Source organism: Pantoea sp. F_5 (assembly GCF_008631595.1).
GTDB lineage: Bacteria > Pseudomonadota > Gammaproteobacteria > Enterobacterales > Enterobacteriaceae > Pantoea > Pantoea gossypiicola.
Genome location: NZ_VWUO01000009.1, coordinates 55,368 through 221,067, shown reverse-complemented (window position 1 = coordinate 221,067; position 165,700 = coordinate 55,368). Strand labels below are relative to the sequence as shown.

The window sequence follows — 165,700 nt, the reverse complement described above, 5'->3', positions numbered from 1 at the left end:
ACACTTTGGCGTCCAGACTATATGGTATTGACAATGCCACAGCACGTGGGAAGCTTTTTGAAATCTGCTCATGTTGAATTTCCTTATCAGTTGTGGGGACAACAGATGAGGAGTTTGACATGGGCAGGTCTTTACAGGCAGAGCCAGAACCGAGGCGATAACCACGTCCATAGGACGTGGTTTTAAGTTGGCAATAAAAAACGGCCCACAAGGGGCCGTTTTTTTGCAGGTCAGCTAAGCTAAACTTAGAAGCTGTAACCTACGCCGGCAATCCAGGTGCCAACGTCAACATTGCGGATGCGGCTCTGCTCGTAGCCCACGTCCAGCGCAACGTCCTGAATTGGGTTAAACTGCAGACCTGCACCGTAGGAGAAGCCTACGTCGCTTGAATCAGTTTTAGCGCGTGATGCGGTATCGTTCTGCTGGAATTTACCGTAGCCGATACCCACAACACCGTAGATGCTCGCCCAGTCGTTCAGACGGTAAGCAGGACCACCGGTCACACCGTAGTACTGGCCTTTATTGTAGATGCCAGCTTCGGTACGATCTTTTTCAGTGTAGGTGAATGAACCGATCCAACCCAGTGGGTTAGAACCGTCTTCGTAGCGGTATTTCAGGTTGAAGCCGTTAGCTTTGTTAGCCACGCCCTGATAGTCGCTCTGAGCATAGCCACCAGTTACGGTGCTCTGTGCCATTGCTGAACCTGCAGATACTGCCAGTACACAGGCTAATGCTGAAAGACATGCAATTTTTTTCATAACCACCTCAAATGTGAAAATACTTCTCTCCTGACAACGCTGAAAATATAACAAAAAATAGCGAGAAACTCTGCCCGGATTTTGTTGTCTAACAGAAAGTTTGGTGTAACAGGAAGTTAATGTGACATCCTATGTCATTCATTTTTCTTATAAAATCCGTCATCTTTCTGCAATAATCATTTTGTGCTCATTTCATGCTTTAAGTTAAATCCTAAAAAATCCTGACATTTCTTTACCTAAATGGCCCTGATTCTGGCCAAAACTTGCTCAGTTAAGTCAAATATAAAACGCGATTTCGTAATTCTTTGCTCGCTATTTCCTTTACACTGGCTGCCTCATTACGTTAATGGCCAGGAAAAGTACACAGGATGTCTGCCTCTCCCGCTTCCAAAAATCTTGCCCCGATAGTTATGCCTATTGCCGTGCTACTGATTGCGATGCTGTCGCTGCAGGGCGGCGCTTCACTGGCAAAAAGCCTGTTTCCCTCAGTAGGTGCCACCGGGATTACTGCACTGCGCCTGGGCTTTGGCACCCTGATCCTCTGCGTCATTTTCAAGCCCTGGCGTTTACGCTTCAGCCGGGAGCAGCGTCTGCCCCTCCTGATGTATGGACTGGCTCTGGGCACCATGAATTTTACGTTCTATCTGGCGATTCGTACCGTGCCACTGGGCGTGGCAGTGGGACTGGAATTTACCGGCCCGCTGGCGCTGGCGCTGTTTGGATCGCGGCGGCCACTGGATTTTGTCTGGGTGTTGCTGGCGGTAATTGGCCTGTGGTTCCTGCTGCCTTTTGGTACGGACATGACCGCGATTGACCCGCTGGGCGCAGCGCTGGCAGTGGGTGCGGGTGCCTGCTGGGCGATCTATATCCTGGCGGGACAACGGGCAGGCGCAGAACATGGCCCCGCAACCGTGGCCATCGGTTCGCTGATTGCCTCAGTCATTTTTGTGCCTCTGGGGCTGACATTCGCCGAAAGCGGCATCTGGACATGGGCCGTTATGCCGATCGCGTTGCTGGTCGCGCTGCTCTCCAGCGCCATTCCCTATTCACTGGAGATGATCGCCCTCACCCGCTTACCGGCGCGCATTTTCGGTACATTGATGAGTCTTGAACCCGCCATGGCCGCCTTTTCCGGCATGCTGTTTCTGGGAGAAACGCTGACCGGGCTTCAGTGGCTGGCGCTGCTGGCCATCATCATCGCCTCAGCAGGTTCAACACTGACTATGCGTCCGAAAAAGAGTCAGTTAAGCAGCATTGAATTATCAGACAACAGGCATAAATAAGCGATTTCAGCCCGCCATGCTGGCGGGCGAAATAACAATCATGCTCAGCATGAGAATTATTCTTAACCGCTGCGCTTTACGGTTCATCCTATTTTGAAACAGTCACTTACCTGATATTTACAACTTAGTATAACTTTATGATTTAAATGGCTATTTATTAATGGCCATATTTTAACATAGCTTTAACCTTACCCGCACTGTCCTGCTTTTAATAAAGACGCGCGCTATTTCATCCATCGTCAAAGTCGTTTCTGCAAAGCTGAAAAGCGCTGCTATACTTATTCGGTACTTGATTAGGACAACCATCAAAGAGAGGACTGAAACGATGAGTACCGCTAAATTGGTTAAAACGAAATCTTCTGACCTGATTTATACCCGCAATGATGTGGCCGAAGATGAGAAGAAAGCCACCATCGCGGTGTTGAACCGTCTAGTAGTCGAGTTTATTGACCTGTCATTGATCACTAAGCAGGCGCACTGGAACATGCGCGGTGCAAATTTCATCGGTGTGCATGAGATGCTGGATGGCTTCCGCACCACGATTACTGACCATCAGGACACCATTGCTGAGCGTGTCGTTCAGCTGGGCGGTGTGGCGCTGGGCACCACGCAGGTTGTGAATGACACGACTCCGCTGAAAAGCTATCCGCTGAATATCCATAGCGTTCAGGATCACCTGAAAGCCCTGGCAGACCGCTACAGCGTTGTTGCTAATGATACCCGTAAAGCCATTTCTGAAGTGAAAGACGAAGATACCGCTGACATCTTCACTGCGGCATCGCGTGATCTGGACAAGTTCCTGTGGTTTATCGAAGCCAATATCGAATAACACGTAATATACTCAATCAGGCGGGGAAACCCGCCTTTTTTACGTCTTTGTTCTCGCAATTTTATGACCCTGTTAACAGTTCTTCCCTCCCCCGCTTCACAGCCTTAACATCTGAGGCACACTACCGCTTGCACCAAAAAAGTTATCTGCACCAAAGTTGAGCGCCAACAGGGTGCAATGACAGAATTAACTGCAAAATCGTGTCAGCTGTGTTATTTAACTTTCCGATTTCGCGGATTTTGCAAAGTTGGCATAATTCTTTCATATGACAAGCCGCAAACGCAGGCCCTGCCGCCTGGTAGTAAAAAAAGGAAAAATGATGAAGTCACTGTTAAAAGTTTCTGTGGCCGCGCTGGCGCTGGCCTTCTCCCTCTCCTCCACAGCAGCAGAAAAGAAGCTGGTCGTTGCTACCGACACCGCCTTTGTTCCGTTTGAATTCAAACAGGGTGACAAGTATGTCGGCTTTGATGTGGATCTGTGGGATGCCATTGCGAAAGAGCTCAAGCTCGATTACACCCTGAAGCCAATGGACTTCAGCGGCATTATCCCTGCACTGCAAACGCGCAATGTCGATCTGGCACTGGCGGGTATCACCATTACTGAAGAACGCAAAAAGGCGATCGAGTTCTCTGATGGCTATTACAAAAGCGGTCTGCAGGTGATGGTGCGTAACAATGAAAACGACATCAAGGGTATCAGCGATCTGAACGGCAAAGTCGTCGCGGTGAAAAGCGGCACCGGCTCTGTGGAGTACGCTAAAGCCAACATCAAATCGAAAGATCTGCGTCAGTTCCCTAACATTGATAGCGCCTACATGGAGCTGGGCACCAACCGTGCGGATGCCGTGCTGCATGACACGCCAAACATCCTGTACTTCATCCACACCGCCGGTAAAGGCCGCTTTAAGGCGGTAGGCGATTCGATTGAAGCGCAGCAATATGGTATCGCGTTCCCGAAAGGCAGCGACGATTTGCGTGAGAAAGTAAACGGCGCACTGAAAACCCTGAAAGAGAACGGCACCTACAACACGCTTTATAAAAAATGGTTTGGCACCGAACCTAAATAATAATTTGCCCGTTATCTGATTTCAGCAGGGAAACTTTTTCCCTGCTTTTTTCCATCGCAACATATCTGGAGTGACACCATGGAGTTTGACTGGAGCGTCATCTGGCCCGCCATGCCAGCGCTGCTCGAAGGCGCCAAACTGACCTTAATTATCTCAATCATTGGCCTGGTTGGCGGCCTGTTTATCGGGCTGGTGGCCGGTTTTGCCCGCGCTTACGGTGGCTGGATCACCAATAACATCGCACTGGTGTTTATCGAGATTATCCGCGGCACCCCTATCGTGGTGCAGGTGATGTTTATTTACTTTGCGCTGCCGATGGCATTCCCTGACCTGCGTATTGATCCTTTCACCGCCGCAGTGGTGACCATCATGATTAACTCTGGCGCGTATATTGCCGAGATTACCCGTGGTGCCGTGCTGTCGATCAACAAGGGATTCCGTGAAGCCGGACTGGCACTTGGCCTGTCGAGCCGCGAGACGCTGCGCTACGTCATTATGCCGCTGGCACTGCGTCGTATGCTGCCGCCGCTGGGCAACCAGTGGATTGTCAGCATCAAAGATACCTCACTGTTTATCGTTATCGGCGTGGCTGAACTGACACGTCAGGGTCAGGAGATTATTGCCGGTAACTTCCGCGCTCTGGAAATCTGGAGCGCCGTCGCGATCATCTATCTGGTGATTACGCTGGTGTTGAGCTTTGTGCTGCGCCGCATTGAGAAAAGGGTGAAAATCCTGTGATTGAATTTAAAGATGTCTCCAAGCATTTTGGCCAGACCCAGGTGCTGCACAATATCGATCTGAAGATTAACCAGGGTGAAGTGGTGGTCATTATCGGCCCATCCGGTTCCGGTAAATCGACTCTGCTGCGCTGCATTAACAAGCTGGAAGAGATCACCAGCGGCGAGCTGATTGTTGATGGCCTGCGCGTCAATGACCCGAAAGTTGATGACCGTCTGATCCGCCAGGAAGCCGGTATGGTGTTTCAGCAGTTTCATCTGTTCCCACAGATGAGTGCGCTGGACAACGTCGCCTTTGGTCCGATCCGGGTGCGCGGTGCCAGCAAAGAAGCCGCACGCCAGCTGGCGCGAGAGCTGCTGGGTAAAGTGGGCCTCGCTGAGCGTGCGCATCATTTCCCATCTGAACTGTCGGGTGGCCAGCAGCAGCGCGTGGCGATCGCCCGCGCGCTGGCGGTGAAGCCGAAGATGATGCTGTTTGATGAGCCAACCTCAGCGCTGGACCCGGAGCTGCGTCACGAAGTCCTGAAAGTGATGCAGGATCTGGCGGAAGAAGGCATGACGATGGTGATTGTGACGCACGAAGTCGGCTTCGCACAGAAGGTCGCCTCGCGTCTGATCTTTATCGACAAAGGCCGGATTGCGGAAGATGGCGATCCCGACAGCCTGATCAGCAATCCCCCCAGCGAACGTCTGCGCGAATTCCTGCAGCACGTCTCCTGATCAAAACGGGCCGCTTAGCGGCCCGTTTTGATTGTTGGCAAAGTCTGCCCTGCCCAGCTGTGAGACCGACCCTGCGAAGGGAACACGGGCAGATCGGAAAGTCGCTTAAACCATCCCTGGTCGCTCGGCCCGCGCCGTCCATGGCGCGGGACGCTTTCCTCCTCTGCCCGTGTTCCCTGCGCTATTAGCTAATGTGTTGCTGCCTGAGCAACCCTGATTGGGTTTGTCAGCAGTCTGAAACGGCCGCATCGCAGCCCGTCCTTTTTTCTCAGCAGAGAGATTCCTGTTACCTGCGTAATGAGATGCCTCAGTTCCCCAGGCGACTCAGCAGCTTGCTGCGCTGGGCGGCAGGCATAAAACTCCACGCCAGGAAGCGGCTCTGCTTCTGACCCTGCGCCATATTGACCACCCGCACCTCGGCGACGTCGAGCGTCTGCAGCTGTTTCTCCAGCGCCGGTAAATTCTCTTTGCGCGACACCAGTGAGGTAAACCAGCCAATCTGGCGACCAAACGCCACGCTCTCGGCGATCATTTTGCCGATGAACGCCTTTTCGCCACCGGGATACCACAGCTCATTGTGCTGCCCGCCAAAGTTAAGCGGCGCACTTTTATCGAGTCCAAGATTGCGCACCTTACGCTGTGAACCCGATGCGGCCTCTTCCGCCGACGCGTGGAACGGCGGGTTACACATCACCGCGCTGAAAAATTCATTTTTGCTGACCACACCCGCCAGCACCGCATCGCTGTTTTTCTGACGACGCAGACGGATCTGACGCGTCAGGCGCGGATTGGCTGCGACAATGCGGTTAGCGGCTTTGATGGCGGCTTCATCAATTTCGGTACCGGTAAAGCGCCAGCCATATTCCGCCGCCCCAATCAGCGGATAGATACAGTTTGCGCCGCAGCCAACATCCAGCACGTCCGCCGCCGGGATCGCGCCGTTGTTGTCCAGCGCCAGCAGATCGGCCAGATAGTGCAGATAATCGGCACGTCCTGGCACAGGCGGGCAGAGTGAGCCGGGCGCCAGTTGCCAGTCGATGTCATAAAAGAGTTTGATGAGCGCCTGGTTCAGCAGCATCACCGCCTCCGGGTCCGCGAAATCCACGGACTGCACGCCATAACCGTTAGGCCGGACTTTCGCCGCCAGCGGCGGATGGGCAGCGGTTAGTGCGGCAAAATCGTATTCGCCCTGATGGCGATTGCGGGCGTGGAAGGGCGACGTGCTGGCTGACTTTTTCATACGTTCTCTCAATTATTCAGGCGCGCGTACAATACGCTGTAGGCGGCGGAAAATAAACCCGCACCATCCGCTTACCTCTTTCCGATTCCGTCGGGTGATGCTGTCGGGCTAAGATAAATAAAATCCCCTGCCGGAGACGTTATGAGCCATAAACGCTATTCCTATCAACCCCGTGCTGGTCACGGATTGCCGCACGATCCGCTAAACGCCATCATCGGGCCGCGCCCGATTGGCTGGATTAGCTCTGTCAGCGCCAGCGGTCAGCGCAATCTGGCCCCTTACAGCTTCTTTAACTGCTTCAACTATCATCCGCCGATTATCGGTTTCGCCAGCAGCGGCTGGAAAGACAGCGTGCGGAATATTGCAGAGACCAAAGAGTTTGTCTGGAACCTGGCAACCCGTCCGCTGGCCGAAGCGATGAACGAAAGTTCTGCCTCGCTGCCAGCCGATCAGGATGAATTCGCCTTTGCGGGACTCACGCCGCTGGCCGCTTCACAGGTCAGCGCCAGCCTGGTGGCAGAGAGCCCGGTCAACTTCGAGTGCCGGCTGACGCAGCTGATTCAGTTGCAGGATGCCAGCGGTAACCTGCTCGACAGCTGGCTGGTGATGGGCGAAGCGGTGGCGATACACATTGATGAATCGCTGCTTGAAGAGGGCATCTATCAGACCGCCAAAACCGAGCCGATTTTGCGGGCGGGCGGACCCAGCGCCTATTACGGGATCAGTGAAGCGCAGCGCTTTGATTTAGTCCGTCCGGACGCCCGCCGCAGCTAATCTCACTCCAAAAGCGCATCGGCCCGGTGCGCTTTAATCTGCGCCACCGCGCGGGCGATGTCGGGAGCCAGCCAGCGATCCTGCTGCCAGCGCTCAACCACCTGCCGCAACAGCTGCCAGGCGCGCCGTGTGCCCGCTGCCAGCTGTGACTCACCGTGAAATTCCAGCGCCTGTGCCGCCAGCAGGTACTCAATGGCAATAATGTGATCAACATTGCTGACCAGCTTCAGCAGTTTCAACGCTGATCCGGTGCCAAGGCTCAGATGATCCTCCTGCAATCCCGACGTCACATAGTTGTCGAGCACCGCAGGCTGCGCCAGCTGACGGTTTTCCGCGCAGAGTGATGCCGCCACATATTGCGCAATCATCATGCCGGAATTGACGCCGGGCTCCGCCACCAGAAACGGCGGCAGGCCGCTGACCAGCGGATTCACCAGCCGATCCAGCCGTCGCTCGGCGATACTGCCCAGCTCCGCCAGCGCAATCGCCAGCAGGTCGCAGGCCATGGCCACCGACTCACCGTGCGGATGTGACTGCGACACCACGCGCCAGGCCTGTGGGGTGCCCAGAATCAGCGGATTGTCGGTACAGGCGTTGAGTTCGGTCTTCACCTGACGGGCGGCATGGTCGAACTGATCGCGGCAGGCACCGTGCACCTGCGGCATTGACCGCAGACTCAGTGCATCCTGAGTCCGGATGCCGACGCTCGCGTTCAGCAGCGGGCTGTCACATAACAACTGGCGAAGACGTTCGCCGCTGCGCTGAATTCCCGGACTGGCCTTGAGTGCCAGCACCTCAGGGTCAAACGCCACCCGCTGTCCGCGCAGTGCTTCAAAGCTCATCGCGCCGGTAACATCTGCCCAGTCCAGCAGACGCTCAGCATCGTCCAGCGCCAGACAGACTAAGCCGGTCATGCAGGGCGTGCCGTTAACCAGACTCAGCCCCTCTTTTGCGCCAGGCCGGTAAGGGGCTAACCCCGCCTGTACCAGCGCCAGCTGCGCGGGCATGATTTCGCCACGCCACTCCACCTCGCCGATGCCAATCAGCGCCAGGCCGATATGCGCCATGTGGGTCAGATACCCCACCGATCCCTGCGACGGCACCTGTGGCGTAATCTGCTGATTTAGCAGCGCCAGCAGCTGCTGTACCAGCGCCACTGACACACCCGATTTGCCGTGGCTGTAGTTAGCAATCGCGGCGCACAGAATGGCGCGCACCTCCGCTTTTTTCAGCACCGGTCCGACGCCACAGGCGTGGCTCATCAGAGTATTGCGCGACAGCTGGCCCAGCTCATCTTCAGACAGCGTAATATTGCAGAGCGCCCCCAGCCCGGTATTGATGCCGTACGCCACCTGCCCCGCCGCCACGATGTTGCCGACAATTTCACGGCTTTGAGCGATTCGCTGCCAGGCACTGTCGCTCAGCGTCAGGGTGGCACCGTGCCGGGCAACCTGTACCAGTTCCTGCCATTTGAGCGGACCATCGCCCCAGACCTGCGTCTGCTTCGTCACGTCACTCATACCACCGGTTCCACCTGATGGTGACTGGAGATGAACTGCTTAAAGCGCGTCGATCCCGCCTCGCCGAACATCGCCTCTGGCGTGCCCTGACAGTCAATCGTGCCCTGATGCATAAACACCACCCGGTTAGAGACATTGCGGGCAAAGCCCATTTCATGAGTGACTACCAGCATGGTGCGCCCCTCTTCCGCCAGGCTGCGCATTACCTTCAGCACCTCGCCCACCAGTTCCGGGTCCAGTGCTGACGTCGGCTCATCAAACAGCATTACCTCCGGATCCATTGCCAGTGCGCGGGCAATCGCCACCCGCTGCTGCTGACCGCCCGAAAGCTGAGCGGGATAGAAATCTTTGCGGTTCAGCAGGCCAACCCGATCCAGCAGCTGCTCCGCCTGGGCGATACAGGCTTTTTTATCGCGCTTCAGCACATAGTGCGGCCCTTCAATGACATTTTGCAGCACGGTGAGGTGTGACCAGAGATTAAAGCTCTGAAACACCATCCCCAGACGGGAACGCAACCGTTCAATCTGACGCGGATTGGCGGCCAGCTGATGCCCGCGTGCATGGCGCTTCATCTCTATGGTTTCACCGCCGACGCTGACCACGCCGGAATCGGGCGTTTCCAGCAGGTTAATGCAGCGCAGCAGCGTACTTTTGCCCGAGCCGCTGGCACCGAGAATGGAGATGACATCGCCCTTGTGCGCCTGCAGCGAGATGCCTTTCAGCACCTCCATAGCACCAAAAGATTTATGGATATCGCTGGCCGACAGCGTGACGGGTTGCAGTTCAGACATTTTTCTCTCCTCCGGTAATCGGCTTAGCGGTCAGTAACGGCTTTTTTTCCGGTTTATGTACCGGCGTCAGACGCCGCTCCAGCAGGGCGTAGAGTTGAACAATAATGAAGTTGAGGATCAGGTAGATCGCCGCCGCGCAGAGAAACACCTCCATGGTGCGGTAGGTGCGCTGAATGATCTGCTGCGCCACGCCGGTGACATCCCAGACCGTCACCAGGCTGGCCAGCGCGGTCGATTTCACCAGCAGAATCGCTTCGGTGGAGTACGCGGGCAGCGCGTAACGCAGCATCACCGGCGCGATAATCCGTCGCAGCAGCAGCCCGCGCGACATACCGCACGCCATTCCCGCCTCCACCTGACCGGGCGGCACCGCCAGCAGCGCACCGCGCAGGATCTCCGCAGTGTAGGCAGCGGTACAGAGCGACAGTGCCAGCACTGCACAGGTAAAAGGCTCTCGCAGGAACGGCCAGAAGAGACTATGACGGATCACACCAAACTGCCCCAGACCGTAGTAGATCAGGAAAAGCTGAATCATCAGCGGCGAGCCGCGAAATACCAGGATGTAGCCACGGGCAAACGCACTCAGTACTCGCCAGCGGCTCATGCGCAGCGCCAGAATACCCACCGCCAGCACGCCTCCGCAAAGAAACGCACTAATAAACAGGCCTAGCGTGACCGGCAGTGCGGCGCTGAGTTTAAGGAAGGTGTCAGTGAGGAACGCAAAATCGATCATAAGTCTCCTTAGTGCTGCGCAGCGGTGCGGCCTTGCCAGGCGCGACCAAGACGGGATTCGGCGCGCAGAAAGGCGCGGTTCGACAGCAGCGTCAGCAGCAGGTAACAGGCTCCGCCCACCAGGTAAAAGGAGAAGTAGTTACGGGTCGAACCGGCCGCAATCTGGCTGGCCCGCATCAGCTCGACAATGCCGGTCACCGACACCAGCGCCGAATCTTTCAGGCTCATCTGCCAGACGTTTGACAGGCCGGGCAGCGCATAGCGCGCCACCTGCGGCAGCAGAATGCGTTGCCGGATGCGCCAGCGCGGCATGCCAATTGCGACAGCGGCTTCAATCTCCCCTTTCGCCAGTGCCAGCCGTGCGGCGCGGTAGACTTCCGCCTGATAAGAGCCGGAGATAAGCCCGATAGCCAGCGCCCCGATCAGAAATGGCGGCGCTTCGATAAAGCCGTCCGCGCCAAACAGCTGTCCGATCTGCGTGATCAACCCCGATCCGCCGAAGTAGAACAGGTAGATCACCAGCAGCTCAGGAATGCCACGAAAGATCACCGAGTAACCTTCCCCCAGCCCGCGCACCGCCCGATGCGGGGATAACTTCGCGGCGGCAACGCCCGATCCCACCACTGCGCCAACCAGCAGCGCGGCAAACGACAGCAGCAGCGTGGTCAGCGTGGCACTCAGAATCAACCGTCCCCATCCGTCCGGGCCAAAACTCAGCAGGCTTATCATCCGTTACCTCTCTCAGGGTGTGACGTCAGTTTTGAACCACTTCTCGCTCAGCTTTTTGACGGTGCCGTCGGCCAGCGCGGCTTTGATCGCCTGATCCAGCCGGGCTTTCAGATCGTTGTCTGCCATGCGCACGCCCAACGCCTCGCCCTCTCCCCAGATTGGACCACCCAGCTGTGGACCGCTGAAGCTGAGGTTACGGTTATCCGATCGCGCCAGCATCGACTGCGCAAAGGTCACATCGTCAAACACCGCATCAATGCGTCCGGCCTGCAAATCAAGGATTGCATCGGCTGAGCTGGTGTATTCACGCACATCCGCCACATCTTTGAAGTACCTGTCGATAAACGGCGTGTAAACCGTGCCGGAGGCGATACCGATCGTTTTGCCCTTCAGCGCCGCTTTCAGCCGGGCGATGGCAGGCTCCACGGTTTTGGCATCGTCGGTGAGCTTGATGATCTGACTGTCGGCGGGCAGCAGTGACCCTTTCACGGTGATAAAGGTGGCGGGCGTGGAGGCGTACGGTAGGGTGAAATTCACCACTTTTTTGCGATCGGGTGTAATCACAATCGCATCCATGATCACATCATATTTTCCGGCATTCAGTCCGGCGATCATGCCATCCCAGTTCTGCACCACCAGCTTGCACTGGATCGCCATGCGCTGGCAGAGATCCGCCATCAGCTCAGGCTCGAAACCGCCCAGCTTGCCGCCCGGCAGGGTGAGGTTCCAGGGTTCATAACTGCCTTCAGTGGCAATGGTGATCGACTTCCACTCTTTAGCCTGGGCGCTGACGCCACAGAGCAGCAGACTGGAAACCAGCGTAGTGAGACATAAACGGCGAAGAGTCAGAGGGTGCGTCATACGGTTCTCCTGAAAGTAGCGGCCTGGTGATCGCCCTGACGATATTTAACATAAATTTCACAGGATGATATGTCATGTATATACAAGTTAACGCAGTGCAGTTCATTGCCGGCTTTATCATTTTGTGAGCCAGACGGGATTTATTCAGATGAAGCACGCGCTTCAGCACTTGTACATACAACCAAGCAAAGGTTATGCCAGCTCTGCAAAAGTGACGAATGGAGGTGGAAGCAAGGGAGCAGCCAGACAGGCTGCCCTCCCCTGCACCCGATTAGCGCAGCGATGCACCAGGGCGGCGCATCGCTGATTGATTACGGCCTGGCCTGCGCCAGCATGGTGTGGATCATCGCCTTCAACACTTTTTGTAACTCGGCGGCACGCACCTGCTGCCAGGCATAAGGCGGGGTTTCATCCATGTAGTTCAGCTGCGCCAGCTCCAGCTGAACCGCCTCGATCTGCTGCTGTGGCTGGCCATAAGCGCGAGTGATGTAACCGCCTTTAAAGCGGCCGTTGAGCACCCAGCTGTAGTCGTGCTGTGCGGCGCACACCGCCTCTATGGCCGCGCTCATTTCAGGCGTGCAGCTTGCGCCGTCATTGGTGCCGATGTTGATATCGGGCAGACGCCCCTCAAACAGGCGGGGAATTTCACTGGCGATGGAGTGGGCGTCAAACAGCAGCGCATAGCCGTGCTGCTGTTTGAGCCGCGCCAGTTCCTGCTGAATCTGCTGATGGTAAGGCTGCCAGATTTGATCGATGTAGCTCTGACGCGCCGTGGCATCGGGCGTTTTGCTTGGTGCAAAGGTCGGCGTGCCGTCGAACAGGGTTTCCGGGAACAGGCCGGTGGTCGCGGTGGTGTAGAGCGGCTGGTTGTCAGGCGGACGATTAAGATCGACGACAAAACGGGAATAGCGGCCAATTAACACACTGGCCCCGAGGTCACGCACAAAATCATACAGCAGCGGGATGTGCCAGTCGGTGTCGGGCAGGCCGCGCGCGGCCTCGCTCAATCCGGCGTCCACCTCAGGCGTCAGTTCAGTACCGGCGTGGGGAATGCTGACCAGCAGCGGCAGGCTGCCCTGGGAAAAATAGAAAGGATTCATTGCGGTTCTCCACGATAGATAACGGTACAGGGCAGTTCACCACCCAGCCAGTAAACCAGTTCTGCCGGACGAGCCAGTGGCCAGTGGACGAAGTTTGCCACTTTCCCCGCCTCCAGCGAGCCGTGACTCTCCGCCAGCCCCAGCGCTTTTGCCCCCCACAGGGTGACGCCCGCCAGCGCCTCTTCCGGCGTCATACCAAACAGCGTACAGCCCATGTTGAGCATCAGACGTAGCGACAGCGCAGGCGAGGTGCCAGGATTGGCATCGCTGGCCAGCGCCATCGGCACGCCGTGGCGGCGGAAAAGATCTACCGGCGGGCGCTGGGTTTCGCGCAGCAGATAAAACGCACCGGGCAGCAGCACCGCCACGGTGCCATGCTGCGCCATCGCCCTGGCATCCTCTTCAGTGGCATATTCAAGATGGTCAGCCGAAAGCGCACCATAGCGGGCGGCCAGTGCAGCGCCGCCCAGCGCTGAAAGCTGTTCCGCATGCAGCTTCACCGGTAAGCCCTGCGCGACAGCCCGTTCAAACACCCGCGCCACCTGCTCCGGGGAAAAGGCGAGATGCTCGCAGAATGCATCCACCGCATCCGCCAGCCCCAGCGTCTTCACCTGCGGCAGCAGACGGTCGCAGATGATATCGACCCAGCCATCCGGGTCATGCTTAAACTCCGGCGGAAAGGCATGCGCAGCCAGGCAGGTGGCGTGGACATCGGCGGCCACGCTCTCTCCCAGCCGGCGAATCGCCCGTAGCATCCGCAGTTCGCTCTCTTCATCCAGACCATAGCCGGACTTTATCTCTACGGTGGTGACACCCTCCGCCAGCAGGCGATCGAGTCGCCAGCGGGCCGAGGTCACCAGCTCATCTTCAGTCGCCGCGCGGGTGGCGCGCACGGTGGAGAGAATGCCGCCGCCCTGCGCGGCAATCTCTGCGTAGCTGACGCCATTCAGCCGCTGTTCAAACTCCTGACTGCGGTCACCGCCGAACACCAGATGGGTATGACAATCGACCAGCCCTGGCGTCACGATACCGCCAGGCAGACGATGATGTTGATCGGCAACGAAGGCGGGCATCTCCGCTTCAGGCCCGACCCACACCAGCCTGCCTGCCCGCACCGCCAGTGCGCCCTGTGGGATCAGATGGTACTTTCCGTCACGCATGGTGACCAGGTCGGCCCCCGTCCACACCGCCTCTACGCGCATCTCTTCTGTCATCGCTGCCTCATGCCTCCGCCGTTTACACTGTGCCTCAAAGTATGTATATGTATATACAACCACATCCGATGAGGATCAACCATGGCGACTTTTTTTGCCCCGCGCGCACTGCTGGCGGAGGGCTGGCAGCAGCAGGTACGTATCACAGTCAATCAGGCCGGTTTTATCGACTCTCTTACCCCGGAAAGCCACGCGGATCAGGCTATCCGGCTCAACGGCGAGGTGATCCCGGCCATCGCCAACCTGCACTCGCACGCCTTCCAGCGGGCGATGGCGGGTCTGGCAGAAGTGGCGGGCGATCCACAGGACAGCTTCTGGACCTGGCGGGATCTGATGTACCGCATGGTACAGCGCCTGACGCCAGAGCAGGTGGGTGATATTGCCGCCCTGCTCTACATCGAGATGCTGAAAGGCGGCTACACCCAGGTGGCAGAGTTTCACTATCTCCATCACGACCCCAGCGGCGCGCCCTACAGTGATGACGCGATGCTGCAACAGCTGATTGAAGCGGCGGAGATTGCCGGTATCGGCCAGACAATGTTGCCGGTGCTCTACAGCTACAGCGGCTTTGGCAGTCAGCCAGCGGCGGCGGGTCAGAAGCGTTTTATTCAGCAGACCGAACACTACCTGCAACAGCAGGCGCGGCTGGATACGTGGCAGCAGCGGCGGCCCCTGCTGAACCGTGGTCTCTGTTTCCATTCGCTGCGGGCAGTGAGCGAAAGCCAGATGCACGAGGTGCTGGCGGTCAGCGATCCGGCGCTGCCGGTGCATATTCATGTGGCTGAACAGCAGAAAGAGGTGAATGACTCGCTGGCGTGGAGCGGCGAACGCCCGGTGGCCTGGCTGCTGAACCGCTTTGCCGTGGATGCGCGCTGGTGCCTGATCCACGCCACCCATCTGGATGAGAGCGAACTGTCGCGCCTCGCGCAAAGCGGCGCGGTAGCGGGTCTCTGTCCGACCACCGAAGCCAACCTCGGGGACGGCATTTTCCCGGCGGTGGAGTATATCGCGCAGGGCGGACGCTGGGGCATCGGCTCCGACAGCCATGTCTCGCTCAGCGCCCAGGAAGAGCTGCGCTGGCTGGAGTATGCGCAGCGACTGCGCGATCAGCGCCGCAACCGGATTACCCTGCCCGGCCAGCCGTCGGTCGGCGATTTGCTCTGGCAACAGGCGGCGGCGGGCGGTGCGCAGGCGTGCGGCATTCAGCAGGGCACGCTGGCGGTGGGACAACGCGCCGACTGGCTGGTGCTGCGCGATGATGCGTGGCTCGGCAGCGTGGAATCTCAGGCGCTGCTGAACCGCTGGCTGTTTGCCGGTCAGCGCGATCAGATTCGGGACGTCTACGTGGCAGGTAAGGCGGTGATTGAAGACGGGGTACATCCGCATCAGGCGGCATGTGCCAGACGCTTCCGTCAGGCCATGGCGGCACTGCAATGATCGCCCGCTTCTCTTACGCTGACCTGGCGGTCAGCCGCTGGCGTAACGGCGGTGGCGAGACCCGCGAAATTGTCAGCTTTCCACCCGGTGCGGAATCCTTTAGCTGGCGCGCCAGCATTGCTACCCTGGCACAGGATGGCCCCTTCTCAGCCTTTCCGGGCATCGATCGGATCATCACCCTGCTGCACGGTGACCCGGTCCTGCTTACCGCGCCGGGCACAGAGCATCGGTTAATGCCGCAGCAGCCCTGGGCGTTTACCGGCGAACTGGCCCTGACCGCGCAGCTGCAGGGCAGCGTCAGCGAAGATTTTAATATCATGACCCGACGCGGTGAATGGCAGGCTACGGTGGAGGTGGTTACCGCGCCGGTCAGTAGTCTGCACGGCGTCGCCTGGGTGCTGGCGGGCGCATGGCAGACCGCTGACGGGAGAAGGCTGACCACGCAACGGGGCGCGTGGTGGGTCGATGAAGAAACACAACTCAGCCCATGCGGGTTGGATGCCCGGCTGCTGTTTACCCGGCTTAACCGTGTCCCCTGAAGCGCCCCAGTAGTTTGTAGCGTGAGCCGGGATAGAGCAGTCGCGCATAGGTGACGATTTTTGTGTCGCTCCAGGTCTGACGGCGAATCAACAGGCAGGGTTCGTGTTCATCCAGCGACAGATGTTTACGCTGACGCGCATCGGGCAGCACCGCTTCAACAATGTGCTCGCCTGCCGTCAGCGGCGCGACCCGCATCAGATAGGTGTAGGGCGTCATCTGCTGATAATCCTGCGTCAGGTAGTCGGGCGCGACCAGCGGATTGACCAGTCGATCCTCAAGCTGCACAGGCAGATCATTTTCGTAATGCACAATCAGCGAATGGTAGAGCGTCTGTCCGGTGGTGAGCCCCAGCACGGCGGCCTGCTCAGGATCGGCTTTGTCCTGGCCGATGGCGAGAATTTTACAGCTGTGCTGATGACCACGCTGAGCGATCTCATCAGCGATGTTATGCACCTCCAGCATAGCGGTATAGCCTTTCATCTCCGCCACGAAGGTGCCGACGCCCTGCATCCGCACCAGAAAACCTTCGCTGGTCAGTTCGCGCAGCGCCCGGTTAATGGTCATGCGGCTGACGCCCAGCTCATTCACCAGTTCACTTTCTGATGGCACACGCTGATTCGCTTTCCACAATCCTTCACGGATCTGGCTGATGATGGCCTGCTTCACCCGCTGATAGATCGGGGCGGGTTCATCGCTCATTGCCGCCGCCAGTTGTGCCAGTGCCGTATGCTCGACCATTTGCTGTTCCTTATGCTGAAAGTCTCTTAAGTTTACTGTCTCACTGCGTGAATGTATATACATCCAGTAGCGCACGCCGTGCCCCACTGGTGCAGTCTGCGCATCCTGATGGTGCACTCTCTCCGTCGCGTTTAACCCGCGACCCGCGCCGGGCGCATATGCGATTTTTGTGATCGGTCTGGCACGGCACTTGCTTAGTCTGCTTGATTGTATAGACAAGAATAGACAAGGATAAACGCTTATGTTTCACTCGCATTATTCCGCTGGTTCAGGGCAAGGAAAGCAGCTTAGCCACGCCAGCACACTTGTATAGACAGGAGTAGACTATGTCAGGTTCGTTTCAGGCATTGCGCCTGGTGCCCGGCGAGGTGGACCTCGCCACATTACGCGCTATCTATCAGGGTAACGTCACGCTGAGTCTTGACGACAGTGCGCGTCAGGCGATTGCGGCGGCGCAGCAGACCGTGGAGACGATTGTCGCCTCCGGCAACGTGGTGTATGGCATTAATACCGGCTTTGGCAAGCTGGCACAGACGCAAATCCCGGCCAGCCGGCTGGCGGATCTGCAGCGCAATCTGGTGCTGTCACACAGCGTGGGTCTGGGCGATCTGCTGCCCGACAATGTCACCCGTCTGGTGGTCGCCACCAAAATCATCAGTCTGGCGCGCGGTCACTCTGGCGTGCGTATCGAACTGGTTGAGGCGCTGCTGGCGCTGTTCAACGCGGGCGTGATGCCCTGTATTCCGGAAAAAGGCTCGGTCGGTGCCTCCGGCGATCTGGCACCGCTGGCGCACATGTCGCTGATGCTGCTGGGCGAAGGTCAGGTGCGGGTCAATGGCACGCTGATCCCGGCAACAGAGGGACTGGCAAGCGTGGGCCTGTCGCCGTTTGTGCTCGGGCCGAAAGAGGGCCTGGCGCTGCTCAACGGCACCCAGGTTTCGACTGCGCTGGCGCTGCGCGGCCTGTTTGAAGGTGAGAATCTTTTTGCCGCCGGTCTGATGGCCGGTGCGCTGTCGCTGGAGGCGATCAAAGGCTCGCTGAAACCGTTCGATGCCCGCATCCACAAGGCACGCGGTCAGCAGGGCCAGATTGCGGTCGCGGCAGCCGTCAGCAACCTGATTGAGGGCAGTGAAATTCTGCAGTCGCATACCCATTGCGGCCGCGTTCAGGACCCCTACTCTATCCGCTGCGTGCCCCAGGTAATGGGTGCCTGCCTGGACAACATCTGCCACGCGGCGCGGATTCTGGAAATCGAAGCGAACGCCGCCTCGGACAACCCGCTGGTGTTCAGCGACAGTGGCGATGTGATCTCCGGCGGCAATTTCCACGCCGAACCGGTGGCTTTTGCCGCTGACATCCTGGCGCTGGCGATTGCCGAAGTGGGTGCCATCTCTGAACGGCGACTGGCGCTGCTGCTGGACAGCGGCTTATCCGGCCTGCCGCCCTTCCTGGTGCGTGACGGCGGCGTAAACTCCGGCTTTATGATAGCCCAGGTCACCGCCGCGGCGCTGGCTTCTGAGAACAAATCGCTGGCCCATCCGGGTAGCGTCGACAGTCTGCCCACCTCTGCGAATCAGGAAGACCACGTCTCAATGGCGACTTACGCCGCCCGCCGTCTCGGCAGCATGTGCTTTAACAGCGCCGCCGTAGTGGGCATCGAGGCGATGGCTGCCGCGCAGGGCATTGAATTTAACCGGCCACTCAAAAGCTCCACGCTGATTGAGCAGGCCATCGACACTATTCGCGAGCAGGTCGCCTTCCTTGAGGAAGATCGTCTGCTGGCACCCGATATCGAGGCAATGCGTCAGTGGGCAAGTCGCACTGACTGGCCTCAGGCATTGACCGCGCTGCTGCCGAGCATGCGCCCAACTTCTTGAATTAAGGAATCTTTCATGAGCGAAACTCTTTCTCAGGCTGTGGCACGTGAGATTCGTGCACCACACGGTACTACGCTGCACTGCGCCAACTGGCTGATTGAAGCGGCTTACCGCATGATTCAGAACAACCTCGATCCCGATGTCGCCGAACGTCCGGAAGATCTGGTGGTGTACGGCGGCATCGGTAAGGCAGCACGCAACTGGGAATGCTTCGAGCAGATCCTGCGTTCGCTGCGGGCGCTGCAACCGGATGAGACGCTGCTGATCCAGAGCGGCAAACCGGTCGGCATCTTCCGCACCCACGCGGATGCGCCGCGCGTGCTGCTGGCGAACTCCAATCTGGTGCCGCACTGGGCGACCTGGGATCACTTCCATGAGCTGGATAAAGCGGGTCTGATGATGTACGGCCAGATGACTGCCGGTTCCTGGATCTATATTGGTGCACAGGGCATCGTGCAGGGCACCTATGAAACCTTTGTGGAAGCGGGCCGTCAGCACTACAACAACGACCTTAGCGGCCGCTGGATCCTCACCGCCGGGCTGGGCGGCATGGGCGGCGCACAACCGCTGGCGGGTGTACTGGCCGGGGCCTGTGTGCTGGCGATTGAGTGCCAGGAGTCACGCATCGATTTCCGTCTGCGTACCCGCTACGTGGACTACAAAGCCACCACGCTGGATGAAGCGCTGGCGTTAATCAGCGAAGCCACCGCCGCGAAAAAAGCGATTTCGGTTGGCCTGCTGGGCAATGCCGCCGAAATTCTGCCGGAGCTGGTGAAACGCGCTCAGGCGGGCGGGCCGAAGCCGGACATCGTGACCGATCAGACGTCGGCGCACGATCCGATTAATGGCTACCTGCCGATTGGCTGGGATCTGGCGCGCTGGCAGCAGGCGCGCGTCTCACAGCCGAAGGCCGTTGAGAAAGCAGCCCGTGCTTCTATGGCGGTTCATGTCCAGGCGATGCTCGACTTCTGTCATATGGGCATCCCGACCGTGGATTACGGCAACAACATTCGTCAGGTGGCGCTGGATGAGGGGGTCAGCAACGCATTCGATTTCCCTGGTTTTGTGCCAGCCTATATTCGTCCGCTGTTCTGCGAAGGCAAAGGCCCGTTCCGCTGGGTGGCGCTGTCTGGTGACCCGGAGGATATCTACAAGACTGACGCGAAACTCAAAGAGCTGTTCCCGCACCATAAAACGCTGCATCGCTGGCTGGATATGGCGCAGGAGCGCATCGCCTTCCAGGGCCTGCCTGCCCGCATCTGCTGGCTGGGACTGGGTGAACGGCATCTTGCCGGTCTGGCGTTCAACGAAATGGTCCGCAACGGCGAGCTGAAAGCGCCGGTCGTGATTGGCCGCGACCATCTCGACTGCGGCTCGGTTGCCTCACCAAACCGTGAGACCGAAGCGATGAAAGATGGCTCGGATGCGGTCTCTGACTGGCCGCTGCTCAACGCCCTGCTGAATACCGCAGGCGGCGCAACCTGGGTCAGCCTGCATCATGGCGGCGGTGTCGGCATGGGCTTCTCACAGCACTCCGGTGTGGTGATTGTCTGTGACGGCAGCAAAGAAGCTGATGCGCGTCTGGGGCGCGTATTGTGGAACGACCCGGCCACCGGTGTGATGCGTCATGCGGATGCGGGTTATGAGCTGGCACAGCAGTGCGCGGCTGAACATGGCCTGAACCTGCCGATGCAGAAATAATCCTTTGACTGGGGCGGGCAGCAGCTTGCCCCCTTTTCCCCGCGATTCCCTTCTTACACCCTGGCATCAACATCACTTCCTTATTACTTATTCCATTTTGATTTAGCCTATAGCCAGATTTAGTCCTGACGGCGATAGACGCCGCATCGTCCGACCACTAAAGTGAAATCTTCTCATTCTGTATGGAGCGCGACTCTGCATGACCCTTTCCCCTGCCCTGCTTGAAGATGCCCTGCGCTGGCGTCGTGAGTTTCATCGCCACCCCGAATTAGGTTACCAGGAACAGCAAACCAGCCAGTTTATTGCGGAAGAGTTAGCGCGGGCGGGTTTGCAGGTGTTTCGTGGCCTGGCGGGCACCGGCGTCATCGGCACACTGGAAAACGGTCCCGGCCCGGTTATCGGGCTGCGTGCAGATATGGATGCGCTGCCGATTACGGAAAAAGGCGACGCTGAGTGGCGTTCTGCGACGCCCGGCGTGATGCACGCCTGTGGACACGACGGTCATAGCGCTATTCTGCTGGCTGCTGCCCGCCAGCTGGCCGCTACACGTCAGTTCAGCGGCACGGTGCATTTCATCTTTCAGCCTGCCGAGGAGAATCTCGGTGGCGCACGCAGAATGGTGGAAGAGGGGCTGTTCCAGCGCTTTCCGATGGATGCGGTCTACGCCATGCATAACTGGCCGGGACTGCCGCTCGGCTCACTGGCGGTGAACCCTGGCGCGATGATGGCGTCACTGGATTCGTTTGAAATTACGCTGCACGGCAAAAGTTGCCACGCGGCGATGCCGGAAAGCGGTGCCGACCCGATGGTGGTGGCAGCTGAGCTGATTCTGGCGCTGCAGACCATTCCGTCACGCCGGCTCTCGCCGCTGGCGTCAGCCGTGGTCAGCGTGACGCAGATTCACGGTGGTGAAGCGATCAACGTCATCCCGGAGCAAATTGTTTTACGCGGCACGGTGCGCTGCCTGCAGACCAGCGTGCGCGAAAAAGTACGCGGACTGATTGATGAGTTTGTCGCGACCCTGCCGCGTCCGTTTGGCGTGAGCGGTGAGACTGAGTGGCTGCCGGGCTACCCGGTCACCGCCAATCATGTGGCACCGGCTGAGCGGGTGCGCGAGGTAGCGCGCTCGACACTGGGTGCTGAACAGGTTCACTGGCAGGTCAATCCGTCGATGGCCTCAGAAGATTTTGCCTGCATGATGGAAGCCTGTCCCGGCGCTTACTTCTGGCTGGGCGCGGACGGTGAAACGCCTTCCGCGCCGCTGCACAACGCCCGCTATGACTTCAACGACGCGCTGCTGCCGATTGGCATCCGTTTCTGGCAGAACCTGGTTGAACAGGCGCTGCCGGTAGCCTGAGTCAATACCCGGCAGCGAGGATCTGCTGCTCTGCCGCTGCCAGCGAGTCGCACTGGCCACTGGCGCGCAGGCAGCAGGCGAGCTGCAGTCGCAGTGACGCAGGCACCGGGCGCTGTTGATTCAGCACCTCTTCGATCCAGCGCGCAGTCACCTCTGCCGTCTTATCTGCCGGCAGTTCGACGGCCACGTCTGGCTGACGCTCCACCCACACTTCCGCTTCCACGCCTGCGCCCTGAATCATACTGATCGCCGGGCAGCGTTGGGGATTGGCATAGACTTCCCCTTCGGTGCCATTGAGCAGTATCGCAGGCGCATCGATGTCGCTGAAGAATTTCGCCACACGCGGTACATATTCAGGATGCGAGACGCTCGACAGCCGCAGCGCCGCCCGCTCCGCAAACGGCGTCGCCAGTTTTGCCAGCGTGTGCGCACTGTTACGCACGCCCATTCGCCAACGCAGCGACAGCTGTTTCGCCATCGGCGGGCAGAGGTGATCGATGGTGATAAAAGCCAGCTCGCCCTGATCCAGTCTGGCCTGCGCCGCCTCTGCCGTGGTGACGGGTGCGATGCCGAGCGCCGCAAACACCGCCTCGCTGGTAATGCGCGTCGCGTCGTCGCTGACGCCATGCACCAGCACCGGAAAGCCAAGTTTCACCAGCAGCAGCGCCAGCAGAGGCGTCAGGTTGCCCTGACGACGGGCACCGTTGTAGCTGGGGATCACGATCGGCATCGGGCGGTTTTCCGGCGCACGCAGCTGCATCATCTGCGCCTGCATCGCCTGATAAAAGCCGCGCATTTCGGCTTCACCTTCGCCTTTAATGCGCAGCGCAATCAGAATAGCGCCCAGCTCCAGATCCGGTACTTCGCCCGCCAGCATCGCGCCATAGAGCGCCACGGCAGTATCAAAGTCGATATCGCGGGCATGATTTTTACCGCGACCCACCTCTTTAATAATTTTATTCAGTTCCATCACTCGCTTCCGGTTAAGTGCGCGGCTCAGCGCCGCGTGGGACGACGTTTACGCACGGTGTGCTTTGGCACCACGGTGGCCGGTATCGCTGTCGGCTCTGGCGTTTCCGGCTGTTCAATCGGGAAGATCGGCAGCGCCGCTAACAACCGGCTGCCGTAGGCTTTGCTCAGCAGGCGGCGGTCATAAATCACGATTTCGCCATAACATTGATGGCTGCGAATCAGGCGTCCGACCTGTTGAATCAGGGTAAATGAGGCGCTGGGCAAACTCTGCACCTCAAACGGATAGCGCTTCAGGCTTTTCAGCCATTCGCCTTCGGTCAAAATTACCGGACTGTCCACCGGGGGAAAAGCGATTTTGTGGATGTGCACCTGACTCAGCAGATCGCCTTTGAGATCCAGCCCCTCAGCAAACGACTGCAGGCCAATCAGAATGCTGGTGTCACCTTTGGTGACACGCTGACGGTGCAGATCGACCAGGCGGCTGCGCGGCTGATCGCCCTGCACCAGCATTGAGAGCCGCAGATCGGGCAGACAGGCGACAAACTGCTGCATCGCCCGGTTGCTGGCAAACAGCACCAGCACGCCCTTATGCTTCTTCTCCGCCATCTGCTGACGGAAGAAACCGGCCATCTCAGCGATGTGCTCCGCTTCGTGCGTCATCAGCGGCTCAAGGCGCATCTGCGGGATCACCAGCTTGCCCTGTTCCACATGGTTAAACGGTGAGTCGAGCGCCACAAAGCGGTCGCCCGCTTTTTCGCTAAGCCCCGACATCTCCTGCAGGCGATTGAAGCTATTGAGCGATTGCAGCGTGGCGGAGGTGACCACCACATGCGGAATTTTGCGCCACAGCATCTTCTCCAGCTGGTCGCTGACGCGGATGCCGGCGCAGTGGAACAGCAGATGCGCCTGACCTTCGCGCAGCTCGCGGGTGATCCACTTAGAGACTGGCGCGCCAGAGGCTTTTTCCATCGACGCCAGCCGCCAGAGTTTGCTCACCGATTCGAACCAGCCAAACTGCCGGTTGAGCTGCAGCAAATTACGATGCAGCCGCACCACATCGACCTTGCCGGTCTGCTCGCTGAGTGCATTGATCAGGCCTTCGCTCAGGCCGCGCAGGGCGTCGCTGAGTTTGAACAGCCGGGCGCAGAGATCCAGCAATTCCTGCGGCAGCGCGCCCAGTACAAAGCGGAATTCGCCCGGCTGGTTATTCGGCGGCAGCAGCGGATTCAGCGCCTGCGCAGTGATGGTCAGCAGTTCGCGTAGCTCATCACAGTGTACTTTCAGCCGCTCAGGGTTAGCCAGCGGCGGCGGCGACTTCGGCCGCATCTGCGTCATGATGCTCTCAACCAGCTTGATAAACAGATCAAGCTGCAGGCTGCTCCAGCCCGGCGTGATGTCGGCGCTCATCTCCAGCGCATCGCGGGCCACTTCCGGCAGGTGATGTCCTTCATCCAGTACCAGCATCAGGTTTTTAGCGGGCGGCAGCACCGACTCATTCTCCATCGCCGCCATCACCAGCGCATGGTTCGCCACCACCACATCCACCTGCTCGATTTCGCGCCGCGCCACAAAGAATGGACATTCACGATACCAGTGGCAATGCGAGCCCAGACAGCTCGCTTTGTCGGTGGAGAGGCGCTGCCAGAGGCTGTCGCTGACGTTCTCCTCGCTGTGATCGCGCAGGCCATCCCACTGGTAGCGATCCAGTGACTTCTGTAAGCGACCACACTGCGTCTGTTCTTCTTTGGTACTGCTGACGGCGTCATCATCCAGATAAAGCAGCAGATCGCCCTGCTGATCGTCATCGGCCGCCATCGCCGCCAGATTGCGCGGACAGACGTAGCGCCCGCGACCAAACGCGGCGGTAAAAGTGAGATCGGGGATAATTTTCTTCAGCAGCGGCAGATCTTTGGTGAAAATTTGGTCCTGCAGCGCCACGTTGGCGGTGCTGATCACCAGCTGCTTTTCCTGAGCGCGGCTGACCGCGATGCCCGGAATCAGGTAGGAGAGGGTTTTGCCTACGCCGGTCGGCGCTTCCACCGCCAGATGGCGCGCGTCGTCGCCCGCCAGGCATTTCGCCACTTCGGCGATCATCTGGCGCTGCGGCGCTCGCGGAATAAAATCAGGCACCTGCTGCTGAAGCGCTTTATACCACTGCGCTATCTGGCTTTTTACTGCGGCTGTCAGGGCCATGATTTGCGTTACCACACCGAAAAAATGGCCTGTATTTTTACACAGTATCCTGGCGACGTCAGCTTTCGCGCCGAATTTTTCGTGCGCCGTCGTAAAATTCAACGGTTGTCCGACGGCGGTGTTTTACGCCAGCACTTTATACATGTAGGTCGTGGCATCCAGCACGCCTGCGGTGGATTCAGCATAACAGGGAATCGACCCCGCCACCTGCCAGCCCAGCGATCGATAGAGGTCGCTCGCAACATCGCCGCTGCGCGTATCCAGCACCAGCAGGGTTTTACCCTGCCCGCGGGCCAACTGCTCGGCACGCTGCATCAGTTCACGGGCGATACCCTGACGACGCGCCTGCGGATGCACCAGCAGCTTGCTGACGTCGGCCCGATGGCGACCATTTGGCATCGCGCTGCGACTGAGGATCACCGTCGCCACAATCCGCTTGTGCTGACGCGCCACCAGCAGTTCGCTCTCCCCGCTGGTCAGACTGGCCACCCGCTGCTGCCAGAAGCGTGTCATCACCGCCACATCGGCGGCATCCACGAATCCGACACTGGCTCCATCGGCCACGCAGGCCTGAAGAACCGCAGTCAGCGCCCCCATCTCCTGTTGTGCCTGTTCAGTTGAAAGCATTTGATAATCGATCATGGTTTTGCCACCGCCAGCAGATAGTGTGCGCCTTCGGTCAGATGTGCCTCGAAAGCTGATTTTCCGGTAAGGTGAAAACGTAAACAGTCACCGGGCTTCAGCGTCCACTGCTGTTCGGCCACCGACACGGTCAGGCCGCCTGCCTGAAGCAGGATATGTTGCTCCAGTCCCTGAATGGGTGGCGCATCATAATCAATGCGCGCACCAGGCCGTAATTTGCCCTCTACCAGCTCGCATCTAAAATGAAGTGCGGGCGGTGAAACATTGCGGCGGATAAAACCGCTGGACGGGTCATGCCAGACCGGTTGCTGATCATAAGGCACCAGCAGACTCGACGCTTCTTCTACCTCACTCAGCAGGCGAGACATGGTTAATCCGTAGGCGGCACACAGTCGATTAAGCAATGCGGCAGTAGGGCTGGTCTCGCTTCGCTCAATGCGCGATAATGTCGCGCGACTGATGCCGGTGGCGACAGAAAGTTCATCCAGAGACCAGCCGCGTTGCAGGCGTAATTCTGCCAGCCTTACCGCCAGTCGTTGCTCCGTATTCAGCTCCGGCATGGTATTTTCTCATATAAGGGAAATATTCTCTTAAATGAGATATAGCTGAAAACAGGCGTATCAGTCAAGTTGTACATTGCGAAATGTATTGTACAACTTAATTTGCTTCGTTATGGTAATCGCACTCAGACCAATCGAAAGAGGCATTTATGACCTTATACAGTATCGGTGACGTCGCCGAGCGCTGTGGCATAAACCCAGTCACCCTGCGCGCCTGGCAGCGTCGTTATGGCTTGCTGAAGCCACAGCGCACCGAAGGCGGGCATCGTCAGTTTGATGAAGAAGATGTACAGCGCATCGAAGAGATCATGCGCTGGATTGAAAGTGGCGTGCCGGTCGGTAAAGTCAAGGCATTGCTGGAAGGGGGCGACGTTGATGCCCATGATGGCTGGACCACACTGCAGGATGAGCTGATCAGCGTTCTGCGTCACGTCAGACCCGCAAAACTTCGTAACAAAATTGCCGCGATTGGCCGCGAGCATCCGATTGATGCGCTGATCGACCACGTTTTTATGCCGGTGCGCCAGAAGCTGAGTCTGGACCAGAACACCGCCCGTACCATGTGCAGCCTGCTGGATGGTCTGCTGATTGATTATGTCGCGTTCTGCCTGACGGGCAGCCGCAAAAAATCGGGCAAGGATGCGCTGATTATTGGCTGGGGTATTGAGGATCGCACCCGCATCTGGCTGGAAGGCTGGCGTCTGTCGCAGCATGGCTGGCGGATTGATGTACTGGCCGAACCGCTGGACGTGCCGCGTCCTGAACTCTTTCCCGGCATGAACATGTTTGTCTTTACCGGTAAAAAACTGACCCGTCGCCAGCAGGAACAGCTGTCACACTGGCAGGAACAGGGCTATTCCGTGCGGTTGCACGACCCCGCCTAGATAACAAAAACGCACGCCGGGCGCTTTGCCTGCTGCCTCGCGCGCGCTATTATCCCCGCCTCACTTTTAACACGCTCAGGTTTCACTCATGAATGTCAAAAAAGCCTTTTTCGCCACGCTGTTTTTCATTATGGCTCTCGGCGGCACCAGCGGTCTGATGCTGGTGGGGTACTCTCTTATTGTTCACTCACGCTAAGCCAGCGCTGCAGGCGTTCAAACAGGCGATCGCTGACGATGGCCAGCAGCGCCACCAGTAGTGCTCCCTGAATCACATAGGCTGTATTAAACCCGCTCAGGCCGATAATCACCGGCGATCCCAGACTTTTCGCGCCCACCGTCGAGGCGATAGCCGCGGTGCCGATGTTAATGATTACCGACGTGCGTATCCCGGCGATGATCACTGGTGCAGCCAGTGCCAGTTCAATCTGCCACAACCGCTGCCAACTACTCATGCCGACCCCGATGGCAATCTCCCGGCTGCTGGCGGGAACACTATCAATGCCCGCCAGCGTACCCTGTAAAATCGGCAGTAATCCGTACAGCAGCAGCGCCACCACCGCCGGCCACGCGCCAAAGCCCATTACCGGTACGGCAATCGCCAGCACCGCTACCGGCGGAATCGTCTGCCCCGCCGCCACGATAGTTTCCATCAGAGGCCGGAAAGCGCGGCCTGCTCGCCGGGTCACCAGCACGCCACTGCCAATGCCAATAACAATGGCCAGCAGGCTGGCGGTGACTACCAGGAACAGATGCGCCAGCGTCAGCTGCCAGAAGCTCTCCTGCTGATAGAGTGGCCGCGCCAGTTCCGGAAACCAGCGGTGAAACAGCGGCCCGCTGTAAGGCATCAGGGTCAGCAGCGCGCCGTAAAACAGCACCAGCCACAGCAGCGGATCCCTTAGCCTGCGCATGTTAAGCCCTCGCGCAGTTGCAGCAGGTCACCAAAGTGGAGCACGCCCAGCGGCTGCTGCCGATCGTCCACAACCGGCAGCTTATCGGTGCGCCGGGCGATAAACTGCGACAGCGCGTCCCGTAGCGTCAGCGCCGCAGCGATCGGTTCGCCCGCCAGCCACTCGCCGCGCCGGACGGCATTACCGACCTGTTCCAGCGACAGCAGCCGGACGCCCATCTCGCTGCGGCCAAAGAAGTCGCGCACAAAGTCATTTTTCGGCTGAGTCAGCAGCTCTGCCGGTCTGCCCTGCTGGACAATTTCACCGTTGTCCATCAGCACAATGCGGTCCGCCAGCGTCAGCGCTTCGTCGATGTCATGCGTCACCAGCACGATAGTGCGGCCCGACAGCCGATGAATACGCAGCATCTCCTGTTGCAGCACGCCGCGCGTCACCGGATCGAGCGCGCCGAACGGCTCATCCATCAGCAGCACTTCCGGGTCAGCCGCCAGCGCCCGCGCCACACCTACCCGCTGCTGCTGCCCGCCGGAGAGCTGATGCGGATAGCGATTCAGCAGCTGCGCGTCAAGGTTCAGCAGCGCCAGCAGCGCCGCGATGCGCTCATCGATCTGCGCTCTGGACCAGCCCAGCAGGACCGGCACCGTGGCGATATTCTTCCGCACCGTCCAGTGCGGAAACAGGCCAATCGACTGAATGGCATAGCCCATGCGTCGGCGTAATGTGCGGGCATCGAGCTGGCGAACCGACTCACCGGCAAAGCGGATGTCACCGCTGTCGAACTCCACCAGCCGGTTGATCATTTTCAGCGTGGTCGATTTGCCGGAGCCGGAGGTGCCGAGAAGTACGCAGAACTCCCCCTTTGCCACCTGCAGCGACAGATCTTTTACCGCCGCTTTGCCGTTAAAGGCGCGGGAAACGCCGTCAAACTCAATCATCTTTTCTCTCCAGCAGTGAGATCAGCAGGCGGAACAGCGCATCAATGACGACCGCCAGCGCAATCACCGGGATGACGCCCAGCAACACCAAATCCAGCGCACTGCTTAACAGCCCCTGAAAAATAATCGCGCCAAAACCGCCCGCGCCAATCAGCGCCGCCACCACCGCCATACCCAGCGTCTGCACCACGACGACACGCAGGCCCGCGAGCCAGACCGGCAGCGCCAGCGGCACATCCACCGCGATAAACTGCTGCCAGCCGCTCATGCCCGTGCCGCGCGCACTTTCGCGCACCTCATGCGGCACCTGTTGCAGCCCCACTACCACGCTGCGCACCAGCGGCAACAGTGCATAAAGCACCAGGGCGATCAGCGCCGGAGCCATACCTATGCCGCTGATACCCCAGTCACCGAGCCACGGAAAATGCTGAGCCAGACCGGCCAGCGGCGCAATCAGCAGACCAAACAGCGCCACCGACGGCACCGTCTGAATCACATTCAGTACACCGAAGACACTTCCCTGCCAGCCGGGCCGCCGGAACAGCATGACGCCCAGCGGCAGCGCAATCATCAACGCAGGCAAGACGGTACCGGCCAGTAGCGTAAGATGACGGCTCAGCGCCGCATCAAACACCGCGTGGCGGTTAGCATACTCTTTCAAGAGTGAGAGATCGGCAAGCTGGCCACTGAACAGCAGCAACAGCGGCAGAAGCCAGACCTGCAGATTAAGCAGTAGCTGTGCCAGCCGATTCGGGGTCAGCTGCCGCACCTGATCGGTGATAAGCAGCAGGATTAGCGCACCGCTGCACCACAGGCCACTGGCAAAACTGGTGCGTGCCAGACGGCTGCCCTGCTGACTCAGCAACGTTGCCTGATGACCGCTGAGCCAGATGATCGCCGCCAGCATCAGCTCAGCCATCAGCAGCGCCACAATCAGCGTGGCGCGCCCCGGCGGACGCCATAGCAGCAGCCAAAGCGTCACCAGCGGCAGCAGTAACAGTCCGAAGCGGTTAATCTGCCAGCCCATCAATGGTTCACCCGCCACCAGACGGTTCGGGGCGAAGTTAAGAAATGGCAAAGCCACCAGCGCCAGGCTCAGGAGCGTCAGCAGCAGCAATGCCACCGGCTGCTGAGCCGGACGGCGTATCGCGTCCCGCGATATCTGCATCGGTTACAGCAGCTTTTTCTGCTGCAGCCACTCGGTCGCTACGCTGCTGGCATCCTGACCGTCGACCGCGATTTTGGCGTTGAGCTGTTGCAGCGTCTTCTCATCAAGCGCGCTGAACACCGGCTTCAGCCAGTCGGCAATCTGCGGATAGGCTTTGAGGACCGATTCGCGGATCACCGGCGTCGGCGCGTAAATGGGCTGAACGCCTTTGGGATCGCTGAGCGTCTGCAGACCCAGTGCTGCTACCGGACCGTCGGTGCCGTAGGCCATCGCCGCGTTAACGCCGGAAGTCTGTTGCGCTGCAGCGCTGATGGTCACAGCAGTATCGCCGCCCGCCAGCGACAGCAGCTGATCCTGCTTGAGGTCAAAGCCATAGGCTTTTTCAAAGGCCGGTAAAGCATCGCTGCGTTCGATAAATTCGGCTGAGGCGGCCAGCTTGAAGGTTCCGCCCTTTTTCAGAAAGGCGCTGAGATCGGCCAGCGAAGTGAGCTGGTTCTTCTCCGCCAGGTCTTTACGCACGGCAATGGTCCAGGTGTTGTTGGCCGGAGCCGGTGTCAGCCACACCAGATGGTTTTTCTCCGCATCCAGTTTCTTCACCTTTTCATAGCCTTCCGCGGCATTCTTCCAGGCGCTGTCTTTTTCATCGTTGAAGAAGAACGCGCCGTTGCCGGTATATTCGGGGTAGATATCGAGCTCGCCCGCCGTGATGGCACCGCGTACCACCTGCGTTGTGCCGAGCTGGATTTTATTGACGGTTTTTACGCCGTGCTTTTCCAGCACCTGAAGGATTACGTTGCCCAGCAGTGATCCTTCAGTATCAATTTTGGAGCCGACCCGCACCGGATCCGCCGCCTGTGCCATCCCCATACTGAGCAGCAACGCGCTGACTCCTACCCAACCCCGAACTCTGACCATGGCCTTTTCCTTATCGCAGTCTGTTGTTTTTAGATGATTTTTTCGCGTGATGACGCGCAAGGCGCGGGACGCCTTAGCGTTGAGCCTGCTCGCCTGCCGCTGAGAGGGAGACTGACAAGGCGTACAGCGGAAATAATCTGCCTTAAAAGCGTAGCCTGGCGCAGCGGTGATGCAGCTGACTTTATCGCAAATTAATAACAATTTGGGATAAAAAAATTATTATCAATAACCGAAATGAATTTACGTCTGGGCGTCTAAACGGCTATTCTCGAAAATCTGTTTTTATAATAAAAGACGTACAACATCATGTCCGACCTGACCTCTTCCGCCCATGTGGCAACCGTAGGGAGTTCGCCCGGTGGCGAAACACAGTGGATTCGCAGCGCAGCTGACGTCTCCCGATTAGTGAACAGCGGCGACAGCGCCCGTAACAATGCCCGTATTGTGGTGGCGATTGCGCTGGGAGGCGTGTTCCTTGACGCCTACGACCTGGGCGCGCTGGCGTTTGGCATTAAAGACATCACGCGCGAGTTTAATCTCACTCCGACCGGCACCGGCATGGTCGCCTCGGCCATCACCTTCGGCGCAATCATCGGCGCGCTTATTGGCGGCTATCTCACCGACAAAATTGGCCGTTATCGGGTCTTTATGGCCGATATGTTCTTTTTCGTGGTGGCCGCCATCGCCTGTGCGTTTGCCCCAAATGAGTACGTGCTGGCTGGCGCGCGCTTTGTGATGGGACTGGGCGTCGGGATCGATCTGCCGGTGGCGATGGCATTTCTGGCGGAGTTTTCTAAGCTGCGCGGCAAGGGAAATAAAGCCGCCAGCGTCGCGATGTGGTGTCCGACCTGGTACGCGGCGATCAGTATCTCTTATCTGCTGGTACTGCTGCTCTATGCGGTGCTGCCGGAAAGTCACACTGACTGGCTCTGGCGGCTGATCCTCGGTTTTGGGGCCGTTCCGGCGATGGTTATCATCGCCATCCGCAGCCGTTACATGAGTGAATCGCCGGTATGGGCGGCTAATCAGGGCGATCTGAAAGGCGCCGCCGCGATTTTACGCCGTGCCTGGAACATCAACGCGCAGGTAGCACCCGACGCCGGGCTGACCGCTGCTACACCCGTGCGCAAGGCGAGCTGGCGCAACTATGGCGCACTGCTGCAGGGCGTTTATCGCCGCCGCACCCTGCTGGCAACCATCACCTCTGTCGCCTCGTCATTTGCCTATAACGCAGTGGCGTTTGGTCTGCCGGTAATCATCTCCAGCTTGTTTGCTCAGTCAATGCTCACCACCATTCTGGTGTCGCTGGCGTTGAACCTGCTGTTCGCCTTTGTCGGCGGGATTCTGGCGGTGCGACTGGTGCCGCGTCTGGGTGCGTGGAAGATGTCGGTGGCGGGGTATGGCTGTCAGTGCGTGGCACTGCTGGGTCTGGCGCTGATTGGTCGTCCGGAAGGCGGTCAGGAAGCCGCACTGGCGATCGGCATGCTGGCGCTGTTCCTGTTTGGTCAGGGTTTCGGGCCGGGTTCGCACACTATGACCTTTGCGTCGCTGAGCTACCCGACTTCGCTGCGCGGCGTGGGCGTCGGCTTCAACCAGACGCTGATGCGCGGCAGTTCAACCGTTTCGCTGTTTCTGTTCCCGGTGCTGGTCGCGGCGCTGGGTACTGGCGTGTTCTGGGTGATCTTCCTGGCCCCGCTGGCCGGACTGCTGGCGCTGCTGGCGATCCGCTGGGAACCATCGGGCTATGATGTGGATGCAGAGGATTTCACTGTACGTCATTGACTTACCCCCTTCGAATGATAAGATGACCCATAAACTACGCCATTGACGTATAGCTATGTTATTTATTGAAACTCCAGTTTTCACGGAAGATGTAAAGGAACTACTCAGCGATGATGAATATCGTGAGTTTCAGCAATTCATGGCCGACAATCCCCACTGGAGTGATGTTATCCAGAATACGGGCGGTCTGCGTAAAGTCCGCTGGGCTGCCAAGGGCAAAGGTAAGCGCGGCGGCGTTAGGGTGATCTACTATTACAAGGTCTCTGACTCACAAATCAGGCTGCTGCTGATTTATAAAAAAGGCGTCCAGGATGATTTATCCGAGGATGAAAAACATCTGTTAAGGGCGTTGAATGAGGGCTGGTAATGGACAAGAAACTGTTTGAGCGTTTGAAAGAAAGCATGACGCAGATGAATGAAATTGTCGAAGGCTCCCGAGAGCCTTCCCGCGAGACTACGGTCACTGCAGTTAAAGTCAAAGCGATCAGAAACGCCACAGGTCTTTCACAAAGCGGGTTCGCTAAGCTGATTTCTGTAAATGTGGACACGCTGAAGAACTGGGAACAGGGACGACGTGAGCCAACCGGCCCGGCGAAAGCATTACTACGGGCCATAGAGCGCGATCCGAAGCACGTCATCCCGGCTCTGGCGGATAAATAGACAATTGAGAAACCGGCGTGTACCTCTCTGTAAGCAAAGCAGAAAGGCTTTCAGAACATGAATCAGTCGCAGGACCCGCGATAACAATAATACCTGACTTCTCTCACCCACGATTAAACCGCACCCCGGTGCGGTTTTTTTATGCCGTTACGGCCGGGAAAGGAAACTGCGCCAGATAGTCCGGGATACGCGGGAAGGTATGCAAAAACCACGGCGTGAACTGCTGTGGCTGCTGCTGCATCTGCTGCTCAATCAGCGCCATCGGACGATAATCGAAGGCATCGGCTTCCTGCGGATTCAGCTGCGGCAGGCTGTCGCAGACGGCAAAGAAGACATGGCCATATTCATGCTCGGTCAGGCCGTTGCTCAGCTTCAGGTTATAGCTCAGCTCAAATACCGGCGTCAGCGTCACGATCATCCCCATCTCTTCACGCAGACGGCGCTCGGCGGCGTCGCGGGTCGATTCATGCGGATAAGGATGGCCACAGCAGGTATTACTCCACAAGCCACCACAGTGATATTTATCGCTGGCACGCCGCTGCAGTAACAGCTCCTGCCGGGGATTGAAGACGTAGACCGTCACCGCGCGGTGCAGTAATCCTTTTTCATGCACTTCCAGCTTTTCCATTTTGCCGGTGGGACGATCGAGGTGGTCAACGAGGATAACTTCAATAGCAGACATGGCGTTTCCTTGAGATTATTCCCAACTATTCTGGCACAGAATAAGCAGTCTGGGGGGAACATCGCGGAATTTTTGCGCGTGTCAGGCGGAGATAAGCAGATGAAGCAGAGAGAAAATCAGGCCAGCAATGCTGGCCTGACGAAGGATTACAGGCGGAAGCTCTGAACCACCTGCTCAAGCTGGATGCTCTGCGACTCCATCGCCTGTGCGGCAGCAGAAACCTGCTCAACCAGCACGGCGTTCTGCTGTGTGGTGCCATCAAGCTGAGTAATCGCCACGTTAACCTGTTCGATACCCAGGCTCTGCTCGCGGCTGGCTGACATAATTTCGCTCATCAGGGTGGTGACACTGCTTACCCCCTTCATCAGCTCATCCATGGTCTGGCCCGCCTGCTCAACCAGCGCGCTGCCGGTATCGATGTTTGCCACCGACTCTTCGATTAACTTTTTAATCTCACGCGCCGAGTTGGCTGAACGCTGCGCCAGGTTGCGCACTTCTGAAGCGACCACCGCAAAACCACGACCCTGTTCACCGGCCCGGGCGGCTTCTACCGCGGCGTTCAGCGCCAGGATATTGGTCTGGAAGGCGATGCTGTCGATCACGCTGATGATATCGACCACTTTACGGGACGAGTGATGAATCTCACCCATGGTGGTGACCACCTGACGAACCACCTCCGTACCACGCGCGGCCACCTGCGAGGCATCGCCCGCCAGCTGGTTAGCGTGCGTTGCGTTGTCGGCGTTCTGACGCACGGTGCCGGTCAGCTGCTCCATCGACGCGGCCGTTTCAACAATCGAGCTGGCCTGATCTTCGGTACGGGAGGAGAGATTGGCGTTGCCGCTGGCAATTTCGCGCGATGCGGCAGTAATCGCCAGCGCGCTGTCGCCCACCTGCTGCAACAGTCCCTGCAGATAGCTGATGAACTTGTTGAAGCTCTGCGCGACGGCGTTGAACTCCGGGCTGTTGCTGGCGGGCAGACGCTGCGTCAGATCGGCACCACCGGTCGACAGCGCTTCGATGTTGCTGTTCAGCACGTTAAGACGTTTCATCATGGCGCGGACAAAGCCCAGCGACACCAGCAGCAGGATCACCGCCAGTGGGATCTGCACCAGGCCCAGGCGGGTCAGCATGTTGTGCGACTGCGCTTTCAGCAGGCTGGTTGGCAGGCTGCTGGCGAGATACCACGGGCTGCCAGGAATGGCCTGCACGAACAGGGTCTGCTCGCCCTCGCTGCTGTCATAGGTGGTTTCCAGCGGCTGATTGCCAACACCGTTCAGCAACGTTTTCAGCGGTGCGGCCATCGGCATCTGCACGTTAGCCAGGTTTTCCAGCTTCGGCGCGGCATTGACCAGCGCGCCATTGCCCACGACTTTGCCGTCGGCTTCGACGATCAGCACATTGCCGTGAATGGTTTCACCCATCTGCTTCGCCAGCTGGTTGAAGAACCCCAGCGTCACGTCGATAGTGGCGACTCCCCAGGCCGAGCCATTGCGGTAGATAGCCATAGCGCAGTTGGTACGCGGCTGCGGGCTGGCAGCATCCTGATAAGCTTTTGCCCAGGCACACTGCCCTTTCGCGGCAGCCAGGCCATCTTTGTACCAGGGTTGTTCCCAATATTTATCGGCGGCGTCGGAGTTCCAGTAGGTGTTGACCTGCAGTTCATTACTGGCATTACGGGCAAAGAAGCTGCTGTTTTTCTCTTTGGCCGGATCGCGACGGTTTGGCAGTGGCCAGATACCGCCACCAAACACGTTGCTGTCCTGATACTGGTTTACCAGCGTCGGTAACAGGGTGTCGATAGTGGCGCTGTCCATGACAGAGGCGGCTTCGGTAATCGCACGCTGCTGTGCCTGCACGCGGTTCATCTGTTCAACGATGCCGGAGGCGAGTGAGTCGACCTGATAGCGGACCAGACGACTTTCGCTGTCGACCAGTTGTGGCGCGACAAACTGATTGATGACCCAAACTGTAACGAGTAAAAGCGCAACAAAGAACGCGATCATTGTTGCGGTGAAGCGGGATTGTGTTGTTTTAAACATCTTTGTTCCCCTGAACCTGGTGCGGCGCGATTGCCTGATCGGGTTAACGGCTCGCTTAACGGGAACTTGAGATGAGCGGGATCTCATATTAGAGAAATGTTTGATTTGTGTGAAAATTTAATTTCATGGCGGTACTATCACGTCCCCGACGGTTGCCGGGGATTGCCTGAGCAGGCGCGTCATGACTGGCCTATTCTTCGGAATTGATCACCTGCTGGCGCGGACGGAAGACGTGATCATTGCCCTCCGCTGTTAACAATTCCCGTAACTTCTGGCCGCCATGTTCATCGGCCTGCGCGAACTGACGCTCTGCTTCGGTGATCGGCGTGGTCCAGAGCAAAGTCGGTCGATCGCCATCGCGCTTGGGTAGCTTAAACTGCGCCTGTTCGGTTGCCAGTTCATTCGCCAGCAGGAAGCTTTCAAAGCCGACCGGTGCCACTTCCGACGCCAGCGTGTGGCCCTCTCCGAGCCAGGTGAGCCGCGCCCACGGCAGATGCACGAACTCCGCCAGCGCGCTCGCCATCTGCACCGCGTTGCCTTCGGTCATGATTTCACCGTCAACCGCCATGCCCAGCTCGACACGGCGATACTGCGGTGCCAGCTCATCGAACAGATAATCGACCTGCGGCATGGGCCGGATACTCATGCCAAGCGTCAGAAAAACCCACACGCCCTGATGCCAGTGCTGCGAGATCGCCATCGGCGGCCAGCTACCCTGATCGATCGCGTAATACTTCACAGACTCGCCAAAATGCGCCTGATAGCAGGCCATGAGATCCTGCTGGACCCTGTCCCACTCGCTGCCGTCGTGCCATTCGCGCCAGAACTGACGCTGATGCTCCGCCCGGGCATAGTAGTCGTTAGTTGATGCCGACCCCAGCGGGGCCGTCAGCCGGTTCTTTTTGATGCAGCCCGCAGAGAAGCTCACCTGCTTCTCCTGATAAAGACTCCAGCCGGGGATTACCGCCAGCAGCTGGCCGTAATACCACAGCGCTGCGCCATCATCAGAAGGCTCCCACAGCACCTGCAGACCCGCCGGGTCCAGCGCGGGTTCCGCCTCCAGATTACGGCAATACTCAGCGCTGAGCAGTGGCGCGATGCCCTGCTCCATCGCCTCACGATCTTCCTGTGCCGGTGCGGGCAGCAGGTTTCTAAGCCAGCAGCCGCGCACCGCATACTGACTGCGGAACAGGTCGGTCGGCCAGATGTAAAAATAGGCGGTGCGCTCATCCTGTTCGACAATGGCGGTCAGGGTGCGCTGCTGATTGTGGACTTCAGCAATCAGGGATTTGTACGTCATAGTGCCTCGACAAAGCCTGGAGGAATCCATTTTCCCCGAGAATAGAGCAGGATCCTGGCTGCCGCACGCTGAGACAAGGGTAAAAGTCTCAAAGTATGGGGATGATGGTAGGGAGTAGGGGTATTGATGAGATGAGGCACTTTAATAGTATGGCCGTTATTAGTTTCAAAGGCCGCTATGAGCGAAAAGCGGACATTGAGCGATCACACCCTCCCGTCATAAACGTTCGGTCATATTGCAGGAACAGAAAATGGAATGGGCCCAATATATGCACCTTTTCGAATATATAGTTGATCGTCAATCTTTACGCAGCGATACTGCTTGTTGTTTCATACCCAGGAGTTGTCATGGTTCAGCTTAATCCTCTTCAGCTTTTCAAAGCGTTGTCTGATGAAACACGACTCAGTCTTGTGCTGTTACTGCGGGAAAAGGGAGAGCTTTGCGTCTGTGAACTCACATCCATTCTCAGGGAAGCTCAGCCAAAAATTTCCCGTCATCTTGCATTACTCAGAGACAGCGGCCTGCTTATCGACAGGCGTGACGGCAAATGGATTCATTACCGGCTATCACCACACATGCCCGCCTGGGCTGCAGCTGTAATTGAACAGGCTTATCTGTGTCAGCGGGATGACATTATGCATCTCAGCCAGCAGGCTGAGCGGGACAACGCAACGACTAACGGCAAGCCTGTCTGCATTTAAAATTTGACCATACATATATGTATTTGCATATATATATTCTTGATTTCGCTGTGCCCATTCTGACAGGTGTAGTATCAGAGGAGATAGTATGTTTCTGGCGGGTGCGATTTTTATTCTGACGCTGGTACTGGTTATCTGGCAGCCGAAAGGACTCAGTATTGGCTGGAGTGCCGTTATCGGGGCCGCGCTGGCTTTGCTGACCGGCGTGGTGCATATCGGTGATATTCCGGTTGTCTGGCAGATTGTCTGGAACGCCACGGCCACGTTTATTGCTGTCATCATCATCAGCCTGCTGCTGGATGAGTCCGGCTTTTTTGAGTGGGCGGCACTGCATGTTTCCCGCTGGGGTGGTGGCAGAGGGAGGCTGCTGTTCACGTATATTGTTCTGCTGGGCGCGGCGGTGGCGGCGCTGTTCGCCAATGATGGCGCGGCGCTCATCCTGACGCCAATCGTTATCGCCATGCTTCTGGCGCTGGGCTTTAGCCCCGGTGCCACGCTGGCATTTGTGATGGCAGCCGGATTTATCGCGGACACGTCCAGCCTGCCGCTCATCGTATCGAACCTGGTTAACATCGTTACGGCGGACTTCTTTAAGCTGGGCTTTAGCGAGTATGCCTCTGTCATGGTGCCGGTAAATATTGCTTCCGTCGCGGCCACGCTGCTAATGCTGCACCTGTTTTTTCGCAAAGACATCCCGGCAACCTATGACCTGGCCAAGCTGAAAACGCCACGGGATGCCATCCGTGACATGCGCACCTTTAAAACCGGCTGGCTGGTGCTGCTTCTGCTGCTGGCTGGCTTTTTTGGTCTGGAACCACTCGGCGTGACGGTAAGTCTGGTAGCGGCGGTAGCTGCATTTATTCTCTGGCTGGTTGCCCGGAAAGGGCACGCTATCGACACCCGGAAGGTGCTGAAAGGTGCGCCCTGGCAAATAGTCATTTTCTCGCTGGGCATGTACCTCGTCGTGTATGGCATGCGTAACGCCGGACTGACAGATTATCTCTCTGCCGCCCTGAACCGCTTTGCGGAGCACGGCGTATGGGGTGCCACCCTGGGCACCGGTTTTCTGACGGCCTTCCTGTCATCGGTGATGAACAACATGCCCACAGTGCTGATTGGTGCGCTCTCCATTGACGGCAGTACCGCTCAGGGTGTGGTGAAGGAGGCGATGATTTACTCCAACATCATCGGCTGCGATCTCGGTCCGAAAATCACCCCGATCGGCAGCCTGGCAACCCTGCTGTGGCTGCACGTCCTGGCGCAGAAAAACATCACCATCAGCTGGGGCTATTACTTTCGCGTGGGCATCGTGATGACCCTGCCTGTGCTTTTTGTGACGCTGGCTGCACTGGCCTTGCGCCTGTCTTTCTAACTTTAATCCGGGGCTGTGTGTGCACAGCGCCTTAACGGAGCATCACTTATGACTGGCATAACCATTTACCACAACCCCACCTGCGGGACGTCGCGTAATACACTGGGACTTATCCGCAATAGCGGCGCAGAGCCATCGGTGATTCTGTATCTGGATACACCACCTACCCGCGACGAGCTGCAAAAGCTGATTGTGGATATGGGGATCAGCGTACGCGCACTGCTGCGCAAAAATACGGAGCCGTATGAAAATCTGGGTCTGGCAGAGGACAGGTTCAGCGATGACGAACTGCTGGATGCCATGCTGGCTCACCCCATCCTCATTAACCGTCCGGTAGTTGTGACACCTCTCGGCACAAAGCTCTGTCGTCCGTCTGAAGCGGTTCTGGACATTCTGCCTGACCCGCAGAAAGGGGCATTTACGAAAGAAGATGGTGAACAGGTCATTGATGAATACGGGAATCGCATCAGTCACTGACTCCGGGGCATCCAGCCGGCAGTACAGAAGATGTAAAAATAGAAGCCGGCAGATGCCAGCTTTTTTTATATGCTGCGCTGGTTGACCCGCTCTGAGAGCTGCGCAGCGCTTTCTTTCCTTTCGCTGTAGCGATCGGTCAGGTAATCACTGCGTCCGCGCGTCAGTAGGGTGAATTTCATCAGTTCCTCCATTACATCAACAATGCGATCATAATAGGGAGAAGGCTTCATGCGACCGTCTTCCTCAAACTCAGCCCAGGCTTTTGCCACGGATGACTGATTCGGGATAGTGATCATACGCATCCAGCGGCCGAGGATTCGCATCTGGTTGACGGCATTAAATGACTGCGAGCCGCCACTGACCTGCATAACGGCGAGAGTTTTTCCCTGAGAAGGCCGGACGGCTCCGGACGTCAGGGGTATCCAGTCGATCTGGGCCTTCATGATACCGGTCATGGCACCGTGACGTTCCGGCGAGCACCAGACCATACCTTCCGACCAGAGAACCAGCTCGCGCAGTTCCACAACTTTCGGATGCGTTTCCGGGGCATCATCAGGCAGCGGCAAACCGGACGGATTAAAAATTTTCACCTCTGCGCCCATGCCCATCAGTAGCCGGGCGGCTTCTTCCGTCGTCAGTCGGCTGTAAGAACGTTCCCGCAACGAGCCGTAGAGCATCAGGATACGGGGCGGATGTGCCACTTCTTTGGGACGCAGTTTCTCTTCCATCATCAGCGCGTCCAGAAGTGTGGGATCAATGTTTTTCAGGGTATCGTTCATGTTTTTCATAATGAGGTCTCTTCATGAGTCGTCGCGGATGACAGGCTGCAACTAACGCCTGCACAGCATTCTTCTGTCAGAAAGTCCATCAGCTGTTCAAGCTGCGCATAGCACGGTCTTCAAAACAGGGTACGGCTCTGCCGTTCCTGGCTAATCAGGCACAGAAAGGTGATGGCTGAGCGTGGACGCCGGAATGCTGAGGCGCTTCTGCAGTTCTCCGACTGGCAGGCCATCATGGCCCGCCTTAACCAGCTCCCGATAAATGCCCAGGCGCGTCGGGTGTCCTAATTCTCACAGTGCGTTTGCTGCTGTGTTTAAATCCATACATCCTCCATAACAATACTTCCAGAATAATGGAAATAATGATGAAGTCAGACAGGCGCGAAATGGTTGTATTTGAGCGATCGTTAAAGCTGAAAATCCGCTTCTGGCACAAAGCGGACGTTGGTATCTAACCCAGGCAGCCTATTAAGATTCACCTATTAAATTGACTGATCAAACGTGCCTATCCGAACCCTTGGAACAATTACTGCGGTTCCATCATTTCTTAACAGGCGACAACTTCCATTTTTTTAACGGCGAGTACTCTCACCCCAGCCGCCCCACCCTCACCATTGCCCGATACCACGCCCCGCGCTGAATTGACCATCTTAACCCCACCGCAATCGCATTAATCTTCTGGTCAATAAGCGCCTGCTGAAAGCGCCCTATCTCACGGCCAGACATCGCCTGCGCCCACGCGGGCATCAGCCCGAATCCCGACTTCAGCATGATTTTCATCACCGGTTTCGCCTGCCAGCTCGGTGCAGGCGCATTCATCAGCAATCGCGTCACTTCGGCGGTGCGTTCATCAAAGCGCAGCTCCGGACGCATCTGTTGCAGGTAATCCGCCACATCGACAACGCTTTTCGGCACCTTCTCTGCGCCCAGCGCTTCGGCAATGAGCGCAGCTTCCTGATAGTACTGATCCTGCTCGGCGCGGGTAAGCTGCGGATTTTTGTAGCGCAGATGAGCCGCCAGAAAACGGCTGGTCTCCGCCACATGCACCCAGGTCAGCAGATGCGGATCGCTGGCGGCATAGGGTTTGCCCGCGCTGTCGACGCCGCTGACTTTCAGGTGAATGCGTTTCACCCGCTCGATCAGCGTCTGTGCATCCTGCGAATTACCGTAGGTGGTGACGGCGATAAACTGGCTGGTGCGGCGCAGACGGCCCATCATATCTTCGCGAAAATTGGAGTGATCCCAGACGCCCGCCAGCGCCGCCGGATGCAGCATCTGCAACAGCAGCGCGCTGATCCCGCCACACATCATGGCGGTGAAGTCACCGTGGACGCGCCAGATCACGCTGTCCGGGCCAAACAGGCCGGGATCGCCAGGCGGTTGGGAGAGGTCAAATTCATTCATCGACAGGCCGTTAAGGCGGAAGACCTGCTGCTGAATGCGGTCACGCAGATTAATCATGGCGGCTCGGATAGTGGATATGATGCGGCGCGCGGTAGCAGGACGCTCACGACACGCCGCATCACCTTCCCCTGAGTTCAGGGAAAAGGCTGACGGTTATTGATAGCTGAACTGCGCATTCTCGGTACGAACGGAATCGAGTCCAATCATCACGTTGAATTTGCCGGGCTCGGCAACATGCTGCATCTGCTGGTTCCAGAACTTCAGTGCATCGACATCGATTTTAAAGGTCACGGTTTGCGACTCACCCGCTTTCAGCATGATGCGTTTGAAGCCTCGCAGTTCCTGCACCGGACGACTGACAGACGCGACCGGATCGTTGAGGTACATCTGCACCACCGTCGCGCCATCGCGCTTACCGCTGTTGGTTACCGTCACGCTGGCCTCAACGCTGCCGTCGCGCGGCATGGTCGATGAGGACATTTTTACTGGCGACACGGTGAAGCGGGTGTAGCTCAGGCCGTAACCAAACGGATAGAGCGGGCCGTTAACGGCGTCATAGTAGTGCGACGTGTACTTATTCGGCTTCGCAAAGTTGTAAGGACGACCGGTTGGCAGATGGTTGTAGTAGATCGGAATCTGACCCACTGAACGCGGGAAGGAGACCGGAAGTTTGCCCGACGGGTTATAGTCGCCGAACAGCACATCGGCGATGGCGTTGCCGCCTTCGGTGCCGCTGAACCACGTCTCCAGCACCGCATCAGCCATGCGATCTTCATTCACTATCGACAGCGGACGTCCATTCATCAGCACAATCACCAGCGGCTTACCGGTGGCTTTCAGTGCCGCGAGCAGTTTCTGCTGGCTCGGCGGGATCACCAGGTCGCTGCGGCTGGAGGCTTCGTGCGCCATCCCCTGCGCTTCGCCCACGGCGGCAACCACTACATCGGCCTGCTTCGCTTTGGCAACCGCGTCATCGATCATCTGCTGCGGTGAACGCGTATCCACCGAAACCGCCTGCTCATAGAGGTTCAGGAAGTCCTGAATCCCTTTGTTGTCGCTGACGTTAGCGCCCTTCTCATAAAGCAGTGTCGCTTTGCCTTCAGTGGCATTGCGCATGCCCTGCAGCAGCGAAACGGATTGCTTCGCTACCCCCGCCGCGGACCAGCTGCCCATGATGTCGCGCTGACTGTCTGCCAGCGGGCCAATCAGCGCAATGGTGCCCGATTTTTTCAGCGGCAGCGTTTCCAGGCGGTTTTTCAAAAGTACGATGCTTTTACGCGCCACATCGCGTGCTTCCGCGCGATGCAGACGGCTTTCCGCATTGGTGTCCTGCGGGTCGCCTTCTTTCGGACCTAAATGGCTGTAGGGATCGTTAAACAGCCCCATGTCATATTTGACGTTAAGCACATGGCGCGCCGCGTCATCAATTTCCGCCATGCTGACCTTGCCACTCTTCACCAGGTCCGGCAGATACTTACTGTAATATTCGTCGCTCATGCTCATATCGACGCCCGACTTCAGCGCGATACGCACCGCTTCCTGCGGATCGCTGGCAACGCCATGCTTGATCAGCTCTTTGATTGCGCCGTGGTCGCTGATGGTAATGCCTTTGAATTTCCACTTATCGCGCAGCAGATCTTTCAGCAGCCAGCTGTCCGCCGTGGCGGGGACGCCATTGATGGAGTTCAGCGCCACCATCACGCCGCCGCTGCCTGCATCCAGTGAGGCTTTATAAGGTGGCAGATAGTCCTGGAACATGCGCTGTGGGCTCATGTCCACGGTGTTGTAATCGCGTCCACCCTCAACGGCACCATAGAGTGCGAAGTGTTTCACGCTGGTCATCACGCTGTAGCGATCGGCGGCACTTTTGCCCTGCATCGCCTGCACCATGCTGCGACCCATTTCGCTGGTAAGATACGTATCCTCACCGAAGCCTTCGGAACCACGGCCCCAGCGCGGTTCACGGCTGACATCGACCATTGGTGCCCAGGTCATATTCAGACCGTCGTCAGCCGCTTCATAGGCAGAGACGCGTCCCACCTCTTTCACGGCATCCAGATCCCAGCTGGCCGCCAGGGCCAGAGGAATCGGGAAAATAGTGCGCTGACCGTGAATCACGTCGAAGGCGAAAAACAGCGGGATCTTGAGGCGGCTGAGCTGCATCGCCTGATCCTGCATCGCGCGGATATCCTGGCGCGTGACAGTATTAAAAATCGCGCCAACCTGACTCTTCTGAATCATGTCGCGAATGGCTTCTTTCGGATTATCAGGCCCGACACTGATTAAACGCAGCTGACCAATCTTCTCGTCCAGCGTCATTTTTTTTAATAGCTGGTTAACGAAGGCATCACGCGCCTGTTCGGTCATCAGGTGGTTACCTGGCACTGTCTCAGCCAGTGCGGGTTGCATCGCGAGGGAGACAGCGAGACTAACAGAGTAAATCCATTTCATCAGGTTGGGTTCTCTTAAGTAACTGCGCAATATCGAATAAACAGGCGGCAGTGTGCCACAAGATGAGAATAGCAGGTAGCGGCCAGAGTCACACTGCGTTGAGGTCAGTTGACGTGCTACAGTTAGGACGCACTGATAAGACAAGGGAATTGCTCATGATACAAACCTCTGCCCTGCTTTCTGACCTGCGCCGCCTGGTCGGCCCTGCCCATCTGCTGACAGAACCTGAACAGACTGCCCGTTATCGCAAAGGCTTTCGCTCCGGCGAAGGTGAGGCGCTGGCGGTGGCGTTTCCCGGTACGCTGCTGGAGCTCTGGCGGGTACTGCAAACGCTGGTGAAGGCGGATGTCATCATCCTGATGCAGGCGGCGAATACCGGCCTGACCGAAGGTTCAACGCCGCACGGCAATGATTACGACCGTCCGCTGGTGATTATCAGTACCCTGCGACTGGATAAGCTTCAGCTTATCGACAACGGCCAGCAGGTGCTGGCGTTCCCCGGCAGCACACTCTATCAGCTGGAAAAAGTGCTGAAGCCGCTGGGACGTGAACCCCACTCGGTGATCGGCTCCTCCTGCATTGGGGCCTCGGTGCTGGGTGGCATTTGTAATAACTCCGGCGGATCGCTGATCAAGCGCGGTCCGGCCTACAGTGAGATGGCCCTGTATGCGCAGATTGATGCGCAGGGAAGACTGAAGCTGGTGAACCATCTGGGTATCGATCTGGGGACCTCACCGGAAGAGATTCTGGGACGGCTGGATGACGACCGCTGGCAGCCCGGCGACGTTCAGCACGATGGCCGTCACGCCTCCGATCATGAATATGCCGACCGGGTCCGTGAAGTCGATGCGGATACGCCCGCCCGTTATAACGCTGATGCGCGTCGCCTGTTTGAAGCCTCCGGCTGTGCCGGAAAACTGGCGGTCTTCGCGGTGCGACTGGATACTTTCGCCAGCGAACCGCAGCAGCAGGTATTTTACATCGGGACTAACGAACCCGGTGTGCTCAACGATATCCGCCGTCACATCCTGGCGCGTTTCACCCATCTGCCGGTGGCGGGCGAATATATGCACCGCGACATTTATGACATTGCGGAAGTCTACGGCAAAGATACCTTCCTGATGATCGACAAGCTGGGCACCGATAAGATGCCGCTGTTTTTCACGCTGAAGGGTCGGATTGATGCCTGGCTGAGCAAACTCTCGTTCGTTAAACCGCACTTCAGCGATCGACTGTTGCAGCGCCTGAGCAAACTGTTCCCGGCGCATCTGCCCAAACGTATGAAGCAGTATCGCGACAAATATGAACATCATCTGATGCTGAAGATGTCGGGCGACGGCGTGGCGGAGGCGCGTAACTATCTGCGCGACTACTTCCGTGAAGGCGGTGGCGAATTCTTTGAGTGTGAAGGCAAAGAAGGTGCGCACGCGTTTCTGCATCGCTTTGCGGCAGCGGGTGCAGCAGTACGCTACCACGCAGTCCATGCAGATGAGGTCGAGGATATTCTGGCGCTGGACATCGCCCTGCGTCGCAACGATGCGGACTGGTTCGAAACCCTGCCCGATGCGATCCGCGCATCATTAAGCCACCGCCTCTACTATGGTCACTTCTTCTGTCACGTCTTCCATCAGGATTATATCGTCAGAAAAGGGGTAGATGTGCACGCGCTGAAAGCAGAGATGCTGGAGATCCTGCAGGCGCGCGGCGCGGAATATCCCGCTGAGCATAACGTCGGTCATCTCTATCAGGCCAGGCCGCAGCTGGCAGCGTTCTATCGCCAGCTCGATCCGACCAATAGCTTCAATCCCGGCATTGGCAAAACCAGCAAGCAAAAAGGCTGGGCGGTGAAGCAGGTTTAATCGCATTATCGGTCAGCCTGCCTGTCTGTGCAGGCTGACCGTCACACTTCTGGTTGCGCCACTCACTCCCCATTGCGCCCTGTTTTTATGACTAACAACTTCATCAAAAAATTAATGCCTCTTCCCAGATTGCACCTTCTTTATTTTCTCTCATTGGGTTCTGCGCAACATCTCACAAATCATCGCCCTGCTAATTGATAATTCGCGTCGCGAAAAATAGATTGTCGCCACAATCATAATTTTTTATTAAATTGGATTTTATTCAGGGAGGATGATGAGTGCGCAATAATAATTACGCGTTCGCGTTAATAGAATCAGTCACTTTAACCATTGCGTTATCAGCAATGAGTACATCGCCGGTTTTTGCCAGTGGATTTATTGACGACGCATCGCTAAAAGGCAATGTATTTTACTGGCAGCGTCAGCGCGATCGCAGAGATACCGATCCCGCCAGTGACTATCAGGGACAGTATCGGGCTAATTTACATCACGCCTCGCTCAACAGTAATCTCGACTTTCAATCAGGCTACGCCGGGGAGTGGGTGGGTCTGGACCTCGCCATTTTTGGTGCCGCCGAGCTCGCCAACAGCGGCCCCGCCGCCCCTAATGAAATTGGCTTTAGTAAGGCACGCACCCGCTGGGATGAAAAGTGGAATGGCGACAGCGGCGGCGCATCCATTTATAAAGCCGCGCTGAAGTTTAAATATAACGATTACTGGTTACGCGCCGGATATATTCAGCCAACCGGCCAGACGCTGATTGCACCGCACTGGAGTTTTTTACCTGGCACCTATCGCGGCGTTGAAGTGGGTGCGCTATATGATTTTCAGGAAGCCGGCGCATTATCATTCTCGTGGATGTGGAGTGATAAATATAAGGCACCCTGGTATCGTGACTTATATAATTTCCGGCAGGCCGACGGTAAAACCTCTGTCAGCTACCTGCACTCATTCGGCATGAAATATGACTTCAGGAATAATCTGATCATTGAAGGGGCATTCGGCCAGGCGGCGGATTATATGGATCAATATTTTGCCAAAGCTTCCTGGTCGGCCACGCCTTACGGCAATGCACTCTCCACCAGCTATCAGTTTTATGGCGCACACGACCACGTCTCAGGCGGTGCGGCTAATTCCCGGGATGTCTATGACGGCCTCGCCTGGCTACAGGCAATCACGATCGGCTATAACGTCGGCCCGGTGGATCTGCGTGTGGAAGGCACCTGGGTCAAAGCAGAGGGCAATCAGGGCTTCTTCCTGCAGCGCATGACGCCGGGCTATGCCAGCTCCAATGGCCGACTGGATATCTGGTGGGATGCCCGATCCGACTGGAACGCCAATGGCGAAAAAGCCGTCTTTGCCGGTGCGATGCTCGACTTATCGCCGTGGCAGCTGACGGGCTGGAAAGTGGGCGCATCGTATGTCTGGGGCTGGGATGCCAGACCCGCCACTCTGCCTGGCGTTGACCAGAGTCAGCGTCTGAAAGAGTCCGCCTGGAACCTCGATCTGATCTATCAAATCCAGCAGGGCCGCGCCAAAGATACCCTGTTCAAACTGCACTACACCCGCTACGACAATCACAGCGATCTGCCCAGTTACAGCGGCGGTTACGGCAACATTTTTCAGGATGAGAAGGACATCAAATTTATGGTTATCGTGCCGTTTACGCTGTTCTGATGCCCTGCGGACTTCCGGATATCTCTTCACCAGCAAGGATGAAAATCAACATGTTAAAATTAAGCCTTATCGCGCTCACGCTGTTGGGCGTTGCAGCCACAGGCCACGCCAGCCCGTCAGAGCAGCAGGTGGTAAATCAAATCAGCCAGTTTGGCATCACTTATCAGGTGAATGACAACCAGGCCGCTCTGAATGGCACCGACTGTGCCGCGCTGGGTGCCGACTATGCCGCCTGCAATCGCGCGACCATTACCCTGACCAATAACGGCCCGGCACTGACCGACAAACACTGGGCCATCTACATGAGCAACGTTCACCAGACGCTGCGGGTCGAAAACGACCAGTTTAAAATGACCCATCTGGTTGGCGACTTAACGCGGCTGGAGCCGACGGACAAATTTACCGGCATTGGTGCAGGTGAGTCAGTGCAGATTCCCATCGTTAACGAATACTGGCAGCTGTTTGTCACTGATGTGATGCCGCGCTGGTATGTCACGTCCGGGCAGGCAACGCCCAAAATTATTGCCAGCACCGATCATGAAGACCCCAGCACGTTTATGTTGCCGCTGGGTGACCACTGGCGACGCAGTGCCGATGACCACAATGTTCTGATGCAGCCCGCCAGCCGGTTCGATAAAAACAGCGATGTTGCTGCCCTGCCCGTCTCTGCGCTACGAGGTCAGATTACTCCCACGCCGCTTGAGGTGAAGCTCCGCCCGCAGGATGCCGATCTCAGCCGCGGCATCAGGCTGATGCTTACCGGGCTGACACCTGAAACCGGTGAGGTGGTAAAGCAGCGCATGACCCTGCTTGGCCTGAAAGAAGCGCCAGATGGATTTGCCATTACGACGCAGATCAAGCCGGGCCACTTCAGCGGCAAAACGGCGCAATCGGGCGCATACAATCTGGATATCACGCCCCGCCGTGCCCTTGTAGTGGCCTACGATGCTGCCGGGGCTTTCTACGGTCTGATGTCGATTCTCTCACTGGTCCCTGGCGAAGGTGCGGCGCGTATCGCCGCGCTGGAAGCTCATGATGCGCCGCGCTTTGCTTATCGCGGCGCGTTTCTTGATGTTGCCCGTAACTTTCACAGTAAGCAGGCGGTGATGCGGCTGCTTGATCAGATGGCGGCATGGAAGATGAACCGCTTTCACTTTCACCTGAGTGACGATGAGGGCTGGCGGATTGAAATTCCTGGCTTACCGGAATTGACTGACGTGGGTGCTAAACGCTGTCATGATCTGACTGAACAGCGTTGTCTGCTGCCGCAGCTCGGTTCCGGTCCCTTCAGCGATAACAACGGCAGTGGCTTTTTCAGTCGTGCCGACTACATCGACATTGTGAAATATGCGCAAGCGCGCCACATTCAGGTGATCCCGGAAATTGATATGCCGGCCCACGCCCGTGCGGCGGTCATCTCAATGGAAGCGCGCTATCAGCGGCTGATGAAAGCGGGAGACGCTGAACAGGCCAGCGTGTACCGTCTGGTCGATCCCACCGACGACTCCAATACCACCTCGGTGCAGCTCTACGACCGAACCAGCTATCTCAACCCCTGCATTGAGAGCTCACAGCGCTTTGTCGACAAGGTGATCGGCGAGGTTCAGGCGATGCATCAGGAAGCGGGACAGCCATTAAGCACGTGGCATTTCGGCGGGGATGAAGCGAAGAATATCCGCCTGGGTGCAGGCTACTCGGACAAAAACAGTCCCAAACCGGGTACCGGCCTGCGCGACTGGCGTAACGAAGATCTGCCGTGGGCAAAATCGCAGGCGTGTCAGGCGCTGGTGAAGAGCGGCAAAGTAGAAGATCTTGCACACCTGCCGAGCTATTTTGCTTTGTCCGTCAGTGAGATTGTTAACCGGCACGGCATTGGCAAAATGCAGGCGTGGCAGGATGGTTTAAAAGATGCCAGAAATGCCGCAGCCTTCGCTACTCCGCGCGTTGCGGTCAACTTCTGGGACACCCTTTACTGGGGCGGTTTTGACAGTGCCGCCGACTGGTCACAGAAAGGATACGATGTGGTGATCTCCAGTCCTGACTATCTCTATCTGGATTTCCCGTATGAGGTGAACCCGCTGGAGCGTGGCTACTACTGGGGCACGCGTTTCAACGACGAGCGTAAAATCTTTGGCTTTGCACCGGACAACCTGCCGCAGAATGCGGAGACGTCGGTGGATCGCGACGGCAATGTTTTCAATGCTAAATCAGAGAAGCCGTGGCGCGGTGCTTATGGCATGTCGGCCCAGCTGTGGAGCGAAACCGTGCGAACAGATGCTCAGATGGAGCATATGATCTATCCGCGCCTGTTTGCGGTCGCGGAACGAAGCTGGCACCGCGCCAGCTGGGAGCGGGATTACCAGCCAGGTCAGGAATATGCGGGCGGCAAAACCCACCTCGTCGATCAGCAGGCACGTCTGCATGACTGGCAGCGATTTGCCAACCTGCTGGGACAACGTGAACTGGCGAAGCTGGATAAAGCGGGTATCGATTATCGCCTGCCGGTGCCAGGAGCAAAAATCGTTGATAGCATCCTGTCGATGAATGTCGCCTTGCCTGGGGTAACGCTGGAGTACAGTCTGGATAAGGGGGTGAACTGGCAGCGCTACGATGCTAACAGACCGCCGCAGGTCAGCGGTGCCGTGGCAATCCGCTCGGTGAGCCGCGACGGGCAGCGCACCAGCCGCGTGGAAACGTTGTAGTAAGCGAGAGTAAGAAAACAGGCCGGGAAATCAGCGTTGTGAATATAAGAAAGGCCGACAGAAGTCGGCCTTTTTTACAACTAAACCAGTTTCTCTTCCGGCTCCGGTTCAGCACCCGGCATCTGACGGCGCTCGATAATCATGGTTTGCGGTGTCGAGAGCAGAATGCCCTCTTTACGCAGACGCGTCAGAATATCGAACAGCAGGTCGCTCTTCGCCCCTGCGATCTGGCGCTGACCCGCTACGTTACCCGTGACGCTCAGCACAATCCCCTGCTGGGTCAGATCTTTAAACGAAACAGACGGCTCCGGCGTCTCCAGAATGCGTTCATTCTCGTTGTAAACCTCCAGCAGAATATCGCGCACCTTCACCGGATCGATATTCAGCGGGAAGGTCAGTGTAATGGTGACCACACCCTGCGCATTGCCCATGGTCGCATTGCGCACGTTCTGCGAAATAAACTGCGAGTTCGGCACAATCACCGTGGACTTGTCGCCCAGCTGGATCTCGGTGGCACGCACGTTAATGCGGCGGATGTCTCCTTCGATGCCGCTGATACTCACCAGATCGCCGACTTTAACCGGACGCTCGGTTAACAGAATCAGCCCCGAGATAAAGTTCTTCACGATCTCCTGTAAGCCAAAACCGATACCAACCGACAGCGCACTGACGATCCACGCCAGTTTGTTCCACTGCAGACCCATAATCGACAGGGTAAGCAGGATAATCAGCACGTAACCGATGTTGCTGAACAGCGTCACCAGCGATACCCGCATCCCCACGTCCATGGTGGTTTTTGGCAGGAAATCGGTGTCGAGCCAGCGACGCACCGAGCGCAGCACATAGATTCCGACAATCAGGCAGATTATCGCATTCACCATGTGTGCTGGCACGATGTTAAGGGATTCGAGTCCTTTACCGCCCCAGAACTCAATAACTTTTTGTAGCAGCTCAATCGGTGTTGAGGAGGCAAAGGTGTTGTTGACCAGCGCCATCGCCACAACCAGCACCAGGAAGGTTTTACCGATGGCCGTCAGCAGCGTGGCCGTCTGCTGCAGGTGACGCTCATTAATGTTAAGCGAACTCTGAATGCGACGACCGGTGGCGTTACTGGTTGAGAAGAGACTCTCACAGCCATCTTTCAGCAGGTGACTGAGGAAGTAGAACGAGCCAAACAGCAGGCCGCACCCAATCACCTCATAACTCAGGAAGCGCGCCAGCGTAACGTAACCGATCAGCAACGAGACCAGAATCGCAATGGCGGTCAGCGTCAGGCCCATCTGAATCAGACCAACCAGCGTTGAGCGCGCTTCCGGCGGGGTGCCCGCCAGCGTCATCCGACGACGCACGCGATTGGTGCGCATGCTGATCGCCAGCGCGGTGCTGCCAATCAGCAGTGCCGTCAGCCCGTTGGCAAAAATGGTGGTATTCAGGCTGGTGCCGACGCTGTAGTTGAACGCCTCGACCGTCTGAAAGATAAAGACCAGCACCGCAGTAATCGGTGGAAACGGTTTTAATGCCATCGCCACTTCATTGGAGATGGTCGGTAACCGCCAGCTGGGCCGACGGGTAGAAAGAAACGCACGTCCCAGTCCGGCAATCAGGCCACAAAAAACGCTGAGCTGCACCAGACGATCGACAAAGTCCTGAACGTTTTCAGAGACCTCATCACGGCGAGTAAAGGCCAGGGCAATAAAGTTAAAGGTGAGGACAACCGCCACCAGCGTGGTGAGCGCTATCGCTGCCGCCAGGAAACTGCGACGCAGCTTCCCTTCCGGCAGTTTATTAATGCTGACCCAGGCCAGAAATTCCTCACTGTAGCGACGACCCACGGTCATCACCAGCAGCGCCGCCAGCAGCCAGAGGACACTGCCCACGCGCCAGCCCGGTTCCCAGGAGAGCGCAGCGGTGTCCTGCAACTCCTGCAGGAACTCACCAATTTTCTCGCCATCCAGATCCTGTGTGCTGAGCAACGGTGACCAGAAGCGCGCCCCGAGGATGCTGCCGGAGTTCAGCGCCAGCTGGCTTTTCAGCTGATCGCGTCGCAGGTTAACAATCTGCGAGGAGAGCATCAGTGCGCCATTTTTAATGCCTTCAGCCTGCTTAATCTGGTCGTCGAGTTTGCTTTTCTGACTCTCCAGCGTGTTACGCTTGCGCGTCACTTCCGGCGTCTCTTTGACGCCGCTGTCCGCTTTCGGGGCCGGACCCAGCACCTGCAACTGGGCTTCAAGCTGCTGGCGATCGGGAACCAGCGCCTGACCCAGCGTATCGGCATTGCCGGAGAGCTCCAGCGCCATTTCATTCAGCTGCGTCAGCTTGTTTTCGCCAGCATCAACAGAAACCTGACTTTTAATTTTGTCGAGGATCTTCTGCATTTTCGGCAGTTCAACCGCGGCATTCAACTTCGGCGGAGCATCCTGTTCCTGAGCAGCACCGGCCGTATCATCTGCGGCCAGCGCCAGCGCCGGGGCAAACCCTGCCAGCGCCAGCATTAACAATGCAAAAAGGGATCGTATAAACATAGGTGTAAGATTCCGGCAGCTTAATTCAGGCGATCGTCCCTCGCCAGTCGCGCGTAAGTTTAGGGCTTTGCAAGGGATGGCAATATAGGAATAACGGGCATTTTTCGGGCTGATTCGGAACAGGCAGCGGCGTGAACATCTTTATACGCCCCTCTGCCTGCTTCTTCCCGGCTACCTGCTCAGCCTGCAGGCAACGCCAGTGCGCGCTGTGCGCGACACCGGCTATTCTCTACTCGACGTCGGTACTGCCGGCACCATTGCTGGCAACCTGGCCCGACTTCTGCTTTTTATACGCCAGTGCAGCGGCAGGCACCGGCGCGGCTTTGCCGGTCTCAATCCAGCTGCGCAGACGGTTAGCATCGGCGAAGTGAGTATATTTGCCAAAGGCATCCAGCACCACCAGCGCCACCGGACGATTGTTAATCATCGTGCGCATCACCAGACAGTGGCCCGCCTCGTCGGTATAACCGGTTTTGGTCAGCTGAATATGCCAGTCGTTTTTATAGACCAGATGGTTGGTATTGCGAAACGGCAGCGCATAGTTCGGATGGGCAAACACCGCCGTCTCTTCTTTTGTGGTGCTGAGCGCGCCAAGCATCGGATATTCCCGCGTCGCTTTGAGTAACTTCACCAGGTCCTGTGCGCTGGAGACATTCTGCGTTGAGAGGCCGGTTGGCTCTACATAGCGGGTCTGTTTCATGCCGAGTGACCGTGCTTTGGCATTCATTGCCTGGATAAAGGCGCGATAACCGCCCGGATAGGCGTGCGCCAGGCTGGCGGCAGCACGGTTTTCTGAAGACATCAGCGCCAGTAACATCATATTGCGGCGGCTGATCTGGCTGTTGAGCTTCACGCGCGAGAAAACGCCACGCATTTCCGGCGTCTGGCTGATATCAACATTGATCATCTCGTTCATCGGCAGATGCGCATCCAGCACCACCATCGCGGTCATCAGCTTGGTGATGGACGCAATCGGCCTGACCCGATCCGGGTGGCTGGAGAAGAGCACTTTATTGGTGGTGAGGTCGACAATCATCGCACTGCCAGAAGCGATCTGCGGCTGAGCAACAGGCGCAAGTTGCGACAGCGAAGTCGTCGCCTGCGCCGGAAGTGAAACAATCTGCCCGGAAACGAGCAGCGCCAGCGAAAGCAGGGTGGAGCGAATTTTTGCAGGCATCGTAGAAAAAAACCCGGTTAAGATTGTGTACTGTGTCAGACCGACACAGGCCGCCCGCTTCAGTCACGTCTGCGCGCGGGCTGGCAGCAGCATCATACGCGTAAGGTTAAGAAATTTCCTGGTGAGATTGTTTCCGGGCGTAAAAAGAGAACTGCCGCCAGAACGGCGGCAGTGGTCAGTCAGAACAGATGCGGTCCATATCCCCACAGCACCACGGTCAATGCCAGTAACACTTCAAAAACCAGCACGCCGATGGCAAGCGTAGAACCGGAAAAACGCAGGCTCTCTTCGCGATCGATATTCAGAAACAGGGGAATGCCAATATAGAGCAGATAGCCGGTATAGAGCAGCGCCAGCGCCCCAGCCAGTACGCAGAGCCAGACCAGCGGATAGAGTGCCACCAGCCCGCTGAGAAACAGTGGCGTCGCCACGTATCCCGCAAACACGGTGCAGCGCTGGACGCCGGGGCGCTGTGGATAATCACGCGCCATCCAGTGGATCACGCGTCCCATAACCGCAACGCCACCCAGAATAATCAGGTAGAACAGAATGCCCAGCCCGATTCCGGTCGCCAGGTTAAGTTGCACATATTGCCCCTCGCCCAGATTCCAGCCCAGCTGAGTTGTACCGATAAAGGCGCAGATCACCGGGATCGCCGCCATCAGCAGAACATGATGGGTGTAGTGGTGCGAGACGCTCTCATTCTCTTGCTTGATATGACGCATTTCCTGGTTCGGATGCGCCAGAAGTCCCCAGACATGGTTCATACAGTCACTCCTCTGATGCGATGGGCCGCCCGGTGATGCATGCGTCTTTGGGGGCAGCGTCTCCTCAAGTATAAACGGCAGTGAAATTTTCGTCGTGACCGGACAAAAAAACAGCATAAATAAACGGACCCGTAGTAGCCGGGCGGAAGCGAAGCCAAATCGCGTATAGACTGAAAGAAATCATCACCGAACAGGGAGAGTCAGTTTGCATCTGGATATCAACGCATTAATAACGCAGTACGGTTATCTGGCACTTTTTATTGGCTGTATTGCCGAGGGGGAGACATTTACGCTGCTGGGCGGTGTCGCCGCGCATGAGGGGCTGTTGCATTATGTGGGGGTCGTACTGGCCGCGATGGGTGGCGGCATTGTCGGCGATCAACTGCTTTACTGGGTCGGTCGCCGCTGGGGCACGCGGATCCTGCGCCGTTTTAAAAAGCATCAGGACAAAGTGGTCAAGGCAAACCGTCTGATTAAACGCCGTCCCAGCCTGTTCGTCATTGGCGTACGCTTCATGTATGGCTTCCGGCTGATTGGTCCCATCATCATTGGTGCCAGCCGCCTTAAACCGATGAAGTTTTTTATTCTTAACGTTATCGGGGCGGCTATCTGGTCGCTGATCTTTGTGACGCTGGGCTATTTCGCGGGCGGCATCATCGCACCGTGGCTGCATAAACTCGATCAGCATCTGAAACATCTGCTGTGGCTGGTCGGCGCGGTTGTCTTCGCCTTTGTGCTGCGCTGGGTAATCCGTCGCTGGCACAACCGCCGGGCCGACCAGCAATAAATAATCACCGTATTCGCCAGATGACGCACCGGTCGCCAGACGCTGAACAGAGTCTGGCGACCGGTTGACGATGATGTGAGTCTTATCCGCCCTCTTACCCTCTCTTTCCTTATTCAACCCCGCGTTAACCATATGTGCCCAAACGAAGCCGCATCGGAGGGCTCAGCTATAGTTAGGATGGACACTGACAGGGAGATGAGCATGAGTAAGGTAAAACGTAAGATTGAAGACCACGGCGTCATCGGTGATTTGCGCACCTGTGCGCTGATCGCTAATGACGGCACCATTGATTATCTCTGCTGGCCTGAACTCGACAGCCCATCGGTGTTTGCCGCCCTGCTCGACAGCGATGATGCCGGCCTTTTCTCCCTGGCACCTGACTGGCCCAATGCGCGGCGTCAGCAGCTTTACCTGCCCGATACCAATATCCTGCAGACCCGCTGGCTGGATGATGAAGGCGTGGCGGAAATCACCGACTACATGCCGATTTGTGATGATAAGAACAAACTGCCGCGCCTGATCCGCCGGGTCAAAATGGTCCGCGGCAGCGCAACCTTCCAACTGCGCTGTTCACCGCGTCATGACTACGCCCGGGCGCAGACCCGTGCCGAAGCGCACAACGGCTGCATCGACTTCCATGCCGAAGGTCAGCCGTCGCTGCGCCTGGCGGCCTCCGTGGTCATGACGCTGGAAGAAGACAGCGCCACCGCACACTTCACATTACAGCCTGGCGAACATGCGCAGTTCGAATTTGGCAGCGTGGATGATGCACATATCGAAGCGCTGGCCACCGAGCACTGCTTTGAAGAGACGCTGAACTACTGGCGACGCTGGAGCGCCCGGAGCACCTATCAGGGACGCTGGCGCGAGATGGTGCAGCGCTCGGCGCTGGTCCTGAAGCTGCTGACTTCCCATCAGCACGGCTCGATTGCGGCGGCGGCAACCTTTGGCCTGCCTGAAGAGCTGGGCGGCGAACGCAACTGGGACTACCGCGCCTCCTGGATTCGCGATGCCTCGTTCAGCATGTATGCGCTGATGCGGCTGGGCTACGTCGATGAAGCCAAACACTTTACCCACTGGGTCGGCCGCTGTGTTGAAAACAGCCATCACGATGAGATGCGCCTGCAGGTGATGTACCGGCTGGACAGCGGCACCGAGCTGCATGAGATGGAGTTACTTAATCTCTCCGGCTATGCCGACTCCCGTCCGGTTCGCATCGGCAATGATGCCTGGCAGCAGACCCAGCTCGATATCTATGGCGAGCTGATGGACGCGGTCTATCTGGCCAATAAGTATGGTGAGGCGATCTCTCAGCGCGGCTGGGAGCATGTGGTCAAAATGATCGACTGGCTGTGTGAGAACTGGAATCAGCCCGATGCCGGTATCTGGGAGATGCGCGGCGAGCCGGAGCACTTCCTGCATTCGCGTCTGATGTGCTGGGTGGCGCTGGATCGCGCACTGCGACTGGGCATGAAGCGATCGCTGCCAATGCCTTACGAACGCTGGGATCGGGCGCGTCGTGAGATCCGCGAAGATATCTGGGCAAACTTCTGGAACAGTGAACGCGGCCATTTCACTGCCACTCGTCATGGCGAACATCTTGACGCCTCCATGCTGCTGATGCCGCTGGTGCGCTTCGTCGGTGCCACCGACCCGGACTGGATTGCCACGCTGGATGCGATCAAAACCCATCTGGTCAGCGACGGCATGGTGCGGCGTTACAACACGCATGAAACACCGGCCGATGGGCTGAAGGGATCGGAAGGCTCTTTTGGTGCCTGCTCATTCTGGTATGTCGAGTGTCTGGCGCGCGCGGGCCGGATTCAGGAAGCGCATTTTGAATTTGAGAAGCTGCTGAGCTACGCCAATCCGCTGGGCCTGTATGCCGAGGAATTTGACAGCCACGGTCATGCGCTGGGCAATACGCCGCAGGCGCTGACGCATCTGGCATTAATCAGTGCCGCCTTTTTCCTGAATCGCAAACTCAGCGGTGAACAGACGCAGTGGCAACCTTAATCAGGACTTCCCCCGGAAAGCCGCATTTTACACGCCCTGCTTTCCGGAAATGCGCTAACATCCGCGGTGAATTTACGTAAAGTATTGCAGGCAGGTTAAATTCCCGATTCACAACGTCAGATTAATGAACATATAATGCGCAGCAGGTCACATTGGCCAGCATGAATTCGACACATAGACCAGCCTGAAATATGGCGATAAAGAATTGTAAAATATGAAAATTATTCGCGCTTTCGCTTCAATCGCTCTGGCTCTGGCGGCGTTCAGCCAGTCAGCCTTTGCTGTGGTTTACCCGTTACCGCCGGCCAACAGCCGTCTGATCGGGGAAAATATTGAAATTACGGTTCCTGAAGACAGCAAGCTGCCGCTGGAAGCTTTTGCGGCGCAGTACCAGATGGGCCTCAGCAACATGCTGGAAGCCAATCCGGGTGTTGACGTTTATCTGCCTAAAGCTGGCAGCAAAATGATCATCCCACAGCAGCTGATCCTGCCTGACGCACCGCGTGAAGGCATCGTGATTAACAGCGCGGAGATGCGTCTGTATTACTACCCGAAAGGCAGCAAAACCGTGGTGGTGTTGCCCATTGGTATCGGTGAACTGGGTAAAGATACCCCGATCAACTGGACCACAGCGGTAGAACGTAAGAAAGATGGCCCGACCTGGACGCCAACCAAAGGTATGCATGCGGATTACGCGGCGCGCGGCGAAACGCTGCCCGCGGTGTTCCCGCCAGGCCCGGATAATCCGATGGGTCTTTATGCACTTTATATCGGTCGTCTCTATGCGATTCACGGCACCAACGCCAACTTCGGTATCGGCCTGCGCGTGAGCCACGGCTGTGTGCGTCTGCGCGCTGACGATATTAAGTGGCTGTATCAGAACGTGCCGGTCGGCACGCGCGTACAGTTCGTTGATCAGCCGGTAAAAGCGACCGTAGAGCCAGACGGTTCACGTTACGTTGAAGTGCATAATCCGCTGTCGACCACCGAAGAGCAGTTCAACTCACGTGAGCTGGTGCCGATTACGCTGACGCAGGCCGTAAGCAAAGTGCTGGTTGATGCCAGCGTCAATCAGGATCAGGTTAACGGCGCTATTCAGGGCCGTACCGGTATGCCGGTAAAAGTGAACGGTGTGGAAAATAATATCCAGACCGCACCAGTCCCGATGCCGGAAAACCCGCAGGCTGCGCCACAGGAACAGCCGATGACGCCGGTGACCCCACAGGGTGCCAGCAGTGATGCTGCACAGCCACAGCAGCCCGCCACTGAGCAGGCCGCACCGGTCACACCAGCAGCACCTGCAGCAGCGGCCAATACCAACTCGTAATCGCCGCCCTGCTCTGAGAAGCCAGCGCCTGTCGCTGGCTTTTTTTATTGCCTGCTTAATGGCGTTGTAGCCACCGTTCCCTGTCCTGCTCCCCGCCCGACCATCATTAATCTGTCATAGAAAGCGCGTATCACACTGCGTTAACCCGATGCAAATCAGCATCCGGCATCAGCCACGTGAGGTACACCATGAGCGAAAACAGTCTCTCCTCCTCATCAGCCCGGGGACGCCCCGATTTTAACGGCAAGGGCAGCCGCTTCAGCAAGCCGCTGTTTTTCATTCTGCTGATCGCCGGGCTGGCCTTCGCCGGACTCAACCTGGTCAATGATGTTGAAGAGACCAATATGCCGGTCACCAGCTATCTGCCGTTCTTTCTGCTGGGACTGGCGCTGCTGATTGCGCTCGGTTTTGAGTTCGTCAATGGCTTTCACGATACCGCCAATGCGGTCGCCACGGTGATCTACACCCATTCGCTGACGCCCGGCGTGGCGGTAGTCTGGTCCGGTTTCTGTAACTTTATGGGTGTGCTGCTCTCCAGCGGCGTAGTGGCCTTTGGCATTATCTCGCTGCTGCCGGTCGAGCTGATCCTGCAGGCCAGCAGTGGCAACGGCTTTGCCATGGTCTATGCGCTGCTCTTCTCCGCCATTATCTGGAATCTGGGCACCTGGTATTTTGGTCTGCCCTCGTCATCGTCGCATACGCTGATTGGCTCAATTATCGGCGTCGGGGTGGCTAACGCCATGCTGCACGGCCGCAGCGGACTGAGCGGCGTGGACTGGGATCAGGCACTCAAGGTGGGTTATGCCCTGCTGCTGTCGCCGGTGGTCGGTTTTGTCTGCGCCGGACTGCTGCTGTGGGTGATGAAGATGTTTATCCGCAATCGCCAGCTTTATCAGGCCCCGAAAAGTGACCAGCCGCCGCCGGTCTGGATTCGTGGCCTGCTGATCCTGACCTGCACCGGCGTCTCCTTTGCGCATGGCTCCAACGATGGCCAGAAAGGAATGGGGCTGATTATGCTGATCCTCGTCGGCACCATGCCGATCGCTTACGCCCTGAACCGATCGCTGCCGGCCGATCAGGTCCCGCGCGTGGCCGCACTGACTGAAGTGACCGCGCATCAGCTGCTGCAACTGCAACCGGCAACGGCGCATCCTCCGGCAGCGCGCGACGTGCTGACCGGCTTTATCGGCAGCAACCAGATGAATGCCGAGGTATTACCGGCGCTGGCCAGGACGCTTAACGAGGCAGGCGATCAGATTCGCCGCTACGGTTCGATGGATAACATCCCCGCCCAGGCGGTGACCAATACCCGCAACCAGATGTATCTGGCCTCGGAGTCGATTAAGCATCTGCAGACCGCGAAGGTCACACTGCCCCAGGAGACCGAACGCAATCTGAAAGCGGTGAAAACCGAACTCGACAGCGCTACCCGCTTTATTCCGATGTGGGTGAAAGTGGTGGTGGCGATTGCGCTAGGGCTGGGCACCATGGTCGGCTGGCGCAGGATTGTGGTGACGGTAGGAGAACGGATTGGGAAAACCCATCTGAGCTATGCCCAGGGTGCCAGCGCCGAGCTGGTGGCGATGATGACCATTGGCGCAGCCGATGGCTTTGGCCTGCCGGTGTCGACCACTCATGTGCTGTCGTCCGGCGTGGCGGGCACCATGGCAGCCAACCGCTCTGGTCTGCAGTTTTCGACCCTGCGTAATCTGGCCGTCGCCTGGGTATTAACGCTGCCGGTCTCTATTCTGCTTTCCGCCCTGCTCTACTGGGTGTTTATCCATTTCTGATAGTCAGTGCTCACCACCGATCAGGTGGTGAGCCGTTGCTGTGTATAGAGTCGCAGCGTAATCAGCAGCGCGCCCAGCACCATCATGGCGGCAGCCAGATAGACCGACTGCATCCCCCAGTGTCCGATAAATAAGCCTGCCACCGGGCCGGTTAAGCCCAGGCCCAGATCGAGAAAAGCGGAATAGGTGCCCAGCGCCGAGCCCTGATCCTGACGCTCAACACGTTTAACTGCCTCAACGCCCAGCGCCGGAAAGACCAGCGAAAAGCCGCTACCGGTGAGGAACGCACCCGCACCTACCAGCCAGGCGCTGTCAGCCTGCCAGATAATCAGCAGTCCCAGACACTCCAGCAGGAAAGAGAACAACGACACGCGCAGTCCGCCAAAGCGGGTAATAAAGCGACCAAACCCCAGCCGTACCAGTACAAACCCCAGACTGAACAAGGTCAGCGCATAGGCCGCGCCCTGCCAGTCGCGGCTGGCAAAATAGAGGGTGATAAAGGTGGCGATGACGCCAAAGCCGATGGTGCCGAAGCCCAGCGCCAGGCCATAAAGCCAGACGCGGGAGAAGACGCGATGAAACGGAATGCGCTCGCCGACGCTGACCGAGACCGCGGGTTTGCGGCTGGCCATCAGATAACCAACGACGCCCATCAGCGCAATCAGCCCGGCAAATCCGCTCATACCAAATTGACTGTTCAGCAGCACGCCCAGCGGCGCACCAACAGCCATCGCCAGATAAGTGGCGACACCGTTCCAGGAGATAACGCGCGCGGTCTGCAACGGCCCGACAATATTCATGCCCCACAGTGTGGAGCCGGTGCTGCTGAAGCTTTCCCCCACGCCGAGAAACAGTCGCCCGATAGCCAGCAACGCCAGACTCAGCCACGGCCAGTGGCTCAGCAGTGCCGCGACGATGGTCAGCACGCCGCTCATGCCGCAGCAGAGCAATCCCAGCATTACCACCCGTTTTGGCCCCAGGCGATCGGCCAGACGGCCCGACTGCGGACGACTGAGTAACGTCGCAAAATATTGAATGCTGATAATCAGACCAGCAATAAAGGAGCTGAAGCCAAGCTGATTTTTGACGAACCCCGGCAGCACGGCCAGCGGCAGTCCGACAGAGAGATAGCAGAAGAAAGTGAAGATGATAACTGAGAGGATTCGTTTGTTGAGCTGACTGTTGCTCAATACAGCGGTGTCAGACATAGCAGGCTTGTGGTGTGGGAAATTTTGCATACTATACCGTCAGGCTGCTAAGGGGTCGCCTGATTTTTTATCAAATCACACAGTAATGCGATGAGCTGAAGAGCCAGACATACTGAAGTCTAGGTTCACCCCATCCGGTGTTAGTATTATTGATAACAGATTCTCCAGAATGACTGAAGAGACCATTGCATCGTATATCTGTAAAATGGAAAGACTATTTAAATTATGAGAGACAATAAAAATTTACTGCGCAAAATTAAAAATTGGTAAAACATTATTTAACTGCGGACAATAAGTGCAAAAGTTATTTATTCATTAATAGCAACCGTTTAGCCCCGACAATAGTCAGCAAGCCGGGGCTGAACAATAAAAAATACGTTATTCAAATTCAGCTCTACACAGTAAGGTTTTGCTCTAAAACTTACCGCTTGTACAATGAACTAACAGGCTTATCATCAAGTTCAACTCCACAATTCTTAATGAAGATGGCTGACATAATATAATGACCAATTAAAAGCGTCAATAATACGATTTCTTTTTCCGAAAATTGCTCTTTAAGTTGAGAAAATGTTTTTTCATCACTGACTTTGCCATTCAAAATAGTGTCGACATAATTTATTGCCGCCTTGAGTCTGACTTCCTCAGGCAGGCTATTTTTTAATGCTTCAAGGTCACTGGAGGTTATTTCTGTTTGCATTGCAATAGGTAAGTGGTGCAAAACCTCATATTCACAGTCATAAGCATAGGCGACCCGGAGTATGACCCCCTCTCTTATGTAATCAGCAAGACTGCCATCGCCGAAAGCAAGACCGTATTCAAGAAATTTTTCAGTAATATTAATACCACCTGTCAGCATTGATCGCGTGACATTCACAGGACACATCGAAAATACCTTCTCCATTTCAGGAGTAATAATGGATGTCGGATGAATTCTTTTCATGGCATACTGGACCTGAAATTAATTAAATAGCCTTAAGCAAGGTAACCTGCCTTGCTCCGTTAAAATCAGAATCTGATCATCAGATATGAGGATCTCATAAAAAGCTTATGATCATTAACCCCGGACATAACCAATGCAACTGATTCTTACGGAGTGATTAAAACTTCGAGAGGTCTATTTTTCTTAACAAAAAGTGCCTGAAAACGTTTCACTAAAAACGAGAAAATACCCCTCTCTTTTTTAACCTGAAATTAACTTTAAAACTGCTACCAATTTTACATGAATGACCACAATAGATTCTATAACATCAAATATTATTTGAGCGAGCAGGTCAGGGATACGTAAACGAAAGCATAATTGTACGCTATCGCAAGGAGGCGACTGGTCGATGGTCCGTATTTTTCTAACCGCTTGATAGTGGTTGCGCGGAGTCAGATGAACGTGAAAGGGCACATTTAATAGCGCGGAACCATCCGGAGCTTCTGGAAAAACGTTAAGCTTTCAATCTGAACGTCGAGATGACTTTTTGTAAAACGCGCTGATATCTGGCTGACATTCATAATTTTAAATTTGCCAGATTCTTTTTATTCCTGAGACTCGGCCCATCATTATTACCAGAATGTTTCTGACTAATGCGTTACCCAGTTGCAGAATAAAAAGACGCAGACTGTGGATATCCGTCAGGAATGGCTGATAAAGCGGAGGGATTAAGTCTGTCCGTTAAACTGAATTCCCTGAATAGCAGCTGCAATTGCTTCAGTGGTTTTTAGAGCACGGATTTCACTGAATAAGCCATCGGCTTCGCCATACGCTTTGCGCAGATAACCGAGCCACTGTTTAATCCGCGCCACGTGATAGAGGCCGGTATCGCCCTGCTTTTCCAGCCGACTGTATTTCTGCAATAACCGCACCACATCGGGCCAGGCCATCGGCGGCTCATTGTATTTCACGACCCGGCTCAGGTTGGGGATGTTCAGTGCACCGCGGCCAATCATCACCGCATCGCAGCCGGTGACCGCCATACAGTTTTGCGCGCTTTGCCAGTCCCATATTTCGCCATTAGCAATCACCGGAATGCGCAGCCGCTGACGAATTTCGCCAATCGCCTGCCAGTTGATCGCTTCTGCGCGATAGCCCTCTTCTTTAGTCCGCCCATGCACTGTCAGCTCGCTGGCACCGGCCTGCTGGACCGCGTCGGCAATTTCCAGGCTGCGGGCGCTGGAATCCCAGCCGAGCCGCACTTTTACCGTCACCGGCAAATCGGCAGGCACCGCTTCACGCATCGCTTTCGCGCCGCGATAAATCAGATCGGGATCTTTCAGAAGGGTTGCGCCGCCTCCGCTGCCGTTGACCAGTTTAGAGGGGCAGCCACAGTTGAGATCAACACCCCAGGAACCCAGTTCCACCGCGCGTGCGGCGTTCTCGGCTAACCATTCGGGATGCTGCCCCAGCAGCTGCATACGCACCCGCGTGCCGGATGGCGTACGGCTGGCGTGATGCAGTTCGGGGCAGAGCCGGTAGAAGGATTTTACCGGCAGCAGTTGATCGACCACGCGCAAAAACTCGGTGATGCAGAGATCGTAGTCGTTCACTTCCGATAACAGCTGGCGCACCAGTGAATCCAGCACGCCCTCCATCGGAGCCAGTAAAACCCTCATGGTCAAACGTTTCCGGTGCGCTTCGGAGCCGGACGACGTGGACGGGCTGCGGGCTTATCGCCCTGAGGCGCAGCCTGGCTCTGACGACGTTTGTCGCCGGATGAACGCGATGCGCCTGCACCCTGTCCGCCCTGACCACGCCCACGACCGCCGCCACCTGCACCGCCGCCACCTGCACCGCCGCGAGACTGCTGCTGACGACCGTTGATGATCGGCTCCGCTTTGATGCTTGGATCGGGTTCATATCCCTCAATCGCCAGACGCGGGATTTCACGCTTCAGCAGACGCTCGATATCACGCAGCAGTTTGTGCTCATCGACGCAGACCAGTGACAGTGCGACACCGGTTGCAGCCGCACGGCCGGTACGGCCAATACGGTGAACGTAATCTTCGGCGACGTTAGGCAGCTCGTAGTTCACGACGTGTGGCAGCTCTTCAATATCCAGGCCACGGGCCGCGATATCGGTCGCAACCAGCACGCGAATGCCGCCTGACTTAAAGTCGGCCAGCGCACGGGTACGGGCACCCTGGCTCTTGTTGCCGTGGATCGCGGCAGCAGTGATGCCATCTTTGCCCAGTTGCTCGGCAAGGTGGTTAGCGCCGTGTTTGGTACGGGTAAAGACCAGCACCTGCTGCCAGTTACCTTCGCCGATCAGCTGCGACAGCAGTTCCCGCTTACGCTTCTTATCAACGAAATGCACCTGCTGCGCGACCTGCTCAGAAGCGGTGTTGCGGCGAGCCACTTCAATCATTTCCGGGTTGGTTAGCAGTTTTTCCGCCAGACCTTTGATCTCATCCGAGAAGGTGGCTGAGAACAGCAGGTTCTGACGTTTGGCTGGCAGACGCGCCAGCACGCGGCGGATGTCATGGATAAAGCCCATATCCAGCATACGGTCCGCTTCATCCAGCACCAGAATTTCGACCTGTGACAGGTCAACGGCATTCTGCTGCGCCAGATCGAGCAGGCGACCCGGCGTGGCGACCAGCACATCGACGCCACCACGCAGCTTGACCATCTGTGGATTGATGCTGACGCCACCAAATACCACCAGCGAACGCAGCGAGAGATATTTGCTGTAGTCGCTGACGTTTTCGCCGACCTGCGCTGCAAGTTCACGGGTCGGGGTCAGGATCAGGGCGCGTACCGGGCGACGACCGCGTACGGGCGTCGCGGTGGCAGAGAGTTTCTGTAACAACGGTAAGGTAAAGCCGGCCGTTTTGCCGGTGCCGGTCTGGGCACTCGCCAGCAGATCGCGGCCTGCCAGCACCACAGGAATCGCCTGGCGCTGGATAGGTGTAGGTTCGCTGTAGCCTTGTTCGGCAACCGCGCGCAAAATATCGGCACTCAGGCCGAGAGAGTCAAATGACATTACGTGGTTTACTCCGGTCCGCTCTGGCCGTGATTCACGGTGTAGTTTTCAGAGGGATAGTGACGGCAGCTGGGGCTGACGCGTGAAAAGGGCACAAACTACGATGCGTAAGCGGGCGAGTGTAGCAGCTTTAAATGAAGTGTGCGAGATAGCTCACATTTACTGACATAACTTAACTGTGCAGAAACAGGAAGGCCACCTCGCGGTGGCCTTCAACTTAACTACGTTTATTTTCGATGCGCCGCGGTGGCTCTTTCGCCAGCAGCGAAACCAGCGCCGGACCCAGCAACATCACAACGCCGAGACAGGCCAGCAGCAGGTTATTGTGGTAAATCCGCGACACCAGGAACAGTGTCATCATGGCGGCGCCAAAGTAGTAAGTGGTGGTCGCTTCTTCAAGATAATCGCCGAGCGTGCGTAAACGGGCGATGCGCTGTGTCACCAGCATGGCAACAAAAACCAGTGCATACATCGCCACCAGCGTGCTGCAGACATCAACCAGCGCCTTGTGTTTCCAGCCCCAGATCAGCGCAGCGATCACCAGCAGATGCATAGCGATATGCAACAACGTCTGACCCGTGATGATTTGAATACGATTAGACCATTTCATTCAATTCTCCTGGCAGACCCAACAGGTCGCCCAAGTGCTACCGGCACAAGCCGGAAACGGTTTCCTCAATGTAAAACAATTTTCGGATAACGCCCTAAATATCGCGCTCCCTCACCACCCATTTGTGACAAAGACTACACTTTGATTCTATTGATGATGAAAAGGAGTGCGTCGCGAGTATGCCACAAAATGCGCAAGGATTTTCAATAAAAGTCCTGACGATCAATACACACAAGGGGTTCGCCCCGTTTAATCGCCGCTTCATCCTGCCGGAATTGCGCGAAGCCGTTCGTGCAACCTCGGCGGATGTGGTCTTTCTCCAGGAGGTAATGGGCACCCATGCCATCCACTCTCTTAACCATGAAGAGTGGCCTGAATCGCCTCATTATGAGTTTCTGGCTGACACCATGTGGAACGATTTTGCCTACGGCCGCAATGCGGTCTATCCGGAGGGACATCACGGCAATGCGGTGCTGTCACGCTTCCCGATAACCGACTATGAGAACCGGGATATCTCGGTGGCAGGCAGTGAGAATCGCGGCATGCTGCACTGTCAGATCGCCCTGCCCGAGCCGCACGGCACGCTGCATGTCATCTGTGTTCACCTGGGTCTGAAAGCGGCGCATCGTCACGCGCAGATGAAGAAGATCTGTGAAATGGTCAACTCGCTTCCGCCCGACGCGCCGGTTGTCGTAGCAGGCGATTTCAACGACTGGCAGCGGCGCGCGAACGCCATCTTAAAACAGGGCGCAGGCCTTAAAGAGGTATTCAGCATGAAAACCGGACGCCCGGCGCGCACTTTCCCGGCGCGCTTCCCGCTATTGCGACTTGATCGCATCTATGTGCGCAATGCCACCGTCAGTCATCCGTGGGCGCTGCCGCGTAAGCCCTGGTCCCATCTTTCCGATCATGCGCCGCTGGCGGTGGAGATTCACCTATGAATTTTAACTGGCAGGAAGGCAACCGGCTGCTATTGCTGGAAAATGGTGAAGCGTTTTTCCCGCGCGTCTTTGGTGCGATCCAGCGGGCTGAACGCTCAGTTCTGATCGAAACCTTTATTCTGTTTGAGGATGACGTCGGTAACGCCCTGCATCGCGAACTGCTGGCAGCGGCCCAGCGCGGCGTGCGGGTCGAAGTGATGGTCGATGGCTACGGCTCCGCTGAACTCTCCGACAACTTTGTGAATAGCCTGACCAGCGCAGGTGTGCGTTTCATCTACTACGATCCGCGCCCGCTGGTGATGGGGATGCGCACCAACGTCTTCCGTCGTCTGCACCGTAAAACGGTGGTGGTGGATGATGTGGTCGCCTTTGTCGGCGGCATCAACTTTTCGGCTGAACATAACACCGATTACGGCCCCGAGGCGAAGCAGGATTACGCGGTACAGGTCAAAGGCCCGGTCGTGGCTGACATCGCCCGCTATCTGCAACAGGCGATTGGCAGCGAACAGCATACCCGCCGCTGGTGGGGATCGCGTTCTCATCGTCCGGCGGTGAATGCTAAACCCGGCGATGCCCAGGTCCTCTATGTCTTTCGTGATAACGACGAGCACCGCGACGACATCGAAGTGCATTATCTGGAGATGCTGCGCGAGGCGAAGCGGGATGTGATTATTGCCAACGCCTACTTTTTCCCTGGCTACCGGCTGCTGCGTGAGATGCGCAATGCTGCACAGCGTGGCGTCCGGGTACGGCTGATCGTGCAGGGCGAGCCTGATATGCCGATTGTGAAAGTGGGCGCGGAGCTGCTTTACAACTATCTGGTCGATGGCGGCGTTGAAGTCTACGAATATATCCGGCGTCCGCTGCACGGCAAAATTGCCGTTAAAGATGATTACTGGGCCACGGTCGGCTCCAGCAACCTCGATCCGCTAAGCCTCTCTCTGAATCTGGAAGCTAACCTGATCATCCACGACCGACTGTTTAACCAGACGCTGCGTGACAATCTGGAAGCGCTGCTGGCCAACGACTGCCAGCGCGTGCAGGAGGATCGCCTGCCGCCGCGCAACTGGTGGCAACTGAGCAAAAGCGTGGTGGTCTTCCATTTCCTGCGTCATTTCCCGGCCATCGCGGGCTGGCTTCCGGCACACACGCCGCAACTGGCTCAGGTCAGTGCACCGGTACAGCCTGAAATGGAAACGCAGGATCGTGTAGAAGCAGACAACCCGGGAGCAAAATCCTGATGGCAAAAAAACATCCACGCTGGCAACTGGCAAAAAAAATCCTCACCGTGCTGTTTTTCGTTGCGGTGGTGGTTCTGCTGGTGGTTTATGCCCGCAAAGTGAACTGGGAAGATGTTTACGACGTCATCGTTAACTATAACCGTTTTGTCGTCCTGACCGCCGCCGGACTGGTGGTGCTGAGTTACCTGGTATACGGCTGCTATGACCTCATTGGCCGCGCCTACTGCGGTCATAAGCTGGCGAAGCGGCAGGTCATGCTGGTGTCCTTTATCTGTTACGCCTTTAACCTGACGCTGAGTACCTGGGTAGGCGGCGTCGCCATGCGCTACCGGCTCTATTCCCGACTCGGCCTGGACAGCGCCACCATCACCCGCATCTTCTCACTGAGCATCGCCACTAACTGGCTGGGCTATATTCTGCTGGCGGGCGTGGTGTTCAGCGCTGGCATGGTTTCCATTCCCAGCGGCTGGTTTATTGGTGAGACCACGCTGCGGCTGATTGGCGTGGTTCTGCTGGTGCTGGTGGCGATTTACCTCTGGGCCTGCGCCTTCTCAAAACAGCGTCGCTGGACCATTAAAGGCCAGACGCTGCAGCTGCCTTCACTGCGCATGGCACTGCTGCAGTTTGCGGTTTCCTGCGCCAACTGGATGGTGATGGGTGCGATTATCTGGCTGCTGCTGGGACGTGACGTGGGCTATCCGATGGTGTTGGGTGTCCTGCTGATCAGCAGTATTGCCGGGGTAATCATTCATATTCCGGCGGGTATTGGCGTGCTGGAAGCGGTGTTCCTGGCACTGCTCAGCGGTCAGCACGCTTCGCATGGCACCATTATTGCGGCGCTGCTGGCCTATCGCGTGCTCTACTTTATTCTGCCGCTGCTGTTAGCGCTGGTGCTCTATCTGGTACTGGAGAGTCGGGCGAAGCATCTGCGTCAGAAGAACGAGCAGAAGTTACAGAAGTCGTAATAAAAAAGGGAGGCGCAACCTGTGCGCCTCCCCCTTTTACACTGAAAATCAGCGGCGGTTACCGAAAATCCGCAGCAGCATCAGGAACAGGTTAATGAAGTCGAGGTAGAGCGTCAGCGCGCCCATGATCGAGTAGCGACGCAGGTTTTCCGTGTCGCGGGCATCGATCTGTTCACCGATGTTTTTCAGCTTCTGCGTGTCATAAGCGGTTAATCCCACAAACACCACCACACCGATGTAGGTAATCGCCCACATCAGCGCCGGGCTTTTCAGCCAGAAGTTCACCAGCGATGCCAGCACAATGCCTATCAGCGCCATAAACAGCAGGCTGCCAAAACGGCTCAGATCGCGTTTGGTGGTATAGCCGTAAAAGCTCATCGCGCCAAACATCCCCGCCGTGACAAAGAAGGTGCTGGCAATGGAGGAGTAGGTGTAGACCAGGAAGATACTCGCCATAGTAATGCCGGTCAGCGCCGAATAGAGCATAAACAGCCCGGTGGCCACGGCTCCGCTCAGACGATGCACCATGCCTGACAGAAAAAACACAAGCGCCAGCTGCGCGATAATCAGCCCGAAGAAGGTTATGCGGTTGGCAAACACCAGCTCCATCACCGCGGGCGTGCGCGCCGCGAACCAGGAGACAAATGCGGTCAGTAACAGACCGCAGGTCATCCAGCCATAGACCTGCGCCATATAGGCTTGTAAACCGCGAGATGCGGGTTGAACGATGGAATCATTGCGTGGATATCGGTCCATGATGCACCTCTTGTTAAACGGATGAACAGCGCCCTGCCGGGAGCCATGCCAGAGTTAAGTGTGGCACAGCTCAGCTCAACTGTGCCACAACATGCCGGTTAATGCCGCGACAGACACTGCTGATAACGGCTGTCGACGCGCTGCGCAAACCACGCCGTCGTCAGATTCCGGGTAATTTTCGGGCTTTCCAGCTTAATACCTGGCAGCATTTCGCGCGGCAGCTTACGACCCGCCATTTTATCCGCCAGGGCAAAGACCTGTTTCCAGAGTTCGCTGTCGCTGAACGATTCTTTCTCTCCTTTCTCCAGGTCGCGGCGAATGGCGCTGTTGCTCATATCGATCTGCTTCGAGAGCGTGCGCACTGCCAGTTCGGTACCGCCTGCCGCGTCTGAGCCATAGAGGATCAGGTCGCCATCCAGCGCCAGCTTCATGCCGGTGGCCTTTGACACCGCCGCCTGGAACGCCGCGTTGCGGCTGGCATACCAGCCCGCATTGTAGTCGGCAAAACGGTAGAGCGGCTGGCTGTAGTCAGCCGGATAGCCAAGCAGGTGCAGGGTGCCGAAGTAGATCCCGCCGTGACGGGTAAAGACTTCGCGCCGGATCGTGCCATCTACCGGCCACGGGTAGCCTTTGGCGTGCGCTTCGGCAAACGCAATGCTGACCTGCATCGGCCCACCCGTGTGGATCGGATTGAGATTGCCAAACAGCGTCTGGCCCATCGGCACCATGTCGATCAGGTCATCGAAAATGGCGCTGAGATCTTTTTCACTGCGTACTTTATCGAGCCGGGCCGCATAGCTTTCGCCGGTCGGCGATTTAATCTGCAGCGCGGTGCGTACCAGGAAGGCAGGCACATGCACCTGGGCCGCACGGCGGTTGATCTCACCCCAGGCGATTTTAGGCAGTCCCGGCACGGCAGCTTCAGCGCTGAAGTTGCTCTCCTGATCCGCCACGGCAATCACCGCGCAGAGGTTACTGGCGCTGGGTTCGAGCTGCTGCGTGCGGAAGGTAGTGTAGATATCGTCGCTCCAGGCCGCTTTATTGCTGACGTGCGACGGCAGCAGCCGCTGGATCTGTGCTTTGACATCTTCAGGCTGCCGCGCGGGCGCCTCGGGGGTTTTCTTGCTGCTACAACCCGCCAGCACCAGTGCGGCAACCAGTGTCAGACGTTGCAGAATCGGGGTGGATGACATGCCTGTCCTCAGAATGAACCAAAACCCTACTCTATCATCGCCAGAGTTTCACAGGCAGGAGAGAACTGAACTAAGGTTACCTTTTTTAACGTTAAAGGAACTTACGATGTTTAAACTCTGGCCTGTTGCGGCGTTCAGCCTGTTATTAACCGGCTGCGGCGCTAATAATACGCCTGCCCAGGTGCAGTCACCGGGCGCGCCCACCTCCTCTTCACTGAAAGTGCTGGAGAGCGGCGCCAGCGTGATGCAGTCCCGTCCGCCTATTGACGCCATCAATACCTATCTCGATGGCTTCCATTTTTATAACGGCGATAAAAACGGTCAGATGGAGGCACACCACTATGTCACCGTGCTGAACGACGATGTGATGCAGGCGGTGATTTACGACGGCAACACGCGCGACGCGAGACTGATGGGCGTGGAGTACATCATCAGCGAACGGCTGTTTAAGACCCTGCCGCCCGAAGAGAAGAAGCTGTGGCACAGCCATCAGTATGAGGTGAAATCGGGCACGCTGATCGCGCCAGGCTTACCGAAAGTTGCCGACCATGCGCTGATGACTCGCATTGTGAATACCTATGGCAAAACCTGGCACACCTGGCACACCGATCGCGACAAAACGCTGCCGATCGGCATTCCGGCGCTGATGATGGGCTTTACCGAAGATGGTCAGATGGATTCCCGGCTGCTGGCAGATCGCGATCGTCGCTTTGGCGTGGACAGTAAGCAGATTCGGGCCGAGCGGACGGATATCGTGGCGCATCCGGCGGCCCCGGGGGCTAACGCCTGGGAGAAGGGCCAGGTTATTCAGCTTAAGCGCACCAATGGCGGTGGTGAGCACAGCCACGGTCAGACCAGCTTTGGTCCGGCGGAGCAGCTGAAGCAACCGTAGGCGTTGTGTATGCGTGTTAGCGGGCTGTGACGCGGATAGGATCAGCGGTAACGCAGCGGGCGGAGAAACCTCTGCCCGCTTGTGCCATTAATGCCTTAGTCCCAGCGCCGGGCCGCCTGGTAGTCGCTGTCGCGAGCATCCACCCAGCGATCGCCCTGCTCTGTCGCTTCGCGCTTCCAGAATGGCGCGCGGGTTTTCAGGTAATCCATGATGAACTCCGCGGCCGAAAAGGCGCTGCCGCGATGGGCGCTGGTCACGCCCACCAGCACGATCTCATCGCCGGGAAACAGCTCGCCGACGCGGTGGATCACCGTGACGCGCTGCAGCGGCCAGCGTTCGCGTGCCGCATCAACAATCTCCTGCAGCGCTTTTTCGGTCATGCCGGGATAGTGCTCCAGCGTCAGCGCCGCCACGTTATCACCCAGATTGTGGTTACGCACTTTGCCGGTAAAAGTCACTACCGCTCCATCTTCATCACAGGCCGCCAGCCAGCGATACGCTTCCGCCATATCAAAGGGTGCGGGGCCGACGCAAATCTGTGTTTCCATCTCAGCCTCCGGTCACGGGCGGGAAAAAGGCCACTTCATCACCGGCGTGCAGCGGGTGACTCATCGGCACCAGCGTCTGGTTGACGGCCGCCAGCAGTTTGCCCGACTCCAATGCCAGCGCCCAGCGATGGTCGCGTTCGGCCAGCGCAGCGCGCAGCGCCGCCACATCCGGATAGTCAGCGTTAACCTCAAGGGATGCGGTGCCGGTCAGCTCACGCACCTGGGCGAAAAACAGCACCTTAATCATGGGCGACCGCCTGAAAATCGCCGCTTTTGCCGCCGCGCTTGCTGATTAACCGCAGCTGATCGATGACGATATCCTTCTGCACGGCTTTGCACATGTCGTAAATGGTCAGCGCGGCAACCGAGGCGGCCGTCAGCGCTTCCATCTCGACGCCGGTTTTGCCGGTCAGTCGGCAGAGCGAGGTGATGCGGACCCGATTATGATCTGGTTCCGCTTCGAGGTTCACTTCCACTTTGCTCAGCATCAGCGGATGACAGAGCGGGATCAGCTCCCAGGTGCGTTTTGCTGCCTGGATCCCGGCGATGCGCGCGGTAGCGAAGACATCCCCTTTATGATGGCTGCCGTCGATAATCATCTGCAGCGTTTCCGGCTGCATCAGCACCAGCACTTCGGCGCGCGCTTCACGCACGGTTTCAGCCTTGGCGGAAACATCCACCATGTGCGCTTCGCCCGCAGCGTTTATGTGTGTGAGTTGAGACATACTTACCGTTTCTTCAGATGTGAGACAAAATTACAGGGCGCAGTACGCGCATCAAGCTGTTCGACAATAATGCGCTCCCAGGCGGTGCGACAGGCGCTGGTCGAACCCGGCACGGCCAGAATCAGCGTCCCGTTTGCCAGACCGGCAATGGCGCGCGACTGCAACGTCGAGCCGCCAATCTCCTCATAGGAGATCATCCGGAACAGTTCGCCAAATCCGTCAATCTCGCGGTCAAACAGCGGCAGCAGCGCTTCCGGCGTGCTGTTTTTCAGGTTAAAGCCGGTGCCGCCATTGATGATCACCACCTGGACATCGTCACTGGCGATCCAGCGCGATACGGTGGCGCGAATGCGATAAAGGTTATCCGGCACGATGGCGTGATCGACCACCTCATGACCCGCTTCCGTTGCCGCCTCGCGCAGATAGTCGCCGGAGGTATCGTTGCTGGCATCGCGACGGTCTGACACCGTCATCACCGCAATCTGCACGGCCTGAAATTCGCTGGCTGGTTTACCCATACTTCCTCCTGAAATTAGCCGCCAATGTAAGAGAGATTCTGTGTGATACCGGTGTTGCCCTGATGCAGGAAGTGCGTCTGCTTCTTCTGTCCCAGGCTGCTGGCGATGCGCGCCTGCAGTTCGGCCTGCTGCTCATCGGATGCCAGCAGGTCACGCAGCGGTATGCCGCCGTCACCAAACAGGCACAGGTGCAGATTACCCTGCGCCGAGACGCGCAGACGGTTGCAGCTGGCACAGAAATCTTTGGCATAAGGCATGATCAGGCCAATCTCGCCGACATAATCGGGATGGTAAAAGACCTGCGCCGGGCCGTCACTGCGCCCACTTTCACGGCGCTGCCAGCCCTGGGCAATGAGCTGATCGCGGATCACCATGCCGGACACGTGCTGATCGCGGAACAGCGTGCCGCCGTCGCCAGTCTCCATCAGTTCGATAAAGCGCAGCTGAATCGGACGGGTGCGGATCCAGTCGAGGAAGGTGGCCAGATTACGGCTGTTGAGATCGCGCATCAGCACGCTGTTGACTTTGACCTGGCGAAAACCGGCGTCCAGCGCCGCATCAATGCCGCTCATCACCTGATGGAATTTATCCTGGCCGGTGATGGCGTGAAACTGACGGGCGTCCAGGCTGTCGACGCTGACGTTGAGTGCGGTCAGACCCGCATCGCGCCACTGCTTCACATCGCGCGCCAGCCGGTATCCATTGGTGGTCACTGCGATCTGACGGATAGCGGCGTTTTCACGCACTGCCGCAATGATGTCAGTGAAATCACGGCGCAGCGACGGCTCACCGCCGGTCAGCCGCACTTTTTCGGTTCCGGCTGCGGCGAAAGCCCGCGTGACGCGGCGGATTTCATCCAGAGAGAGAAAGCTTTTGTTACGAATTCCCTGCGGTTTGTAGCCGTCAGGAAGACAGTAGGTACAGCGGAAATTACAGACATCCGTGACCGACAGGCGCAGGTAATAGAACTTACGCGCGTATGCATCAGTAAATTGTGACACCAGAACACCTTTCCAGATTGGGAGATGCAGTCATTTCTTCCTGCACCCTGGCAGCTCAATGGCTACGGCCTGAACCCCCTATCCGCAGACTTAGGCATTCAGGCTTGAGTGTACGCTGACCCGTTGATCAGCGCGGTAAACATGATGGTAGCGTGAATTACGCCACTCTTCCATTTGCTCTTTTCGCTATATATTCTTATACATATCGAATTTTCACCGCATTTTCGCGACAGGATACGTTAAAATGCGATCCAGATTTTGACGCAAGTCATCCGCGCGGGCTTAGCGTTTAGAGCCACGCTACGCGAAAGGAGAGTAAGGAGAAGTATGAATCGCACACTGGCCGATCTTGATCGCGTTGTGGCACTGGGCGGCGGACACGGTTTAGGCCGCGTGATGTCGGCCCTTTCCCCGCTGGGCTCACGTCTCACCGGCATCGTCACCACCACCGACAACGGGGGATCGACCGGCCGCATTCGTCGATCCGAAGGCGGTATCGCCTGGGGCGACATGCGTAACTGCCTTAACCAGCTGATTGCAGAACCGAGCGTCGCCTCCGCGATGTTCGAGTATCGCTTTGCCGGTAACGGCGAACTGGCCGGACACAATCTCGGTAATCTGATGCTGCGGGCGCTGGATCATCTGAGCGTTCGCCCGCTGGAAGCGATCAATATCATCCGTAACCTGCTGAAGGTCGACGCCTTTTTAATCCCGATGTCGGAGCAGCCGGTAGATCTGGTGGCGATGGATGCCGAAGGCAATATGGTTTACGGTGAAACCGCGATTGACGAGATGAAGCAGCCGCCGCAGGAGTTGATGCTGCATCCCAACGTCCAGCCGACGCGGGAAGCGCTACAGGCCATTGCAGAAGCGGATCTGATTCTGATTGGCCCAGGCAGTTTCTATACCAGCCTGATGCCTGTTCTGCTGATGGAAGAGATGGCGCAGGCACTGCGTCGCACGCCTGCCACTATGGTGTTTATCGGTAATCTGGGTCGCGAGCTGAGTCCCGCCGCGGCGAGTCTTTCGGTGGCTGACAAGCTTCAGATGATGGAACGTTATATCGGCAAGCGGGTGATTGATGCGGTCGTGGTCGGTCCGGCGGTTGCCACTGAGGGCATTGAAAACCGGCTGATTGTCCGTGAACCGCTGGAGGCCGCTGACATTAAATATCGTCACGACCGCCAGCTGTTACGGGTGGCGCTGGAACACGCCATTCAGGGCTTTGACGGCGCTACGAGGCCGCGATAAACAGTGTTCGCAGCTCATGCAGCTGATCGCGCACGCTGGCTGCCTGTTCGAACTCCAGGTTCTGCGCGTGCTGCTGCATCTGCCCTTCCAGCTCGTGGATCTTCTTCTGCAGCGCCTGCGGCGTTAGCAGCTGCAAATCGGCCAGTGCCTGAGCTTCGCCAGGTCGGGCGGGTTTCGCTTTACCACGGGTTTTCACCACGTTGTTGCCCAGTTCCAGAATATCGGTGATCTTCTTATTCAGGCCCTGCGGCACAATGCCGTTCTGCTCGTTGTGCAGCTGCTGCTTCTCACGGCGGCGCTCCGTCTCTTCAATGGCGCGCGCCATTGACGGCGTGATTTTATCGCCATAAAGGATCGCCTTGCCGTTGATGTTACGCGCCGCACGACCAATGGTCTGAATCAGCGATCGTTCGGAACGCAGGAAGCCCTCTTTATCCGCATCCAGAATCGCCACCAGCGACACTTCTGGCATATCCAGCCCCTCACGCAGTAAGTTGATGCCTACCAGTACATCAAACTCACCCAGACGTAAGTCGCGGATAATCTCCATACGTTCTACGGTGTCGATATCGGAGTGCAGATAGCGCACTTTCTCGCCATGCTCCGTGAGATACTCGGTAAGATCTTCCGCCATGCGCTTGGTCAGCACCGTCACCAGCACACGTTCGTTGATCGCCACGCGCTGACGGATTTCAGACAGCAGATCGTCGACCTGCGTCCCGACCGGACGCACTTCGATGATCGGGTCCAGCAGGCCGGTAGGACGTACCACCTGATCGACCACTTCATCGCCCGATTTTTCCAGCTCATATTTGCCCGGCGTTGCCGAGACATAGATGGTCTGCGGGGCAAGCGCCTCAAACTCTTCAAACTTCATCGGACGGTTATCCAGCGCCGACGGCAGGCGGAAACCATACTCCACCAGCGTCTCTTTGCGCGCCCTGTCACCTTTGTACATGCCGCCAATCTGCGGGATGGTCACGTGGGACTCATCCACCACCAGCAGGCCATCGGCAGGCAGATAATCAAACAGCGTCGGTGGCGCTTCGCCCGGTCCGCGTGCGGAGAGGTAGCGCGAGTAGTTCTCGATGCCGGAGCAGTAACCCAGCTCACTCATCATCTCCAGGTCAAACTGGGTACGCTGGGTGATGCGCTGCTCTTCCAGCAGCTTATTGTTCTCCAGCAGCACCCGGCGGCGGTCCGCCAGCTCGACTTTGATCTCTTCCATCGCCTGCAGAATGCGCTCACGCGGCGTAACGTAGTGCGTCTTGGGATAGATGGTGAAGCGCGGCACCACCGACTCGATCTGGCCGGTCAGCGGGTCAAACAGCGACAGACGCTCGACCTCTTCGTCAAACAGTTCGACACGCAGCGCGATATCGTCCGACTCCGCCGGGAAGATATCGATCACTTCGCCACGCACCCGGAAGGTCCCGCGCTGGAACGCCTGATCGTTGCGGGTGTACTGCAGCTCTGACAGACGGCGCAGGATGCTGCGCTGATCGATAATCATGCCGCGGGTCAGGTGCAGCATCATTTTCAGATAAAGATCGGGATCGCCCAGACCGTAGATCGCCGAAACCGACGCCACCACGATGACATCGCGCCGCTCCAGCAGTGCCTTGGTCGCAGACAGACGCATCTGTTCGATGTGTTCATTCACCGACGCATCCTTTTCAATGAAGGTGTCGGAGCTCGGCACATAGGCTTCAGGCTGATAGTAGTCGTAGTAAGAGACGAAAAACTCGACGGCGTTATCCGGGAAAAACTCTTTCATCTCGCCATAGAGCTGAGCCGCCAGCGTCTTGTTCGGTGCCAGCACCATCGTCGGGCGGTTGAGGTCGGCAATCACGTTGGCGACGGTAAAGGTTTTACCGGAGCCGGTCACGCCTAATAAAGTCTGATGGGCCAGTCCATCCTCCAGCCCCTCTTCCAGGCGACGGATCGCCTCAGGCTGGTCGCCCGAAGGTTTAAAGGCGGAATTGAGTTTAAAAACTTTGGTCATGAATGCATTTCCTGCTGGAGAAGTCGGCGGGCAGGCACTTATTTTACTCTGCTATGGTGATTTTGCCAGAAAATAATACTGGATATAAAAACAGTAATCGGGCAGGATTGATGCAATCAGGACCGTACTAAGCTTACCCGCATTGCAGGCGTGTCATTGTAAAGCCAGTTGCGCAATGTTATCCCCAGACCAGGATCGGATTTAACATTTGTCAATAGAACGTCACAAAATTACAGTTCGGTTACCTGACAGAGAATTCGCAGGCTTGTTTTTTGATAACCAGCTGATTTTATTGACTTAAGCTTATAAGGCCAGAATCTCGTCATTATGTTACCAGGCCGCGTATTTCCTCGCTTCCAACCGGTTTTCATTACCTAATGCACAAGGTTATCCACAGGAATGGTGGATAAGTGATGGCAGCCCCGCCGCCATCTGCTGTGTATAATTTTTCCCTGCCCTCCCGCCCCGGTCAAAATAATTTTTTTTGCGTTAAATTTCGCGTCAACCGCTGACGGATTATTCTGCATTTTTAATCTGTCTTCTGGCATGGCACGCAAATTCTCACCATTACACTAAGATTCTTAATCAGACATTCTGCATGACTGCAGCACGTCTGCACCACAAACAGCGCCCGCAGGCACTGTAAAAGTGCAGGCGCGTGATGACCATGGGAAATTGATAAGTTTTTCTCACCTTTCATTCCTGATACGGCGCACTGCAGCAGGAAACAGGACCGTTTTAAGATCTGGCCTGGGAATTGCAGGAGTCAGTAACGTCGCCGCGCTTTACGCGCACTGTGCTGCAATGGTGAGGCTGCCGTTGCTGATGACTTGCTTGCCAGACGACAAAGAGCGGAAGCAATCAGGCTAATGATCGGGAAGGAGAGTGTCAGATGCTGAGTCTACGTTCGGTAAATCAATTTTACGGTCAGAACCATATTCTGTGGGATGTGGATCTGGAGCTGTCGCCTGGCACCTGCACCGGCATTCTGGGCCGTCCCGGCATGGGCAAAACCACGCTGGTCAACTGCATTATGGGCAGATTGCCGATTAACAGCGGCACAATTTCCTGGAAAGAGGATGGCTCGCCGCCGGAGGATTTGCTGCTGCAACCGGCCGAACAGCGGGCGCAGATGGGCATCGGCTATGTGCCTCAGGGCCGCCATATTTTTACCCAGATGAGCGTGGAAGATAACCTGCTGATTGCCCTGCTGGCGGGAGCCAGCCAGCGCGACCGTCATCGTGCCATTCCTGAAATGGTATTTGATTTGTTCCCGGCGCTCTACTCACTGCGCCAGCAACGCAGCGGCGATCTGCCCATTGATCAGCAGCAACAGCTGGCCCTGGCGCGCGCGCTGGTGCTGCAGCCCAAACTGCTGATTCTGGATGAGCCGACCGATGGGATGTCGCCGTGGCTGGAAGAGGAGATGGGCAACCTGATCCGCCGGCTTAACCTCGACTACGGGTTGACCATCCTGCTGCTGGAGCAGCGCCTGTCGCTGATCCGGCGGGTGGCGGACTATTTCCTGCTGCTGCACCGTGGCCGTAATGTGGCGCAGGGCAGCATGGAGCAACTCGATGACCACACCGTGGATAAGTGGCTGACGGTCGCCTGACGCTGAGTCTCTGCCCTGGCAGATGTCAGGAATGCAGACAGCACCGAATAACCTGACGTTCAGGCGGGCAAGCACTGCACAGGCTGAGACTGATAAAGCAAAAAGTCTGTGGGGAGACTTTTACGCCGGAAGTGTCAGATAGTGTCCACAGGACGCCTGCTGCGCCGTATCGGTGAGATACGGAATCGTACCCAGACAGGGGGCAGGCAGTCGCTGCTTCAGGCTGGAGAGATAGTCCTGATAGCGTTTGCCTGGCGGCTCGACGGTGTTGGCGATCCAGCCCACCAGCGGCAGGCTGCACGCGCGCACCGCCTCGGCGGTGAGCATGGCGTGATTGATGCAGCCAAGCTTAATTCCCACCACCAGAATCACGGGCAGCTGTTCGCTGACCACCCAGTCCGCATAGGTGTGCGTCTCTGACAGCGGGGTGTACCAGCCACCCGCCCCCTCCACCAGAATCCAGTCTGCCAGCGGCTCCAGCGCCGCCAGACCTGCTGACAGTGCCAGATGGGTGATCGGCCTGCCCTCTTCGGCGCTGACGATGTGCGGCGAGGTCGGTTCCATAAACGCCAGCGGATTGACCTGCTGGTAGCTCAACGGCACGCTGCTGAAGCGCTGCAGCACCAGCGCATCACTGTTGCGAATGCCTTCAGGCGTCATCTCACAGCCTGACGCAACCGGCTTGTAGCCCGCACAGCGGTAGCCCGCGGCAGCCGCCGCCTGCAACAGTGCGCCGCTGGCGACCGTTTTACCGACTTCGGTGTCGGTGCCGGTAATAAACAGCCGTTTCATGATGCACTTACTCCATAGATTAAATGGTAACTCAGGCGATAGCCGTGACGATCGCGCGGCCAGTGTGCCTCTAACTGGTTGAGCCGTTGTCGGGTGAGTAGCTGCCCGTCGCGGCCCTGATGCAGATGGGTCGCGCCAATCCCTTTCAGCGAACGCATGGCACTGAGCGCATCGGGAAAATGCAGCGTCACTCTTTCCGCGCTGCAATACAGTTGCTCTGCGTGGCAGGCCGCCGCAATCTGCGTCTCGCTGAGAAAGCGGTTAGCATGGGGTAACGCATCCAGATGGGACCAGGCTTCATGTACCTCCTGCAACGAACCGTCGCCCAGCGTAGAAAACAGCAGCGTGCCCTCGGGTCGTAGTACGCGCCGGAACTGGGCCAGCGCGCCGGGCAGATCGTCACTCCACTGCACCGCCAGGTTGCTCCAGACCAGGTCAAAGCTGTTATCCGCCAGCGGCAGTGCGTCGATGTCGCCCGCCAGATAGTGCTGGGCTGCGTTGTTGCGGCGTGCCTGTTGCAGCATTTGCGGAGAGAGATCCAGCGCCGTCACCTGTTTGCCGCGTTCGTGCCACAGCCTGCTGTACCAGCCGGTGCCACACCCGGCATCCAGCAGCTGCACGCCGCTGTGAGCCGGTGCGAGAGCCAGCAGCGCATCGCCGCTAAGCCGTTGCAGCGCAGCATGGGCATCATAATGACTGGCCGCCCGGCCAAAGGCGCGAGCTACCGCCTTCTTATCAACCCGCAGCGTCATACAGCGCCTCCAGTAGCACATCGATATCTTCAGGGCGATGTGCCGCAGTCAGGGTAATACGCAGCCGGGCCGTCCCCGGCGGCACGGTAGGCGGTCGGATCGCACTGACCCAGCAGCCCGCCTCCGCCAGCCGCTGAGAGAGCGCCATTGCATCGCTGTTTTCACCTATCAGCAGCGGCTGAATCGCGCTGGCAGAGTCCATCAATCGCCACGGCAGCGAGGCCGCCCCGCGCCGGAAATGCGCAATGTTCTGCTGCAACTGCTGGCGCAGCGCATCGCCCCGCTGAATTTCGCGCAGCGCCGCCTGCAGCGCGGTGGCTTGTGCAGCGGGCATGGCGGTGGAGTAGATCAAATGCCGGCTGAACTGCAGGAAATAGTCGGCGGTATCCGCATCGCACAGCAGTGCGGCACCACTGACGCCAAACGCTTTGCCAAAAGTGACCACCAGCAGTTCCGGCTTAACGCCCTGCTGCCAGCAGCTACCGCGCCCCTGCTCACCCACCACGCCGATGCCGTGCGCATCATCCACCAGCAGCCAGCCCTGTGCCTGCTGCGTCTGTTGTACCAGCGCAGCCAGCGGCGCGCTGTCGCCATCCATGCTGAAAATTCCTTCGGTAACCACCAGCGTCTCGCCCTCGCAGGGTGACGCGAGCCGTGCTGCCAGACTCTCCGGGTCGTTGTGACTGAAACGGCGCAGCTGCGCCGGGCTGTGGCTGGCGGCATCAAGCAGCGAGGCATGACTGAGCTTATCGGCCAGAATGCGATCGTTTTTCTCCCCCAGCAGATGAATTACCGCCTGATTGGCCGCGAACCCGGAGATAAACAGCAGCGCGCGGTCGTAGCCGAGCCAGTCGGCCAGCTGCGCCTCAAGTTCGGCATGCTGACGGTGATAACCGGTGACGTGTCCCGAGGCACCCGCGCCCGCGCCCGCCAGCGCTGCGCCCTGCTGCCAGCCCGCAATCACCGCCGGATGGCGGGTTAAACCGAGATAGTCATTGCTGGAGAAGTGAAGATAACGGCGGCCGCCGCTCTCTAATGTGCGGGTGGCTTGCTGATCGATGATTCGACGCTGTCGCCAGCCATCGGCCGCACGGCGCTGCGCCAGCCCCTGCTGAAGTCGTTGCTGCCAGCTCATTACAGCGCCGCGTTGTAGAACTGTTCAGTGTCAGCATGCAAGAGCTGCTCGCTGAGTTGTTCTTCCTGCTGCTGATCGCCATGTTGGGTGTGGGTATGCTCCGGGTTCAGCCCCAGTTTGCGGAACAGCACGCGGTCTTTATCCTCTTCCGGATTCGGCGTGGTCAGCAGCTTGCAGCCGTAGAAAATCGAGTTCGCCCCGGCCATAAAGCACATCGCCTGAGTCTGCTCGTTCATCTGTTCGCGGCCCGCGGAGAGACGCACATGCGAGGTCGGCATCATGATGCGCGCCACCGCGATGGTGCGGATAAAATCGAACGGCTCTACGTCATCGTTGTCCGCCAGCGGCGTGCCTTTGACCTTCACCAGCATGTTGATCGGTACGCTCTCCGGCGGGGTCGACAGATTGGCTAACTGCACCAGCAGACCGGCGCGATCGTTCACGGTTTCGCCCAGGCCGACGATGCCGCCCGAACAGACTTTGATACCGGCGTCACGCACTTTGCCCAGCGTATCGAGACGTTCCTGATAGCTGCGGGTAGTGATGATAGAGCCGTAGAATTCCGGTGAGGTGTCGAGGTTATGGTTGTAATAATCGAGACCCGCGCCCGCCAGCCGCTGCGCCTGTTGATCGCTGAGCGTACCGAGCGTCATGCAGGTTTCCATTCCCATCGCCTTTACGCCTTCAACCATTTTTTCCAGGTAAGGCATATCGCGCTCGTGCGGGTTTTTCCACGCGGCACCCATGCAAAAACGGGTCGAACCGGCGGCTTTGGCCTGACGCGCGGAGGTCAGCACCTCTTCCACTTCCATCAGACGTTCCGACTCCAGGCCGGTCTTGTAGCGCGCGCTCTGCGGGCAATATTTGCAATCTTCCGGGCAGGCACCGGTTTTGATCGACAGCAGGGTACTGACCTGCACCTGGCGCGGGTCGAAGTGCTGACGATGCACCTGCTGCGCTTTAAACATCAGTTCAAGAAAAGGTTGTTCAAACAGCGCTTGCGCCTGTGCAATTGTCCAGCGTTGAGCCATTACGTACTCCAGAAAAGGGTGTCATCCCGACAGAAAGCAGGGGTATACTTGTAAACTATATTTTTTTATTTTGGTTTACAACTCCGATGACTACCCCTGTTTTCTCCCTGGATGATGCCCGTTTTGATCGCCAGCATATCTGGCATCCCTACACCTCGATGCAGGATCCGCTGCCCTGCTACCCGGTCGTCGCCGCGCAGGGTTTTCAGCTGCAACTGGCCGATGGCCGTGAGCTGGTGGATGGCATGTCCTCGTGGTGGGCGGCGATTCATGGTTATAACCATCCGCGCCTGAACCGGGCGCTGACGGAGCAGGTCACGCAGATGTCGCACGTGATGTTTGGCGGCATTACCCATCCGGCAGCAGTGGCGCTCTGCCGTCAACTGGTGGCGATGACGCCTGAGGCGCTGGAGTGCGTTTTCCTGGCCGATTCCGGCTCGGTCGCGGTGGAAGTGTCGATGAAAATGGCGCTGCAGTACTGGCTGGGCCGGGGTGAGACGCGTCAGCAGTTTCTGACGCTCAAGCGCGGCTATCACGGCGATACCTTTGCCGCGATGTCGGTCTGTGATCCCGAGAACTCGATGCACAGCCTGTGGCGCGGTTATCTGCCTGAGCACCACTTTGCGGCGGCACCGGCCTGCGGTTTTGATGATGAATGGGATGCGCGCGACGTCGAGGATTTTGCCCGGCTGATCGAACAGCATCACAGGCAGCTGGCGGCGGTGATCCTGGAGCCGATTGTGCAGGGTGCAGGCGGGATGCGTTTCTATCATCCGCGCTATCTGCAGCAGGTCCGGGAAGCGTGTGATCGCTATGGCGTGCTGCTGATTGCGGATGAGATCGCCACGGGATTTGGCCGCACCGGTAAGCTCTTTGCCTGTGAACATGCGGGTATTACCCCGGATATTCTCTGCGTCGGAAAGGCACTGACCGGCGGCATGATGACGCTGGCGGCGACCCTGACCACCCGCGAGGTGGCTGATACCATCAGCCGCAGCGCGGCAGGCTGTTTTATGCATGGCCCGACATTTATGGGGAATCCGCTGGCCTGCGCGGTGGCGGCGGAGAGCCTGAGCATGCTGGCGGACGGTCACTGGCAGCGTCAGGTAGCCGCGATCGAACAGCAGCTGCGGGCTGAGCTGTTGCCGCTGCGCCGTTCACCGCAGGTGGCTGAGGTGCGCGTGCTGGGGGCGATTGGCGTAGTGGAAACGCACCAGGCGGTCAACATGGCGGCGCTGCAGCAATTCTTTGTTGAACAGGGTGTCTGGATCCGGCCGTTTGGCCGCCTGATCTACCTGATGCCGCCCTACATCATCACGCCCCAGGCGTTGAGTCAGCTGGTGCAGGCCATTGGCAACGCACTGGCACATTCGCAACATTTTGCCGCCTGAAGCGGGCTGACCGCTGGCACTGATGGCGCTTTTGGTTATGATGAAAGGCTATTCATCGACAGTTAAGGAGATGTGATGCGCGTTTTTAGTCAGGATTTTAATGACGGTGAGAAGATGCCAGAAAAGCATGTTTTCAACGGCATGGGTTATCAGGGCGAGAATATTTCTCCCCATCTTGCCTGGGAAGCGGCCCCGGAAGGGACCAAAAGTTTTGTGGTGACCTGCTACGATCCTGATGCGCCGACGGGTTCCGGCTGGTGGCACTGGGTCGTAGCGAATATTCCGGTCAGCACCACATCACTGCCGCAGGGTGCCGGTTCCGGCAAAGCGTCACTGCCAGCAGGCGCAATTCAGACCCGTACCGATTTTGGTCAGGCGGGCTATGGTGGCGCGGCACCGCCACAGGGCGAAACCCATCGCTACATATTCACCGTGCATGCGCTGGATGTGGAGACGATTGAGGTGGATGAAGACGCCAGTGGCGCAATGGTCGGCTTTAATGTGCATTTTCACGCACTGGCGAGCGCCTCACTGACCGTGAATTATCAGTAAGACTGACAACTGACAAACCCAAAGCTAAATGATCTGGCAGCAACGCATTAGCTTAAATAGCAGGGAACAGGGTCAGAAGAGGAAAGCGTCCCGCGCCAGGGATGGCGCGGGCCGAGCGTGCCATGGATGGCGGCTTTTGCGTCTTTCTGATCTGACCCTGTTCCCTGTGTCTGCACGATCTCATAGCTGGCAGTGGCAGACTTCGTTAACAATCTTACGCCTCTCCCGCTCAGGAGAGGCGTTTTTCAGGATGCGTTACGCCTGCAGCTGGTGAATCACCACCCACATCGGGCCCTGCCCTACCGCATAACGTCCCAGCGGCTGTAACAGCCCTTTCGGTTCGCTAATCGCATAGACTTCGATGTGATGCGATTTCTGTCCCGCCGCCACCAGAAAGCGTCCGCTGTGATCGATATTGAACCCGCGCGGCTGCGTTTCCGTCGGCTGGAACCCTTCCAGCGTCAGTTCATCGCCCAGTTCGCTGACGCTGAAAATCGCCAGCGTGCTGCTGGTGCGATCGCAGGCATAGAGGAAACGGCCATCCGGCGTCAGATGAATATCGGCTGCCCAGCGCGTGCCGCTGAAGTCAGGCGGCATCATATCCAGCGTCTGCACGCTTTCAGCTTCGCCTTCTCCGGTATTTAATGCCCAGACCTCAACCGTGCTGTCCAGCTCGTTGACGCAGTAAGCGAACTGCCCGCCCGGATGGAACTGCATATGACGCGGGCCTGCGCCCTCTACCGTTGTGACCTGCGCCTGTCTGCGCGGGGTCAGCTGACCGTCTGCGCCCAGCGCAAACAGACAGATGCGGTCCTGCTTCAGTGCTGGTACATAGAGTGTCTTGTTATCGGTATCGATATTGGCCGAGTGGCAGCCATCCAGGCCGTTGATCACCTGCAGCGGGGCCTGTGGAATGCCATCATCACCAATCGGGCTGACGCTGACGCAGGCATCATTGTAGGAACCGCAGAACAGGAAACGGCCCTCACGATCGGTGGAAATGTGGGTCGGACTGCCCGGCAGCGGTGCCTGACCGGCGTCGGTCAGGGTGCCATCGGCGGCAATCCGGAACGCCAGCACGCGAAAATTGGGACGCACACCGACATAGAGAAAATCGCGTTTCGGACTCACCACCATCGGCTGAACCTGGCCGGCGACATCGATCACCTGAAGCAACGTCAGCGCACCCTCATCATTCATCTGCCAGACGTGAATCTGCTGGCTCTCGGGACTGGCGGTGTAGACAACCTGTTTCATGCATTCTCCTTTTTTGCTGCCTGATCATATCTGTGAATCACTGTAGCGCGTTTTATTACCCTGCGCTGGAATCATTTGTGCCCTGTTTTTTGTCTCCGGACCGTGGACAGGTGTAGACTTCAGCCCCTGCAAACCTGAAAAAACGAGAGGATGAATGAGCTACCGAGTAATTGCCCTCGACCTCGACGGCACGCTGCTGACCCCAGCCAAAACGATTCTGCCGCAGTCAATTGACGCGCTGAACCAGGCCCGCCAGGCGGGTGTTCATGTCGCTATCGTGACCGGACGCCATCACTGCGCTATCCACCCTTTTTATCAGGCGCTACAACTGGATACACCCGCAATCTGCTGTAATGGCACCTATTTGTATGATTACCAGGCGAAAAAAGCACTGGCGTCCGATCCTCTCGACCCGCAGCTGGCGTTACAGGTGATTGAGAGGCTGGATCAGCAGCAGATTCACGGCTTACTCTACGTGGATGATGCCATGCTCTATCAGACGCCGACCGGTCATGTGATGCGCACCCTGAAGTGGGCCGAATCGTTGCCTGAGCATCAGCGTCCGCTGTTCCGTCAGGTGCCTGATTTAGCCCAGGCGGCACGTGACGCCGGTTCAATCTGGAAGTTTGCCCTGTCGCACGACAACATACCTGAACTGCAACAGTTCGCCACTGCGGTGGAAGCGGAGCTGGGGCTGGCCTGCGAATGGTCATGGCACGATCAGGTGGATATCGCTAAAGGCGGCAACAGCAAAGGTAAACGGCTGGCGCAGTGGGTTGAATCGCTGGGGCTGAGCATGTCTGATGTGATCGCGTTCGGGGATAACTACAACGACCTCAGCATGCTGGAAACAGCCGGACTGGGCGTGGCGATGGGCAATGCCGATGAGGCGATCAAAGCGCGGGCGAAAAGGGTGATCGGCACCAATCTTGAACCCGGCATTGCCGACACCCTGCGTCAGTACGTGTTGTAATCAGGGCGTTACCGAAACACTTTTAATCTGGGCATAGAGCCACTGTTCGGGCCGGATACCCAGTTCGTCCCGCGCCCACGGCGTAATGCGCGCCCAGAGTTCGCTGATGCCGATACGCAGCTTCACCTCCACCTGGTCCCCGACCTCCAGCAGCTCGACTACCTGTGCCGGTAAAATGTTGCGGATGGAGGTGTGCTGTGGCGGTTGCAGCGCCAGCGAGACATCTGATGAGGCAATGCGAATACGCAGCGGCGTTTTCACTGGCTGATTCACCCGGCTGACCCAGATGTGCTGATCGCCCAGCGACAGCGCGGTCATCGGATAGTCAGGATGCTGCTCCAGCACCTGCACCCGCAGCACGCTGCTCAGGTCGCTCACTGGCAGCCATGGCCGCATCGCGCTGCTGCTCCAGACCCGCTCCAGCGGACCAAAGGCTTTGACCCGCCCTTCATCCAGCACCAGCACGTTATCAGCCAGATGCAGAATCTCATCCAGACTGTGCGAAACAAAGAGCATTGGAATATCGACCTGCTTCGCCAGTTTTTGCAGATACGGCATCAGCTCACGTTTGCGCGGCAGATCCAGCGACGCCAGCGGTTCATCCAGCAGCAGCATATCCGGTGCGGTCAGCAGTGCCCGGCCAATTGCGACCCGCTGCTTTTCACCGCCCGACAGCGACAGCGGAAAGCGCGACAGCAGCGCCTCCAGCCCCAGCAGCGAGACCAGGCTGTCGAACTGCGCTTTCATTGACGTCGCCATACCATATTGCAGGTTGCCCCGGACCCGATAATGCGGGAACAGCCGCGCATCCTGAAACACATAGCCAATGCGGCGTTTTTCCGGCGGCAGCGCAATCTTCTGCTCCGCATCAAACAGCAGGCGATCGTTAAGCTCAATTCGCCCGCGCTGCGGCTGAGTCAGTCCGCTGATAGCGTTGATCAGTGAGGTTTTACCGGCACCGGAGACACCAAAAATGGCGGTGATGCCTTTGGCCGGGATCTGCAGGTTGACCTCCAGCTGGTGATCGCCCTGCTGCTGCATAAAGTTGAGTGATAGCATCAGCTTCCCATCCGCTTACGGCTTGCCCGTGCCAGCCATTCCGACGCCAGTAGTGAACCCAGTGCCAGCACGATAGCGATCACACAGAGCCGCGCCGCCGCACCCTCTGCACCGGGCGTTTCAATCAGGGTAAACATCGCCAGCGGAAGCGTGCGCGTTTCACCGGGAATATTGGACACAAAGGTAATGGTGGCACCGAATTCGCCCAGCGACCGGGCAAACGCCAGCACCGTTCCGGCGATGACACCCGGCAACGTCAGCGGCAGTGTGATGGTGAAAAAGACCCGCCAGCGTCCGGCACCCAGCGTGCGCGCTGCCTGCTCCAGTCGGCTATCCACCGCTTCCAGCGCCAGCCGGATGGCGCGTACCATCAAGGGAAACGCGATAACGGCAGAAGCCAGCGCTGCACCGCGCCAGCTGAACGCAAAGCTGAAACCGAACCAGTCAAACAGCTTTGCACCAATGATGCCGCGTCGCCCCAGGCTAACCAGCAGCAGATACCCCACCACCACCGGCGGCAGCACCAGTGGCAGATGGATCAGGCTGTCGAGCAGCGCTTTGCCGGGAAAACGGCAGCGCACCAGAATCCAGGCCATCAGAATGCCAAACGGCAGACTGCCCAGCACGGCTATGCCAGAGACTTTAAGGCTAAGCAGCACTGCCTGCCATTCGGGATCGCTGAGTATCATTTCGTCGGTGTGAATCCGTAATGTTTGAAAATCGCCGCCGCCTGCGGCCCTTTCAGGTAATCATAAAAGGTTTTAACGGTAGCCGTGTCGTGATCGTTTACGATCGCCATCGGATATTCCACCGGTTTGTGGCTGTCTGCCGGAAAATGCGCGACCACCTGCACTTTGTCGCTGGCGACCGCGTCGGATCCGTAGACAATGCCATACGGAGTTTCGTTACGCTCGACCAGCGCCAGTGCTGCCCGCACATTATTAGCGGGCGCTAACGCGGGTGCAACGCCGTCCCAGGCTCCCAGCTTTTGCAACGCCTCTTTAGCATAGATACCCGCCGGAACGTGGTCCGGATCGCCAACCGCCAGACGTTCGCCGTGCAGCAATGTTTTCCAGTCGGTCTGCGGATCCAGCGTCACTGCTTTAGCTGCGGCACTTCGTGGCGCAATCAGTACCAGGTCGTTGCCCAGCAGGGTGTAGCGGGTGCGGGTTATCACGCTTTTCTTCGCCACCGCATCATCCATCCACTGCTGATCGGCAGAGATAAACAGGTCGGCAGGCGCACCCTGTTCAAGCTGACGCGCCAGCGCGGAGGATGAGGCGAACGAAGAGACGACTGTCACGCCCTTTTCCTTCTGATACTGACTGGCAATATCCTGCATCGCATTGGTCAGCGAAGCCGCGGCAAACACAGTAATGTTATCGGCGGCCACTGCCTGTCCGGCCAGCGATACGGTGACCAGCGCCGCGACGCCCCAGCGGGTGTAATTTGATGACATGATTCTCTCCGGCTATTCGTTGTGTAGCGAATAATATAACGCAATATCAGGGAGGTTCAGTAAATTATCGGCAGGAGACAGAGAAGGTTGAATCGATGCGGGACAAAAATGACGACGCCCGCCAGGATGGCGGGCGTAACGGAAATTAATTATGGGAACGGGCTGAAGATTTTTCGCGATGACCCACTTTAGAGAAGATATTAAACACTTCACCCAGGCCATAAATCATGCCCAGCATCAGCGCCATTACCACAGGGACCATCAGTACGGCCACGGCGAGGCTTTTCAGTAATTCCAGCATGGAGGGTCTCACTCTGCAAACAAAAAAGTGATTGTAACGGGTCAGCAAAATTTTGCGCAGCCCTTTTCGTGCTTTTACTTTGGACATAAAACGCCGCTATCATCGGCCTTCGCCTTAACCCTTTGCCGGAGCTGTCATGGAAGCCGAACTGTCCCTTCATATCCGTTTACAACAGAAACTGTTTGCCGATCCACGACGTATTGAGCTGCTGAAACGCGTCCAGCAGACCGGATCGATCAGTCAGGGGGCAAAGCTGGCTGGCATCAGTTACAAAAGTGCCTGGGATGCGATCAATGAGATGAACCAGATGGCGGATGAAACGCTGGTGGCGCGGGCAACCGGCGGTAAAGGCGGCGGCGGTGCCACGCTGACCCGCTACGGTGAACGCCTGATTCAGCTTTTTCATTTGATGGAGCAGATCCAGCAGAAAGCCTTTGATGCGCTGCAGCAGGATACGCTGCCGCTCGACAGCCTGCTGGCGGCCATCGCTCGCTTCTCACTGCAGACCAGCGCCCGCAACCAGCTGTTCGGCACCGTGGTCAGCAACGATGCGCAGCAGGTGGTTCAGCATCTGTTGATTCAGCTGGCTGATGGCGTCACGCAGCTCAATGTTGCGCTGACCCAGCGCAGTGCCGATCGTCTGCAGCTGGCGGCAGGTAAAGAGGTGCTGGTGCTGATCAAAGCACCGTGGATCCGCATCAGTCGTGACGCCGCAGAGGGAGACAATCAGCTGACCGCCACCGTCACTGCCATCGAACCGGGTGAGCAAATGAGTGAGGTGCTGATGCAGCTCGCCAGCGGCGAAACCCTGTGTGCCACTCTGAGTAATGCACAGTTACAGCAGCTGAAGCTGCAGCCCGATGATGCGGTGATAGCCAGTTTCAATGCAGAGAACGCTATCGTCGCTACCCTGCTCTAGCGGTTGAGTTGACTTCATTGCGGGCAATGGTTACAACTCAGTGACTCGATGCAAAAAATGGAACAGATCATGGCTTCATTGCATATTTTGCAAGGCACGTTTCATCTTAGTGATACCCGGATACTGAGTCTGAATCAGGTGGAACTGCAGCGCGGCGAAAGCTGGGCCTTTGTCGGTGCCAACGGCAGCGGTAAATCATCACTGGCGCGCGCGCTCTCCGGTGAACTGCCGCCGCTGGCCGGTTCGGTCAGCAGCGATTTCGCCAGGCCGGTCCGGCTGTCACTGGAACAGTTACAGACGCTGGTGGCGCAGGAGTGGCAGCGCAATAACACCGACATGCTCAGTGAAGGTGAAGAGGATACGGGACTGACCGTGGCAGAGGTGATTCAGGCCGAGGTGAAGCAGCCGGAACGTTGCGAACAACTGGCTCAGCAGTTTGGTATCGAACCGCTGTTGTCACGCCGCTTCAAATATCTCTCTACCGGCGAAACCCGCAAAACCCTGCTTTGTCAGGCCCTGATGAACCAGCCAGATTTGCTGATCTTAGATGAGCCTTTTGATGGACTGGATGTGGCGTCGCGCGCCAGCCTGACCGACACGCTACGCAATCTGCAGCATCCGGCGTTTACGCTGGTGCTGGTACTTAATCGCTTTGACGACATTCCCGATTTCGTTCAGCAGGTGGGTGTGCTGGCGGAATGCACGCTCACTCACAGTGGCCCACGCCAGACGATTTTAACGGAAGCGCTGGTGGCACAGCTGGCACACAGTGAACAGCTGATGGGAATGGCGCTACCGGAAGCAGATGCGCCGGATCAGCTGCCTTCGCTGGCAGATGATGCTCCGCGCGTTATCCTGCGCAACGGCACCGTCTCCTACAACGATCGACCGGTCATTCAGGGGCTGAACTGGCAGGTTAACGCAGGCGAGCACTGGCAGATTACCGGCCCGAACGGTGCCGGAAAATCGACGCTGCTGAGTCTGGTAACCGGCGATCATCCCCAGGGCTACAGCAATGATCTCACCCTCTTTGGCCGTCGTCGCGGCAGTGGCGAAACCATCTGGGATATCAAACAGCATATTGGCTATGTCAGCAGCAGTCTGCATCTCGATTATCGCGTCAGCACTAATGTGCGGACGGTCATCCTGTCGGGCTTCTTCGACTCCATCGGTCTCTATCAGGCGGCATCCGATCGGCAGAAAGCGCTGGCACAACAGTGGCTGACACTGCTCGGAATGGATAACCGGCTGGGCGATGCGCCGTTCCATTCACTCTCCTGGGGACAGCAGCGGCTGGTGCTGATTGCCCGCGCGCTGGTTAAGCATCCGACGCTGCTGATTCTGGATGAGCCACTTCAGGGACTCGACCCGATTAACCGTCAGCTGGTAAGGCGCTTCGTCGATGTGCTGATTGGCGAAGGTCGCACGCAGCTGCTGTTTGTTTCCCATCATGCCGAAGATGCGCCTGCCTGCATCACACATCGTCTGAGCTTTGTTCCCGATAAGGGTGGCTACGCTTTTCAGCAGGATACGCTGCGCTAACGCGTTAATAACGCCCCCTCAACGCCGCTCTCGCGGCGTTTTAAAGCACACCTGTGTAATCGCTACCATTCAGACCCGCCTTTTACCCCATATTACTGCACACAATGCCACGAAATAAGAATATTCAGCTTGTGTAAACGATACCATTTATCCAGACTTGATCACGCTTTCGCGCGCGCTGATGTGCTACTTTTTACCGATGCCTCTCTGGCTTTGACGCTTACCAGGATCTCACATGGAAAAATTCAACCCGGTCGATCACCCGCATCGCCGTTACAATCCACTGATTGATCAATGGATTTTAGTCTCACCTCATCGGGCCAAACGTCCGTGGCAGGGCGCGCAGGAAACGCCAGCGGTTAATACCTTGCCGTCGCACGATCCGGACTGCTTCCTGTGTGCCGGTAATACCCGCATTACCGGTGACAAAAACCCGGACTATTCTGGCACGTACGTCTTTACCAATGACTTTGCTGCGCTGATGACCGACACACCTGACGCGCCTGAAAGCGACGATATCCTGATGCGCTGTGAAAGCGCACGCGGCACCAGTCGGGTCATCTGCTTCTCGCCCGATCACAGCAAAACCCTGCCGGAGATGTCACTGAGCGCGCTGGAAGAGGTGGTGCGCACCTGGCAGGCGCAGACCGCCGATCTGGGTCAGCACTATCCGTGGGTGCAGGTGTTTGAAAACAAAGGCGCGGCGATGGGCTGCTCTAATCCGCATCCGCATGGTCAGATCTGGGCCAACAGCTTCCTGCCGAATGAAGCGCAGCGCGAAGATGATCATCAGCGCGACTATTTCGCTAAACATGGCTCGCCGATGCTGGTCGATTATCTGGCACGTGAGCAGAAGGATGGCAGCCGCACCGTGGTGGAAACCGAACACTGGCTGGCCGTCGTGCCGTGGTGGGCTGCCTGGCCGTTTGAAACTCTGCTGCTGCCAAAAGCGCACGTCAAACAGCTGACCGATCTCAGTGAAGCGCAGAGTGCCGATCTGGCAAAAGCCATTAAGCTGCTGACCAGCCGCTACGACAACCTGTTCCAGTGCTCCTTCCCCTACTCCATGGGCTGGCACGGCGCGCCGTTTAACGGCGAAACCAACGATCACTGGCAGCTGCATGCGCACTTCTATCCGCCGCTGCTGCGCTCAGCAACAGTGCGTAAATTTATGGTTGGCTATGAAATGCTGGCCGAAACCCAACGCGATTTAACGGCGGAACAGGCGGCGGAACGTCTGCGTTCTGTCAGCGACGTTCACTTCCGTGAGGCACAACAATGAGCTTAAAAACCATCACGCAGCAGCTTTTCTCAGACACCTTCGGCTACGCCGCCACGCATACCATTCAGGCACCGGGCCGCGTTAACCTGATTGGCGAGCACACCGACTATAACGACGGCTTTGTGCTGCCCTGCGCCATCGATTACCAGACGGTCATCGCCTGCGCCCGCCGTGACGATCGCCAGATTCGCGTGGTCGCTGCCGATTATGAGAATGCGCAGGACACCTTCTCGCTGGACGAAGAGATTGTCAGCGTGCAGGAACCGATGTGGGCCAACTATGTGCGCGGCGTGGTGAAACATCTGCAGCAGCGACATGCCGATTTCGGTGGCATTGATATGGTAATCAGCGGCAACGTGCCACAGGGCGCAGGGCTGAGCTCATCCGCCTCGCTGGAAGTCGCGGTCGGCACCGTGGTGCAGCAGCTCTATAACCTGCCGCTGGATGGCGCGGCTATCGCGGTGAATGGTCAGGAAGCGGAGAACCAGTTCGTTGGCTGTAACTGCGGCATCATGGACCAGCTGATCTCCGCACTGGGCCAGAAAGATCACGCGATGCTGCTCGACTGTCGCACGCTGGGCACCCGTCCGGTGTCGATGCCGGAAGATATCGCGGTGGTGATCATCAACTCCAACTTCCGCCGCACCCTGGTCGGCAGCGAATACAACACCCGTCGCGAGCAGTGTGAAGCGGGCGCGCGTTTCTTCAATAAGAAGGCGCTGCGTGATGTTGAACTGGCGGAGTTTGAAGCGGCCCAGGCGCAGCTCGACCCACAGGTAGCAAAACGCGTGCGTCACGTTCTGACCGAGAACGCCCGCACGCTGGAAGCGGCCGATGCGCTGAGCCGGGGCGACCTCTCCCGTATGGGCCAGCTGATGGCTGAATCGCACGCCTCCATGCGTGACGATTTCGAGATCACCGTGCCGCCGATCGATACGCTGGTTGAGATCGTGAAAGCGCAGATTGGTGAACGCGGCGGCGTGCGCATGACCGGCGGCGGCTTTGGTGGCTGCATCGTGGCACTCATGCCACTGGATCTCGTCGATCAGGTGAAAGCCGCCGTAGCAGAGCAGTATGAAGCCGCGACTGGCATCAAAGAGACCTTCTACGTCTGTAAAGCCTCTGAAGGAGCGGGCCAATGCTGAATGACGTCAATTCCCATGCGCCCGACGGTCAGCCGTGGCGCATAACGGTGCTGCGCAATGCCAACGGCATGCTGGCAACCTTTATGGACTGGGGCGCAACCTGGCTTTCTGCCCGCGTCCCGATGCAGGATGGCAGCGTGCGTGAAGCACTGCTCGGCTGCACCACGCCCTCTGACTATCTGCATCAGGATGCCTATCTGGGTGCTACGGTGGGCCGTTACGCCAACCGTATCGCCGGGGCAAAACTTAATAAACTGAACCGTCAGCTGGTGCCAAACCAGGGTGCCCATCAGCTGCATGGCGGGCCGGAAGGCTTTGATAAACGCCGCTGGCAGATTGTCAGCCAGTCTGACAGCGAAGTGCACTACCGCATTGATTCGCCGGATGGCGACCAGGGCTATCCGGGCAATCTGATTGCCGACGTGCGCTATCAGCTGGATGACCAGAACTGCCTGAGCATCCGCTACGAAGCGCGCTGCGATCAGCCCTGCCCGGTCAATCTGACTAACCATGCCTACTTTAATCTTGATGCGCATCATGGCGACGCCCGCCAGCATCGCTTACAACTGCACGCCGACCACTATCTGCCGGTCGACAGCGAAGGTATTCCGAATGCGCCGCTGAAAGCCGTTGCCGATACCAGCTTTGATTTCCGCAACGCCAAAGTCGTGGCGCAGGATTTCCTGGCAGACGATGACCAGCGCGCGGTGAAGGGCTATGACCATGCGTTTCTGCTCAACTGCGCAGGCGATGATAGTCAGCCTGCGGCAGAACTCTGGTCGCAGGATGGCAGATTACAGCTCAGCGTGACCACCTCGGCACCGGCACTGCAGTTCTACACCGGCAACTACCTGGCCGGCACGCGTGCCCGTGAGCAGGCGAGCTATACTGCATTCCAGGGCATTGCGCTGGAGAGTGAATTTTTACCGGATTCGCCGAATCATGCTGAGTGGCCTCAGCCGGATTGCTGGCTGCAGCCGGGAGATCGCTGGGAATCGGTGACGCGGTATCGCTTCACGCCACGCTGAGCCTCCGGCTGAAAAACGCGCAGTGCGTCACACACAGGCTTACGCGCTGCCCGCTTTTCCGTTATGGTATGGCGCAATCAGCTCGTGTATCAGGCGGGCAGCAGCAGGTTTCCAATCTCACAGAAACATCACAGTATTAAGGAGTTAAGCTATGGCTGTAACTAAGCTGGTTCTGGTGCGACACGGCGAAAGCCAGTGGAACAACGAAAACCGCTTTACCGGTTGGTATGATGTTGACCTTTCTGAGAAAGGTCGTGGCGAAGCCAAATCAGCAGGTCAGCTGCTGAAGAAAGAAGGCTTTGTTTTTGATTTCGCTTACACCTCCGTACTGAAGCGTGCGATTCACACGCTGTGGAATGTGCTGGATGAGCTGGATCAGGCCTGGCTGCCGGTTGAGAAAACCTGGCGACTGAACGAGCGTCACTACGGTGCGCTGCAGGGTCTGGACAAAGCGGAAACGGCCGCTAAATATGGCGACGAGCAGGTTAAGCAGTGGCGTCGCGGCTTTGCCGTTACCCCGCCAGAGCTGGATCGTTCAGATGAGCGCTTCCCGGGCCATGACCCGCGTTACGCGAAACTGACCCCGGAGCAGCTGCCAACGACCGAAAGCCTGGCGCTGACCATCGACCGCGTCATCCCTTACTGGAACGACACCATTCTGCCGCGCATCAAAAGCGGTGAGAAAGTGATTATTGCCGCACACGGCAACTCACTGCGTGCGCTGGTGAAATATCTGGATAACCTGAGCGAAGATGAAATCCTCGAGCTGAATATCCCTACCGGCGTTCCGCTGGTGTATGAGTTCGATGAAAACTTCAAACCGCTGAAACGCTACTACCTGGGCGACCAGGACGAGATTGCTGCGAAAGCCGCAGCCGTTGCGAATCAGGGTAAAGCGAAGTAATTTCTCGCTGACAAGGCAAAAAGGCCAGACGAAAGTCTGGCCTTTTTTATTGGGCTGCGCCCGGCAATGCTGTGTGTCATCTTTAACTGCCAGACTCAAGCTGCTTACAACGTCAAATCACGATAAATTTTACAGCAATAAATTAGCTTAGTGAGCAGGGAACACGGTCAGAGGAGGAAAGCGTCCCGCGCCATGGATGGCGGTTTTCGCGTCTTTCCGATCTGACCGTGTTCCCTGTGCAGAGGCACAATCCTCTAAGCGAATCTGTCCAGACTTTATTAAAAGTCTGGACAGGCCAATCAACCGCGGCGCTGTTTAACCGCTGCCGCCAGCTGACGCAGCACCCTGTCGGTATCTTCCCAGCCGATACAGGCGTCGGTGACGCTTTTGCCATAGACCAGCGGCTCGCCGCTCTCCAGACTCTGGTTGCCTTCCACCAGATGACTCTCAATCATCACACCCACAATTGCCTGCTCACCGCTGATCAGCTGCTGTGAAACATCGTCTGCCACCACCATCTGACGCTGGAACTGCTTGCTGCTGTTGGCATGGCTGAAGTCGATCATCACCTGCTGTGGCAGACCCGCTTTTGCCAGACCTGCTTTAACCTCAGCAACATGCTGAGCGCTGTAGTTCGGCTCTTTGCCGCCGCGCAGGATGATATGGCAGTCACCGTTTCCGCTGGTTTCAACAATGGCGGAGTGACCATACTTTGTCACTGACAGGAAACAGTGCGGCGATCCCGCTGCGTTAATCGCATCAATCGCGACTTTGATAGTGCCATCGGTGCCGTTTTTAAAGCCTACCGGGCAGGAGAGACCGGATGCCAGCTCGCGGTGTACCTGAGATTCCGTGGTGCGCGCACCAATCGCGCCCCAGCTCATCAGGTCAGCCACATACTGCGGGGTAATCATATCCAGAAACTCGCCCGCTGCCGGTAAGCCGCTGTCGTTGATCTCCAGCAGCAGCTTACGCGCCAGACGCAGACCGTCGTTAAGCTGGTAGCTGTTATCCATGTAGGGGTCATTAATCAGCCCTTTCCAGCCCACCGTCGTGCGCGGCTTTTCAAAATAGACCCGCATGACCACTTCCAGCTCGCCTTTCAACTCATCACGCAGTGCCAGCAGGCGGGTTGCATACTCTTTCGCCGCTTCAGTGTCATGAATTGAGCAGGGTCCAATCACCACCAGCAGACGATCGTCCTTGCCCTGCAGGATCTGATGAATCGCCTGACGGGCCTGTGAAACGGTCTGTGCAGCACGATCGGTCGCCGGGAATTTTTCGAGCAGCGCAACAGGCGGTAACAGCTCTTTAATCTCTTTGATGCGTAAATCATCGTTCTGGTAATTCATACTGATTCCATATTATTTCTTGCCCGGCGCCCGCCGGACACATCCTGCCCAATGTAGCCCGAAGCGCCAGGGGTGTAAATTCCTGCTGCGGGTTAAATGTGCGGGTCATATTTGCATTAATCAGGTTAGCGACTAGACTTTTTAATGGTAAGCACTGAGGAACGTCCCGCTTACCTTATTTAATTACCCTGTTTAAGCCAACTGGCGAATTTTATTTCGTCAGGGGTTTTATTACCCGAAATTGCACCTCTGGGCTTAAAGCCTCTTCATTAATTAACGGGAGCATAATGATGAAAAAGTTTGCCTTAATCTTTTTGACAGCAGCAATGACACTGAGCAGCGGCGCGGTACTGGCTGCAGATAGCAGCAGCAATAACGGTACAGCAAACCAGGCGGCCAGTGCAGGTGCAGCAGCAGGTGGCGCGAAAGAGAATCTGCCACCCAATAATGTCGATAACAGCAAAATTAATAACACTGGCACCAACACGAATCCTGCAACGTCTGGCAGCACTACCAGCACTGGTAATATGTCTGCTAATGAAATTGACCAGAACAGCCAGTGTAAAGATGGCAAATGTCCGAACGTGAATAAAAAAGTTCAAACCAAAGTGGGCGGCGGTGACGTAAACACGAAAACCGACGGCACTTCACAGTAATTCTGTTTAGCCTGGAGAGCTACGGCTCTCCGGGTTTTTCTCCCCTCAGCCCCACTCTTCCGCTATGCTAATCCTGTGAAATTTACAGGAAATCCTTCATGGCCGTTTTGCTTTTGATTGACGATCATCCGCTGGTTGAAGTGGCACTGGAAGCTGCCCTGAGCCAGTCACCCATACCCATTAAACTCCTCTCTGCCAGCAGTGAAAAAGCCGCTCGCCCCTTACTTCAGGAGCAACCGGACATTATCGTGCTGGATATCGGCCTGCCGGACAGTGATGGGCTGGAGTTTCTTCGTCGTCTGAAGATCCATCGGCCTGATTGCCCGGTGCTCATCTACTCTGCACAGCAGACCCGCCACTATGTGCGTCGTGCTCAGGCGCTGGGTGCGGCCGGTTACGTGGTAAAGAGTCAGCGTATGACGCAATTACTCAGCGCCATCCTGGCGGTGCTGGGCGGTCAGACGGCTTTTCCGGTGATGGATGATGAGCCTGAGCTACCGCTGACCCAGAAGGAGCGTCAGATTCTGGCACTGCTGGCCAGTGGGTTATCCAATCTGCAAATCGCGGCTCAGTTGCACATCAGTAACAAAACGGTCAGTACCCATAAAAAGAATATTCTGGAAAAAACCGGTGCCCGCTCAGTGGTGGAACTGGCTGACCTGTGGAAAGCCCAGCAGTGAGAGTTATTCTGCTGATCCTGCTGTTCTGGTGCGGCACCGGCCTGGCTGAGGTGCGTCCGGTGAGCAGCGTGAATCTGCCGATGATGCTGCCGGTGACGCACGCGGAAACGATGCAGGGCAGGATCCTGCGCGTCGGCCTGCTGGAAGAGAACCACGCGCCCTGGGCAATGCGCATCGGCAATGACCTCTATGGCATTAATGCCGACTATCTTTCCGCGCTGCGACAGCTGACCGGCGCGCAGTTCACGCTTAACCTCTACAGCGATCAGCCGCATCTGATGCAGGCGCTGACCAGCGGCCAGATCGATTTTGCGCTGGGCATGTGGAGTGCCCCGCTGCCACCCGGCACCCTGAGCAGCGAAAACTGGTTCAGCAGTCCGCTGCGGGTTTACCGCAATCAGCAAAACCAGCGTGCCGTGATGTTTAACAGCCAGAATGCCTCGCTTGCGATCAGTGACAGCACCCTGGCACAGCTGCCATCTGCGCTGGCTGCCCGTCACAACTGGCAACGCTACAGCAGCGATCTGCAGGCGCTCTATACCCTGCTTAATCAGCAGAATGACTATGTAGTGGCGGATGAAACCAGCGCCGGTTTTCTGCTGAGCCAGCTGCAACAGGGCCAGATTTATCAGATCGCCTCCCACATTGAGGCCGGCCAGCTTAACCTGCGCGCGGTGGCGCGCGATCCCCAGCTTATCAGCTGGATAAATCAGAGCCTGCGTCAGCTGCCTGCAGAACTGATGAACACGCTACAGGCGCGCTGGAGCAGCAGCCTGCCGCGCTATCAGGACACCCAGACTCTGATGCTCAGCCCCGCTGAGCGCGCCTGGATAGCCGATCATCCGCGTATTACCTATACCGCCGAACCAGACAACTACCCCTGGAGTTATCGCGATGCCAGCGGAACGGCCCGAGGCTATGGCGTGGATTTGCTGAAAGCGATTGCGCAGAGCACCGGATTAGAGTTTGAGCCGGTGTGGGTCAGTAATCCCCGCCAGGCCAGCACGTTGATTCAGCAAAAGCAGGCAATGCTGCAGCTGATGCAGCCGCTGAATGGCGATGCGATGCAGAGCACATCGCTACCGGTGTGGCGCGCGCTGTGGGGCATCTACAGCGTCCAGTCCGATACGCTGGCGCACTGGCGCGACCTGCGCGGCAAGCGGATCGGCGTGTTGCAGGATGACCTGGCGCTGCGTCTGCTGCCTGCGGATCTGCAGCCACAGCCGTTTGCCGATCGTAATAGCCTCTATGACGCGCTGGCAAAGGGGCAGATCGACGTGCTGGTCGATAACGTGCTCTCCGCCCGCTGGCGCATCGCCAGCCGGGATGATGCCCGCGTTCACCTCGCCTTTGCCGCCAGCGACATCGCCTGGCCGATTGCGCTGGGCGTCACGCCGGACCAGCCGGTGCTGCTTACTCTGCTGGATCGCGCGCTGCAGCAGATTCCGGCTGATACCCAAAGTCAGATGCGCGATAGCTGGTCAACGCCGCCACAGCCCGGCAGCGTGATGGTGATGCGTTCGCTGCCGATGATGGTGCTGGCAGTAGCGGGTGCAGCCATTGTGCTGCTGCTGTTACTGCTGGCGCGCCGCTACTGGCAGCAGCGCAGGGAGCGTCAGCAGCGCGAGCAGGCGGAACATGCCAATGCGATGAAGAGCCAGTTTCTGGCGACCGTCAGTCATGAGCTGCGTACCCCAATGCAGGCGATCCTGGGTCTGCTGGAACTGGAGAAGCAGCAGCACAGTAGCCAGAATCTTTCGCTGCTGCACAGCAGCGCACAATCGCTGCTGACTCTGCTGAATGACCTGCAGGATCATGCACGCATCGAGAGCAACAGTTTTACCCTGGCACCCCGTCCGCTGGCGCTGGCGCAGTGGCTCGACCAACAGCAGCATTTTTATCATCCGTTGATGCGCGCTGACGGCCCGCGTCTGATCGTCGAGGCGCTGACGCCGCTGCCTGACACCGTATTAATTGATGCCGACCGCCTGCAGCAGGTGGTCAACAACCTGATGACCAATGCGCTGAAATTTACCCGCCACGGCGCGATTCGTCTGACCCTTGCCGCAGAGCAGCAGCTGGTTCTGACGGTGAGTGACAGCGGCAGCGGGATTCCGCCGGAGGAACAGCAGAAGCTGTTTGACCCCTGGTATCAGGCACCGTCCGGAAAATCTGTTTCCGTGCAGGGCAGCGGGCTGGGGCTGTTTATCTGCCGGGAAATGGTGCTGCGGATGGGCGGCGACATCCGGCTCGCCTCTGAATCGGGTCACGGTACTCAGGTCACCGTGACGCTGCCGCTGCAAATCTGCGCGCCGGTAAGCCACGCAGACGACACGCCCCTGCCCGGCTTTCCACAGCTCAGGGTGGCGATTGTCGATGACCATCCAGCCAATCTGCTGGTGATGCAGCAGCAGCTGGCGCGCTTTGCGATTCAGGCTGACATCTTCGAACAGGGACGCGCACTGCTGCAGGCCGACGCAAAGCAGCCTTATGATCTATTGTTTATCGACCAGATGATGCCGCGCCCTGACGGTACGCTGCTATTGCGGATATTGCGTCGGCGTGATCGCCAGCGCAGACGTCAGGCGATGCGGGTGCTCTGCTCGGCTGACGCGCAGCTGCTGTCGCAGTCGCCTGAGGCGGGCGAGCGTGTGCTGATTAAACCGGTGCAGTTAGCCGATCTCAGCGCAGTGCTGGGAGAGTGGCAGCAGGCGTGGCAGGACGATTCGCTGGCGACACTGGATGACAACCTGTGGCAGCAGGCGTGGCAGGACGATCCGCTGGCGACACTGGATGACAACCTGTGGCAGCTGGCGCAGCAGAATGACAAATTCCTCAGCCGTCTGAGCCAGACGTTGCACAGTACGGTGAAACAGGACCTGGCTGTGATGCGTGAGGCACACGAACGCGCAGACTGGACGCAGGTCGCCGAAGCAGCACACCGGATGAAAGGAAGCTGCCTGCTGGCAGGGCTGGAGCATGGCGCGCAGCTCAGCCAGCAGCTGACGGAGCAGGTTAAACAGCATCAGGACACGTCTGAGACGTGGCAATTACTGATATTATTCGTAAACAGGTTACTGAAAAAACTGGAATCTTATGGCACATACCCACACTCATAGCGGGCAGGATAGTAATCGCACGCGTCTGGCGGCCGCCTTCGGGGTGACCGTCGTCTTCATGGTTGCTGAAGTGATTGGCGGCTGGCTCTCAGGTTCACTGGCGCTGCTGGCGGACGCCGGACATATGCTGACCGACGCCGCCGCGCTGCTGATGGCCTTGCTGGCGGTCCATTTCTCACGCCGTAAACCTAATGCACGCCACACCTTTGGCCTGCTGCGTCTGACCACGGTAGCGGCTTTTGTTAACGCAATTGCGCTGCTGGGCATTACCGCGCTGATCGTCTGGGAGGCGGTACGCCGCTTTGCCGACCCGCAGCCGGTGACCGGCGGGCTGATGCTGGGGATCGCGATTGGCGGCCTGCTGGCCAATATTCTGTCGTTCTGGCTGCTGCATCACGGTAGCGGAGAAAAGAACCTCAACGTGCGGGCTGCCGCGCTGCATGTCCTGGGTGATCTGCTGGGTTCGGTGGGCGCGATCATAGCGGCGGTAATTATTCTGCTGACCGGCTGGACGCCTATCGACCCGATTCTGTCACTGCTGGTCTCCCTGCTGGTGCTACGCAGCGCCTGGGCGCTGCTGCGTGAGAGTCTGCAGGAGTTACTGGAAGGGGCACCGCATTCGCTGGATGTGAACCGGCTGATTCGGGATCTGACGCTGAACATCGCCGAAGTGCGCAATGTTCACCATGTGCATTTGTGGCAGGTCGGTGAAAAGCCGCTGCTCACCCTGCATGCGCAGGTGATCCCGCCTTACGATCACGATGCGCTGCTGTATCGTATTCACGACTACCTGCGCCAGAACTACCAGATTGCGCATGCGACGGTGCAGATGGAGTATCAGCCCTGTGCCGGTGCTGAGTGTGAACTCGGCTTAAGCAGCGCGGCTGCCTCCGGCCATGATCACAGTCATTCTCACGACCATGATCATGAACCAGCTCACGCTAAAGGCGAAGCGCACACTCACTGAGCCGACAGCGCGCGGGAACCCTGTTGCCGCGCGCTGTGGATCCACATACGCGATCCGTTCAGCGCAATCAGCGTCAGAATCACATACTCCAGCGACATCGCATACACGCCCTGACGGGCGAAAATCATCACGCTAATCACGTTGATGATGACCCACAGCAGCCAGTTCTCAACATATTTGCGCGTCATCAGCACCATCGCCGCAATCGACAACACCATCAGGCAGGAATCCCAGAACGGGAAGGCATCCGGCTGCAACGCGGGCATCGCTACCGACAGGCCAGGAGCGTTCATCAGCGTCACCGCTGTACGGGTTAACAGCGCAAACACCGGATCGATATAAAGGGTCATCAGCGCAATGGCGATCACACAACCCGCCGCCCAGGCCAGCGCTTTGGGCAGTGGCAGCCAGCGGATTTTCAGCTCGGCCTGATGATCGGGGGTCTGACGGCTCCAGGCGTACCAGCCATAGATATTGGCGGCAAAGAAGAAGAGCTGCAGCAGGAGGCTGGCATAGAGCTGGATCTGAAAGAAGATCACCGCAAACAGCGTAACGTTGATCAGACCGAACGGATAGTTGATGATTTTTTCCAGGCTGGCAAACCAGATACAGAGTAAGCCCGCCAGCGTGCCGATGGCTTCAATCCATGAGAGATCGTAGCCCCCGGCACCCAGAGGAATGTGAACCAGAATATTATGTGTGCTGAAGAAGTCCATGCTGAGCACCTGTCCGGGAACGCTTAGGCGTTGCCCTTCACGTTGAGTTTAAGTTCTGCTGCAAAGGATAGCATGCGATTAAGCGGCAGTAACGCCGCCTCACGCAGCGTCTCATCCACCTGAATCTCATGTTCCGCGCCGCCCGTCTCCAGCGCCTCTGCGATGGCTTTGAGGCCGTTCATCGCCATCCATGGACAGTGAGCACAACTGCGGCAGGTTGCGCCCTCACCCGCGGTCGGCGCTTCCAGCAGCGCTTTATCCGGTACTGCCTGCTGCATCTTGTAGAAGATGCCGCGATCGGTCGCCACAATCATCTGCGGATGTGGCAGGGATTTCGCCGCCTGAATCAGCTGGCTGGTCGAGCCAACGGCGTCCGCCAGATCGACAATCGCCTGCGGCGACTCCGGGTGCACCAGCACCGCCGCGTCGGGATAGAGTGCTTTCATACGCTGCAGCGCCTGGGTTTTAAACTCGTCATGCACAATGCATGCGCCCTGCCAGCAGAGCACATCCGCGCCCGATTTCTGGGTGACGTAGCGGCCAAGATGACGATCGGGTGCCCAGATGATCTTTTCGCCCAGGCTGTCGAGGTGTTCAATCAGCTCAACCGCAATGCTGGAGGTGACTACCCAGTCGGCGCGGGCTTTGACAGCCGCTGAGGTGTTGGCATAGACCACGACGGTACGATCGGGATGGGCATCACAGAAGGCGTTAAACTCTTCAATCGGGCAGCCGAGATCCAGTGAGCACTCTGCCTGTAGCGTCGGCATCAGCACGGTTTTCTCCGGGCTGAGGATTTTGGCGGTTTCGCCCATAAAGCGCACGCCCGCTACCAGCAGCGTGGTCGCCGGATGATGACTGCCAAAGCGCGCCATCTCCAGTGAGTCGGAGACGCAACCGCCGGTCTCTTCCGCCAGCGCCTGAATTTCCGGATCGGTGTAGTAGTGCGCCACCATCACGGCGTTACGCGCCTTCAGCAGCGCTTTGATTTTTTCACGGTAAAACGCCTTCTCATCGTCACTCAGGCGGGCGGGTTTAGGCGGAAAAGGATAAACGGCGGTTTCAGGATCGAACATCACACTCATGACACAGCTCTCGTTTTATCTAATTAACGAAAATCGCCTGATAAGGCGAATAATGGCGATAAATCCGCCGTCGTGTTTTATATTCTAAACACGATAGCGGAAAAGCCAGACTGTGTCGTGGGATTTTTAGTCCGCCTGTATCATTAACTGAATCGGTTCTGAAGCTGCTTTATTAGGAAGCGACTGCGGCGCTTCCAGCGCCAGCAGGAAGGCTTTGATATCCAGCCCGCCTGCAAAGCCCGTCAGCTTGCCGTTGGCACCGATCACGCGGTGGCACGGCGCAACAATAGAGAGTGGATTACGCCCGTTGGCCGCGCCGACCGCACGCACCGCCAGTGGATGGCCGATCTCTCTGGCAATCTGGCTGTAGCTGCGCGTTTCACCAAACGGAATCGCCACCAGCGCCTGCCAGACTTTTTTCTGGAAGTCGGTGCCGACCATGTCGAGCGGCAATTCAAAACAGCGACGCGCGCCGGTAAAGTATTCGCCTAACTGACGCTCAGTTTCGATCAGAATGGGATGATCGTCATTGCGCGTCTGCGGCAAAAATCGGGTGCGCTTCGGATCGTCATTTTCCCACAAGATGCCCGCCAGGCCACTGTCGCTGGCAACCAGTTTCAGTTCACCTACCGGGGTAACTATCGGTTTGAAGTAGTACATGGTGATTCTCCCGTCACGGTTTCATCGCCTATTATCGCACTTTTCATCAGCCTGACTGGCTGTTTTCGGTCATGGTTCTAAACTGTTTTGCTGTCCGAAAACAGCCAGTCTGCCGGGATTCACCGTTGTAGGCTGCGCTTATTTACCGGAGAAATAACATGCTCGATCCCGACATTGCTTATCAGGCGCTGACCTCTCGTGATACCCGCTTTGACGGCGTTTTCTTTGTGGGCGTGACGTCAACCGGTATCTATTGCCGTCCGGTCTGTCCGGTCAAAGCCCCCATGCAGAAGAACTGTCTTTTCTTCAGCAGCGCCGAGGCGGCCGAAAAAGCGCGCTTTCGTCCCTGCCTGCGCTGTCGGCCAGAACTGGCCCCCGGCAATGCGCCCGTTGATCAGCCGCATCGCGTGGCAGAGCGGCTGATTCAGCGCATCGAGGAAGGCATGCTGGAGGAGCGCGAAGGTCTGGAAGCGATTGCAGCTGAATTCGGCCTTAGCCTGCGTCAGCTGCGCCGTATCGTGCAGCATGAACTCGGCGTCTCGCCGCTGGAGCTGAAGCAGACACGGCGTATGCTGCTGGCAAAACAGCTGCTGACAGAAACACAGCTGCCGGTTACAGAAGTCGCCTACGCCAGCGGTTTCAGCAGCCTGCGTCGCTTTAATGATGTGTTCCAGGCGCGCTACCGCATGACGCCGAGCGCGCTGCGTCGGGATGACACCGGCACTAAGCGTGCGCAGCCAGGCGACCGCGTGACGCTGCGGCTGGCCTATCGTCCTCCCTATGACTGGGGGGCGATGCTCTGGTTTTTGCAGACGCACCTGATGAAGGAGGTCGAAGCAGTGGAAGATGGCAGCTGGCGACGCACCGTGGCGCTGGGTCGCTGCCGGGGCTGGGTCAGCGTTTCCCATCTGCCGCAGAAGAACGCATTGCAGGTGACGCTCTCAACGTCCCTGACGCCGGTGCTGCCTCTGCTGCTGCGCCGTCTGCGTGACCTGTTCGATCTCGACGCGCAGCCGCAGCGTATCGCCGCCTGCCTGGCCCAGGATCCGCTGCTGGCACCCAGCCTGATCGCACATCCGGGTCTGCGCGTGCCTGGCGCGTTTGACGCTTTCGAGCTGGGCGTGCGTGCCATTATCGGTCAGCAGGTAACGGTCAAAGCGGCCACCACGGTCAGCAGCCGTTTTGCCGCCGCCTTCGGCGAACCTTGCGAGACGCCTTTTGCCGATCTCACCCGTTACACCGCGCTTCCTGAACGTATCGCCGGACTGACGGTGGACGATGTTGCACCGATGGGCATTGTCAGCGCCGCGCGTTCCCGCGCCATCATCGCTTTTGCCGGCGCCTGCGCCAGCGGCGACCTGCGCCTCAGCGCCGCTCAGCAGCCTGACGAGGTGATAAAAAAGCTGATCAGCCTGCCGGGCATTGGTCCCTGGACTGCGCACTATATCGCGATGCGCGCCCTGCGCTGGCCAGATGCCTTTCCCAAGGAAGATATCGCCATCCGTAATAACCTGGGCGGGATGTCATCGAAAGAAGCGGAAGCGCGTTCGCAATCCTGGCGTCCCTGGCGCAGCTATGCGGTGATGCATATCTGGGAGAGCCTGGCAGTGGCGAAGGTGAAGAAAAAGGCGTGAGGATGAGTACAGGGCAACTCTCCCCGCAAAGCATAAGCAACAGCAAAACGAGCAGTTAATACGCTCAGAAGAAGAAAGCGTCCTGCGCAATTATCGCCAGCAGCGCTTTTAGATGGCTGAGAAAGCTAAATCAGCTTTAATCCTCCAGCAACAATTAAGCCCGATGCGCAGGGAACACGGTAAGAGGAGGAAAGCGTCCCGCGCCAGGACGGCGCGGGCCGAGCAGGTCATGGATGACGGCTTTTGCGTCTTTCCGATCTGACCGTGTTCTCTGCGCAGGCTGGATCTCTCAGCGAACTCAGCCAGACTTTGCCCACTACCTCAAACGCCAGTAACTTTATACATTTAACGTGAGCCAGATACCGCAGAAACGAAAAAAGCGCCCAAAGGGCGCTTCTTTCTTAATTGGTGGGTCATGCAGGATTGCCTGGCGATTCAGTCGAACCTGCTGCAGGTTCTCACCCTGCACGGTGAATACCGTGCCCTGAAAACGAAAAAAGCGCCTTAAAGGCGCTTCTTTCTTAATTGGTGGGTCGTGCAGGATTCGAACCTGCGACCAATTGATTAAAAGTCAACTGCTCTACCAACTGAGCTAACGACCCGCTGAGGGCTTACAACCGTTCAGCGCGACAGGCGGCTGAGATAAGATGGTGGGTCGTGCAGGATTCGAACCTGCGACCAATTGATTAAAAGTCAACTGCTCTACCAACTGAGCTAACGACCCATCTTAGGTTGTGAAGCAATGCTGAAGTGTTCTTCTAAAAACAGCGCGGTAAAAGCGCGTCTGAAGGAGATGGTGGGTCGTGCAGGATTCGAACCTGCGACCAATTGATTAAAAGTCAACTGCTCTACCAACTGAGCTAACGACCCATCTTCAGGCTTACCAGACACTTTGCAATGTGCCCCGGCAACGGCGGCATATATTACTGATTTAGCGGGGTAGCGCAACTCTTATTTCTGCTAAATGCTTCAGTTGCTTACCTTTCATACGGCAAGACCAGAAATCACACGATATCTGGTCTGAACCGGACAAATTACAGGCTTGCCAGACGTTTCTGCGCCTGTTTAGCAGAGTCGGTGTCTGGATAAAGTTTGATCACCTGCTGGAAGACCGCTTTGGCTTTCGCCGTATCTTTCTTCTCCTGCATAATGACACCCACTTTCAACAACGCTTCTGCAGCTTTCGGCGACTTCGGATAGTTCTTCACCACCGTGGCGTAATAATACGCCGCGTCGTCCTTTTTGCCTTTGTTATAGTTCAGCTGACCCAGCCAGTAATTCGCATTCGGCTGATAGGTCGAATCCGGGTAACGTTTTACCCACGCCTGAAGCGCGCTGATCGCCTGGTCATACTGTTTCTTCTCCAGAATCAGCGCCACAGCCGCATTGTAATCGCTGTTAGCATCGCCGGTCTGCGCGGGTGCGCTCTCCGTGGATGCTGCTGCGCCTGCGGTGGCTGCTGCGCCGGTATCTGCTGCGGCATCGCTGCCTGCTGCCTGTTGCCCGCCGCTGCTGGCGCTGCTCAGGCTGTCAATCTGCTGGTAAAGCTGCTTCTGCCGCTCAACCACCTGATTCAACTGATACGAGTTTTGCTGGATTTGCCCACGCAGCGCGTCGATATCACGCTGGTTATCGCTCATCTGCTGCTGCAGTTGCTGCATCAGTTGTGCCTGGGCATTAGAGATTCGTTCAAGAGTGGTGACACGGTCTTCGACCGAGCCGGAGCCAACGCTACTGATTGACGCTTGGGCATTAGCGGCCCAGGGGGCCGCTACGCCAATCAGTAACGACAGACTCAACAGATGACGTCTGAAGTTACTAACCATGTGATTCTCTTAGTAGACCAGTACGGCACGACGGTTTTTAGAATACGCTGCTTCGTCATGACCCAGAACGGCTGGCTTCTCTTTACCGTAAGAAACGATAGACATCTGATCAGCCGACACGCCTTTACCCTGCAGGTACATTTTAACGGCATTAGCACGACGTTCGCCCAGGGCGATGTTGTATTCCGGCGTACCGCGCTCATCCGCGTGACCTTCGATGGTCACTTTGTATGATGGGTTGCTGCGCAGGAAAGTCGCGTGCTGATCCAGCATCTGTGCGTAATCAGACTGAACGTCATACTTGTCCAGGCCGAAGTACACGATGTTGTTCTGCTGCAGCTGCTGCATCTGCAGACGCGCCTGCTCGTCAGAAGACATGTTGCCGCCGTTACCGTTCATGCCAGAGTTTGCACCGTAAGCGCCATCAGCGCCCATGCCAGTCTGGTCATTGTTGTTGTTTTTGTGTGAGCTACAAGCCGCTACTGCCAGAACCGGCAGAGCCAGCATCAAACCCTTCAGCACTTTGTTCAGTTGCATTTCAAAAATCCCATTATTGTTTATTGTTTGCGATGTCTGAACGGTCAGACATTACAGATACGGCGACCAGGCAGGAAATTTGACCTGTCCATCAGTTGCCGGAAGACGCGCTTTGAAACGACCGTCGGTTGAAACCAACTGCAGCACGGAACCCATCCCCTGAGTAGAGCTATAGATTACCATTGTGCCGTTTGGTGCCAGGCTCGGCGTTTCATCCAGGAACGTGTCCGTTAACGTTTGAACGGCTCCCGTTTCCAGATCCTGTTTGGCGACGTGCTGTGAACCACCGCTGGTGCTAATCATCACCATGGATTTGCCATCGGTTGCGACATCCGAATCCTGGTTCTGACCGCCTTCCCAGGTAATACGTTGTGGCGCGCCGCCATTAATTCCTACTTTATAAATCTGAGGTGCACCCGCCTGATCCGAGGTGTAAGCCAGCGTCTGGCTGTCCGGGAACCAGGTCGGTTCAGTACTATTATAACGACCATCCGTCACCTGACGCGTCTGACCTGAGGCCAGGTCCATCACATAAATGTTCAGGCTGCCGGTTTTAGAGAGCGCGAAAGCGAGTTTAGAGCCATCTGGCGAAAACGCTGGTGCACCGTTGTGGCGTGGATAAGAGGCAACCTGGCGGATAGCACCGTTAGACAGCGTCTGAATCACCAGCGCAGATTTACCGCTTTCAAAGGTTACGTAGGCCACTTTACTGCCATCCGGAGACCAGGCTGGCGACATCAGTGGCTGTGGTGAACGGTGTACCACGAACTGATTGTAACCATCGTAGTCAGCGACGCGCAGCTCATACGGGAACTGGCCGCCATTGGTCTGCACGACATAGGCGATGCGGGTACGGAAAGCGCCTTTAATGCCGGTCAGCTTCTGGAACGTTTCATCACTGGCCGTGTGGGCAGCATAACGCAGCCACTGTTTAGTCACTTTATACGAGTTCTGTGCCAGTACGGTACCTGGCGCAGCGCCGGTATCCACCAGCTGGTAAGAAACCTGATAGCTGCCATCCGGGTTAGAGGCAACCTGTCCGACGACAACAGCATCAATGCCGAGCGCGCTCCAGGCGGCAGGCTGAACTTCCTGCGCACTGGCAGGCTGCTGTGGCAGACGCGAGCGATCCAGTGGATTAAATTTGCCACTGTTGCGCAGGTCAGCCGCTACGATGCCGCCGACATCTTCTGGCGCGGCACCTGCACCCGCCCATTTAAACGGCACCACGCCAATCGGGCGCGCGGTGTTGACACCCTGGGTGATCTCAATTCGAACTTCTGCATGCAGCATGGCTGCCCACAGCAGGATAAAAAAGCCTAACGTAACGCGAAGAGCTTGCTTCATTTTATCTCCCTTATCTGAACCTCAGTCCACGATAATTGGCACTGTTCCTGGAAACCACGAGTACAACTTAAGTACGGCAAGCTAAACATAGAACAACTTGCCGCCCGTTACTGCATTATTGCGGTTTAAAACGCATTGGGGCGTTTTTAAACACTTCGTAGACCGCCTGCGAAGGCGGCTTCGGAATACGTGCCTGTTTAGCGGCAGCAATCGCAGCCTGACAGAGCGCGGGATCGCCACCCTCTGACTTAACATCAATTAACAAGCCATCCGGCGCAAGTTTAATACGCAAATCACAGGTTTTTCCGCGATACAGATCGGCATCGTAGAATCTGCTCTGAATCGCACTGACGACCTGTCCCATATAGGAGTTGATTTCCGCGCCTGTTGCGCCCGCTTTCTTCTGGTTTCCCTGCCCTGCTGCTGCGCCAGAGGTGCCGCTTTTCGGTGCATTTTTGCCGGAAGCGAGTCCACCCAGTAAATCATCGACATCGCTGTCGTTGGCGGCATCAGCGGCGGCTTTCGCTTTCGCATCTGCTTTGGCCTTAGCAGCAGCATCCGCTTTTGCTTTGGCTGCCGCATCGGCTTTGGCTTTTGCCGCGGCATCCGCTTTTGCTTTAGCAGCGGCTTCCGCTTTCTCTTTGGCAGCCTCTTTAGCGGCTTCTGCTTTCTCTTTCGCCGCTTCTGCAGCTTTCTCTTTCGCTGCCTCGGCTGCTTTTTCTTTGGCTTCAGCCGCTTTCGCTTTTGCTTCTGCCGCCGCTTTCGCATCTGCTTCAGACTTTGCCTTCGCTTCCGCTACAGCTTTCTCTTTTGCCGCAGCGGCCGCGGCGGCTTTCGCCTGCTGATCAGCCTGCTTTTTTGCGTCGGCTGCGGCCTGCTTCGCCTGCTCAGCCGCGGCTTTTGCCTGTGCATCCGCCTGGGCTTTTGCATCTGCTTTGGCTTTGGCTGCGGCCGCTTCCGCCGTTTTCTGTTGCTCCTGAGCTTGTTTCGCGGCCTCTTCGGCGGCTTTCTGCTGCTCAGCCTGCTGTTTGGCCTCTTCTTTCGCCGTTTCCTGCGCGGCCAGACGCTCTTTTTCCAGCGCTTTCAGACGCTGCTGTTCAGCGGCCTGTTTCTGTTGCAGCTCTTCAGCCTGCTGCTGCGCCTGCTTTTTACGCTGCTGCTCAGCCCGCTGACTGTCACTCTGCTGGTTCTGCTGACGATTGTACTGGCTGATGACGGCACCGGGATCGACCATCACTGCATCAATATCACTGCCACCGCCACCCGCACTGCTGGGGTCAACATGCTCATTAAACGAGCTCCATACCAGCAGCGCGATCAGCACGATATGCAGAATCACCGAAATGATTATCGCGCGCTTTAACTTCTCGTTTTGCTCGGTTGCCTTCGACACACTCGGTTCCCAAAAAACGGTTCGATTTTAAATCGGCTGCGTCATCAAACCGACAGATTTAACACCCGCCTGATGCAGCAGGTTGAGCGCTTTAATAATTTCATCGTAAGGCACCTCTTTCGCGCCCCCGATCAAAAAGACCGTCTTAGGATTCGCTTCCAGTCGACGCTGCGCTTCGCTGATGACCTGCTCAGGTGGGAGTTGGTCCATACGGTCGTGATCCACGACCAGACTGTACTGCCCTACGCCCGCCACTTCGACAATTACCGGCGGATTATCATCGCTGGAAACCGTTTTAGAGTCGGTCGCATCAGGCAGATCCACTTCCACGCTCTGGGTAATAATGGGTGCCGTCGCCATGAAGATCAGCAACAGCACCAGCAGGACGTCCAGTAGCGGAACGATGTTGATTTCCGACTTCAGGTCGCGGCTTTTGCGACCACGTACTCTGGCCATCATTAACCTCTATTTACTTAGCGCTATCGCTGGAGAAAGCCTGGCGATGCAGGATGGCAGTGAACTCTTCCATAAAGTTGTCGTAGCCCTGCTCCAGTTTGTTCACGCGCTGGTTCAGACGGTTGTAGGCCATTACCGCCGGAATCGCGGCAAACAGACCGATAGCGGTCGCAATCAGTGCTTCAGCAATACCCGGTGCCACCATCTGCAGTGTCGCCTGCTTCACCGCGCCCAGCGCGATAAAGGCGTGCATAATTCCCCAGACGGTACCGAACAGCCCGATGTAAGGACTGATTGAGCCGACCGTTCCCAGGAATGGAATATGGTTTTCCAGTGCTTCCAGCTCGCGGTTCATTGAGATACGCATAGCACGACTCGCCCCGTCAATGACCGCTTCCGGCGCATGATTATTGGCGCGATGCAGGCGGGCAAACTCTTTGAAGCCGGAATAGAAAATCTGCTCCGAGCCGCCCAGTTCTTCCCGGCGCTCCTGGCTCTCCTGATACAGGCGCGAGAGTTCGATGCCAGACCAGAATTTGTCTTCAAACGCCTCCGCTTCTCTTCCCGCCGCATTCAGAATACGTGTGCGCTGAATAATGATGGCCCAGGAGGCAATAGAAAAGCCGATCAAAATCAACATGATAAGTTTGACCAGAAGGCTCGCCTTCAGGAACAAATCAAGAATGTTCATGTCAGTCACTGCTTGAACTCCGCGACAATAGACTTGGGAAGCGCAATCGGCTTCATCAGATGTGGGTTAATGCAGGCAATCAGGACTTCTGCCTCATTGAGCACTTTGCCTTCAGTATTCACGATACGCTGCGTGAACGTCATGGTCGCCCGTGTCATTGATGTGACCTCACTCTGGATCTCCAGAAGGTCATCAAGACGCGCCGCCGCAAGATAGTCCACCGATATGCGCCGTACCACAAAAGCGATCTGCTGTTCTAACAGCGTCTGCTGATTGAAATGGTGCTGTCGCAACATTTCGGTACGTGCTCGTTCATAAAAAGCGATATAGCTGGCGTGATAAACCACACCACCGGCATCAGTATCTTCGTAGTAGACCCGAACCGGCCAGCGAAACAGCGTTGTACTCACTCTACATCCCGGCCTCGTTTTAAACGTTGCTACTATACGCAAGAGAATTGGGGTTGGGAATGGGTCGCCAGAGCCAGGCGAAAATAATTATCGCTCCGTAACAAACGGAACGATTTCAGAGAGATTTATTGACCCGGCGCTGACAAATATTCACTGACAGCGCGGGTAAGGCGGGGGATTAAAGGTAATAACGGTAAAGCGCAATAAATAACACCAGCAGAGCCGGTAACGGCGTAAACAGCGCCTGCCATCGGGTTTTCCGTGGCCGGAAACCCACACCGTGGATCACTCCGCAGCAGACCGCCCAGATCAGCACCAGCCCCTGCAGAGCAGGAAGCTGACCCGCCTGATTGGCAAAACGGGTCGGATCCCACATCACGCCGCCCGCCGTCAGCAGCGCCAGCAGCAGTGAAAGGGCCCGTAACGAGCCCTTATCCATCAGATCATAGAGCATCCGAACTGGCGTGCGCATCAGTGCGTCTCATCCTGCGCTTCAACGTGTTCAATCGCCAGCGCAGTCACGATACCAAAGGCACAGGCCAGCAACGTGCCGAGAATCCAGGCAAAATACCACATGCGACATCTCCTTTATTAATAGAGTGAGTGACTGTTGCTTTCAATCTGCTCTTTGGTAATACGGCCAAACATCTTCCAGTAGCACCAGCTGGTGTAAATCAGAATGATTGGGACAAAGATAGCGGCGGCCACTGTCATGGTTTGCAGCGTCAGCAGACTGGACGTGGCGTCCCACATTGTCAGGCTGGTCCCCGGCACGGTGCTGGATGGCATGATGAACGGAAACATCGCAATACCCGCGGTCATGATGACGCAGGCCAGCGTCAGTGAGGAGAACAGGAACGCCCATGCGCCCTTCTCAACCCGCGAGCAGAGTACGGTTAGTAGCGGCAGCACCGAACCAAGCAGCGGGAACAGCCACAGTACAGGATGGTTCTGGAAATTGATCATCCAGGCACCCGCTTCCCGCACGACAGTTTTCCCCAGTGGGTTCGAGGCGGCGAAGTGATCCATTGTGCTGGTCACCACATAGCCATCGATACCATATTTCACCCAGACACCCGCCAGGATGAAGCAAACCATCATCACCAGCGCGGCAAGTTGTGCAGCGGTACGCGAACGCAGATGCAGTTCGCCAGTGGTGCGCATCTGCAGGTAGGTTGCGCCCTGGGCCAGAATCATCGCCACACTGACCACACCCGCCAGCAGGCCAAACGGATTCAGCAGCTGGAAGAAGTTGCCGGTGTAGAACAGACGCAGATACTCATCGGCATGGAACGGCACACCCTGTAACAGGTTGCCAAAGGCCACGCCAATCACCAGCGGCGGCACGAAGCTGCCAATGAAAATGCCCCAGTCCCAGGCACCACGCCAGCGGTTATCTTCAATCTTCGAGCGGTAATCGAAACCGACCGGACGGAAGAACAGCGACGCGAGCACCAGAATCATCGCCACGTAAAAGCCGGAGAAAGCCGCCGCGTAAACCATCGGCCAGGCAGCAAATAGCGCGCCACCCGCGGTGATCAGCCAGACCTGGTTACCGTCCCAGTGCGGGGCGATACTGTTAATCATGATGCGACGTTCAGTATCGGTGCGGCCCAGAATGCGCGTCAGCATTCCGACGCCCATATCAAAACCATCTGCGACAGCAAAGCCAATCAGCAGCACGCCGATCAGCAGCCACCAGACAAAGCGCAGAACTTCATAATCAAACATGGTCGCTCTCCTTATCCCTGAACCGGCTGAGTGGTTGCCGTAATCTGCTCATGATGATAACGCCCGGTTTTCAGGCTGCTCGGCCCAAGGCGGGCGAATTTGAACATCAGGTACATCTCTGCCACCAGGAACAGCGTGTAGAGTCCGCAGATCAGGATCATCGAGAACAGCAGATCGCCAACAGTCAGCGAGGAGTTGGCCACCGCGGTTGGCAGGATTTCACCAATAGCCCAGGGCTGACGACCATACTCCGCCACGAACCAGCCTGACTCGACGGCAATCCAGGGTAAGGGAATACCAAACAGTGCCGCTTTCAGTAACCAGCGATTTTTGCCCACGCGATTGCGTATTACGCTCCAGAAGGAGAGTGTGATAATGCCCAGCAGCAGTACGCCACACAGCACCATAATACGGAACGCGAAATAGAGCGGCGCTACGCGCGGGATAGAGTCCTGCGTTGCCTGTTTAATCTGCGCTTCGGTCGCATCCGCTACGTTGTCGGTATAGCGCTTCAGCAGCAGACCATAACCGAGATCCTGCTTGTGGCTGTTGAACGCGTCACGTACTGCGGGATCCTGACTGCCACTGCGCAGCTCATTCAGCAGGGTGTAGGCTTTCATGCCATTACGGATACGCACTTCATGCTGAGCCATCAGATCTTTCAGGCCGATGACCGGCTTATCGATGGATCGGGTCGCGATCAGGCCCAGCAGCCACGGGATCTGCACGGCATATCGGTTCTCCTGCGTTGCCTGATCGGGCAGGCCAAACAGCGTAAATGAGGCGGGTGCTGGCTGGGTTTCCCACTCTGCTTCAATAGCGGCCAGCTTGGTTTTCTGCACGTCGCCCATTTCGTAGCCTGACTCATCGCCCAGCAGAATCACGGAGAGCACTGCCGCCATACCAAAGCTGGCCGCGATAGCGAACGAGCGTTTAGCAAAAGCAAGGTCACGCCCTTTCAGCATGTACCACGCGCTGATACCCAGAATGAACATCGCGCCGGTGGTGTAACCAGCCGCAACGGTGTGAACGAATTTCACCTGCGCCACCGGGTTCAGTACCAGCTCTGAGAAGCTGACCATTTCCATGCGCATGGTTTCGAAGTTGAATTCAGAGGCAATGGGGTTCTGCATCCAGCCGTTAGCGACCAGAATCCACAGCGCAGACATGTTCGAGCCCAGCGCCACCAGCCAGGTCACCGCCATGTGCTGCACTTTACCCAGCCGATCCCAGCCAAAAAAGAACAGGCCGACAAAGGTCGATTCAAGGAAGAACGCCATTAAACCTTCAATGGCGAGCGGCGCGCCGAAGATATCGCCGACGTAGTGAGAGTAATATGACCAGTTTGTCCCGAACTGAAATTCCATGGTCAGGCCGGTGGCGACACCCAGCGCAAAGTTAATACCAAATAACTTGCCCCAGAACTTCGTCATATCTTTATAAATTTGTTTACCGCTCAGGACATAGACCGTTTCCATGATCGCCAGCAAAAACGCCATACCCAGCGTTAAAGGGACGAAAAGAAAATGGTACATCGCCGTTAAGGCAAACTGTAACCGCGATAGCTCGACGATATCTAACATAAGGACTCCTTGCTCCTCGCTTTGTCTCCGTCACGCGCGCGATCAGAATCGAACGTAATCAGAGTCAGGAACGACTGTTTATTGATTCCAGTTTTTTTATTACCCGCAGAACAGATCTGTGAGCTGCCCGAACAGGCGAGTCGCGAATGAAGCAGCTCTGAAAATTGTCAATCCGCGCTTTCATTAACGCGTGCTTTAACAGGAGGAAAGCGGGTGTCATCCCAGGTTGAGCAGACGTTTGAAAATTTGTGTAAAAGGCTGGATTGATGCAGCGCAATTTACGCTCTTAGCGTTGCGCTTTGCCAGCGATATAGTTGGATATAAATCGTGATTAATTGATCTGGATTAACGCAATAAGTTTCCAGATAAAGTCAGGTGGGTTTCTTGTTAAGAGGATGTCATCAATGAAATAAGGTGGGGAAAAATAATTTACCTTTGCTACTTTTTATTAACGAAACTAACACCAGAATGGTTATCTGACTTTGCCCTCTTCTCTTTAATTGTCTGAGTTATGTCTGTGCGTTACCGGCATAAAAAAAGCCACCCGAAGGTGGCTTAGTCTCAGATGACGCCGACTTATTTGGCCGGTAATACGGCTTTAACCGCGTCACCGATGTCCGCCAGGCTGCGTACGGTCTTCACACCTGCGGCTTCCAGCGCAGCAAATTTCTCATCTGCTGTACCTTTACCACCGGCAATAATGGCACCCGCATGGCCCATGCGCTTGCCTTTCGGCGCAGTTACGCCAGCAATGTAGCCCACAACCGGCTTGGTCACGTGCTCTTTGATGAAGGCTGCGGCTTCTTCTTCTGCGCTACCACCGATTTCACCGATCATCACGATCGCTTCAGTCTGTGGATCATCCTGGAACATTTTCAGGATATCGATGAAGTTAGAGCCTGGAATCGGGTCACCACCGATGCCGACGCAGGTTGACTGACCATAGCCGATGTCAGTGGTCTGCTTAACCGCTTCATAGGTCAGGGTGCCTGAACGGGAAACGATACCGACGCGGCCGGGCTGGTGAATATGGCCCGGCATGATGCCGATCTTGCATTCGCCGGGTGTGATCACGCCCGGGCAGTTTGGACCGATCATCCGCACGCCCGCTTCATCCAGCTTCACTTTCACGGTCAGCATATCCAGCGTCGGGATACCTTCAGTGATGGTGATGATCAGTTTGATACCTGCTTCAATCGCTTCCAGGATGCCATCTTTACAGAAAGGTGCCGGAACGTAGATCACGGTGGCGGTTGCGCCAGTCGCTTCTACCGCTTCGCGTACGGTGTTGAACACCGGCAGGCCGAGATGCGTCGTGCCACCTTTGCCTGGCGTCACACCGCCAACCAGCTGAGTGCCGTAAGCCAGCGCCTGCTCAGAATGGAAAGTCCCCTGGCCACCGGTGAAACCCTGGCAAATGACTTTCGTATTTTTGTCGATCAGAATGGACATTATTTACCCTCCGCGGCAGCAACAACACGCTGTGCGGCGTCTGTCAGGCTGGTTGCTGCAATGATGTTCAGACCGCTGTCCGCCAGTTTCTGGGCGCCCAGCTCGGCGTTGTTACCTTCCAGACGTACCACTACTGGCACGTTCACACCCACTTCAGCTACTGCGCCGATGATGCCGTCGGCAATCAGGTCACAGCGTACGATACCGCCGAAGATGTTAACGAAGACGGCTTTAACCGCATCGTCAGACAGGATGATTTTGAAGGCTTCGGTCACGCGCTCTTTCGTTGCGCCGCCGCCGACATCAAGGAAGTTGGCTGGCTGACCGCCATGGTGCTTAACGATGTCCATGGTGCCCATCGCCAGACCTGCGCCGTTAACCATACAGCCGATGTTGCCTTCCAGCGCAACGTAGTTCAGTTCCCACTGTGTTGCGTGCGCTTCACGGGGATCTTCCTGGCTTGGATCGCGCATTTCGCGCAGTTCTGGCTGGCGGAACAGGGCATTGCCATCGGCACCCAGTTTGCCATCCAGGCAGATCAGATCGCCCTGTTTGGTGATAACCAGCGGGTTGATCTCAACCATCGCCAGATCGCGCTCCAGGAACAGCGTTGCCAGACCCATAAAGATCTTGGTGAACTGACCAACCAGCTTACCGGTCAGGCCCAGTTTGAACGCCAGCTCGCGGCCCTGATAAGGCTGCGGGCCAGTCAGTGGATCCAGCGCCATTTTGTGGATCAGGTGCGGGGTCTCTTCCGCCACTTTTTCGATTTCCACGCCGCCTTCGGTTGAGGCCATGAAAATCACGCGACGCGTTGCGCGATCGACCACTGCGCCCAGGTAGAGCTCCTGATCGATATCGGTTGCCGCTTCAACCAGAATCTGGTTTACCGGCTGGCCATTTGCGTCTGTCTGATAGGTCACCAGACGTTTGCCCAGCCAGTTTTCAGCAAATGCGCGAATTTCTTCTTTGCTGTTAACCACTTTCACACCGCCCGCTTTACCGCGGCCACCGGCATGAACCTGACATTTAACTACCCACGGGCCTGCGCCAATTTTAGAGGCTGCTTCTTCCGCTTCACGTGGTGTAGTACAGGCGTAACCCGTTGGTGCCGGCATGCCATACCGTGCAAACAGTTGTTTCGCCTGGTATTCGTGTAAGTTCATGATGTTCTATCCATTCAGGTCTGAAAAGAGTAATGAGGTTGGGCGCACGCGAAGGTGCGCCCGGTGAAAATCAGACATCCAGCAGCAGACGTGCTGGATCTTCCAGCATCTCTTTCACTGCAACCAGATAACCCACAGATTCACGGCCATCGATCAGGCGGTGGTCGTAGGAGAGCGCCAGATACATCATTGGCAGCACCACAACCTGACCATTGACTGCCATCGGGCGATCTTTGATAGCGTGCATGCCCAGGATGGCGCTCTGCGGTGGGTTAATGATCGGGGTGGACATCAGGGAACCAAAGACGCCGCCATTGGTAATGGTGAAGTTACCGCCGGTCAGATCCTCAACTGTCAGCTTGCCGTCACGGCCTTTAACTGCCAGCTCTTTGATTTTCTTCTCGATGTCCGCCATGCTCAGCGCATCGACGTCACGCAGCACTGGCGTCACCAGACCGCGCGGCGTGGAGACCGCAATGCTGACGTCGAAGTAGTTGTGGTAAACCACATCTTCGCCATCGATAGAGGCGTTCACTTCCGGATAGCGTTTCAGCGCTTCAACGACCGCTTTCAGGTAGAAGGACATGAAGCCCAGACGCACACCGTGACGCTTCTCAAAAGCCTCACCATACTGCTTGCGCAGATCCATGATGGGCTTCATGTTGATTTCGTTGAAGGTGGTCAGCATCGCGGTGCTGTTTTTCGCTTCCAGCAGACGCTCAGCAACACGCTTACGCAGACGGGTCATCGGCACGCGTTTTTCGCTGCGATTCGCGATCGGCTGCGGCGCGGCAGCGGCTTCAGCGGCCGGTGCGGCAGCTTTGGTATCCTGCGGCTTGCTGGCAAGATGTTTTTCAACATCTTCACGGGTCAGACGTCCGCCCACACCGCTGCCTTTGATCTGCGAGGCATCCAGGTTGTGCTCAGCAATCAGACGGCGGATAGCCGGGCTGAGCGCATCGTTGCTCTCTTCTTCCAGCGACGCGGTCTGACGCTGAGCCGGAGTCGACTCTTTGCTTTCAGACTTCGCGCTGGTCTCTTTACCGGCGCTGTTGCCCTCTTTCAGGCGGCCCAGGATCTGGCGTGAAGTGACGGTGGCACCCTCTTCTTCCAGCACCGCTTCCAGAATACCGTCAGCCGCCGCAGGCACTTCCAGCACCACTTTGTCGGTTTCGATTTCAACCAGCACTTCATCGCGAGTGACGGCATCGCCTGGTTTTTTGTGCCAGGTTGCCACTGAGGCATCGGCAACCGATTCAGGCAGGTCGGGAACGAGAATATCTACGCTACTCATTATCTTTCCTTTTAATTAATTAACGTTCAGCGCGTCATTAACCAGGTCTTGCTGCTGTTGTTGGTGTACGGACATGTAACCCACGGCCGGTGAGGCGGATGCCGGGCGGCCTGCATAACGTAAGGTCGCGCCGAACGGCACAACTTCACGGAAGTGATGCTGGCTGCAATACCAGGCGCCCTGATTCAGCGGCTCTTCCTGACACCAGACAAAATCCTGCACGTGAGAATACGCTTTTAATGCTTCCTGTACCGCCTGATGCGGGAAAGGATAGAGCTGCTCGATGCGCACGATGGCCACATCGGTCTGCTCGTTTTTACGACGCTGCTCCAGCAGGTCGTAATAGACTTTACCGGAACAGAGCACGACGCGTTTCACGCCCTGCGGATCCAGATCGTCAATTTCACCAATCGCGGGCTGGAAACTGCCGTTTGCCAGTTCATCCAGCGTGGAGATCGCCAGCGGATGACGCAGCAGTGATTTCGGTGACATCACGATCAGCGGACGACGCATACCGCGCAGCGCCTGACGACGCAGCATGTGGTAAACCTGCGCCGGGGTTGAAGGCACGCAGACCTGCATGTTCTGCTCAGCGCAGAGTTGCAGATAACGCTCCAGACGCGCAGAGGAGTGCTCCGGCCCCTGACCTTCATAGCCGTGCGGCAGCAGCATCACCAGACCACACATGCGGCCCCATTTCTGCTCACCGGAGCTGATGAACTGATCGATAACCACCTGTGCGCCGTTGGCGAAGTCACCAAACTGCGCTTCCCAGATGGTCAGGATGCGCGGTTCAGCCGTCGCGTAGCCATATTCAAAGGCCAGCACCGCCTCTTCGGACAGCACGGAGTCCCAGACCTTGAACTGGCCCTGACCACTGTGCACATGGTGCAGCGGGGTGTAGGTGGAGCCGTTCGACTGGTTATGAATGACAGCGTGACGGTGGAAGAAGGTGCCGCGACCGGTATCTTCACCTGAGAGACGCACCGGAATGCCTTCATCGACCAGTGTGGCGTAGGCCAGGTTCTCTGCCCCGCCCCAGTCGAAGGCTTTTTCACCTTCGGCCATCAGGCGACGATCGTTGTAGATCTTGGCAACACGCGACTGTACCTCGACTTCTTCAGGCACCTGGCTGATACGCAGCGCCAGTTCCTTCAGACGTTTCATGTCGACCTGAGCCGGGTAAGGCTCATCCCACTCATGGTTCAGGTAAGGTGACCACGTAAAGGAGTGCAGACTCATCGGACGCCATTCCGGCACCACGCATTCGCCCGCATCCAGCGCATCACGGTAAAGATTGACCATTTCGGTCGCATCTTCCTGCGTGGCAACGGCTTCACCTTCCAGACGGTCGGCGTAGATTTTACGCGGCGTCGGGTGTTTTTTGATTTTCTGGTACATCAGCGGCTGGGTCGCGCTTGGCTCATCCGCCTCGTTGTGACCATGACGGCGATAGCAGACCAGATCGATAAACACATCGCGTTTGAAGGTGTTGCGATAGTCGAGCGCCAGACGGGTTACAAAGGCGACCGCTTCCGGGTCATCAGCGTTGACGTGGAAAATCGGTGCCAGCACCATTTTGCCGATGTCGGTGCAGTAAGGGGTTGAACGCGCATCTTTCGGGTTGGAGGTGGTGAAACCAACCTGGTTATTGATGACGATGCGAACCGTACCGCCCACTTCATAACCGCGTGCCTGTGACATATTCAGGGTTTCCTGAACCACGCCCTGGCCAATCACCGCCGCGTCACCATGGATGGTGATCGGTAAGACTTTATTGCTGGCAGGCTCGTCCAGACGATCCAGACGGGCACGCACTGAACCCATGACGACCGGGCTGACGATCTCCAGGTGTGACGGGTTAAACGCCAGCGCCAGGTGAACCAGGCCACCTTCGGTTTCCACGTCAGAAGAGAAGCCCATGTGGTACTTCACGTCACCGGTACCCAGATGCTCTTTATGCTTACCGGCGAACTCGTCGAACAGATCCTGCGGCTTTTTACCCAGCACGTTGATCAGTACGTTGAGACGACCACGGTGCGCCATACCCAGCACGACTTCACGGGTACCGCTCTTGCCGGCGTGACGGATCATTTCGCGCAGCATAGGCACCAGCGCATCGCCGCCTTCCAGCGAGAAGCGTTTGGCACCTGGGAATTTCGCCCCGAGATATTTTTCCAGCCCTTCTGCCGCGGTCAGCTCTTTCAGGAAACCTTTTTTCTCTTCGTTGCTGAACGCTGCACGGCCCGCTACAGACTCAAGACGCTGCTGGATCCAGCGCTTCTCATCCGTGTTGTTGATGTGCATATATTCTGCACCGATTGAGCCACAGTACGTCTGCGTCAGCGCGTCGAAGAGGTCGGCCAGCTTCATGGTCTCTTTACCGATGGCAAAAGAGCCTACGTTAAAGCTTTCCTGAAAATCAGCCTCGGTCAGGTCATGAAAAGCGGGATCAAGATCGGCGACCCGATCCTGTTTCCACAGGCCAAGCGGATCGAGATTGGCGTGCTGATGACCGCGAAAACGAAACGCGTTGATCAGCTGCAGCACTTTCACTTGCTTGGAGTTGGTTTCCGGATCGGAGACAGATGAGGTGTAACGAGATGCGTCTTTCGCCAGGCGACGGAAGTACTCACGTGTGGTGGAGTGAAACTGCTCAGGTTTCATTCCGGTGCCCGGTAACTGTTGGAACATCGAACGCCACACTGCATCGACAGAGTCAGGATCGGTCAGGAAATCCTCATAGAGCTGCTCTATGTAAGACTGATTCGCGCCGGCCAGCCAGGAAGAGTCCAGCCAGGGCTTCATCGCGCTGTTCTGCATTGTGATCCCTTAAGCATTGCTATGCTTTTTTGAGGTTTCATTTGTTGCCGCTTTCGCGGTTTGCCGTAGTGAGTTCAGCGATACGAGCACTTTGCGCAGCGCGCGTGGCCCGTAAGGGAACCTTTGTAAACGTGGTCATCACCGCGCTTACAGAGGCTTCCGTTAAAACACCGGGAACCTGAGGTTCCCGGCAGAAACTGCTTATGCGCCGCGCTGTAGCAGCATCGACTTGATATGGCCGATGGCGCGCGTCGGGTTCAGCCCTTTCGGACAGACGCTCACACAGTTCATGATGCTATGGCAGCGGAATACGCTGAAAGCGTCATTCAGATTGTCGAGACGCGCATCCGTTTCGGTGTCGCGGCTGTCAATCAGGAAACGGTATGCCGCCAGCAGGCCGGCAGGACCGATGAACTTCTCAGGATTCCACCAGAATGATGGGCATGAGGTTGAGCAGCAGGCACAGAGAATACATTCGTACAGGCCATCCAGGTGCTCGCGCTCATCCGGTGACTGCAGATGCTCACGTGCTGGCGGATTTTCCCCATTATTCAACAGGAAAGGCTTTATTTTCTCATACTGCGCATAAAACTGGCTCATGTCTACGACCAGGTCACGCACAACGGGTAAACCTGGCAATGGACGGATAACTATTTTCTGTTTGCCGTTGCCCAGTGCCGAGACCGGCGTAATGCAGGCCAGTCCGTTTTTACCATTCATGTTGAGGCCATCAGAGCCACAGACGCCTTCACGACACGAGCGACGAAACGCCAGCGTCGGATCTTTCTCTTTCAGGCGAATCAGCGCATCCAGCAGCATCATGTCGCGACCATCTTCCGACTCCAGGGTGTAATCCTGCATGCGCGGCTTGTCATCGACGTCCGGATTGTAGCGATAAATTGAAAACTCGAGTCTCATGATCGTCTCCGAAATTAGTAGGTACGCACTTTCGGCGGGAACGCCGCGCGCAGTTTCGGCTGCATGTTCACCTCACGGCGCGTCATGCTTTCGGTTTCCGGGACATAGAGACTGTGGCACAGCCAGTTTTCATCATCACGATCCGGGAAGTCGAAGCGACTGTGTGCACCGCGGCTCTCGGTGCGATAGTTAGCCGCTACCGCCGTGGCAAAAGCCGTCTCCATCAGGTTATCCAGCTCCAGACACTCAATGCGCTGGGTGTTGAAATCCGGTGAGCGGTCATCCAGACGCGCTGATTTCAGACGCTGGCGAATGTCTTTCAGCTCTTCCAGACCCTGCGCCATGGCGTCGCCTTCGCGGAATACAGAGAAATTGTTCTGCATGCAGCGTTGCAGCGCTTTACGAATCTCAACCGGATCTTCACCAGTGGTGTTGTTTTCCCAGCGGTTGAAGCGCGCCATCGCAACGGCGATTTCATCTTCCGTGGCGTCACGCAGTTCGCCCTGCTCCTGAATACTCTCCAGCAGATGCAGACCCGCTGCGCGGCCAAAGACCACCAAATCGAGCAGTGAGTTACCGCCCAGACGGTTGGCACCGTGTACCGATACGCAGGCAATTTCGCCGACAGCGAACAGACCAGGAATCACCACATCTTCACCCTGCTCATTCACACGCAGTGCCTGGCCGGTCACTTTGGTCGGAATACCGCCCATCATGTAGTGGCAGGTCGGAATAACCGGGATAGGTTCTTTGATTGGATCAGCATGAGCAAAGGTGCGTGACAGCTCGAGGATGCCAGGCAGACGTGACTCAAGCACCTCTTTACCCAGGTGATCGAGTTTCAGTTTGATGTGCGGGCCCCATGGACCGTCACAGCCGCGACCTTCACGGATTTCAATCATCATTGAGCGCGCAACGACGTCGCGGCCCGCCAGATCTTTAGCGTTTGGCGCATAACGCTCCATGAAGCGTTCGCCATGTTTGTTCAGCAGATAGCCGCCTTCACCACGGCAGCCCTCGGTGACCAGCACGCCCGCACCGGCAATACCGGTTGGGTGGAACTGCCACATCTCCATATCCTGCACCGGCACGCCCGCACGCAGTGCCATACCCACGCCGTCGCCGGTGTTGATGTGTGCATTGGTGGTGGACTGATAGATACGGCCCGCGCCGCCGGTGGCCAGAATGGTCGCTTTTGCTTTGAAATAGACGGTTTCGCCGGTTTCAATGCAGATAGCGGTGCAACCCACCACTGCGCCATCGGCGTTTTTCACCAGATCCAGTGCATACCACTCAGAGAAGATGGTGGTTTTGTTTTTCAGGTTCTGCTGATAAAGGGTATGCAACAGGGCGTGGCCGGTACGGTCTGCTGCCGCTGCAGTACGCGCCGCCTGCTCGCCGCCGAAGTTCTTCGACTGACCACCAAATGGACGCTGATAGACACGACCATCTTCCAGACGCGAGAATGGCAGACCCATGTGTTCCAGTTCCAGAATCGCTTCCGGACCGGTTTTACACATATATTCAATCGCGTCCTGGTCACCGATGTAGTCGGAACCTTTGACGGTGTCGTACATATGCCATTCCCAGTTATCTTCGTGGGTATTACCCAGCGCAACGGTGATACCGCCCTGCGCAGATACCGTGTGGGAACGGGTCGGGAAAACTTTGGATAACAGGGCACAGCTCTGGCCGCCCTGGGAGATTTGCAGTGCGGCCCGCATTCCTGCGCCACCTGCGCCGATCACCACGGCATCAAATTCTCTGATTGGCAAACTCATTTACACACCCCACACCACAACAAAGCCATAAATCGCATACCACAACAGCGCCACGACAATCACAAACTGCAGCAACAAGCGCGTTGGCAGTGATTTAACGTAGTCTGTTAACACCTGCCACATCCCGATCCAGCCGTGAATCAGAATGGAGAACAGCGTCAGCAGCGTGAACACTTTGGTGAAGGCGGAGGCGAAGAAGCCACGCCACAGGTCATAAGTCAGCGTGTCTGTCATCACCACGAAACCGAGGATGTAGACGATGTAGAGCGTAATGAGAATTGCAGTTGCGCGCAGCAGCAGCCAGTCCTGAATGCCGTTGCGACCCAATGCGGATGCATTGCTTACCATACGAGGACTCCCGCCAGAATTGCCAGCACGACAGTGATCACAAAAGTCATATAAGCAGAACGCTTACCCACCTGCAGCGTTTCAGCCAGATAACCAAAATCCATCAACATATGACGAATCCCGCTCACCGCGTGATAGGCCAGCGCCGTTAAGATGCCCCACATGATGAACTTCGCGAAGAAGCCATCCATAATGGACGCAGCGTGCTGGAAACCTTCAGGAGAGGAGAGAGAGAGACCGAGTAGCCACAGCAGGATGCCAATGGCAACCAGGGTGATTACGCCGGAGACGCGGTGGAGAATGGACGATATTGCAGTAACGGGAAACCGGATCGTCGAGAGATCCAAGTTGACAGGTCTTTGTTTTTTCACGGTTTTGCCCACACAGCTCTTTTTTATTTTGCTTCCTCCGGACCTGAGGCGGAGTCTAATCACGACGCGTGGCAGACTTTAACCGTCACCAAAAAAGCAACATCCAGTGTTAGTTGACGCGGTAGTAAACGCTGGGTGGCTCCTGGTGTCAGGGTGTTCCGGAGACCTGCCTGGAGTATAGGAGGATCACATTCTGATTACAATTCCCCTACAAACTCTTTGGTATATTTTAGGTGGAACAGTGATCCTACTCACGATTTTCACAATTGATACAATTTTAATTATCTGATTTGACAATAGTTCAACAATTCAGTTACAAACTAAGCCTGTAAATTCCTATGATGCACAAAAGTTATGGGGATACACTTTCCCCTAAGCGCAAGTTATGTAACATTGCGAATATGAGCTTTAAAAAGCATCAGGTTATTGGTTACCAAGAAGTTATGTCCTGACCGGATCTTTAACAACCGCGATATGCAGCATGTCCATGGCTCACCGGTTCCCGCTGGGAACGCGCCGCTCACTCTGTACCCTGCACCCGCTATATACCCGCAGAGTGATACTGTGTAGTTTTGCCAACCGCAACATGAACGCGTTTCAGGTGTCTAAAGATCCTTACCTACATAAGGCGCTATGGAGACGAAAATGACAGATAAAAAAGTAACGCTAACCCTGCAAGATGGAACATCTGTTGAACTGGACGTGCTGAAAGGTACGCTGGGCCAGGATGTGGTTGATGTCCGCGCTCTGGGTTCAAGTGGACTGTTCACCTTCGATCCCGGTTTTACGTCTACAGCGTCCTGCGAATCTGCCATCACTTTTATTGATGGTGACGAAGGTATTCTGCTGCACCGTGGTTTCCCGATTTCTCAGCTGGCGACCCATTCTAACTATCTGGAAGTCTGCTATATCCTGCTGAACGGCGAAGCGCCGGACCAGAAACAGTTTGATGAGTTCCGTACCACCGTTACCCGTCACACTATGATTCATGAGCAGATTACCCGCCTGTTCCACGGCTTCCGTCGTGACTCGCATCCAATGGCGGTAATGTGCGGCGTAACCGGCGCACTGGCTGCGTTTTACCACGATTCACTGGATGTAAACATTGAGCGCCACCGCGAAATCGCAGCATTCCGTCTGCTCTCTAAAATGCCGACCATGGCAGCGATGTGTTACAAATATTCTATTGGCCAGCCGTTTGTTTATCCGCGTAATGACCTCTCTTACGCCGGTAACTTCCTGCACATGATGTTCGCCACGCCGTGTGAAGAGTACAAAGTGAACCCGGTACTGGAACGCGCGATGGACCGCATCCTGATTCTGCATGCTGACCATGAGCAGAACGCTTCAACCTCTACCGTACGAACCGCCGGTTCAAGCGGCGCGAACCCGTTTGCCTGTATCGCCGCCGGGATCGCCTCCCTGTGGGGACCGGCGCACGGCGGTGCCAACGAAGCGACTCTGCGTATGCTGGAAGAGATCAGCACCGTTGAGCACATCCCGGAATTTGTTAAACGCGCTAAAGACAAGAATGATTCCTTCCGTCTGATGGGCTTTGGTCATCGCGTTTACAAGAACTACGATCCACGCGCGACAGTGATGCGTGATACCTGCCATGAAGTGCTGAATGAGCTGGGTATGAAAGATGACCTGCTGGAAGTGGCGATGGAGCTGGAACACATTGCGCTGAACGACCCGTACTTCATCGAGCGTAAACTCTATCCGAACGTGGACTTCTACTCCGGTATCATTCTGAAAGCGATGGGGATTCCTTCCTCAATGTTTACGGTGATCTTTGCGATGGCCCGTACCGTTGGCTGGATTGCCCACTGGAAAGAGATGCACGACGAAGGCATGAAGATTGCCCGTCCACGTCAGCTCTACACCGGTTATACCGAGCGCGAATTCAGCTCACAGCTGAAAAAGTAAGGCTCAGTGGATAGCGGAGAGGGTTCTCCGCCTGATGTTGCTTTAAAGCCGGGGGCGGTTGGCTGTGATACCGCGCCTGCGCAGAGAACATAGTCAGATCGGAAAGACGCAAAAGCCGTCATCCATGACACGCTCGGCCCGCGCCATCCCTGGCGCGGGACGCTTTCCTCTTCTGGCCATGTTCTCTGCGCGTTAAGCTATTTTATTGCTGTAAGATTTACACGGGTTTGACTCTGTCAGCCGTAAGAGCATTTTATCCTTTTGACTTTACTGTCTATCTCTGACAACCCGGACACCAGTAAAACGGTCGTGATGATAGCGTGCCCTTCTCAATCACTGTGCCACAGCGCCGGCATTTTTTGCCCTGCCGATGAAACACCTCAAACTGAAACGCCGCTTCCTCATGATATTTCTTCATGGTTCCACGCATCCGATAGGCATGACGTGGTACTGAAAGCAGTGCCTCGCTGAAAGCAGTCAGCTGATCGTCACTGAGATCCTGCGCCCGATGATTGGGCAGCAGCTGTGCCAGCCAGAGGATTTCAGCGCGCAGGTAGTTGCCCAGCCCGGCCAGAAATGCCTGATCCAGCAGCAGACCACTGAATTGCCGCCGCCGGAATCGGGGTGACAGCAGCCGCTCTTTCACCTCTTCCACGTTAAGCTGGCTGTTCAGCACATCCGGTCCGATGCGGGTCAGAAACGGATGCGCCGCCAGCGTATCTGCGTTGAGCAGTTCAATATCTGAGGCACTATAAAGCAGAATCGCTTTGCCCGCCGTCGCCAGCCGCACCCGCAACTGGCGTGTGGTATTCAGTTCGGTATCGGGTTTCACGATGCGCCAGACGCCATAAAGCTGGTTATGACTGTAGAGCGTCAGGCCATTGCTGAAATGCGTCAGCAACGCTTTGCCTCGCGTCTCAATCGCCTGCACCTGCTCGCCAATCAGTGAGGGTTCGTAAGTCTTGAGCTGAGGAAACGCGAACCACGCCTCCGCTAACGGCTGACCCACAATGGCGGCTTCAAGCTTATCCGCCACGCGGCGAATTTCCGGTCCTTCAGGCATCGTTCTTCCTCTTAATGGGTGGCGCCGCCAGCCTGTTTAATATCTTCATCGGTCTCCAGCGTCACTTTTACGGCAATCTCCAGCGCCTGAATAATGGTCGCGACCGCCATGCTCGGCGCACCAGGATGCTGCGCCGCCTGCTCAGGCAGATAAGGAATATGAATAAAGCCACCGCGCGCCGGACGCTCCTGCTGCGCCAGCCAGTGCAGCAGGCCATACATCACCCGGTTACAGGTGAAGGTGCCCGCTGTCTGCGAAACCGATGCGGGAATGCCTGCTTCACGCACTGCCGCCACAATCGTTTTGATGGGCAGACGGGAAAAATAGGCTGCCGGGCCGCCAGCCACAATCGGTTCATCCACCGGCTGATGACCGGCGTTGTCCGGGATGCGGGCGTCATCGACATTGATACCGATACGTTCAACGGTAATGTCGCTGCGGCCGCCCGCCTGCCCTACCGACAGCACTGCATCCGGTTTGAGTTCTTCCAGCGCCTGGTTCAGCACGTTGAGCACCTCACTGAACACCACCGGCAGCTGGCGTATGACTATCGTCGCCCCGCCAATCTGTTTGCCTTCCAGCGTGCGCACCGCTTCCCAGGAGGGGTTAATCGTTTCACCGCCAAAGGGTTCAAAGGCGGTCATCAGGACAGTTTTCATGCAGCCTCACAGGAACATCAGGAAATAGAGCAGGAAAATGTTAACGATTAACAGTAGCACACCGGTTGGAATCTGAGCTTTGATGACGGCGTTACGGTCGGGCAGCTCCAGCAGCGCCGCCGGAACAATATTGAAGTTGGCCGCCATCGGCGTCATCAGCGTGCCGCAGTAACCGGAGAACATGCCAATCGCCGCCATCACCGCCGGATTCCCGCCGTGCTGCAATACCAGAATCGGAATGCCGACGCCTGCGGTAATAATCGGAAATGCGGCAAACGCGTTACCCATGATCATGGTTAACAGCGCCATTCCGACAGCATAAACGGTGACTGCGACAAATCGGTTATCGACTGCCAGCCAGGTTTCTGTCAGATGCGAAATGGCGCTGCCCACGCCCGCGCTGGTAAACAGCAGTCCCAGGGTGGCGAGGATCTGCGGCAGGATAAAGGCCCAGCCAATCGAATCCAGCAGACGGCGGGTCTCCTGCATCGACTGTACCGGTTTTTCATGGGTCAGTTTTAACGCCACCAGCCAGCCAATGACACAGCCGACCATCATTGAAAACAATGTCACCAGCGTGGCGTGATTTCCTGGACCGAACACCACATCCTGCAAACCGGGAACATGGTTAAACGCCAGCACGCCGACCACGGTCACGACCGGAATGGCCAGCGCAGGCAGAAACAGTTTGTTGCGCAGACGCAGCGCACTCGCCTGCTTCTCTTCATCGCTGCGCTGATGATAGCGACCCAGCCGGACACCCCCCAGACCGGCAATCAGCGCCATTACCACCACAATGACACCGATGGTGATATGCAGCATCCGGGTGCCCGCCGCGTCCGAGCCCATCAGGCTGTTCATCATCTGCGTCGTCCAGTCACCGACCAGAAACACCAGGCCATACAAGGCCCAGAACAGTCCGGTAGTAAATCGGCGTGGGTTCGCACTGTCACGCCATGAGAGAATAGCCACCACCAGCAGGATAATTCCCGCCAGCCACATCAGATATTGTTGCTGGAACATTACTGACCTCCTTTGGCTTTCAGCGCCTGGTTGTTCAGCAGCTGCAACTCACGCGCCAGCTGACGATCGAGTCGCACCAGACGTGCCGAGTGGATCAGGAACGCGGCTACAGCGGTCGGAATGCCCCATAACGCAATGTGCAGCGGTTCGGTCTGAATCCCGGCCGACTCCTGCATGAAGTTGTGCATAAAGATAATCGCACCAAACGCCACGAAGATATCCTCACCAAAGAACAGGCCGACGTTGTCGGTGGCTGCTGACATGGCTCGCAGCTTATGACGCAGTTCAGGTGTGAGCTCGCCATAACGGTTTTCCGTTGCCCCCTCTGCCATCGGGGCCAGCAACGGACGCACCATCTGCGGATGCCCACCCAGGCTGGTTAGTCCCAGCGCGGCGGTGATTTCACGTACAAACAGGTAGACGATCAGCAGACGTCCGGCGGTGGCCGTTTTAATCTGAGCGATCCACGCCTGTGCCCGCTCCTTCAGCCCGTGACGCTCCAGCAGGCCAATGACCGCCAGCGGCAGCAGCAGAATCAGCGGCAGGTTACGGGTGTTCAGAAAACCTGCGCCAAGCTTTTCCAGAATGTCCGTCAGCGGCATCATTGCCGCCAGACCGGTCACAAATCCGGCGACAATCACCACCAGCACCGGGTTAAAACGTAATACGAAGCCGACGACGATCGCGGCAATGCCAAGTAACGGCCAGAGATTCACTGCACTTTCCATGGATTCCCCCAGAGTCAAAAAAACCCGACATAAGCCGGGCTAAGTATGTTTATTCAGGCGCTGGTGACACGAATCTGCTGTTCGGCGAACGCATCACGCAACCGCTGGGCAAACTGCAGGGCGTGCGCGCCGTCACCATGTAAGCAGACGGTCTGTGCATTCACCGCCACCCATTCTCCACTGATACTTTTAACTTTGCCCTGCTGCACCATCGTCAGTGTCTGATCGATAGCCTGTTGTTCATCCTCAATCAACGCGCCCGGCTGGCTGCGCGGTACCAGCGCACCGGTGCTGAGATAGCCACGATCGGCAAAAACCTCTTCCCGCGTGCGTAAGCCATAGTGCGACGCGGCACGTATCGATTCGCTGTTCGCCAGTCCCACCACAATCAACTGGCTGTCGACGGCACGGATGGCGCGGGCAATGGCGTCTGCCAGCACAGGATCAGCCGCGGCCTGGTTATAGAGCATGCCGTGCGGCTTAACGTGAACCAGCCGCGCACCCTCGCTTTCCGCCAGGCTTTTCAGCGCGCCAATCTGGTAGATCATCTGGGCATAGACCGTTTCCGGTGGCAGTTGCATGGCACTGCGGCCAAAGTTCTCCCGATCGGGAAAAGCAGGATGCGCGCCAATGGCGACGCCAGATGCCTGCGCCCAGCGCACCGACTGCAGCATGGTCTGCGCATCCCCTGCGTGAAAGCCACAGGCGATGTTGGCGGAACTCACCAGTTCAAGCAACGCCTGATCGCTGGCACAGCCTTCGCCCAGGTCGGCGTTTAAATCAATTTTCATGGAGTCCCCATTTCATCTGGTCCAGCGCGCGTTGCTGATGCTGACGTGCCAGCATCGCTTCCGGCAGCGTACAGTGAATAAAGTGAATCGGCTCACCCAGGCGGATTTGCGCCAGATGGTAGAGATCGGCTTCGATGACGGAGGCGATACGCGGATAGCCGCCGGTGGTCTGGGCATCCGCCATCAGCACGATAGGCTGTCCGTTCGGCGGCACCTGAATCACACCCGGCATCACACCATGTGACAGCAGCTCACGCGGCCTTTCACGTTTAAGCTCACGCCCTTCCAGCCGATATCCCATACGGTTGCTTTGCGGGCTGAGTTTCCATGCGGTGCGCCAGAACGCCTGCTGCGCGTCGGGGCTGAACTCATGATACTCCGGGCCTGGCAGTGCGCGGATGCGATTGCCCCACAGCAGTTGCCTTACGCCGACTTTGCGGTCGAACTGATGCGTCGGTTTACCCAGCGGGATCTGATCGCCATCCCGTAAGGTGCGTCCCTGAAATCCACCAAATTTTGCTTTCAGATCGGTACTGGCTGAACCGAGCACCGCAGGGATGTCAAACCCCCCCTGCACTGCCAGATAGCTGCGCATACCGCGCTGCGGCATCGCCAGCGACAGGACCTGGCCGCGTTTCACTGGCGTGCGCCAGCCCGTCCAGACCGGCTGACCGTCCAGCTCCGCATGGCAGCCTGCGCCGGTCAGCGCGAACCAGCCGTCGCGGGTGAACTCCGCTTTGAACTGGCCCAGCACCAGCTCCAGCACCGCGCTGTCAGGCGCATTACCCACCAGCACATTGGCAGTGAACATCGCGGGATGATCCAGCACGCCACCGGGGCTGATGCCATACTGACGCCAGCCGTAGCGGCCCGCATCCTGAATGGTGGCGGCCAGCCCGGCGCGAAGAATGTTTAGCATACGCCCTCCTGTTGCGGCACGAAGCGAACCCTGTCACCGGGACGAAGCAGTGTGGGGGGCTGCTGCAGGGGATCAAACAGCGCGGTGTGCGTCTGGCCGATCAGTTGCCAGCCGCCGGGGGAAGCCAGCGGATAGACGCCCGTCTGGCTGCCGCCGATACCAACCGATCCGGCGGGTACCCTAACTCTTGGCTCCGCACGACGCGGTATGTGCAGACGCGGATCCAGGCCGCCCAGATAAGGGAAACCGGGCTGAAAGCCGACAAAAAACACTACATAGTCACTGCTGCTGTGCAGCTCAACCACCTGTCCGGGTGTCAGCGCGGCATGTTCCGCCACCACGGTCAGATCGGGGCCATGTTCGCCGCCGTAGATCACTGGGATCGCCACCAGACGTGACTCTGGCAACTGCGCTTCACTCTCTTCCCACCAGCGCTGAAGCCGCTCTATCGCATCCAGCGCACTCTGCTGGGGATCGCGCAGGATCAGGGTAATGTTGTTCATGCCGGGAATGACCTCCAGCACGCCCGCATCCGACTGCAGTCGCTGGTTCAGACCCCAGATACGCTGCTGACTCTCCAGTGAGACCGGCGGCTCCAGCTCCAGCACGACAGCGCGTTCACCCAATAAATAACACCGTGCTCGTTGCAACAGCTACCTCCCGCCTGATTGAGATCGTGCCTGGCCAATCTGAGCGGATGCCCGAATCAGCCGATGGCTTATCTACTTAAAGCAAATAGTTATGCGAAAGTGGCAGGGATGTGTCAACAGATTTAGGTCCTGCGCAGGCGCGCAGGACAAGGGAGAGATCAGGCAGGATTAGGAATATCGATGAAGGTCACGTCAAGATTGTGGTGTTGTGCCAGCCACTCGCCCAGCGCTTTGACGCCGCCACGCTCGGTGGCGTGATGGCCTGCGGCAAAGAAATGCAGCCCCTGTTCGCGTGCGCTGTGAATGGTCTGTTCAGAGACTTCACCGGTGATGTAGGCATCAACGCCCGCAGCGGCGGCCTGGTCGATAAAGCCCTGTCCGCCACCGCTGCACCAGGCGATGCGGCGGATCAATGCTGGCGCGTGGTCACCACAATGCAGCGGTTCGCGTCCCAGCTTATCGCTGATTCGCCGTGCCAGCTGTTCACCCGAAATCGGCTCAGCCAGCTCACCCCAGAACACCAGCGGCATGACTTCGCCACGTACGTCGATATCCAGCAGTTTCGCCAGCTGGGCGTTGTTGCCCAGTTCTGAATGCGCATCAAGCGGCAGATGCCAGCCATAGAGATTAATATCATTCGCCATCAGGGTCCGCAGACGGCGGCGCTTCATGCCTTTAATCGCGGCCGGTTCGCTTTTCCAGAAATAACCGTGATGGACGATTATCGCATCGGCCTGACGTGCGACGGCCTCATCGAGCAGGGCCTGACAGGCCGTGACGCCGGTAATAATCGTTCTGACTTCGCTACGTCCCTCAACCTGCAAGCCGTTGGGGGCATAATCACTGAAGCTATGGCTGTCGAGGTGCTGATTGATCAGTGTTTCTAATTCGTAATGGTTCATTCAGGCTCCTTCAAGGCCTCAGGCGGCGCTTTTGGCGCGCTCAAAGGCGTCTAATGTCTTTTTACGGGCTGCCTTATGATCCACGATTGGTGCCGGATAATCGAGTTTCCTGTTGTTCTTTTCCGCCCAGAGATGAGGCTGGTGAATATGGCTGTCAGGGACGTCCGCCAGCTCTGGCAGATAGTGACGGATAAACTCGCCCTGCTCATCGAAGCGCTCGCCCTGCGTAGTCGGGTTAAAAATGCGGAAATAAGGTGCTGAATCTGTACCGGTGGAAGCCGCCCACTGCCAGCCACCGTTGTTTGCGGCCAGGTCACCATCAATCAGCTGTTGCATGAAATAGCGTTCACCTTCGCGCCAGTCGATCAGCAGATCTTTGACCAGGAAACTGGCGGTAATCATCCGTAAACGGTTGTGCATCCAGCCCAGCGCCTTCATCTGACGCATCGCAGCGTCGACAATCGGATAGCCGGTTTTTCCCGCTTTCCAGGCATCGAAATGCGCGTCGTCACGCTGCCATTCAACGTTACGCGTCCAGTCAATAAATGGCTTATGCCGACACAGTGCCGGATAGGCCACCAGCAGATGACGGTAGAACTCACGCCAGATCAGCTCGTTAAGCCAGGTAAATGCGCGACTGTTGTCCAGCGCATCGGGATGTTCATGCAGCACGCGATGCAGGCACTGACGTGGCGACAGCACGCCGGTCGACAGATAGACCGACAAACGACTGGTGGCGTCCAGTGCCGGAAGATCGCGTTTTGCGGGATAATCGATAACGGGTTGAGTGGCGAAATGACGCAACCGCTTCAGGGCGGCCGCTTCGCCTGCCGGAAACAGATTCTCGTCAAACGCTTCGGTCGGGCACTCAAACGCAGGGATTGAGGTGGTTTTCAGCGGCGCACCGTCGCGCGGTTTAGGTGCAGGCACGCACTCCGGCAGACTCTGCTGCAAACGGCGGACAAAGGCTTTGCTGAACGGCGTGAAGACCTTATACATCGAGCGATCGCCACTCTGTATACTGCCAGGCGGCAGCAGCAGGCTGTCATCAAAGCCCTGACAAATCACGCCCGCATCGTCGAGACGCTTTTCCGCCTCTGCATCGCGCTGACGCTCGTTAACCTCATACTGATAGTTGTAGAAGAGCTGGTCGACCTGGTGCTTCTCACAGAACGCTGCCAGCGCATCAATACTGTCGCTGAAAGCGTGACACGCCTGATAGTGCAGCGCAATGCCGCGCTCAGCCAGCGCGTCCTGTACTTCCACCAGACTGGCGTGAATAAACGCCGCCTGCCTGGGTGACATGTCATGCTGCTGCCACTGTCCCGGCGTAGCAAGGAAAAGCGCAATCACTTTTGCCTTGCTGTCTCGACAGGCGGCGTGAAGTGCCAGATTATCGTTGATGCGTAAATCGTTACGCAGCCAGACCAGATGCGTGGTCATACGCCTCCTGAATTACTGTCCGTAGCGTAAGCACAAGGCTTCGGGATAGGGATCGAAATAGCGCTGCTGTGCCAGCCACGGATGCGGAAACTCGGCCATGTAGTGCTTAAGAATGGTAATGGGCACCAGCAGCGGTTGTGTACCCTGACGATAGCGGTCGATCAGCGTTGCCAGCTCCTGACGCTGCGGTGAGCTTAGCTGGCGGCGGAAGTAGCCCTGCACGTGCATCAGCACATTGGTGTGATTACGACGTGAGGCGGGACGTGACATCAGTGCCATCATGCGATTGCGGTACTCAAAGGCAAAGGCATCCAGCGAGTCCCACTGGCTCATCGAAGCAACAAAGGGTCCCAGCTCGCGATATTTCTCCTGCGAATGCGCCAGCATCATCAGTTTGTAGCGGCTGTGAAAGGCGATCAGCCCGTGACGGGTCAGGCCGCTTTCCCACATCTGATTAAATTCATGCAGTGCGCAGATACGGCCGATAAAGTTCTCACGCAGGGCGGGATCGTGCAGACGACCATCCTCTTCCAGCGGCAGCCAGGGCATCTCGCGCTGCAGGAATTCAGCAAAAATGCCGGTGCCCACTTTGCGGTTGTTGTTATTGTCAGGCTCGTAGACCCGCACGCGCTCCATCCCACAGCTGGGCGATTTGGCGCACAGGATGTAACCGGAGAGATGATGCAGCGATTTTACCCGCTCCGCAGACCAGTTACGCATCTGATCAGTAACTTCTTCGCCGCCGTCTTTGCTGAAGCAAAGATGCACCTCATCATCGCCCTGCTTTACCAGACGCAATGCCGGACGCGGCGTAGGCAGCCCGATCGCCATTTCAGGACAGATCGGCTCAAAGCGGACAAATGGCGTAAGATCTTCAGTCGCAAAAGTAAGACGCTTATGGCCACCATCAAACCTCACGCTATCGCCGAGCAGGCATGCACTGATTCCAACGGGGATTTTTTTGCTCATACTTGTACAACCTCCGAAATCTTGTAGAGGTTTAAGTGTAGCGCAAAATGGTCAGGAATAAAGGGGGAAAACGCGGTTCCGGACCGCTTATTCTCAGAAAAAACGCAAAAAAAAGCCCGGTCAGATGACCAGGCCTGTTTTGCGAGAGGGCTCGTTACCAGAATGCGCCACCGGCGGCTTCAGACTGCGCCAGCCAGACCGGCTTTGCGCTGGTCTTGCACCAGACGCGATGCAGGTAACTGTAGAAGCGTGCCCGATCCTGTCGAAACAGCATGACAGGCAGTGCCAGAACGCCGAGAAGAACCACCAGCGTACGGCGCGCGACTATTTTATAACGTGGATAAGCCTGATACATGGTTTCTCCTCCCGGTAAGGTAAAGTGTGCGAATGTGATCTGTGTTCAACTTTACGCCAGGTTGTGTAATTTTACTACTCATCTGACCACTTATTTATCGCCTTTTTTGCTGTTTAAGAATTAACCTGTAATTTAGTTACAGATACGTTATCGCCAGGTAACATCAGAGTTTAAATGCCCGAAAGATGAAGCGCGCGGACGGCAACATAAAATATTGATAAAGTAGCGCTTCGGCCCTCAATCAAGGCAGGTATTGCGTGACCACGGTTTTGATCGTTGAAGATGAAAAAGAGATCCGCCGCTTTGTCCGGCTGGCGCTGGAAAATGAAGATCTGAAGGTGTTTGACGCCGATACGCTGCAGCGCGGACTGATTGAAGCGGCGACCCGTAAGCCTGATTTAGTGATCCTCGATCTTGGCCTGCCGGATGGGGATGGCACCGATTTTATTCGCGATCTGCGCCAGTGGAGTGCCATACCGGTGATCGTGCTGTCGGCGCGCAGTGATGAGCAGGATAAGATCGCCGCACTGGATGCCGGGGCGGATGACTATCTGACCAAACCTTTTGGCATTGGCGAACTGCTGGCGCGCGTCCGTGTTGCACTGCGCCGTCATGGTGGCCAGCAGCCCGAAGCCAGAATTCATTTTGCTGACGTCAGCGTCGATTTTGCCGCACGACGGGTACAGCGCGGCGGCAATGAGATTCACCTCACGCCGATTGAGTTTCGTCTGTTGAGCATTCTGCTGAATAATGCAGGAAAGGTGCTGACGCAGCGGCAGCTGCTGAGCCAGGTCTGGGGGCCCAATGCGGTGGAGCACAGCCACTATCTGCGCATTTATATGGGGCATCTGCGCCAGAAGCTGGAGGCGAATCCGACCCAACCGGCCCATCTGCTGACCGAAACCGGGATCGGCTATCGCTTTATGCCATGAAAAAAGGCGCCAGAGGCGCCTTCTGATAATGACAGAATCGGGTAGGTATCGCTGTAAGACGGAGCCTGCTCAGGGAACAGGGTCAGATCGGAAAGACGCAAAACCGTCATCCCTGACTGCTCGGCCCGCGCGGTTACGCACCTCATCCCTGAGGTGCGCCCGTTACCGGGCCAACGCGTTGCGTTGTTCAAAAACGCTCCCGGCGTTTTTGTCCATGGCGTGGGACGCTTTCCTCTTCTGACCCTGTCCCCCGCGCATCAGGTTAATCCGCTGCGGCAAGATATGCCCTGATGTGAGTAAGGGAGCAGTCTGAGGCGCCCGCGGCGCCTTTTCGTTGCCCGACGGATCAGGCGTTTTTCAGCACTTCGCTGACAATCTCTACCGCTTCTTTCTCAATCTGCGCGCGGTGTTCTGCGCCCAGGAAGCTTTCACAGTAGATTTTGTAAGCGTCTTCGGTGCCTGACGGACGGGCCGCAAACCAGCCATTCTCCGTCATCACTTTCAGACCACCGATTGAAGCGCCGTTACCTGGTGCTGCCGTCAGACGCGCGGTGATAGGATCACCCGCCAGCGTATCTGCGCTCACCATCTCTGGTGACAGCTTCGACAGTGCGGCTTTCTGCGCTGAAGTGGCGGATGCCTGCAGACGGTTGTAGCTTGGTGCACCGAAGCGCGCGGCCAGCTCATCATAGTGCTGCTGCGGGTTTTTACCGGTCACGGCAGTAATTTCAGCCGCCAGCAGACACATGATGATGCCATCTTTGTCCGTTGACCATGGCGTGCCGTCGAAACGCAGGAATGAAGCACCCGCGCTCTCTTCACCGCCAAAACCAAAGCTGCCGTCATACAGACCATCAACAAACCACTTGAAGCCGACCGGCACTTCCACCAGCTTGCGACCAATGTCATTAACCACACGGTCAATCATGGCGCTGGACACCAGCGTTTTACCCACGGCAACATCCTGGCCCCACTGTGGACGGTGCTGGAACAGGTAGTTGATCGCCACAGCCAGATAGTGGTTTGGATTCATCAGACCCGCCGGGGTCACAATGCCGTGACGGTCATAATCGGGATCGTTGCCAAACGCCAGATCAAACTTGTCACGGTAGGCCAGCAGACCTGCCATGGCGCTTTCAGACGAGCAGTCCATGCGCACCACGCCATCTTTATCCAGATGCATAAAGCGGAAAGTCTGATCGACCGCGTCATTGACCAGCGTCAGATCCAGCTTGTAGTGTTCCGCAATGCGCTGCCAGTAGGCGATACCGGAACCACCAAGCGGATCAACGCCCAGCTTCAGGCCCGCTTTCTGGATCGCCGGGAAATCGATAATCTCTGCCAGACCTTCAACGTAAGGCTGAATCAAATCTTTCTCAACCACATGACCACTCGCCAGTGCCTGTTCCAGCGGCAGACGTTTCACCTCTTTCAGCCCATCTTTGATCAGCTGATTGGCGCGATCTTCCACCACTTTGGTAACGTTGGTATCAGCCGGTCCGCCATTAGGTGGGTTGTACTTGATGCCGCCATCTTCCGGTGGGTTATGGGACGGCGTAATCACGATGCCGTCAGCCAGCGGGCCACCCGATTTGTTGTGCTCAAGGATCGCATTTGAGATGGCAGGGGTCGGCGTATAGCCATTGTCCTGCTGCACAATCACATCAACGCCGTTCGCTGCCAGCACTTCCAGCACCGACAGGATCGCCGGCTCAGAGAGCGCATGCGTATCTTTACCAACGTAGCAAGGCCCGGTGATGCCGTTCTTTTTACGTTCTTCAGCAATTGCCTGAGCGATAGCCAGAATGTGCATCTCGTTGAAGCTTTGACGCCCTGCACTGCCGCGATGGCCAGAGGTGCCAAATTTCACCGCGTGTTCCGGGTTCGCCACATCGGGCTGCAGGACATAATATTGTGACGTTAATTGTGCAACGTTAATCAAATCGCTCTGCTGGGCGGGTTGCCCGGCACGTGGGTGATTGGCCATTGGCGCTGCTCCCTGACGCTTAAGTTTTAGATGGTGCCGCAAACTTTCTCGGTCAGTTCCGCAGGGAACTGCATCGAGAGCATGATGTGTTCGACCATGCTGCATTTACGACCAGTATTGGTGTTGGTGATCACCCAGTACGGCGTGCCGGGCACATGCTTCGGCTTAGTATGGGTGCCATTCTGTAACAGCGTATGCTCATCACCGGCAAAATAGACGCGGGTGCGGCCCTGCAGCGATGCAGTCGCCTCAGCAAAGGCTGCGGTATCAAGACGATAGAGCGTTGACAAGATAAGCATAAAGCGATTCACCGCCCGCTTCTGCTCCGCATATTCATCGGAAAGCAGCAGCTCACGCACCGCGCGGACACGATCCTGCGGGCGCGAACCCACGGCCGCAGACTGAGACTCTTTCGCTGCCTCTTTTGAAGCTGGCTGAGCAGGCGAAGCGGGTGCAGTCTGACCAGCAGTGAACTTCAGCATACGACGCAGAATGTCGGATGCGCTTTCACCAATGTGTTGCGTGTGGCTGGCAATATAACGGTAGAGCTCTTCGTCAACTTCGATCGTTTTCATCTTATTCCGTACGGTTCTTTCTCATGACAGAACCACCTGTTTCCTGAAAAGCTCTGAGTATAGTCAGGCAATTCAAAGGATGTGCGGGTTCTAACATCAGGATTATAAAGTTAAATTCAGGCGGGTTGTTAGCAATCAAACGGTTTACGGGCAAAAGTCAGAATATGTCCTAATGCCGCCGGAACCGGCGCGCCTGAAAAGGTGAAACCATGATAACCTAAGCACAGGTCTCAAACTTAAGAACTTTGCTATGATTTTGAACGCCCGTCTGCAAACTGAACAATCCCCTGCTGATTCCCTGCCCATCCTGTTAATCCACGGTCTGTTTGGCAGTCTGGATAACCTTGGCGTGCTGGCGCGCGGGCTGAAAGATGCCGGGCCGCTGCTGCAGGTTGATGTCCGCAACCACGGACTCTCACCACGATCTGACGAGATGAACTACGCTGTAATGGCGCAGGACATGGTCGATACGCTGGATGCGCACGGCATTGAACGCGTCGCGGTGATCGGTCACTCAATGGGCGGCAAGATCGCCATGACCATGAGCGCGCTGGCACCGGACCGCATTGCGCGGCTGGTAATGATCGATATCGCCCCGGTCGACTACCAGACCCGCCGCCATGACGAGATCTTTGCCGGCATTCGTGCTGTAACCGACGCAGGCGTCTCATCCCGCAGTGAGGCGGCGACGATTATGCGCACGCTTATAGATGAAGAAGGGGTGATTCAGTTCCTGCTGAAGTCATTTCAGGCGGGCGAGTGGCGCTTCAACGTTCCGGTGCTATGGGATAACTACACCACGATTTCAGGCTGGCAGCCGGTTCCGGCCTGGGATCACCCGGCGCTGTTTATTCGCGGTGGCGACTCAGGCTATCTGGATAACCGCTACCGTGATGCGCTGCTGCAGCAGTTCCCGGCCGCGCAGGCACATGTTATTGGTGGCGCGGGACATTGGGTTCACGCAGAGAAACCCGATGCCGTTTTGCGCAGTGTCCGTCGCTTTTTTGCGCTTTAAAAGCAAATAGATGGCGGCAAAGGTTTAGGATTGGCGTCCGGAGTAAGCGTGAAGTATGATGGCGCGCTAAAATTTTGCCGCGCGTTCGTTTTGCTGCGGCAATGGCCAATAATTTATAATCTGCGCGGTGAGTGACTGGCGCCCGCCCCCATTCAGTTTTACTAAGCCATGGCAAAAGAACAGACTGACCGCACGACGCTCGATCTCTTTGCTGATGAGCGCCGCCCTGGTCGCCCCAAAACCAGTCCGCTTTCGCGTGATGAACAACTGCGCATTAACAAGCGCAATCAGCTTAAACGTGACAAAGGGCGCGGACTTCGTCGTGTCGAACTGAAAATGAACAGTGAAGCCGTCGATGCGCTCAACACGCTGGCAGAACAGCGCAATCTCAGCCGCAGCGAACTGATCGAACAGATGCTGCTGGCACAGCTCAAACTGGATTAATGCGGGCAAAACGCACGCAGGAGCAAATGTCGGGGCTTTAACCGTTCACCGGTTTTCTCTCGTCTGCTATTATTCGCTGAAATGTGCTGCGGCACACATCTCATTATCAGGATTTAAGAGGTTATTTTACTCATGGCACTCGTAGGCATCTTCTTTGGCAGCGATACCGGCAATACCGAAAACATTGCAAAAATGATCCAGAAACAGCTGGGTACAGACGTTGCAGAAGTGCATGACATCGCGAAAAGCACAAAAGAAGATCTGGAAGCGTTTGATATCCTGCTGCTGGGCATTCCGACCTGGTACTATGGTGAAGCGCAGTGCGACTGGGATGACTTTTTCCCGACGCTGGAAGAGATCGATTTCAACGGCAAGCTGGTTGCGCTGTTTGGCTGCGGCGATCAGGAAGATTACGCGGAGTACTTCTGTGATGCGATGGGCACGATCCGTGACATCATTGAGCCGCACGGTGCCGTAATTGTAGGCCACTGGTCAACTGAAGGTTATCACTTCGAGGCCTCAAAAGGGCTGGCCGATGATACCCACTTCCTGGGTCTGGCCATTGATGAAGATCGTCAGCCTGAACTGACTAACCAGCGTGTAGAGCAATGGGTTAAGCAGATTTCTGATGAACTGCAGCTGAAAGATATCCTCGAAGCCTGATCCTGTACGACTCAATGTGAGCGCCAGCTCACATTGAGGCAATGGAAATTCCTATAGAAATAATAGCCACATTTTTTTAACTTTCTCCGTTTAATCTGTAGAATACCCGCATCGATCTTCCGCTTATTTTTTCAGTCGGCAAGACTAAGCGATGTACCAACAGACATCTGCCAGAATCCTCCCCGGCCCGGTGACCTATCCCCCACAGCCCGTGATGATTCAGGCACGCCCTCTGGTTTTCATTTCATCGCTTCAGTTCTATAATGAGACGCAAATGAGAATGAGCGCAGATCGACATTCAAGGCGACAAGCCACAAAAGTGAATATAGTGACAGGACAAAATCCGCATGACTGACAACAACACCGCATTAAAGAAGGCTGGCCTGAAAGTGACGCTGCCCAGACTGAAAATTCTGGAAGTGCTTCAGGAACCTGAGTGCCATCACGTCAGTGCGGAAGATTTGTACAAACGCCTGATCGACATCGGCGAAGAGATTGGCCTGGCTACCGTTTACCGTGTCCTGAACCAGTTCGATGACGCTGGTATCGTGACCCGTCATAACTTTGAAGGCGGCAAATCTGTCTTCGAACTGACGCAGCAGCATCACCACGATCATCTGATCTGTCTGGATTGCGGCAAAGTTATTGAGTTCAGCGATGAGTCGATCGAAACGCGTCAGCGTGAAATCGCCACCCGTCATGGCATCAAGCTGACCAACCACAGCCTCTATCTCTATGGACACTGTACGCTGGGCGATTGCCGGGAAGACGAAACCCTGCACGACCAGTAACGCGGCCTGAAATAAAAAAACCGGTGAATTCACCGGTTTTTTTTCGTCTGTCTTCGGCTGTTGTATCAGGCCACCAGCGTCTCCTGCAGATAGCGCCAGCGTGGAATAGAGCTGCTGCAGTCCAGTATCGCCAGCGAGATACGGCTCTGATTATTGCCATTCATCATCTGCATTTCGCGATACTGTACGGTGATCTCTTTTTCATGATGAGAGAGGATGACGTGTTCGCAGGTGACAATGCGCATCCCTTCGCGCTGTCCCTGCAGCTGCCGGAAAAGCGCCTCGACCTCGTTCAGATTGCACTCTCTGCCCTTTGGAGTCACCATGCGGAACTCAGGATGAAAATAGGACATCAGCAGCTCAAAACTGTCGTCAGATCCGGCAGGCTGGTTAAAAATACGTTCAATGAGCTGATGTAAAACGACCACACTGTTTCTGGCTTCCAGGGCGAGAACTGTCATTTTTTTTCCTTCTGTAACCCGCTTTGCAACCTCTGAGAGCGCATAGCCTACCTGAAAGCGGATAATTCACACCCGGAAATTGATTAATTTTTTTAAACTCAGATTTCTCTCACAATGCAGCATTTAATCGGTTGCGGTTAGGTCAGAATAAATGTCGGCAATGATTAAAATCAGGGCAACAAAAAAGGGCGATAAGTCGCCCTTTTGTCATTTTATGAGGTCAGCCTCAAAAAAATTATTCGCCAGTTTTCGCCCAGGTATCACGAAGACCGACGGTGCGGTTAAACACCAGTTGCGATGGCGTAGAGTAAACGCTGTCGGCGCAGAAATAACCTTCACGCTCAAACTGGAACGGCGTGGTCGGTTCCACATCGCGCAGGCTCGGCTCCACAAAGCCCTGTTTGATCGCCAGTGACTCAGGGTTAATTACTGCCAGGAAGTCCTCTGCCGCGCCCGGATTTGGCACACTGAACAGACGATCATACAGGCGGAACTCTGCTGGTTGCGCGTGATCCGCAGATACCCAGTGAATGACCCCTTTGACCTTACGGCCATCGGCAGGATCTTTGCTCAGCGTATCTGTGTCGCTGGTACAGTAGATGCAGGTGATGTTGCCCGCTTCATCTTTAGCGACGCGCTCAGCACGAATGACATAGGCATTGCGCAGGCGAACTTCTTTGCCCAGTACCAGGCGCTTATATTGCTTGTTCGCCTCTTCGCGGAAATCGGCACGGTCGATCCAGATCTCGCGGCTGAACGGCACTTCACGCGTACCCATCTCCGGTTTACCCGGATGATTTGGCATGGTGATGATTTCGTTATGGCCTGCTGGCAGGTTTTCGATCACCACTTTCAGCGGGTCCAGTACAGCCATAGCACGTGGCGCATTCTCATTCAGGTCATCACGGATACAGGACTCCAGCGAGGCCATCTCCACAATATTATCCTGTTTGGTGACGCCAATACGACGGCAGAACTCGCGGATAGATGCTGCGGTGTAACCACGACGACGCAGACCTGAAACGGTCAGCATGCGCGGATCGTCCCAGCCTTCTACGTGCTTCTCGGTCACCAGCTGAGTGAGTTTGCGTTTCGACATCACCGCATACTCCAGATTCAGGCGCGAGAATTCATACTGACGCGGATGGACCGGAATGGTGATGTTATCCAGCACCCAGTCATAGAGTCGGCGGTTGTCCTGGAACTCCAGCGTACACAGCGAGTGCGTAATGCCTTCCAGCGCATCAGAGATGCAGTGGGTAAAGTCATACATCGGGTAGATGCACCACTTGTTGCCGGTCTGGTGGTGTTCCGCAAACTTGATGCGATAAAGCACCGGATCACGCATCACGATGAAATTAGAGGCCATGTCGATTTTAGCGCGCAGACAGGCAGTGCCTTCGGCAAACTCACCGTTTCGCATTTTCTCAAACAGCGCCAGGTTCTCTTCCACGCTGCGATCGCGATAAGGGCTGTTTTTGCCCGGCTCTTTCAGGGTGCCGCGATATTCGCGAATCTGATCCGGACTCAGCTCATCAACGTAGGCGAGACCTTTAGAAATCAGCTCGATGGCATAGTCATAAAGCTGATCAAAATAGTTTGATGAGTAACAGACCTCACCGCTCCACTCAAAACCCAGCCACTGGACGTCACGCTTGATGGATTCAACAAATTCCACATCCTCTTTAACCGGATTGGTATCGTCGAAACGCAGGTTGCATTGCCCCTGATAATCCTGGGCGATGCCAAAATTCAGACAGATCGATTTCGCATGACCAATATGCAGATAGCCATTGGGCTCCGGCGGAAAACGGGTATGCACGCAGCTGTGCTTACCGCTCGCCAAATCTTCGTCAATGATCTGACGAATAAAGTTAGTTGGGCGGGCTTCAGCCTCACTCATCTCAAAAATCCTCAATACGAATAACGGGTGATTTGTACCACGAAGTAACGGAGTATGATCCACAAAGCGTCTGAGGGAAACAACCGTTTGTTAAGCCTTTAAAACAAAAAAGGCAGGAATCGCTTCCTGCCTGTGGGGTTCTGTTGCGGGGATTAGCTTTTCACTTCATACAGCGGCGTTTCACCTGCCACCACCTGACCGCGGGCCAGTAATGTCAGACCGGCGAAATCATCGCTGTTGCTGACAACCACCGGACTCACCATCGAGCGGGCATTGGCGTTGAGGAATTCAAGGTCCATTTCCAGCACAGGTTGACCGGCGACCACCGTGGCCCCCTCTTCAACCAGGCGGGTAAAGCCTTTACCTTCCAGCGCCACGGTATCCAGTCCCATGTGCACCACAATCTCTACACCATTCTCCGTTTCCAGACAGAAGGCGTGATTGGTGTTGAAGATTTTCACCAGCGTACCGGCAATCGGAGCCACGACCCATTTGTCGCTGGGTTTGATCGCCAGACCATCGCCTACCGCCTTGCTGGCAAAGGCTTCATCCGGCACATCATCCAGCGCCACGACGTCACCGGTTACCGGTGCCAGCAATGTCGCGATGACTCGCTTCTCACTGTTCAGCACGGCCTGCGGCTTGACGTCAGGCTCCACTGGCGCATTGCTGGTAGCTGCTGCGACCGGACCCTTGGTCAGCACTTTTTTCATCGCCGAGGCAATGCTTTCGGCCTGGGTACCTACAATGATCTGCACGCTCTGCTTATTAAGACGGATCACCCCGGATGCACCCAGACGCTTCGCAACCCCCTCATTGACCTGAGCAGAATCATTCACGTTAAGACGCAGGCGGGTAATACAGGCATCGATGCTGGTTAAGTTGGCTGAGCCACCCACCGCACCGATATAACGGCGCGCCAGCGATTCAGTGGCCGTTTCATCATTGTCAGTTTTATCAACGTTAACGTCATAACCATCACTTTCATCACCTGCAACCGCCAGCTCACGACCCGGTGTCATCAGGTTGAACTTTTTGATGGTGAAGCGGAACACCACGTAGTAGATAACAAAGAAGACCAGGCCCTGCGGAATCAGCATGTACCAGTGTGTTGCCAGCGGGTTACGGGTCGACAGCACCATATCCACCAGCCCGGCGCTGAAACCAAATCCAGCAATCCAGTGCATGCTGGCAGCGATAAAGACCGCGATGCCGGTCAGGACGGCGTGGATGAGATAGAGCACTGGCGCCACGAACATGAAGGAGAATTCCAGCGGTTCGGTGATACCGGTAAAGAAAGCAGCAAACGCTGCAGCCAGCATGATACTACCCACTTTGACACGGTTCTCTGGACGGGCACAGTGGTAGATAGCCAGCGCAGCACCCGGCAGACCAAACATCATAATCGGGAAGAAGCCAGCCTGATAACGACCAGTAATGCCCACGGTTGCCGAACCATCTGCCAGTGACTGCGCACCGCCCAGGAATTTAGGAATGTCATTAATGCCGGCAACATCAAACCAGAACACCGAGTTCAGAGCATGATGCAGGCCGACAGGAATTAGCAGGCGGTTGAAGAAGGCGTAGATACCGGCGCCGGCAGAGCCGAGCTTCTGGATATGTTCACCAAAATTAACCAGACCATTAAACACCACGGGCCAGATATACATCAGGATAAAAGCAACAAAGATCATCAGGAACGAGACGAGAATTGGTACCAGCCGGCGTCCGCTGAAGAAGGAAAGCGCTTTAGGCAGCTCGACATGGCTGAAGCGGTTATAGATCTCTGCCGACAGAATACCGACAAGGATGCCGACAAACTGGTTTTCAATTTTGCCAAAGGCAGCTGGCACCTGATCCAAAGGAATTTTCTGAATCATTGACACTGCCGCTGGTGAGCAGAGCGTGGTGACCACCAGAAAGCCGACATAGCCAGTCAGCGCAGCGGCACCATCTTTATCTTTTGACATGCCATAGGCAATACCGATCGCGAACAGCACCGACATGTGCTCAATGATTGCCGCACCCGACTTGATCAGCAATGCAGCCAGCGCATTATCTGCGCCCCAGCTGACTGGATCAAGATAGTAACCCACCCCCATTAATATCGCTGCTGCTGGCAGGGTTGCTACCGGCACCATCAGTGCGCGCCCCACCTTCTGTAAATAACCTAACATACCCCTTCCCCCTATGAACCTGACTTGTCGCTTTGCGCCGCTTAATGTTGTTATGTCAGCTGCAAAGATCGTTAATACACTGCATATCACGCAGCGAAGTGTAATGATAAATTAATTCGCCTCGCAAATTAAAACCCTGGAAAATGTGACTTTTATCACTAAAAAACATCATGTCACACGGCATCATCTGGCTATCACCATAAACTTATTTTATGATCCGAAATATTGAATTACGCTCCGCCCGTAGCGAGAATAGACAATCTGCTCAGGCTGATGACTAACGCAACGGTTTAGCGATCCCCTTTCCATTTTTAATTGAGGTGAAACATGAGACTGATTCCATTAGCAACGCCAACCCAGGTAGGTAAATGGGCCGCCCGACATATTGTTAACCGCATCAATGCGTTTAACCCGACGGCGGACAGACCTTTTGTTCTGGGTCTGCCAACCGGCGGCACGCCACTGGAGGCGTACAAGCACCTGATTGAGATGCACAAAGCGGGCCAGGTCAGTTTTAAACATGTCGTGACCTTCAATATGGATGAATATGTCGGTCTGCCAAAAGAGCATCCTGAAAGCTATCACAGCTTTATGTATCGCAATTTCTTCGATCACGTTGATATTCAACCGGAAAATATCAACCTGCTGAATGGTAATGCGCCCGATATTGACGCAGAATGTCGTCAGTACGAAGAGAAAATTCGCGCACTGGGTAAAATTCACCTGTTTATGGGCGGCGTCGGCAACGACGGTCATATCGCCTTTAACGAACCGGCGTCTTCACTGGCTTCCCGTACCCGCATTAAAACCCTGACCCATGATACCCGCGTGGCGAACTCGCGCTTCTTTAATGGCGACGTTGATCAGGTACCTAAATATGCGCTGACGGTCGGTGTTGGCACGCTGCTGGATGCTGAAGAAGTGATGATTCTGGTTACCGGCCATGTTAAAGCACAGGCACTGCAGGCAGCGGTTGAAGGTAATGTTAACCATATGTGGACCATCAGTTGCCTGCAGCTGCATGCGAAATCGGTGGTGGTCTGTGATGAGCCAGCCACTATGGAACTGAAAGTGAAAACCGTGAAATATTTCCGCGAAATGGAAGCGGAAAATATGAAAGGCGTGTAACAGAATAGTGTCCTGCCCTGCTGTTACGTTAAGTGACAGCAGGCCAGGAAGGGAGAAGAGAGATGTACGCATTAGTAAACGGTCGGATCTACAGCGGCCATGAGATTCTGGATAATCACGCCGTCGTGGTGGCAAACGGGCACATTGCGCGCGTCTGCCCGCGTGAATCGCTGTCGGCTGATATTGAGCAGCGCGATATGGCGGGTGCGATTATTGCGCCGGGTTTTATCGATCTGCAGCTCAATGGCTGCGGTGGGGTACAGTTCAATGACAGCCTGGATGCGCTCAGCATTGAGACGCTGGAAACGATGCAGCGCGCCAATGAAAAGTCTGGCTGCACCAGCTTTTTACCGACGCTGATCACCAGCAGCGACGCGCTGATGAAGCGGGCGATTGAAACCATGCGCGCTTACCTGCAGAAACATCAGCATCAGGCATTGGGTCTGCATCTGGAAGGCCCGTGGCTGAGCAAAGCGAAAAAAGGCACCCACGATCCGGCACTGATTCGCCTGCCGGATGCGGCGATGGTGCAGTATCTTTGCGACAACGCAGACGTCATCACCAAAGTTACCCTGGCACCTGAAAACGCAGGCAGCGACGTAATTCGTCAGTTGACCGACGCCGGAATCATTGTCTCAGCGGGTCACTCGAATGCGACCTATGAAGAGGCGAAAGCGGGTTTTTCTGCTGGCGTGAGTTTCGCAACCCACCTCTACAATGCTATGCCGACCTTTGCAGGACGTGAACCCGGGCTTATCGGTGCGCTGTTTGATTCGCCTGATGTATACTGCGGCATTATTGCGGATGGTTTACATGTACATTACGCTAACGTGCGCAATGCAAAACGCATTAAAGGCGACAAACTGGTGCTGGTAACCGATGCCACCGCACCGGCTGGCGCTGACATCAGCGAGTTTATTTTTGCTGGCAAAACAATCTATTATCGTGACGGCCTCTGTGTTGACGAAAACGGCACACTCAGTGGTTCGGCCCTGACGATGATTGAAGCAGTACAAAACAGCGTCGAGCATGTCGGCATCGCACTGGACGAAGCGTTACGCATGGCATCACTTTACCCGGCACGGGCGATGGGCGTGGAAAGACAGTTGGGCTCGATCGAAGCAGGAAAAATCGCGAACCTGACTGTGTTTACGCGCGACTTTAAAATCATAAAGACGTTAGTCAACGGAGACGACGTCCTGAGCGAGTAAGCACTGAATGACCACTGGCGGCCAGTCACAAATAGGAAATGTCGATCTTGTTAAGCAACTTAATAGCGCAGCGGTTTACCGGCTGATTGATCAACAGGGGCCGATATCGCGCATTCAGATTGCCGAACTCAGCCAGCTCGCCCCCGCCAGCGTCACCAAAATTACCCGCCAGTTGATTGAGCGCGGCCTGATCAAAGAGGTAGACCAGCAGGCGTCTACCGGTGGTCGCCGCGCTATCTCGATTATCACTGAAACCCGTCACTTCCATACCATCGGGGTTCGCCTCGGCCGCAACGATGCCACCCTGACCCTGTTCGACCTCAGCGGTAAGTCGCTGGCGCAGGAGGATTATGCGCTGCCGGAACGCACCCAGGAGACGCTGGAGCATGCGCTGTTTAACGCCATCAGCGGCTTCATCGGGCAGCACCAGCGTAAAATACGCGAGCTGATCGCGATTTCCGTTATCCTGCCGGGCCTGGTTGACCCGATTAACGGCGTGATCCGTTATATGCCGCACATCTCTGTCAGCCACTGGCCGCTGGTCGCCAGTCTGAAAAAACGGTTCAGCGTCACCAGCTTTGTGGGGCACGATATTCGCAGTCTGGCGCTGGCCGAGCACTATTTCGGTGCAAGCCGCGACTGTGCTGACTCAATCCTGGTGCGCTTACACCGCGGCACCGGTGCCGGCATTATTGCCAACGGCCATATTTTCCTCGGCAGCAACGGCAATGTCGGCGAAATCGGCCATATCCAGGTTGACCCGCTTGGCGAGCGCTGTCACTGCGGTAACTTTGGCTGCCTGGAAACCATTGCCGCTAACGGTGCCATTGAGAATCGTGTGCGGCATCTGCTGAATCAGGGCTATCCCAGCGTACTGACGCTGGAGGCATGCCAGATGTCCCACATCTGCAAAGCGGCCAATCAGGGTGATGCGCTGGCCTGCGAAGTGGTCGAACAGGTAGGCCGGTATCTCGGCAAAGCGATTGCCATCGCGATTAACCTGTTTAATCCACAAAAAGTGGTGCTGGCGGGCGAGATTACGGAAGCAGAAAAAGTGCTGCTGCCCGCGATTGAAGGCTGCATCAACACCCAGGCGTTAGAAGCCTTTCGTAAAAATCTGCCGGTCGTGCGTTCGACCGTGGATCACCGTTCTGCGATCGGCGCATTTGCGCTGGCTAAACGTGCCATGCTTAACGGCATTCTGCTGCAACATCTTCTGGAAGACTAAGCTAACCCGCTGTTGTGGCGGGCCACATCGGATCTGACTATGACCATTAAAAGCGTAATTTGTGATATCGATGGCGTGCTGATGCACGACAACACGGCCGTTCCTGGCGCACAGGAATTTTTACAACGCATTCTGGCCAAAGAGATGCCGCTGGTGGTGCTGACGAACTATCCCTCGCAGACCGAGCAGGATCTGGCTAACCGCTTTGCTTCGGCTGGTGTCGAGGTTCCTGAATCCGTTTTCTACACCTCGGCCATGGCTACCGCCGACTTCCTGCGTCGTCAGGAGGGCAAAAAGGCGTATGTCATTGGTGAAGGCGCGCTGATTCATGAGCTTTATAAAGCGGGCTTTACCATTACGGATGTGAATCCCGATTTTGTCATTGTCGGGGAGACGCGTTCATTCAACTGGGACATGATGCACAAAGCGGCCTTCTTCGTGGCTAACGGCGCGCGCTTTATCGCCACCAACCCCGATACGCACGCGCGCGGCTTTATACCCGCCTGTGGTGCGCTCTGCGCCGGGATTGAGAAGATATCAGGCCGCAGCCCGTTTGTGGTGGGCAAACCCAGCCCCTACATCATGCGCGCCGCGCTGAATAAAATGCAGGCCCACTCGGAAGAGACGGTCATTGTGGGTGATAACCTGCGAACCGATATTCTCGCCGGTTTCCAGGCAGGTCTGGAAACGGTACTGGTGCTGTCAGGCGTCTCGACGCTGAGTGATATCGATGCCATGCCGTTCCGTCCGGACTGGATCTACCCTTCTGTTGCCGATATTGATCTGTTCTGATTCATTTTTCTTATGACGCATCCGGTTAATCTGTGATGCGTCCCCCTTTTTTTGCATGGCTCCCGCCTACTTTCCTGCCTGTTTTTTACTCACAAACGCCATTTCATTGCCGATCCAATAACAAAACAACATTAAAATTATCGTTTATTCAATTTTATTGCCATGTGAGCAATATTTTTATCAGTAAATCACGATTTCTCTTGCATTGAATGCACCAAATAGCGCATTTTCTTATCTATCACGCAGCGTCAGGCTGCCGGACAAACGCAAAAGATAACATCGCCGTAAGGTGAGATCAGGAGTCAGTTATGTGTTCAATTTTTGGTGTGCTGGATCTGAAAACCGATCCTGTTGAGCTGCGCAAAAAAGCGCTGGAATGTTCACGCTTAATGCGTCATCGCGGCCCGGACTGGTCAGGCGTCTATGCAGATGACACGGCTATTCTGGCGCATGAACGCCTCTCAATTGTTGACGTTAACAACGGCGCACAGCCACTGTACAACGCCGATCACACCCACGTACTGGCCGTTAACGGCGAAATTTACAACCATCAGGCGCTGCGCGCTGAGCTCAGCGATCGCTATGAATTTCAGACCGGTTCTGACTGTGAAGTGATTCTGGCGCTCTATCAGGAGAAAGGTGTCGATTTCCTTGATGAGCTGGAAGGCATGTTCGCCTTTATCCTCTATGACAGCGTTAAGAAATCGTATCTGATTGGCCGCGACCATATCGGCATCATCCCGCTTTATATGGGTAACGATGAACACGGCAACCTGTTTGTTGCGTCAGAAATGAAAGCGCTGGTACCAGCCTGCCGTTCGATCAAAGAGTTCCCGCCAGGAAGCTACCTCTCCAGCACCGATGGCGAAATCCGTCGTTACTGGCAGCGTGACTGGATGGAGTACAAAAACGTTGAGCACAACACCACCGATGCGGCTGGCCTGAAGCATGCGCTGGAAGAGTCGGTGAAAAGCCACCTGATGTCAGATGTGCCTTACGGTGTGCTGCTGTCAGGCGGTCTGGACTCCTCCATCATTTCCGCCGTGACCAAGCGTTTTGCGGCAAAGCGTGTTGAAGACCAGGATAAAAGTGACGCGTGGTGGCCGCAGCTACACTCCTTCGCGGTCGGGCTGGAAGGTTCACCTGATTTAAAAGCAGCAAAATCTGTCGCGGAACATCTGGGCACCGTGCACCACGAAATCCATTTCACCGTGCAGGAAGGTCTGGATGCGATTCGCGATGTGATTTATCACATTGAAACCTATGACGTCACGACCATTCGCGCCTCTACGCCGATGTACTTAATGTCGCGTAAAATAAAAGCAATGGGCATTAAGATGGTGCTGTCGGGCGAAGGCGCAGATGAAGTGTTTGGCGGCTATCTCTACTTCCATAAAGCGCCAAACGCCAAAGAGTTCCACGAAGAAAACGTGCGTAAACTGCAGGCGCTGCATATGTTCGACTGTGCCCGTGCCAACAAAGCGATGTCCGCCTGGGGCGTTGAAGCCCGCGTACCCTTCCTGGATAAAAAATTCCTGGATGTGGCCATGCGTATCAACCCTGCCGACAAAATGTGTGGCAGCAACGGTAAAATGGAGAAACACATTCTGCGTGAATGCTTCTCCTCATACCTGCCTGAGAGCGTAGCGTGGCGTCAGAAAGAGCAGTTCTCTGATGGTGTGGGTTACAGCTGGATCGACTCACTCAAGGAAGTGGCCGCGAAACAAATCAGTGACCAGCAGCTGGCAACCGCCCATTTCCGCTTCCCGTTCAACACGCCGGGTTCGAAAGAAGCTTATCTCTATCGTGAAATCTTCGAAGAGCTGTTCCCGTTAGCCAGTGCGGCAGAGTGTGTGCCTGGCGGTCCATCCGTTGCCTGTTCTTCAGCCAAAGCAATTGAGTGGGATGAAGCGTTTAAAAACATGGACGATCCTTCCGGACGTGCCGTGGGTGTGCATCAGTCAGCCTATAAATAACCTGACATAAAGCCACCAGAATGGGCCTGTTATGGCCCATTTTTTTTACGATTAGCGTTGTATTCACTGAAAAATTGCCGAATAAACCGCCAGGCTGGTTATAAGCCAGTCAAACAGCGATTATCTGGCAAAAAACGGTAAAAAACTTGTTGACGCTGTCTGGTCAACTCCGCATAATGCGCCCCGCAACGCCGATGAAGGTAACGCGAAAAAAAGATGGCTACGTAGCTCAGCTGGTTAGAGCACAGCACTCATAATGCTGGGGTCACAGGTTCGATTCCCGTCGTAGCCACCATCTTTTTTTGCGGGAGTGGCGAAATTGGTAGACGCACCAGATTTAGGTTCTGGCGCCGCAAGGTGTGCGAGTTCAAGTCTCGCCTCCCGCACCATTTCATTATTCGGCAGCGTGGATGGGATATCGCCAAGCGGTAAGGCACCGGTTTTTGATACCGGCATTCCCTGGTTCGAATCCAGGTATCCCAGCCAATTTCGATGATTCTCGTGTGCTGAGAACGGACGAATGGGATATCGCCAAGCGGTAAGGCACCGGTTTTTGATACCGGCATTCCCTGGTTCGAATCCAGGTATCCCAGCCACCATTGAAATGCAGTACAATTTGGCTACGTAGCTCAGCTGGTTAGAGCACAGCACTCATAATGCTGGGGTCACAGGTTCGATTCCCGTCGTAGCCACCATATAATTGGGGTGTCGCCAAGCGGTAAGGCACTGGTTTCTGATACCAGCATTCCGGGGTTCGAATCCCTGCACCCCAGCCATACAAAGACAATTTGAAAAACCCATTATTGGGGTGTCGCCAAGCGGTAAGGCACTGGTTTCTGATACCAGCATTCCGGGGTTCGAATCCCTGCACCCCAGCCAAATTGCACAACCAGGCCCGCTTTTGCGGGCTTTGTTGTTTTTGTCCCTTCTCCACCATCCAGATTACTGGCCCGCCCTGCGGCGAGCCTCAATGCGCATTGGGTTATAAACCCAGCGCGTAGCGCAATACCTGCCGCTTCAGTACGCCAGAATGTTCAGCAGCAATCAGTCCGAGATTTCGCGCAAGCCTCAGCGGTGCCAGCTGGTTGCTGAAGGCAAAATAAAAGAGATCCATCCCGCCCTGCATCAGCAGATTGTCTTTGCGACGCTGCCGGTGATAGCGCTGCAATACCCGCTCTGAGGCCCAGTCCTCCGCCGCATCGCGTGCGCTCACCAGCACATCAATCAACGCATCAATATCGCGATAGCCCAGATTCACGCCCTGCCCGGCTAGCGGATTAATGGTATGCGCGGCATCGCCGACCAGCGCCAGCCCTGGAAGGACATAACGTGAAGCATGACGGCGCACCAGCGGGAAGCCGCCCGCCGCATGGGCTTTAAACCGTCCCAACCGCGCCGGGAAGTGGCTGGCAATTTCTTTCTCCAGCTGAGCTATCGGCATCGCCTGAAGCTGACGCACTCTTGCGGGCGCGTCATACCAGACCAGCGAGGCCCGGTTACCATACAGCGGCAAAAAGGCGCGTGGTCCCTGAGGCGTAAAGTGCTGCCAGGTCGCATCCCCTGCCGGATGATCGCAGGTCACGCTGATCAGTAAACAGGACTGCGCATAGCTCCAGCCATGAATCCCGATTCCGGCCATCTGCCGCACCTGCGAGTTTGCGCCATCTGCACCCATCACCAGCCGGGTATGCAAAGCCATGCCGTCGTTAAGATCGACGCGCCAGCCGCCATTTTCTGGCTGCAGGTTTTCCAGCGTGGCCGGGCAATAGCAGGTCACGCCCAGCGACTGCATCTCCTCCCATAACGCCCGCTGAAGCACGCTGTTCTCGACCATAAAGCCCAGTTCAGGCAAGCCCAGCGAGGCTGCATCAAAACTCACCTGTGCGGTCTGCCACTCCCAGGTTTCCAGCCTGCGATAGGGCGCACTGCGCATTGCTTCGACCCGCGGCCAGACATTGAGCTGCTTCAGCAACGCCACCGAGGAAGATCCGATCGCTGAAATTCGCAGATCGGGATCGCTGTCGGCATCAAACGGCGCGGGTTCGGCACGCTCAATCACCGCCACGCGAAAATGTTGCTGTGTCAGACCACAGGCCAGCGCAGCACCGACCATACCACCGCCGACAATCACGACATCAAACTGATTACCCTGCATTGCTTAACTCCCTCTCTTATTCCCGCCAGCCTGCGCATCGCGGGTCTGAATAGAGCAAAGTGTACCGGAAAACCCGATGGCTGGCAGAAAAGCCCTCAGGCTGGTCACCACAGCATCAAAGCATTACAATATGCGCCCCGCACTTCACTGCACTGAATCAATGGCTAGCGCGATGACAAAAAAACTGCATATCAAAACCTGGGGATGTCAGATGAATGAGTATGATTCATCCAAGATGTCTGATCTGCTGAACAGTACGCACGGCTATACGCTGACTGAGGTCCCTGAAGAGGCGGATATCCTGTTACTTAACACCTGCTCCATTCGTGAGAAAGCGCAGGAAAAGGTGTTTCACCTGCTGGGACGCTGGAGAAAACTCAAAGAGCGCAACCCGGATGTGATCATTGGCGTGGGTGGCTGTGTGGCGTCGCAGGAAGGCGATCACATTCGTCAGCGTGCCCCCTGCGTGGATATTGTGTTTGGTCCGCAGACGCTGCACCGCCTGCCGGAGATGATCAACACCGTGCGCGGTACCAAAAGCCCGGTAGTCGACATCAGCTTCCCGGAAATTGAGAAATTTGACCGTCTGCCGGAACCGCGTGCAGAAGGCCCGACAGCCTTTGTCTCCATTATGGAAGGCTGCAACAAATATTGTACTTTCTGCGTGGTGCCTTACACCCGTGGTGAGGAAGTGAGCCGTCCCAGCGATGATATTCTGCTGGAGATCGCCCAGCTGGCGGCGCAGGGCGTGCGTGAAGTTAACCTGTTGGGTCAGAACGTCAACGCTTATCGTGGTGCCACCTTTGATGGTGAGATCTGTACCTTCGCTGAGCTGCTGCGCCTGGTCGCCGCAATCGACGGCATCGACCGCATTCGCTTCACCACCAGCCACCCGATTGAGTTCACCGATGACATCATTGATGTCTATCGCGATACCCCGGAGCTGGTGAGTTTCCTGCATCTGCCGGTTCAGAGCGGCTCAGACCGTATTCTGACGCTGATGAAGCGCGCGCATACCGCGCTGGAGTATAAGGCGATTATCCGTAAGCTGCGCGCGGCGCGCCCGGATATTGAGATCAGCTCCGACTTCATCATCGGCTTCCCGGGTGAAACCCAGCAGGATTTCGAGCAGACCATGAAGCTCATCGCCGACATCAATTTCGACGTCAGCTTCAGCTTTGTCTATTCTGCGCGTCCCGGTACGCCCGCAGCTGACCTGCCGGATGATGTCAGTGAAGAGGAGAAAAAGCAGCGTCTGTGGATCCTGCAGGACCGCATTAACCAGCAGGCGCAGGCAATCAGTCGCCGCATGCTCGGCACCGTGCAGCGTATTCTGGTGGAAGGCATCTCCCGCAAGAACGTCATGGAAGTCTCTGGCCGTACCGAAAACAACCGCGTAGTCAATTTTGAAGGCACGCCTGAGATGATTGGCCGCTTTGTGGATGTTGAAATTGTTGATGTCTACACCAACTCGCTGCGCGGCAGGCTGGTACGTACTGAAGAAGAGATGGGCCTGCGTATGGTGCAAAGCCCGGCTTCCGTGATTGCCCGTACCCGCAAAGAAAACGACATCGGCGTGGGTCTGTTCCAGCCGTGATACCTGCTATATTGTGCGGCAGCGCGCATTGCGTTGCTGCCAGGTTCACACCACGACACTTGGTTTCTGAAAGTGCCGCCCAAATATCTCCCCTTAAGCTTGCGCCCAGGCGTTACGGCATAAATAATTTCGTTATGGTGCATCCGGTTAAGCCCAACGGTGCGTCAGACACATCCCATAACTGGCCCTGAGTGACCCAAAGGATTCGTTTGAATATCGAAACTCGTGAAATCGCCCTTGAACCGGCTGATAACCGTCGTCTGATGAGCCTGTGTGGGCCTTTCGACGATAATGTGAAACAGCTTGAGCGTCGTCTGGGCATTGAGATCAATCGTCGCGACAACGTCTTTAAGCTGGTAGGACGCCCACTTTGCGTCAATGCTGCCGCAGATATTCTCAAGACCTTGTATGTTGATACCGCGCCAATGCGTGGTGAGATCCCGGATATCGAGCCAGACCAGATTCACCTGGCGATCAAAGAGAGCCGGGTACTGGAGCAAACCGCCGAAAGCGTGCCGGAATACGGTAAAGCGGTCAATATTAAGACCAAGCGTGGTGTGATCAAACCGCGCACGCCAAATCAGGCCCAGTACATCGCGAATGTACTCGACCACGACATTACCTTTGGTGTCGGCCCGGCCGGTACCGGTAAAACCTATCTGGCGGTGGCCGCGGCCGTGGATGCGCTGGAACGTCAGGAAATTCGCCGCATCATGCTGACCCGCCCTGCCGTCGAAGCGGGTGAAAAGCTCGGCTTCCTGCCAGGCGACCTGAGTCAGAAAGTCGACCCTTATCTGCGTCCGCTCTACGATGCGCTGTTTGAAATGCTCGGCTTCGAGCGCGTTGAAAAGCTGATGGAGCGTAACGTTATTGAAGTTGCCCCGCTGGCTTACATGCGCGGTCGTACCCTGAACGATGCGTTCATCATTCTTGATGAGAGCCAGAACACCACTATCGAGCAGATGAAGATGTTTCTGACGCGCATCGGCTTTAACTCCAAAGCGGTGATTACCGGTGACGTTACCCAGATCGATCTGCCGCGTCACGTCAAGTCGGGTCTGCGTCATGCTATCGAGGTGCTGGCAGACGTGGAAGAGATCAGCTTTAACTTCTTCCACAGCGAAGATGTGGTGCGCCATCCAGTGGTTGCCCGCATTGTCACCGCTTATGAAGCCTGGGAAGCCGCCGATCAGACCCGCCGTGACCAGCAGGCCGAAGAGCGTAAACGTGAAGCGCTGGCAGCACAGAGCGCCACGCAGGAGAGCAAATGAGCGAGGTGATTCTCGACCTGCAGGTCGCCTGTGATAACACCGCTGATTTGCCTGAAGAAAGCCAGTTTCACCGCTGGCTCTCAGCGGCTGTCACCCCTTTCCAGCCTGAAAGCGAAGTCACAGTACGTCTGGTTGATGAAGCGGAAAGTCATGAGCTTAATCTGACTTATCGTGGCAAAGATAAGCCGACTAACGTCCTGTCCTTCCCGTTTGAAGCGCCGCCGGGCATTGAGCTGCCGCTGCTGGGCGATCTGATCATCTGCCGTCAGGTGGTTGAGCAGGAAGCGGCAGAGCAGGGAAAAAGCGTTGAAGCCCACTGGGCACACATGGTGGTACACGGTACGCTCCACCTGCTGGGTTACGACCATATTGAAGACGATGAAGCTGACGAAATGGAAGGACTGGAGACCGAGATAATGCTTGCTCTTGGGTATCCTGATCCGTACATTTCGGAGAAAGAAGACGCCTGAATCCTGAATTCAGGCTATCCGGCTGTCAGCACGGTTTGCTGACAGCACCTGTTCCTCACCAGAGAGATCTTTAAAAACCGCCATGAGCGACGACCATTCTCAAAACAGCGATGCACCCAGTAGTAAAAAGGGATTTTTCTCCCTGTTAATCAACCAACTCTTTCACGGTGAACCTAAAAACCGTGATGAGCTCCTGGAGCTGATCCGCGACTCAAATAATAAAGAGCTGATTGACCAGGACACCCGCGACATGCTCGAAGGGGTTCTGGATATTGCGGAGCAGCGCGTGCGTGACATCATGATCCCGCGCTCGCAAATGATCACCCTGAAACGTAATCAGAGCCTCCAGGAGTGTCTGGATGTCATTATCGACTCCGCGCACTCCCGCTTCCCGGTGATCAGCGAAGACAAAGATCATGTGGAAGGGATTCTGATGGCGAAAGACCTGCTGCCGTTTATGAGCAGTGAATCAGAGCCGTTCAGCATCGAGAAAGTGCTGCGTCCTGCGGTGGTGGTGCCTGAAAGTAAGCGTGTCGACCGGATGCTGAAAGAGTTCCGCTCCCAGCGTTACCACATGGCGATTGTTATTGATGAGTTTGGTGGTGTTTCCGGTCTGGTCACCATCGAAGATATTCTCGAGCTGATCGTGGGTGAGATTGAAGATGAGTATGACGATGAAGAAGATCGTGATATCCGTCAGCTCAATCGCCACACCTTCACGGTGCGCGCACTGACCGCCATTGAAGATTTCAATGAGGTGTTTGGCACGCAGTTCAGTGATGATGAAGTCGATACCATTGGTGGTCTGGTCATGCAGGGCTTCGGCCATCTGCCCGCACGTGGTGAAAGCATTGAGATTGAGGGTTACCAGTTCAAGGTGGCGATGGCTGACAGCCGCCGCATCATCCAGGTTCACGTGACTATCCCGGAAAATTCGCCACAACCCCAACTGGAAGACGAATAAGTCTATGGCATTAGCCTCACTCTACCCGCGCCAGCGGGTTCGCCTGCTGCTGGCTTTAATAACGGGTGCACTGGGTACCCTCGCCTTCTCTCCCTACGATTTCTGGCCTGCCGCTCTGCTCTCGCTGTGCGGCTTACAGCTGCTGACTCTGAACCGCACAAGCCCGCAGGCCACTGCAATCGGCTTTGTGTGGGGAGTGGGTCTGTTCGGCAGCGGTATTAACTGGGTCTATGTCAGTGTTGCCACCTTTGGCGGCATGCCTGGTCCGGTCAATGTTTTTATCGTGGCGCTGCTGGCGGCGTATCTGGCGGTCTACCCGGCGCTGTTTGCAGGCGTACTGAATCGACTCTGGCCGCGCACGACGCTATGGCGTCTGGCGCTGGCAGCACCGGCATTGTGGCAGATCACTGAGTTTCTGCGCGGCTGGGTGTTGACCGGTTTCCCGTGGCTGCAGTTTGGTTACAGCCAGATTGACGGTCCGTTAAAAGGCCTGGCCCCGCTGGCGGGTGTCGAGACCCTGACTTTCCTGCTGATGGTCGTCGCTGGCCTGCTGGCTTATGCCATGCAGCAGCGCAATGTCAGAAGCCTGGTGGCAGCGTTATTGCTGCTGGCCCTGCCGTGGCCGCTGCGCTACATCCAGTGGGTTCAGCCAATGCCTGAGCGCGCCGTCGACGTGGCGCTGGTGCAGGGGAATATCCCGCAGTCGATGAAGTGGGATCCACAGCAGTTGCTCACTACCCTGCGCATCTATAACGGTCTCAGTCAGCCCCTGATGGGCAAAGCGCCGATCATTATCTGGCCTGAATCGGCGATTACCGATCTGGAAAGCAATCAGCAGCCGTTCCTGCGTTCGCTGGATGACGAACTGCGTGAACGCGGCAGCTCACTGGTCACCGGCATCGTCGACTCACGGCTGGAGCAGAACCGTTATCACGACTACAACACGGTGATCGTGCTGGGCGGCAAAACCCCGTACAACTACTTCAGCGGCAATCGTTACCAGAAGAATCATCTGGTACCGTTTGGTGAATTTGTGCCGCTGGCCGATCTGTTGCGGCCGCTGGCCCCGTTCTTCGATCTGCCGATGTCGGCCTTCAGCCGTGGCAACTACCTTCAGCCG

The 165,700-nt window shown here is 56.6% G+C and carries 150 protein-coding genes, 10 tRNA genes, 1 pseudogene and 1 riboswitch (1 of these 162 running past the window's edge); of the genes and pseudogenes, 68 read left to right on the top strand and 93 right to left on the bottom strand.

Annotated features, from left to right (window positions below; genetic code table 11):
• Nucleotides 1-245 precede the first annotated feature (245 nt).
• Nucleotides 246-758, bottom strand: coding sequence for an outer membrane protein OmpX (ompX, locus tag F3I44_RS14240; protein WP_150012099.1), 513 nt, complete (start codon nucleotides 756-758; stop codon nucleotides 246-248).
• Nucleotides 759-1,126: 368 nt separating this feature from the next.
• Here ompX and rhtA point away from each other — a divergent pair, with 368 nt between their 5' ends.
• The 5 genes from rhtA to glnQ all read left to right on the top strand — a co-directional run bounded on the left by rhtA (nucleotide 1,127) and on the right by glnQ (nucleotide 5,393).
• Complete coding sequence (gene rhtA / locus F3I44_RS14235) at nucleotides 1,127-2,041, top strand: threonine/homoserine exporter RhtA (RefSeq protein ID WP_150012101.1); 915 nt, start codon at nucleotides 1,127-1,129, stop codon at nucleotides 2,039-2,041.
• A 325-nt stretch (nucleotides 2,042-2,366) separates the two neighbouring features.
• Nucleotides 2,367-2,870, top strand: a complete 504-nt coding sequence (dps, locus tag F3I44_RS14230; RefSeq protein WP_033731968.1) for a DNA starvation/stationary phase protection protein Dps — start codon at nucleotides 2,367-2,369, stop codon at nucleotides 2,868-2,870.
• Between the two features lie 319 nt (nucleotides 2,871-3,189).
• Nucleotides 3,190-3,936 (top strand): glutamine ABC transporter substrate-binding protein GlnH, encoded by a 747-nt coding sequence (gene glnH / locus F3I44_RS14225; protein WP_090962721.1) that lies wholly within the window; start codon nucleotides 3,190-3,192, stop codon nucleotides 3,934-3,936.
• A 78-nt stretch (nucleotides 3,937-4,014) separates the two neighbouring features.
• Nucleotides 4,015-4,674: a glutamine ABC transporter permease GlnP gene (gene glnP, locus F3I44_RS14220; protein WP_013357248.1), complete on the top strand. Its 660-nt coding sequence runs from the start codon at nucleotides 4,015-4,017 to the stop codon at nucleotides 4,672-4,674.
• Nucleotides 4,671-5,393, top strand: a complete 723-nt coding sequence (glnQ, locus tag F3I44_RS14215) for a glutamine ABC transporter ATP-binding protein GlnQ (RefSeq protein ID WP_010254327.1) — start codon at nucleotides 4,671-4,673, stop codon at nucleotides 5,391-5,393. The genes glnP and glnQ overlap by 4 nt, the downstream gene beginning before the upstream one ends.
• 307 nt (nucleotides 5,394-5,700) lie before the next feature.
• Here glnQ and rlmF read toward each other — a convergent pair whose 3' ends face one another.
• The gene (gene rlmF, locus F3I44_RS14210) at nucleotides 5,701-6,633 is read right to left on the bottom strand and encodes a 23S rRNA (adenine(1618)-N(6))-methyltransferase RlmF (protein ID WP_150012103.1); all 933 of its coding nucleotides are present in this window, start codon (nucleotides 6,631-6,633) and stop codon (nucleotides 5,701-5,703) included.
• A 141-nt stretch (nucleotides 6,634-6,774) separates the two neighbouring features.
• Between rlmF and F3I44_RS14205 the strand changes: the two genes are divergently transcribed.
• Complete coding sequence (locus F3I44_RS14205) at nucleotides 6,775-7,407, top strand: flavin reductase family protein (protein ID WP_150012105.1); 633 nt, start codon at nucleotides 6,775-6,777, stop codon at nucleotides 7,405-7,407.
• Between the two features lie 2 nt (nucleotides 7,408-7,409).
• Here F3I44_RS14205 and hutH (F3I44_RS14200) read toward each other — a convergent pair whose 3' ends face one another.
• From hutH (F3I44_RS14200) to hutI, 7 genes are all read right to left on the bottom strand, one after another.
• Nucleotides 7,410-8,927: a histidine ammonia-lyase gene (hutH, locus tag F3I44_RS14200; RefSeq protein WP_150019446.1), complete on the bottom strand. Its 1,518-nt coding sequence runs from the start codon at nucleotides 8,925-8,927 to the stop codon at nucleotides 7,410-7,412.
• Nucleotides 8,924-9,718, bottom strand: a complete 795-nt coding sequence (locus tag F3I44_RS14195) for an ABC transporter ATP-binding protein (RefSeq protein ID WP_013357244.1) — start codon at nucleotides 9,716-9,718, stop codon at nucleotides 8,924-8,926. Before F3I44_RS14195 ends, hutH (F3I44_RS14200) begins: the two co-directional genes overlap by 4 nt.
• Nucleotides 9,711-10,451, bottom strand: a complete 741-nt coding sequence (locus F3I44_RS14190) for an ABC transporter permease (RefSeq protein WP_033731964.1) — start codon at nucleotides 10,449-10,451, stop codon at nucleotides 9,711-9,713. The genes F3I44_RS14195 and F3I44_RS14190 overlap by 8 nt, the downstream gene beginning before the upstream one ends.
• Nucleotides 10,452-10,459: 8 nt before the next feature.
• The gene (locus tag F3I44_RS14185) at nucleotides 10,460-11,179 is read right to left on the bottom strand and encodes an ABC transporter permease (protein ID WP_150012109.1); all 720 of its coding nucleotides are present in this window, start codon (nucleotides 11,177-11,179) and stop codon (nucleotides 10,460-10,462) included.
• Between the two features lie 12 nt (nucleotides 11,180-11,191).
• Entirely contained in the window at nucleotides 11,192-12,040 is an 849-nt protein-coding gene (locus F3I44_RS14180) for a transporter substrate-binding domain-containing protein (RefSeq protein WP_150019445.1), read from the bottom strand.
• A 311-nt stretch (nucleotides 12,041-12,351) separates the two neighbouring features.
• Entirely contained in the window at nucleotides 12,352-13,140 is a 789-nt protein-coding gene (gene hutG / locus F3I44_RS14175) for an N-formylglutamate deformylase (RefSeq protein ID WP_150012113.1), read from the bottom strand.
• A complete protein-coding gene (gene hutI / locus F3I44_RS14170) occupies nucleotides 13,137-14,354 on the bottom strand; it encodes an imidazolonepropionase (RefSeq protein ID WP_150012115.1) in 1,218 nt (405 codons plus the stop codon). The genes hutG and hutI overlap by 4 nt, the downstream gene beginning before the upstream one ends.
• Nucleotides 14,355-14,435: 81 nt before the next feature.
• Between hutI and F3I44_RS14165 the strand changes: the two genes are divergently transcribed.
• Both F3I44_RS14165 and F3I44_RS14160 read left to right on the top strand, forming a co-directional pair.
• Nucleotides 14,436-15,791 carry a formimidoylglutamate deiminase gene (locus F3I44_RS14165; RefSeq protein ID WP_150012117.1) on the top strand — a complete coding sequence of 452 codons (1,356 nt, stop codon included), beginning with the start codon at nucleotides 14,436-14,438 and terminating at the stop codon, nucleotides 15,789-15,791.
• A complete protein-coding gene (locus F3I44_RS14160; protein WP_150012417.1) occupies nucleotides 15,788-16,330 on the top strand; it encodes a HutD family protein in 543 nt (180 codons plus the stop codon). The genes F3I44_RS14165 and F3I44_RS14160 overlap by 4 nt, the downstream gene beginning before the upstream one ends.
• Here F3I44_RS14160 and hutC read toward each other — a convergent pair.
• Nucleotides 16,314-17,069, bottom strand: coding sequence for a histidine utilization repressor (hutC, locus tag F3I44_RS14155; protein WP_150012119.1), 756 nt, complete (start codon nucleotides 17,067-17,069; stop codon nucleotides 16,314-16,316). The two genes, F3I44_RS14160 and hutC, sit on opposite strands and share 17 nt — an antisense overlap.
• A gap of 326 nt (nucleotides 17,070-17,395) precedes the next feature.
• On the opposite strand from hutC, the gene hutH (F3I44_RS14150) reads away from it, so the two are divergent.
• The 3 genes from hutH (F3I44_RS14150) (at nucleotide 17,396) to F3I44_RS14140 (ending at nucleotide 22,004) form a co-directional block, all read left to right on the top strand.
• The gene (gene hutH, locus F3I44_RS14150) at nucleotides 17,396-18,946 is read left to right on the top strand and encodes a histidine ammonia-lyase (RefSeq protein ID WP_150012121.1); all 1,551 of its coding nucleotides are present in this window, start codon (nucleotides 17,396-17,398) and stop codon (nucleotides 18,944-18,946) included.
• A 15-nt stretch (nucleotides 18,947-18,961) separates the two neighbouring features.
• The gene (gene hutU / locus F3I44_RS14145) at nucleotides 18,962-20,647 is read left to right on the top strand and encodes a urocanate hydratase (RefSeq protein WP_150012123.1); all 1,686 of its coding nucleotides are present in this window, start codon (nucleotides 18,962-18,964) and stop codon (nucleotides 20,645-20,647) included.
• 199 nt (nucleotides 20,648-20,846) lie between these two features.
• Nucleotides 20,847-22,004: a M20 aminoacylase family protein gene (locus F3I44_RS14140; protein ID WP_150012125.1), complete on the top strand. Its 1,158-nt coding sequence runs from the start codon at nucleotides 20,847-20,849 to the stop codon at nucleotides 22,002-22,004.
• A gap of 1 nt (nucleotide 22,005) precedes the next feature.
• On the opposite strand, the gene ybiB is transcribed toward F3I44_RS14140, so the two are convergent.
• From ybiB to F3I44_RS14120, 4 genes are all read right to left on the bottom strand, one after another.
• Complete coding sequence (ybiB, locus tag F3I44_RS14135; RefSeq protein ID WP_150012127.1) at nucleotides 22,006-22,974, bottom strand: DNA-binding protein YbiB; 969 nt, start codon at nucleotides 22,972-22,974, stop codon at nucleotides 22,006-22,008.
• A gap of 26 nt (nucleotides 22,975-23,000) precedes the next feature.
• Complete coding sequence (gene dinG / locus F3I44_RS14130) at nucleotides 23,001-25,169, bottom strand: ATP-dependent DNA helicase DinG (protein ID WP_150019444.1); 2,169 nt, start codon at nucleotides 25,167-25,169, stop codon at nucleotides 23,001-23,003.
• A 123-nt stretch (nucleotides 25,170-25,292) separates the two neighbouring features.
• The gene (locus F3I44_RS14125; protein WP_150012131.1) at nucleotides 25,293-25,811 is read right to left on the bottom strand and encodes a GNAT family N-acetyltransferase; all 519 of its coding nucleotides are present in this window, start codon (nucleotides 25,809-25,811) and stop codon (nucleotides 25,293-25,295) included.
• On the bottom strand, nucleotides 25,808-26,371 hold the full coding sequence (locus tag F3I44_RS14120; protein ID WP_150012133.1) for a helix-turn-helix transcriptional regulator: 564 nt from the start codon (nucleotides 26,369-26,371) through the stop codon (nucleotides 25,808-25,810). Before F3I44_RS14120 ends, F3I44_RS14125 begins: the two co-directional genes overlap by 4 nt.
• A 149-nt stretch (nucleotides 26,372-26,520) precedes the next feature.
• Between F3I44_RS14120 and F3I44_RS14115 the strand changes: the two genes are divergently transcribed.
• Nucleotides 26,521-27,255 carry a MerR family transcriptional regulator gene (locus tag F3I44_RS14115; RefSeq protein ID WP_150012135.1) on the top strand — a complete coding sequence of 245 codons (735 nt, stop codon included), beginning with the start codon at nucleotides 26,521-26,523 and terminating at the stop codon, nucleotides 27,253-27,255.
• A 176-nt stretch (nucleotides 27,256-27,431) separates the two neighbouring features.
• On the opposite strand, the gene F3I44_RS14110 is transcribed toward F3I44_RS14115, so the two are convergent.
• The 4 genes from F3I44_RS14110 to F3I44_RS14095 are packed head-to-tail and all read right to left on the bottom strand — an operon-like array spanning nucleotide 27,432 to nucleotide 31,181.
• Complete coding sequence (locus F3I44_RS14110; protein WP_033782410.1) at nucleotides 27,432-28,163, bottom strand: ABC transporter permease; 732 nt, start codon at nucleotides 28,161-28,163, stop codon at nucleotides 27,432-27,434.
• Nucleotides 28,151-29,098, bottom strand: coding sequence for an ABC transporter ATP-binding protein (locus tag F3I44_RS14105; RefSeq protein WP_150012137.1), 948 nt, complete (start codon nucleotides 29,096-29,098; stop codon nucleotides 28,151-28,153). The genes F3I44_RS14110 and F3I44_RS14105 overlap by 13 nt, the downstream gene beginning before the upstream one ends.
• A complete protein-coding gene (locus F3I44_RS14100; protein WP_150012139.1) occupies nucleotides 29,091-30,266 on the bottom strand; it encodes an ABC transporter permease in 1,176 nt (391 codons plus the stop codon). The genes F3I44_RS14105 and F3I44_RS14100 overlap by 8 nt, the downstream gene beginning before the upstream one ends.
• Nucleotides 30,267-30,269: 3 nt before the next feature.
• Nucleotides 30,270-31,181 carry an ABC transporter substrate-binding protein gene (locus F3I44_RS14095; RefSeq protein WP_150012141.1) on the bottom strand — a complete coding sequence of 304 codons (912 nt, stop codon included), beginning with the start codon at nucleotides 31,179-31,181 and terminating at the stop codon, nucleotides 30,270-30,272.
• Nucleotides 31,182-31,487: 306 nt separating this feature from the next.
• Here F3I44_RS14095 and F3I44_RS14090 point away from each other — a divergent pair, with 306 nt between their 5' ends.
• From F3I44_RS14090 to nadS, 3 genes are read left to right on the top strand one after another with little or no spacing between them, the layout of a single operon-like run.
• Entirely contained in the window at nucleotides 31,488-32,963 is a 1,476-nt protein-coding gene (locus F3I44_RS14090; RefSeq protein WP_150012143.1) for an MFS transporter, read from the top strand.
• Between the two features lie 55 nt (nucleotides 32,964-33,018).
• Nucleotides 33,019-33,330, top strand: a complete 312-nt coding sequence (locus tag F3I44_RS14085; protein ID WP_150012145.1) for a type II toxin-antitoxin system RelE/ParE family toxin — start codon at nucleotides 33,019-33,021, stop codon at nucleotides 33,328-33,330.
• Complete coding sequence (gene nadS, locus F3I44_RS14080) at nucleotides 33,330-33,623, top strand: NadS family protein (protein ID WP_150012147.1); 294 nt, start codon at nucleotides 33,330-33,332, stop codon at nucleotides 33,621-33,623. The genes F3I44_RS14085 and nadS overlap by 1 nt, the downstream gene beginning before the upstream one ends.
• Before the next feature lie 139 nt (nucleotides 33,624-33,762).
• On the opposite strand, the gene idi is transcribed toward nadS, so the two are convergent.
• The 3 genes from idi to F3I44_RS14065 all read right to left on the bottom strand — a co-directional run bounded on the left by idi (nucleotide 33,763) and on the right by F3I44_RS14065 (nucleotide 37,647).
• Complete coding sequence (idi, locus tag F3I44_RS14075; protein WP_150012149.1) at nucleotides 33,763-34,305, bottom strand: isopentenyl-diphosphate Delta-isomerase; 543 nt, start codon at nucleotides 34,303-34,305, stop codon at nucleotides 33,763-33,765.
• Between the two features lie 146 nt (nucleotides 34,306-34,451).
• Nucleotides 34,452-36,347 carry a methyl-accepting chemotaxis protein gene (locus F3I44_RS14070; protein WP_150012151.1) on the bottom strand — a complete coding sequence of 632 codons (1,896 nt, stop codon included), beginning with the start codon at nucleotides 36,345-36,347 and terminating at the stop codon, nucleotides 34,452-34,454.
• 190 nt (nucleotides 36,348-36,537) lie between these two features.
• Nucleotides 36,538-37,647, bottom strand: a complete 1,110-nt coding sequence (locus F3I44_RS14065) for a suppressor of fused domain protein (protein ID WP_150012153.1) — start codon at nucleotides 37,645-37,647, stop codon at nucleotides 36,538-36,540.
• A gap of 347 nt (nucleotides 37,648-37,994) precedes the next feature.
• Between F3I44_RS14065 and F3I44_RS14060 the strand changes: the two genes are divergently transcribed.
• The 3 genes from F3I44_RS14060 (at nucleotide 37,995) to arsC (ending at nucleotide 40,197) form a co-directional block, all read left to right on the top strand.
• Nucleotides 37,995-38,348 (top strand): metalloregulator ArsR/SmtB family transcription factor, encoded by a 354-nt coding sequence (locus tag F3I44_RS14060; protein ID WP_150012419.1) that lies wholly within the window; start codon nucleotides 37,995-37,997, stop codon nucleotides 38,346-38,348.
• Nucleotides 38,349-38,436: 88 nt separating this feature from the next.
• Entirely contained in the window at nucleotides 38,437-39,720 is a 1,284-nt protein-coding gene (locus F3I44_RS14055) for an arsenic transporter (protein WP_150012155.1), read from the top strand.
• A gap of 48 nt (nucleotides 39,721-39,768) precedes the next feature.
• On the top strand, nucleotides 39,769-40,197 hold the full coding sequence (gene arsC, locus F3I44_RS14050) for a glutaredoxin-dependent arsenate reductase (protein WP_150012157.1): 429 nt from the start codon (nucleotides 39,769-39,771) through the stop codon (nucleotides 40,195-40,197).
• Nucleotides 40,198-40,262: 65 nt separating this feature from the next.
• On the opposite strand, the gene arsH is transcribed toward arsC, so the two are convergent.
• From arsH to bglX, 4 genes and pseudogenes are all read right to left on the bottom strand, one after another.
• Nucleotides 40,263-40,985 (bottom strand): arsenical resistance protein ArsH, encoded by a 723-nt coding sequence (gene arsH / locus F3I44_RS14045; protein ID WP_370452850.1) that lies wholly within the window; start codon nucleotides 40,983-40,985, stop codon nucleotides 40,263-40,265.
• A pseudogene (locus F3I44_RS14040) lies at nucleotides 40,982-41,246 on the bottom strand (ArsR/SmtB family transcription factor). The gene arsH and the pseudogene F3I44_RS14040 overlap by 4 nt, the downstream one beginning before the upstream one ends.
• A 318-nt stretch (nucleotides 41,247-41,564) precedes the next feature.
• Complete coding sequence (locus F3I44_RS14035; protein WP_150012159.1) at nucleotides 41,565-42,437, bottom strand: oxygenase MpaB family protein; 873 nt, start codon at nucleotides 42,435-42,437, stop codon at nucleotides 41,565-41,567.
• Nucleotides 42,438-42,533: 96 nt separating this feature from the next.
• Nucleotides 42,534-44,831 (bottom strand): beta-glucosidase BglX, encoded by a 2,298-nt coding sequence (gene bglX, locus F3I44_RS14030; RefSeq protein WP_150012161.1) that lies wholly within the window; start codon nucleotides 44,829-44,831, stop codon nucleotides 42,534-42,536.
• A 155-nt stretch (nucleotides 44,832-44,986) separates the two neighbouring features.
• Between bglX and dld the strand changes: the two genes are divergently transcribed.
• The 3 genes from dld to F3I44_RS14015 all read left to right on the top strand — a co-directional run bounded on the left by dld (nucleotide 44,987) and on the right by F3I44_RS14015 (nucleotide 51,068).
• Complete coding sequence (dld, locus tag F3I44_RS14025) at nucleotides 44,987-46,690, top strand: D-lactate dehydrogenase (protein ID WP_150012163.1); 1,704 nt, start codon at nucleotides 44,987-44,989, stop codon at nucleotides 46,688-46,690.
• A gap of 344 nt (nucleotides 46,691-47,034) precedes the next feature.
• Entirely contained in the window at nucleotides 47,035-48,366 is a 1,332-nt protein-coding gene (locus F3I44_RS14020; protein ID WP_190285946.1) for an OprD family outer membrane porin, read from the top strand.
• Nucleotides 48,367-48,416: 50 nt separating this feature from the next.
• Nucleotides 48,417-51,068, top strand: a complete 2,652-nt coding sequence (locus F3I44_RS14015; protein WP_150012167.1) for a beta-N-acetylhexosaminidase — start codon at nucleotides 48,417-48,419, stop codon at nucleotides 51,066-51,068.
• An 80-nt stretch (nucleotides 51,069-51,148) separates the two neighbouring features.
• On the opposite strand, the gene F3I44_RS14010 is transcribed toward F3I44_RS14015, so the two are convergent.
• The 3 genes from F3I44_RS14010 to F3I44_RS14000 all read right to left on the bottom strand — a co-directional run bounded on the left by F3I44_RS14010 (nucleotide 51,149) and on the right by F3I44_RS14000 (nucleotide 55,534).
• Entirely contained in the window at nucleotides 51,149-53,590 is a 2,442-nt protein-coding gene (locus F3I44_RS14010; RefSeq protein ID WP_150019443.1) for a DUF3772 domain-containing protein, read from the bottom strand.
• Nucleotides 53,591-53,819: 229 nt separating this feature from the next.
• Nucleotides 53,820-54,767 (bottom strand): D-alanyl-D-alanine endopeptidase, encoded by a 948-nt coding sequence (pbpG, locus tag F3I44_RS14005; protein WP_150012171.1) that lies wholly within the window; start codon nucleotides 54,765-54,767, stop codon nucleotides 53,820-53,822.
• A 179-nt stretch (nucleotides 54,768-54,946) separates the two neighbouring features.
• Entirely contained in the window at nucleotides 54,947-55,534 is a 588-nt protein-coding gene (locus tag F3I44_RS14000; RefSeq protein ID WP_033782385.1) for a Yip1 family protein, read from the bottom strand.
• Between the two features lie 205 nt (nucleotides 55,535-55,739).
• On the opposite strand from F3I44_RS14000, the gene F3I44_RS13995 reads away from it, so the two are divergent.
• From F3I44_RS13995 to F3I44_RS13980, 4 genes are all read left to right on the top strand, one after another.
• Complete coding sequence (locus F3I44_RS13995; RefSeq protein ID WP_150012173.1) at nucleotides 55,740-56,321, top strand: DedA family protein; 582 nt, start codon at nucleotides 55,740-55,742, stop codon at nucleotides 56,319-56,321.
• Nucleotides 56,322-56,522: 201 nt separating this feature from the next.
• Complete coding sequence (locus F3I44_RS13990) at nucleotides 56,523-58,337, top strand: glycoside hydrolase family 15 protein (RefSeq protein ID WP_150012175.1); 1,815 nt, start codon at nucleotides 56,523-56,525, stop codon at nucleotides 58,335-58,337.
• Between the two features lie 214 nt (nucleotides 58,338-58,551).
• A complete protein-coding gene (locus F3I44_RS13985; protein ID WP_150012177.1) occupies nucleotides 58,552-59,664 on the top strand; it encodes a L,D-transpeptidase family protein in 1,113 nt (370 codons plus the stop codon).
• Nucleotides 59,665-59,852: 188 nt separating this feature from the next.
• A complete protein-coding gene (locus tag F3I44_RS13980; RefSeq protein WP_150012179.1) occupies nucleotides 59,853-61,454 on the top strand; it encodes an inorganic phosphate transporter in 1,602 nt (533 codons plus the stop codon).
• Between the two features lie 20 nt (nucleotides 61,455-61,474).
• On the opposite strand, the gene F3I44_RS13975 is transcribed toward F3I44_RS13980, so the two are convergent.
• The 5 genes from F3I44_RS13975 to F3I44_RS13955 form a co-directional block, all read right to left on the bottom strand.
• Complete coding sequence (locus tag F3I44_RS13975; RefSeq protein ID WP_150012181.1) at nucleotides 61,475-62,662, bottom strand: MFS transporter; 1,188 nt, start codon at nucleotides 62,660-62,662, stop codon at nucleotides 61,475-61,477.
• Nucleotides 62,663-63,083: 421 nt separating this feature from the next.
• Nucleotides 63,084-63,602: a carboxymuconolactone decarboxylase family protein gene (locus tag F3I44_RS13970; protein ID WP_150012183.1), complete on the bottom strand. Its 519-nt coding sequence runs from the start codon at nucleotides 63,600-63,602 to the stop codon at nucleotides 63,084-63,086.
• A gap of 707 nt (nucleotides 63,603-64,309) precedes the next feature.
• A complete protein-coding gene (dusC, locus tag F3I44_RS13965; protein ID WP_150012185.1) occupies nucleotides 64,310-65,260 on the bottom strand; it encodes a tRNA dihydrouridine(16) synthase DusC in 951 nt (316 codons plus the stop codon).
• Between the two features lie 2 nt (nucleotides 65,261-65,262).
• Nucleotides 65,263-66,630: an ATP-dependent RNA helicase RhlE gene (gene rhlE, locus F3I44_RS13960; RefSeq protein ID WP_150012187.1), complete on the bottom strand. Its 1,368-nt coding sequence runs from the start codon at nucleotides 66,628-66,630 to the stop codon at nucleotides 65,263-65,265.
• 217 nt (nucleotides 66,631-66,847) lie between these two features.
• On the bottom strand, nucleotides 66,848-67,240 hold the full coding sequence (locus F3I44_RS13955; RefSeq protein WP_031594396.1) for a YbhQ family protein: 393 nt from the start codon (nucleotides 67,238-67,240) through the stop codon (nucleotides 66,848-66,850).
• 179 nt (nucleotides 67,241-67,419) lie between these two features.
• On the opposite strand from F3I44_RS13955, the gene F3I44_RS13950 reads away from it, so the two are divergent.
• From F3I44_RS13950 to F3I44_RS13940, 3 genes are read left to right on the top strand one after another with little or no spacing between them, the layout of a single operon-like run.
• Nucleotides 67,420-68,181 (top strand): endonuclease/exonuclease/phosphatase family protein, encoded by a 762-nt coding sequence (locus F3I44_RS13950; RefSeq protein WP_150012189.1) that lies wholly within the window; start codon nucleotides 67,420-67,422, stop codon nucleotides 68,179-68,181.
• Nucleotides 68,178-69,422 carry a cardiolipin synthase ClsB gene (gene clsB, locus F3I44_RS13945; protein ID WP_150012191.1) on the top strand — a complete coding sequence of 415 codons (1,245 nt, stop codon included), beginning with the start codon at nucleotides 68,178-68,180 and terminating at the stop codon, nucleotides 69,420-69,422. Before F3I44_RS13950 ends, clsB begins: the two co-directional genes overlap by 4 nt.
• Complete coding sequence (locus tag F3I44_RS13940) at nucleotides 69,422-70,387, top strand: lysylphosphatidylglycerol synthase domain-containing protein (protein WP_150012193.1); 966 nt, start codon at nucleotides 69,422-69,424, stop codon at nucleotides 70,385-70,387. Before clsB ends, F3I44_RS13940 begins: the two co-directional genes overlap by 1 nt.
• Nucleotides 70,388-70,435: 48 nt before the next feature.
• On the opposite strand, the gene F3I44_RS13935 is transcribed toward F3I44_RS13940, so the two are convergent.
• Together F3I44_RS13935 and F3I44_RS13930 are read right to left on the bottom strand one after the other, a co-directional pair.
• A complete protein-coding gene (locus F3I44_RS13935; RefSeq protein WP_061061965.1) occupies nucleotides 70,436-71,143 on the bottom strand; it encodes a Bax inhibitor-1/YccA family protein in 708 nt (235 codons plus the stop codon).
• 98 nt (nucleotides 71,144-71,241) lie between these two features.
• Nucleotides 71,242-72,336 (bottom strand): DUF1615 domain-containing protein, encoded by a 1,095-nt coding sequence (locus F3I44_RS13930; RefSeq protein WP_150012195.1) that lies wholly within the window; start codon nucleotides 72,334-72,336, stop codon nucleotides 71,242-71,244.
• Nucleotides 72,337-72,442: 106 nt separating this feature from the next.
• Here F3I44_RS13930 and F3I44_RS13925 point away from each other — a divergent pair, with 106 nt between their 5' ends.
• Entirely contained in the window at nucleotides 72,443-73,228 is a 786-nt protein-coding gene (locus F3I44_RS13925; protein ID WP_150012197.1) for an OBAP family protein, read from the top strand.
• Nucleotides 73,229-73,323: 95 nt separating this feature from the next.
• On the opposite strand, the gene moaE is transcribed toward F3I44_RS13925, so the two are convergent.
• The 5 genes from moaE to moaA form a co-directional block, all read right to left on the bottom strand.
• On the bottom strand, nucleotides 73,324-73,776 hold the full coding sequence (gene moaE, locus F3I44_RS13920; RefSeq protein ID WP_150012199.1) for a molybdopterin synthase catalytic subunit MoaE: 453 nt from the start codon (nucleotides 73,774-73,776) through the stop codon (nucleotides 73,324-73,326).
• 1 nt (nucleotide 73,777) lies between these two features.
• Nucleotides 73,778-74,023 carry a molybdopterin synthase sulfur carrier subunit gene (moaD, locus tag F3I44_RS13915; protein WP_150012201.1) on the bottom strand — a complete coding sequence of 82 codons (246 nt, stop codon included), beginning with the start codon at nucleotides 74,021-74,023 and terminating at the stop codon, nucleotides 73,778-73,780.
• Nucleotides 74,016-74,501, bottom strand: a complete 486-nt coding sequence (gene moaC / locus F3I44_RS13910; protein ID WP_150012203.1) for a cyclic pyranopterin monophosphate synthase MoaC — start codon at nucleotides 74,499-74,501, stop codon at nucleotides 74,016-74,018. The genes moaD and moaC overlap by 8 nt, the downstream gene beginning before the upstream one ends.
• A 2-nt stretch (nucleotides 74,502-74,503) precedes the next feature.
• The gene (moaB, locus tag F3I44_RS13905; RefSeq protein WP_150012205.1) at nucleotides 74,504-75,019 is read right to left on the bottom strand and encodes a molybdenum cofactor biosynthesis protein B; all 516 of its coding nucleotides are present in this window, start codon (nucleotides 75,017-75,019) and stop codon (nucleotides 74,504-74,506) included.
• A 14-nt stretch (nucleotides 75,020-75,033) separates the two neighbouring features.
• Nucleotides 75,034-76,020, bottom strand: a complete 987-nt coding sequence (moaA, locus tag F3I44_RS13900; RefSeq protein WP_150012207.1) for a GTP 3',8-cyclase MoaA — start codon at nucleotides 76,018-76,020, stop codon at nucleotides 75,034-75,036.
• A riboswitch (molybdenum cofactor riboswitch) is annotated at nucleotides 76,010-76,143 on the bottom strand. Its footprint overlaps the gene before it by 11 nt.
• 204 nt (nucleotides 76,144-76,347) lie before the next feature.
• Between moaA and yvcK the strand changes: the two genes are divergently transcribed.
• Nucleotides 76,348-77,271 carry a uridine diphosphate-N-acetylglucosamine-binding protein YvcK gene (gene yvcK / locus F3I44_RS13895; RefSeq protein WP_150012209.1) on the top strand — a complete coding sequence of 308 codons (924 nt, stop codon included), beginning with the start codon at nucleotides 76,348-76,350 and terminating at the stop codon, nucleotides 77,269-77,271.
• Here the strand turns inward: yvcK and uvrB are convergent.
• On the bottom strand, nucleotides 77,255-79,276 hold the full coding sequence (uvrB, locus tag F3I44_RS13890) for an excinuclease ABC subunit UvrB (protein ID WP_150012211.1): 2,022 nt from the start codon (nucleotides 79,274-79,276) through the stop codon (nucleotides 77,255-77,257). The genes yvcK and uvrB overlap by 17 nt on opposite strands.
• Before the next feature lie 892 nt (nucleotides 79,277-80,168).
• Here uvrB and F3I44_RS13880 point away from each other — a divergent pair.
• Nucleotides 80,169-80,891: an ABC transporter ATP-binding protein gene (locus tag F3I44_RS13880; RefSeq protein ID WP_110331537.1), complete on the top strand. Its 723-nt coding sequence runs from the start codon at nucleotides 80,169-80,171 to the stop codon at nucleotides 80,889-80,891.
• A 120-nt stretch (nucleotides 80,892-81,011) separates the two neighbouring features.
• On the opposite strand, the gene bioD is transcribed toward F3I44_RS13880, so the two are convergent.
• From bioD to bioB, 4 genes are read right to left on the bottom strand one after another with little or no spacing between them, the layout of a single operon-like run.
• On the bottom strand, nucleotides 81,012-81,683 hold the full coding sequence (bioD, locus tag F3I44_RS13875; RefSeq protein WP_150012215.1) for a dethiobiotin synthase: 672 nt from the start codon (nucleotides 81,681-81,683) through the stop codon (nucleotides 81,012-81,014).
• The gene (gene bioC / locus F3I44_RS13870) at nucleotides 81,680-82,435 is read right to left on the bottom strand and encodes a malonyl-ACP O-methyltransferase BioC (protein WP_150012217.1); all 756 of its coding nucleotides are present in this window, start codon (nucleotides 82,433-82,435) and stop codon (nucleotides 81,680-81,682) included. Before bioC ends, bioD begins: the two co-directional genes overlap by 4 nt.
• Entirely contained in the window at nucleotides 82,419-83,570 is a 1,152-nt protein-coding gene (bioF, locus tag F3I44_RS13865; protein ID WP_150012219.1) for an 8-amino-7-oxononanoate synthase, read from the bottom strand. Before bioF ends, bioC begins: the two co-directional genes overlap by 17 nt.
• Nucleotides 83,570-84,601, bottom strand: coding sequence for a biotin synthase BioB (bioB, locus tag F3I44_RS13860; RefSeq protein WP_150012221.1), 1,032 nt, complete (start codon nucleotides 84,599-84,601; stop codon nucleotides 83,570-83,572). Before bioB ends, bioF begins: the two co-directional genes overlap by 1 nt.
• Before the next feature lie 86 nt (nucleotides 84,602-84,687).
• Between bioB and bioA the strand changes: the two genes are divergently transcribed.
• Nucleotides 84,688-85,992, top strand: coding sequence for an adenosylmethionine--8-amino-7-oxononanoate transaminase (bioA, locus tag F3I44_RS13855; protein ID WP_150012223.1), 1,305 nt, complete (start codon nucleotides 84,688-84,690; stop codon nucleotides 85,990-85,992).
• Between the two features lie 75 nt (nucleotides 85,993-86,067).
• Entirely contained in the window at nucleotides 86,068-86,544 is a 477-nt protein-coding gene (locus F3I44_RS13850; RefSeq protein ID WP_150012225.1) for a kinase inhibitor, read from the top strand.
• 255 nt (nucleotides 86,545-86,799) lie between these two features.
• Here the strand turns inward: F3I44_RS13850 and pgl are convergent, their stop codons facing one another.
• A complete protein-coding gene (pgl, locus tag F3I44_RS13845) occupies nucleotides 86,800-87,801 on the bottom strand; it encodes a 6-phosphogluconolactonase (RefSeq protein WP_150012227.1) in 1,002 nt (333 codons plus the stop codon).
• Nucleotides 87,802-87,955: 154 nt separating this feature from the next.
• Here pgl and F3I44_RS13840 point away from each other — a divergent pair, with 154 nt between their 5' ends.
• Nucleotides 87,956-88,774, top strand: coding sequence for a pyridoxal phosphatase (locus F3I44_RS13840; RefSeq protein ID WP_150012229.1), 819 nt, complete (start codon nucleotides 87,956-87,958; stop codon nucleotides 88,772-88,774).
• Here the strand turns inward: F3I44_RS13840 and modC are convergent, their stop codons facing one another.
• The 4 genes from modC to F3I44_RS13820 form a co-directional block, all read right to left on the bottom strand.
• Nucleotides 88,775-89,833 carry a molybdenum ABC transporter ATP-binding protein ModC gene (gene modC, locus F3I44_RS13835; RefSeq protein WP_150012231.1) on the bottom strand — a complete coding sequence of 353 codons (1,059 nt, stop codon included), beginning with the start codon at nucleotides 89,831-89,833 and terminating at the stop codon, nucleotides 88,775-88,777.
• Nucleotides 89,833-90,522 carry a molybdate ABC transporter permease subunit gene (modB, locus tag F3I44_RS13830; RefSeq protein ID WP_150012233.1) on the bottom strand — a complete coding sequence of 230 codons (690 nt, stop codon included), beginning with the start codon at nucleotides 90,520-90,522 and terminating at the stop codon, nucleotides 89,833-89,835. The genes modC and modB overlap by 1 nt, the downstream gene beginning before the upstream one ends.
• On the bottom strand, nucleotides 90,519-91,292 hold the full coding sequence (modA, locus tag F3I44_RS13825; protein WP_150019442.1) for a molybdate ABC transporter substrate-binding protein: 774 nt from the start codon (nucleotides 91,290-91,292) through the stop codon (nucleotides 90,519-90,521). Before modA ends, modB begins: the two co-directional genes overlap by 4 nt.
• 145 nt (nucleotides 91,293-91,437) lie before the next feature.
• A complete protein-coding gene (locus tag F3I44_RS13820; protein WP_033731900.1) occupies nucleotides 91,438-91,593 on the bottom strand; it encodes an AcrZ family multidrug efflux pump-associated protein in 156 nt (51 codons plus the stop codon).
• Between the two features lie 136 nt (nucleotides 91,594-91,729).
• On the opposite strand from F3I44_RS13820, the gene modE reads away from it, so the two are divergent.
• The 6 genes from modE (at nucleotide 91,730) to gpmA (ending at nucleotide 98,413) form a co-directional block, all read left to right on the top strand.
• Nucleotides 91,730-92,512 carry a molybdenum-dependent transcriptional regulator gene (gene modE / locus F3I44_RS13815; protein WP_150012237.1) on the top strand — a complete coding sequence of 261 codons (783 nt, stop codon included), beginning with the start codon at nucleotides 91,730-91,732 and terminating at the stop codon, nucleotides 92,510-92,512.
• Nucleotides 92,513-92,581: 69 nt separating this feature from the next.
• Entirely contained in the window at nucleotides 92,582-94,054 is a 1,473-nt protein-coding gene (gene modF, locus F3I44_RS13810; protein ID WP_150012239.1) for a molybdate ABC transporter ATP-binding protein ModF, read from the top strand.
• Between the two features lie 235 nt (nucleotides 94,055-94,289).
• Nucleotides 94,290-95,336 (top strand): galactose-1-phosphate uridylyltransferase, encoded by a 1,047-nt coding sequence (galT, locus tag F3I44_RS13805; RefSeq protein ID WP_150012241.1) that lies wholly within the window; start codon nucleotides 94,290-94,292, stop codon nucleotides 95,334-95,336.
• Nucleotides 95,333-96,481 (top strand): galactokinase, encoded by a 1,149-nt coding sequence (gene galK / locus F3I44_RS13800; protein WP_150012243.1) that lies wholly within the window; start codon nucleotides 95,333-95,335, stop codon nucleotides 96,479-96,481. Before galT ends, galK begins: the two co-directional genes overlap by 4 nt.
• Complete coding sequence (galM, locus tag F3I44_RS13795; RefSeq protein ID WP_150012245.1) at nucleotides 96,475-97,509, top strand: galactose-1-epimerase; 1,035 nt, start codon at nucleotides 96,475-96,477, stop codon at nucleotides 97,507-97,509. Before galK ends, galM begins: the two co-directional genes overlap by 7 nt.
• A 151-nt stretch (nucleotides 97,510-97,660) precedes the next feature.
• Entirely contained in the window at nucleotides 97,661-98,413 is a 753-nt protein-coding gene (gene gpmA / locus F3I44_RS13790) for a 2,3-diphosphoglycerate-dependent phosphoglycerate mutase (RefSeq protein WP_003851893.1), read from the top strand.
• A gap of 299 nt (nucleotides 98,414-98,712) precedes the next feature.
• Here the strand turns inward: gpmA and aroG are convergent, their stop codons facing one another.
• The gene (gene aroG, locus F3I44_RS13785; RefSeq protein ID WP_150012247.1) at nucleotides 98,713-99,765 is read right to left on the bottom strand and encodes a 3-deoxy-7-phosphoheptulonate synthase AroG; all 1,053 of its coding nucleotides are present in this window, start codon (nucleotides 99,763-99,765) and stop codon (nucleotides 98,713-98,715) included.
• A 287-nt stretch (nucleotides 99,766-100,052) separates the two neighbouring features.
• Between aroG and F3I44_RS13780 the strand changes: the two genes are divergently transcribed.
• The 4 genes from F3I44_RS13780 to zitB all read left to right on the top strand — a co-directional run bounded on the left by F3I44_RS13780 (nucleotide 100,053) and on the right by zitB (nucleotide 105,187).
• Nucleotides 100,053-100,421 carry a YbgS-like family protein gene (locus F3I44_RS13780; protein WP_190285945.1) on the top strand — a complete coding sequence of 123 codons (369 nt, stop codon included), beginning with the start codon at nucleotides 100,053-100,055 and terminating at the stop codon, nucleotides 100,419-100,421.
• A 98-nt stretch (nucleotides 100,422-100,519) separates the two neighbouring features.
• Nucleotides 100,520-101,101, top strand: a complete 582-nt coding sequence (locus F3I44_RS13775) for a response regulator transcription factor (protein ID WP_150012249.1) — start codon at nucleotides 100,520-100,522, stop codon at nucleotides 101,099-101,101.
• Nucleotides 101,083-104,220 (top strand): ATP-binding protein, encoded by a 3,138-nt coding sequence (locus F3I44_RS13770; RefSeq protein ID WP_150019441.1) that lies wholly within the window; start codon nucleotides 101,083-101,085, stop codon nucleotides 104,218-104,220. The genes F3I44_RS13775 and F3I44_RS13770 overlap by 19 nt, the downstream gene beginning before the upstream one ends.
• Nucleotides 104,198-105,187 (top strand): CDF family zinc transporter ZitB, encoded by a 990-nt coding sequence (gene zitB, locus F3I44_RS13765; RefSeq protein WP_150012253.1) that lies wholly within the window; start codon nucleotides 104,198-104,200, stop codon nucleotides 105,185-105,187. Before F3I44_RS13770 ends, zitB begins: the two co-directional genes overlap by 23 nt.
• Here the strand turns inward: zitB and pnuC are convergent.
• From pnuC to F3I44_RS13750, 3 genes are all read right to left on the bottom strand, one after another.
• Entirely contained in the window at nucleotides 105,181-105,903 is a 723-nt protein-coding gene (gene pnuC, locus F3I44_RS13760; protein WP_150012255.1) for a nicotinamide riboside transporter PnuC, read from the bottom strand. The two genes, zitB and pnuC, sit on opposite strands and share 7 nt — an antisense overlap.
• 23 nt (nucleotides 105,904-105,926) lie before the next feature.
• On the bottom strand, nucleotides 105,927-106,988 hold the full coding sequence (gene nadA, locus F3I44_RS13755; protein ID WP_150012257.1) for a quinolinate synthase NadA: 1,062 nt from the start codon (nucleotides 106,986-106,988) through the stop codon (nucleotides 105,927-105,929).
• 126 nt (nucleotides 106,989-107,114) lie between these two features.
• Nucleotides 107,115-107,648, bottom strand: a complete 534-nt coding sequence (locus tag F3I44_RS13750; RefSeq protein ID WP_150012259.1) for a methylated-DNA--[protein]-cysteine S-methyltransferase — start codon at nucleotides 107,646-107,648, stop codon at nucleotides 107,115-107,117.
• 158 nt (nucleotides 107,649-107,806) lie between these two features.
• Here F3I44_RS13750 and F3I44_RS13745 point away from each other — a divergent pair, with 158 nt between their 5' ends.
• Nucleotides 107,807-109,282: an AlkA N-terminal domain-containing protein gene (locus F3I44_RS13745; RefSeq protein ID WP_150012261.1), complete on the top strand. Its 1,476-nt coding sequence runs from the start codon at nucleotides 107,807-107,809 to the stop codon at nucleotides 109,280-109,282.
• A gap of 526 nt (nucleotides 109,283-109,808) precedes the next feature.
• Here F3I44_RS13745 and F3I44_RS13740 read toward each other — a convergent pair.
• The 22 genes from F3I44_RS13740 to sdhC all read right to left on the bottom strand — a co-directional run bounded on the left by F3I44_RS13740 (nucleotide 109,809) and on the right by sdhC (nucleotide 129,421).
• Nucleotides 109,809-109,884 (bottom strand) — tRNA-Lys (locus F3I44_RS13740).
• A gap of 46 nt (nucleotides 109,885-109,930) precedes the next feature.
• Nucleotides 109,931-110,006, bottom strand: a tRNA-Lys gene (locus tag F3I44_RS13735).
• Nucleotides 110,007-110,076: 70 nt separating this feature from the next.
• Nucleotides 110,077-110,152, bottom strand: a tRNA-Lys gene (locus F3I44_RS13730).
• A gap of 164 nt (nucleotides 110,153-110,316) precedes the next feature.
• Nucleotides 110,317-111,108, bottom strand: a complete 792-nt coding sequence (gene cpoB, locus F3I44_RS13725; protein WP_150012263.1) for a cell division protein CpoB — start codon at nucleotides 111,106-111,108, stop codon at nucleotides 110,317-110,319.
• 9 nt (nucleotides 111,109-111,117) lie between these two features.
• On the bottom strand, nucleotides 111,118-111,645 hold the full coding sequence (gene pal / locus F3I44_RS13720; RefSeq protein WP_003853135.1) for a peptidoglycan-associated lipoprotein Pal: 528 nt from the start codon (nucleotides 111,643-111,645) through the stop codon (nucleotides 111,118-111,120).
• A gap of 51 nt (nucleotides 111,646-111,696) precedes the next feature.
• Nucleotides 111,697-112,992 carry a Tol-Pal system beta propeller repeat protein TolB gene (gene tolB / locus F3I44_RS13715; RefSeq protein ID WP_150012265.1) on the bottom strand — a complete coding sequence of 432 codons (1,296 nt, stop codon included), beginning with the start codon at nucleotides 112,990-112,992 and terminating at the stop codon, nucleotides 111,697-111,699.
• Nucleotides 112,993-113,107: 115 nt separating this feature from the next.
• Complete coding sequence (tolA, locus tag F3I44_RS13710; protein ID WP_150012267.1) at nucleotides 113,108-114,385, bottom strand: cell envelope integrity protein TolA; 1,278 nt, start codon at nucleotides 114,383-114,385, stop codon at nucleotides 113,108-113,110.
• A gap of 27 nt (nucleotides 114,386-114,412) precedes the next feature.
• A complete protein-coding gene (gene tolR / locus F3I44_RS13705) occupies nucleotides 114,413-114,841 on the bottom strand; it encodes a colicin uptake protein TolR (protein ID WP_013357153.1) in 429 nt (142 codons plus the stop codon).
• Nucleotides 114,842-114,854: 13 nt separating this feature from the next.
• The gene (gene tolQ / locus F3I44_RS13700; RefSeq protein WP_003853142.1) at nucleotides 114,855-115,541 is read right to left on the bottom strand and encodes a Tol-Pal system protein TolQ; all 687 of its coding nucleotides are present in this window, start codon (nucleotides 115,539-115,541) and stop codon (nucleotides 114,855-114,857) included.
• Entirely contained in the window at nucleotides 115,538-115,942 is a 405-nt protein-coding gene (ybgC, locus tag F3I44_RS13695) for a tol-pal system-associated acyl-CoA thioesterase (RefSeq protein ID WP_010260759.1), read from the bottom strand. The genes tolQ and ybgC overlap by 4 nt, the downstream gene beginning before the upstream one ends.
• Nucleotides 115,943-116,120: 178 nt before the next feature.
• Nucleotides 116,121-116,414, bottom strand: a complete 294-nt coding sequence (gene ybgE, locus F3I44_RS13690) for a cyd operon protein YbgE (RefSeq protein WP_150012269.1) — start codon at nucleotides 116,412-116,414, stop codon at nucleotides 116,121-116,123.
• Nucleotides 116,414-116,518: a cytochrome bd-I oxidase subunit CydX gene (gene cydX, locus F3I44_RS13685; RefSeq protein ID WP_013357150.1), complete on the bottom strand. Its 105-nt coding sequence runs from the start codon at nucleotides 116,516-116,518 to the stop codon at nucleotides 116,414-116,416. The genes ybgE and cydX overlap by 1 nt, the downstream gene beginning before the upstream one ends.
• A 15-nt stretch (nucleotides 116,519-116,533) precedes the next feature.
• A complete protein-coding gene (cydB, locus tag F3I44_RS13680) occupies nucleotides 116,534-117,673 on the bottom strand; it encodes a cytochrome d ubiquinol oxidase subunit II (protein ID WP_150012271.1) in 1,140 nt (379 codons plus the stop codon).
• Nucleotides 117,674-117,684: 11 nt separating this feature from the next.
• Nucleotides 117,685-119,256, bottom strand: coding sequence for a cytochrome ubiquinol oxidase subunit I (gene cydA, locus F3I44_RS13675; RefSeq protein ID WP_150012273.1), 1,572 nt, complete (start codon nucleotides 119,254-119,256; stop codon nucleotides 117,685-117,687).
• Between the two features lie 576 nt (nucleotides 119,257-119,832).
• Nucleotides 119,833-120,708: a succinate--CoA ligase subunit alpha gene (gene sucD, locus F3I44_RS13670; RefSeq protein ID WP_013357147.1), complete on the bottom strand. Its 876-nt coding sequence runs from the start codon at nucleotides 120,706-120,708 to the stop codon at nucleotides 119,833-119,835.
• The gene (gene sucC, locus F3I44_RS13665; RefSeq protein WP_003853151.1) at nucleotides 120,708-121,874 is read right to left on the bottom strand and encodes an ADP-forming succinate--CoA ligase subunit beta; all 1,167 of its coding nucleotides are present in this window, start codon (nucleotides 121,872-121,874) and stop codon (nucleotides 120,708-120,710) included. The genes sucD and sucC overlap by 1 nt, the downstream gene beginning before the upstream one ends.
• 70 nt (nucleotides 121,875-121,944) lie before the next feature.
• Complete coding sequence (odhB, locus tag F3I44_RS13660) at nucleotides 121,945-123,168, bottom strand: 2-oxoglutarate dehydrogenase complex dihydrolipoyllysine-residue succinyltransferase (protein ID WP_009091410.1); 1,224 nt, start codon at nucleotides 123,166-123,168, stop codon at nucleotides 121,945-121,947.
• A 15-nt stretch (nucleotides 123,169-123,183) separates the two neighbouring features.
• Entirely contained in the window at nucleotides 123,184-125,991 is a 2,808-nt protein-coding gene (gene sucA, locus F3I44_RS13655) for a 2-oxoglutarate dehydrogenase E1 component (RefSeq protein ID WP_150012275.1), read from the bottom strand.
• Between the two features lie 201 nt (nucleotides 125,992-126,192).
• Entirely contained in the window at nucleotides 126,193-126,909 is a 717-nt protein-coding gene (locus F3I44_RS13650; protein ID WP_013357144.1) for a succinate dehydrogenase iron-sulfur subunit, read from the bottom strand.
• A gap of 14 nt (nucleotides 126,910-126,923) precedes the next feature.
• Nucleotides 126,924-128,690: a succinate dehydrogenase flavoprotein subunit gene (gene sdhA / locus F3I44_RS13645; RefSeq protein WP_150012277.1), complete on the bottom strand. Its 1,767-nt coding sequence runs from the start codon at nucleotides 128,688-128,690 to the stop codon at nucleotides 126,924-126,926.
• Nucleotides 128,691-129,038, bottom strand: coding sequence for a succinate dehydrogenase membrane anchor subunit (sdhD, locus tag F3I44_RS13640; RefSeq protein ID WP_009091417.1), 348 nt, complete (start codon nucleotides 129,036-129,038; stop codon nucleotides 128,691-128,693). It abuts the gene before it with no gap.
• A complete protein-coding gene (gene sdhC / locus F3I44_RS13635; RefSeq protein WP_150012279.1) occupies nucleotides 129,032-129,421 on the bottom strand; it encodes a succinate dehydrogenase cytochrome b556 subunit in 390 nt (129 codons plus the stop codon). The genes sdhD and sdhC overlap by 7 nt, the downstream gene beginning before the upstream one ends.
• Nucleotides 129,422-130,054: 633 nt before the next feature.
• Between sdhC and F3I44_RS13630 the strand changes: the two genes are divergently transcribed.
• The gene (locus F3I44_RS13630; protein WP_013357141.1) at nucleotides 130,055-131,338 is read left to right on the top strand and encodes a citrate synthase; all 1,284 of its coding nucleotides are present in this window, start codon (nucleotides 130,055-130,057) and stop codon (nucleotides 131,336-131,338) included.
• A gap of 274 nt (nucleotides 131,339-131,612) precedes the next feature.
• Here F3I44_RS13630 and nei read toward each other — a convergent pair whose 3' ends face one another.
• The 11 genes from nei to F3I44_RS13575 form a co-directional block, all read right to left on the bottom strand.
• On the bottom strand, nucleotides 131,613-132,401 hold the full coding sequence (nei, locus tag F3I44_RS13625; protein ID WP_150012281.1) for an endonuclease VIII: 789 nt from the start codon (nucleotides 132,399-132,401) through the stop codon (nucleotides 131,613-131,615).
• A gap of 11 nt (nucleotides 132,402-132,412) precedes the next feature.
• Nucleotides 132,413-133,060, bottom strand: a complete 648-nt coding sequence (pcp, locus tag F3I44_RS13620; RefSeq protein WP_150012283.1) for a pyroglutamyl-peptidase I — start codon at nucleotides 133,058-133,060, stop codon at nucleotides 132,413-132,415.
• Nucleotides 133,061-133,066: 6 nt separating this feature from the next.
• On the bottom strand, nucleotides 133,067-134,083 hold the full coding sequence (locus F3I44_RS13615; protein WP_150012285.1) for a DUF979 domain-containing protein: 1,017 nt from the start codon (nucleotides 134,081-134,083) through the stop codon (nucleotides 133,067-133,069).
• Complete coding sequence (locus F3I44_RS13610) at nucleotides 134,083-134,811, bottom strand: DUF969 domain-containing protein (RefSeq protein WP_150012287.1); 729 nt, start codon at nucleotides 134,809-134,811, stop codon at nucleotides 134,083-134,085. The genes F3I44_RS13615 and F3I44_RS13610 overlap by 1 nt, the downstream gene beginning before the upstream one ends.
• 53 nt (nucleotides 134,812-134,864) lie before the next feature.
• Nucleotides 134,865-135,602 carry a 5-oxoprolinase subunit PxpA gene (gene pxpA / locus F3I44_RS13605; RefSeq protein ID WP_150012289.1) on the bottom strand — a complete coding sequence of 246 codons (738 nt, stop codon included), beginning with the start codon at nucleotides 135,600-135,602 and terminating at the stop codon, nucleotides 134,865-134,867.
• The gene (gene pxpC / locus F3I44_RS13600) at nucleotides 135,592-136,521 is read right to left on the bottom strand and encodes a 5-oxoprolinase subunit PxpC (protein ID WP_150012291.1); all 930 of its coding nucleotides are present in this window, start codon (nucleotides 136,519-136,521) and stop codon (nucleotides 135,592-135,594) included. Before pxpC ends, pxpA begins: the two co-directional genes overlap by 11 nt.
• Nucleotides 136,515-137,171 (bottom strand): 5-oxoprolinase subunit PxpB, encoded by a 657-nt coding sequence (gene pxpB, locus F3I44_RS13595; protein WP_150012293.1) that lies wholly within the window; start codon nucleotides 137,169-137,171, stop codon nucleotides 136,515-136,517. The genes pxpC and pxpB overlap by 7 nt, the downstream gene beginning before the upstream one ends.
• A 158-nt stretch (nucleotides 137,172-137,329) precedes the next feature.
• On the bottom strand, nucleotides 137,330-138,073 hold the full coding sequence (locus F3I44_RS13590; RefSeq protein WP_150012295.1) for a type 2 GTP cyclohydrolase I: 744 nt from the start codon (nucleotides 138,071-138,073) through the stop codon (nucleotides 137,330-137,332).
• A gap of 18 nt (nucleotides 138,074-138,091) precedes the next feature.
• Entirely contained in the window at nucleotides 138,092-139,516 is a 1,425-nt protein-coding gene (phrB, locus tag F3I44_RS13585) for a deoxyribodipyrimidine photo-lyase (RefSeq protein ID WP_150012297.1), read from the bottom strand.
• A 12-nt stretch (nucleotides 139,517-139,528) separates the two neighbouring features.
• Nucleotides 139,529-140,485: a 2-thiouracil desulfurase family protein gene (locus tag F3I44_RS13580; RefSeq protein ID WP_150012299.1), complete on the bottom strand. Its 957-nt coding sequence runs from the start codon at nucleotides 140,483-140,485 to the stop codon at nucleotides 139,529-139,531.
• A gap of 154 nt (nucleotides 140,486-140,639) precedes the next feature.
• A complete protein-coding gene (locus F3I44_RS13575) occupies nucleotides 140,640-140,840 on the bottom strand; it encodes a DUF2517 family protein (protein WP_150012301.1) in 201 nt (66 codons plus the stop codon).
• A 257-nt stretch (nucleotides 140,841-141,097) separates the two neighbouring features.
• Between F3I44_RS13575 and kdpE the strand changes: the two genes are divergently transcribed.
• Nucleotides 141,098-141,772 carry a two-component system response regulator KdpE gene (gene kdpE, locus F3I44_RS13570; protein ID WP_150012303.1) on the top strand — a complete coding sequence of 225 codons (675 nt, stop codon included), beginning with the start codon at nucleotides 141,098-141,100 and terminating at the stop codon, nucleotides 141,770-141,772.
• 346 nt (nucleotides 141,773-142,118) lie between these two features.
• On the opposite strand, the gene pgm is transcribed toward kdpE, so the two are convergent.
• Nucleotides 142,119-143,759, bottom strand: a complete 1,641-nt coding sequence (pgm, locus tag F3I44_RS13565; RefSeq protein ID WP_009091443.1) for a phosphoglucomutase (alpha-D-glucose-1,6-bisphosphate-dependent) — start codon at nucleotides 143,757-143,759, stop codon at nucleotides 142,119-142,121.
• A 26-nt stretch (nucleotides 143,760-143,785) separates the two neighbouring features.
• Nucleotides 143,786-144,334 (bottom strand): replication initiation negative regulator SeqA, encoded by a 549-nt coding sequence (gene seqA, locus F3I44_RS13560; RefSeq protein ID WP_150012305.1) that lies wholly within the window; start codon nucleotides 144,332-144,334, stop codon nucleotides 143,786-143,788.
• 250 nt (nucleotides 144,335-144,584) lie between these two features.
• Between seqA and ybfF the strand changes: the two genes are divergently transcribed.
• The 4 genes from ybfF to fur all read left to right on the top strand — a co-directional run bounded on the left by ybfF (nucleotide 144,585) and on the right by fur (nucleotide 147,247).
• A complete protein-coding gene (ybfF, locus tag F3I44_RS13555) occupies nucleotides 144,585-145,349 on the top strand; it encodes an esterase (RefSeq protein ID WP_150012307.1) in 765 nt (254 codons plus the stop codon).
• Between the two features lie 168 nt (nucleotides 145,350-145,517).
• On the top strand, nucleotides 145,518-145,793 hold the full coding sequence (ybfE, locus tag F3I44_RS13550; RefSeq protein ID WP_003852811.1) for a LexA regulated protein: 276 nt from the start codon (nucleotides 145,518-145,520) through the stop codon (nucleotides 145,791-145,793).
• Nucleotides 145,794-145,925: 132 nt separating this feature from the next.
• The gene (fldA, locus tag F3I44_RS13545) at nucleotides 145,926-146,456 is read left to right on the top strand and encodes a flavodoxin FldA (RefSeq protein WP_150012309.1); all 531 of its coding nucleotides are present in this window, start codon (nucleotides 145,926-145,928) and stop codon (nucleotides 146,454-146,456) included.
• Nucleotides 146,457-146,803: 347 nt separating this feature from the next.
• Entirely contained in the window at nucleotides 146,804-147,247 is a 444-nt protein-coding gene (gene fur / locus F3I44_RS13540; protein WP_009091454.1) for a ferric iron uptake transcriptional regulator, read from the top strand.
• A 65-nt stretch (nucleotides 147,248-147,312) separates the two neighbouring features.
• Here the strand turns inward: fur and F3I44_RS13535 are convergent, their stop codons facing one another.
• The 3 genes from F3I44_RS13535 to nagE all read right to left on the bottom strand — a co-directional run bounded on the left by F3I44_RS13535 (nucleotide 147,313) and on the right by nagE (nucleotide 151,788).
• Nucleotides 147,313-147,708 (bottom strand): hypothetical protein, encoded by a 396-nt coding sequence (locus F3I44_RS13535; protein ID WP_150012311.1) that lies wholly within the window; start codon nucleotides 147,706-147,708, stop codon nucleotides 147,313-147,315.
• A gap of 235 nt (nucleotides 147,709-147,943) precedes the next feature.
• Nucleotides 147,944-149,611: a glutamine--tRNA ligase gene (glnS, locus tag F3I44_RS13530; RefSeq protein WP_150012313.1), complete on the bottom strand. Its 1,668-nt coding sequence runs from the start codon at nucleotides 149,609-149,611 to the stop codon at nucleotides 147,944-147,946.
• 152 nt (nucleotides 149,612-149,763) lie between these two features.
• Nucleotides 149,764-151,788: an N-acetylglucosamine-specific PTS transporter subunit IIBC gene (gene nagE / locus F3I44_RS13525; RefSeq protein WP_150012315.1), complete on the bottom strand. Its 2,025-nt coding sequence runs from the start codon at nucleotides 151,786-151,788 to the stop codon at nucleotides 149,764-149,766.
• Nucleotides 151,789-152,115: 327 nt separating this feature from the next.
• Between nagE and nagB the strand changes: the two genes are divergently transcribed.
• The 12 genes from nagB to F3I44_RS13465 all read left to right on the top strand — a co-directional run bounded on the left by nagB (nucleotide 152,116) and on the right by F3I44_RS13465 (nucleotide 159,002).
• Nucleotides 152,116-152,916 carry a glucosamine-6-phosphate deaminase gene (gene nagB, locus F3I44_RS13520; protein WP_033751778.1) on the top strand — a complete coding sequence of 267 codons (801 nt, stop codon included), beginning with the start codon at nucleotides 152,116-152,118 and terminating at the stop codon, nucleotides 152,914-152,916.
• A 62-nt stretch (nucleotides 152,917-152,978) separates the two neighbouring features.
• On the top strand, nucleotides 152,979-154,127 hold the full coding sequence (nagA, locus tag F3I44_RS13515; protein WP_150012317.1) for an N-acetylglucosamine-6-phosphate deacetylase: 1,149 nt from the start codon (nucleotides 152,979-152,981) through the stop codon (nucleotides 154,125-154,127).
• A gap of 7 nt (nucleotides 154,128-154,134) precedes the next feature.
• Nucleotides 154,135-155,355, top strand: a complete 1,221-nt coding sequence (locus F3I44_RS13510) for an N-acetylglucosamine repressor (RefSeq protein ID WP_150012319.1) — start codon at nucleotides 154,135-154,137, stop codon at nucleotides 155,353-155,355.
• Between the two features lie 39 nt (nucleotides 155,356-155,394).
• A complete protein-coding gene (locus tag F3I44_RS13505) occupies nucleotides 155,395-156,147 on the top strand; it encodes an HAD-IIA family hydrolase (RefSeq protein WP_013357117.1) in 753 nt (250 codons plus the stop codon).
• 308 nt (nucleotides 156,148-156,455) lie between these two features.
• Complete coding sequence (asnB, locus tag F3I44_RS13500) at nucleotides 156,456-158,123, top strand: asparagine synthase B (RefSeq protein ID WP_150012321.1); 1,668 nt, start codon at nucleotides 156,456-156,458, stop codon at nucleotides 158,121-158,123.
• Nucleotides 158,124-158,341: 218 nt separating this feature from the next.
• Nucleotides 158,342-158,418 (top strand) — tRNA-Met (locus F3I44_RS13495).
• Between the two features lie 9 nt (nucleotides 158,419-158,427).
• A tRNA-Leu gene (locus tag F3I44_RS13490) sits at nucleotides 158,428-158,512 on the top strand.
• 22 nt (nucleotides 158,513-158,534) lie between these two features.
• A tRNA-Gln gene (locus F3I44_RS13485) sits at nucleotides 158,535-158,609 on the top strand.
• Between the two features lie 35 nt (nucleotides 158,610-158,644).
• Nucleotides 158,645-158,719, top strand: a tRNA-Gln gene (locus F3I44_RS13480).
• 22 nt (nucleotides 158,720-158,741) lie between these two features.
• Nucleotides 158,742-158,818: transfer RNA gene (locus tag F3I44_RS13475), tRNA-Met, on the top strand.
• A 6-nt stretch (nucleotides 158,819-158,824) separates the two neighbouring features.
• A tRNA-Gln gene (locus F3I44_RS13470) sits at nucleotides 158,825-158,899 on the top strand.
• Nucleotides 158,900-158,927: 28 nt separating this feature from the next.
• Nucleotides 158,928-159,002: transfer RNA gene (locus tag F3I44_RS13465), tRNA-Gln, on the top strand.
• Nucleotides 159,003-159,105: 103 nt separating this feature from the next.
• On the opposite strand, the gene ubiF is transcribed toward F3I44_RS13465, so the two are convergent.
• Nucleotides 159,106-160,278 carry a 3-demethoxyubiquinol 3-hydroxylase gene (gene ubiF, locus F3I44_RS13460; protein WP_150012323.1) on the bottom strand — a complete coding sequence of 391 codons (1,173 nt, stop codon included), beginning with the start codon at nucleotides 160,276-160,278 and terminating at the stop codon, nucleotides 159,106-159,108.
• Between the two features lie 172 nt (nucleotides 160,279-160,450).
• On the opposite strand from ubiF, the gene miaB reads away from it, so the two are divergent.
• From miaB to lnt, 5 genes are all read left to right on the top strand, one after another.
• The gene (gene miaB / locus F3I44_RS13455; protein ID WP_150012325.1) at nucleotides 160,451-161,875 is read left to right on the top strand and encodes a tRNA (N6-isopentenyl adenosine(37)-C2)-methylthiotransferase MiaB; all 1,425 of its coding nucleotides are present in this window, start codon (nucleotides 160,451-160,453) and stop codon (nucleotides 161,873-161,875) included.
• A 209-nt stretch (nucleotides 161,876-162,084) separates the two neighbouring features.
• On the top strand, nucleotides 162,085-163,146 hold the full coding sequence (locus F3I44_RS13450; RefSeq protein ID WP_013357113.1) for a PhoH family protein: 1,062 nt from the start codon (nucleotides 162,085-162,087) through the stop codon (nucleotides 163,144-163,146).
• On the top strand, nucleotides 163,143-163,616 hold the full coding sequence (gene ybeY / locus F3I44_RS13445; RefSeq protein ID WP_150012327.1) for an rRNA maturation RNase YbeY: 474 nt from the start codon (nucleotides 163,143-163,145) through the stop codon (nucleotides 163,614-163,616). The genes F3I44_RS13450 and ybeY overlap by 4 nt, the downstream gene beginning before the upstream one ends.
• Before the next feature lie 82 nt (nucleotides 163,617-163,698).
• Nucleotides 163,699-164,580 carry a CNNM family magnesium/cobalt transport protein CorC gene (corC, locus tag F3I44_RS13440; protein ID WP_150012329.1) on the top strand — a complete coding sequence of 294 codons (882 nt, stop codon included), beginning with the start codon at nucleotides 163,699-163,701 and terminating at the stop codon, nucleotides 164,578-164,580.
• Nucleotides 164,581-164,584: 4 nt separating this feature from the next.
• Nucleotides 164,585-165,700, top strand: the 5' portion of a protein-coding gene (lnt, locus tag F3I44_RS13435; protein ID WP_150012331.1) for an apolipoprotein N-acyltransferase. Its footprint extends 408 nt past the window's final position; only the first 1,116 of its 1,524 coding nucleotides appear in the window; the start codon lies at nucleotides 164,585-164,587; its stop codon lies off the right edge, out of view.

Excerpts from the sequence above, each read along its gene's own strand:
- ompX (WP_150012099.1), bottom strand. The coding sequence starts at position 758 with ATGAAAAAAATTGCATGTCTTTCAGCATTAGCCTGTGTACTGGCAGTA.
- rhtA (WP_150012101.1), top strand. The coding sequence starts at position 1,127 with ATGTCTGCCTCTCCCGCTTCCAAAAATCTTGCCCCGATAGTTATGCCT.
- dps (WP_033731968.1), top strand. The coding sequence starts at position 2,367 with ATGAGTACCGCTAAATTGGTTAAAACGAAATCTTCTGACCTGATTTAT.
- glnH (WP_090962721.1), top strand. The coding sequence starts at position 3,190 with ATGAAGTCACTGTTAAAAGTTTCTGTGGCCGCGCTGGCGCTGGCCTTC.
- glnP (WP_013357248.1), top strand. The coding sequence starts at position 4,015 with ATGGAGTTTGACTGGAGCGTCATCTGGCCCGCCATGCCAGCGCTGCTC.
- rlmF (WP_150012103.1), bottom strand. The coding sequence starts at position 6,633 with ATGAAAAAGTCAGCCAGCACGTCGCCCTTCCACGCCCGCAATCGCCAT.
- F3I44_RS14205 (WP_150012105.1), top strand. The coding sequence starts at position 6,775 with ATGAGCCATAAACGCTATTCCTATCAACCCCGTGCTGGTCACGGATTG.
- hutH (WP_150019446.1), bottom strand. The coding sequence starts at position 8,927 with ATGAGTGACGTGACGAAGCAGACGCAGGTCTGGGGCGATGGTCCGCTC.
- F3I44_RS14195 (WP_013357244.1), bottom strand. The coding sequence starts at position 9,718 with ATGTCTGAACTGCAACCCGTCACGCTGTCGGCCAGCGATATCCATAAA.
- F3I44_RS14190 (WP_033731964.1), bottom strand. The coding sequence starts at position 10,451 with ATGATCGATTTTGCGTTCCTCACTGACACCTTCCTTAAACTCAGCGCC.
- F3I44_RS14185 (WP_150012109.1), bottom strand. The coding sequence starts at position 11,179 with ATGATAAGCCTGCTGAGTTTTGGCCCGGACGGATGGGGACGGTTGATT.
- F3I44_RS14180 (WP_150019445.1), bottom strand. The coding sequence starts at position 12,040 with ATGACGCACCCTCTGACTCTTCGCCGTTTATGTCTCACTACGCTGGTT.
- hutG (WP_150012113.1), bottom strand. The coding sequence starts at position 13,140 with ATGAATCCTTTCTATTTTTCCCAGGGCAGCCTGCCGCTGCTGGTCAGC.
- hutI (WP_150012115.1), bottom strand. The coding sequence starts at position 14,354 with ATGACAGAAGAGATGCGCGTAGAGGCGGTGTGGACGGGGGCCGACCTG.
- F3I44_RS14165 (WP_150012117.1), top strand. The coding sequence starts at position 14,436 with ATGGCGACTTTTTTTGCCCCGCGCGCACTGCTGGCGGAGGGCTGGCAG.
- F3I44_RS14160 (WP_150012417.1), top strand. The coding sequence starts at position 15,788 with ATGATCGCCCGCTTCTCTTACGCTGACCTGGCGGTCAGCCGCTGGCGT.
- hutC (WP_150012119.1), bottom strand. The coding sequence starts at position 17,069 with ATGGTCGAGCATACGGCACTGGCACAACTGGCGGCGGCAATGAGCGAT.
- hutH (WP_150012121.1), top strand. The coding sequence starts at position 17,396 with ATGTCAGGTTCGTTTCAGGCATTGCGCCTGGTGCCCGGCGAGGTGGAC.
- hutU (WP_150012123.1), top strand. The coding sequence starts at position 18,962 with ATGAGCGAAACTCTTTCTCAGGCTGTGGCACGTGAGATTCGTGCACCA.
- F3I44_RS14140 (WP_150012125.1), top strand. The coding sequence starts at position 20,847 with ATGACCCTTTCCCCTGCCCTGCTTGAAGATGCCCTGCGCTGGCGTCGT.
- ybiB (WP_150012127.1), bottom strand. The coding sequence starts at position 22,974 with ATGGAACTGAATAAAATTATTAAAGAGGTGGGTCGCGGTAAAAATCAT.
- dinG (WP_150019444.1), bottom strand. The coding sequence starts at position 25,169 with ATGGCCCTGACAGCCGCAGTAAAAAGCCAGATAGCGCAGTGGTATAAA.
- F3I44_RS14125 (WP_150012131.1), bottom strand. The coding sequence starts at position 25,811 with ATGATCGATTATCAAATGCTTTCAACTGAACAGGCACAACAGGAGATG.
- F3I44_RS14120 (WP_150012133.1), bottom strand. The coding sequence starts at position 26,371 with ATGCCGGAGCTGAATACGGAGCAACGACTGGCGGTAAGGCTGGCAGAA.
- F3I44_RS14115 (WP_150012135.1), top strand. The coding sequence starts at position 26,521 with ATGACCTTATACAGTATCGGTGACGTCGCCGAGCGCTGTGGCATAAAC.
- F3I44_RS14110 (WP_033782410.1), bottom strand. The coding sequence starts at position 28,163 with ATGCGCAGGCTAAGGGATCCGCTGCTGTGGCTGGTGCTGTTTTACGGC.
- F3I44_RS14105 (WP_150012137.1), bottom strand. The coding sequence starts at position 29,098 with ATGATTGAGTTTGACGGCGTTTCCCGCGCCTTTAACGGCAAAGCGGCG.
- F3I44_RS14100 (WP_150012139.1), bottom strand. The coding sequence starts at position 30,266 with ATGCAGATATCGCGGGACGCGATACGCCGTCCGGCTCAGCAGCCGGTG.
- F3I44_RS14095 (WP_150012141.1), bottom strand. The coding sequence starts at position 31,181 with ATGGTCAGAGTTCGGGGTTGGGTAGGAGTCAGCGCGTTGCTGCTCAGT.
- F3I44_RS14090 (WP_150012143.1), top strand. The coding sequence starts at position 31,488 with ATGTCCGACCTGACCTCTTCCGCCCATGTGGCAACCGTAGGGAGTTCG.
- F3I44_RS14085 (WP_150012145.1), top strand. The coding sequence starts at position 33,019 with ATGTTATTTATTGAAACTCCAGTTTTCACGGAAGATGTAAAGGAACTA.
- nadS (WP_150012147.1), top strand. The coding sequence starts at position 33,330 with ATGGACAAGAAACTGTTTGAGCGTTTGAAAGAAAGCATGACGCAGATG.
- idi (WP_150012149.1), bottom strand. The coding sequence starts at position 34,305 with ATGTCTGCTATTGAAGTTATCCTCGTTGACCACCTCGATCGTCCCACC.
- F3I44_RS14070 (WP_150012151.1), bottom strand. The coding sequence starts at position 36,347 with ATGTTTAAAACAACACAATCCCGCTTCACCGCAACAATGATCGCGTTC.
- F3I44_RS14065 (WP_150012153.1), bottom strand. The coding sequence starts at position 37,647 with ATGACGTACAAATCCCTGATTGCTGAAGTCCACAATCAGCAGCGCACC.
- F3I44_RS14060 (WP_150012419.1), top strand. The coding sequence starts at position 37,995 with ATGGTTCAGCTTAATCCTCTTCAGCTTTTCAAAGCGTTGTCTGATGAA.
- F3I44_RS14055 (WP_150012155.1), top strand. The coding sequence starts at position 38,437 with ATGTTTCTGGCGGGTGCGATTTTTATTCTGACGCTGGTACTGGTTATC.
- arsC (WP_150012157.1), top strand. The coding sequence starts at position 39,769 with ATGACTGGCATAACCATTTACCACAACCCCACCTGCGGGACGTCGCGT.
- arsH (WP_370452850.1), bottom strand. The coding sequence starts at position 40,985 with ATGAAAAACATGAACGATACCCTGAAAAACATTGATCCCACACTTCTG.
- F3I44_RS14035 (WP_150012159.1), bottom strand. The coding sequence starts at position 42,437 with ATGATTAATCTGCGTGACCGCATTCAGCAGCAGGTCTTCCGCCTTAAC.
- bglX (WP_150012161.1), bottom strand. The coding sequence starts at position 44,831 with ATGAAATGGATTTACTCTGTTAGTCTCGCTGTCTCCCTCGCGATGCAA.
- dld (WP_150012163.1), top strand. The coding sequence starts at position 44,987 with ATGATACAAACCTCTGCCCTGCTTTCTGACCTGCGCCGCCTGGTCGGC.
- F3I44_RS14020 (WP_190285946.1), top strand. The coding sequence starts at position 47,035 with ATGAGTACATCGCCGGTTTTTGCCAGTGGATTTATTGACGACGCATCG.
- F3I44_RS14015 (WP_150012167.1), top strand. The coding sequence starts at position 48,417 with ATGTTAAAATTAAGCCTTATCGCGCTCACGCTGTTGGGCGTTGCAGCC.
- F3I44_RS14010 (WP_150019443.1), bottom strand. The coding sequence starts at position 53,590 with ATGTTTATACGATCCCTTTTTGCATTGTTAATGCTGGCGCTGGCAGGG.
- pbpG (WP_150012171.1), bottom strand. The coding sequence starts at position 54,767 with ATGCCTGCAAAAATTCGCTCCACCCTGCTTTCGCTGGCGCTGCTCGTT.
- F3I44_RS14000 (WP_033782385.1), bottom strand. The coding sequence starts at position 55,534 with ATGAACCATGTCTGGGGACTTCTGGCGCATCCGAACCAGGAAATGCGT.
- F3I44_RS13990 (WP_150012175.1), top strand. The coding sequence starts at position 56,523 with ATGAGTAAGGTAAAACGTAAGATTGAAGACCACGGCGTCATCGGTGAT.
- F3I44_RS13985 (WP_150012177.1), top strand. The coding sequence starts at position 58,552 with ATGAAAATTATTCGCGCTTTCGCTTCAATCGCTCTGGCTCTGGCGGCG.
- F3I44_RS13980 (WP_150012179.1), top strand. The coding sequence starts at position 59,853 with ATGAGCGAAAACAGTCTCTCCTCCTCATCAGCCCGGGGACGCCCCGAT.
- F3I44_RS13975 (WP_150012181.1), bottom strand. The coding sequence starts at position 62,662 with ATGTCTGACACCGCTGTATTGAGCAACAGTCAGCTCAACAAACGAATC.
- F3I44_RS13970 (WP_150012183.1), bottom strand. The coding sequence starts at position 63,602 with ATGAAAAGAATTCATCCGACATCCATTATTACTCCTGAAATGGAGAAG.
- dusC (WP_150012185.1), bottom strand. The coding sequence starts at position 65,260 with ATGAGGGTTTTACTGGCTCCGATGGAGGGCGTGCTGGATTCACTGGTG.
- rhlE (WP_150012187.1), bottom strand. The coding sequence starts at position 66,630 with ATGTCATTTGACTCTCTCGGCCTGAGTGCCGATATTTTGCGCGCGGTT.
- F3I44_RS13955 (WP_031594396.1), bottom strand. The coding sequence starts at position 67,240 with ATGAAATGGTCTAATCGTATTCAAATCATCACGGGTCAGACGTTGTTG.
- F3I44_RS13950 (WP_150012189.1), top strand. The coding sequence starts at position 67,420 with ATGCCACAAAATGCGCAAGGATTTTCAATAAAAGTCCTGACGATCAAT.
- clsB (WP_150012191.1), top strand. The coding sequence starts at position 68,178 with ATGAATTTTAACTGGCAGGAAGGCAACCGGCTGCTATTGCTGGAAAAT.
- F3I44_RS13940 (WP_150012193.1), top strand. The coding sequence starts at position 69,422 with ATGGCAAAAAAACATCCACGCTGGCAACTGGCAAAAAAAATCCTCACC.
- F3I44_RS13935 (WP_061061965.1), bottom strand. The coding sequence starts at position 71,143 with ATGGACCGATATCCACGCAATGATTCCATCGTTCAACCCGCATCTCGC.
- F3I44_RS13930 (WP_150012195.1), bottom strand. The coding sequence starts at position 72,336 with ATGTCATCCACCCCGATTCTGCAACGTCTGACACTGGTTGCCGCACTG.
- F3I44_RS13925 (WP_150012197.1), top strand. The coding sequence starts at position 72,443 with ATGTTTAAACTCTGGCCTGTTGCGGCGTTCAGCCTGTTATTAACCGGC.
- moaE (WP_150012199.1), bottom strand. The coding sequence starts at position 73,776 with ATGGAAACACAGATTTGCGTCGGCCCCGCACCCTTTGATATGGCGGAA.
- moaD (WP_150012201.1), bottom strand. The coding sequence starts at position 74,023 with ATGATTAAGGTGCTGTTTTTCGCCCAGGTGCGTGAGCTGACCGGCACC.
- moaC (WP_150012203.1), bottom strand. The coding sequence starts at position 74,501 with ATGTCTCAACTCACACACATAAACGCTGCGGGCGAAGCGCACATGGTG.
- moaB (WP_150012205.1), bottom strand. The coding sequence starts at position 75,019 with ATGGGTAAACCAGCCAGCGAATTTCAGGCCGTGCAGATTGCGGTGATG.
- yvcK (WP_150012209.1), top strand. The coding sequence starts at position 76,348 with ATGAATCGCACACTGGCCGATCTTGATCGCGTTGTGGCACTGGGCGGC.
- uvrB (WP_150012211.1), bottom strand. The coding sequence starts at position 79,276 with ATGACCAAAGTTTTTAAACTCAATTCCGCCTTTAAACCTTCGGGCGAC.
- F3I44_RS13880 (WP_110331537.1), top strand. The coding sequence starts at position 80,169 with ATGCTGAGTCTACGTTCGGTAAATCAATTTTACGGTCAGAACCATATT.
- bioD (WP_150012215.1), bottom strand. The coding sequence starts at position 81,683 with ATGAAACGGCTGTTTATTACCGGCACCGACACCGAAGTCGGTAAAACG.
- bioC (WP_150012217.1), bottom strand. The coding sequence starts at position 82,435 with ATGACGCTGCGGGTTGATAAGAAGGCGGTAGCTCGCGCCTTTGGCCGG.
- bioF (WP_150012219.1), bottom strand. The coding sequence starts at position 83,570 with ATGAGCTGGCAGCAACGACTTCAGCAGGGGCTGGCGCAGCGCCGTGCG.
- bioB (WP_150012221.1), bottom strand. The coding sequence starts at position 84,601 with ATGGCTCAACGCTGGACAATTGCACAGGCGCAAGCGCTGTTTGAACAA.
- bioA (WP_150012223.1), top strand. The coding sequence starts at position 84,688 with ATGACTACCCCTGTTTTCTCCCTGGATGATGCCCGTTTTGATCGCCAG.
- F3I44_RS13850 (WP_150012225.1), top strand. The coding sequence starts at position 86,068 with ATGCGCGTTTTTAGTCAGGATTTTAATGACGGTGAGAAGATGCCAGAA.
- pgl (WP_150012227.1), bottom strand. The coding sequence starts at position 87,801 with ATGAAACAGGTTGTCTACACCGCCAGTCCCGAGAGCCAGCAGATTCAC.
- F3I44_RS13840 (WP_150012229.1), top strand. The coding sequence starts at position 87,956 with ATGAGCTACCGAGTAATTGCCCTCGACCTCGACGGCACGCTGCTGACC.
- modC (WP_150012231.1), bottom strand. The coding sequence starts at position 89,833 with ATGCTATCACTCAACTTTATGCAGCAGCAGGGCGATCACCAGCTGGAG.
- modB (WP_150012233.1), bottom strand. The coding sequence starts at position 90,522 with ATGATACTCAGCGATCCCGAATGGCAGGCAGTGCTGCTTAGCCTTAAA.
- modA (WP_150019442.1), bottom strand. The coding sequence starts at position 91,292 with ATGTCATCAAATTACACCCGCTGGGGCGTCGCGGCGCTGGTCACCGTA.
- F3I44_RS13820 (WP_033731900.1), bottom strand. The coding sequence starts at position 91,593 with ATGCTGGAATTACTGAAAAGCCTCGCCGTGGCCGTACTGATGGTCCCT.
- modE (WP_150012237.1), top strand. The coding sequence starts at position 91,730 with ATGGAAGCCGAACTGTCCCTTCATATCCGTTTACAACAGAAACTGTTT.
- modF (WP_150012239.1), top strand. The coding sequence starts at position 92,582 with ATGGCTTCATTGCATATTTTGCAAGGCACGTTTCATCTTAGTGATACC.
- galT (WP_150012241.1), top strand. The coding sequence starts at position 94,290 with ATGGAAAAATTCAACCCGGTCGATCACCCGCATCGCCGTTACAATCCA.
- galK (WP_150012243.1), top strand. The coding sequence starts at position 95,333 with ATGAGCTTAAAAACCATCACGCAGCAGCTTTTCTCAGACACCTTCGGC.
- galM (WP_150012245.1), top strand. The coding sequence starts at position 96,475 with ATGCTGAATGACGTCAATTCCCATGCGCCCGACGGTCAGCCGTGGCGC.
- gpmA (WP_003851893.1), top strand. The coding sequence starts at position 97,661 with ATGGCTGTAACTAAGCTGGTTCTGGTGCGACACGGCGAAAGCCAGTGG.
- aroG (WP_150012247.1), bottom strand. The coding sequence starts at position 99,765 with ATGAATTACCAGAACGATGATTTACGCATCAAAGAGATTAAAGAGCTG.
- F3I44_RS13780 (WP_190285945.1), top strand. The coding sequence starts at position 100,053 with ATGATGAAAAAGTTTGCCTTAATCTTTTTGACAGCAGCAATGACACTG.
- F3I44_RS13775 (WP_150012249.1), top strand. The coding sequence starts at position 100,520 with ATGGCCGTTTTGCTTTTGATTGACGATCATCCGCTGGTTGAAGTGGCA.
- zitB (WP_150012253.1), top strand. The coding sequence starts at position 104,198 with ATGGCACATACCCACACTCATAGCGGGCAGGATAGTAATCGCACGCGT.
- pnuC (WP_150012255.1), bottom strand. The coding sequence starts at position 105,903 with ATGGACTTCTTCAGCACACATAATATTCTGGTTCACATTCCTCTGGGT.
- nadA (WP_150012257.1), bottom strand. The coding sequence starts at position 106,988 with ATGAGTGTGATGTTCGATCCTGAAACCGCCGTTTATCCTTTTCCGCCT.
- F3I44_RS13750 (WP_150012259.1), bottom strand. The coding sequence starts at position 107,648 with ATGTACTACTTCAAACCGATAGTTACCCCGGTAGGTGAACTGAAACTG.
- F3I44_RS13745 (WP_150012261.1), top strand. The coding sequence starts at position 107,807 with ATGCTCGATCCCGACATTGCTTATCAGGCGCTGACCTCTCGTGATACC.
- cpoB (WP_150012263.1), bottom strand. The coding sequence starts at position 111,108 with ATGGTTAGTAACTTCAGACGTCATCTGTTGAGTCTGTCGTTACTGATT.
- pal (WP_003853135.1), bottom strand. The coding sequence starts at position 111,645 with ATGCAACTGAACAAAGTGCTGAAGGGTTTGATGCTGGCTCTGCCGGTT.
- tolB (WP_150012265.1), bottom strand. The coding sequence starts at position 112,992 with ATGAAGCAAGCTCTTCGCGTTACGTTAGGCTTTTTTATCCTGCTGTGG.
- tolR (WP_013357153.1), bottom strand. The coding sequence starts at position 114,841 with ATGGCCAGAGTACGTGGTCGCAAAAGCCGCGACCTGAAGTCGGAAATC.
- ybgE (WP_150012269.1), bottom strand. The coding sequence starts at position 116,414 with ATGCGCACGCCAGTTCGGATGCTCTATGATCTGATGGATAAGGGCTCG.
- cydX (WP_013357150.1), bottom strand. The coding sequence starts at position 116,518 with ATGTGGTATTTTGCCTGGATTCTCGGCACGTTGCTGGCCTGTGCCTTT.
- cydB (WP_150012271.1), bottom strand. The coding sequence starts at position 117,673 with ATGTTTGATTATGAAGTTCTGCGCTTTGTCTGGTGGCTGCTGATCGGC.
- cydA (WP_150012273.1), bottom strand. The coding sequence starts at position 119,256 with ATGTTAGATATCGTCGAGCTATCGCGGTTACAGTTTGCCTTAACGGCG.
- sucD (WP_013357147.1), bottom strand. The coding sequence starts at position 120,708 with ATGTCCATTCTGATCGACAAAAATACGAAAGTCATTTGCCAGGGTTTC.
- sucC (WP_003853151.1), bottom strand. The coding sequence starts at position 121,874 with ATGAACTTACACGAATACCAGGCGAAACAACTGTTTGCACGGTATGGC.
- odhB (WP_009091410.1), bottom strand. The coding sequence starts at position 123,168 with ATGAGTAGCGTAGATATTCTCGTTCCCGACCTGCCTGAATCGGTTGCC.
- sucA (WP_150012275.1), bottom strand. The coding sequence starts at position 125,991 with ATGCAGAACAGCGCGATGAAGCCCTGGCTGGACTCTTCCTGGCTGGCC.
- F3I44_RS13650 (WP_013357144.1), bottom strand. The coding sequence starts at position 126,909 with ATGAGACTCGAGTTTTCAATTTATCGCTACAATCCGGACGTCGATGAC.
- sdhA (WP_150012277.1), bottom strand. The coding sequence starts at position 128,690 with ATGAGTTTGCCAATCAGAGAATTTGATGCCGTGGTGATCGGCGCAGGT.
- sdhD (WP_009091417.1), bottom strand. The coding sequence starts at position 129,038 with ATGGTAAGCAATGCATCCGCATTGGGTCGCAACGGCATTCAGGACTGG.
- F3I44_RS13630 (WP_013357141.1), top strand. The coding sequence starts at position 130,055 with ATGACAGATAAAAAAGTAACGCTAACCCTGCAAGATGGAACATCTGTT.
- nei (WP_150012281.1), bottom strand. The coding sequence starts at position 132,401 with ATGCCTGAAGGACCGGAAATTCGCCGCGTGGCGGATAAGCTTGAAGCC.
- pcp (WP_150012283.1), bottom strand. The coding sequence starts at position 133,060 with ATGAAAACTGTCCTGATGACCGCCTTTGAACCCTTTGGCGGTGAAACG.
- F3I44_RS13615 (WP_150012285.1), bottom strand. The coding sequence starts at position 134,083 with ATGTTCCAGCAACAATATCTGATGTGGCTGGCGGGAATTATCCTGCTG.
- F3I44_RS13610 (WP_150012287.1), bottom strand. The coding sequence starts at position 134,811 with ATGGAAAGTGCAGTGAATCTCTGGCCGTTACTTGGCATTGCCGCGATC.
- pxpA (WP_150012289.1), bottom strand. The coding sequence starts at position 135,602 with ATGAAAATTGATTTAAACGCCGACCTGGGCGAAGGCTGTGCCAGCGAT.
- pxpC (WP_150012291.1), bottom strand. The coding sequence starts at position 136,521 with ATGCTAAACATTCTTCGCGCCGGGCTGGCCGCCACCATTCAGGATGCG.
- F3I44_RS13590 (WP_150012295.1), bottom strand. The coding sequence starts at position 138,073 with ATGAACCATTACGAATTAGAAACACTGATCAATCAGCACCTCGACAGC.
- phrB (WP_150012297.1), bottom strand. The coding sequence starts at position 139,516 with ATGACCACGCATCTGGTCTGGCTGCGTAACGATTTACGCATCAACGAT.
- F3I44_RS13580 (WP_150012299.1), bottom strand. The coding sequence starts at position 140,485 with ATGAGCAAAAAAATCCCCGTTGGAATCAGTGCATGCCTGCTCGGCGAT.
- F3I44_RS13575 (WP_150012301.1), bottom strand. The coding sequence starts at position 140,840 with ATGTATCAGGCTTATCCACGTTATAAAATAGTCGCGCGCCGTACGCTG.
- pgm (WP_009091443.1), bottom strand. The coding sequence starts at position 143,759 with ATGGCCAATCACCCACGTGCCGGGCAACCCGCCCAGCAGAGCGATTTG.
- seqA (WP_150012305.1), bottom strand. The coding sequence starts at position 144,334 with ATGAAAACGATCGAAGTTGACGAAGAGCTCTACCGTTATATTGCCAGC.
- ybfF (WP_150012307.1), top strand. The coding sequence starts at position 144,585 with ATGATTTTGAACGCCCGTCTGCAAACTGAACAATCCCCTGCTGATTCC.
- ybfE (WP_003852811.1), top strand. The coding sequence starts at position 145,518 with ATGGCAAAAGAACAGACTGACCGCACGACGCTCGATCTCTTTGCTGAT.
- fldA (WP_150012309.1), top strand. The coding sequence starts at position 145,926 with ATGGCACTCGTAGGCATCTTCTTTGGCAGCGATACCGGCAATACCGAA.
- fur (WP_009091454.1), top strand. The coding sequence starts at position 146,804 with ATGACTGACAACAACACCGCATTAAAGAAGGCTGGCCTGAAAGTGACG.
- F3I44_RS13535 (WP_150012311.1), bottom strand. The coding sequence starts at position 147,708 with ATGACAGTTCTCGCCCTGGAAGCCAGAAACAGTGTGGTCGTTTTACAT.
- glnS (WP_150012313.1), bottom strand. The coding sequence starts at position 149,611 with ATGAGTGAGGCTGAAGCCCGCCCAACTAACTTTATTCGTCAGATCATT.
- nagE (WP_150012315.1), bottom strand. The coding sequence starts at position 151,788 with ATGTTAGGTTATTTACAGAAGGTGGGGCGCGCACTGATGGTGCCGGTA.
- nagB (WP_033751778.1), top strand. The coding sequence starts at position 152,116 with ATGAGACTGATTCCATTAGCAACGCCAACCCAGGTAGGTAAATGGGCC.
- nagA (WP_150012317.1), top strand. The coding sequence starts at position 152,979 with ATGTACGCATTAGTAAACGGTCGGATCTACAGCGGCCATGAGATTCTG.
- F3I44_RS13510 (WP_150012319.1), top strand. The coding sequence starts at position 154,135 with ATGACCACTGGCGGCCAGTCACAAATAGGAAATGTCGATCTTGTTAAG.
- F3I44_RS13505 (WP_013357117.1), top strand. The coding sequence starts at position 155,395 with ATGACCATTAAAAGCGTAATTTGTGATATCGATGGCGTGCTGATGCAC.
- asnB (WP_150012321.1), top strand. The coding sequence starts at position 156,456 with ATGTGTTCAATTTTTGGTGTGCTGGATCTGAAAACCGATCCTGTTGAG.
- ubiF (WP_150012323.1), bottom strand. The coding sequence starts at position 160,278 with ATGCAGGGTAATCAGTTTGATGTCGTGATTGTCGGCGGTGGTATGGTC.
- miaB (WP_150012325.1), top strand. The coding sequence starts at position 160,451 with ATGACAAAAAAACTGCATATCAAAACCTGGGGATGTCAGATGAATGAG.
- ybeY (WP_150012327.1), top strand. The coding sequence starts at position 163,143 with ATGAGCGAGGTGATTCTCGACCTGCAGGTCGCCTGTGATAACACCGCT.
- corC (WP_150012329.1), top strand. The coding sequence starts at position 163,699 with ATGAGCGACGACCATTCTCAAAACAGCGATGCACCCAGTAGTAAAAAG.